Below are 230,686 nucleotides of genomic sequence, written 5' to 3'. Positions count from 1 at the left end.
AGCGTGCTGAGACGCATTCAATCGTCATGAGAGCGAAGACGAAGACGGTACGTTTCGTTCGTACCCTGCACTATTTACCCAATAAACCACTATTGCAACAAACGAAATAATAGCCATTATTCATTGTTCATAATTCATTATTCATGTTTCTTTATACAGATAAGAGCTCCAATTAGATCCTTAACAAAAGGACATAGTTGGAGCTCTTTTTCATCACAAGTCAGTTATATCTGACCTCATATCATCATTAGTCCAACGGTGGCGTCGTAACGCCTTCACGTTCTGCTTGTCTGCGATGGGCGATACGGCTTGCAGCGGATGCGGCAATCGCTCCAACGATATCGTCGAGGAACGTATGTATCTCCCCATCAGACTTGCTGTTCAGTCGAACGAGAATACCTGGTTTAAGTTTATCGATATAGCCAAAGTTCGTAAATCCGATACTGCCATACACATTAACGATAGAAAGAGCCAATATTTCATCACAACCGTACAAGCTTTCATCATGTTTAATCATATCTTGGAGTGGTGCAATGAGCTTACCTTCTTCAGCTAGAACGTCAAGTTGGATGCCGGTTAATACAGCATTTTGGACTTCACGTTTGGACAATACAGCTTCGACATGAACGATACAATCTTCGGGTGTTAAATCCGGAAAATAATCTTTCTGCAGAAAGTGTACAAGCTCAGCAATTGCAAGCTTTGTCACTCCTCGTTTGGCGAGCCATTCATCTGTTGCTGCGGCAACTTTGCTGCTATTTAAGGCGTAGATTTCAGAATTACTCATTATTGTATTTCCCCCTTATGATTTTGTGGACAAAACTGGTCTAAAAAAGGGAAGGGCTCGTATACATAATACTACAAATGAGGAGTTGTACAAAGCCGAAGGGCTAATATCGATTGGGGAGGAAATGTACAAATGATTCAAAAAAAATGGATTCGCCATACCGCTTTTGTTGCCTTACTAGTGCTGCCCGTATTTACAGCGGGATGCGGTTTGTTTTCTCAGCAAACAAGTAAATCAATTGACCCACCGCAAGTTGAGGTAACAGAGGAAGTAGAAGGCGAACCAACGGGACAGGTTACACCAGATGGGGAAACGGGTTCAAGATTGACGATTTATTTGCAAGATAGTAATGGTTATGTAGCACCAGTGGCAGTTCCTTTAACACTTGCTGAAAATGAAACTGCGGCTCAGAAAGCACTTGAGATGATGGTGGATAATGGAGCGTATGCATCGCAACTTCCTGCTGATTTCCGCGCGCTTATCCCTCAAGGTACACAAGTGTTGTCTTATCAATACGATAAGGAACTGAAGGTTGCTAAGGTGGATCTCTCCAAAGCATTTGTTGATTATAATGCCCAAGACGAAAGAGCGATCGTGGAAGCTATCACATGGACGCTAACTGCGATGCCAGGGATAGAAGGTGTGGAGCTATCGGTGGAGGGTGAATTGCTGCAAGAAATGCCTGTTGCTGCATATCCGATTGAGGGCAAGCTAACGCGTGCCATCGGCATAAACATAGAAGTTGCGGAAGGTGTTAACGTATCGAGCTCCTCACCAGTTACGTTATATTTCTCCGCGCAGACACAAAATCAAGAACAATACTATGTTCCAGTTACTAGACTGATCTCCCGTTCTGATTCACAAGTACATGCAGCGATGGAGCAGTTGATCGAAGGTCCGCTTAACAAAAAGGAACTGACAAGCGTTATTTTGCCTGATGTAGAAGTAACTGAAATTGTAGAAAAAGATGGCGTCGTAACGATCGATCTGCAAGATGAGGCGTACGTAACAGGGCAACAGATTCCATCAGAAATGTTACAGGCTGTTGTTCTTTCACTCACAGAAAATTCAGATGCGGAAACTGTTCAAATAAGGGTCAATGGCGAAACTAACCTCGTAGATGAAAATAATAATTCCTACAGTGAGCCGGTCGGCAGGAAACATCATATCAATGCACTGAAATCATAATCGTTTCAAAATAGTTCTACATACAAAGACGAACCGGGTAATTACTTGGTTCGTCTTTGTGTGGGTGCAATTCGTCAGCCACTTTGTTAGAATGAATAGGATTGACATTGGATTTCACTTTCAGGAGGCACACTTTAATGAGAAATGACAGTCGGCAACCGAATCAGCTTCGGCCGGTCACGATAACAACAAACGTAAATAAACATGCAGAGGGATCTGTTCTAATCGAGTTTGGCGATACAAAAGTAATTTGTACGGCCAGCGTTGAAGAACGTGTTCCCCCGTTCATGAAGGGACAAGGCAAAGGTTGGATTACAGCTGAATATGCCATGTTGCCTCGTGCAACTCATACCCGTAACCATCGTGAAGCTTCCAAGGGTAAGCTAACTGGACGTACGATGGAAATTCAACGTCTCATTGGAAGAGCTTTGCGCTCAGTCGTTAATTTACAAGCTTTGGGTGAACGTACGATTACACTTGATTGCGACGTTATTCAAGCGGATGGCGGTACTCGTACAACTTCGATTACAGGAGCTTTTATCGCTTTGGCACTCGCAGTTAATAAAATTTCCGAAAAAACGACTTTCGCCAAATACCCAATTACAGATTTTCTTGGCTCTGTCAGCGTTGGCGTTATTGGGGAGAAAGCACTTCTAGATCTTAACTATGAAGAAGATTCCAAAGCTAAAGTAGATATGAACGTAGTTATGACTGGCAGCGGTAAATTCGTCGAAGTTCAAGGAACGGGCGAAGATGCGCCATTTTCACGCGATGAACTAAATCAATTGCTTGCACTAGGAGAAGAAGGTATAGCTGAGCTTATTCAGAAGCAACGTGAAGTGCTTGGCCCTATTGCAGATCGCATTGGAAACTAATTGGGGGCTTGTAACATATGACGAGTGTGGATCATAGTGAAAATACAATCGTTGTCGCTACGAAAAACAGCGGCAAAGTGAAAGAATTTGCACATGCGCTTGAGAAGCTGGGGAAACGTATAACGAGTCTTTATGACTATCCGCAAATTGCTGATATTGTGGAAGATGGTGATACGTTCGCCGCGAACGCAAGAATTAAAGCGAAAACGACTGGGGATATCCTTGGTGTTCCTGTCCTTGCAGATGATTCAGGCCTGCGAGTAGAAGCACTCGGAGGTGAGCCTGGCGTATATTCAGCTCGTTATGCCGGAGAAGGTGCAGCGGACAGCGATAATAATGCGAAGTTATTGAAGGAACTTGAACAGCTGGGCACTACATATTCTGACGATAAGCTAGCAGACGGATCATTGTTGCTTAGCAAAGCGCAGTTTGTGTGTGCATTAGCACTTTATGATCCGGCTACTGGACAATTTGTTGAAGCAGAAGGAACAGTCGATGGACTTATAACGGACAAGCCGCATGGCGATGGTGGGTTTGGTTATGATCCGCTATTTTGGCTACCACAGCTCGGTAGAGGTATGGCGGAGCTCACTAAGGATGAGAAGGGTGCAATCAGTCACCGCGGAGAGGCACTTAAAGTATTACTTTCCAAGTTAGAAAATGTGAATGAATAAAATTAAATGAGGAACTACTTTATAAATAGAGAATTCTATTTATAAAGTAGTTTTTATTTATAGGTGTAACTCAATATTTCCGAGCTAGAGCGCCAGGTCCAAGCATATGGTGAACGCTAACCCGATATTTCCGGGTTAAAGCGTCAGAGTTGAGGAGAAAATGGCGGTGCAGCCCCCTGCACCGCCATTTTATATGATATCCTCAAAGCGAGCCTCTTGCTTTGAAACAGCTCTTTTTTACATTAGTTAATCGAAACTTTATATTGTTTCAGCCACAGATTGACTTGATACAAATAAGCGAACAACTGAGGACCAGACATCAACTGACCAAACCAAGGGATATTGGATTTGGCAGCATCGGATTCGGCTAGCTCCCTAACCTTTTTCACATTAATGAGGGGGAGAAGTGGGGAACTAGGATCATTTAGTACATCTAGTAGGAGACCACGTACCGCTGCAAGATAAGCAGGATTATGTGTCTTTGGATAAGGGCTCTTCTTCCGCGTTAATACATCATGTGGGAGAATGCCTGTTAGTGCTTTACGCAAAATACCCTTTTCCCGATCGCCGGATGATTTAATTTCCCATGGGATGTTCCACACATATTCCACCAGACGATGATCGCAAAATGGTACCCGGACCTCAAGTCCGGCAGCCATGCTCATTCGATCTTTCCGATCAAGCAGTGTGGGCATAAAGCGAGTTATGTTTAAATAGGACATTCGGCGCATCCGCTGTTGCTCTTCATTCTCGCCCTTAAGATGTGGTACTTCTGCGACGGCATCAGCATATCTGTCACCAATGTATTCTTCTGGTCTAATCCACTTGGCAATATCAGGAGCTAATAACTCTCCGCGCATTGACGTTGCAAGAGACCAAGGGAAGGTGTTTGCAGCCAGTGCATCTTCTCTATGAAACCACGGATAACCGCCAAATATTTCATCAGCAGCCTCGCCCGAAATAGCAACTGTTGCACCTTTCTTGATCTCATGACAGAACAAGAGGAGAGAAGCGTCAACATCAGCCATACCAGGCAAGTCTCGGGCGAGCGTAGCATCGTGAAGCGCAGCAACAAGCTCAGGCGTATCAAACTGAATCGGATGATGAATGGTACTAAGATGCGAAGTCATTCTCTCAATCCATGGCGCATCACTATTTGGCTGAAAAGCATGAGCTTGAAAATGTTTGTCATTATCTCGGTAATCAACCGAATAGGTATGCACGTTACCTTGACCATTTGCCCTGTAATATTCGACGGCAAGTGCAGTTAATGCGCTTGAATCTAGCCCACCTGACAGGAGGGTACAGACAGGTACATCGGATATGAGCTGACGCTCAACGGTATCTTTTAGCAAAATACGTACATGCTCTGCTGTTTGTTCAACGTCATGTTCGTGCGGACTGCTCGTAAGTTTCCAGTAGGTAATGGTTTTGACGCCAGCATGATTGATGACCATACATTGTCCAGGCTTCACTTCACTTATCGCTTTGTAAACACCTTGACCTGGCGTACGGGCAGGCCCAATAATAAACACTTCAGCAAGTCCTTCAGCGCCAACCTCAGCCTTTACTGCCGGATGCTGGAGAATACATTTTGGCTCCGAACCAAAAATAAATAGATCATTTTGACTGCTGTAAAAAAGCGGCTTCACTCCTAGGCGATCTCGTGCAAGAAACAGCTCCTGTGCCGTCACATCCCAAATAGCAAAAGCAAATATGCCATTAAATCGTTCTACACAAGCTCTGCCCCATTCCATGTAGGCTACAAGTAGAACCTCTGTATCACAGTTTGTTGTGAAAGTTCTACCTCTACTAACAAGCTCTCTCTTCAGTTCAGGCGCATTATAGAGCTCGCCGTTATAAACGACGACATATTTGTCGTCACCCGTATACTTAATCATAGGTTGGGCGCCGTTCTCAGGATCAATTACGGATAGGCGACGATGGCCAAGTGCACAGTGTGGCGATATCCAGGTTCCAGCGGCATCGGGCCCACGAGGAGCAAGAGTATCTGTCATCCTCTCCAAGTTCTCACTTTCTTTGGTCAAGTCACTGTTCCAATCAATCCAGCCGGTTATTCCGCACATCCTTCTCATTCCTCTCTTTGCTGGACTCCAGTAGCGATAATAACAGCTATATGCAGAAAAAAGGGATAAAATGTCTGTCCGACTGGGGATGCTAGTGAGGTCGAGTCATTGGAATGCAAATCGAAGCAAGAAAGGGATGAAAGTTGTAATGCAGGAACAACAACACGATTCAGACCGAGAAAGCAATCGAAAGCCCTATTATGTTTCGGTGCAAGCAGGACAAATTCTTGAGGACCCTGAAGCAGCTGCATATGAGCTGGAGATTTTAGCGAATGAAGATGATAAGAGTAGGTTGCATGAACTTTTCAAAGAGCTTAATTCAATGGACAATTGGTCTGTGCTTCATTTCAACAGTAGACCTTTCTCACCGAGTAATGATGTGGAATTGAACGGCAACTCGGATGAAATCATTAGCCGGATCTACCGGCTATTATATGAATGTGGTACAGAGGAAACGAAGCAGCACATTGAATCAATGGGAATTATATAACAAAAAAGGTTGAGAAAGGCAGTTTGGCGGTACATATGTCATTTCTTAATGACGTTGGATCGCCTTATTTGTGTTGATGCCCAAATAGCTGTTAACATAGTATAATTCCTAACATAAAAGTGGAGGCGTACATCGTGCAAAAGTTAATTTTTTTCGTTGGAGTAGCAGGTACTGGGAAAACTACGGTTGCTAGGCGGTTAAGTACTGAAATTCCAGCAGCTTTTCTTGATAGAGACACAATCGGTGGAAGGTTCGTAGAAGCCATTTTGGAAATGAAGGGTCTAGATAAAAATGATCGTGACTCGGAATTTTACAAAGCGAACTTGCGTGATCTTGAATATGATACAGCTAAGGATGTTTGTATCGAAAATTTGGCTGCTGGACAAAATGTGTTTATGATCTCTCCGTTTACTGCGGAGTTAAAAAATAAGCAATATATTGAAGATGTGATTACAGCAGCTGGCCTTACCAAAGAGCAAGTGGACGTTAAAGTTATTGTTGTGACTTTGCAAGATATGGCTCTGCAGAAGGATCGTATCGTTGGAAGACAAACAGAGCGTGATCAGTGGAAGTTTGATAACTGGGGACTTTTCGAGAAACGGGTAGACTTTGTTCCGGCTATTAACTGGGATATCCCGGCATCATCTATACTCATTTTCGACAATAGCGGTGAGCTTACAACAGAAAAAACAGATATTCTTAAACGATTCGCTACCGGTGAGTAGAAATAGCTGCATGAGCATATATTTTTGAAAAAGGGGTGTCTTAACGGATTAATTACTATCTGTTATAGACGCCCCTCTTACTTATTTTAATCCAAGTTGTGTCTTTGTAATCAGTTTTCCGGCAGTTATAGCAAATGTAGCACTAGCCAAGGCATCGCCATCACCTTCGAACATATAAATGACGACATGCGTCTCACTGCCTTCTTCACCGCCCTCTGAAACGAGTTCTCCTTCACCGCCAACGATGTCAACGATCTCTTTGTAGGTCATCCCATTTTTGATTTTTTCAAACTCAGCTTTAGTAATAATAGAAGCAGAAGTTGTTTTACCAGATGTGGATGAGCTTGGTAGTTGGTTAGTGGATGCGGGTTGATCGTCTTGACTACAAGCAACTAAACTTGCAATAACTAGCAGCACTACAATTCCTTTTATTGTTGAGAATAATTGATTAGTACCATGTGCAGCTTTCATAATACATCTCCTTCCGATATGTAGATTTTTTTCATTGTAGTCGTACAGCTTTTCTATTTTACTATTAATCACTGTTAATTTCGACAACTTTTACCATAAAATAAATCGACAAACCATATCGATTGTAATGAATATAGCTTTGTGTTAACTTATAAAAATTATGACTATCCTTCCATGAGAACGTTTGTTTGGTATATACTTGTAATATAAAAATGACGATTAGGACTGTCACTAACGAAAGAGTAATTATTGTTTTCTTTTAAGGGTAGAAAATTTTGCGAACGACATTGGAGGTAATCAAGATGGCAAGAGGACCAAAGCGACCAACTAGAGATGAATTTGAACTAGAGGAGCTAGGAGAAAGATTAGTAGAGGCGTATCAAGGGGAAACGGAGTTACAGCTTACAGTTTGGAACTGGGATGAACTCGTTTATGGGAAAATCGTAAAGATGGATTCAAGAACGAAGCTTGTTCACGTTGAATATAATGGGGAAACAACTAAAGTGCCTTTTATGGATATTATGAAGGTTGCTAGTTCTGCGTAATCGTATACTTAACCATTTGAAGCACCCTTAAGGTTTATTGGGAAGTCCTCCTACAAGGAAACCAATGATCCTTTTGGGTGTCTTTTTTTGTGCGGTCTCAGACAAGTGGTATCGTTGCATTAAAAGAATAATTTGTTTTAATTTCTATTTTGTGGCAATTTATTAGTTAGGCAGTACCTAATTAATTTAGCTAATGCCTAATTAATTTTTGTGAGGTGTTTGGATTGCTTGAATGGATGTTGAGAGAAATGATGGCTGACAGAAAAATATGGTCAGGTACAGAACTTGCTCGTCTTCTACAAGAAAAAGCAAACTATAAACTATCAGCACCTTCAATTAGTGCACTAATATCAGGAAAGCCGAAGCAAATGAAAGCAGAAACGCTTGATGCATTATGTACAGCATTAGATTGTAAGCCGAGTGATCTTTGGAACCATACACCAACTCCAAGTTTAAGGGAGGCGTAGATCGTGACAGCGAAAACAATTGTACCATTTGGAGATTCGATTCTTCGGAAACGATCTAAACCAGTTGAGGGCATTACTCCGAAAATAATAAAACTACTGGACGATATGAAAGAAACACTTTACGCAGTAGATGGTCGAGCTGGTTTAGCAGCTCCTCAAGTAGGAATTCTTAGAAGAGTCATCGTTATGGATTGTGGAGATGGATTAATCGAATTAATTAATCCAGAGATCATTAGCGGTAACGGAGAACAAACAGGGACCGAAGGTTGTTTATCCTATCCAGGTTACGTTGGGGTAGTTAAACGATATTAATATGTTAAAGTAAAAACGTTTACAAGATCAGGTTCGGAATTGATTATTGAAGGGGAAGGTATGCTCGCAAGATGTATGCAACATGAGATGGACCATTTAGACGGAATTCTCTACATCGATCATATTAAAGATGGATTGTTTTTTGAAGAAGTGTCGAAACGTAGAGCCAATCTACTAGAGGTATACAAATTATCGATTAGTAAATAACGAAAACCCCCGAATCCCATATACTACTGGGTTTCGAGGGTTTTTATTTGTTAGAACACTCATATAAAAATATATGGCGTCCCAGGAGGGATTCGAACCCCCGACAACTCGCTTAGAAGGCGAGTGCTCTATCCGACTGAGCTACTGGGACGCGTAAGAAATAATATATCATGAGTTTTCGAAATGCGCAACCCTTTCGAAAAATTTTTTTTGAAATAAGGCATTATTTTTTTATTTGCGTTCATCATGGTATAATTTATCGCAAGATTACTGGGTGATTCATATGGATATACCTTAAGGCGGTGTTATCATTACAACTCCTCAAGATCCACAAACAGAGGGTAAAGAAAACGTATATTTATTTCCCAGCATGCTTGATCAATATCAGATTCAATTAACTCGTATGCTGGAGGCGGAGCAATACAAGGAAGCCAAACAATTGCTTCGATTTCTAGTTCAATGCCAAGGGCAAGAGAAACGGCATTATGAGGAATGGGAAAGTTTGCTCGATTGGCTTGTAATGGCTTTTCCTGATGGAAGTGATAATGAGGAAAGCAGTATTGTAGAGAGCGAGCCTGAAGATGAAACGGCTTTGAGGGAACAATTGCTGAATCCTCATAATCAAGACGAGGCTTATATCAATCAAGTGCTGTACATCATGCAACATCATCCTATGATTGATCAACAGATGCTCGCGCTTGAAAGAATTGTTTTCATCGAAGCGGAAAACGTGAACGACATTATGTTGGAATGGTTGAAGCGGGAAGATATTCATCCAATGGTTCAGTTCAAAGCGCTACAGTGCCTGCGTAAACGCGGTTTAACAGGTGGAATCTCTATCGTTCGATTAGAAGAGAACGTACTGCTGGATATTGAATCTACTCCATTATCGATGGACGATTTCCCCCAGCAAATAGGCCGAATTGTTGAGCGAACAGAAGCAGTGGCTGAAATTGATGATCCGACATTGCCTCATTTTGCCAGAGAGTTATGGAAAGAAAGTTTACAGTATCTGTACGGCACAACGGCGTATCAGTGGATGTTAAGAGATGATGATGAAACAGTAGATTGTTTCTCGGCAGCGCTACATCTCACGTTAAACCTGACTCTGTACGGGTCTGCAAACGATGATGATATTCGTGATACATACAGCATTACCGATGCAATGCGTTTCCGTTATGAGCAAGCATGCAGGTCACTTCGAAGTGTTGCAATGTTGCTCCAAACGGGTGAAGATGAAGATCAGCCTTGAAAAGCTCGTCCATCTTGTTTATAATAGAATGGTTTATGTAACGTGAAAACATGTGATGCATGCGCATTTTTGGAGGGGAAGGCATAAAATGAAAGCAACTTGGGAAAAAATAGACAAGAACATCGTGTCAATCGATGTTGAGGTTAGTGCAGAGAAAGTAGCAACAGCTTTGGATCAAGCCTTTAAGAAAGTAGTAGCAAAGGCTAACGTTCCAGGATTCCGTAAAGGTAAAGTACCTCGCGGTATTTTTGAATCCCGTTTCGGAATTGAAAGTCTTTATCAAGATGCAATCGACATCTTGTTGCCTGAAGTTTACACAGCAGTAATTAAAGAACATGGTCTTGAGCCAGTTGATCGTCCAGAAATCGACGTAACTCAATTTGCTAAAGGTCAAGAGTTCAAATTCAACGCTAAAGTTGTTGTTAAGCCAGAAGTTACACTTGGCGAATACAAAGGTTTGGAAGTTGAAGCAGTTAAGGTTGAAGTATCGGAAGAGGAAATCGGTGCTGAACTTGAGCGTTTGCAAGGTCGTCACGCTGAACTTTCCGTAGTAGAAGATGGCGCTGCTCAAAAAGGCGACGTTTCTGTTATCGATTTCGATGGATACTTGAATGGAGAGCAATTCGATGGCGGCTACAGCGAGCGTTATTCGCTTGAGCTAGGCTCCAACTCCTTTATCCCTGGTTTCGAAGATCAAGTAGTTGGTATGGAGCTAGGTGATTTCAAGGATATCGAAGTAACTTTCCCTGAGACTTACCATGCAGAACATCTTGCTGGTCAACCAGTCGTATTCAAAGTTAAACTTCATGAACTAAAACGTAAGACGCTTCCTGCTTTGGATGATGAGTTCGCAAAAGATGTTAGCGAGTTCGACACACTAGAGGAATTCAAACAAGATTTGACTAGCAAATTGCAAGAGAAAAAAGCGAAGGAAGCTGAGCAAGCGCGTGAAGTTGCAGTCGTAGACAAAGCAACTGCTGCTGCTGAAGTAGACGTTCCTGATGCGATGATCGAAACTGAGACTGATTACATGGTTAAAGATTTCGAAAGCCGCCTAAAAATGCAAGGAATGAACATGGATCTATACTTCCAGTTCTCCGGTCAAGACGAAGCAGCTCTTCGTGGCCAAATGCGTGCTGACGCTGTAAAACGCGTTTTGAACAACTTGGTACTTGAAGCAATCGCTAAAGCTGAAGGTTTTGAAGCTTCTGAAGAGGATTTGGCTGCTGAGCTTGAGACATTGTCTAAAACTTACAACCGTCCTGCAGAAGAGCTTCGCAGCATCTTCGAGAAAAACGGTAACATCGGCAACTTGCAAGAAGATATTCAAGTTCGCAAAACAGTTAAGTTCTTGCTTGATAACAGCAAGACAGTTTAAAAACACCCGGTTAACACTGGAATAGAATAATAAGTTTTACCCCAAGATAAGGCGCGTGTTCTATACGTGCCTTATTTTGACCCTACATAATTGATTTTCTGAAAGTGAATTCACGCATTATGCGTACATAACGAACGACCGTTGCCGTATACTGTAGTATCTGGAAAAATGACATCAATAAGCGTACGTGTTACAATGGGTAAGCATTACAAATGCCAAAAAAGAAAAGAGGTTGGTCGCATGAATCTGGTACCGATCGTTGTTGAACAGACGAATCGTGGGGAACGTTCCTACGATATCTACTCCCGGTTGCTGAAGGATCGCATTATTTTTCTAGGAAGTGCAATTGATGATGACGTCGCAAACTCCATTATCGCTCAGCTTCTATTTCTGGCGGCCGACGATCCTGAGAAGGACATTCATCTCTACATTAACTCCCCTGGCGGTTCAGTAACTGCTGGAATGGGAATATTCGATACGATGCAATATATTAAACCGGAAGTATCCACGATCTGTATGGGCATGGCAGCTAGCATGGGTTCCTTGTTGCTTACAGCAGGTGCAAAAGGCAAACGTTTTGCCCTACCTAATGCTGAAGTTATGATCCATCAGCCACTCGGTGGCGTGCGTGGTCAAGCGACTGACATAAAGATTCATGCCGATTGGATACTTAAGACGAAGCAGAAACTAAATCAAATCTATGTTGATCGCACTGGTCAGCCATATGAAAAAATCGACCGTGATACGGATCGCGATTATTTCATGAGCGCTGAAGAGGCTCTTGCATACGGATTGATTGACAAAGTTATAACTTCGCCTGGTATCGTAACGATTTAATAGAAGGGGTGAGTACATGTTTAAATTCAATGACGAAAAAGGCCAATTAAAATGCTCATTCTGCGGCAAATCGCAGGATCAGGTTCGTAAATTAGTAGCCGGCCCTGGCGTCTATATATGCGATGAATGTATTGAGCTATGCACGGAAATCGTTGAAGAGGAGCTCGGCAATGAAGAAGAGCTTGATCTGAAAGATATTCCAAAGCCTAGAGATATTCGTTCTATCTTGGATTCCTATGTTATCGGACAAGATTTTGCTAAAAAGTCTTTGTCAGTAGCGGTTTACAATCACTACAAACGTATTAATTCAGGAAGCAAGATCGAAGACGTTGAACTTCAAAAGAGTAACATTTTGTTACTAGGACCTACGGGTTCAGGGAAGACGCTTCTTGCACAAACGATGGCCAAAATATTGAATGTTCCATTTGCGATTGCAGACGCTACTTCACTTACTGAAGCTGGTTATGTTGGCGAAGACGTTGAGAACATCTTGCTTAAGCTTATTCAAGCAGCTGATTATGATGTAGAGAAAGCTGAGCGCGGTATTATCTATATCGATGAAATCGATAAGGTAGCTCGCAAATCAGAAAACCCTTCGATCACAAGAGACGTTTCAGGAGAAGGTGTTCAACAAGCACTTCTGAAAATTTTGGAAGGTACGGTAGCTTCTGTGCCACCTCAAGGTGGACGTAAGCATCCGCATCAAGAATTTATCCAAATCGATACAACGAACATTTTGTTCATTTGCGGTGGTGCATTTGATGGCCTAGAGCAATTGATCAAACGTCGTATCGGCAAAAAGGTTATCGGCTTCAATTCTTCCGGCGAAATGCAGAAAGATTTGAAAGCAGGCGAATACTTAACGATGGTATTGCCTGAAGACTTGCTCAAATTCGGACTTATTCCAGAGTTTGTAGGACGTCTTCCAGTAATCTCAACGCTAGAGCCGCTTGATGAGCCAGCGCTTGTTCGGATTCTATCCGAGCCAAAAAATGCGCTTGTGAAGCAGTATCAGAAGCTTCTAGAGATGGATAACGTAAAACTAGACTTCGAACCTGCTGCACTTGATGCTATTGCGAAAGAAGCAATTAAGCGTAACACGGGTGCGCGTGGACTTCGCGCCATCATCGAAGGCATTATGCTTGATGTGATGTATGAAGTGCCGTCACGCGACGATGTGAGTACTTGTCTCATTACAGAGAAATCTGTTCAAGACAAAATCATGCCGGAGCTTTCCACGAAAAAAGGCAAGAAGAAGGAAGAAAGCGCCTAAGCGATTTTTAGTTCCTACAAAGGTTTCCACCCTATGTCGAACGGTTTACCGTTTTTCATAGGGTGGACTTTGGCATTTATAGATAAGAAATTATAAGCAATTGGCCTAATATCGTACTTTAAGTTCACTGCGAAACGAGCTTTGCCGCTAATCCGGCGCAAATCGTTTACGCTTGATAGGAGAGAATACACATGTATTTACGCCAGGATACGGTAGCGGTGAAAGTCGGCGATTTGACGATTGGCGGCAGTAATGAAGTGATCATTCAAAGTATGTGTACGACAAAAACGGCAGATGTAGAGGCGACTGTAGCTGAGATTTTACGTCTAGAGGAAGCTGGCTGCCAAGTCGTAAGGGTGACTGTCAACAACAAAGAAGCCGCTGAAGCTATCAAAGAGATTAAAAAACGCATTCATATTCCGCTCGTTGCGGACATTCATTTCGATTATAGATTAGCACTATTAGCTATAGAAAACGGGATTGATAAAGTTCGGATTAATCCGGGTAATATCGGACGACGTGAGAAGATAGAAGCAGTCGTAAAGGCTTGTAAGGAACGTGGCATTCCGATTCGAATCGGTGTAAACGCCGGTTCACTTGAAAATCACTTACTTGAAAAATACGGTTATCCTACCCCTGAAGCTATGGTAGAAAGTGCACTATTCCATATCGGCATTTTGGAAGAACTCGATTTTCACGATATTATCGTTTCTCTTAAAGCATCGGATGTGCCAATGGCAATTGCCGCATACACCATGGCTGCTGAGAAAATTAAATATCCGCTTCATCTTGGCATTACAGAAGCAGGTACACTTCATACCGGTACGATCAAAAGTTCCGCAGGTATTGGAGCTTTGCTTGCACTCGGCATTGGAAACACGGTACGTATCAGCTTGAGTGCAGATCCGGTAGAAGAAGTAAAAGTAGCGCGAGAGCTTTTGAAGACGTTTGGTCTCATTACGAACGCTGCAACTCTAGTTTCTTGTCCGACTTGCGGTCGACTTGATATTGATTTGTTCTCAATCGCTAATGAAGTTGAAGATTATATCTCAAAAATTAAAGTGCCAATTAAAGTTTCCGTACTAGGCTGTGCTGTTAATGGTCCAGGTGAAGCACGGGAAGCGGATATTGGAATTGCTGGAGCTCGGGGCGAGGGGATGCTTTTCCGTTACGGAGAGATGATTCGTAAAGTGCCTGAAGCAGAACTGCTGAACGAGCTTAAGAAAGAAATTGATGAGATTGTAAGAGTGTTTGAGGAGACAGGTGAAATTCCTGGACGTAAAAATCACGCACACGCGTAGATTGTACCCGAATCAAATAATCTACATCTAAAAAGTGCAGTTGCAGGAGCCTCTCCTGTACTAGCACTTTTTTTGATATAGTCGGCATTTTCAAATAGATTGCGATTATTCCTTCAACCATGAGGCAATACTGAGTTAATACGGATATATTTGACGGTTCAGTATGGGTAATAGCTGCCAAAGGGCACAATTCCCGTTTACGCTTGAAATATACGATTGTTCAAATGATGAACATCATCTGTATATTTCTCCGCGAAACGAGTAATTGGTGCCAAAGGGCACAATTCCCGTTTACGCTTGAAATATACGATTGTTCAAATGATGAACATCATCTGTATATTTCTCCGCGAAACGAGTAATTGGTGCCAAAGGGCACAATTCCCGTTTACGCTTGAAAGGAGCTGGAGGAATGAGTTTAAATCTTGTGTTAATGTTGATTCAAGTGTTTTTTGCGGTTGTTATTGGTCTGTATTTTTGGAATTTGCTTCGAAATCAGAAGACAAACCGGACTGCTGTTGATCGGGAGTCGAAAAAGGAGATGGATAAACTCAGGAAGCTGAGATCGATCTCACTTACGAAACCTCTCGCGGAAAAAACAAGGCCGCAGACGATGGGGGACATCATTGGTCAAAGAGATGGGCTTAGAGCGCTTAAGGCGGCACTTTGCAGTGCAAACCCACAACATGTTATCATTTACGGTCCACCCGGTGTCGGTAAAACTGCGGCAGCACGCGTCGTCCTAGAGGAAGCGAAAAAAAATCCGACTTCACCTTTTCTTCCAGAAGCGAAGTTTACAGAAATTGATGCAACGACAGCACGATTTGATGAACGCGGCATCGCAGATCCTTTGATCGGATCAGTGCATGATCCAATCTACCAAGGCGCAGGAGCAATGGGAGTAGCTGGTATTCCGCAACCAAAACCAGGTGCTGTAACGAAAGCACATGGGGGAATATTGTTTATTGATGAAATAGGCGAATTGCACCCTGTGCAGATGAATAAGCTTTTAAAAGTGCTAGAGGACCGGAAGGTTTTTTTGGAGAGCGCCTATTACAATTCGGAAGACGCTAATATTCCGATGTATATTCATGACATCTTTCAAAATGGACTTCCCGCCGATTTCCGCTTGGTAGGAGCGACTACACGTTCACCGCAAGATATTCCGCCCGCGATTCGTTCGCGTTGCATGGAAGTGTACTTCCGACCGCTTTTGGCAGATGAGATCGCACTGGTAGCAGAAAATGCTGTCAAAAAAATCGGATTTGCTCCGTGCCCCGAGGCGATCGATGTTGTCAAAAAATACGCTACTAACGGTCGAGAGGCAGTTAATGTTATCCAATTAGCAGCTGGAGTGGCACTCTCGGAGAAGCGTGACCGTATTTCGGCAGCGGACATTGAATGGGTCGTTAATAGTAGCCAAATTCCACCTCGTCCAGATCGTAAAATACCTGCAGCACCGCAAGTTGGGTTTGTTAACGGTCTTGCTGTATATGGCCCTAACCTCGGAACGCTTCTTGAAATTGAAGTTAGTGCAATTCCCGCAACAAAGGGAAAAGGCCTCTTCACGATTACGGGTGTTGTGGACGAAGAAGAGTTAGGTGGAGGTTCCCGTACACTACGAAGAAAAAGTATGGCGAAAGGTTCAGTAGAAAATGTGCTGACTGTTCTTCGCCGTATCGGGCTAAACCCTCAACATTATGACCTTCATATCAATTTCCCAGGAGGAACGCCGATTGATGGTCCTTCTGCGGGAATAGCTATGGCTACTGCAATCGCTTCTGCAATTACTGGTGTGCCGATAGACAATAAGCTTGCAATGACTGGTGAAGTGGGCATACACGGCAACGTGAAGCCTGTAGGAGGAGTATTGGCGAAAGTAGAAGCAGCTTTCCAAGCAGGGGCTACTCAGGTTATTATTCCAAGAGAGAACTGGCAAGCTATATTTGCTGATTTAAATGGATTAAAGGTTATTCCTGCAGATCGTGTGGAAGAGGTGTTCGATTATGTATTCCCGCAGTCTATTTTGGTTGCGAAACATATTGAGGCGCCTTTAATATCTGATCCATTTATTGGGTCTAACATTCCCTATTTGCAGGCTGATTCCGCTGAATGATAAAATAAGGTAGATGTTAACGAATGGAGGTGCTGGCATGGGACCTAATAAATCGAAAGGTCGTCGGCTGCCCTTGCTTCCACTAAGAGGGCTACTCGTTTATCCCAGCATGGTTCTCCACCTAGATGTGGGAAGGGACAAATCGGTTCGTGCGCTTGAGCGTGCGATGGTCGAAGATCATATGATATTGCTTTGCTCGCAGTCTGAAGTGAATATTGAAGAACCGACTGAAGGGGATATATATAAAGTCGGAACAATTGCAAAGGTTCGCCAGATGCTTAAACTTCCAAATGGTACGATACGTGTACTCGTTGAAGGTGTTGTGCGGGCTGAAGTGCTAAGTTATGTAGAGAACGATCAATATTATGAAGTGCAAGTGAAGGAGCTTCCAGAAGAAGAGACAGATGATCCAGCAGTGGATGCATTAATGCGTTCGGTACTGAATCAATTTGAGCATTACATTTCTCTTTCGAAGAAAGTAACCCCAGAAACGTATGCCGCTGTTTCAGATATTGATGAGCCAGGAAGACTTGCGGACGTCATTACAAGCCACTTGTCTCTGAAAATTAAGGATAAGCAAGACATCCTTGAGACGATTGATGTTGCAGCAAGACTTGAACTGCTGCTTGATCTGCTAAGCAATGAGCGTGAGGTTCTTGAACTAGAACGTCAAATCAATCAGCGCGTGAAAAAGCAGATGGAAAAAACGCAGAAGGAATATTATCTTCGTGAGCAGATGAAGGCGATCCAAAAGGAGCTTGGCGAGAAGGAAGGCCGGGCTGGTGAAGCCGAGGATCTTCGGAATCAACTTGAAGAAGCTGGTGTTCCAGATGCAGTTAAGGAGAAGGTTAATAAAGAAATTGACCGTCTCGAAAAAATGCCTCCATCCTCAGCCGAGGGTGGCGTCATTCGCAATTATATCGATTGGTTACTCGCATTGCCGTGGAAAAATACGACGGAAGATGATCTTAGCTTAGAGAAAGCTGAGGAAATCTTAAACGAAGATCATTACGGTTTAGAGAAACCGAAGGAGCGCGTACTTGAGTATTTGGCAGTACAGAAGCTCGTTAAGAAGCTGAAAGGTCCTATTCTTTGTCTTGTTGGGCCTCCTGGTGTCGGTAAGACATCTCTAGCCCGCTCAATAGCGAAATCACTTGGTCGTAAGTTTGTACGTATATCACTTGGCGGTGTCAGAGATGAGGCCGAGATTAGAGGTCATAGGCGTACGTACGTAGGTGCGATGCCTGGTCGGATCGTCCAAGGAATGAAGACGGCGGGAAGCGCAAATCCGGTCTTCTTGTTAGATGAGATCGACAAGATGGCAATGGACTTCCGTGGTGATCCGGCTTCAGCGCTTCTTGAAGTGTTAGATCCTGAGCAAAATAATACGTTTAGCGATCATTACATTGAAGTGCCATTTGATTTGTCTAAAGTAATGTTTGTAACGACAGCCAATGCGCTACATAACATTCCAAGACCATTGCTTGATCGAATGGAAGTTCTCTACATTCCGGGCTATACGGAGCTAGAGAAGCTACAAATAGGTGTTCGATACTTATTCCCTAAGCAAAGAAGCGAACATGGATTAAACGAAGAGCAACTAACTATTTCAGACGAAGCACTTCAGCTTCTTATTCGCGAGTATACACGTGAATCTGGTGTGCGGAATTTGGAACAACAAATTGCAGCAGTGTGTCGTAAAGCTGCCAAGCACTTTGTGTCCAGTGAAAGTTCGGAACCTATGAATGTAGATGTTGACCGTGTGAAGGACTGGATTGGACCATCGAAATTCCGCTACGGTTTAGCAGAAAGTAATGATCAAATAGGCGCGGTTACTGGGCTTGCTTGGACAGAAGTTGGCGGAGATACACTTGTTATCGAAGTTACGGTTATGCCGGGCAGCGGCAAGTTGACGTTAACGGGCAAACTTGGAGATGTGATGAAGGAATCCGCACAAGCGGCATTTAGTTATACACGTTCAAAAGCGGTGGAACTTGGGATTGATCCAAGCTTCCATGAAAAAAATGATATTCATATCCATATCCCTGAAGGAGCAATTCCAAAGGACGGTCCTTCAGCGGGTATAACGATTGCAACGGCGCTAATTTCAGCACTTACGAATCGTTATGTATCCAAAGAGGTTGCTATGACAGGCGAAATTACACTTCGCGGCAGAGTTCTTCCGATTGGCGGACTGAAAGAAAAGTCCCTCGCAGCCCATCGCGCTGGCATCAAGAAGATTTTACTACCGAAGGATAATGAGCGTGATCTAAGGGATATTCCGGATAGCATCCGTGATGAACTGGAGTTTGTTCCAGTGAGTCATATGGATGAAGTGCTGCAACATGCATTACGTGCAGTACCGCAAGAGGAGAGGGCAGGGACAACGACTTCATGAAAATAATGGACGCACAATTTATCATTAGCGCGGTTAAGCCGCATCAATACCCTGAGGATGCTTTGCCAGAGGTAGCTCTGGCAGGGCGTTCTAACGTGGGTAAATCTTCTTTGATTAACAAAATGATCATGAGAAAAAATCTGGCTAGAACGAGTTCTCAGCCAGGTAAAACACAGCAACTTAACTACTACCGTGTAAACGATATGGTGTATTTCGTCGATTTCCCCGGATATGGTTATGCGAAGGTGTCGAAGACGCAACGGGAACAGTTTGGTCAAATGATTGAAACTTATTTACGCGAACGGGAACCGCTTAAGCTACAGCTTTTAATCATCGATATTAGACATGAGCCTTCTAAAGACGATATTTTAATGTATCAATGGCTGAAGCACTTTGAGATTCCTACGTGCATCGTTGTCACGAAAGCTGACAAGATTCCTAAATCGAAATGGGACAAACATATTAAGATGATCAAGACGTCGCTTGAAACGGATCCAAGAGATACAGTTGTTATGTTTTCATCTGAGACAGGCCTTGGTCGTGAGCAATTATGGGACGTTATTTCCGCTGCGATTGCCACATAAGGTAGAAAGTGCTGGGAGTTCTTCTATAAAGCAGAGAATACAGTGTAATTGTAAGGGTTCCTCGTGAATTCTACCGATATTTATTGAAATATGCGCAAATATCGCGACTGGAGAGCAGGAATAAATCGTTCCGATCACGTATAATAAAAACTAAGCAATGCTGAAAAGGCTGTCACTGAACAAATGGTGGGGTCTTAAAAGAATTGAGGAGATTTTTATGGCTAAGCGGCTAGCCACAGAGTATGTAAATGCCAAACTGCAGCTAAAACACGAAGAGATGGCTCGATTTATTACGTTTATGGAGGATCAACAACTGCGTTTGCAAGTACTGGTGCTTGATAACGGCAATCAGGAGCTTGTTCTTCAAGATGTAGCAGGAAGGGAAGAAGTCAGACTGACCTTTGAACGTCAACAAGACTATTACGTTTGCGAGCTTTCTTGCCGTCTTGTAGAACCAAGGCTGACTAATGCGATGCGCAAAGCGGTCTCCGCTTTTAGAGGCAACGCCATTGTCAACCGAATATACAGCCATTATACGATGATCTATTACTATAGGAACGGTGCCGTTCATAAGATTGTAGAGAGCATAGCTTCCGGTGACCGTGTTGTCTTCGAACACAAAGACACACTTGGACAACTGGAGCGGGTATTTAACAGCAGATTGATCGAACGCGAAATTGGACTGATCAATGGTGCAGTAAATGAATTGCTTGATTTGCGCAATCAAACGATCGATAAGGCAGAAATAGCCGGAATCGACGAAAGATTGAAGGAACTAACTCACAAGTTATTTGTACTTGAGGCTTAAAACTAATAACGTTCTAGAATGAAGAGAGGCACCTGATTTATTGGGCTGCTTCTTTTTTTAAAGACGGTTTCGGGACATGTTTGACAAACATACATTGATTCGGAACGATTAATGCAATTGTTATTTCAATCCTTACCAAAAAAAACTATTGCATTTATCCCGGATAGATGTTATTTTTAGTTTCGTTGAAAACATTGTTGTGCAAAAAAATTAGGAACCAGGATTCACTCAGGACATGGTTATGTTGCGAGAGATTAATCCCTCGGGAAGTGAATGACGTAGGTCCTAGCGGATGAAATTTTTTAAACATTTTATTCCTAGGAAGGGGGAACCGGAAGATGGAATACTCAACTTTCGGAAGACACGTTGCTGTTGATGCGTGGGGTGTAGATTTTGATTTGCTGAACAGCGCGGAATTTTTGCAATCAAATATGGTAGAGGCTGCTGAAGCGTGTGGCGCGACTGTATTATCCGTGCAAGCTAAACAATTTGATCCTCAAGGCGCAACGGTACTTGTGCTGCTGTCAGAGAGTCACCTCTCGATCCATACGTACCCTGAGAGAGGTTTTGCTGCGCTAGACTGTTATACCTGCGGTGAAACTGTTGATCCTCAGCTTGCGATCGATTACATGCTTGCTGTACTGAAGCCGAAGACAACTCATGCGAAGAAGCTAGTTCGCGGCATGGGCGAGTTGCAAGTGGAAGAACCAAAGATGAAACAAATTGAGCTCGTTTAAGAGAGCTCCTTATTGTACGATATGGAAATAACCATGGAGCTTATCCATGGTTATTTCTTTGTGAAATAAGGGAATAATGTTAATGAATTTTTCAAACATTATTCATAAATGAACTCTTTATGAATGTCGAACTATGCTATACTATTTCATAACATCAAGGCTATGGTACTAGCTAAAGAAGGAGGCAGGAGAACGCTAATGCACATTATTGCCGTTGGACTTAACTATCGGACAGCTCCAGTGGAAGTGAGAGAGAAGTTCGCATTCGCAGAAAAAGATTTACCGAGTGCGCTAAAAGGACTCATGGATACGAAGAGTATTATGGAATGTGTCATCGTAGCGACCTGCAACCGGACAGAGCTATATGCCATCGTAGATAGACATCAATTGTGTGGACATTACATCCGCAGTTTTATGGAAAAGTGGTTTAACTTGCCAAGAAGCGAGTTCACGAACCATTTATATATGTATGAAGATGATAAAGCGATTGAACATTTATTTCGAGTAACAAGTGGTCTCGATTCCATGGTCATTGGTGAGACTCAAATTCTTGGTCAAGTAAAAAGTGCCTTTTTATTAGCACAAGGATTAAAGACTACGGGTACAGTGTTTAATATGTTATTTAAACAAGCTGTAACGATGGCGAAGAAAGCTCATTCCGAAACGATGATCGGTGAAACAGCAGTATCTGTTAGCTATGCAGCTGTTGAGCTGGGCAAACAAATTTTTGGTCAGTTTAACAAAAAAACGGTTATGATTATCGGCGCAGGGGAAACCGGGGAATTAACGGCAAAACATCTCTATGCGAATGGAGCTGATCGTGTTATCGTGGTCAATCGTACGTTCGAGAGAGCAGCAAAATTAGCTGATAAGTTTAACGGAGTTCCATGTTCGATGGATGAGGCTATTCACAAATTACCGGATGTAGATATCATTATTAGTTCTACAGGATCGGAAGGCTACGTGATGAATCGTCAGCAGGTTCAAGCAGCTATGCAACGCCGTAAGTCAAAGCCACTCTTTATGATCGATATTGCAGTGCCAAGAGACTTAGATCCATCTATCGCAGCAGTAGAGAACGTATTCCTATATGATATTGATGATCTAGAGGGAATTGTTCAGAGTAATCTGGAGCAACGTCGCCAAGAAGCTGCTAAAATTGAAGTTATGATAGCCGATGAATTGAAACTGTTCGAACAATGGTATAAGACGTTAGGCGTTGTACCACTCATTCGTGCGCTTCAAACGAAGTCAGCTGAGGTCCATGAGGAAACGATGCAGAGCATCTCTAATAAGCTTCCTGAACTCGGTGAGCATGAGCTCAAAGTCATTCGTAAACTTACTAAAAGTATCGTCAATCAGATGATGCAGGATCCTATTCTTCGAATAAAAGAAATGGCGGGCGAGAAACGAGCAGATGACGCAATGGACATGTTCGTAAAGCTGTTCGCTCTGGAAGAGCAGCTTGCTCATACGAATGAAGCTGAGAAAAAGGCTGCGCAAGAATCCGCAGTTAACGTCCAGACAAACAACGTTCATACTCATGCGAGTGCCCCGGCATTTGCTCGTACTTAATAGGCTCGTCACCGGCATTGTAATGGTTGCCAATCATCCCTTAAAGGGTTGTAATGTGGAGGAGCTATGGGAACAGCTAACTGGATGTATGACGCAATACTTTATATCTACGCCCTGACCCTTCTGTTTTATTTCTCCGACTTTATGAATGCAAGCCGGAGAGCAAAGCGGATAGGTACAGGGCTCCTTATTTTTGTTTGGATGTTACAGACTGGTTATCTTGTTATGAAATTAATTTCGAGCCTAGATACTCATAATATCGCCACCTTTGAATATTGGCTTGGATTTTCATGGTTATTAGTCACAATATCACTAGTTATAAGTCGCTTCTTTTTTATTGATTACATCGTATTTTTTGTTAATGTCGTTAGTTTTGCCGTACTTGCAGTTAATTTATATAGTGGGTCATCAGATGGTGACACCTATGCTTTATGGCAAATGTCAAGGGAACTTCTATATGTTCATATCAGTCTTATCCTATGTGCTTATGCTGCATTAACAATTGGAGCACTTCTTGCCGGGATGTATTTGTTCCTGCACCATAGACTTAAAGTTAAGCGATGGTCTAAATTCGTACGTCGCTTTCCGAGCCTTGATACGATCGAGAGATACGCTGATCGGGCAGTTATTATTGGTGTACCACTTCTTGCGATGTCACTTGCTGTTGCAGTCATATCATTACTCGTTGAGGGAAGACCGATGTTATTGTTAGATTGGAAAGTATTAACTTCGTTTGCAGCATTAGTTATGTATATTGCTTATGTTTATCAAAGAGCAGTCAAGAAGAGGCCAGGCAAACAGCTCGCTAAATTATATATCATATCTTTCAGCATGCTACTTATAAATCTGCTGACAAACTCTTTCTCCTCATTTCATTAGTTCAATAGAAAAGGAATGAAGCAGCAATGGAGGTCAATGCTCCAAACGGCTATTATCCAATTGTACTTCAGTTGAAAGGTCGACAATGTTTAATTGTTGGCGGAGGAAAGGTTGCCGAACGTAAGCTTAGTGGCTTACTAGATGCTGGTGCAGATCGAATTACTGTTATTAGTCCAGAAGCAACGGATTTTATTAGAGAGATGGCTGAATTACAGCGAATACAATGGCTAGTAAGACAAGTCGAAATACACGACTTGAAACAAGTGTGGCTAGTAATTGCAGCAACTAACAATAGAGAAACAAATGACATAATTGTGAAGGAAGCTGACAGACTCGGCATTTTGTCGAGCAACGCAGATTCTGGGGCAAAGGGAAGTTTTATAACGCCTTCAGTTATGCGCAGTGGTGAGCTAATGATTGCAGTGACGAGTTCCGGTGTAAGCCCTTCTCTTTCAAAGCTCATCAAGAGGGAGCTTGAGGATCGATATGGTGAACGTTACGTAAAGGCAACAGACATGCTGGGGCAATTGAGAAAATTAATCCTAGTGCATGTTAAGGATGAAGCTTGCAAAGAGGCAATGTTAAAGCTTGCTGCTGAAGAAGTAATGAACTCATCTTGCGAGTCATTAGATGTTAACGAATGGATGGATAGCTTACTTGAACGGATAAATGGGAGGCAGCATACAAGATGAACGATTCTTCTAAGCAACGCGTCATTACTGTAGGTACAAGAAAAAGCATGCTTGCACTAACGCAAACAGGTCAGGTCATTGATGAATTAAAACGGATCAGTGAAGAGCATGGGTTTAACTATACATTCGAAATTCGGAAAATGATAACTAAAGGCGACCGTATCCTTGATGTAACATTATCAAAAGTTGGTGGCAAAGGCTTATTCGTAAAAGAGATTGAGCAAGCGCTGCTTGATGGTGAAATTGATCTAGCGGTTCATAGTATGAAAGACATGCCGTATGAGTTGCCAGAGGGCTTGATAAATGGCGCTACGCCGAAACGTGTAAACCCGCTGGACTGTCTAGTTATGAAAGAGGGCAGCAGCCTAGCTGACTTGCCACTAGGTGCTCGTGTAGGGACGAGTAGTCTACGTCGTTCTTGCCAATTAAAAAATGCAAGGCCTGACCTTAACCTAGAATCTATACGAGGTAATATTGATTCCCGCATTAAAAAACTGGAGACAGAAGGTTTTGATGCGGTTGTTCTTGCAGCGGCAGGTCTTACGAGAATGGGCTGGGAAGATCGAATCTCCGCGTTAGTTTCGGAAGATGTTTGTATTCCAGCAGTCGGACAAGGGGCATTAGGTATTGAATGCCGCGAAAATGACAGTGAAATAAGAGAGTTGCTTGATCTCTTCAATGATAAAGAAACAGAATGGACTGTTCGTGCAGAACGTAGCTTCCTTGGAACGCTACACGGAGGATGCCAGGTTCCAATTGGTGCCCACGCAGTCATTATCTCTAAAGATGGCGAAAAGCCGCTTCTAGAGCTTACAGGGATGGTTGGATCGCCAGACGGAGTTACATTGCTGAAAGAAATGAAGCGTGGGACAGATCCGGAACAGTTAGGCAGAGATGTTGCGAACGTCCTTATTGCTAATGGAGCTGACCGCATATTAGCGGAAATCGGGGGATAACAAATGAACACGGGGAAGGTTTATTTGGTTGGTGCAGGTCCCGGAGATCCTAAGCTTATAACAGTGCGTGGCTTGGAATGTTTGAAAGTATGCGATGTTGTCGTTTATGACAGGCTCGCTAGCCCAAGACTATTGCAACATGTAAAGCCAGGAACGGAACTTGTGTATGTGGGGAAATTACCTGACAGACATACGATGAAGCAAGAAGAGATCAATCAGTTGCTCGTAGATCTTGCGCTTTCAGGTAAGACGGTTACTCGTCTAAAAGGTGGGGATCCTACCATATTCGGACGTGTAGGAGAAGAAGCAGAGCTTCTTTATGATCATGGCATTCCATTCGAAATTGTTCCAGGTATCACGTCAGCTATCGCAGTTCCAGCATATGCGGGTATTCCAGTCACCCATCGGGATCATTCATCTTCACTCTCTATTATTACTGGTCATGAGAGCCCAGACAAACTGGATCGTTCTATTCATTGGGATAAAGTTACGAATGCGACCGGAACGTTAATCTTCTTAATGGGTGTAGCCAAAATTGGTTATATTACGGAACAATTGATTCGTCACGGCAAGCCACCACAAACGCCAGTTGCTTTAGTTCGTTGGGGTACAAGAGTTGAGCAACAAACGATTGTAGGTACATTGGAAACGATTGAAGCGATCGTTAAAGCAGCTAACTTCCAACCTCCTGCAGTTATCGTAGTTGGCGATGTTGTGTTGCAAAGGGACAAGCTTCGTTGGTACGAAAATAAACCGTTGTTCGGCATGCGAATTCTCGTTACACGTGCTAGAGCACAAGCGAGTGAACTTGCTGATCGCATAGAAGAGCTTGGCGGAGAGCCATGCGAGTTCCCAGTTATTGAAACGCGTGAACCGACTAATGCTGCTGCACTAGAAACACTCCGTATGCATCTTGAAGCTGCTGAAAGTTATCAATGGCTTATGTTCACGAGCGTAAATGGTGTGCACTACTTCTTTAATTTCCTTCGAAGATTTAATATTGATATAAGGCGTTTCCATGCTGCGCGGATTGTAGCTGTTGGACCTAAGACAGCAGAAGCGCTTGTTGATAGAGGTTTAACAGTTGAAGAAGTACCCGTCAAGTTTCATGCAGAGTCACTGCTTGAGACTTTAGAGGGCAAGCTTAAACCGGGTGAAAAGGCATTGCTTCCTCGTGGTGATCTTGCACGAGATGTGCTACCTACAGAGCTTCGGGAATGGGGGATAGAGCCCGTAGAAATCGACGTCTATGAAACGGTATTAGCAACGTTTCAGGATGAACTGGCGCTTGAATGGATTCGTGAGGGCGGCATACATATGATAACTTTTACGAGCTCATCAACGGTAACGAATTTACTCGAATTGTTAAGACGTAGAGGTTTTGAAGATCCGGTGAAAGTGTTAGATGGAATTCCGATTGCAAGCATAGGACCGATAACGTCGAAGACGATTGTAGAAGCAGGACTCCAAGTAACTTTAGAAGCAAAAGCTTCGACATTGGATAGCTTGCTTGAAGATATCATAGATTATAACCAGCAAAGGAGAATGCAATCATGAGTTTCCCAATTGTTAGACATCGTAGACTTCGTAGAAGTGCCGGATTAAGAAGTATGGTTCGTGAAACGGTACTAAGCGCTGATGATTTCATATATCCGATCTTTGTTACGCATGGTAATGGAGTGAAGGAAGAAATTCCTTCTATGCCAGGGGTGTACCATCTTTCAATGGACCTACTTGAAGAAGAAATTAAAGATGTTGTCGCAACTGGGGTAAAATCTGTTTTACTGTTTGGTGTACCGAATTATAAAGATGCGGTTGGAAGTTCAGCGTATGATCACAATGAAATCGTACAACAAGCCATTCGAGCAGTAAAAGGATGGGCCCCTCAGCTCGTAGTTGTTGCAGATACATGTCTTTGCCAATTTACAGACCACGGTCATTGCGGCATAGTCCACGTAGATGATGCGACAGGAATAGCTGTTGTCGACAATGATCGATCACTTGAACTACTCGTTCGTACAGCTGTTTCCCAAGCGGAAGCAGGTGCAGATATCATTGCTCCGTCTAATATGATGGATGGTTTCGTAGATGCCATTAGAGCTGGATTAGACGAAGCAGGATTTAGTGACATTGCGATAATGTCTTATTCAGTCAAATATGCTTCAGCCTTCTATGGTCCGTTCCGTGATGCGGCTCATTCCGCTCCGCAGTTCGGTGATCGTAAGACATATCAGATGGACCCTGCCAATGTTCGTGAAGCGCTTCGTGAGGCTGAGTCTGATGTCGCTGAAGGTGCGGATATGTTGATGGTTAAGCCAGCACTTGCCTATTTGGATATTATTAAATTGCTTAAAGAACAATTCGATCTTCCGGTTGTTGCCTATAATGTCAGCGCTGAATATTCGATGGTCAAAGCTGCTGCCGCAAACGGTTGGATTGATGAACGTTCGATCGTACTTGAGAAATTAACAAGCATGAAGCGTGCTGGTGCGGATATTATTATTACTTATCACGCCAAAGATGCTGCGCGCTGGCTGAAGGGAGAACTGTAGTAATGGGTAACGAGCCTAGAGTAAGAAAAGTTGAACGTTCCGCTGCGGCTTTTGAACGAGCTAAAAAAGTTATTCCTGGTGGAGTAAATAGCCCAGTTCGTGCATTTAAATCCGTTGGTCTAACGCCAGTATATATGGAACGTGGGGCAGGAAGCCGCGTTTATGACATCGATGGCAATGAATATATTGATTACGTCGCTTCATGGGGACCGCTCATTATGGGACATGCACATCCAGAAGTCGTTGAAGCCATACGCAAAACTGCAGAAAAAGGGACAAGCTTTGGTGCACCTACAGAACTTGAAACGTTAATGGCGGAACTTGTATGCGAGCGTGTTCCATCCGTTGATGTCGTACGTATGGTTAACTCAGGTACAGAAGCTACGATGAGTGCTATAAGACTAGCGCGCGGATATACGAAACGTAGTAAAATTATGAAGTTTGAAGGTTCTTATCATGGTCATGCGGACAGCTTGCTCATTAAAGCAGGATCTGGTGTAGCTACACTTGGATTGCCAGATAGCCCGGGTGTACCTGAACATGTTGCCTCACATACGATAACGGTTCCTTACAATGACATAGAGTCAGTTAAGCTGGCATTTGAGCGTTTCGGAGAAGAAATCGCGTGTGTCATCGTCGAGCCAATAGCTGGGAATATGGGTGTTGTGCCTCCGTTGCCAGGTTTCCTTCAAGGTCTAAGAGACATTACAACTCATTATGGAACGGTTTTAATCTTTGATGAAGTTATGACAGGGTTCCGCGTTGGTTACTCTTGTGCACAAGGACTCTTTGACATCAAGCCTGATCTTACATGCTTCGGAAAAGTTATCGGTGGAGGATTACCGGTTGGGGCATATGGTGGTAAGCGTGAATTGATGGATATGATTGCACCAAGCGGTCCTATTTATCAAGCAGGTACACTATCTGGAAATCCACTTGCGATGGCAGCTGGATATACAACGCTTAAACTGTTAACACCAGAAATGTACCAGCAGCTTGAGCGACAAGCTGTTAAATTACAGCTAGGCTTTGAAGCTAACGCAAGTAAACATGATGTACAAACGACAATTAACCGAGTGGGTTCCATGGTTTGTCCATTCTTCACAGATAAAGTAGTCATTAACTATGAAACAGCTAAGACGGCTGACTTAGAGAAATTTAAAGCATATTTCGCATCTATGCTAGATCTAGGCGTAAGTGTAGCACCTTCTCAATTTGAAGGTATGTTCGTTTCGGGTGTTCATAGCGACGCAGATATTGCTGCCACGATTGCAGCGAATGATGAAGCGCTAAGTCGTTTGTAAGAACGACAGGGAGGCTTAATGCAAATGCTTAATTACTATTCAAAACGTAAGGGAGAATGGCTGGAACTGGACATGGATGGAATCATTCATGATCCTGCATACAGCGCACCCTCTAATGAGCTTGCACAGCCACGGGCCGGCAGCCATCCGCATCTAGTGCGGCAGTGGCTTCTGGCCCATTCCTTTTTTCCACAGAAGTGGATCAATCGGATATTTTCAGTTGGCGGCATTAGATGGCAGAATGATCGAATCCAGCTTCTCACCTTTCCTACAGTAAATATGTCCAAGGATAAACTGTATAGTAGTGCTCAGAGGTCACAGGGTTCACAGATACCACCCATTCTTTATGAAGATGATTATTGTCTTGTTATAAACAAGCCTGCTGGAATGCCTGTACATGCATCCTTTGTAGGGCAATCAGGTACGCTCGATGAGGCGGTTGCCAGACATATGATCAACAGAAATGATCCACTTCCGGTACGACATATTCATCGACTTGATGATGATACTTCGGGGCCAGTATTGTATTCGAAAAACGACTTAGCGCAGCTTAGATTGGACGAAGCGATGCGAGATAAGTTAATAGATAGAATCTATATTGCGGTTGTACAGGGCAGGGTGAAAAATAATTCAGGAGTGATTGATGCTGCGATTGGCAAGGATCGGCATCATTCTATGAAACGGCGTGTTACACCTAACGGAGACAGCGCGATTACTCATTATGAGGTTGTAGAGCGAAGCGGTGATTTAACCGTTGTAAGAGTGCAACTCGAAACAGGAAGAACGCATCAAATCAGAGTTCATATGAGTCACATCGGGCATCCTCTAGCTGGTGATAAACTATACGGAGGATCTTCTAGGTTGCTTGATCATCAGGCACTGCATGGTGAGCGTCTGCAATTTCACCATCCTTTGTCGGGAAGTCCAATTGATGTCCTTGCCTCATGGCCTGTTTGGTTAAAAAAGTTATCTGGTATTGTTCGTCCTTGAAAAAATGACAGTCATGCTCATGCCTCTTCTACCATATAGATAAGTAGTGAATGTATAGCTAGCCCAAGCATTCAGTATGAGAAGGGAGGAATATGGCGTGTCTAATCAGACGAACGGTTTGCGCTTTGATGTGTACGAGCGAGTCCATCTGCCAGACGATGTAGCGGCAATTGACGAACTTGAAGAAATTGAATTAGTGCCTCGTATACAAGTTATTGATCAAGGGGATCAGGCTATACTCAGGGGGCAATTGCTCTTAAGTGGTGTATACCGTGGTCAAGATGTCAATGGAGGTCAATTAACGCTTGAACATTGGATACCAGTCGAAATATCATTGCCGATGAACCGTGTAACGAGACTTGATGATATTTCTATAGAAATTGATAACTTTGATGTTGATTTATTGTCTGCTCGAACATTGAACATTACGGGCGTTTTGTCCCTTAGAGGCATAACCGTAGATCCAGTAGAAGATCATAATAGCCAGCAATGGGAGGATGAATCTTTTACCGCAGTTCATGAGCGAGACCATAACGAGCAGAATGCGTTCATTCTTGCTTCGGAGCAACAAGATGCGACGCTTTATGGAGCAGTTCACCACCATTATAATGGTGAGGGAGTAGAGGGTAGACAGGCTGAGTTTCAAGGACAGGAACACGATCAACTCTACATAACAGGGCAACAATTGTCGGAGCCACATTATGAGGAGCAACGTGATATACAACTCACCTCTCAGCAAGAAACTAATGAAAGTTGGCTCAATTTGAATGCTAATGAGCAGTCTGTAGCTCAACACGATCAGAACAGTACTGAATACGAGCTGCAACAGTTTGCTAATCGAGCGTCAGAACAAGCGCAATCACAAACACATACACAAGCATATACGCAAGCACATACACAATTGTCAGATCAATCTATTGTATGGGAACCTGTTTATAGGCAAGAGCAAGTTCAAGCAATAGATCACACCTTGCAAGAGGAACAATACTCACAAGAGGAACACGATCTGCAGGCAGAACAAGATTTACGAGATGAACAATCTGTACAGGCAGAACAAGCTCTACAGCTTGAACAAGATTTTCAAGCAGAACAAGCTTACCATGCTGAGCAGGAGCAAGCATATAGAAAGCAACAAGAGGTCCAGATCGCATTTTCTGGGAAGCCTTCTGGAAGTAGTGAGGAAGGTCAATCCAATCTCGGTTTCCGCACTCTTCTGCAATCGAGCAAGCGAGAGCAAGCAGCCCGTGAGGCAGTAGAACAGGTACAGCAAGCGGAAGAGGCGGCAAAGGCGAACGCAGTTGAGGAAGAGATTGAATGGAAAAGGTTATTTTTAAGTAAGCAGTCCGAAGATAACGCATTCCGCAAAATAAAAATGTGCATCGTTCAGCGAGAAGAAACGCTTGAGCAAATTGCGCTTCGATACAGTCTTAATCCGAGAGAATTACTTATCCGCAATGGCCTTCACGAATCCGCAGTAGCGGAAGGGCAATTATTGTACATTCCGTAACGGAAATATTTTAAATCATACAAAAAGAAGCAGACTCAGCGTCTGCTTCTTTTTTATTTCAACAACTCATCTATTCGTCATGATTTTGAGTAGGGGAAGCAAATTGTTTGCCCCATTCGCAGAGTGTATGAAGTGTGCCTTCTAACTTCCGCCCCTTATCCGTCAATTCATATTCAACTTTGGGAGGAACTTCGGGAAATACCGTTCTCAAAATCAGTTCGTCTTTTTCTAGCTCCTTCAACTGCTCAGTTAATATTTTTTGTGTAATAGGCTTTAAGCTGCGCATTAACTCGCCGTTTCGTTGCTTTCCTTGATCACCTAGTAAACATAGGATTGCCGTTTTCCACTTACCGCCAATCTGTTGTATGGCCGCTTCTACAGGATCGCGATGTTTAGAGGGCTCAGAAGTCATTTCTGTTCCTCTCCTTTCTGATCGTTACCATTTGGTTACTACATCACTTAAAAGTGCGTACTTTCTGAAACTCATTATACCGTTTATGCTTTTACTTGTCAGGTAGATAATTCCATTTTGGAGGGATTGCTTTATGAGTAAACATAGGGTTGAGAAACATTGGAATGCTGGAATAATCGGAGCAGGCGGATGGGGTGGAGTAGCGCATATCCCTGCTATGGGAGCATTAACGGAATACTCGGTAACAGCGGTAGCTGGAACGAGTTCAGAGCGCACAAATGTTGCAGCGGAGCGATTTGGCATTGAAATATCATACAGTAATGTTAAGGAGATGGTTTCAGAACCTGATTTGGACGTAATTGCGGTAACCGTGAAAGTTCCGAAACATGAAGAATTAGTTAGGTTAACGTTGGAAGCGGGTAAACATATTTATTGCGAATGGCCGCTCGCTAGGACGACTTCCGAAGCAGAAGAGATGTTTCAATTAGCGATAGAAAACAGTGTTCGTCATGTTGTAGGTTTGCAAGCTAGAGGGAATCCAGCTGTTAGACATATAAAGGCTTTGATTTCGGACGGATATGTAGGAAAAGTGCTCGCAGTTCAAGCTGTTTGCTCATTACCTACTTTTCCGACGGCTACAGGAGCTGTTGATCAAGCACATCTCTATTTACTAGACGAGGAGAACGGAGCGGATCAACTTACGATTGGAGCAGCACATCTATTGGATGCCATAACTTTTATAGTAGCTCCATTCGCGGATGTAACAGCTTATTTGGAAACACAATATCCCGTTGTAACGATCTTAGAGACAGGAGAGACTGTCACAGCAACGGCACCTGACCATGTGCAGATTGGAGGCAGGCTTGAACAAGGAGCTGTTGTATCGTTGCAAATAGTGAATGGGGGTATTGCTGATTTCTCGCTTCGAATTATCGGCACAAAAGGCGAGCTGCTCGCAACACCAAGAGACGGACTCATGTTCCAGATGGATCGGCTTATTGTACGAGGAGCGAGCGATGGTAAGGCGTTGCAAGAGTTAGAGACTCCGGTTGCTTACAGACATATACCACCTTCGGTTACTGCTGGGCCCGCATATAATGTGGCGCATCTTTATACGTGGCTTAAAAACCCTTGGTTAGTTAACGCTGGCGAATTACCGGACTTCGAGGAGGCTGTAAAACTTCATCGTTTGCTTGATGCGATCAGGGAGGCTTCCTCTACAGGGAGGCGGCAATTCGTTTAAAGTACACGTTTAGCAGCTGAGATAGCCGCTGAATAGTAGGAGTATTTATTCAATAATGTGCTGAGCTTACGCTCCGTGATATAATCATAAGTAGAAAAAGAATCAGCTAAGGAGAATCATCGAATGAATAGTATATGGGAATTAATTATACCTGTAATCGTTATCGCTTCAGCCTGTGCTTATATGGCTGCAAAACGAGGAAAAAGCCCATTGGTTTGGTTCGGTCTCGGCCTTTGTCTAAATGTGATTGCATTAGCTATTATAGGTGGCACACCCTACACAGATGGCTCACGTAGAGATCATTGGGGATCTAAAGCGAATAAAGAAAGTGGCGTTTCACTCGACAAGTCATAAAATAATTAAGGGGTTATGATGTGTTTGTGCTAAGCCACTTTTTCAAGTGGCTTAGTGACTACTCGTCCTCAGCAAACAAAGAACTTGCAAATTTCATCTCAGGATAATTACTATTTGGTCCCTCAAGTAAACCTCCGCCTTTGTTTTTTAGGTGCTTATTGAAAAAATCCAATGTATATTCATTTATAATGGAGGCGGATCTTTTTGGATTTATTGCTCCAGTTATCTTCAGTGATTGGAGAATGGGAGAATAAAATTGCAAATCGGCAAAATTATAGTGCTGTGTATTCTCAATGTATAGAATATGACCACCATTCTTCGCTACTTTCTTAAGGTGTTCAATTTGATATTGTACATTTTTAACATCCTCCGCAGATTCTTCTCGTGTGGTTCCCATGGCTTGTAGTTCTTCATCTGTATAATCGTATTGTTGTCTAGCTTTATTATATAAATCAAACGCCCCTTCCGAGAAAATAAACATAAACGGTTTTGTGATGCCCTCTCTATCTTTGTAGCGATAAAGCGATCCGTCCAAATCGATTCCCGCTTTGATTCTACTATCATAGGATGAGTCATATGCTGCAGCACCTCCAAAGGAATGACCAAATATTCCTATGTTAGTAAGATCCAATTTTTCTTTAAGTACACTGGGAATTTGACCAGAATTAATTTTCTCCAGTTGATCGATTGTAAATGTAACATCTTTTGTCCAAACGCTCCCTACCACGTCACGATAGTTAGTTTCACCAATCAAATCTTCATCTGTTTTCATAGTTGTTGTTTTTCCGTCTGGAAAAACGGTTGCAAATGTACTGTATGTATGGTCGATTGAAGCAACAATATAACCGTGACTAGCAAGGTTCTCAGCCTGAGATGTATGATACGTTTTGGATGATCCATAACCGTGATTCAAAATTATTAAGGGGTATGGGGGACTTGAAGTTGAAATGTCGGAATCTTGATAGGAATGGCTCGGAATGTACTTGAGGTATTCCATAAACATTGTTGGAATCCCAAACATTTTTGCAATGGGATCTTCGGGAAGCATTTTATTGCTATTGGGCATAAAAGGAGAATTTTTTCCATTCCCATTTTGTGCAGGGTACCATACTTGAACCATCAATTCTCGCTTGCTGTTTTGTTTCTCATCGAAAATCTCATCTCGGTTTTTATCAACAAAATGAAATGTTTGCGTGCCTATCGAATGGGGACCGGTCGGTTCAGGTAGTTTAAAAATAGGAAAAGCGTACATGAATCCTGCAGTTGCAAGCAACAATATAGCAGTTAATACATGAGTAGAAAATGACAATAACCATGTTGCTTTTCGATAGGTAGGTTTGAAATAGCGATAAACAAAAACGGCTAAAGATGCGATGGTGAAGCAATACGGGAATAGAAGTTGTATCCTATAACCCTCTACCATCAAATGAACGGTGAAAATAGTTGTGCTGATCGCGTTTGCTACGAATAACCTAATCTGAATGTGGTTCTTTGAAAAGATCCATAAAAACAGTAAAGCGACATTAGAAAGTAGTAGCAACAACTCAAAAAGTCTCATTAACATTCCCCCAAGATAAATTTTTCTATTAACAATCTCAATGTAGTGTGCGAATGTGAATGGGCCATGACGCGAATATGAACGGAATATGAACAAGAACAAAAAACAACCTCTTGAAACGGGATAAGACCGTCCAGAGGTTGTTTTGGCATGCTTTAGGGAATGAAGTGAATTATTCGGGCATGATGGCATTTGGCAAAATGACTTCAAAAGTCGTTCCTTTACCAAGCGTGCTGCTTACCTGGATTCGGCCGCTGTGCAGCTCAATAATTTTTTTTGCGATAGCAAGCCCGAGTCCGCTGCCTGTTCGTGATCTGTTGCGTGATGGATCGGCTTTATAGAAGCGTTCAAAAACATGTTCCATATTTTCCATTGGGATACCAATACCAGTGTCAACGATTGTAACGATTATTCCATCTTTTATGCTACTCATGTTAATGTAAATGGTACCTGCTTCAGGCGTAAATTTAATCGCGTTTCCGAGAAGATTGGTCCAGACTTGGCTCAATTGATCATAATCGGCAGTGGTGTTGATGATTGGAAGTTCTAACTCGATGGTGATGCCTTTTTCAGACCATTGTGGCTCCAAAGCGACTACTATCTTACGAATTTGCTCGTCAAGCGCAAATGTTTTTAGTTCAAGTGGATGATACTTTGACTCTAGCGAGGCTAGTTGAAGCAGATTGTCACTGAGCCGTGATAGTCGTTCGCTCTCTTCAGCAATAATGTCGAGGTAACGAGCATTATTTTCACTTGAAACAACGCCGTCACGTAGTGCCTTAGCAAATCCGGTAATAGAGGTGAGCGGTGACTGCATTTCGTGGGAAACGTTGGATACGAAGTCTTGCCGCATCTGTTCAATTTGTTTCAACTCCTTCGCCATCCGGTCGAAGCTTTGTGCAAGTGTACCGAGTTCGTCTTTACGACTCAAGTTCAGTGCGACCTCGAAGTCACCACGAGACATCTTTTCCGTAGCCGCTGTCATGGTGCGAATCGGCTTGATGAGGAACCGAGAGGCGATCAGGAAAATAAGGCTGCCTGCGCTGAATATGATCAGCAGAAAAGTAATCAACACCTTGGGCAACGTGATGAGGTCGGTGAAAACAGGCATGATGAACAATGCATAGATCTCGCCTTTAATCATAAAGGGCTGTCCAATAACCCCTTCGTCAAATATAATTGTTTCGCCATTTAGTACTTGAGCGATTTGTTGCGGGGTTGCAGTAATAGCTGTAGTGGAGTTTCTGGCGTGCAGTGCGACAATATCTCCGCTCGTTCCTACAATACGGATGGAATAGTATCGCAATGCGCGAACGTTGTTGCGTAGTGAGTTGATGTCTTGATTAGTACTATTGATATAGGTATCAATAAGATCATTTGCCACTAAAGTCGTTTCGTCCCGTACTTCTTTTGCTAACTGTTTCTCGAAAATAGTTGATGTGGCAATAAATGCGATCGCCAGCCCAACAATAACCGCCATTAGAAAGATAAAAACGACGCGGACATAAAGCGACCGGATCATCCTCTTACCTCAAGGCGGTAACCTAGACCACGTACAGTCTCAATTTGAAACTGACAGGCATCACCTGCAAACCGATCGCGCAATCTTTTGATATGGACATCCACCGTACGATCATCTCCATCGTAACCGTACCCCCAAATTTGTTCGATCAATTGGTTTCGCGTGAGAATCTGCCCTGGATAGCTGGCGAGCTTGTATAACAGCTCGAATTCCTTTAATGGCAATGTGAATGATTCGTCACCGCGCGTTACTTTATACGCTTGTTTGTTCAATTGCAGCATCCCCAGATGGATTGTCTGGGTCGACGTGATGCGATACCGCTTCAGTAGCGCCTTTACCCGCATAACTAATTCCAGTGAATCAAATGGCTTGGTCACATAATCGTCGGTCCCAAGTCGGAATCCTTTCACTTTATGGGCAGGCTCTCCTTTAGCGGATATCATCAACAAAGGTAAGTCTGGATACATCGCGCGAAGCAGTCTGCATAGATCCCAGCCATCCATTTCTGGCATCATAACATCGAGAATGACGAGATCAGCCTGCACGTTTTTAATAAGCGATAGCGCGGCTGCGCCATCCTCCGCCTCAGTCACTTCAAATCCTTCACTACGTAAATAGACGCCGATCAATTCGCGGATGTGCATATCGTCATCTGCTACTATAATATGGGCCATTCGGTTTCCCCCTCTATCGTCTGAACGGAAGGGAGTTCAAACAATTCCATTTATTATATCAGTCGCTATAAGTCCGAACAATTAATGATAGGTGTATTGTTATGAATGTTTTGGAGGACTTAATCGCGTAAACACTCGGTATTGTAGCGTAGTAGGTTGACTCAAATGATGAACAAAGGTATGATTAGACATATATATGTTTCAACAACGTTGAAGGGGAATAGTGCGCAGCGAGCCTTCAGAGAGTGGAACCGTTACGCTGAGAGGTTCTGCAGGATGTGACTGCATACGGGTCGCCCCGGAGTTGCCTGATTGAAACGTGAGCGGCTAGCGCTCCGTCTAGATTAGGCCGGTAGCAGCCGTTATCTGTTCGAGTGCCGTATGATCTAAATTTCATGCGGAACAAAGGTGGTACCACGGAAGCTTGACCTTTCGTCCTTTATCAATAGGACGAAAGGTTTTTTTGTTTGTTTAGAACGACTTGTGGAGGATGGAAACGAATGTCAGATAACGAAATCAAACCGGCAATGCCAACGACGTATGATCCAAAAGCGGCAGAACAAAAGTGGTATGATTACTGGGTTAAAGGTAATTACTTTGAAGCAGGCAAACGTCCTGATGCAGAAACGTATACGATTGTTATTCCACCGCCGAACGTTACCGGAATGCTGCATATCGGCCATGCGCTTGATTTTACGTTGCAAGATATTTTGATACGTACCAAAAGAATGCAAGGTTTCGATACACTTTGGCTACCTGGAACCGATCATGCAGGAATAGCTACTCAAACGAAAGTTGAGCAGAAGCTTCGTGAACAAGGACAGACCCGTCACGATCTAGGCCGCGAAGCGTTCCTTGAGAAAGTATGGGAATGGAAGGATCAATACGCGGATACTATTCACGAGCAATGGGCTAAGATGGGACTTTCTTTAGACTATTCAAGAGAACGTTTCACATTGGATGAAGGTTTGTCAAAAGCCGTACGTGAAGTATTTGTTAAATTGTACGAAAAAGGTTTGATTTACCGCGGTAAAAAAATCATTAACTGGGATCCGGCAGCTCGTACAGCTCTATCGGATATCGAGGTTGAGCATAAAGAAATTAACGGACATTTATACCATCTGCAATATCCGCTAAAAGATGGCTCGGGACATATTACAGTTGCAACTACTCGTCCAGAAACGATGCTTGGGGATACTGCGGTTGCAGTACATCCAGAAGATGATCGCTACAAACATCTCATTGGCTCGATGATCGTATTGCCGATTATAGGAAGAGAAATCCCTATTATTGCTGACGAGTATGTAGAAAAAGAGTTTGGTTCTGGTGCAGTTAAAATTACTCCGGCACATGACCCTAATGACTTTGAGGTAGGTGCAAGACATAACCTTCCACAAATTATCGTTATGGATGAATCAGGAACGATGAATGCTGATGCAGGACCTTATCAAGGTATGGATCGTTTTGATTGCCGTAAACAGCTAGTTAAAGACTTGCAAGAACAAGGCGTTTGCGTGAAAATTGAAGATCATTTGCATCAAGTTGGACATAGCGAACGTTCTGGTGCCGTTGTTGAGCCGTATTTGTCAACACAATGGTTCGTTGCTATGAAACCTCTTGCAGAAGCGGCAATTGCAGCGCAGAAATCAGGTAAAGGTGCTAAGTTTGTACCAGATCGATTTGAGAAGGTTTATTTGAACTGGATCGAAAATGTACATGACTGGTGTATTTCCAGACAACTATGGTGGGGCCACCGTATCCCAGCTTGGTTTGATGATGCAACTGGCGAAATGCATGTATCGCGTGACGATATGGCAGGAGATCATTTACGCCAAGATAATGATGTTTTGGATACGTGGTTTAGTTCAGCGCTTTGGCCGTTCTCAACACTTGGCTGGCCGGACGAAACAAACGATTTGAAACGTTTCTACCCAACAGATGTGCTCGTTACGGGCTACGATATTATTTACTTCTGGGTTGCACGTATGATCTTCACCGCACTAGAGTTTACGGATGAAATGCCGTTTAAGGATGTTCTTATCCATGGCCTCGTTCGGGATAAAGACGGACAGAAGATGTCGAAATCGCTTGGAAATGGTATCGATCCGCTTGACATTATCGAGCAATACGGTGCCGATGCGATGCGTTTCATGATTTCGACAGGCAGTACGCCAGGGCAAGATTTGCGTTTCCGCTTAGAGAAAGTGGAACAGGCTCGCAACTTCGCGAACAAAATATGGAATGCTTCACGTTTTGCGCTTATGAACTTGGAAGGTTTCCGTGCGGAAGACATTAATATCGACGTGAAGCTTGGAACAGCGGATCGTTGGATTTTACATCGTTTAAATGAGACTGTTCGCGACGTTACTCGTCTAATTGACGGTTACGAGTTCGGAGAAACGGGTCGAGTTCTTTACAACTTCATTTGGGACGATCTTTGTGACTGGTACATCGAGTTCTCGAAACTGAGCTTGAATGGAACAGACGAAGCGGCTAAGCGGGCAACTCAATCAGTTATTGCTTACGTATTGGATCGCACACAACGTCTCATTCATCCGTTTATGCCTTTCATTAGTGAAGAAATTTGGCAACATCTACCGCATGAAGGCGAGACGATAACTCTTGCTCCATGGCCAACGTATGAAGCAGCACTTGAAGCTCCTGAAGCAGTGAAAGAAATGGAATTGCTTATGGAAATGATTCGCTCCGTACGTAATATCCGTGCAGAAGTAAACGTGCCTATGAGTAAGAAAATCGAATTGCTCGTGAAACCAGCGGGAGAAGCAGAAGCGGCTATTTTGTCCCGTAATGAAGAATTTATTAAACGTTTCTGTGGAACTTCAATGCTAGAGACGGGTATTCATATAAGCGCTCCAGATAAAGCGATGACTGCAATTCTCACGGGTGTTGAACTTTATTTGCCATTGTCAGGTTTGATTGATATCTCACAAGAGATTGCACGTCTTGAGAAAGAACATCAAACGTTGACTGCTGAAGTGGAGCGAGTGGAGAAGAAGTTAAGTAATGAAGGCTTCGTTGCTAAAGCTCCTGCTAAAGTCATTGATGAAGAACGTGCTAAGATGAATGACTATGCGGAGAAACGTGATAAAGTGTTGGCCAGAATCGCTGAATTACGCGGTTAATAGCCCATAGCGGAAGAAGGTAACCATAGATGACAGAGCTTACTAATAAACGGGAGCAAGGGGAATCAAATACGCTTCCCACCTATCAGTCTGCTGTAGATTGGATAACAGGGCTTATACCATTTGGTATTCGCCCTGGTCTCGATCGCATTAACGAGCTGATGGAGCGACTTAATAATCCCCATAGAAGACTAAAGTTCATTCATGTTGCAGGTACGAATGGCAAAGGTTCTACCTGCGCTTATTTGACAAGTGTACTTGTAAAAGGTGGCTACGATGTAGGTACATTCACATCGCCATATATTACTAAATTCACAAACCGCTTTCAATACAATGGTCAAGACATTGAAGAGGAAACACTGCGAACTCTTGCTAATGAATTGAAACCACATGTGGAGGCAATTGCTGATACAGAGCTTGGATCACCTACGATGTTTGAAGTTTCTACTGCACTTGCTATTCTTTATTTTGCAAGAGTTGTATATCCTGATTACGTTGTTTGGGAAACTGGACTCGGCGGACGGATGGATGTTACGAATATTGTTCATCCTGTTCTATCGGTTATTACGAATATCGGTCACGATCATATGGATCGCCTTGGAGATACGCTGGAAGCAGTTGCGGAAGAAAAAGCAGGTATTATTAAACCAGCTGTTCCTGTAGTCAGCGCTGTAACACAGCCTGAGGTTATAGAAGTTCTGAAGCGCAGAGCGAGCGAAAGAAAAAGTTCATTGTATCTTTTGGGTGAACAATTTAAAGAGTTGCCGATATCGATAAAAGAAGATGAGCAGACATTCCGCTTTGAAGGGTTGTTCCGTACCATTGAACCTATCACGATTTCGTTGAACGGTGCACATCAACGAACAAATGCTGCTGTAGCTGTTATGGCTCTTGAAGTGTTACGTCAATACAACGCTTTGGTCGTAGAAGATGAGGTTCTTCAAGCTGGTATGCTTGGAACGGCATGGCCTGGAAGACTAGAGATGCTCACGAAAGAGCCTCGTATTCTAGTTGATGGTGCTCACAATCCAGAAGGTGCAGAGATGCTCGCTGATGCCTTAAAACATACATACAGCTATGATCGCCTTCATCTTATGATGGGAATGCTCGAGAATAAGAATCATGAAGATACCTTTAAGCATATACTACCAATAGTGGATACGCTTATTTTAACTGAGCCCGATTATCGGATGAAGAAAGAAGCGCAGGAGTTAGCAGAAATTGTGCAGGGAATGCGTAAAGATATACCAAATGCCAAACCTTTCGAGCTTATTGTGGAGAAGGATTGGAAACAAGCATTAAACAAATTACAACAGTTAACCGGGGATGGAGATCTTGGGGTCGTGACAGGTACGCTATATTTAATAGCAGATGTGCGCTCCCGCTTATTGTACAACTCGGATTCTGAAAAAGGTTGGTGAACCGTCTTTGAATACGGCAGAACACGTTCATTTCATCGGAATCGGCGGTTACGGAATGAGTGCCATTGCACGCGTAATGCTGGAGATGGGCTATAAAGTGACAGGCTCCGATGTCGCAAGACAAGAGTTAACAGAGAAGCTTGCAGCAAAAGGGGCCGATATATATATCGGTCATCAGCCAGAACATGTGAGAGGTGCAGACCTCGTTGTTTATTCGACTGCACTTACAAGCGATAATGTGGAGCGTAAAGCTGCAGAAGAGCTGAACATTCCTGTTTTACATCGTTCACAGATGCTGGCAAGATTAATGAATGCAGGCAAAGGTGTAGCGGTTGCCGGAGCACATGGCAAGACGACGACATCATCGATGATTGCTCTTATTATGGAAACTTGCGATGCAGATCCTACTTACATCATTGGCGGCGAGATCGTTAACGTTGGTACGAATGCTAAAGCTGGTAAAGGTGAATATGTAGTAGCGGAAGCAGATGAAAGTGATGGCTCTTTCCTTCAATATCACCCGATGATAGCGATTGTTACAAACATAGAACCAGATCACTTAGAAAACTATGATGGCGATTTCGAAAAGTTAAAATCGGCATACGTACAATTTCTTCGCCAAGTGAAAGAAGGCGGCAAAGCGATTGTATGTGCTGACGATGAAACCGTTCAGGAGTTGCTACCTAGAATCTATTCGGATGGTACTGAAATAGAAGCTTCACAGCTTTTGACGTATGGTATTCATGATAACGCCAACTTCAAAGCCGAAAATATCGTTTTGGGAGATCGCAAAGTTTCCTTCGACCTTCTCCAAAATGGAGCATTATTAGGAACGATTGAACTGTCCATTCCTGGACTGTACAACGTTTATAACGCTATGGCAGCAGTCATTACTTGTCTAGAATCTGGTCTCTCCTTCGATAAAATAAAAGGAGCAATCAAGTTGTTCCGCGGTGCGAAACGTCGCTTCCAAGTGCTTGGTGAAGTCAATGATATTCTTGTTATCGATGATTATGCTCACCATCCGACTGAGATTCAAGCAACGATTAGTGCAGCAAAAGCAACAGGAAAACGAATTATCGCTGTATTCCAACCTCAGCGGTATACTCGGACCTTTTTCCTATTCGAGCAATTTAGTAGAGCTTTCCCTGAAGCAGACCAGGTTATTATTACCGATATTTATTCACCTGCGGGAGAAAAACAAATTGAAGGAATTAATTCAAGCAAACTAGTTGAACTGATTCGCAATAACAGCAATGCTAGTGCTGAATATATTCCGACAAAAGAAGAAGTGCTTGAAGTTTTGAAGAAACGTGTTGTTCCTGGTGATCTCGTTATAACGATGGGTGCAGGAGATATTTGGAAAGTCGCAGATGCACTGGCTAAGACGCTCCAATCAGAACAATAACGAATATAAGATAAATAGGGCGGAGCTGCGTATACTATACGCGGCTTCGCTTCTTTGTGTCTCTATACTTTCTCTCACAAATCTCGTCATAACTCTCTCTGCGAATTCATAGACTAATAGCAGACACTAGGACGAGGAGAGATGGACATGAATCCAAATAATCGGATCACGTATCGATTCGACCATAAAGGTAAGCAGGTAGCTAAGCAAGTTGAAAAAGGGATAATTACTTCAGAGAAAGTAACTAACCAAGCACCAATAAATAACGTTGTACCCTTATATTCTACAAACGCTACGAATCTTATAAATGAAATCCATCCTTGGGACAATTCCTATCAAGATGAGCTAGGTGCTCTTGAGCAACTGATAAGAGAGTCAGGTCAACATACATCGGAAGTTAATGATCATTACATTTCGAATAAACGTGGAAATAACGTCACCGACACGACGACTCCGCTACCCCGGATTGAAATTAACGATGTATGGAATGAGCATTGGAGTAAGCAACAGCCGTATGTAGAAAAATCGATTGTTTCTTCTGGAAAAAGATTCGAGCGGTCGCAACCATTCTACGATGATGAGATCTTAAATGAAGAGGTTCAAGAAAAAAACTCTAATGGACCCTCATGGTTTAACGTATTTTTATCAGTTGCAGCAGCTTTGGCAACGGGAGTATTGTTCGGGTATCTTATTTTGTCTCTATTTGTAGGAGGAGACATATGGCCGAGCGGGAATCAAGGAGATGAATCTACTCCTGTTACTTCGGATAAAAGTAACGGTGTAGCCATTGATGAGATCGTAAATTTACCTCTTTCTGAGGGGCAGGGTGATAAATCAGGTGGGCAAGCGGAATCATCAGCAAATGGTGAATCTAAACCTGCAACCTCGATTAGTTTTGGGGGAGCAAACTATTCGTATATACTGCTTCAGTATGGTGTCTTTAGCCAAACTGTAGGGCGAGACGAAGCAATCAAGCAATTACAAACAAAAGGCATTGCATCAGCCTCGACTCAAGTGGGGGAGAAGTTTCCTGTATACGCTGGTATTGCATCGGATAGTACTGAGGCGACTACTTTAGTTGCACAACTTCCTGGACTTGAGGTTTATAAAAAAGAAGTTGTCGTTCAATTGCCGGACAAGCTGACCTTTAGTGGTAGTAAAAACGACGCTACTCGTTATTTTGAAGGGACAAACGATCTTATTGCATCATGGTCATCTCTTATTAATGCTCAACTAGAGCAAGTCACATTGTCACCATTAAGTGAAGCAGCTTCATCCTCTTGGCAACAGAAATTTAAGCAATGGAGGGAAAGCGCAGCGTTAATGAAAGAAGGTACTGTTGATAAAAAAGGGATAGTTTATTTGAATAAGTTAAATCAATCTATCGAGAACGCAGCAACTTCCATGTTAGATTACGATAAACAAACGAAGAAATCGCATCTTTGGACGACACAATCGGAACTTATGAATGCTGTACTTTCGCAAAAAGAATGGTTTGAGTCTATGAGCGCATTGTAAAGAGATGATATCCTGCGTATAATAGAATTAGGTGTCATCTCGTGGCGAAAGGGATTGAACGATGAAGAAAAATGGATGGATCCTTTTCTTATTTATCGTACTAGGACTGGTTGGTGGAGCACTGTTAGCTCAGTGGTTCGAAACAGTTCCAGGTATTTCTTTTTTAACAAAACCAATAGTAACGTCTTGGTCACCCGCTGTTGATCTGTATGTGCTCAGCTTTGATATGACGATTAAGCTTCAAATAAGCTTGTTCAGCATTTTAGGTGCTGCTTTAACGATTTGGCTATATCGTAAAATGTAGTTTGACCATTCATACAGTCACAGAAGGTTTGCTTAAGGAGTCGAAATTCGAATGGAATATCAACCAAATGAACATGAACCGATAAGCCGAATAGTATTGGCTTCATCGTCGCCGCGCCGGAAGGAACTGGTCGCATCTCTCGACCTTTCCTTGCCGGTTTATATTTTGTCCACCGATGCGGATGAAACGGTACAAGCTGACTGGTCTCCGAGAGATGTAGTAGAGAAGCTAAGTCTTCGTAAGGCTGAAGCGGCAAAAGCAATTCTACTGAGTCAGGTTGATAGTGAAAAGAGCTACTCTGATCTCATCATAGCGGCAGACACTATAGTTGTCCTAAATGGTGAAATTTTGGGTAAACCGCAAAGTGATGAAGAAGCGATTGAAATGCTGACGAATCTTCAAGGCAAACAACATGATGTTTATACTGGTATTGTTTGCATAGCAAACAGCTCCGGTAAGATGCATATCTCGCACCGTAGAACTAAGGTGAAAATGAAGCCTTTAAGTGCTGAACGGATTAAAAGATATGTAGCTACTGGGGAGCCAAGAGACAAAGCAGGTTCATATGGTATTCAAGGATTAGGATCTACTCTTGTAGAAGAAATAGACGGATGTTATTTCAACGTAGTGGGACTGCCGCTATCGCTTCTATCGGACATGCTTGAAACATATGGAATCAATACGATCTAATTTACAAATAATGATGATATTGGGTTAAAACTCCTAATAAAAGGCGAGGTTGGGACATGCAACCGCAATCAACGAATATGCGAGATGTCCCCCATGAAGAACGTCCAAGAGAGCGCATGATGCGATATGGGGCAGAGGCACTTAGTCATGCAGAATTGCTGGCTATCCTATTACGAACGGGAACACAACGCCAATCAGCTATTCATTTGGCGGGATCAGTATTGAAGCAATGCGGTAATTTACGCAATTTGATGGATATGAGTATGGATGAACTTACATCTATACGCGGAATTGGACCTGCCAAAGCGATACAACTGCGAGCGGGAATTGAGCTTGGCAGAAGAATAACGAAAAGTAGATTAGGCGATGTGGTCACTGTTCGGAAGCCTCAGGATGCAGCTGATTATGTGATGGAGGATCTGCGTTATTTGAAGAAAGAGCACTTTGTCTGCTTGTTCCTTAACACAAAAAATCATATTATTGCCCGGGAAACATTGTCAATGGGAACATTAAATTCTTCACTCGTACATCCAAGAGAAGTATTTCGAGCTGCGATTAAATGCAGCAGTGCTTCTATTATTTGTGCACATAATCATCCAAGTGGTGATCCTACTCCTAGCCCGGAAGATATTTCGTTAACGAAAAGACTTGCGGAAGCGGGACAACTTGTAGGCATTGAGGTGCTGGATCATCTTGTGATTGGTGACGGACGATTTGTCAGTTTGAAGGAGCAGGGACATTTGTAATATAATAAAAGGGATTGTCGCAATTAGAAGGGAGCAACAACATGTTTGGGAGTTTTTCGAAAGATTTGGGAATTGATTTAGGTACAGCGAATACATTGGTATTCGTTAAGGGTAAAGGAATTGTTGTGAGAGAACCATCCGTGGTTGCTCTTCGTACAGATACAAAAACGATTGAAGCAGTTGGCGAACAAGCCAAAAAGATGATCGGAAGAACACCTGGCAATATCCGCGCAGTTAGACCGATGAAAGATGGCGTAATTGCTGACTTCGAAACGACTGCAACGATGATTAAATATTTTATCCGTGCTGCTCAAAAGCAACGTTCGCTTTTCCCTCGTCATCCGAACGTAATGGTTTGTGTACCATCGGGTATTACTGCTGTTGAACAAAGAGCGGTAGAAGATGCAGCTAAGCAAGCAGGAGCACGTGAAGCGTATATTATCGAAGAACCGTTTGCAGCTGCTATTGGTGCGGATCTTCCTGTTTGGGAGCCTACAGGAAGTATGGTTGTTGATATTGGCGGCGGAACAACTGAAGTTGCTGTTATTTCTCTTGGAGGCATCGTAACTAGTCGCTCTATCCGTGTTGCAGGCGACGAGATGGACGAAGCGATTATGCAGTACATCAAGAGATTGTACAACCTATTGATCGGAGAAAGAACATCAGAGCAGCTTAAGATGGAAATTGGTTCGGCTCTTCAAATGGATAAGCCAGAAACGATGGAAATTCGTGGTCGTGATCTAGTAACAGGATTGCCTAAGACACTTGCGATTACTTCTGATGAAATTACAGACGCGTTAACAGATACAATTAATTCTATTGTTGAAGCTGTGAAAGTAACATTAGAGAAATGTCCGCCGGAACTTTCTGCAGACATTATGGATCGTGGAATTGTACTTACGGGTGGCGGAGCATTGCTACGTAATCTTGATAAGTTGCTGCAACGCGAGACAGGTATGCCAGTAATTGTTGCGGATAACCCACTAGATTGTGTTGCAATCGGTACGGGTCGTTCACTAGATCATATTCATTTGTTTAAAAGCAGAGGAACAGGTCGCTCAAAACGTTAATTAATATATTTATTACGAACGGATACAGGATGGGCAGGTGGTCGGGCTGTTTAATCTAATGAGAAATAAGCGTGTTTTTATGCTTATGATCGGTTTAATATTGTTCATTGCGATCATCGGCTTCTCGCTAAGTGATCGTAAAGAGCTGACATGGCCGGAGAAAGTTTTGCGTGATACCTCCGGTTATGTACAGCAGTGGTTCTACAAGCCCGCTGGCTATATAGCGGGCTTCTTTGAGGATATTAGAGAGCTGAATGAGCTCTATGAGGAAAATGAGCAACTTAGGCTCACTGCTGCTGCATATGCGAGAGATAAGGCGAATTACAACTTTATCAAAAATGAGAATGAACGGTTGAAGGAAGAGCTTAATTTTACCGAGCAGCAGAAAAAAATGTTTGATTATAATTATCTCATTGCTCATGTTATTTCTGTAAGCAATGATGCAAACAATCGTACGATGAGTATTAATTTAGGCTCCAAAAATGGCATTAAGCCGAATATGGCAGTAACGACGGTTGACGGTTTAGTTGGACTTGTAAGTAGTGTAACTCCATTCACTTCTACGATTATGCCAATAACGGAGCTAAATGAATCTTCACCAACTTTTAATTCTATTGCGGTCACTATAGAGGGTAGAGAAGATGAATCTTTTGGTATTTTAAGTAGCTATAACAAAGATACCGGCAGACTCGTTATGACAAAAATCGCTGAAAATGACAAGATGGTTATTGGTGATACCGTTATAACATCAGGTCTTGGAGGCGTTTATCCACGTGGTATTCGTGTCGGAACAGTTGAAACGAAACAAGTTGGTGATTTTGGTCTAACCTACACAGCAACGATCAAACTTGCTACAAGTTTTGATCATTTGACGGAAGTTTTTGTTGTCCAAGATCCTCAAATGGAGGAGCAGGCGAAATGAGTATGAACCGGATCGTTTGCCTTATGCTGCTTCTATTTGTAATAGAAGGTACACTCATTCCTTGGATTATTCCGGAAGGGTTCGGCGACCGCATCATACCACATTTTATTTTTGTAGTTGTACTATTTTCCGCACTGTATGGTAATCGCCACCAAGCGTTGTTTTTAGGTGCAGGCTTTGGATTGCTGCAAGATATTGTTTATTACGGGCATTTAATTGGTGGACATTTCTTTATTATGGGATTAATCGGCTATTTTACAGGAGTGGTACTTGAACGTAAACGAGTTACCATTATGATGGCGCTCACTGTAATTGGATTTGCCTGTATTCTGTATGATACGACCTTATTTTTTATTTACAAAGTTTTCAGAATTACGAGTGCTGAATATGCATGGGCGCTTATTAATCACATTTTACCAAGCTTGTTCTTACAACTAGCATTTGCGCTAATTATTTATGTGCCTGTAAGACGGATCTTTGAGACGAGAAACAACTCGGTTTCGGAGAAAGACGAGGAATAAATGAACGGTTAATGCAGGAGAACTGGTTAGTCAGCAAGAATTCAATAGGTTGGGGAGGGACGATTGTGACCGAGAAACAACATATTATGATTAAAGGCGTCAAGGAAGGTCTTCTGTTCCTTCTCGATGATCAATGTGTATTTGAAGCATTGTTAGCCGAATTGAAATATAAATTGGAAAAAACTCACCAGCAGTTGTTAACTGGCCCACTTGTGCATATTCAAGTTAAACTTGGAGCTAGAGAAGTAACGGACGAACAAAAGGAGCAGTTAACTGCTATTATTCGTGCTCAGGGCAATCTAATGATTAGCTCTATGGAATCGGAAATACCTTCCGTTGCAACAGAGGTTGATTCTAAATCTAATCCGCATGTCATCACTTCTATTGTTCGTTCAGGACAAACCTTGGAGCATGATGGAGACCTATTGCTAATTGGTGATGTAAACCCTGGTGGCAGTTTGCTTTGTACGGGAGATATATATGTCATGGGGGCATTAAGAGGGATGGCGCATGCCGGAGTAGGTGGGCGACAAGATGTCGTTATCGTAACCTCATTAATGAAGCCGACCCAACTGCGAATTGCAGATGTAGTTAGCAGGCCGCCCGAGGAATGGCTGACAGGAGATGCTGCGATGGAATTCGCATATTTGGCAGAAGGTCAAATGCAAATAGACAAGTTATCGCAATTATTCCGCTTAAGGCATAATCCTATTATGTTTAAAGGAGTGTAGAACATGGGAGAATCGATCGTTATAACATCGGGCAAAGGTGGCGTTGGCAAAACGACTACTGCAGCCAATATCGGTACAGCCCTAGCGCTGCTAGGTAAAAAAGTGTGCTTGGTAGATACAGACATCGGTCTTCGGAACCTCGATGTTGTTATGGGTCTAGAAAATCGGATCATTTATGATCTGGTTGATGTTGCAGAAGGTCGCTGCCGTCTTAGCCAAGCATTGGTGAAAGATAAGCGATTTGACGAGTTGTATATGCTACCTGCAGCTCAAACAAAGGATAAAGACTCCGTTAACCCGGAACAAATTCGTGAGATGATCCTTGAATTAAAGCAGTCACACGATTATGTCATTATTGATTGTCCTGCTGGAATAGAACAAGGCTTCCGAAATGCGATAGCAGGGGCGGATCGTGCAATAGTAGTGACAACACCTGAAAATGCAGCAGTGCGTGATGCGGATCGTGTTATTGGTTTGCTTGAAGGGAGCAAAATCCCTTCCAAACTAATTATTAACCGAATTCGTCACGCGATGGTGAAAAACGGTGAAATGCTTGATATTGATGAAATTTGCCAAGTTCTTGCGATCGACTTGGTCGGTATAGTTCCGGATGATGAAAAAGTTATTTCTGCAGCTAACTCGGGTGAGCCAACAGTTATGAACCCAGCTTCACGAGCGGCGCTAGCATATCGGAATATCGCGCGTCGTATTTTGGGAGATATGGTTCCGCTTATGCTACTCGACGAGAAAGCAGGAGCTTTTAAACGTTTCCGAAAGTTATTTGGAATAGGATGATTGCCTAGTGCTCAATAAACTGAAAAAGCTGGATTGGGGAATTTTAATCATTCTAGCTTGTCTTATGTTGATAAGTACAATTGCCATCTATAGTGCAACAGCCAACGATCCGAATCCAGCTTATCATGGTAAAGAAAAGCAACATCTTATTTATTTCGGATTGGGTTTTATCGTTGCGATTGTTTCTATACTATTTGATTACCGCATCGTATTAAAAAGCTGGTATGTGTTGTATGGAATTGGTATTTCGCTGCTAATCCTTATCTTCTTCATCGGTCAGGAGATTAATGGAGCGAAGGGTTGGTTCCAAGTGGGGCCACTATCTTTTCAGCCCGCGGAGCTAATGAAAATTATATTGATTATCGGCATCGCCTATCTTATGGGCCGAAGGCAAGGTGATCGACTTAACTTTTCGAGTGATATATTGGCAATTGGAGCGTTCTCTTTTTTACCGTTTCTACTCGTAATGATTCAACCTGACCTAGGTAATGCGATTATATACCTCGTTATTGTACTTGGTATGTTATGGATCGGAAATGTGAAATACTCTCATGTCGCGATTGGTCTCGGGGCAGTTATTGCTGGAATAATGTTATGTATGTTCCTGTTTAACACCTATAACACTGAAATTAAAGATTATTTAATAAAAGAGAAAAAAGTTCATTGGTACAATCGTATCAATACGTTCATTAATCCAAGTGAAGCAAGCGCTGATGCCAGACATCAATCTGAAAATGCTCAAATAGCAGTTGGCTCAGGTGGGCTAAACGGTAAAGGCTTGATGGAAGGTGATATGAAAAATGGCGGGTTCGTGCCTTATGCGTATTCTGACTCCATCTTTGTTGTTATTGGAGAAGAATTTGGCTTCCAAGGCTCAGCTGTTTTACTGATGCTGTACTTTTTCCTCATTTATCGGATGATTGTGATCGCCTTTAAATGTTTTGATAGGCGAGCCTCATACATCATTATTGGAATCGTGTCCATGTTCGTTTTTCAAGTATTTCAAAATATCGGTATGATGATCGGTTTAATGCCTATTACAGGCATTACGTTGCCTTTCGTCAGTTATGGTGGTACTTCATTGCTGCTCAATATGGCTTGTATCGGGCTTGTATTTAGCATTAAAGCTCATCAGGAAGTTTATGAGCTTGTTGAATAGTTTATTATGACTAGGCATTGCACACTAGGAGGTTATCTCTTAGCTATGTAATGCTTATTTTATTTGTGTAACTCCTTCGCATACTTGTCTACTTAAACTCATAACTATGTAGTATGAGAACAAGCTCTGGAATAGAGCTTTTGGGAAGAGGCGGGTGGAGATAGTATGGGCCTAATTGATGATGTGAGACAGCGTAGGCACGATAAGATAAGAAGCTTGCTGGATCAATACAATAGCAGTAAGGTTGCAAATGAATCGTTTGAGCAGCTGGGAAAACCGGACGAGCTTCCTTCAAAAAATGGTGAAGACCAGTTTTACGAAGAACCATTCCGATCGCTTCCGACTCAAGTACCAACGGTTCCTGTACGAAATTCGTTTGTATACAACGAGGATAGTTCTCCCGATCCAGAACTGACGTGGAAGCGAAATCCGAACCCATGGGCTGCTTGGGATGATGAGAAGGTCATTAAAGCTTCACAAGGAAGATTTGTGAAGTCGGCACCTAAATTTCATAAACGGGAGGATCCGCCAACAAGTTATTGGCGAAGACTACGTAAGGAACTCATATGGAAAAGTGTGATTTCTGTTATTCTATTTGGTTGTGTGTGGGCGATGTTTCAATATAATGAAACGTGGACTGTTAAAGGACAATTTTTTGTAAAACAGGCTTTAACAGATGAAATAGATTTTGCTTCCGCAGCGTTGTGGTACAAGGAGGTATTTGCTGGAGCACCTTCATTTATTCCTATATTTGGAGAAGAGTCAGGAGATGCAACACTTGTTGATGGAACAATTAAAGCGGCTACCCTTTCTCCGCTTTTGGATGCGTCCATCATTCGTTCGTTCGCTGATCTTCTAAGCGGAGTTGAACTCGCAGGGATATCCGAAGAGCAAGTTGTAGCAGTGGAAACAGGTAGAGTTATTCAAGTATCAGAACAACAAGACAGTATTCTTATTCAGCATGCTAATAACCGAATAACGATTTATGGAAAGCTTGGCTCAGCCAAGGTTGCGGTAAATGATTGGGTCGTAGCAGGTGACGCGATTGGTCATTTGAAGAAAGCAAAGGAAGGCGAGCCAAGCTTACTGTATTTTGCGATCAAACAAAATGATCGATATTTGGACCCGTTGGACGTGATACCGCTTGATTAAATGGCGAGGCATCGTTTGGTCAATACACCCCCTGTTTATCATTGTTATGATGGCATCAGTTATGACCGGTTACTTTGTTGAGTTATTAACATTGTTTGTTATCGTTTTAGTACACGAACTCGGGCACGTTGTTGTGGCTCGTAACTTTGGCTGGACGATAAGAGAGGTGAAATTACTTCCTTTCGGCGGTGTAGCTGAAGTGGAAGAAGCAGGCGGGATTTCGGCAAAAGAAGAGGCATTAGTCGCGATTGCGGGTCCTCTGCAAAATGTTTGGATGGGCGCACTTGCATGGGCTTTTGGTGCATTAGGGTTATGGGATACTCAGTGGAGTGAATATGTCGCACATGCTAACGTAATGATTGCAATGTTCAATTTGCTACCCATTCATCCGTTAGATGGAGGGAAGTTGCTTCATGCATTTCTTTGCTATTGGCAAAATTATTATCGAACTTTGCAGTGGACAGCTCGGATCAGTTTGTTATTTAGTGGATTAATGATCGCAGCGGCATTCGAACCGTTAGTTATGGAAGGAAAAGGTTTGCAGTTAAATCTTCTGTTCGTAGGTGTATTTCTATTGATGACTAATTTGACGTATAGCCGCAATATTCCGTTTCTCTTCTATCGATTTCTGACACATCGAGTGAGGGCTTCAGAAGTAGCGTTGCAAATAGGAAAACCGGTGAGTCCAATAATGGTAAGTGGGAATCAATCTATTTTGTCTGTTGCTCGACTATTTAGAAGGGGACATTATCATATCGTCTATGTAATAGAACGGGCTGCAGATGATTTGCAAGTTTTGCCCGAACAGACAATCGTCGACGGGTGTTTGTCAGGACTTAACCCCCACCGTGCAGTAACGGAACTTTTCAGTTAAACTATAAGAAAAGTATCCTTGGGGAGGAGAATCTGGTCATGAAGCAAATGCTGATGCATGTAGAAGGGGATATGCTACAAACGGCAGTTCTGCATGACGGGAGGCTCGTTGAATTTTTTATGGAGCGTTCTGGCGGAAGCAGTCTAGTAGGTAATGTGTACAAAGGAAGGATTGTTAATGTTCTTCCCGGTATGGGGGCCGCATTTGTAGATATTGGTCTTGGGAAAAATGCCTTTCTCTATATTGATGATATGCTTCATCCACATGTGGACAAGCAGCCTCAGAATAAACCGGATATCGGAGATGTTGCAAAGCCAGGGCAAGAACTTGTTGTACAAGTTATTAAAGATCCTTTAGGCGGCAAGGGCGCGAGAGTGACGATGCATTATAATTTGGCTGGCCGCTGGCTCGTCTATATGCCATATGCAGATTATGTAGGTGTTTCCAAAAAGATTGGTAGTGAAGCGGAACGTGAGCGTCTCCGTTTAATAGGGGAAAAACTCAGATTAGATGAAGAAGGCATAATAATGCGGACTGCAGCATCGGGCGAAGGGGAAGACGCACTTACAGCGGATGTTTCTAAGTTGAGGGATCTTTGGGTTACGATCAAGTTAGGTAGCTCAAAGGGCTCAGCTCCACAATTACTTCATAGCGAAGCGGGTTTGCTCCATAGAGCAATCAGGGATACGCTTACGCTCGATATGGATGAAGTATGGATTGATTGTAAGACCAAGTTTCATGAAGCTTCTAAACTTTTACACGACATGACACCGACACTTAAAGAAAAACTTAAATTGTTTGAGCAGCGTGGTGCAAGCGGCATGTATCAACAATTTAAAGTATCTGAACAGATTGTTACAGCATTTTCAAAACGTATTCCGATGATGAATGGCGGCTATCTAATATGGGAAGAGACAGAGGCGCTTACTGTAATCGATGTTAATACGGGCAAATACATAGGAACTGATAATTTAGAGGATACGGTTTTTCAAACTAATATAGAAGCTGCTGAATTAATTTCACGCTTGCTCCGTGTCAGAGATGTAGGTGGCATCATTATCATCGATTTTATCGATATGCAGCGGGAAGATAGCAGGCAGAAAATTTTGGTCAGTATGACCGATGAAGCGAAGCGTGATGGGACAAAATGTACGATTGTTGGTTGGACAAGGCTTGGTTTAATGGAGTTGACTCGCAAAAAGGCGAGAGAAAATGCTATTCAACAACTGAAAGAAAGCTGTAAAGTGTGTAATGGTACAGGTAAACAGTCTGCTATGAGGATTTAGGGGTTGTATAGAGCCTATTAATATGATAGACTGATTGGGTGTGTGTTTCGTATAGGTATTTATAACGAGCATGCAGGTACCGCTCCGATCGGGTATTTAAGCGCATTGGCAATAGCCGATTGCCACCTAAATTAGGCGAGTCTTCGAAAACAAGGAGGTGCACCAACTATGTTCGCAATCATTGAAACAGGCGGAAAGCAATACAAAGTTCAGCAAGGCGATGTTATCTACATCGAGAAACTGGATGGAGGCGAAGGTGAAAACGTAACTTTCGACCGCGTATTGGCAGTATCCGGTAAAGACGGATTTGTAACAGGAACTCCACTTCTATCTGGAGCTACAGTTACTGGCAAAGTCGAGAAACATGGCAAAGGCCAAAAAATCATCGTCTACAAATACAAAGCCAAAAAGAACTATCGCCGCAAGCAAGGTCATCGTCAGCCTTACACGAAAGTAACAATCGAGAAAATCCAAGCGTAAGAGGATTTTATTATGATTACAATTACAATCGTTAGGAATGACAGTGATAAGCGCATCGTATCATTCGCGGTCGTAGGACATGCTAAATATGCGAAGCCCGGCAAAGACATCGTCTGCGCCGGCGTGTCGACCGTATCGATCGGCACGGTAAATGCAATAGAAACGTTGGCGGGTGTAGAGCTTCCCGCTAAGATGAAGGACGGTTGGTTGTCTTCGGACATTCCTATCCTGCCGGATGCTGATGCAGACGGACGGATGCAATTGCTTCTTGAATCGATGGTGGTTATGCTCGAGACTATCGCTAAATCATACGGTAAGTATGTCGTTATACATGAGCAGCTTCGCTGAAGCTGCTCATCGACAACGCAACATTTAAGGGAAGGAGTGATACACCATGTTGAAACTGAATCTTCAGCTTTTCGCATCCAAGAAAGGTGTAGGTTCCACTAAGAACGGTCGTGACTCTCAGTCGAAGCGTCTAGGCGCTAAACGTGCTGACGGTCAAGTCGTTTCTGGAGGAAGCATCTTGTTCCGTCAACGCGGAACTAAGATCCACCCAGGTACTAACGTTGGTATCGGCAAAGACGATACTCTATACGCTAAAGTAGACGGAGTAGTTAAATTCGAACGTTGGGGTCGCGATCGCAAAAAAGTGAGCGTATATCCTGTTGTTCAAGCTCCAGTAGCTGCAGCAGTAGAAGCATAAATAAAACAAAAGCCCCGGCCGGCATTGCTTGGCTCGGGGCTTTCGTTATATTTAGGCTGATGACCGTAAACGGGAACCATGGTATACTGTATACGGTGTGAATATCGAAGAAGGTAGGTTCTTGGAATGGGACGCTTTACATCAGCGAAGCATTATGTTGCAGCATCTATCTTGATCCCAGCCGGCGCGGCGTTAGTGTGGCCAAGCAATAGTTGGATCACGATCCTAATGATACTTTGGCTAGTTCTAGCTGCCATGTTTTGGATTCGAGCAGAGCGCAAAAACAACCAAGAGCGAATGACCAGGACGATTCAAGCTATGCAAAGTTCGAGTATACGAACATTAAATCACCACCGTCATGACTGGATGAACGATTTGCAGGTGCTATATGGCTATGCAAGATTGGGCAAACTGGATAAGACGATTCTATATGTGGAAAAAATAAAGACAAGAATGGCTGTGGAGACCGCAATTGCGAAGCTCGGTGTGCCGTCCTTGATTAGTTTTATTCAATCTTTCCGAACGATAACAAACTCGCTTGCGCTTGAGGTCGAAATTCAAGATGAACTTAATATAGGTGAGATGTCGATTGATGCGGAAGGAATTGCAGAGACACTTATACATATAATAAATGCTTACCGTTTCGCTGTAAAAGCGGGTAACGGTGAATTATCAGTTCTTAGGCTGGAGCTAAGCGCGGATGAGGATGCGCTATATGCGGCATTTTATTATGAGGGTGAGCTCATGAATGAGCAGCAATGGAACAAAAAAATCAAGCAGCAGTTGGAAGGCGCGCCACTGAAGCAAGTGGGCTCCGAGCAGTCCTTTTCCAAAGTGCTGTTAAGAGCGGAAATGAGCGCTTGAACGGAGGCATTACATGTTTGTCGATAAGGCGAAAATATTTGTAAAAGGCGGCGATGGTGGAGATGGAATAATCTCATTCCGCCGCGAAAAATATGTTGAAAATGGTGGACCAGCTGGTGGCGACGGCGGACGTGGCGGAGATCTTATATTCCGTGTAGACGAAGGTTTGCGTACGCTAATGGACTTCCGTTATCAAAAACACTTTAAGGCTGATCGTGGTCAGCGCGGTAAAGTGAAAGGTATGCACGGTGCTGGTGCTGACGATACAGTTGTTCGTATCCCTCCTGGTACGGTTATCGTTGATGATGATTCTGGTGAAATTATTGCGGATTTAACTCGCAACGGACAACAGATCGTAATCGCGAAAGGCGGCCGTGGTGGCCGCGGAAATATCCGTTTTGCTACTGCAACGAACCCTGCTCCATATATTTCAGAAAATGGCGAAGAAGGTCAAGAGCGCTGGGTCGTACTTGAGCTGAAGGTCATGGCTGATATTGGACTCGTAGGTTTCCCAAGTGTAGGTAAGTCCACACTTCTTTCCGTTGTATCTGGTGCAAAACCTAAAATCGGCGCGTACCACTTCACGACGATTACGCCTAACCTAGGTGTTGTAGATGTTGGAGACAGTCGTAGTTTTGTAATGGCTGACTTGCCAGGGCTAATTGAAGGCGCACATGAGGGCGTAGGTTTAGGACATGAGTTTTTGCGACATGTTGAACGTACTCGCGTTATCATTCATGTTATTGATATGGCTGCATCTGAAGGACGTGACCCGTTCGAAGATTGGCAGAAGATCAATGCTGAGTTGGTACTCTATAACGAGAAGCTGATTGATCGTCCGCAAATTATTGCAGCGAACAAAATGGACATGCCGGAAGCGGAAGAGCAGCTCGAGCTGTTTAAACAGAAGCTTGCAGAAGTAAGCGGCGATCGTGTGTACGAAATTGTTCCGATTTCTTCTTTGACAAAACAAGGTATTCAAGAGTTGTTGTATAAAGCAGCAGATGTTCTTGATACAATTGCAGTTCATACAGAAGTTGAAGATGTTAAGATCAACGACGAACGCAAAGTTTATGTTTACGAGAAAAAAGAAGACATTACGTTTACGATTCATCGTGAAGATGAAGTGTTCGTCGTGGAAAGCGATGGTATCGCGCGTATGATGAAACGTATGAATTTGAATTCCTACGATGCAGTTATGCGTTTAGCCCGTATCTTTAGAAAACTTGGCATCGATGACGCTTTGCGTAAGAAGGGTGCTAAGGACGGCGATATGGTTAGAGTCGTAGACTATGCGTTTGAATTTTTTGAAGGCAGTGACTACAACCCATACGATTGATCGGAAGACGACGCAAGTCGTCTTTTTTCGCATTTGCCTATTGCTGATGGTCGTCTATTCCGATATAATGTCCACTATAGGTGTACATTTGTCTTTTTGAGGAGGACTGAAATGGCTGGTCGCTATTATGTCGTTCACGAGGACATTTTGCCGGAGGCAATTCTTAAGACGATTGAGGTCAAGGAGATGCTAAGTACCGGCGGAGCGGCTACTGTTCATGAAGCAGTAGAACGTGTTGGTCTTAGTCGTAGTGCTTTTTATAAGTATAAAGATGGCGTTTATGCATTGAATGAGATGACACAAGCGAATATTGTGACGGTTTCTATGGATTTGGACCATCGTGCAGGTATTTTATCTAGTGTACTTGGCCTAGTGGCAAGCCAAGGAGGAAATGTGCTGACAATGAATCAGACCATTCCGCTGCAAGGCTTTGCTAACGTCGTATTATCTGTAGATATTTCGCAAGTTACAGGAGATGTTTCAGAGCTCGTGGAGCTTTTAAAGCAACAAGCTGGAGTACGTAAAGCTGCAATAATCGGTCGAGGTTAATAATAAAGTAACGGAGGGAACATATGAAGCCAGTTAAAGTAGGATTGTTAGGACTTGGAACAGTCGGAACAGGCGTTGTACGCATAATTGAAGGACATCAGGATGATTTGCAAAGTCAAGTAGGTTCTCCTATTTTGATAGAGAAAGTACTTGTACAAAACATAAGTAAAATTCGGAACGTTTCTATTTCACCAGAATTGTTAACGGAAGATCCTTGGGAAGTTATTCGTAACCCAGAGATTGATGTTATTGTTGAAGTAATGGGCGGTATTGCTCATACAAAAGAATATATTTTGGAAGCTTTGTCGCTGGGGAAACATGTTGTTACAGCAAATAAAGATTTGATGGCACTACATGGCCCGGAAATTTTGGCAAAAGCACAAAAACATCGTTGTGATGTATTGTACGAAGCTAGCGTAGCTGGCGGTATTCCGATTATTCGTACACTTGTAGAAGGTTTCTCATCTGACCGTATTACTAAGATTATGGGTATCGTAAATGGAACAACAAACTTTATATTAACGAAGATGAGCCAAGAAGGCGCATCTTATGCTGATGTATTGAAGGAAGCGCAGGAGCTCGGCTATGCTGAATCAGACCCTACTTCTGACGTTGAGGGACTTGATGCAGCTCGTAAAATGACTATTCTTGCGACACTTGGATTCCGTGCTAACGTTGCACTCGAGGATGTTTCTGCTGAAGGTATTACTTCTATAACAAAAGAAGACATCTTGTATGCTAACCGTCTAGGTTATGTACTGAAGCTGCTAGGTATTGCAGAGCGCCAAGATGATGCAATTAGTATAAGTGTTCAACCGACGATGGTGAAAAAATCTCATCCAATCGCAGCTGTAAACGGTGTGTTTAACGCAGTTTATGTGTACGGTGAAGCGGTAGGCGAGACGATGTTCTATGGTCCTGGTGCAGGTGAACTTCCTACAGCAACTTCAATTGTAGCTGATTTGGTTGCAGTTGTAAGAAACTTGAAGCTTGGAGTTAACGGTCAACAAGGCGGTCTAGCATACAACGAGAAGAAATTGAAGACAGATGAGCAAATTTCATCGAAATATTTCATCTTGCTACATGTAGCTGATCGTGCTGGCGTTTTAGCTCGCATTACACAAGTGTTTGCAGAATTTGAGGTTAGTCTTGAATCGGTGCTGCAGCAACCAAATCCAAGCAACCCAGAAGCTGAAATTATTATTATTACACATGATGCGAATAAAGCGGCAATTAAGAAAGTACTAGCTACTTTTGAATCGCTTGATGTTGTTAACAAAATACAAAGTGTCTATCGAGTTGAAGGTTAGTCCGATGAACAATCGCCGAGTTATCGTCAAAGTTCCAGCAAGCACAGCGAATCTAGGCCCAGGCTTTGATTCTCTAGGTATGGCATTGTCTTTATTCGCATGGATTGAAATGGAGAAATCGGATACCGGTAACACGACATTCCAGCTGCATGGAGACGGAATGGACGGCTTGCCAACGGATAAATCCAATTTGATTTATAAAGTTGCCCAGCTTGTATTTAGCGAGGCTGAGGTTGAAGTACCGGATCTTCATATTTCCATGTACAGCGAGATTCCACTTACTCGCGGACTGGGTAGTAGTGCATCAGCAATTATTGGTGCGCTAGTTGCAGCAAATGCACTGATTGGCAGCCCCCTTAGTGATGATAAGCTGTTCCAAATGGCTACAGCACTAGAAGGGCATCCTGATAACGTAGGCGCCTCATTGTTCGGCGGCATTGTTGTATCAGCATGGGACGGCTCGGAGGCGCAGCATGTGCGGATTGAGCCGCAGGAGTCTCTCGAAACGCTGGTTGCCATTCCAGCGTTTCAGCTCTCTACCGAGAAGGCGCGCCATGCGCTGCCGACTCAAATATCGATGGCCGACGCGGTTTACAATGTCGGCCGTACGTCTTTGCTTGTCGCCGCGCTTGCTAGCGGCGAGCTAGGTTTGATCCGTCATGCAATGAAGGATCGGCTGCACCAGCCCTACCGTGCAGCACTCATCCCCGGCATGACGGAAATATTGGAGCGCGCGACAGACTTTGGCGCGCTTGGTGCTGCGCTGAGCGGAGCAGGGCCGACGCTGATAGCGTTCGTTGATGCAGCCAGCCCGGACAAGGCTGGGCTGGAACGGTTTCTGCAAGCAACGCTGCAGAAGGAAGGTATTACGGCCGAGACGATGTGGCTAGCGCCGTGTAAGACTGGGCCGGAAGTGACGATAGAGGAACTTTCAGCAGGGAGCGATCCTCTTTCTGGGAAGCGAATTTCGCTGCTAGAGAGAATTAAAGGAGAAGTCAAAGCATGAAGACGATAGCGTTATTGCCTGCAGGCTCAGTATCTGACGAGGCGGCTAAACAACTTTTTTCCTTAGAAGACAAGGTGGAGTGGAAACATCATCGTCTCATTGCTGATGTATTCCAATCAACCGTAAACGGAATTAGCGATTATAGTATCATTCCTATCGAAAATACAATTGAGGGCTCTGTTAGCCTTCATATGGATTGGTTAGTACATGAGGTGGATCTACCCGTTCAGGCGGAGTGGATCTACCCCTCCATCCAAAATTTAATTGGAAGACGATCTGAGCTAGAGCTGGAATCTGGTGAGCTTGATTTCTCTCGGATCAAAAAAGTTATCAGTCATCCTGTCGCAATGGCTCAATGTCTTCACTATTTAAGGAAGCACATTCCTCATGCGGAGACTGAACATGTGAGCAGTACAGCAGAAGGTGTTCGCATCGTTCGTGACAATCCTGGTCAAGGCATTGCCGCTATCGGAACTCGAATTGCTGCAGCGAACAATGAGCTTGATTTGCTTGAGACTGAAGTTACGGACCATGACAACAATTATACGCGCTTTTTACTTGTAGGCTCCGAGCCGTATACGGCTCGTAAGTCAGATAGAATTAAAACAAGTATACTTATTACATTGCCAGAAGATTTCCCAGGAGCACTTCATCAAGTGTTATCTGCTTTTGCTTGGCGCCGAATCAATCTATCACGAATTGAGTCGCGTCCAACGAAAAAGAAGTTAGGCAGTTACTATTTTTACATCGAGATCGAAATGTCTATAGATACAGTATTGCTGCCAGCTGCGTTTCAAGAAATCGAAGCGATTGGCTGCCAAATTCGTATACTAGGATGTTATCCAAGCTTTTCTTATGAACAATTGTTGTAATAATCATACAAATTAACGGAGGTGCAAGTTTAGTTATGGCACAGCAAGTTATTTATTTGAATGGTGAATATGTTGCAAAAGAGGATGCAAAAATTTCAGTATACGATCACGGTTTTCTATACGGGGACGGTATCTTTGAAGGCATCCGTATTTATGACGGCAATATTTTTAAGTGTAAAGAGCATTTGGACAGGCTATATGATTCGGCTAAATCAATTATGCTTGATATCCCGCTAGCATTCGATGAGATGCAAGCTGCTCTTGTAGAAACGATTCGTCGCAATGAACTGCGTGATGGATACATTCGTTTGATTGTGTCTCGTGGACCAGGTAATTTAGGGCTTGATCCTAAACGTTGCCCTTCTGCATGGGTAATCATTATTGTGGAACAGCTAGCTATTTATCCGGAAGAAGCATACAAAAACGGCCTCGTGTCCGTTTCAGTATCGCAGCGCCGCAACATTCCAGACGCACTTAATCCAAAGATTAAGTCTTTGAATTACTTAAACAATATTTTGGTGAAAATTCAAGCGAACTTAGCAGGTGTAGGGGAAGCGATTATGCTGAACTCACAAGGTTATGTTGCAGAAGGCTCCAGTGATAACATTTTTATTATCAAAAATGGAACGGTCTATACTCCTCCATGTTACGTCGGTGCGCTTGAAGGAATTACTCGCGCTGCTATTATGGAGCTTTGTGAGAAGCATGGCTACAAGCTTAAAGAAGAACCATTCACTCTGCATGATGTTTATGTTGCAGATGAAGTGTTCTTTACGGGAACGGCTGCTGAAGTTATTGCAGTTCGTGAGGTTGACGGCCGTACAATCGGCTCAGGCCAAGCAGGTCCCATTACTACACATCTTCTACAAGAGTTCCGCAGTATCGTATCTGTTGATGGCGTAAAAGTTTACGAATAGTGATTTGGGCCCAACTATTATAGTTGGGCTTTTGTGTTGCATCGCTGTATTTCTGAATAGCTGTATGGTTGATTGACCGGATTACTGTCTGGCTGAATTGCTGCATGACTACATGCAGGGTAACGAACCGTATGATGCTTATTATCGAAATAATCGCATCTCATTTCGTCTAACGAACTCATCTGATCTTATTTGAACGTAATTATTAGAAATTGAGCCTATTTTCTCTGAATAGCGATTATGGAGTTCGTTAGATTTTTTAGACGTTACTATTTGATAAAATAAGAACGTTCAGGTTCGTTAAATATCTTTCCGAGAAGTTCGTTTTTCTTATTCACCTAAACCAAAGAAGTTTTCCTCTACTTAACAACAATAAGCCCCTTTCATTGAGATCTGCGCAATGCAAATTGCAGCAATATCGATGGAGAGGCTCTTTTTATTGGGTTGAATATGAGAATATGCGAATTTTGTATCTATTTTTTTGAGAAAGTGGAGACACCTGCCTATATTCTGCATAGGATGTAAAGATCGATAACAGGCGTTAATGATGCCAAGTTATTCAGAACGTGACAGGAGGTTATCAGCGGGTGAAAATCCATATTGTAAAAAAGGGCGATTCGTTATACTACATTAGCCAGAAGTATAATGTTCCGCTCGAAGAAGTTTTGCAGTTGAACCCGGGAATATCGAATCTAGATGTGCTTGATGTTGGTACGAAGCTGAAAATTTCATCGACCCAAACAGGACAGAGTGGTGTCAATGAGAATATGATTATGCACCAACATATCGTAAAGCAAGGTGATACGCTGTGGAAGTTGTCCAAAGCATGGGGTGTTCCGCTTGCTACTATGGTGCATGTTAATCCGCATCTAAAAAATCCAAATGTGCTTTTGACGGGTGAGATCGTTAACATCCCTAAGGCAAATGTGTCCGTTCCGAGCGTAACGGGTCAGCAAGCTCATTCCAATCAAGGCTCTAACCAGGGATCAAACCAGGGATCTAACCAGGGATCTAACCAAGGTTCTCAAACAGGTTCGTTTATGCAAGGTGTTCAAGGCATTGTTGGCAAACTTTCTACTGCAACAGCGATTGGCAAAACTTTTACGGGATATGTGACTGACAAGAAAAATACTGCACCGATCCAAGAGAAACAACCAACGGGACCAATCGTCACACCTGTACCACCTGCTCCAGAGCCGAAACCAAAGGCCGCTAATATTGAGCCTGCCAAAAAGGAAGAGCCGGTTAAAAAAGAAGAGCCCGTAAAAAAAGCAGAACACTACGCTGCTAAAGTGGAGCCCAATGCTACTAAGGTAGAACCACTTGGCGGAAAAATTGAACCACATGCTACTAAAGTGGAACCACTTGCTGTCAAAAAAGAACTACCTAGTGGAAAAGTTGAGCCTTTAGGTAAAGGGAAAACGTTGCCTTCGTCGAACAACATAGCGCCGCTAAGCTCAAACAATATCGGTCCGCTAACGTCAAACAACATAGCGCCGCTAGGCTCAAACAATATCGGCCCGCTAACGTCGAACAACATAGCGCCGCTAGGTTCAAACAATATCGGTCCGCTAACGTCAAACAACATAGCGCCGCTAAGCTCAAACAATATCGGTCCGCTAACGTCGAACAACATAGCGCCGTTAGGATCAAACAATATCGGCCCGCTAACGTCGAACAACATAGCGCCGCTAGGCTCAAACAATATCGGCCCGCTAACGTCGAACAACATAGCGCCGTTAGGTTCAAACAATATCGGCCCGCTAACGTCGAACAACATAGCGCCGCTAGGCTCAAACAATATCGGTCCGCTAACGTCGAACAACATAGCGCCGCTAGGCTCAAACAATATCGGTCCGCTAACGTCGAACAACATAGCGCCGCTAGGTTCAAACAACATCGGTCCGCTAACGTCGAACAACATAGCGCCGTATTCAACTAATTATGCTCCAAATTCCTCAAATGTGGGACCTAATAGCAATGTAGGACCATCAGCTAATACATCGCCAGCTACAAAAGTGACTCCAAGTGGCAAAAAGGCGTTGCCTATTGAAAAGCCAGTTGAGAAAAAACTTAAAGCGATTCACTCTGAATATATTCAAAGTGTTGATTTGTTTCAGCAATATGGCACACCTTCGACAGAAGTAATGTCACTGTATGATCTGCCTAATTATCCAGATGCCAACTCTCCAAATATGACTGAACCGTATTTTGGGGCACAAAATCATTTGATGCCGTATGGTGGTTACATGGAGTCTAATATGGCACCAAACAGTAACGTAGCTCCTTACGGAAATATGGCACCAAACAGTAACGTAGCTCCTTACGGAAATATGGCACCAAACAGTAACGTAGCTCCTTACGGTAATATGGCACCTTCATTCCCATTTGAAGCTCCACCAGGCTCACATGTAATGGGATATCCTGCTCCGGCGTTATTACAATATGGAGGAGGACCAGACTGGGGTTATAGTAATGCGTCATATGCGGGATTGGGAGGTAATTTCCCGATTGCACCAGCATCTGTTGTGCCGAATCAAGCTATCTTTTCACCACTATCGAATGCATCGAACACCGGACTGATTTCTCCGATGTCGAATGCATCAAACGAAGGGATATTGTCACCGATGCCTAACCATCCTAATCCAAATGTGTCTACTCATTCAGAGATGTATTCTCCGCATGGTTATGAGCCATATGGCCAAGGGTATCCACCAGGTTACCCGCCGTTTACTCCTTACCCAATGTGGCCGGAGAACGCTGCACTTGTTCAGTCGACAAGCGCCAATAAGGGAGATTGTGGTTGTGGCGGTAAGCGGGAAGACGAAATTGGTATCGAATCTTCCAATTCGCTAACTTCGAAGTCTACACCAGCAAAGTCTAAGAAAAAAGGCAAAAAGGCAGTGGTTCGTACAATAGCACCACGTCCGAAGAAAAAAACGACGAGTAGTAGTCGACCATGGCTTAATCGTTAATAGCAATAAGGAAAAAATTACTCATAATTGAGGAAATTCTATAGAGTGATACTGGCGTAATTAATAATACAATAAATATTTTGTTACGCTCCCGTTAGAATGATAATAAAGACCTTCTTAAGTTTTGAAGCACACCCCTAAGAATGGCGTTGGAGAGAACTTTTGGTTAATCCAATGAAATTCTAAGGGGTGTTTTTTGTCATAATAGCTATAGATAACTCAATCGGGAATTTCGGCGTCACCTGCTTCGATATCTTTCATAGTTGAGTTTAGATATCGAGTAGCTTTCGCTTGCCTATAGCCGGAACTTACATGCAATAAAAGAGAAATGGCGATACAGGATAGCTCCATGTACCGCCATTTTTCATGATTTCAAAAGTTTTTATTCAATACGAGCTATTTCACTATCGGACCTACTGCTTTTGAGACGGTTCTTTTGAAATAATGAATTAACTTTATTTAAGCTGAATAGAATACTGTTTTATTCATTGTTCCGCTTACAGGTACAGATATGAAGCTAGATGTATCAGCAATGATTATGTTATAAGAATACGCTCCTCTGAATATTGCAGTAAATCCTCTTTTATCAGAAGATATGTTAGCTGTGCTTTGACTTGGAGTATAAGTAATTCCTAGATGAAACCCATGAATTTGAGTAGATGCAGTTACAGCTGTCACACTATTTTTTTGGTTATCCACACTAACATCCGCATATCCTTTAATCCACCATACTTTACTATCACTTATTACTTGCTCATACGATAACAAATCAGGGAGTTTAATGGATTTAGGTGAAGATAAGTTTTGATGAGTAAAACTTTTTGAATGTTGTTGTTTAGTATATCCGATTAGCGCAGCTAATTCATCAACGTTATTAATAATAATGGCTTCTTTCTGGGGCTTTTTGTGAGATTCTTTTGTCAGTCCATACGCTGCGTAAACTTCATCATAACTTTTAAACTTTCCTTTGTATTTATTAATTTCTGATTGAGGAACGATTTGTGACACAGATACTTTGACTGAATTTGGTTCGTTATTAGCTTTTTCTCCATAGACTGCAGAAGGTACTAATAAAACCAGAATTAACGTTAAAAAAATCAAGGTGCTTTTCTTCATTTCAAACATCTCCTTTTATTTTTTTATTAATAAACCCAAAAGGGATATTAATCACTCTTAAATAAATGTTACTGTTATTTAATAATCCAAATAATAACAAATTTATATTAACTATGAAAACGAAAATAGAATTTGTATTTTCCGAAATATCCCTTTCGTTCCGCAAAATGTGGTTTCATGTCGTTTTTTTTGAATGAATTCAACATGGCTAAACCCATTTAGTAATATTGATTAGATTTATCTAACCACTCAGCTTATGAATAAACATCCTCAAAATCTTTGCAACGGAAGATTGTTTACGAATCGTTATGTTAAATGGTTTCTATTAACTTAACACACCTATTTTTGAATAATTATGTAATGTTGGAGCAAACTATCATAAAACGCAATAAAGGGGGCTTCCTCATGATGATATTCAGCCTGTGGAAGCAATTAAAACGACGTATTCGCAGACAACGCCGCTCACTTTGGACACTTGGTGGCATCTCGCTATTCCTATTTGTGAGCATTGGCGCTGCGATGATATGTATGTCGGAAATTGCATATGCAAACGGGGAAATACCTAACAGCGGCATTGCACAACACGTGAACAGCAGTAACCTTTTGACAATAGACAATATGATTGACCAGCCATCCATTAGCAACAAGCTTAAAAACGAAAACGAACAAGTACAAGTCATGCTTCAACGTATTTTCGTATGCGGAGAAGAAATAGAACTAATTGGTGAAATGGCTTCTAAAAATGTCATTAGAATGCTACAAGAGCATCCTGAATGGAACGCTACTTTACATGAAGATGGCAAGACGGTTATGTTGCAACAGAGAATACATGATTTATCTAGTCATTGTAAGAGTCATGCCTATTTCGGAGTGGACAAACATGGTAACTTCTCACTTTTCGACGGAATACCTAGAGAAGAAAAAGTGATGCGTACATTTTTTCAATTAGATATTCATTTTATGGAGAGTAGTTTGCCACAGGATCAACTTGATCAATTGATGCATGGGATTCGAGTAAATGATATTGAGGAATATAATAGTGTTTTATCAACATTTAGCGATTATGCAATCGAGTATAACGAGAAAACGATGAAACACGCTTATTAGATGTTAATGGCATCCAATTAGACTAAATGCTGAAGAGTTGCTTATTCAATGAGCGACTCTTTTTTGCATTCGTTCACAATACTATCAAACGTTCGTTCTCATTCTCGGCAACTTTTGCTATAATGGAGGACAGGCATTCATAACATATGTCGCTCTAATTGATTAATATGTATCTATTTGCTTGATGTTAAGTTAGGAGTTGGCATTTTGCGCATTCTAGGAATTGACCCCGGCATTGCTATTGCTGGCTTTGGCTTTATCGACAAAGTTGGACATAAGCTGACCCCGGTGCAATATGGTGCGATTACTACGGAAGCACATACACCGCCAGAGGAGCGTCTCGTACAAATTTACGAGTCAGCTAGTGCATTGATGGATCGATACAAACCAGAAGCAGTTGCTGTTGAAAAACTTTTTTTCAATCGAAACGTATCAACTGCATTTGCTGTAGGACAAGCGCGGGGAGTTATTATTTTGGCAGCGGCTCAGCGAGGTCTGACTGTTGCAGAATACACACCATTACAAGTGAAACAATCTGTAGTTGGTTATGGCAAGGCTGAGAAGCGTCAAGTTCAGGAGATGGTTAAAGTGTTCTTGAGACTATCCGCGGTGCCGAAGCCGGATGATGTGGCAGATGCACTTGCAGTTGCTATATGCCATGCCCACTCTGCAGTAATGAAACAAAAAATAGATGAGGTGACTCGTTCATGATCGATTTTTTGCGAGGTCCAGTCGTACATATGGAAGCTGAATATATCGTCATGGATGTTAGAGATACAGGTTATCGTGTATTTACTCCAAATCCGTATGCTTTTGCTGGTAAAGATGAAGCAGTTACGGTTTATATTCATCATCATGTACGGGAAGATGCAATCTTGTTGTTCGGATTTGAATCGAGAGAACAACAAACGTTATTCCGTAAATTATTAGAAGTATCTGGTATCGGACCACGTGTCGCAGTTGGTATTTTGTCTGCAGGTAAACCAGAAACGATTATCGCTGCTATTCAACAAGAGAACATCGCTTTTTTGACGAAGCTTCCGGGAATTGGAAAAAAGACTGCACAGCGTATGATTCTTGATCTTAAAGACAAGCTCATTGGTGCGGGACTGGATGGCGGCTTATTGTCGGCTTCAGGATTTGGAGTAGAACTTCCTGCAAATAGTAATGCTCAAGGAGCAGGGACAGCTTGGCAAGAGGCTCGTGATGGTCTTGCTGCACTCGGCTATACTGCTGCGGAGTTAGATAAAGCATGGAACAGTATGAAAGATACTGTTAAAGCTGAAGAGGCAGTGGATTCGCTCATGAAGCGGGCGCTACAGCAGTTGTTTAAAGGGTAACGGGAAGGAGACTTATGGTTATGGACGATCGAATCATTTCCGCAAACCTCATGATGGATGAACAGGCGGTTGAACTTAGTTTGCGGCCGCGATATTTAGCAGAATATATTGGACAGAACCAAGTCAAAGAAAATTTGACGATCTATATAGAGGCAGCCAAGATGCGGAAGGAAGCACTTGATCATGTATTGTTGTATGGTCCTCCCGGACTTGGTAAGACGACATTGTCTAACATAATTGCCAATGAGCTTGGTGTTAATTTAAGAACGACTTCCGGTCCAGCAATTGAAAGGCCTGGAGACCTTGCGGCGCTTCTAACGAATCTTCAAGAAGGCGACGTTCTTTTTATTGACGAAATCCATCGTCTTCACCGAACGGTAGAAGAAGTTTTGTACCCCGCCATGGAAGACTTTGCATTAGACATAATGATTGGAAAAGGCCCAAGCGCACGTTCCGTTCGACTTGATCTTCCTCCATTTACGTTAATTGGAGCGACAACGAGAGCGGGACTTCTATCTGCCCCACTACGTGATAGATTTGGTGTTGTGAGCCGACTTGAGTTTTATACCGTAGATGAGCTTGCATTTATCGTATCTCGTGCATCTGAAATATTAGGTGTCTCAACTGTAGGAGAAGCTTCAATGGAGATTGCAATGCGATCAAGAGGAACGCCTCGGATAGCTAATCGTTTGCTTAAGCGTGTTCGTGATTTTGCTCAAGTACGAGGAGACGGCGTGATTACACATGAGATTGCCCGTTCGGCATTGGAATTACTTCAGGTTGACCCAAGGGGACTAGATCATATTGATCATAAAATGTTGCATGCGATGATGACAAGTTTCTCTGGAAGACCAGTAGGACTCGATACGATAGCAGCAACGATTGGGGAAGAAAGTCAAACAATTGAAGATGTATATGAGCCATATTTGATGCAGATTGGGTTTTTGCAGCGCACACCAAGAGGTAGAATTGCAACTGATAGCGCATATACCCATTTAGGATTGCCTCTTCCAAAACGTGTGTAAATCAATTTCTTGATCATACCCGAATAGGAAGGAGTTTAATAATGAAGTTTAACATGTCTATGAAACGTTTAGTGTTAACCTCAATTGTTTTTATGATGCTAATATCACTATGGTCGGTACAACCGTCTCAAGCTGCAGTGCCAACCCTTGATACGATTCGCGTAGGGATGTTCATGCAATTGCCAGGCAAATATACTGCGACAACACCTGCAGCTACTTTTCATTCTAATGGTGGCCTCAGTATCGGTGTTCGAGAGCCAGATGGAGAGAAAGGCTGGTTCACAGTTCCAGCAAAACAAAATGTGCGATTCGCATTAGATGATTTTAAAGTTACTTTGCTCGAATCAAACAACTTTGGTGCTGCTCTAGCTGTATATCAGTACATAATGTCTCTTAAAGGATCAGCGTATCTAACTTCATCTACAAAAAACGGTATCGTTCAGTTCCAAGTTTCTGAAGGGGCTTACGCGACCTTTGCTGAGGGTAAAACTGCCGTAAGTCGTTGGAGTGCTGATCCGAAACTCGCAAGTATAATTACTGGGTTTAAGCCAGTGCTGCGCGGTCCGTTGTATTTGGAAACGTCACAACTTAAAAATAAGGCTGAAGCTGAAGCGACAGTAAACGCATATGGAGCTGCTGGCTTAAATGCATTTATCTCATTAAGACAGCTTGCTATTGGTGAACTAGCCTTTTCAGTAATGGTTGGAGCAGCAACAACGGAAGAAGAGCTAGCTCAAATTAAAGCAGCTGCAATAAATCTTCCGAATGGATCAAGTCTAAAGGCAGTTGCTAAAGACTCCAGACATATGTTGCTTTTAAATGATCATTCGTTAAGCGCAAAGGAAAGTAGTTTGAACGAACTTTATTTGTTTCCGAACAACAGTATGAAAGTATGGATATCTCCTGCTGGTTCAGATACAATTGGTTTGCTGGAACGAAGTAAACGTACATATCGTGGTCAGTTTGAACTAAGTACCTTTAATGGGAAACTTGCTGTCATTAATGAGCTTCCATTCGAACAATATTTATACTCCGTTGTAGCAGTTGAAATGTATTCAAGTTGGCCGATAGAAGCACTTAAGGCACAAGCTGTTGCTGCTCGTTCTTATGCGCTTAACAAAGGTTTTGGCTTCCAAATTGCGCATGTAGTCGACACTACGTTAAGCCAAGCGTATTATGGTGCAGGCGTTGAAAAACCGACATCCACCGAAGCAGTGAACGCAACTGCTGGTGAGGTCGCTTTGTATAATGGGAAAGTCATCGAAGCTGTATTCTCATCTAATGGTGGAGGACAAACGGCAGATGCTTCTGACGTATGGAAAAATGCAATTCCGTACTTGAAGTCGGTAAAAAGTCCAGATGATTCTTCTCAAGTTGGACTACTTAGCTGGTATCAGATCGTACTTCCGAGTGGTCTAATTGGGTATATTCGTGAAGATCTTGCTACGGATACAGGCAGAAAAACAGCAGCAGGAAGCCGTATTTTAGCACTAACAACTGACAATACGAACATTCGTAGACATCCTATTATTCAGGACACTATTCCAGTTGTAGCAAAGTTACCAAAAGGTTCTGAAGTAGTCGTGCTCAAAAAGGTTATTGAATCGAATCCGATGAACTGGATTCGTGGACCATTCACTGATGCTGAGCTACTAACAACAATTAATGCTCGAGTTAACCCGAAAATAGCGGGAACAATTACTTCTATTGAAGTTAGCAAACGGGGAATCTCGGGTAGAGCAAACGAATTGACGGTAAATGGACAGAAATTAACGATTTCGTCGCCAGACAGCATTCGCTCCATTTTAGGACATGGTGGATCATTACCAAGCACATTATTTGAAATTGAAGAAACAGGGAAATTAGTTGTGCAAGGTACCCAAGGTTTGCAAAGTACTAGGATAGACGATAGTAAAAAGCTTTATGTCATGGGTGCAGGTGGGAAATCGGCTGCTTTAACCGACAAACATGTGTATGTCCTAGACGGTAACGATAATGTAAGAGCAGCAACAAAAGATCCGGCATTCCAGTTTAATGGCACTGGCTTCGGTCATGGGGTCGGTTTATCCCAATACGGTGCGCTTTCTCTGGCAAAGCAAGGGTATGACTATCAATATATTTTGAAATACTATTACAACGGTATAACCATTGCTAAGGAATGATTGAGACGATATGAATGTAGAATGGTTTAATTTCGAATTACCTGAAGAGTTGATTGCACAGACACCGCTGGAAGAGAGAACGGCTTCAAAATTGCTAAAATTAAATAAAAGCAATGGAGAGATCCAGCATAGCGTCTTTACAGATCTGGAGGATAGTTTGCATGCTGGAGATGTCCTTGTTTTAAACAACACAAGAGTTATACCAGCTAGACTAATGGGAAGTAAAAGTGACACCGGTGCAAAAGCGGAATTGCTACTTCTTAAGCAGCTTGGCGAAGATCGATGGGAGACACTTGCTAAACCTGCGAAACGGCTAAAGATTGGGACAATCCTTCAATTCGGTGATGATGGTAACGGTAACCCGCTCATGACTGCAGAAATTGAGTCGATGGGTGATATGGGTTCACGCATCATTCGCTTCCGATATGAAGGCATATTCCAAGAGTTGCTTGATCGACTAGGAGAGATGCCCCTTCCACCTTATATTAAAGAGCGACTGGATGAGAGGGAACGTTACCAGACGGTATATTCCCGCCATGAGGGCTCTGCCGCTGCGCCTACAGCAGGTCTACACTTCACTGAAGCTTTCCTAAGTAGGCTAGAGGCAAAAGGTGTGAAGCTTGCCTACGTAACACTTCATGTCGGTCTAGGAACGTTCCGTCCTATGTCAGTAGATACGGTAGAAGAGCATGAGATGCATGCTGAGTATTACGAGCTGGACGAAAGTAATGCTTCTATTCTCAATGAGGCTAAACGAAATGGTGCACGTATAGTTGCAGTTGGAACTACTTCTGCCCGCACTCTTGAAACGGTAGCTTCAAGGTTCCAAGAAGGTGAGATCGAAGCATGCAGTGGTTGGACTTCTATTTTTATTTTCCCTGGCTATACGTTTAAGTTAGTAAATGCGCTGTTAACTAATTTTCATTTGCCTAAATCAACGTTAGTTATGTTAGTTAGTGCACTTGCTGGAAGAGATGAAGTTATGAAGGCATATCATGAAGCAATTGAGCGGAAATATCGTTTCTTTAGCTTCGGAGATGCAATGTTTATTTACTAATCATGTAGAATGGAAGCGTGAATTGTGGCTGTAAAATACGAATTTATAAAACAATGTAAACAATCGGGAGCGCGCCTCGGTCGCGTTCATACCCCTCATGGCATTATCGAAACACCAACGTTTATGCCAGTAGGCACTCAGGCAACGGTGAAGACGATGAGCCCTGAAGAGCTTAAAGCTATGGATGCCCATATTATTTTGAGCAACACGTACCATCTGTTTCTTCGCCCAGGACATGATATCGTAAAACGTGCAGGCGGACTTCACAAGTTTATGAACTGGGATCGCCCTATACTAACAGATAGTGGTGGATTCCAAGTGTTTAGCCTTAGCGAAATGCGTAAAATTACGGAAGAGGGCGTTCATTTCCGCTCGCACTTGAATGGTGATAAGCTGTTTCTGTCACCAGAAGTAGCTATGGAAATTCAAAACGCACTTGGTCCTGATATTATGATGGCTTTTGACGAATGTCCTCCTTATCCAGCTGAATACGAATATGTGAAACAATCGACAGAGCGTACTTCTCGTTGGGCAGAAAGATGTCTTAAAGCACATGCTCGTCCAGAGGATCAAGCGTTATTTGCTATCGTACAAGGTGGTATGCACAAAGATTTGCGTATTCAGAGCGCTAAAGATTTGACTTCCATGGATTTCCCGGGGTATGCTATTGGAGGATTGAGCGTAGGTGAGCCTAAACATCTGATGTATGACGTTCTAGATTATACAGTTCCCTATCTTCCTGCGGACAAACCCCGTTATTTAATGGGTGTTGGTTCTCCAGATGCGTTAATTGAAGGCTCGATCAGAGGAATAGACATGTTTGACTGCGTCTTGCCGACTCGTATTGCTAGAAATGGGACAACCATGACGAGCAATGGAAGACTAGTCATTCGTAACGCTAAGTATGCAGAAGATTTTGGTCCACTGGATCCAAATTGCTCTTGCTATACCTGCACAAATTATTCCCGAGCGTACATAAGGCACTTGCTGAAGGCCGATGAAACGTTTGGTATTCGATTGACGACGTATCATAACTTACACTTTTTGATTCAACTCATGAGAGACGTTCGTCAAGCGATTATGGAAGACCGGCTACTTGATTTCCGGGATACATTCTTCGAAACGTACGGCCTTAATGATAATGATAAAGGATTTTGAAAGGGGTGAATTCAATGTCGATATTTCAAGCAGCAGCAGCTGAAGGTGGAAGTATTTGGGGTATGATTCTGCCGTTTGTACTTATGTTCGCAGTCTTCTATTTCTTGCTTATTCGTCCGCAACAGAAGAAACAAAAACAGCGTACAGCAATGCTAAATCAGATTAAAAAAGGCGACAAAATTACGACAATCGGTGGTTTGCACGGCACAGTCGTGGAACTAACAGATGATACTGTTGTTATTCGTGTCAACGATACAACAAAAATGACGTTCGAGCGTAGTGCAATCAATACAATTTCTGCATCGGCTCCAGCTCCAACTGAATAATACTTAATAAAGAAACGGCCCGTAGATTAATTCTGCGGGCCGTTTCTTTATTTCTTTAGATTAACCCCGACGACTCCCCCGAGAATACCCGAAAGTAGTGCAGAGCCTAACATCAACACGCTGTCCCAGGATAAAGTTGCGTCAGCGGCCAAAAAACTAACAATAATGACGATAATGCCATAGAACAAACCAAGTGTACCGCCATTATACCAACCTTTGCGTTCAGAACGTTTGCCGGAAGTAAAGCCTCCTGCAAGGGCAGAGAAGACATGTACGAGAAGTGCATATGTACCAAGCTCACTTTCCTTCATGTTTGTAAAATGTAACATAAAGGATAAAAACAATGCACCAATGCCTAACCATATCAAGGAAAAAACAACACCCGCTAGTAGAGGTGATCCAATAAGTAGCGGTTTAGGAGCTTGCTTGACGGAACTCATCCTATTCCTCCTATTTCCATTTTGTTGGACAATCAAAAAGGTTGTATTACTTATCCATATGGTCAAGCATTGTGGAATAGTACAGGTTATACGGGAAATTCTGTTACTTGGTGTAATGGAATTGCCATATATTCGTGTCTTTGTGTTCGTATGATGTGAACAGTAGGAGGTCAGAATAGCTTTACGAGCTTAAGGCTGGTTGAACAGTCAATATGCTACTTTCGAGGAGGCGCTTACCATTGGAAACATGGAGCCTGTTGATCCGGACGATCGTTATCTATTTCGTCGTATTTTTGATCATGCGGTTTATGGGAAAGCGAGAGATCGGCAAACTTTCAGTGCTCGATCTCGTTATTTCGGTTATGGTTGCAGAAATAGCAGTAATTGTCATTGAGGATGTAGATCGACCGATGTGGGATGGGATTGTACCTATGGTAGTTCTACTGCTCATTCAAATAAGTACAGCTATGATATCGATGAATAATCGTAAACTCCGGTTGTTGTTTGATGGAAAGCCCAGCGTTATTATTGCAAAAGGGAAAATAAACAGAGATGTTATGCGCAAGCAACGGTATAACTTGGATGACCTGATGTTGCAACTACGTGAAAACAAGATCACATCTGTTGCAGATGTTGAATTCGCCATTTTGGAAACAAGCGGAAAATTATCTGTAATTCCAAAGGATGGAGCTGAGGAGTCTGAAGTAGCATTTGGTAGTGATCGGAAAAAGCAACATGCAGATGTTGAAAAATCTAATCGAACCCTAGTTGCTACAGGTCGTGAAAAGATTATACCGATTAATTATCGCTATGAAATTTTGCCAATACCGTTAATTATGGATGGAAAAGTACAAGATGAAAACTTAGAAAAAATTGAAAAAACGCGATTTTGGCTCAAAAATGTGCTTCAAGAACAGAAAGTTAATGATTTTAAAGAAGTATTCCTATGTACGATTGATCATAAAGGAAGACTCTTTGTTGATGTGAATCAAAAGAGACTTACTTAAACAATGTCCCGAGCCAAGGAATTCGTGCAAGGTCAAAACGATCGATTATTTTCATCCATACCATAAGGAGCAGGTAGACGATTGCACTGCATAGGCATGCCAAAATTAAATTGACCCATTCCTGAGATAACGGTGTCTGATTCATGATCCAGTGAGCAACAGCTCCCATAATGATCATGGCCGATCCCACCTTTAGAAAATCGAGCATTTTCATTGAAAACCCAATAAATCTCATGACACTTATGGCATGTAAAATAGTCACTAATACGATGTTGACGTTAATCGCAATTAACGCACCATAAATGCCTAACTCAGGATCGGACGCTAGTTGCACGATTAAAATAAGCTTTACTGCAGCGCCTACGAATGTATTCATGAGAGCTGTCCCAGCTTTGTTAAGTGCTTGGAGGGCTGCTTGGAGTGGAGCTTGCAAATAAATAAATAGACCAATTGGTGCCATCCATTGAAGCATGGGTGCTATCTCTGCATGTGCGTAAACCATCCGACATAAAGGTTCAGCAAACAATGTCATGACGACAACAAAAGGTGCACCGGACACTAGAGCAATTCGCATCGATTGGTGTAGCCTTTTGTGAATGAGTGCCTTATCTCCTCGAGCAGCAGCTTCTGAAAGTGATGGTATTAACGATACTGCTAATGAAGATGTCAGTGCAGTTGGCAGCAACAACAATGGGATAATCATTCCTTGTAATGCACCATATTGTGCCGTAGCGGCACCAGTAGCAATACCTGCTGCAGCTAATCCTCGTGCAGTAAATATGGATTCCAACAAATAGGATATCGAACCAACCATCTTACTGCCAGTTACTGGGATAGATAACCCGAGCAACCGTTTCAAAATAGGTGTTGAATGACGTGGCATGTTTTGGGATAGTTCGTTTTCTGTTGCATATTCGGGTTTCTTCTCACGTTTGTACTTCCACAACATGACCAATAATCCACCAATTTCACCTGCAACAACACCAAGCATAGAACCAGCTGCAGCCCATTCCAATCCATAGGGTAAAAAGAAGTAAGCGAGAAAAAGGGACCCAATAATTCTTATGACCGTTTCTGTAATTTGAGAAATTGCACTCGGAATCATATTTTGTTTTCCTTGGAAATAACCACGATAAACAGAAGAGACACCTATTATGAGTAATAACGGAGTCATCATTAGAAATGCTCGGTAGACACGGGCGTCAGGTAATACGTATCTGATAATAAACGGTGCAAATAATAACATCGCTATCGTTAGAACAGTAGCAATCGTAATCGTCAATATCATCGCAGTGCGGAAAATATGTTTAACCTGCTTTGTATCGCCTTGTGATTCTGCCTCAGCTATCCACTTTGCGATGGCAAGCGGTATACCGCCTGTAATAATGGTTAACATAACGATTAGGAAAGGGTAGGCAAGCTGATACAGTCCAACGCCTTCTGCTCCAATAATTCTTGGTAGCGCTATTCGAGGCACAAAGCCGAGCAGACGATTAATAATGCCAGCGACAAGGAGGATCATAGCTCCTTTAATAAATGTTTGTTTCGTCATAATTGACGACCTCATCTCCTTCTGAATAGACCAGTTAGCATTTCGTGTACATGCTTTATTATCACTTTATGCGCGGCATGTCCCTTTACATGTCTGTCATTTTTACTCATCTCATCTTCTGGTGCAGGAAAATGATTACTGAGCATCGAATACATATTGAACAGCATTGCAAACGAGGAGGTGTGGCATGGTAGATGAAGAGCTAGCTGCTACGATCAAAGAGTTATGTCTCAGTAAAGCGGAGGAATTTCGATTAATCGGCTATGAGCATGTGACTGGTAATGAAGTATGGGAATGCGTGAACGCCAAATATGTGAAGACAGGACAGCCTGAACTACATCAACTAGTCAATGACATCCTCTCACTCAAGGTAACTCAATTCATGAATTTTATGACGATGAGCGCATATAAAGGGAACCCATTTTAAAAAAATGGGTTCTTTCTTTTTGACTCGTTTTTACTGCATCTGTATAATAGCAATATTGAGATCATAAGGGGGATTCAGAAGTATGTTCGGGAAGAGAATAATTACCTTCCTTGCGATAGTGGTTGTTATGTTCGCCGTTATCGTTGGGACAAGCCCAGCAATCGTAAAAGATGTGAAGCTGGGCCTAGATTTGAAGGGCGGCTTCGAGGTGTTGTATGAAGCTTCGCCACTCGAGGGTGGAGAAGCAGTAACACCAGAATCGCTAAAACAAACGGCAATAAGTCTACAGAAACGGATTGATAGTGAGGGACTTGTTGAGCCGGAAATTACAACAGAAGGAAAAGATCGTATTCGAGTCAAGCTTCCTGGTGTTGAAGATGAAAATGCGGTTCGTGAAAAGTTGTCTAAACCTGTCCACTTAACGTTCCGTGCGCCTGATGGAACGGTTAAGCTAACTGGTTTGGATTTTAAAGAAAATGGTGCGGCTGTTGAATATGATGGGCTTGGTAAACCGCTCGTATCTATTCAATTAAAAGATGCCAATAAATTTGGTGATGTAACAAAAAGTTTAATCGGACAATACTTGGCTATTTATATGGATGATAAGGAAATATCCAGACCAGGAGTTTCTAATGAAATCCGTAGTTCATCAGCTACAATTACACTTGGTCCAAATGCTACCGTTGCAGAAGCTAACAAGCTTCGCGATGAAATCAACTTGGGTTCTCTCCCACTTAAATTGGAAGAGAAATATACACAAAGTGTTGGTGCTAAACTTGGTATGGAATCGCTCAAAGACACAGTCACTGCTGGTATTATCGGATCGTTGATTGTACTAGTGTTTATGGTCATTATTTTCCGTATTCCAGGTGTAGTTGCATCTATTACGATTATTACTTATGCGTGGTTGTTAATCCTTGTACAAAATTTGATGAACGCAACATTAACATTGCCGGGTATCGCGGCATTTGTTCTTGGTGTCGGTATGGCGGTTGACGCCAACATTATTACTGCTGAGCGGATTAAAGAAGAAATTCGTAGTGGTAAGAGTATGTTCTCATCTCTAAAAGCAGGCTCCAAAAACTCATTCCGTACCATTATGGACGCGAATATTACGAGTATTATTGCTAGTGGTGTCCTATATGTTATCGGAGATGGTGCAATTAAAGGATTTGCGCTAACGATGATTTTTAGTATTCTAGTTAGTATTCTAACGAATATTTTCTTCGCTCGCTTCTTGATGACACTGCTTGTTCGGAGCAACAAGTTTATGAAACCGAGCTACTATGGTGTGAAGGAGAGTGAAATTCGTGAACTATGATACGAAGATCCGATATGATGTTGTAGGTAACCGAAACAAATATTTTATTTTCTCAATCGCTCTGACGATTGCCGGTATTGTATCGTTATTACTATTTCAAATGAATTTTGGCGTCGATTTTAAAGCAGGATCAAATATGGACATCTCGGTAAGCAAGGCAGTTACACAACAACAAGTGACGGAAGCACTAACTACTGCTGGTTATGGTGAAGCAGCTCATACCGTTGGTGGAGCTAATAATGATCGAATTTCTATTCGGTTTGACGATGTTTTAAATCAAGAGCAAACCAATAAAGTGTTAAATGCTATGAAAGCAAAATTTGGTGATGACATATCTTCTGAGGTTAACGTTGTTTCTGCTGATTTAGCTCGAGAACTTGGTATTAAAACGATTTGGGCGATTTTGGTCGCAAGCTTTGGTATTATGCTTTACGTAATGGCACGTTTCGAGTGGCGCTTTGCGTTAGCAGCGAATATTTCCATTTTGTATGATAGCTTTGTCGTTATTGCGATATTCTCGATCTTCCGTTTTGAGGTTGATTTGCCGTTTATTGCTGCCGTTCTAACGACACTTGGATATTCCATCAATGATAAAATTGTTATTTTTGACCGTATTCGTGAAAACTTACGTTTTACGACAATAAAAAGCCACAGCCATTTAGCGGAAATTGTTAATGCTAGTATTTGGCAGACGATGGCACGGAACTTGTATACGGTATTGACAGTTGTCATCGTAACCGTAAGTATTTTCCTACTCGGAAGTCCATCAATTAAGATGTTCTGTCTTGCTCTTCTTGTAGGTTTGGTTAGCGGTGCATATTCAACGATCTTTATTGCAAGCCCATTGTGGTACTTGTTTAAACGTAATCAAAAGCAAAAGCCTAAAGCTGCTGCTGCAAAAGCTACTCCTTAATGGAGTAGCTTTAATGCTTACGATGTAGGTTTTGCTTCGCAAAACCTTGGGTGAATGCTTACGATGTAGGTTTTGCTTCGCAAAACCTTGTAGGAGGTACAAAATGTCAACCAGACAGCGAGAAGAAAAGAAGTATCCTGCAAGCAGGAAGCGCTTATGGGAAAACGTGTTGGACGATCTGCTTCGGAGCGTTCGTGGTAAACGCAAGGAAACGGACATGGAAGAGTCTGTGGATGATTTGATGCAGGTTGTTCAACGTGTCGAAGGCGTCGTCACGGTGCAATCACTCCGTGCTAAGGAGCATGGACATTATGTTATTGCGGAAATAGTCATTAGTGTTAATCCGCGTATCTCAGTTTTGGAAGGTCAAGATATCGCTAAGAGGGTCAAGTTGCTCTTAATGCATCGATTCACCCATCTATCTGATGTATCGATCTATGTAGAACCTTACGATCCGGGATACCCGTATAAATCTAATCACGACCCTAATCAGGAGCAGATGCCGACACTGCTGCAATAGCAAGTACGACAGCAGGAAAGGAGTTGACCTGATGATCCATAGAAAAACACGTTGGGATGTTGCTCCGTGGGCTGACCCGGAAGAACGAGATGCCAGTCGATTGAGCGAGGAAATAGGGTTGCCACCTTTAGTTGCAAAGTTGCTCGTGCAAAGAGGCTTTAGAGAGCAAAGCAGCGCTCGTCAGTTTCTGTATGGCGGTGAAGAGCATCTGCATGATCCTTATTTATTGCATGGGATGAAGGTCGCTGTTAAGCGGTTTCAATCAGCAATTGAAAATGGTGAAAAGGTGCGTATTTATGGCGATTACGATGCTGATGGCGTATCAAGTACTTCATTGCTCGTCCACGTGTTTCGTGAAATGAAATTGGACTTCGATTATTACATTCCACATCGCGCGATTGAAGGATATGGGCTAAATAACGATGCAATTACTAAAGCAGCGGATGCAGGCGTTAAGCTACTTGTAACAGTTGATACTGGAATAAGCGCTTACACGCAAGTGGAATATGCCAATTCATTAGGAATAGATGTTATAGTAACCGATCATCATGAACCTCCCGAAGTACTCCCAAATGCTTGTGCAATCATTAATCCCAAACAAGCGCATTGCAATTATCCTTTTAAAGGACTTGCAGGGGTAGGAGTAGCGTTCAAGCTGGCTAGTGCACTGCTTGATCGACCTCCTCTGGAGTTTACGGATATCGTTAGCCTTGGTACAATTGCTGATTTAATGCCACTCGCTGATGAAAATCGCATTTTGGTTCGATATGGGCTAGATAGGATTCGAAGCGATGCAAGCATTGGATTTCGAGCTTTGGCTGAAGTTACGGGGATTGAATTAGAGTCGATAACGTCATCTAGCATTGCTTTTGGCATGGGACCACGCGTGAATGCCGCTGGTAGACTAGATCATGCTAGACGGGCTGTAGAGATGCTGACAACTCCTGATTATGATGTTGCCATTCTTGAAGCTATAGGTCTCGACAATCTCAACAAAGAACGACAGAGAATTGTGGAAACGATTGTACAGGAAGCGGAAGAACGATGGCAGGCGAAACTGCAAATTGCAGCAACATCAGGCAATGATAGCCCCGCAGTCATTTTATTAGGTGCTGAGGGATGGAATGTTGGCGTTATCGGTATTGTCGCATCGAAACTACTAGAGCGTCATTATAAACCAGTTATTATTTTTGGTATTGATGAAAAAACAGGTAAATGCAAAGGTTCTGCTCGTTCAATTGAAGGATTTGATCTTCACGCTGCATTGACGAGATGCGAAGATTTACTCGATCATTACGGTGGCCATCAAGCGGCGGCTGGTATGACTCTTCATCGTGATCATCTAGAGCAGTTGGAGGCGCGTATGTCTCAGCTAGCACTAGAATGGTTAAGTGACGACGACTGGATTCCAAGATCGGCCATTGATATTCAGTGTAGCTTGGAAGATGCAAGTCTTGAGACGATTACACAACTTTCACTTCTCGAACCGTTCGGAATTGGCAATCGTTCGCCAAGATTTCTATTTGAAGGTATGGAACTAGCTGATAAGCGTGCGATTGGTAAGGAAGCTAAACATCTCAAACTTGCGCTCGGTAGCGGGAGGAAACTTCTGGATGTCATTGCCTTCGGTAAAGGGGAGCTCGCAGCAACGCTTCATAAAGGATGTGCAATTGACATTGTTGGCGAACTTTCGATTAATGAATGGAATGGCGCCAAAAAGCCGCAATTGATGTTGCATGATCTTCATTATGAGCCTGCGCCGCTTCCTATATTTCCAAGTCGTGAACAGTTTGGGAGTGTGTATCAGCAGCTACGTAGAATAGGTCAAGCTCCACTGCTTGGCTTATCCGAAAGACTAGCGCAGCAAATCGGCTTGACGGCAGATGCTGTTCGGCTTATGCTTGACGTATTCGAAGAGTTGAAGTTTATCGAAATAACGGGTAGTAACTTCCAGGCAGTTCCTTCACCGGAAAAGCGTGAATTGACATCTTCGAAACATTATTGCACAGCCAAGGAGCGAACAGATCGCTTCAATGTGCTCCATTAACAAGATTATTTTGTACGTAAAGAAAGGGTTGACCAATCGTGTCCAAAGTCACATACAATTTCAAAGATTACATTCGCGTTATACCGGATTTCCCACAGCCAGGTATTCGCTTCAAAGATATTACGACCTTGTTAAAGGACGGTCCGGCGTATCGTGCTGTTATTGAAGAGATGAGAGCTGCTGTAGAACATCTAAAAATTGATGTTATTGCAGGTCCAGAAGCTCGTGGCTTCGTAGTAGGTGCTCCGCTTGCGATTGCATTAGGAGTAGGTTTTGCTCCAATTCGTAAGAGTGGTAAGCTTCCAGGCGAAACGATTACTGCAAGTTATGCTTTGGAGTATGGCAATGATCAACTTGCTATGCACAAAGATGCGATTAGCCCAGGCCAGCGTGTTTTGATCGCTGATGATCTGCTTGCTACTGGCGGAACAATTGCTACTTCCATCGATTTGATTCGCCAACTTGGCGGAGAAGTAGTAGGCGCAGCATTTCTAATTGAGCTTGGATATTTGAATGGCCGTGAGAAATTAGACGGTATTGAAGTGTCCTCGATTATGACATACGAATAGAGATAACTGCTCTTAAAATGACTAAACAAGAGCCGCCAATTGTTATTACGTCTATCGACGTGATAAAGCTGGCGGCTTATTTTTTTTGATGGAAGTTGACGGGGCGGCGTTGTTAAAGGCATAATATTAGAAAACTCGGAATTTGACTGAACGGAAATCCGTTGTATAAAAGAAAAGATGGCGTTAACCGTTTACGCTTGGAAAGGGTCGTTTCATGGGCATAGAGCAGTTACTTGAGAAGGCATCCGTCTATATGAAAGAGCAGGACCTCATACGCATCAAGGAAGCCTATGATTTCGCAGAGCAAGCCCATCACGGACAAGTGCGGAAATCGGGAGAGCCTTATATTTTGCATCCGGTAACGGTTGCTGACATATTGGTGGATATGGGTATGGACGTGCTGTCGATAATTGCAGCGCTTCTTCATGATGTTGTTGAAGATACGACAGTAGATTTAGGAACCGTCCGTGCGAAATTTGGTGAAACTTGTGCAATGCTGGTTGATGGATTGACCAAGCTTGAGAAAATTAGGTTTCAATCTAAAGAAGAACAACAGAATGAAAATTATCGCAAAATGTTTGTAGCTATGGCGCAAGATATTCGCGTTATTCTTATTAAGCTCGCGGACCGTTTGCACAATATGCGCACGCTAAAATACCAATCAGAGGAATCACAGCGGCGTATTGCTTATGAGACATTAGAAATTTTCTGTCCGATCGCTCATCGGCTTGGTATTTCGGCTATTAAGTGGGAGATGGAGGATATCGCGCTTCGGTACCTCAATCCACAACAGTATTACCGAATTGCCAATTTGATGAAGAAAAAGCGCGCGGAGCGGGAGCAGTTCATTGAAGATGTTATTTTACGCATTCGCGAGAAGCTGGACGAAATGGGCATCGAAGGCGACATATCCGGCAGACCGAAACATTTATATAGTATTTACAAAAAGATGACAGCCCGTAACAAGCAGTTTAATGAAATCTATGACCTGCTTGCTATTCGAATTATCGTTGACAATATTAAAGACTGTTATGCGACATTAGGCATTATTCATACGCTTTGGAAGCCGATGCCTGGCAGATTCAAAGATTATGTAGCTATGCCGAAGGCGAATATGTATCAGTCTCTCCATACGACCGTTATTGGGCCTAAAGGCGAACCGACTGAAGTACAAATTCGAACGTGGGAAATGCATCGGACATCGGAATACGGAATAGCAGCGCATTGGGCTTACAAAGAAGGTATGGTTGTACCCGATGGCAACTTTGAAGATAAGATGTCTTGGTTTAGAGAAATATTGGAGCTTCAGAATGAAGCGCGTGATGCTTCCGAGTTTATGGAGTCGCTCAAAATGGACTTCTTCGCCGATTTAGTGTTCGTATTTACACCAAGTGGCGAAGTTATCGAATTGCCTGCTGGCTCTGTTCCGCTCGATTTTGCTTACCGGATTCATACTGAAGTAGGGAATCGGACAATTGGAGCGAAAGTGAACGGACGGATAGTACCGTTAGACCATAAACTTAAGACCGGTGATATTGTAGAAATTTTAACATCGAAACATTCGTATGGACCTAGCCAAGATTGGGTAAAGATTGCGCAGTCTTCACATGCTCGCAGTAAAATTCGTCAATGGTTTAAAAAAGAGAAGCGTGAAGAGAATGTGGCTAAAGGCCGCGATCTACTTGAGCGTGAGCTTAAACGACTTGGACTCGAGCCTTCCGCATGGTTGTCAGATGATAAGTTGCAAGAAGCCGCAGGAAAGTTTGCTTTTAACGATATTGAAGATATGATGTCTGCTATTGGTTTTGGTGGCATAACAGCTGCTCAAATCTGCACAAAGCTGACAGAAAGACTTCGCAAAGAAGCAGAAGAAGCAAATCTAATTGAGCTTAATGGTGAGAAGAAAGAAATTAAGACAGCTCATCGTAAAAATAGACCTAACCATGGTGTAACGGTTAAAGGTGTCGATAACTTGCTTGTTCGATTTGCTCGATGTTGTAACCCCGTACCTGGTGATGCTATCGTTGGTTATATTACACGCGGGCGCGGTGTTTCTGTCCATCGTATGGACTGCTTAAACATCCCATTCGGAATGGATGGCGAAGAAGCAGAACGTGTCATCGAAGTTGAGTGGGAAGAGTCGATTGAAGCGAATTATAGTGTGGACATTGAAATTACCGGTCATGATCGCAGAGGTCTCTTAAACGAAGTGTTGCAAGCTGTATCCGAGAGCAAAACGAATATATCTGCTGTTACTGGTCGGTCTGTTAAGACGAAGATGGCGCTTATTCATATGACGGTGCTCATTCGCAATATCGATCATCTATCTGCGGTTGTAGAGAAGATTAAGCGGGTACAGGATGTTTATTCCGTTCAGCGCATTATGCAATAAAGGAGAGTTACACGTTGAAGGTTGTTGTGCAGAGAAGCAAAGGTGCCAAAGTAACTGTCGAAGGAAATGTGACAGGAGAGATAGAATCCGGTTTAGTTCTCCTAGTCGGGATTACGCATGAAGACACGATGTCGGATGTACGCTGGATGGCAGATAAAATTGCTGGGCTTAGAATTTTTGAGGATGAATCCGAAAAGATGAATTTGTCCGTTCTTGATGTTGGTGGTGCGGTATTGTCCATATCCCAATTCACTCTTTACGGCGATTGCCGAAAGGGAAGAAGACCTAATTTCATGGCAGCAGCAAGGCCAGAGCAAGCAGAGGTGCTGTATGACGCCTTCAACAAAACGCTTCAAGAACTTGGACTTCAGGTTGAGACGGGTAAGTTTGGTGCAATGATGGACGTACAGCTTACGAATGATGGGCCGGTTACGATCATTTTGGAGAGCGGTGCTTAAGATATCGACTGCTGGTAACAATAAGGATAAGCCGTAAGGAGAAATCATATTGCGGCAACACTTGTTGGAGGAATGCCAGCTATGCATCAATCTAGGAAAGAACAAGGATTAGAACGTTCAGCAAAAATATTGCTCAATCCCGATCTTAGAGAAGCTCGTTTAATAGCTGAGATCGATTCGAATATGGAAGTGGCAGAGGAATGGGATGGCAGACCATTGCCTTCAAGGCGTGCAGGATTCGGGGAGTAGAATGTCCTGATGACCGCTTTCCTTCTTTGTCATAAAAACGCTTTCTAATTTGTAATATATCTGTAACGAATCTCTAACGTTCCCTTAACATCACTAACCTATAATAAATCTCGACCCCCTTTTTAAAAATATACTTTATTTTGGACCTGCAACGTGTGTGCAGGTTTTTTTCTGTCTTCAGGGTGGTTTGGGAACCAAAAGACAAATTTCGTCACCGCAATTCTTGACTTTCGTTCAATCGCCAAGTAAAATTAACAATCAGTATAATTAAATAGTGATTCTTTGACGGGATAAAGTAATTTAACACGTGATACGCAGAGAGGGATGCCAATTGGCTGCAAGCATCCTTATACCGGTTGAATGAAAGACCTCCCCGAGAACAGACGGCGAAAGGCAAGACGTCTTTACAGGCGAACTTACTTAATAGCTGGGCTGCGAATAACGGACGTTACCCGTTTTGAAGCGAGTGTTCATGCTAAATGTAACATTTGGAATGTGGGTGGTACCACGGGAGATATACTCTCGTCCCTACGGCGATGCCGTTAGGAGCGGGAGTTTTTTTGTTTTCAAAAATAGGGTGACATTTATTTAACGTAATTATGTGAGGAGGGAATACAATGAAATTTCAAAAATCGCCTGGAACGCAGGACATTTTACCAGGAACAGTTGAGAAATGGCAGTACGTGGAGGGAATAGCACGCGATATTTGCAGACGATTTAACTTCCGCGAAATTCGTACACCTTTATTCGAATCAACAGATCTATTTAAGCGTGGTGTTGGAGAAACAACGGATATCGTTGAGAAAGAGATGTACACATTCATTGATCGTGGTGATCGGAGTTTAACATTACGTCCTGAAGGTACAGCAGGTGTTGTTCGTTCCTATGTAGAGAACAAATTGTTTGGTGATCCAGAAATAAGCAAGCTTAGTTATATCGGGCCTATGTTCCGGTATGAGCGTGCACAAGCTGGACGTTACCGTCAGTTCCACCAATTTGGTGTTGAAGCGATTGGCTCTGTCGAGCCAGCATTAGATGCAGAGGTTATTGCTCTTGGATACACTTTCTTTACAGAGATAGGTCTAAAGGGAGTACAGGTTGAAATTAACTCTGTTGGAACACCTGCTGTAAGAGCTGCTTTTAGAGAGAAACTACTGTCATTCCTAGATCCTAAGCGTTCATTGCTTTGTAAGGACTGCCAATCGCGTATTGACCGCAATCCGCTTCGTGTTCTCGATTGTAAAGTTGATCAAGCACATTTCACTGATGCACCATCCATTTTGGATAGCCTTGATGAAGAGTGCAGCATCCATTTCGAGAAAGTGAAACAAAGCTTAACGGATATGGACATTCCATTCACGATCAATCACCGTCTTGTTCGCGGATTGGATTACTATACTCACACAGCGTTTGAATACAAAGCTGAAGGTATAGGTGCTATTGATACGATAGGCGGCGGTGGTAGATACAACGGTTTAGTTTCCGATATCGGTGGACCTGAACAACCTGGTGTTGGGCTTGGACTTGGGCTTGAGCGTGCGGTATTGTTACTTGAACACCAGCAGACTGAGCTACCGAATCTAAATGAAATTGATGTATACATTGTTGCGCTTGGTGAAGCAGCTGATCGTGAGGCAACTAAGCTAGTACACCAGCTTAGACGACAAGGGGTTAGAGCAGAACGTGATTATCAAGGCCGGAAGATGAAGGCACAGCTTAAGTCTGCCGATCGTCTTGGCGCACGTTTTACAGCTATCTTGGGCGATGATGAAATTGCTCGTGGTGAAATAGCGCTTAAAGATATGGCAAAAGGTGAGCAACGCATGGTCGCTCTTACCGCAATTGCCGAAGAACTTAAGGGATAAACACCACAGTTCTAGTCCATACAATTAACATACAAAGAGGAGAATAAACATGACGATGCTAAAAACGCATAACTGCGGAACGTTAACAAAAGCAGAAGTAGGACAAACAGTAACTTTGAACGGCTGGGTACAACGTCGTCGCGATTTGGGTGGCGTATTGTTTATTGACCTTCGCGACCGTACAGGAATTGTTCAAGTCGTATTTAACCCGGATTTTTCTGGCGATGCTCTGGCTGTCGCTGATCGTGCTCGTAATGAGTTTGTTCTTGCTGTTAAAGGTGAGGTTGTTGAGCGTGATGCAGCAACATTTAACGCAAACCTTGCTACTGGCCAAATCGAAATTCGTGTAACTGAAATTGAAGTACTGAATGCGGCTAAAACACCTCCTTTCCCTATTGAAGATGGCGTAGAGGTAGATGAGTCACTTCGTTTGAAATATCGTTATCTTGACCTGCGTCGTCCAGAAATGCAAAAGACATTGTTGCTTCGTTCGAAAGCAGCTAAAATATTCCGTGACTACCTAGATGGCGAAAACTTCATCGAAGTAGAAACACCAATTTTGACAAAAAGTACGCCAGAAGGCGCGCGTGACTATTTGGTACCAAGCCGTGTGCATGAAGGTGAGTTCTTCGCATTGCCGCAATCGCCGCAAATTTTCAAACAGTTGCTAATGGTAGGCGGACTTGAGCGTTATTATCAAATCGCACGTTGTTTCCGCGATGAAGATCTTCGTGCTGACCGTCAGCCTGAGTTCACACAAGTCGACATCGAAACTTCATTCCTCTCTCAAGATCAGTTGCTTGGTATGATGGAAGAATTGTCTGCTAAGTTGCTTCGTGAGACGATCAATGTTGAGATTGAGCTTCCATTCCAACGTATTACGTATGCAGATGCGATGAACAAATATGGTTCAGATAAACCAGATCTTCGTTTCGGTCTTGAAATTGAAGATATTACAGATATCGTTGCAAGCAGTGACGTGAAAGTGTTCGCAAGCGTTGCAGCTGGCGGTGGTGTTGTTAAAGCACTTAACGCTAAGGGCTGTGCGAGCTGGAGCCGTAAGGAACTAGACGATCTACAACCGTTTGCTGCTCGCTACGGTGGTAAAGGTCTTGCTTGGATTCAAGTGAAAGACGGCGAATGGCGCGGTCCAATCGTGAAATTCCTTAAGCCAGAAGAAATTGCTGCTCTTACAGAGCGTCTACAAGTTGAAGAAGGCGACTTGCTTACTTTCTCCGCTGACAAAGCAAAAGTAGTAGCAGATGTTCTTGGTAACTTGCGTTTGAAACTTGGTCGTGACCTTAAACTTATCGACGATTCCAAATTTAAATTCGCTTGGGTTGTTGACTTCCCACTACTAGGATGGGATGAAGATGCGAAACGTTATGTTGCAGAACATCATCCGTTCACTCGTCCGAATGAAGAGGATCTTCATTACTTCGATACAGATCCAGGTAAAATCCGTGCACAAGCTTATGACCTTGTATTGAACGGTTATGAAGTGGGCGGCGGCTCGATGCGTATTTACAAACGTGAAGTTCAAGAGCAAATGTTCCAAGCACTTGGTTTCACAAAAGAAGAAGCACAAGACAGATTCGGATTCTTGCTTGATGCATTCGAATACGGAACGCCACCACATGGTGGTATTGCATTCGGTTTCGACCGTCTAGTTATGTTGTTGACTGGCCGCACAAACCTAAGAGAAACAATTGCATTCCCTAAAACAGCGAGTGCAACTGATCTACTGTGCGACGCTCCATCTGAAGTTGAGCTTTCTCAACTTGAGCAGCTTCACATCCGTACAGTGCTTAAGCCTAAGCCAGTAGCAGCAACAACTGCTACAACAACTACAACAACTGAAGGCACAGACAAATAACGTTCCAGTTAAAAGGAGATAACATCCCTATGCTACACCAATTTTCACGAACGGAGCTGGCGATAGGTCCTGAGGGTCTAGAGTTGATGAAAAATAGTACGGTAGCTGTGCTTGGCATCGGCGGCGTTGGCTCGATTGCGGCAGAGGCGCTGGCAAGAACAGGCGTTGGTCGCATCATTTTGATCGACAAAGATGTTGTGGATATTACGAACATTAACCGCCAAATTATGGCGTTAACGACTACGGTAGGTCAGCCTAAAGCTGACCTGATGCGTGATCGTATTAAGCTGATCAATCCAGAATGTGATGTCATCTCTTTGCGTATGTTCTATACGGAAGAAACGTATGAGCAGCTGTTTGCATATGAGCTTGATTATGTTGTAGATGCATCGGATACGATCATTTATAAAATTCATCTCATCAAACAATGTTTGGAGCGGGGCATTCCGGTTATATCTAGCATGGGTGCTGCTAACAAGATGGATCCATCTAGATTCAAGGTTGCTGACATTTCCAAGACTCATACGGATCCGATCGCACGCGTCGTACGGACGAAGCTGCGCAAGGATGGTATTAAGAAAGGCGTTAAGGTTGTCTTCTCTGACGAGGAGCCTATGAAGCCGCGTGAGGACGTTACACAACGTATCGTACCTGACAATGCGCCTGAGATTCGGAAAGCGCAGCAACCTCCTGCAAGTAATGCATTCGTTCCACCTGTAGCTGGGCTCATCATGGTAAGTGTAGTGGTGAAGGATCTGCTAGCTATCGGTGAAGCAAAGGCACAAGGGTAAAATAATGATGAAAGACGTTGCCGCAGTTAATTAACTGCGGGTAGCGTCTTTTTTACGTTCAGATCGGGTGATAGTATCACATCTACAACCTTCAATTTTATTATGTAAACGGTTTCATTAAAAGTCTGTAATTGTTGTATATAATTGGTTATGATTAGCGTGTTATCCAGTGGAAGGAGAGGATTAATAAGCTAGTCTATTTCGTTTATTCAAAAAAGATTGGGAGGGCTAACAAATGAAAAAGTTTCTATCGTCTTTATTAGTGTTCACATTTTTATTGGCATTATTTAATACTGCTAATACAATAAGTGCATATCCAGGAGGACTACTGCAAGGGAAAACGATTAATGGAGGGTCAAACGCCAATCAGGTTAATTCTACTCATACGCAGTGGACAGATGGAAATGAAGGTACATCTTATTTACTAGACTCTAGTGCACGTAGAATGGGTTGGTATGCTTTTTCGCAACTAGTAACAATAAATAGTATAAAACTAAGATCAGATGATAATTTAGAAATTATATTTTATGATCAATCAAACACCCCAATTTTTACACACAACTATATTCGGGCTACTACTGGTTTTTTGACGGTTACAATCGATTTAACAACTCCAGTAAGCAATGTTGCGAAAGTATCTTTTAGAAATAGTCGAACATCAGGAAACATGACGCTTATTGAGTTTGATGTGTTTGGTCATTTAACACCTGATACGACGGCTCCCGGTGTACCTACTGGTTTGCAGGGCATCCCAGGTAACGCCGAGGCCGATCTAAATTGGACGGCGAACACTGCGCCTGACTTGGCTAGCTACAAAATATACAAGGATAATGTATATGTTGCTACTGTTACGGCACCAGCAATAACATATAAAGCTACTGGGCTTACTAATGGCGTAGCCCACGCGTTCACGGTTACGGCAGTTGATGGAAGCGGCAATGAATCAGCGAAGAGCAGTGTGGTTCAAGTTACACCGCAAGCACCTGATACGAGCGCTCCTGCTATTCCTGCTGGTTTGCAGGGCATCCCCGGTAACACCGAGGCTGATCTAAATTGGACGGCGAACACGGAGTCTGATTTAGCAAGCTACAAAATATATCAAGACAATGTATATGTTGCAACTGTTACTGCAGCAACATACAAAGTTGCTGGGCTAACTAATGGCGTAGCATACTCTTTTAAGGTAACAGCAGTTGACGTTAATGGTAATGAGTCAGCGAAGAGCAGTGAGGTTCAAGTTATACCGCAAGTACCTTACGTCGGACGCGGCATTTTGACAATTACGTTGATCAACGGACTGGAGAAGGAATACGATTTATCCATGACAGACATCAATAACTTTATTCAGTGGTATGACTTAAAAGCTTCAGGTACTGGATCAGAGTCGTACAAGTTTGTGAAGACGTGGAATAAAGGTCCATTTAAATCACGTGCGGAATATGTGCTGTTCAATAAAATTTTAACATTTGAAATCGATGAGTATGACGTAGTAACTCCATAATCAATATCACTCTTAAAAGCGTAAGCAGGAATGCTCTCTGTAGTCTCAGGGGGTATTTCGGCTTGTCTATGTGACATTTTACAGCTAAGCGCTAGGGGTTAACAAAAATAATATTGAATCGATAACATGTTATCACATTGAAAATAGTAGACGTATAGGGAAATATTGTGATGTTTATTAATAAACAATTTAATTTTCACTATGTCCAAATGACTTCTTATATTATAGAATGAGTAAGTTGCTACTAGTGATAGGGTAAAAATGGTAGACTCCCTACTGAAGACAACCCGTATAATGATATTTTGTTTACGGAAATTCAACACATCGAAGGAGAGTCATAATGAAAGCTAAGAAAACAGTAAGTGTGGTCATTGCAGCTTTAATGTTTTTTGGAAGCGTTGTCACGTACGTCCCTGCACCAGTAAAAGCGGCAGAAGCCGTAAGTACGGAAACTCAGATTTCAATTTTAGGTACATCGGACATTCATGGGCGATTTATGCCGTGGGACTATGCACTAGACGGTGCTAATCCGAGCGGGAGCTTAACGCAATTATTTACAATTGTCAAAAAAGTGCGTGAAGAAAACCCGAATACGATTTTACTTGATGCAGGTGATATGATTCAAGGAAACTCAGCTGAGTTGTTTAATGACCAGCCGAAGTCTCCGATGATGGTTGCTATGAATGAAATGAATTATGATGCTTGGGTAATGGGCAATCATGAGTTCAATTTTGGACTAGATGTGTTCAAGAAGGTTACTTCTCAATATAAAGGCCAAATGCTAGCAGGAAATATTTATAAAGACAATGGTGATCGCTTTTTACCTGCCTATACGATTATTGAAAAAGCGGGCATAAAGGTTGGTATTATCGGGATGGATACTCCGATGACGACTGAATTTGAAAAGGGTACCGATCACTTGGATGGTCTCGTATTCAAAAATCCTGTTGAAGAAACGAAAAAAGCGATCAAAGAATTAGAAGGTAAAGTAGATGTAATGGTTGGCCTTATGCATATGGGACTTGAAAATGAAAACGGTATTCCAGGTACTGGCGTAGCTGATATTGCTAATGCGAACCCGGAGCTTGCAGCTATCTTTGCAGGTCATATGCATAAACTTATAAAAGGTGAAACGGTGAACGGAGTTTTAATTGTTGAACCAGACAAATACGGAACTCATATTTCTCGTATCGATCTTACATTTACAAAACAAGGCGATAAAGTAGTGCTGAAAGATAAGAAAGCTGCGGCAATGCCAGTTAAAGGGGCAGACGGCACAACTGAACTATCAGATCCGAATTTAGAATCGACATTGCAGCCGTACCACGAATTTGCAAGAGCAGATGCTAACATCGAGGTTGCTCAGCTTAAAGGAACGAATCTAGTTCCTAAAAACGAAATTGACGGTATTCCTGCTGTGCAAACTCAGGAAACTCCTCTATCCGATTTTTTCCATGAAGTTATGCTGTATTACAGTAAAGCTGATGTAGTGGCGCATCAAATTGACAACGATAAGGCTAAACTCGACATAGGTCCTATTAAGAAAAAAGATATTGCTTATAACTATCAATTCGCTCTCGGTGAAGTTACCGTATACGAAGTGACGGGTAAAGATTTAAAAGATTATATGGAATGGGCAGCGGGTTACTTTAACTCTACAAGACCAGGAGATGTAACGGTGAGTTTCGATAAAACACGCCGTGCGTCCAAATACAGCACAAATGATTTCTTTGGTAATGTCAAATATGAAATTGATTTAACGAAGCCTTACGGTGACCGAATTACGAACTTGCGTAAACTAGATGGAACATCTATTAAGACGGAAGATACGATCAAGCTGGGTATGAACGCATACCGTATGGACGCTCTTATAGCAAAAGGAGGAGCACTTGAAGGTCGGAAATTCGAGCAACTATGGTCCTCTAAAGATGCAAGCGCATTTGGCGAAATGGATGGAACGATTCGTAATCGCGCGATCGCTTATTTGAAAGATGTGAAAAAAGGTGTATACGAGCCTGACATTCAAAATAACTGGAAAGTGATTGGTGTGGACACAACTTCGCCAGCTCGTAAAGATGTAGTTGAACTTATCAATTCAGGGATTTTGGAAATTCCTAAAACGGAAGATGGCAAATTTACGAATGTAGCTTCTATTAACATTTTGGATGCCGTCACTAAGGAAGAAATTGCACAGTTGTCTGAAAAAGCGAAAGTGAAGCAAGAGTTGTTTGCTCACGTTAAAACAAAGGGTGAGTTCTACCAAAAACTGAATGCGGCTATAAAGGCGGCAAAAGAACCAAAACCAGAACCAAAGCCAGAGCCAAAACCAAAGCCAGAGCCAAAACCAAAACCGGAGCCAAAGCCGGAAATGAAGCCAGAGACAAAACCCGAAACGAAACCAGAAGTAAAACCGGTCGTGAAGAAGCAAGCAAAAGTAACGGCGTATTTCTTGAACGTTCGTGCTGAAGCTTCCTCAAAAGCGAAAATATATACAGCTGTGCCGAAAGGTACTGTTTTTGAAGTGTTAGGTACTGAGCACGGTTGGGTGAAGGTTGCTTATAAAGGATCTGTTGCCTACGTCTATGGGGAATATGTAGATATGCTGAAGTAACATACGTTAACGAACTCAGAAACGCTTATTTCATTAAAATGTAACGTTTTTGTCTTATAACGAACTCCAGAGCCGTTATTTGGCTAAAAGAAGTCCAGTAGTTACTGTAATGAAGCAATAACGGTATGTGTGTTCGTTAGAACAATTAAAGTCCGTTTTATTGCACAACAGGCATTGTAGGATTCGTTAGAGTAGTTACGTTTTATTAGAATGCAACCCGTGAGATGGACGCTTTGACAAAAGCATCCTCCCTTGCGGGTTATTTTATTTTAATAGCACTTTGCATATGCGATAACTACGTCAATCGTTACATTTTCAAATGGTTTACTGAAATTTATATTTTGGTATTGAGTTCCATAAAGATAAGGGGTATTATTGAATTAAAATGAAACAATGTTTCAACTAATGAAACTTAATCAAATATCTTATATTTTAATTTACCAACACATGGTGTGGAAAAGAGTCCGCCACTGTATGGCTAGCAGAGTAAGCAATCATTTTTAGGAAAGTGGTGATCGTATGAGTTATCGTTTTGTTGGTATTCATCATGTTCAGTTAGCGGCTCCTGAAGGTTGTGAGAGTGAAGCGAGACAGTTTTTTGGCGATATGTTGGGTTTTCAAGAAATTGAAAAACCAAAAAGTTTGCAGCCTAGAGGTGGTGTATGGTTTCTTTGTGGAAACCATGAAGTTCATATCGGTGTACAACAACATTTTATACCCGCAAGGAAAGCTCACCTTGCTTTTGAAGTCAGAGGGCTGAATCAGCTCAGAACGAATCTCATTAATCAAGGTGTAGCTATCATTGATGATGAGATCAGGCTAGAGGAAGGTTATCAACGTTTTTTCTTGAATGACCCGTTCGGTAATCGGATGGAGTTTTTGGAGCAAATAGGGTTGAACTCAGAAGGAGCTGACGCGAAATGAACAATAAAGAAAGATTTTCGAACCGTGTAGATGATTATGTGAAGTTTCGTCCTACGTATCCGAAAGAAGCGATAAATTTTTTATATGACGAGGTTGGTTTTAATGCTGATAGTGTTATCGCAGACCTCGGATCTGGAACCGGAATTTTCTCTAAGCTTCTTCTAGATCGAGGAAGTGAAGTTATTGGGATAGAGCCTAATAAAGCGATGGGCGAAGCGGCGATCACCTTTTTGAACGGGGAAGAACGTTACCGCCATATTAGCGGTGCTGCAGAGGAAACAGGAATACCTTCTCATTCGGTCGACTTTATTGTAAGTGCGCAGGCGTACCACTGGTTTGATCGAGAGGCTGCTAAGTTAGAATTTCAACGTATCCTTAAGCCAGGCGGCAAAGTTGTACTGATTTGGAACGTTAGAAAAGAAATAGGTTCTCCGTTTCTAGAGCAATATGAAAACTTGATTCGAACATTTGGCACTGATTATGAGCAGGTTGCCCACAAAAGTGCTGCATTAGATTCATTAAGGCCTTATTTTGCAAAGGATAGCCTTAAATGCGAACAGTTCTGTTATGAGCAATTACTAGACGAAAGAGGACTACGGGGTAGATTGCTGTCCGCATCTTACATTCCAGCAGTAGGGCATCCTAACTATGAACCAATGATCGCTGAATTAAGTAACATTTTTGAGAAATCACAAAAGGGTGGTGTAGTTGTACTCGATTATGTAACTGAACTCTATTGGGGTGAAGTGTAATGGACACTGTTCATGCAGGTTTCATATACGATTATGTAATTACACTTGTGTGGCGAACATTTGTGCTAGTATGCTATGATCTTGCTATACCATCATAAAGGATTGAGCGCTGGCATGGATCTGTTTAATTTTCAGGAAGAGGAAACGCCCAGAGCGCGCTTGTTGGCGGATCGTATGCGCCCGCAGACGCTTGACGAATATATAGGACAAGAACATATAGTGGGACAAGGAAAGTTGCTTAGAAGAGCAATTGAAGGGGATCAAGTGTCATCTATTCTGTTGTATGGCCCTCCAGGCTGCGGAAAGACAACACTTGCCCATATCATTTCGCTGAAAACCGAAGGTGACTTCGTTAAATTAAATGCGGTTGAAGCATCCGTTAAAGATGTTCGAGAAGTCATTGACCGAGCACGAAGCAATAAGACGTTATACGGGAAAAAAACGATATTATTTCTTGATGAGGTACATCGGTTCAATACATCCCGTCAAGATGCACTGCTACCTGCTGTTGAACAAGGCATTATCGTATTCATTGGAGCGACGACTGAAAATCCGTTTCATCATGTGAATGGAGCACTATTATCGCGTTCGACGTTATTTCAACTAGAAGCACTAGAGAAGAAACATTCACTAGATGCGATGCAAAGGGCAATAGCGGACCGTGATCGAGGGTTAGGTTTTATGACGTTGAATGTCGAGGAGGAAGCGTTGGATCATATCGCTGCGATGTCTGGCGGCGATATTAGGCGCTCTCTGAATGCGCTGGAGCTTGCTGCGGTGACGACTCCTTCAGAGCCTGATGGTTCTGTTAAAATTACGCTGGAGGTTGCACAGGAATCTGTAAGAAAGCCTTCTATTCGAGCCGATCAATCGACGCAATACGATGTGTTGTCCGCGTTTCATAAAAGTGTCAGAGGTTCGAGTGATGCGGCGTTATATTGGTTCCTCTATGCAGTAGAGAGACTAGGGATGGACCCGATGACCTTTTTAAGAAGACTCATTGTTGCATGCAGTGAAGATATAGGGCTCGCAAACCCACAAGCAATGGTGCAGGCTGTGACGGCAATGGATGCTTATCATAAGATAGGTTGGCCAGAGGCCAAATACAACATTGCGCAAGCGATCCTATTTGCGGTTGAAAGTCCAAAGTCTAATGCAACAGCCGTTGCCATCGGCAACGTTATGACTTCGATTGAAAGAAGCGGGAACGCTGAAGTTCCGTTGCATCTTCGTGATACACATTACAAGGGTGCATCGGAGCTAGGACATGGAGGATACCAGTATCCACACGACTTTCCTAATCATTATGTGAAGCAGCAATATTTACCCGATCCACTTGCGAAAGTATCTTTCTATAAGCCTTCAGAGCAAGGTATGGAGGATAAAATAAAACAAAATCAACAACGGCGATTGAAATGAAATGGTAACGATTCTGAACGAGGGTGTTCCTAAGCCTGTGGCTTTAGGAACACCCTCGTTTTCTCATTACTATCGCGATATAGCCTTAATTAATCCACTCAGCAACTTGTTCAATCGGCCTGCGTTTTTTTGCTGAAGATTGATGTATTCTGTACCCAAATGCAAGCATGCAAGAAACGCCAAACTCATCGTCATTCAAGTAGCCTTCTGATCGCAGCAAATCTTCAGCCTGTTTTTTGTCAAAGCCTTCGATTGGGCATGAATCAATGCCAATTAATGCCGCAGACGTCATCATATTGCCAAGTGCTATATACGTCTGACGACTAGCCCATTCGAACATAGCTCGCTCATTATCTAGTAGTGCAAAGCCGGTTTTCAAAAATTCGTCATACCAATGAGTCAAGTTTTGAATAACTTCTGGCGGCAGTAAATGCACATCCTTCATCATATATTGTATATGTTCTGAAGATGATTCCATCTGCGACTTTGTTCTGGATAACAAAATGACGAAATGGCTTGCTGTCGACAGCTGGTTTTTCGCACCCCAAGAAAATGATTGTAGTTTTTCGCGAAGTTCAGCATTTTGGACAATAAGAAATTTCCAAGGTTCAAAACCGAATGAACTTGGCGATAATCGGCCAGTTTCTAGTATAAATGCGAAATCTTCTTCACTAATTTTTTTGCTTGAATCAAATTCTTTTGTTGCATGGCGAGCATGAAAAGCTTCTAATATTTGAGGCTTATTTAACATGAATGTCACTCCCTATGTATCGATAGCCTCATTATATTTTATACCTATCAAACACGTAAGTACGCACATTATTGTTAGTTGGTAACCATTTTGATACTAAAGTGCTCCTTATGTGCTATACCCCAATCTCTCATCATCAAAATGATGGGGATTAACGTTTTGCCAAATTCGGTTAGTGAATACTCAACCTTAGGTGGCACTTGCTTATACACTTCACGATGAACAATACCCGCCTCTTCCAAATCTCTAAGTTGTAAGGTGAGAATTCGTTGAGAGATGTTCGGATATATTTTTCTAAACTCGTTAAATCGTTTCGTTCCATCAATAAGATGATACAATAAAACGCCTTTCCACTTACCGCCAATCAGATCAAATGCGTATTCTACCGGGCAGATCACTCTTGAACAATCAGTTGTTATTAGCAACTCGTTCACCTCAATGGTTATTATTGTTATTTTTAGTTTAAAGGGTAGTTAAAGAATGGACAAGATAATATATAATTAGTCCATGGAAAATTAGGTATCAGCTAGGAGGTGTGTAATGATTTATATTGAAACATCGAGATTACAGTTGCGCGACTGGAAAGATACAGATTTAGAGCCATTTAGTCGATTAAATGGGGATAAAGAAGTTATGGCTTACTTTCCAAAAACGTTATCGGTGGAAGAAACTAAATTGTTCTATCAAACCATTACTGATGAGTTTATGCAATGTGGATATGGTTTATATGCGGTAGAAGTTAAAGAAAGCAAAGCGTTTATCGGGTTTATAGGATTTCATAAAGCAATCTTTGAGGCTGATTTCACACCATGTATAGAAATTGGATGGAGACTGAAAAGGGAAGCATGGGGTAACGGTTATGCGACTGAAGGAGCGGCAGCTTGTTTGCAATATGGATTTAATGTATTAGGTTTTAATGATGTATATAGCTTTACAGCCGATATTAATACATCTTCAAAAGGCGTTATGGAGAAAATCGGTATGAGTTATATACGAGATTTCAACCACCCGAAAGTTGAGAAGGATAGTCCTTTGTACAAACATGTTTTATATCATGCTAGAAAAAAATAACAGAGACGTTATAAGTGGTACTAAAAGTAAAGCAGACGAATTCGATGAAAGATAGAAGTCGTCTGTTTTTTAATGTTGTTCTAAAAACTAATCTATTTTAACTAACATTTTCACTCGTTATTCGTTCCTGCTCAGTTTTATTAACTTCACCGTAACTATCAATGAGATAACGGCAATAATAAATAACAGTATCAATTGCACTAGATTAGTAATTGCAAGTGTTTGAAACCAATCATCTTGTGCGAAAGCTTTGTAAATTTTAAATAACATATAGAAGATTGCCGAAAACACTAAGAGATGTACGAATTGGTTAGCTATTTTTCGAATAAAATCGCCCCATTTATAGTGTGTTTATTGAACTATATACTTTTGAATAACTTCCGAACTATCTTTAAGCAAGTCAATAAATTCCGCTAACGAATGCGACATCCACTTCTTCGGATGAATAACCATTTGCAAATCCAACCGAATGTCGGAGTGTTCGAATGGAAGAACTTTAAGTTCCCCTCTACGTATTTCTTCTGCAGCTACCATTTTTGGCAAAAGGGAGATGCCTGAACCCGCCATTACACATCTTTTAATAGCTTCGGGATTACCTAATTCCAAGCCAATTCGATAGGAGATCCGATTAGCCCGTAAAATCTTCTCCAGCATAATACGGTAATTACAACTATCCTCTGTCATAATCCATTCAACGCTACTTAGATGGTCGAGACCTACTTTATCAAGCTTTGATAATGGATGTCCTGGATTGGCTATTAGAACTAAAGGTTCTTCCTTGATCGTTGTCCACTCTAGTGCTGGATCTGATGGTTTATTGTCTAGTATGAGCCCTATATCAAGTTCGCCTTCTCTAACTTTGTTTACTATGTTCGTTTCACGATCTGGCTGAAGTCGGATAACAAGGTCGGGATATTTCTGTCGAATTTGTTGGATTAAAGGCGGAAGATAATAGGCTGCTAACGAATCTATCGTCCCAATCGAAAGAGTTCCTCCACCTTGCTGGGTCAGCGTTTCCTTAGACTGCTGATAAAGATCAAGCATTTGAAGAGCAATCTTCAATAACTCCTCTCCAGCTGATGTTAGACGAAGTCCTCTACCAAATCGCTCAAATAACTGCACATTATAAGCTTTTTCCAACTTCTGAATCTGCGTCGTAACACTGGACTGGGCATAGCCAAGCTCTTCGGCTGCTCGGGTAAAGCTTTGGCGAATGGCAACCTCTCGGAATGTTTGGAAATAGATTAGATCCATCGTTATCCACCTATCAATATTATTGATACTACTCATCATTTATTATAGATAACACTGATTCAAATTACCATGATAATATAAAGTCACTAAAGAACATATGGAGGAAAATGATGCTGAATGAACAGGATCTAAAGGGTATTTATGTACCGGTTGTAACTCCATTTTTACCAAGTACAGAGCTTGATATAGAATCGTATCGGAACTACTTAGGAAAGTTGTTAGAACAAGACATTCAAGGATTAGTTATTAACGGTACGACTGGTGAATCTCCGACGGTTTCTTGGGATGAGGTAGTCGAACTTGTACAGACGACAAAGGCAAGTATGCTGGCTAAGCATAGTCGTATGCCAATTGTTATAGGTACAGGAACAAATGACACAGTCTCTACTGTGAAGCGGACAGAATGGGCAGGACAACTGGGAGCAGATGCTGTCATGGTTATAGTCCCTTATTATAATCGTCCTTCACAAGAAGGTATTATTGAACACTTTAGAAAAGTGGCAGAAGTAGGAGTTCCAGTCATCGCCTATGAGGTTCCTGCCCGTACTGGAGTTCGCTTAACTGCAGATACGACATTAAGAATTATGGAGCTTGACGGGGTTATTGGTTTAAAAGATAGCTCAGGCGGAACGGCACTCGTGTCAGAATTAACAAGCCGCGGTTCTAAACCAGTTCTTTGTGGGGATGACATTTATTTTCATACGATGTTAAGTCAAGGTGCTGCAGGTGGTATCCTTGCATCAGCGAATATAAATACACAAGACTTTATCAATGTGTTTCGTCTTGCGAGCCAAGGTGATTTTAAAGCAGCTAAAAAGGCATTTGATCCGTTGGCTCCATTGATTGCAAAACTATTCCAAGAACCGAACCCAGCACCTTTAAAATGGTTGCTTGCGCAGCAAGGTGTAATTTCGTCTGGCACACTCCGTTTGCCAATGGTTCCGATTACGAAAAGTTTGCAATTGGAATTGGAACAAACGATGCAAAATCTTCTTCATAATGAGAGTTATACAATCAGCACTACTTAACTTATTTTTCTATTTATCTGTCCATTTAAACCGGTGCTTTTTATTTTGGTATTGTTTTTGAAGAAAAAGCCTAAAGTTGCCGATTGGACGATCCCATGGGTACTGCTTGTCGTTGGAGTAGCTGGAGGAATCGTTGTCGTTGGCAATTTGGTACAAGGAATTTTGCAAGGTGTATTGGTCACTGGAGTTACTGTCTTGTCTCATCAACTAATTAAACAATCAGTTAATTAGCAATAAAATCGAAGCCCGCAGACCTTTTGGTTTGCGGGCTTTTAATCTTAAGGGATTAGGTAATAAGGATCAGTGTTATTTCCGACATTATCTCTGTGAGCATTAATTAGAATAGTATAGCTCTCACCAGCATCTACCAGGTATCTCATAGTAACTGGCTCATCATTTCTTACAATAAATGATTGAAGTGATCTTTCGCTATTCCCTTTAAAAACTGATATTACATAAGCCTGTTTATCTGGAGGGTCAAAGTAAGTCCGTTGTTCAGTGTTTGTAATGGCTGTGAACTTAAAAAAATCAAAATCATGTGGGGCGGAGATATAAGCATGAATCTTCGTTTCAGGATAGAAAGGCATGTTATGAGGTACGACGTATGCAGTGTAAGTGAAGTCATTTGGTTCATAAGGATCATGAAGATCAGGATTAAATGCGCTAGTGCTTGTAGTAGTGAATAATAGTGATGCTACTAAAGGTAATGTCAAAAACAACTGTTTAAATTTCATTTTATCCCACCTTTGTAATAATTTAGATTCAATGATATCGTAAGCTAATTAATATTTTTTGTCAATAAATAAATGAATAATTTCTTTAGTAATATAGAAAAAGAATCATATTAATTTCTAATATTTATTAATAAAACACAACTATGCGGTATTTAGTTGCAACATTTTTGAATATTTTTGATAGGCGAAATAAAATCAAAGCCCGCCGACCAATTGGTTAGCGGGCTTTTTTTGTGAAAATTAACTAGTTAATTTGTATTCATTTATTTCAAAGATAAGGATCTTATTATGAATTACATATTCAGTGCGCTTAGTGAATGGACCTTTGTTTTTGTTTTGTTTATTAATTGCGAACTTAGAATAACTTGAACCAGTACTATGTAAGTCGTACCAATCTAAGAAAGCAGTTACTTCTGTCATTGATAGGTCATATTCTTTTTCTACACCATTAGTTAATGTAATAGTTAAGATTGCTCTATCACCACTAGGTTGTGGTTGAACTGGATCTGTTGGAGAATTAGTAAATACTTCTACAGAATCAAGTGTGTATGAAGTGGAAACACCAACTCCACCAAATACAAAGCTTCTATTGTCCACTGTTTGTGCAGTGGAAGATCTTCTTGCAGTCTGCAAAGCAGGTTCATTACTCCATTTGTTTGTGACAGGATTATACTGTTCAACTACTCCAATTGAAATTCCTCCATTAGCTGAATCCGCTCCGCCAATAACCATGATCTTACCATTATTTACTGTGCTACTCGTAAGAATTCGCCCTGTGCCCATATCAGCTTTCTGTGTTATTGAATTTTCCACGGGGTTATACTCATATACTTTTGAAGAATAGCTTTCTGTTGTAGTTGTTCCTCCTAATATATAAATTGAACTTCCAATACTCTCCACTTCTCCATAACTAAATCCCGGTAAGTTTGTGGGTTTAACACTCCATACATTTAGTGCAGGATCGTATTCATCAACATGTTGAACATAATGTCCTGCATTAGTTCCACCCATGATATAAATTTTATTGTTTACGACTGCTGCCGAAAAGTTCCTTCATAGATAGGATCAGCACCAGCGTCCCTTACAGCAGTACAGTTTTTATAATATACTTCCGTTTCAGCAACAGGAGTAGGAGTTGGTTTAGCAGTTGATTTCGGTTTGGCTGTTGGCTTTGCTGTAGGTTTAGCTACAATAAAGAGTATCTTAGTACCGTCGGGATAATCAGTCAGTTGATTTCCAACCCAGCTACCAGATCCTCGGTTATCACTTGATTCCACGTATACAACATCTGCTCCTATACCACCCTCGGCACACATTGCCATAGGCCATCTTCGCGATTATTATCAGCACCCTCGCGATCAATTGTGCAGATATTGGACTCACCTTTTTTGATTGCTGCTATTATGTGCTTAGCAGTATCGGGGTACTTATCACTTGGAAATATGAGTTCATGGTCGTGCTCTTTTTGTTCATTTGTAGGTGCATTTGTAGGACTGGTACTAGCTTGTGTGCTACATGCCGATGTGACTAGCATTACAGCTAATAGTAAACCGTAGATTTTCTTCAAGTTCTTGAGCCTCTTTTAAAATAATTTATGTAATTAATAGTCTACATCAAACTGAGATTATTGGCGATAAGTGGAATTTGAGGGAAGGGTAGAGGCAACAAAAAAACCACCCGAAGGTGGTATGCTTATTAATATTTTGTTTATTATTTATTCAACTCATCTGGAAAATCTTTAGTGCTGATTATCTCTTTAGTTTTTTCATCTTGGACATTAACTGTAATTTTTAATTTTTCATTAGAAACTCCTTCGAATAACTGGTATAAAGATGCCGAGAAAAATAATCCTAATGATGCCATCCCATCAAGGCTACTTTCGTATGCTTCTTTATCTACAATTAATGTAAACTCGGAAAACGATTCGTTATAAGTTACATCTTTAATTGATGTATAATCCACACCATTTTTTAAACTCTCAACGTATTCAATAGTAGTGCCCTTTAGCTCCTTCAACATCTTATTGTATACGGTTTTTGACATTTTGTATGTCAGTGAACCGTCAGCATTTTTAGTGACTTCGCCTACTCCTTTTTCTTTTGCTGCTGCAATTACTTGATCTAAATCTTGTCCATTGAACATGCTAGCAGGTAATGTAACTTCATTGCTTAGTAAACCTTTATCTACTTCAATAGTTTGATCTTTTTCTTTTTCTTCGGTAACTGCAGAAGGTTGAGATTTTACTTCATTTAACACTGTTTTGTTTGTGGTTTGATTTTGTTGTGCGTCTCCACATGCAGACAATAGTAATACAGATGATAATGTTAAAAAATAAATAATTCTTTTCATTACATATCCCCCTATAGTTGGGATAATTTCCCCCAATGTCTTATCATACCAAAATTGGCTATTGGTTTCACCAAAAATTTATGTTCATCCACATCGTAACCCTTCTTCAACGAGTCTGCGATATATTCCGTTTAAAGGTGTTTCCTTATGTTTGGGTTATAGGAAAAGGTGGAAGCGCTGGAGTAAGGTCATTTAAGGTATTTAAAGCAACAGTTGAGGAAATATTTGCGAGGTTAAAAACAAATAGTAGAAGACGAGATATAAAAAAAGGCACCCAATTAGTTAAGGTGACTTACTGTTTGTTTTAATATGGAGCAATACTAAAATTATATAGTGCGGTTGCCGAGTGATCTGAGGATTTTTGTCCTCTTATAAGGAAGTAGAGAGTCGACCCTGCACTTAAACTTCCCTGCATTTGTTCTAGCCCGCCAGGACCGTAATCTGATGCTGATCCAAGAGGTAAAATTTGGCCAGTAGGTAATTTCAACACTATATTTAAATCGTAATTTAGACCAGGTGGAGATTGTAAATATAGTTTATACATGATTTGGCTACCTGTATCATTTGTGTATGAAGTTCGATTAATTATTCTGCTTATGTAGATTGGTTTTAAATCATAAAGGATATGGATAATGATCGGGACAACTAAGCTTCCTGTGACGGAAAACAAGTAACCCATTATCAGTCCAAATAGTAAAGAGTTAATTATACCTTTGAATCCTTTCATGAAATGGCTGAGTCCAAATATGAGTGCTGTAATTATATCCGACCACTCTGGTTGAAAATGAAAGTCACTAATTATAATTTGATACAAGAAACTCCAGTAAATAAACTCTTCGCATATACCTACGGTTATCGAAGGCTAGGTAAGGCCGCCAACTACATCGTGTTGGTGGCCTTTTCTATTTGGTTAAATACCAGTAAATTTGACATTCCACCTCCGTTTCACTACAATATGTAGTGAAACGGAGGTGGAGAAATAAGGATGAGCAACTACAAGGCTGACGGAGAAGGTTTAACACAGTTTTTTGGTGCATTAGAAGCGAAAATTATGCAAATTCTTTGGTCTTCTAAGCCACTAACAATTAAAGAAGTGCAGGCACAATTAGAGCCAGACAAAACAGTAGCATTTAATACAGTCATGACAGTCATGAATCGACTTGTGGAAAAAGGACATTTGCGTAAAGAAGCGAAAGCAAGGAATGGACTGTTTGAGCCAACTCAAACGAAGGATCAATTTCTGGAGGAACAAACAAAAGCGGTTGCAACGGGTTTAATCCAAGAGTTTGGCAATATTGCTGTTTCACAATTTGTAGAAGCAATTGAAGACATCGAACCTTCGTTGCTTGAGCAGCTTGAAAAAAGGTTGCTTGAAGCGAGGGAACGAAGACAAAAATGAAAACTAAAATAAATCCGTCATTCGGGATGATAGTAGCATTTATAGTCGTATCCGTGTTTAGTCTGTCCGTTGTTTTTCAGATGATTATTTACTTCTTACATCACTTCACCAACATCATGTTGCCTTGGTTTACGATGAGTAATATGTCTGAGCATCAGTCCGTTTTAGGGACAAGCATTACAATCGGATTCAGTCTGCTTTTCCTGAGATTAGTTCCTCTATCGCTTTGGAAAATTTATCGTACGCTTCAGTTTAGAAGAGAGATGTTAGCGCAGATAGACAACGAACTAACGACAACCATAAATACGAAATATCCGAATTGCAACAATAAAGTTATCGTTATTCGCGAAGCTAATTTTAAAGCGTTGACAATAGGTTTTTTTAAGCCGATTATCATTATTTCTTCTCAAGTGTTACATGATTTTAACAAACAAGAGCTTGAGTCGATCTTGTTGCATGAATATCATCACGTATTAATGCGTGATCCTTTAAAAAAATACATCGTCGATGTGATGGCAGAGATCGTCTTTTTTGTACCGATAATGAAAAGAATAACAGGTTTTTACCATGCAAAAGCTGAACTACTCGCAGATCGTTACGCGATACAAACGATGAATACGAGTGAGCCGCTCGGTTTCGTTATTTTAAAGTTGGCTAAACTACATGTAACAAAAACAGATTCGCATATTCTCAGCCAATTTACTGAAACAACAAACAATTACCGGATTAGGCAAATACTCGAGCCAGATGGGCAGATTCAAATTCCAATTTGGAAACCTCGAACAGTATTGATTTCGTTAGCGACATTTAGCTTAAATACACTATTGTTTATAAGTTGTGTTAGTAGCAGCTTTTTGTTACACAAGTTTCTATTTTAGAACGGATAATGATGTAAATATAACATAATGGAGTGGATAATTAATGAAGAAGCAGATGATTATATTTGGTATTGCAGCTGCGCTTGTACTCAGTGGTTGTGGTAACGGTAATGGGTCCAATGGTGAAAAAGTAGAGGAAAATATGGGTGGAATGGATCATGGTTCGCACTCTAGCTCGGGAGAAGTTCCTGAAACGTTAGAAGCAGCAAATAATCCGCTTTACCCGGTCGGTAGCCAAGCCTTAATGACTTCGGATCATATGGCTGGTATGAATGGAGCTGAAGCGACGATAGTGGGGGCGTATGCTACAACCGTGTATGCTGTATCTTATACACCTGCATCTGGCGGCGAACGTGTTACCAATCATAAGTGGGTAATCCACGAAGAAATTAAGAACAGAAGTAATGATCCTTATAAGCCAGGTGCGGAAGTTGTTTTGGAAGCGGATCATATGAATGGCATGAAAGACGCTATCGCTATTATTGATACAGCGGAGCAAACGACAGTATATATGGTTGATTACGTACCTACAACAGGTGGCGAAAAAGTTACTAACCATAAATGGGTTACTGAAAGCGAACTTAAAGCTAAGAAGTAACAGATAGTAATTGTACGAATCAAAAAAACCATCAGCTACACACAAATGTGTGGGCTGATGGTTTTTCTATTTTACGCAATAGAAAACATGAGTCCGAAGTAAAGGAACACTGCTGACAACACACCCATCATAAAAGAAGGGATGAGTCGATTTGATCGGTGAGTCCAAATAACACCAGCAATCATAATTAATGCTGCAACAAACATTAATACACTTTCCAATTGGATAGTAAATTGCAACAACATATCTGGACTGAATGAACCTTTATAAATGGCTGTAAAAAGAGGTGATGGTGAAACCGATTGCAACGTTTCTTGCAAATTATGAGGTGGTGATTGTTGCCCCATAATAGCGGTTGCGGCAAGAACAAGCAGGGCAATAATACTTTCAATTTTTAGCCATCGCTTCGGATTAAAGTCGCTATTTAACTTAGCCGCTCGCTTGTAGCCGAATCCATTCGTATACGCAAATAAGAGTAGCGGCAAGATGAGCACATGTTTAATAAGTAACATTTGACCATAAGGAATCATCCAAGCGTTAACATATTGTGGAGTAGTAAAGGTCATCAAAGTGAACCCTGCAATTAAAGTAATAAGTACAGATATAATTGCAACTGGGGAGAACCATTTAAGAAATGGAGTCCAATTGTTTTCATCCTTCGCAAACCAGCTAACCACAAATAATATACCGATCCAGACGCTGAAACCGAGGAAATGCAACGTATGTACGACTATCCCTTTAAAGGAACTTAATGCAGAAGCGTGACTTGCATAACCTAACCAGACGATGAGTAAAAGAGTAACAAATAACGCGACTTTCGGCGTATGTTTGTCGTTGCGGAATGATTTTAAACCAAGTAGAACTGCAAGTCCGATTGAACCAACAGTTGTCCAAATCCAAGCTTTTCCTGAGTTCACTTCTAGCAATAAACTCTTCATCATGTCCACATAGGACATCTCAAATTCTTTCGCAAATAACTGAGCGAGCTTATGTAGTGGCACGAAGGACAATATAGGAATTGCTATGGCACATGCAAGCAATAACGTATTTGGCACATGTACTGCAGGCCTTGCATGCTCCGGCACAAGCCGAAGCAGCAAAGATCCCACTAAAATTGCAAAGCTAATGTAAAGCAGTCCTTCACTTAAATAAATCATTATTTGCGCCTCCGAAGCAGCACAACAATGACAGCCGCAACAACGATAATACCACCTATAATGAAGAGTAGATTAGCATTAGACTTACTCTCTTCTTTAAGATCAGCAGGTGACTTTGTTGGCACAGGTGCAACTGTCGCTTCTGGTGAAGGAGTTGCAGTAGGTTCTGGGCTTGTAACATTTGCTGAAGCTTCTGGTGAAGGTTCTACAGCTACAGGAGCATTTACAGTAAAGGAGTAATCTCCTTTTACAGAATGTCCGTCTGCTCCAATAATCGTCCATTTAACCGTATACGTTCCGTTTTCAAGCGGGTCAGCTAGTGAACCCTTCATAGTTGAACCGTCTACTTCTGCTTTACCTGTCTCGATTTGATCCCCAGCAGCATTGTGTAACTTAAAGTTGCTAAGAGATTCGATTTTTGTATCGAAGCTCATTTCAATAGATGTCGGAGATACTTCAACAGTAGAGTCCTTAGCAGGTACAGCTGTTTCAAGTTTGGAATGAGCCATAACAGCTCCCGGAATAAGAAGGACCAAAGTTAATACCATAAATACAATTCGTTTCATCATAAAAAACGCCACCTTTCAATTGTTGCGAACATTCGTTATTTATTGACATTCACTTTTAGTATTATATCAAACTTGTACAGGGGTAGGTTTCTTATACGTGAGCATTTCGTTGCGGAGTTATGAACATTTCTTGAATGGAGCAAATCAAAAGAAAGTGCTTCTATTCTTGTCACATCACGCATAAAGGTTAAGCTCTTATGAATATGAATACATATGATTAACTACACAAAGCTTCTTTAGAAGTTTTGTTTTCAAAAGGGAGGTGCACCTGTTGTCGCTTGGTCTGCTTATTGGACACGATTGACAGGGATGCGTTGGGTGAACTTTTTCCACTGGGCTTTTCGGTGTTAGTTGCGCTTATGCTGATTGGAATAAACGGTTTTTTTGTAGTTGCAAAGTATGCGCTCATGAGAGCGAAAGTGAATCGAATTCAGCTTATCGCTGCAGGGGACGTAATAAGGATGAAGCTTGCAATAGGGATGCTGAGCAGTGTTGACCCGTATTTATCCATTTGCCAGCTCGGTATAACGATATCGTCGTTAGCAATTGGCTGGATTGGAGCTAGTATAGCTTCGAAATGGGTCGTAGATTGGCTTATCCTACTAAACATAATGAGTAGTGAAGTAACGTTTTTTGTATCGTTTATAGGGGTATTCGGTTTGATAACTTGTCTTCATCTCATTATGGGAGAACTTGTGCCTAAGACAATAGCAATCGTTTATTCGGAAAAAATTACACTCGTTATCTCAAAACCATTTTACATGATTTATAAGATACTTTCACCTTGTATACGTTTGGTTGATAGAATCACAAAATATGTGTTAAAGAGATTTGGAATGGAACCAGTAAAGGAACAGGAAACCGCAAATACGGAGGAGGATTTACGAAATCTTCTGAAAGAAAGTCATCAGCGGGGTTATATTAACCAAACCGAGCTTACGCTCGTCGACAATATTTTTGAATTCACCGAAACAACAGCCCGCGAAGTAATGATCCCCCGTACAGAAATGATTTGTCTGCAAACGAATTTATCCCTACACGCCAATAAATCGATAGCCATTCAATATATGAGAACAAGATATCCTGTCTGCGAAAATGATAAAGATAACATTGTTGGTTTTGTTCATATAAAAGATTTACTTAAACATACTGCGCAGAGTGTTGCAGATATTTCTACGCTCATGAGACCAATTACGTCGGTTCCGGAAACGATTCCAATCAGTACACTGCTCCGGCTTATGCAAGTAAAGAAGACACAGATTGCTATTCTAATCGATGAATATGGTGGAACGTCTGGTTTAGTTACTCTAGAGGATATTATGGAGGAAATTGTGGGGGACATCCAGGATGAATTTGATCCTGATGTTGCAAGTATCGTGAAGCGGGAAGATGGTACATTTTCAGTTAGTGGGCTCATGTTAATCGAAGAAATAAATAGTTTCTTCGGGACTACAATTGAGACGGACGAATACGATACCATTGGCGGCTTAATGTATGCTCGTATGCACTTTCCGCCACTCTATAATTATCCGATATATAAGGAAGGTGCATATGAATTCCAGATCGAGGAAATGCAACATTTGCGAATTACACGTATCCGAATCAAGTGTGTTGCCGAGATAGAACAACTAGTACATGAAAATGAACATAACAAAGGGCTCAAGGGAAACGACCAATTTCCTAGTTGAGCCCTTTGTTATTTCGTTAAATCTAACTAGTCACTTCAGAAGAAATTTTGTTGACGATATCAATAGTACCGCCGCCAAGACAAACTTCACCATCATAGAGGACAACTGCTTGCCCCGGTGTAACAGCTTTCTGTGGCTTATCAAATACGATATCTGCACCGCCATCTGATTGTATCGTCACAGTAACGCCTTGATCCGGCTGACGATAACGGAATTTAGCATGGCACCTGAAAGTTTCACCAATCTCGCGAGGAACAATCCAGTTCATGCCACTTGCAATCAAACTCTCTGAGTAGAGGCTGTGATGGGTTTCACCCTGAACAACGTAAAGAATATTGTTCTCTAGATCTTTGTCTGCGACGAACCATGGTTCGCCAGAACCTGTACCAGAACCGCCGATTCCAAGTCCTTGACGTTGGCCGAGTGTATAGTACATAAGACCGTCGTGACGAGCTTTTTTCTCGCCAGTACGAATGTCGACCATATCACCTGATTTAGCTGGTAGAAAACCGCTAAGAAACTCTTTGAAGTTGCGTTCGCCGATGAAACAAACGCCTGTGCTGTCCTTTTTCTTCGCTGTGTACAAGCCAGCCTCTTCTGCTATTCTGCGAACTTCCGGCTTCGGCAAATGTCCAATTGGAAACATTGCTTTAGCTAATTGCGTCTGATTAAGTGCACTAAGGAAATACGTTTGGTCTTTGTTCGTATCTATACCGCGTAGAAGTCTAGTCGTACCGTCTTCATCGCGCTCAACGCGAGCGTAATGTCCAGTTGCCAAATAATCGGCGTCTAGCTCCAGAGCTTTATTTAGGAAGTCGCCAAACTTAATCTCCCGATTGCACATAACGTCTGGATTTGGTGTACGTCCCCGCTTATATTCATCTAGGAAATAGGTGAATACTTTATCGAAATATTGCCGTTCGAAATTAACGGTATAATAAGGAATGCCAATCTGGTCGCATACACGGCGGACATCTTCGGAGTCCTCCTCCGCAGTGCAATGACCGAACTCGTCGGTATCATCCCAATTTTTCATAAATATGCCGATTACATCATAACCCTGCTGCTTTAGAAGCAATGCAGTAACTGAAGAATCGACACCCCCCGACATCCCAACGACGACGCGGGTTTCAGCGTTTGATTTTTTCACCTGTACCACCACCTAGTTGATTGAAACTGACCTTATTGTACCATAGGACAAGAAGTTTTTCATGAAGATATGAACCTTTTTGCACACGGCGCATGGACAATATGTTAACATAGATGGATAATGGGAATACAGTGAATTAAAAAGAGAGGTGCTACCTTGAAAATATCAACGAAGGGCCGTTACGGTCTTACAATCATGATGGAGCTTGCAATGAAATTTGGAGAAGGCCCAATCTCTCTAAAAAGTATTGCTGAGAAAAACCAACTTTCTGAACATTATCTGGAGCAATTAGTAGCTCCACTTCGCAACGCAGGGTTAGTGAAAAGTATTCGAGGCGCTTACGGCGGCTACATCTTATCTAAAGAGCCGTCCCAAATTACGTCAGGCGATATTATTCGTATTTTGGAGGGGCCAATCTCACCTGTAGATTTTACAGAAGAGGATGACCCGGCAAAACGTAATCTTTGGCTACGTATTCGTGATAGCATCGCAGAAGTATTAGACTCGACAACGTTAGAAAACATGATTGTTTACAAAGAAGAAGAGAAGAAGGATAGCTATATGTTTTACATTTAGAAGGGACAGTTTCCTGTTCTTTTAAAGTTATTAACAAGTAAGCCTGCCCGTGACTATATTGCGGATAGGCTTATTTTGTGTTTTTACATCCATTAGCATATCGGAATTAAAATTTGTGAGCATGGTAATAACGGGAAGTTAATGTGCAAAAAAAAAGCCCGCTGACTTTTAATCGTCAGCGGGCGAATGGATGGGTGTTATTTAACTTTCCAAATAACTTCCCCAGTTTTTATTGGATCTTTAAAAATTAACTCTAATCCTTTAACGTCCGTTGGCACTTCATAAGCGATCTGACCGCTTAATTTACGTCCTGCTCCTACGGAACCATCAAGTTGATTTTTTACAGCAGTAGTTATAGCAACATTGTAAGTGTATCCGCCGTCATCAACCATTTCGAAATGCATCATAGATGAAATGACTTCTTCCGTGTCACCTTTATTCTCAACTGTAATATCTACTATTTTATAAACGTTTCCTTCCGCTGGTTTAATAAAGTCATCACCTGTAGAGTCTTTCACATCATTTAATGTGATCTCCAAGTTGTCGTATTTAATTGTTTCTCCAATTTTATAAACTTCAACTTTTGGAGCTTCAGATGCTGCTGGTGCCGCAGTAGCAGTAGCGGTAGTAGCAGTAGTAGAGTCAGCGTTTTTCGATACTGGTTCGATATTAGCTTCCGCACAACCTGTTAGAGCTATAACCAGTACAAGACTAAGCACCCACTTCATTTTAGTATTAGACTTAATAAAACCCATTTTAAAAACCCCATTTCGATTAATTTAGACCAATACTACTACGGATATCCAAAATATCCAATAGATTCGACAATAATAGACAAATAAAGACAAAATAACTGTTTCTAAAATATGGATTTTAGTATTAAAAACAGCGCTATTTCGACAATAAGAGGTAATTAGTATGACGGGCTTTTAACTTATTTAAATTCTGATCGTGCCTCTTCAAAAGCAACCATTAGTGCCTCAGATTCATCTTCGGATGAGAATGCCCAGCTCATTTTTCCTTCTAAGATATATACAATAACCTCTTTGTTGTTATCATCCCGTATTAAAGTAAGTGAATCAGCTTTTTTGTTGTCTGTCGGTTCAATTGTTTCAATTACTTTTGGGTTTACAAATTGCTGATTACTGGATAATACTTCTGTAACTATCTGGTATGCGGCTTTACTATCCGCATGAATTTTTTCCTCTACATATTTTTTCTTAGTTTCCTCATCAGATCCGTTAATAAAGACGGTTACGTGCTCAAGCGCAAGTTTCTCAGCAGCGGCAAGCTCTTCTACAGATTGTTTTGCTTTAGCATTTGTCGAAGTGGATGTCTTACTTGCAGGATCAACTGTTTCATAAGAATTACTGCAGCCTGCTACAAGTGTTAATGCTAACAATGATGCCAAAAGAATGTTTTTTCTCAACTAAATTCTCCTCCAATTTTCGGTGCTAATTATTTTATATGACCTTATACCCTAAATAGTACCAAATAATTATAAATTATTCGACAGGATATTTGCAGTCATACTATATTTCTCCATCAACAATAGGTCGAATACTAGAGTTTTTTGTATGGATTTTTGGAGATGGAAATTGTGGAAACACCATACGTAGTGCGGGTTCTTGACGGGTGTGCTATACTCTTTTAGGTACTATAAAATAAATTTAGCAACCTCGTTAAAGGGTGAATAATAATGAATAAATATTATTTCGATCATGCTGCTACAACACCTATGCATCCCGAAGTCATCAAGACGATGGTTGAACTGATGCAAGGTCCTGGCGGTAATGGCTCTAGCATTCACGCGTACGGACGAGCAGCTAAAGGAGAGCTTAGTCGTGCGCGTGATCTTATTTCGAGTGCCATTGGCTGTAATTCTACAGAATTGATGTTTACTTCTGGAGGTACAGAGAGTGATAATACCGCTTTAATTGGAGCGGCAAGGGCACAGCGAAGAAAAGGGAAGTCGCATATTATAACTGCTGCAACAGAGCATCATGCTGTGTTGCATACATGCGAGTGGTTGAAGGAGAAGGAAGGTTTTACATTAACTGTGCTTCCTGTAGACAGTGAAGGGCGAGTAGATCCTGTTCATGTAAAAGACGCGCTGAGACCAGATACTGCGATTGTAAGCATCATGCATGGAAACAATGAAGTAGGAACTATTCAACCAATAGAGGAAATTGGTGAAGTCGTTCATGCGGGAGATGCACTGTTTCATGTTGATGCTGTTCAAACGTTAGCCTATGTGAAGTATCAGCTCAAAGAGCTTCCGGTTGATTTGATGAGCTTTTCTGCGCACAAAATTAACGGTCCGCAAGGTGTTGGGGCTTTGTATATAGCTGCTGGAACACCATTTGAATCCATGCAACAAGGTGGATTACAAGAAAGAAAACGTCGTGCTGGCACTGAAAATGTAGCAGGAATTGCTGGATTTGCGAAAGCACTTGACATTTGTGTGAACGATCGTACAAATAAGCAACTTTTTATAGATTCACTTCGTAAGAGATGGGTAGAGTCGCTCAAGGAAACTATTGTTGATGTGGATCTGGTCGTAAACGGCCACGATACATTCTGCTTGCCTCATATTGTCAATATTAGCTTCATTGGTGTACATACAGAATCAATGTTGATGAATTTGGATATGGCGGGTATTGCAGCAGCAAGTGGTTCTGCTTGTACGTCAGGTTCACTCGAAAAGTCACATGTACTACGCGCAATGGACCTGTCACAAGAAAGACTGAACTCTGCAGTAAGATTTAGCTTTGGTTTGGGGAATACTTTGGAGGAATTAGAAGAAGCTGCTCCGATCGTTGCACGTATCGTGAGTCGCATTCGTACTAGAAATTAGGAGGATTCCATCCAAAGTGATTAAACTCCAAGGGCTAATAGGTCTGCCGGTCATCGTTATTCACTCCGGCAAAGTTGTCGGTACGGTGAAGGATGCTTGGTTTGATGAGCATTGGGGCTTAAATGGGCTCATACTCGAATTTGCGAAGTGGTTCGCAACCTCTATACGAGTAGTGCAATGGAGTGACGTCCTAAGCTGCGGAGAGGACGCAATCATTATTGCAAGCGAAGAAGCTGTATTGGCCATTAAACCGAAGCAGGTAGGACGAGCTTTTTACACTGGTATCGTGAAATTAAAAGATTTACCGGTCGTCACAGTGCAAGGACTACATCTTGGTTTGCTATCAGATGTTTATTTTTACCCATTTCAGGGTACACAAATAGTAGGCTATGAGCTTACTGACGGTTTTGTTTCGGATCTGATGGAGGGCCGTAAATGGCTGAAAGCGCCGAGTGATCCGGATATGGTATTACTCGGGGAAGACGCGATTATTGTTCCTGCTGTCAGTGAAGCGGAATTGGAGCCTGTCGCAGCTTCCAATTTCAGAGAATAGGGAGAAATGTATAATGATGAGATGTCCGAATTGTAATTCAAAAGATATAGGTAAGATTGGTTCCCATCAATTTTATTGCTGGGGTTGCTTCATAGAGCTATCGGTGAATGGTGAGAAGATGTCGGTGTACCAGGTGGAAGAGGATGGTACGCTCAGCTCGCTGGATGATCTCTTTTTCGATGAGGAAATACCAACAACAGAAGCTCATATGAACTGACTATATACAACATGAATATATAACCCAAAGACGGCCTTAGGTCGTCTTTTTTTTCCGTTAGTAACATGTATAACTGTATTTTTGTTTTGGAGAAAAAAGTTTTTTGATATGTGGTGAAAATGGATAAGGTTGAAGGATGAATGGTACAACTTGTACATATACTGAACTAGGATTGCTAAGACTTTGCGCCTAGCGCGAGTTGAAAGTTCGGGGGTGCAAGGGAATGGAACGTTTTACGAAAAATCGGTTGTTTGTTTGGCTCATTTATTTCATATTAGGTCTTATCGCGATCTTCTTCTTAATGCAGTTGAAACCTATAATTGTGTCCATATATGATTTTCTCAAAGCAGTGTTAGGTCCTTTTATTATCGCTATGATCATTTCGTATGTGCTTAATCCTATCGTAACTCTACTGCATGAACGTAAAGTACCAAGGACGATAGCTGTATTGCTCATTTACGCAGTATTTTGTGCGGCGATTACGGTGTTGCTAGTCAATATAATTCCGATGTTTGTTAATCAAGTGCAGGAGCTCAATCAACATATTCCAGAATTGTCGATGCGAGCGCAAAACCTCGTAACAGATATTAATAATACGTCATTTCTGCCAGAGAGCTTCCGTGATGGTGTTGATAAAGCGTTAGTTGGGATGGAGAAGAGGATTTCAGAGGCGTTATTCGACTTCGTTAACAATATCGGTAAAGTACTTAGCGTAGTGTTTATCGCGTTTATTATTCCATTCCTTGCTTTCTATATATTGAAGGATTTTGATGTGTTTGAGCGAACCGTTATTACTTACGTGCCTAAGTCACATCGTAAAAACACGGTAAGACTTATGAAGGATATCGACCACGCACTCGGGAGTTATATCCGAGGGCAATTTCTCGTTTGTCTGATCGTAGGTATACTAGCTTACTGTGGTTATTTGCTCATTGGTATGCCTTATGCACTTCTGCTTGCAGGAATCGTTGCCATTACTAATGTTATTCCCTATATGGGGCCGTTTTTTGGAGCAGCGCCCGCACTGTTAATGGCTTCAACCGTTTCTTTAAAAATGATGATCCTTGTAGCGGTCGTAAATACGATTTGTCAAATTTTAGAAGGGAACGTCATCTCGCCTCAAGTCGTTGGAAGAACACTTCATATGCATCCGTTGCTCATCATCTTTGCATTGCTCGTAGGTGGAGAGATTGCGGGCATTGTTGGTATGATTCTTGCAGTTCCGATCTTTGCAGCTTGTAAAGTTATCGTGCAGCATATGTTTGCGTATTACGTACGGCGAAAGATCATTTGACAGCCTCATAGAGGGTAGATATAATTTGAGCATATAGGTTAAAAATCGTTGACGAAATGAAGTAAGCCATTGCCCGTCAGCCAGAGAGAGCGTTCCTTCGTTTAATAACCGTAGTTACGGTAAGCGATGGTTGAGAGAGTGCTCATGGCGAAGAGTGGCCGAAAGCTCTTTTCGGAGTGTGAATGAACTTCACCGGTTGGACCCGTTATTGTCTATTAAGGAGATTACGTTGTACTTCGCGTAATAACCAGGGTGGTACCGCGAAACTAATTCGTCCCTGTCTATGACAGGGGCTTTTTTCTGTATTTTTGACTAAAGCAGAATAACTTGGGAGGAATATACGATGAAAGCAAGTGAAATAAGATCGAAATGGTTAACATTTTTTGAAGAAAAGGGACACAAAATTGAACCGAGTGCATCTCTTGTTCCACATAACGACCCTTCATTGTTATGGATAAATGCTGGTATGGCGCCGCTTAAGCCTTATTTTGACGGACGTGTTATTCCTGATAATCCACGCATTACTAATTCACAAAAATGTATTCGTACAAACGATATTGAAAACGTCGGCAAAACACGTAGACATCACACTTTCTTTGAGATGCTGGGTAATTTTTCCATTGGCGACTACTTTAAAGAAGAAGTTATTACATGGGCTTGGGAATTTCTTACGGACAAGAAATGGATCGGCTTCGATCCTGAGCGTTTGTCAGTAACGGTTTATCCGGAAGATGAAGAGGCATTCCTTTTCTGGAAAGAAAAGATTGGACTTCCCGTTGAGCGTATTTACAAACTTGAAGATAATTTTTGGGATATTGGTGAAGGCCCATGTGGTCCATGTACAGAAATTTTCTATGACCGTGGCGACAAGTATGGAGATCTATCCGATCCAGAATGTTGGCCGGGTGGCGAGAATGAGCGTTTCCTAGAAGTGTGGAACCTCGTATTTACTCAGTTTAATCATAATAAAGATGGCAGCTATACGCCGCTACCAAATAAAAATATTGATACTGGTGCAGGACTTGAGCGTTTGGCGTCTATCATTCAAGACGTTGACTCCAACTTCGACACTGATCTATTCCGCCCACTTATTGATCGTACTTGTGAAATTGCGGGAGTAACGTACAAAACAAATGAAGAACACGATGTAGCACTAAAAGTTATTGCTGACCATGTTCGTACGGTTGCTTTCTCTGTTGGTGATGGCGTTATGCCTTCCAATGAAGGACGCGGATATATTATTCGCAGATTGCTTCGTCGTGCAGTGCGCTACGGAAAGATGCTTGGTGTGGATCGTCCATTCTTGTTTGAGCTTACACCAGTTGTAGCTGATATTATGGGTAGCTACTATCCAGAAGTTGTCGAGAAGCAGGAGTTTATTGAGCGTGTTATTCGTACCGAAGAGGAGCGTTTCCACGAAACATTGTCAGATGGCTTGATCTTGTTGTCTGATTTGGTTAAACAAGCGAGCAGTGCAGGCGTTACTACCATTAATGGTGAAAATGCGTTTAAACTTTATGATACATTCGGATTCCCATTCGATCTGACAGAAGACTTTGCGGCTGAACATGGAATGTCGGTTGACCGTGAGGGCTTCGATGCAGCGATGGAAGCACAACGTGATCGTGCTCGCTCTGCACGTCAGGATACAGGCAGTATGAAGGTACAAGGCGGTCCGCTCGCTGCTTTTACGGATAAAAGCGAATTTGTTGGCTATAATGAATTGGTAACTGAATCCAAAATTATTGCAGTTATGTCGGATGACGCATTTGTAGAAGTTGCTAGTGGAGGCAGCCAAGTTGTGATCATTCTAGATCGTACACCGTTTTATGCAGAAAGCGGCGGTCAAATCGGAGATATCGGTACGATTGCTGGTGAAGGGTTTGAGCTACGTGTTGAGGATGTTACTAAAGCTCCGCATGGTCAAAGCATTCATCATGCTGTTGTCTTATCCGGGACAGTTAAATCTGGAGCATCTGTAACAGCATCAGTTGCTAGATCAACTCGTGAAGATATTATTAAAAACCATACGGCTACTCATCTATTGCATAAAGCACTAAAAGAAACATTAGGCGATCATGTTAATCAAGCAGGTTCACTCGTTGAAGGTGACCGTCTACGCTTTGACTTCTCGCACTTTGGCAGCATTACAGCAGAAGAACTTGCTACAATTGAGCGCAAAGTTAACGAGCAAATTTGGATTGGTACAGATGTTGAAATTTCGAATAATTCGCTTGCTGAAGCTAAGGCACTTGGAGCAATGGCGCTCTTTGGCGAAAAATATGGCGATGTAGTACGTGTCGTTCGTGTAGGGGATTACAGCCTTGAGTTATGCGGCGGTTGCCATGTCGGCAATACGTCACAAATTGGATTGTTTAAGCTTCTTTCGGAGAGCGGAATCGGTTCAGGTGTAAGACGTATCGAAGCCGTTACAGGTAAGCATGCTTATACGTATTATGAAGATCAAGTTGAGTTACTCAAACAATCGGCAGCTCTACTCAAATCAAATGTAGCGGATGTGCCTAAACGTATCGAGACACTATTCGGACAAGTGAAAGAACTTTCTCGTGAGAATGAGTCGTTGCAGGCTAAGTTAAGTCGCATTGAAGCGGGTTCTCTAGAGTCGAGTGCGATTAAGGTTGGAGACATCACTATACTTTGCACGAAAGTGAATGCTCCATCAATGGACGCACTTCGCGGCATTGTTGATGAGTTAAAGTTGAAACTTGGATCAAGCGTTATCGTATTAGGTGCTATACAAGACGATAAGGTTAATCTTGCAGCGGCAGTGTCGGCTGATCTGGTTAAGCAAGGTTTCCATGCAGGCAACATTATTAAGGAAGCTGCAGTCGTATGTGGCGGTAATGGCGGAGGCAGACCAGATATGGCACAAGCTGGTGGCAAGGACGTTACTAAGCTGGATGAGGCACTTAAGCTTGTAGAAGAACTGGTTATGAGTAGGGCGAATGTGATATGATAGAGTTAGGCAACAATTTTTAGGATGTGTTTTGGAAAGCGAGGTGCTGTTGATGAGTTCTATGGACCAAACAATGAAGTTTAACGTGAAGGCGGAGGGGGTAGAGACTTCTTCTGGGGATATTCTTTTGCAGGTGCACGAAGCGCTTCTGGAGAAAGAGTATAACCCAATTAACCAGATCGTTGGGTATTTGCTGTCCGGTGACCCCGCGTATATACCGCGGCACAACAATGCCAGAAGTTTGATTCGCAAGAAGGAACGCGACGAATTGATTGAAGAGTTGGTCCGGTTTTACTTGCAGCATAAGAAAGAGTAACGTAAGGGGCCGGACATGGAATGAGAGTAATGGGATTAGATTATGGAGATCGCAACATAGGGGTGGCAGTTAGTGATGCATTCCGATGGACAGCTCAAGGTCTTACTACAGTTGAGAAGAGACGTGATGGCGGAGAGCTTGATCGAATCGCTGAACTGGTGAAGGAGCATGAGGTTTCCGAAATGGTTGTAGGTTTACCGAAAAACATGAATGGTTCCATCGGCCCGCGTGGTGAAATTTGCATCGCATTTGCCGATCAGATTAGGCTGAAGTTAGATATACCTGTTCACCTTTGGGATGAAAGGCTGACTACGGTAGCTGCCGAGCGAACGCTTCTAGAAGCGGACGTCAGCCGGAGGAAGAGAAAGCTAGTGATAGACAAAATGGCGGCAACGCTCATTTTGCAAAATTATCTCGATTCTAAAACGAAAAGGTGAGGGAAACAATGACAAAGGAAGACTTGCAATTCGAAGAGCCGGAAATTATTTATATTCCGGATGAAGAAGGTAACGAAGAAGAATTCGAAGTCATTATGAAATTTGAAGTAGATGATTCGGATAAAAAATATATGATGGTTGTACCTCTTATCGGAGCTGACGACGAGGAAGATGAAGTTTATGCTTTCCGTTATGAGGAAGAAGGAGACGATCTTAAGCTTTATACGATCGAGGACGAAGAAGAGTGGAACATGGTTGAGGAGACGTTCAACACGCTTCTTGGCGAATTGGAGGAGCAAGAGTAATGTCTGAGAGCTCTAACACACCAAAGAGGCTAAACCACTTGAAGGAAGCGTTCGGCAATGATGTTGAACTTATTTCCGAAGAAGGCGTTGCTGAATTGTTCAGTATCAAAGATGAGTTTCAAATTGGCGATGTTATCTACGCAGCACTTCAGAGCGAAGCGATGCGCGGAGAAGACGAAGTTGAGCTATTCCGAGTTATTGTAGGTAACGGTGAACCTGCTCTTGAGACGATCGAAGATGATGAAGAATGGGAAACAGCTTCGGAAGCATACGACGATCTACTTTTCGCAAATGACGAAAGACCTTAATAGTAATGAATGACTGTCTAGCGTTTAAAGACATACTTTCTTATAGTTGAACCAAGAGGGCGGCTTGCAACCGCTCTTTTTTTCGGAAACTTTCAGAAGAGGGTGTAGAGATTTGGATAAGTTGGAAGAAAAGCCTGCTCACAATAAAAAGAAGAAACACAAGAGAACTCAAGTTGGCCCGAAACGTTGGAAAATAACGATGTGGGTTGTCATAAGCTTGCTTAGTATTATGGCAATTGTCGCGGGAAGCGGAGCTTATTATGTATGGAGCAAATTGCAGCCTATGCCTAAGGGTGAAGTGAAAAAAATATCGATTTCACGCGGGATGTCTGCTAATTCAGTAGCAGATACACTTGAGGAAAATGGGATTATCAAAAGTGGCTTTGTGTTTAGCTATTATTTGCAACTTAAGGATGAAGGTTCACGTTTCCAGGCAGGGTTATATGAGCTGAATCCGGGTATGAAAAAGGAAGCAATCATAGACAAGCTCAATGCTGGAGAAACGATAGAAGCTGAGACGATCAAGTTTACTATACCTGAAGGCTTCACCTTGTTACAAATAGCAGATAAACTTTCTTCTGAAGGTGTAATCGATAAAGCCAAGTTCCTGGAGCTTGCAGAGAGTAATCGAGTATGGGCAGATGCAGAATCCGTGCTTGCAGTTGCAAACAAGAAAAACTTGCATAAACGATTAGAAGGGTACCTATTCCCTGAAACCTATGAACTTAAGAAAGAAAGTACAGAGGAAGATATCATTACCCGTATGTTAGTGGAGACGGATCGTAAGCTTGGTACTTTGCCTGATGGTTGGCAAGATGTTTTAGAAGATTCGGGGAAATCGCTTCATGAAATATTGACGATAGCTTCTTTAGTTGAACGTGAGGTTGTTGTTGACGAGGAACGTGCGCTTGTTGCAGGAGTTATTATGAATCGCTTAAAAGCGCCAATGCGTCTGCAAATAGATGCTACTGTCCAATATGCGTTAGACGCGCCCAAAGAACGATTATTCCATAAAGATCTAAAAATCGATAGTCCCTATAACACGTATGAAGTGGATGGATTGCCTCCAGGACCAATTGCAAGCCCTAGCTTAGCATCGATTGAAGCGGCATTATATCCAGCAGATACAGATTATTTGTATTATGTTACGAAAAAAGACGGTACTCAATCGCATTTGTTTGCAAAATCGTACAAGGAACATTTACGCAATATTGAAAAAAGCAATGAAACTGCACAGTAAGATCGTGTGGAAGCTATAAGTCTAATCATGAGGGAGATCAACTATGTCGTACAAACCAGAATTACTCACGACCGCTGCGTCTATCGAGGAACTGGAGCGATTAATCGCTGCAGGCGCTGATGCTTTTGTCATCGGTGAAGCTCGTTATGGGGCACGTCTAGCAGGACAATTTACGCTTGCTATGATTCAGGAGGCGGTTCTGCTGGCGAAGCCGAAGGGTGTTCGCATCTACGTTGCTATTAATAATTTAATTGATAATGCGACGTTAGAAGGTTTGCCGGAATATATAGCTGCGCTTCATCAAGCTGGTGTTGATGCAATCGTATTTGGTGATCCTGCTGTACTGATGGCAGCAAAAACGTCAGCACCCGGTATGGATTTGCATTGGAATGCGGAAATGACCTCAACCAATATTGTGACTGCACAATATTGGTCGCGTAGAGGAGCTACTCGTTACGTAATGGCTCGTGAGCTAAATATGGAGCAGATTGAAGATACAAAAAGTCAGTCAGATCTTCAAATACAGGTTCAAGTACATGGTATGACGAATATCTACCATTCTAAGCGTTCACTTGTTAATAGTTATATGGAGCATCAAGGTACGAGTGAACAAACAGTAAATGTCGATCAGGAGCGTGGGCTTTATTTAACGGAAGCTGAACGACCGGGTGAGCGATTCCCAATCTATGAGGACGCTAATGGTACCCATATTATGAGTGCGGATGATATCTGTATGTTGGAAAACTTGCATGAACTCATGGTAATTTCTGTGGATAGCTTAAAAGTAGAAGGAATATTGAAGTCAATAGAGTATAATGAAACGGTTATTAAAGCATATCGAATGGTCATTGACGCTTATTTGGCCGATCCTGAAGGTTATTCGTTCCAAGATGAATGGCTTGATCCGATTAGAGAGATTCAGGACGCTAATAGAGAGTTAAGCTACGGCTTCTTTTATAAAGAACAAGTATATTAATTGGAAGTGCAGGAGGTGTTAACAGAAATGACTAGTACAACAAAAGCTGCACCACGTTATAAAGGTAAGCGAAATCGCTTGGATCGACCTGAGCTGTTGGCCCCAGCAGGCAACTTGGAAAAACTGAAATTTGCGGTGCATTATGGAGCTGACGCAGTTTATATCGGTGGTCAAAAGTACGGACTTCGCTCTAATGCGGGCAATTTCAGCTTTGAAGAGATGAAGGAAGGCGTTGAATTCGCCAATCGATATGGTGCAAAAGTGTTCGTCGCAACAAATATATATGCACATAACGAAGATGTGAGCGGATTGGAAGACTATTTGCGTAATCTGGAAGAGGCAGGAATTGCAGCAATTATTGCTGCTGATCCGGTCATTATCGAGACCGCACAACGTGTTGCACCTAAACTAGAAGTTCATCTAAGTACGCAACAATCGACAATGAACTGGCAAGCCGTACAATTTTGGAAAGAAGAGGGCTTACCGCGTGTCGTTCTCGCTCGTGAAACGAGCTTTGCAGATATTGCTGAGATTAAAAAACATGTTGATATCGAGATAGAAGCGTTCATCCACGGTGCAATGTGTTCCTCCTATTCAGGACGATGTGTATTGTCTAATCACTTTACGGATAGAGACTCGAATCGTGGTGGTTGTTGCCAATCTTGTCGATGGAAATATGATTTATTTGTTGATGATGCCCCGATGTACGAGCAGGGGGAAGATCAATTTACGATGGGTTCCAAAGATCTCTGTATGATCGATTATTTACCTGAACTCATTGAGGTTGGGGTAGATAGCTTTAAGATTGAAGGTCGAATGAAGAGTATCCATTATGTTGCTACAGTAGTTAACGTGTATCGTCAAGCGATCGATGCTTATTTCGCTGATCCAGAACATTTTGAGACGAAACAGGAATGGATTGACGAAATGAATAAAGCGGCAAATCGACCGCTTAACACGGGCTTCTTCTTAGATACACCTGGTGCGGAAGATCATATTTACGAGCCAGAGGAGAAAGCAGCACCTTACGATTTTGCAGGTATCGTACTTGAGTACAACGAAAAAACGGGCTTCGCACTATTGCAACAGCGTAATCACTTTAAAGTTGGCCAAGAAGTAGAGTTTGTCGGACCAGGTGGAACGTTCTTTAAGCAAACAGTTACGGAACTTACAAATGCTGAAGGACAACCTTTAGATGCAGCAAAACATCCAATGGAGCATGTACGTATTCGTACTCTAAAACCAGTAAAAGCGATGGACATGATGCGTAAACGGATTCGATAATTTTTAAATAAAATAATGATTTATATTCAAATATGCAGTCTCATTCGTTCTGTAATAGGACGTATTTGACTGCTTTTTTTTATTTATTTCGATAAAGACTCATCTATATTAGTTACATAACGTGGATATTTTTTGAATTGACAACTTTTCATTTATACCAAATAATAGAACTATCACTTTTTTCAATATTCGACATTTTTCGATATATTTATTGAAAGATGTATATATCTACCATACCAAAGGCGGTGTTATCCAACATGACGGGTAATCTCAATAATAAGCCGAAGTTTTTTTCGAGAAAAAAAGGAGGTAAAGAAAGTAATACTCTTTCTACTCCAGGAGAATCATTAAATGATGGTTCGCAAAATCATTCGTCAATAAGTGGCGCGGAAAAAGCAAAGGGTACGTTTAAAGGATCTGGAGTTTTTAATCCACTCAGATCGGTAGGTATGAAGCTATTTATCGTTATTTTTGGTAGCATATTGGTCTGTGTATTGACAGTGGGACTTATGGCGTATTCCGAAGCAAGAACGATGGTAGAGAAAAAAGTGTCTAATGCTAGTCTTCAAACAATTAATCAAGTTGCGAGCAATTTAGACGTTATTTTCAAAACATATGAAGACTTATCACTACAAATATTAATAGACAGAGAATTTCATAATTTAGTCGATCTTGTCTTGAGTGAAGACGAATATGTCAGCTACGAGGCAGTAAGAGATTTGAACGAAATTATACAAGGTTATACCATCAGTAACAATACAATTAAAGGTATTATGTTATTTCCCCTCAAAGATGGACTCCATGTTATTTCATCAGGTTCATCATTAAAAACGAGGGCAGAAGCGTTATCAAAAACCGATTGGTATCAAAAAACGATCGAGCTAGACGGAAAAGTGGAATGGATAGCACCTCATGCAAACGGAATATCGATAATAAGCAGCGAACCAACGATCGGTTTAAGCCGCCTACTTAAAGATGGTGCATCGAGTGGTGCTTCTTATTTAATCTTAATAGAATTGGAAGCAGATATCATTAGTAAACGATATAGTGATGTTGTTCTAGGTGAAGAAAGTGAATTGTCGATTATTGATTCTAATGGTAACTATGTACTTGCAAATGATATGTCATTTATCGGATTACCTGCAAAAGTGAGTTTACCTACAACGGGAGATGAAGCGAACAATGGGGCGAGGGCGGTTTCGACTTCAGAGGGTGAAGAAGTTCTTGCCGTGTATAAAGCATTAACCTCAATGGATTGGAAGTTGGTAGGAACAATTCCAGTTGAAGAGCTTGTCAAAGATGCTGAGTCCATTCGTAATATGACTTGGATAACGGCAATCGTTGCTGCAATTATTGCAATATCGATAGGAGCAGTAGTCATTATTACGGTTGGTAAACCACTCGTTAACCTACGTAATTTGATGAATGAAGGTGCAGAAGGCAATTTAACGATTCGTTCAACAATGAGGAAACGTAAAGATGAGATTGGTGGACTTAGCGTCAGCTTCAATCGGATGATGGAGCAAATTACTGCTCTTGCCCTTCAAACGACTCGTTCTGCGGATGAAGTGCTTCTGACTGCAGCGGATTTGACGGAGGCTTCTAGGAGGACGTCAGTATCTGCAAAAGAGATTGCGTTAGCAACTGAGGAAATTGCAGGTGGAGCGACTAATTTAGCAGTTGAAGCGGAGAGAGGCACCGATTTAACAGGACATATTACTATACATATGAAAAAAGTGATCGATGCTAATGAAGAAATGGTTCAATCAGCAGCTCAAGTAGAGAAAGCAAGTGGACAAGGTACATCATATATGGGGACGTTAATTGAACAAACCAGTATGACGGAAGAAATGACACGTTCTATGGTTCAGAAGGTTGATGCACTAAAAGAAAGTACAGGATCTATCGTTAAAATATTGGATGTGTTAAACAATCTTACGAAACAAACGAATATATTGTCTCTGAATGCAACAATTGAAGCAGCTCGTGCAGGTGAAGCAGGAAAAGGATTTATGGTTGTTGCTGATGAGATTAGAGGGCTTGCGGATCAGTCAAGAAAATCTATTGATATTGTTGCAACAATAACGAAAAAAATAAGAACTGAAATTGATGAAACGGTAAGCGTATTGTCAGAAGCGTACCCGATGTTCCAACAACAAATTAGCTCTGTTAAAGAAGCAAATGGAATATTTATAAGCGTTCAAAATCAAATGGGTCAGTTTGTTCAAAAGCTTGATAGTGTAACGAGTTCAGTAAATGATTTGGATCAATCGCAATCTGTTCTTGCGGAAGCAATGACTAATGTTAGCTCGGTAGCCGAAGAGTCATCAGCAACTTCTGAGGAAGTAGCATCGCTTAGCACTGAGCAACTTAATATTAGTGAAAGCTTAGTCCATTTGTCCGAAAAGCTGGATGCAGTATCTCGAGGGCTAAAGGAATCGTTAGCACAATTCAAGTTACAATAAATCGTTTTTTTACAGAGAAAGGAACTAATTTGCAACAATTAGTTCCTTTTTTTCATGTTCACTATTATGAAACGGGTGTCAAAGGTCGATAAAAGTTAGAAGCTTTGTTCTATTGATAATAGAATGTGCTCTTTTTACAAAATTGCAGATATCATACTAAAAGGGGTGTCTTACATCATGTTAGATTCGAAGAATCTATCAGACAGTAGCAAGGAAGTACAAAAAAAGAGTAATCTGCTAAAAAAAATGCAGGGGGCAGGAAAAAGCTTCTCCTCATCAATGAAGAAGGGGACTAATGGACTTAAAGGAACAAAAATTGCTATTCCTTCAAAATCAGTTGGTATAAAATTGTTAGTTATTATTTTTGTAAGTATCGTTACCTGTGTACTTACAGTTGGTTTAATTGCTTACTCGCAGTCAAAGAAACTAATTGAAGAAAATGTGTCAGAAGCAAGCTACCAGACGGTTAAACAGGTTGCTCAAAACCTCGATACTGTGTTTGGTAATTATAAAGATATATCTCTTCAAATACTTATAGATACAGATCTTCAAGGAAAACTTGGTGTCTTAGCCAAGTCAGAAGATGATTATGAAACATTAAAAGCAACACGCGACGTATCTGCTAGACTTTCCAACTTCATCATTGGAAATAGTTCGATTACTGGTATAGCGTTAATTCCTTTAAAAGATGATGGTCATATTTTAACTGGCGGTGGGGCGACATCAACTGCTACTGCCTTGCTGAAAGATGCAAAATGGTTTGAACAACTTGCAAAATCTAACGGTTCTGAATTGTGGTTAGAGGATCAACCAGAAGGATTGTTAGTTCCAAACTCGGATCCATCTATTGGGTTGGCAAGAATCGTAAGAACAAATGGGACTTTAGACGATTTTTATATCCTTGTTATGGAAATCTCTTTGGAATCTATTACAAAACGATATGCTGATGTAAATATGGGAGAAGGCAGCACATTATCGATTGTAAATAGTGAAGGGAAAAACGTTGCTGCACAAGAGATTACTGGCATCGGACAACCACATATTGTGAAATTGCCGACTGAAGGTGATGCGGTAAAAACAGGACGTCTTAATTTGAAAACAACGACTGGTGCTCTGGTACTTACAGCGTATCAATCATTCGAATTAACGGGTTGGAAATTTGTAGCTACTATACCAGTAGATAAGTTAGTCGAAGATACGAAGTTGATTCGGAATTTGACTTGGATAATGGTAGTGCTCTCAGGAATCATTGCGATTGCGATTAGTATGTTAGTTATTAAAACAATAGCAAATCCATTAGTTATGTTACGTAACTTAATGGTTAAGGGTGCAGGCGGTAATTTAACGGTAAGATCTTCTATCCGCAATCGAGCGGACGAAATTGGTCAACTTTCGGATAGTTTTAACGATATGATGACTCAAATTACTGCACTTGCTAAGCAAACGACACGTTCAGCCGAAGAGGTATTACTAACAGCAGCTGATTTAACAGACTCATCTAAGAAAACAGCAATTGCTGCGCAAGAAATTGCAGTAGCAACCGAAGAGATTGCAAACGGAGCTACAAGCCTTGCAGTTGAAGCAGAAAAAGGCAGCGATTTAACGAATCAAATGGACGTACAGATGAAGGATGTTATTACTGCGAATGGGCAAATGGCAAAGTCAGCCATTGAAGTAGATCATGCAAGTAAACAAGGCACAGCTTACATGCAGCAGCTCATTCAAAAAACAGGAATGACAGAAGAAATGACCCGCGCAATGGTAGAGAAGGTCGATGCACTTAAAGATAGTACAGGATCGATTGTGAAAATATTAGATGTATTAAACAATTTGACGAAGCAAACGAATATTCTTTCACTTAATGCGACAATTGAAGCTGCAAGAGCTGGTGCGGCAGGTAAAGGGTTTATGGTAGTTGCAGATGAGATTCGTAAGCTAGCTGATCAATCTAGACAATCGATTGATATTGTTGGACAAATTACAGCGAAAATTCAAGTTGAGATTCAAGAGACAGTTGGCGTGTTATCAGAAGCGTATCCAATATTCCAAGAACAAATATCTTCTGTAAAAGAAGCAAATCAAATTTTCTTGATCGTGCAAGGACAGATGGAACAATTTGTTGAGAGCCTGGAACTAACAACAAGAGCGATAGGTGAGCTAGATAAGTCACAGTCTGTTATATCCGATGCGATGACAAATGTGAGTGCTGTAGCAGAACAATCCTCCGCAACATCCGAAGAAGTTGCATCGCTTAGCAGCGAGCAACTCAATATAAGTGATGGTTTAGTACAACTCTCTAGTAAGCTTGATGCCGTCTCAAGAGGGTTAAAGGATTCGTTATCTAAATTCCAAATTAATGAATAGAAGTGTTAGAGAGCTGCTTTCCTTTGGGAAACTGAACCCTTTGTAATGATTTTTACAAAGGGTTCAGTTTATGGGAAGGCAGCTTTTTTAGTTGTACAGCTAGTAAGTTTGCAAGTATATGCGTTTGAGATGAGTGACATTACGGCAACAATAGGAAATGGAGGGTTAGAAACATATGTAAATAAATATGGGTATTAGCCTTCACGTACTCGTAAGGTAAAAAGTCAGGATGTGCAAGGTATGAAAAGGCGAGCTGTAATAATGGGCATAATCGTTAGTTTGATTATGTTCTTATTTATAGGAAGACTAATGTGGTTACAATTGTTACCTGGAACAGCAACTTCAACGGCTCCCGTTACTCATGCGAGGGACAATTGGAAGAGGTTAGCCGTCGTACAAAGGCAACGTAGTTTGGTGCTTGATACGGGCAGAGGTGATTTTGTTGACCGTTACGGAAGACCGATGACTGGTGAAACGTATATGACGGCAGCGTTATTTCCAGTACGTCCAACTATAAGAGGTTCAGAAGAGCAGTTAGCGGCTTTAGCTAAACTATTTAATGTTACATATACCGAACTCAACAATCGTTGGAACGCAATTAGAGAGCCGGAATTTTGGCATGAACCAAAGCAAAATAATCCAATCCGTTTAACTTCTTCTCAGGTTGAAAAAATTAACGGACTTAAGGTTGAAGGTATCCGAGTTTTGCCTTACAGAAATAGATATTTACCTGGCTTTGATGCAAAACACATCATTGGATTTACGAGTCAACATCCTGAATGGCTTAAAGAAAAACATAAAGAAAAATTAACTTTCGGGAAGCGGAAAATTTCGGAGCAGGTAGGTGGATCGGGACTCGAGAAATCATTGGAAAACCTGCTTCATGGTATAGGTGAAACTTCCGTTTCGTATTTCATTGATGGACGTAATTCTCCTCTGCATGGACTTGATTTGCGGATCGTTCAGCCCAAAAACAACTATTATCCTCTACAGGTTGTAACGACGATAGACTTATTGCTCCAGAATAAAATAGAGCATTATGCGGATAAGCAGGGGCTTAAGGAAGGAGCAATCGTTGTACTTGATTCAAAAAATGCGGATATTGTTGCAATGGTATCGCGGCCAAAGCTTAAGCCTGGCCAGTTCAGGAGTGGGGATGGATCCGAGTGGGAAAATCATGCTCTTAAGGCAGTGGAGCCTGGATCGATCTTTAAGCTTGTTACAGCAGCTTCGGCTATCGAGAATGGCGTAGTCGAGCGGCATGAAAGATTTCATTGTGATGGTGAATACGGCAAATATGGTTTGTCCTGCTGGAGGGATGGTGGGCATGGCGATATTTCTTTGCAAGAAGGGCTTGCGCAGTCCTGCAACATTGTATTTGCAACGCTTGCTGAACGATTAAGTGGAAAGCAGCTCCAGAAAACGGCAAAATCGCTGGGAGTAATTGGACTCATCGGCTGGCATAGTAGTAAAGCATATGGACCGTTTCCACACCCTTTCAGATTGCTAGAAGAGGAAGAGGATGGGCGGGTGTTTTCGTCCGAGCTCATAGATGAGGAAGGGGAGAAGATTGATGGGGGGGCAATGGCCCAAAGTGGTATTGGGCAACGTGATGTTCGAATGTCGCCACTCCAAGCGGCGAATCTCATCGTTACGCTCTTGAACGGCGGGCGCGTTAAGGAGCCGCGCCTAGTGAGCGAAATCCGCTATGCCAATGGCCAGCGGATGGCAGTTCTCAAGCGGCGCGATGCCGCTGTAGGAAGTGGCCGCATTAAGCTGGCCACTGCCAAGTCGCTGCTGCGCGGCATGGAGGCGGTTGTCGACCATGGTACTGGTCGATCGATCCGCCAAGGGCAATGGGCTGTCGCCGGCAAGTCCGGCACCGCCGAGACGGTAAAAGCAGGGGTTGCCCGCAATCACCAATGGTTTGCGGGCTATGGCCCCGTGCAAGCACCGCGCTACGCAGTCGCGGTGCTTGCAGCAAATCGGTCGCCTGGGAGTAGTCACCAGGCGACGAAGTTATTCCGCGGCGTCATGGATATCGCCGCGAAACATGAAGCCGTTAAGTCGAAACCTGCGACTTAAGCGGCACGTATTTGCTGCAGCATTGGAATCAAGCTGCAAATAAAAAAGGCTTCCTGACCCATTCAAATTTGAAATGGAGTTTGGAAGTCTTTTTTTGTTAGCCATATGATCTAGTCTTAGCATTTTTTGTTCTGCTTACGATTTTCCTTCCGATCGTTAAACGTCCTTCTTAGGCTGTTCTACAATTACCTCTGTAGTAGATACAGTTCCTTCGCTCTCACTTATTACTTCACCGGAAGACGCGTTAGGATCGTCATATTCACCAACAGGTGAATGAACCCAGCGATGGAAATACCCTTGGTCGTATAACGATTTTAAAAGAATAACGAGAATTGGCGACATGATAACACCTGCAACGCCGAATAACGAAAGTGAAATGATCATAAATGCGAGCATGGTGAAGGCAGATACACCAAGCGAGTCACCAGTAATTTTTGGCTCCAGTATTTGTCTGGTCAACGTAACGACAAGTAGAAGTGCAATTAACCATATCGCAAGTGTTACCTGCCCTACGATGAATAAATAGATAATCCAAGGGATAAATAATGCGCTAACCCCAAGTAAGGGGAGAATATCTAGTATTGCGGCAACGACAGCAATGACAAAGGCGTTGTCTACACCAAGTGAGATTAGTGCGATTAGAATAACAATGAAGGTAATACTAATCATTTTGGCTTGTGCTTTAATGTACAGTGCGATCCCTTTGAACACATTATTTCTAAGAAAGAAAAATGCTGCTTTAAATGTTTTTGGTGTTTTTTCGTTTGCGGTCTGTTTCCAAGTCGTAATTTCTATACTTAGGAAATAAGCTAATACTATACCGATAATAAAATTGAATATAAAGGTCGAGAACGATGTAACATAACCAACCAAACTATTCAAAATGTTTTTTCCGAATTTTTGAAAACTAGCCGAAGCGCCTTCAGTCAAATCCTTTATCGTTTCTGCAAGATCGAAATCACCAGGAAGTTCACCAAAACGAGCATCCATGTCTTCTGTAATAGCAGCGATTTGTTCGACCAGAGCTTTCTGATAGGTAGGCAACTTATCTGCAAGGGCTGTTCCTTGTTTTGTAATGAGAAACGCAGCACCCGAGAATGCAGCTAATATCGTTAAGCTGAACAGTAAGACTGAAATACCGGAGGCGATAGATTTTTTAATCCCCCATTTATTTAATCTTCTGGCTAGCGGCTCGATGCAAAGAAAAATAACAAAGGAGAATATAATCGGCGTTGCAATTTTATAGAAATAACTAAAGGCGAACATAATGAGATAAACTGTAAGTGCAATAAGCGCAATGTCAAAGGCGGTTCTCCAATATTTTTTGTAAAATGGCAGCATCGTATTCCCTCTTCCTATTCATCTTGTAATTTTATTATAGTTAATCTTTCCACTAAGATTGTACTATAGATTTTAGAAATTGTGCCTTTTTTTTATTTGGTTATGATACAATTAGAGCTATTGTTATTGTTCTGAACCGCTAATCATTCGTTGACTATTTCATATAATGGTGGGGAAAACAGATGGAAAATTTATTGCTTTGGGGCATTTATGTCATGACGTTTTATGCTTTTCTCCCGGGCTTAATCAGCCGTACTTTCGGATTTCGTGTATTTAAGAAGGGAAAGGTGAAGAAAGAAATTGCGCTTACGTTTGATGATGGACCTGATCCAACATATACACCACTTCTTCTTGACCTGCTAGCTCGTTATAACGCTAAAGCTACTTTTTTTATCGTTGGTTCACATGCTGAGGGACAAGCGGATTTACTGCGTCGGATTCAGTCGGAAGGTCATGTTATTGGTATACACAATTATATCCACAAATCGAATTGGCTTATGCGTCCCAAAACGGTGAAGCGTCAAATCGAGCAGACCAATGATATTATCGAGCAAGCGGTAGGTGTTAGATCGATCTATTATCGACCACCTTGGGGAATCATTAATTTGTTTGATTATTCAAATCTTGGTTATTTACAAATCATTTTATGGTCAGCTATGTTCGGAGATTGGCGTATAAAGCTTGGTGCAGAGCGACTAAAGCGTCGCATGATGAAGAAACTTCGTCCAGGCGAAGTTGTATTGCTTCACGATTGCGGAATGACTTTTGGTGCGGATAAGGATGCGCCGCGTAATATGCTCATTGCACTTGAGGAATATTTGTCCGAAGGCAGCAAGCGTGGATTCTCGTTTGTAGGTATTGATGAAATGATTAAGATTACGGATGCTGAGCGAGCGCTTCATCAGTCCTTCGGAAAGAAGCTTATCATTTCATTGTGGTTGTTATGGGAACGAGCTTTCCACCTTATTTTCGGTTTGAAAAAAGTTGGTGATAGTGATACCCCAGCTTTTCATTACAGAGTTATCAAATATACTGGCGACCCCGTTCAATTCGCTCAAGGGGGCAGTGTAGCTAAAGGAGATGCGGTTGCCGAACTTCACTTCGACAACAAAATGTTGTCAGGCATAGCCTCACAATCGAAATCACCACTTACAACCGGTATTCGTATGCTCAGGGAAATTGAAAATGGATTGCCACATCTTGCTAATCAATTATTGCAGGACCCGTCTGCAAAAGATATTAAAGCAGTATACGGTGTGACAATGATTCATCGCGGTGCAGATCGACTAGGTTTTGAGGTATTTCAGCTGAAGGACGGATTGTTTGCCCGTACGTCTCGTATTTATTTGAATATAGTGTTGAAGGTATTGACAAACACGAAGCAATATAAAAACGTTCGAAAGAATAGTAAAAGAAATGAACCAGTGTCACCTCGGATGTTGCTTATGCCTGTAGATATTATTCGATCGTATGCGACGGCAAGTATTTCGCTATTACAAGGTGAAGCAGAACGTATTGGTGATGCAGTAGAGAGAACGATTACAGGCGTCACAGAAGAAGCATCGTCGCTCGGATCTAAAACGACTGCGATTTGATGTTGCGAATATGAACTAGTGTAAAGAATGAGAACCTAAATAAAGGGTTGCATCCAAGGAGTAACAATTCATTGGATGCAACCCTATTTATTATGAGCCGAATCTATGAAAATTCTACTAAGGACGGAGCGAAGATTTTTATAGATTGTTTAGGATGTAGAATCGCTAATGGACGCGAGATTGATGGATTCACTTCTTTTCGCATAAATCAACGTGTTAGTGTGATAGAACTTTTTTATACAAAGCCGGGAAATCTTATACAAAAAACCGTTTACTAAATTGGATTCTGATGGTAAATTATGACGGAAGGCACTTAATCTTAAATTGAAAAGCTGGCCAGCGATCATGAAAGTTAGTTGTCCTTCAACAAGTCCAAAAGTGAAAGGATGTAATTAATAAAAAGTAAAAAAGTAATTATTGTATTCCTTATTAGTTTCAGTGGATTACCGCAAGGAAATTATCTGATTCAAGTTCCAGGCCAACCATGGACATTCAGCAATGTACAAATTCAATTTAATTGAAGTAGTTAATTGTACTGTTTGCGATTAATGCAGTTTTTGTATTTGATAAATAATACTACTATTCAATTTTTTTTGATAAGCTGGCCGGTGATCATGTAAGTGAGTTGTCCTTCAACAAATCTAAAAGTGAAAGGATGTTTTAATAATGAAAAGTAAAAAAATATTCATTGTGTTCCTTTTAGCTATTATGGCTTTTGTATTTACAATTCCAGCATCTGCAGCTTCATACCATACAACTACTGGATCAGGAAACCTTACGGTAACAGGAAACGCATTTAGAGCCGCTTATCCGGGTTCGAATGAAGTAAAATTATACAAGCAAGGGCCACTACAATTAGTACGTACAGCATATCTAACAAATGGATCAGGTAACTTTAGTATTACTTTCACTGGCTTGCCTCAAGGTACATACACTGTTGAGCTTCCAGGCCAACCTTGGTCATTTAGTAATGTGCAGGTGCAATTTAATTAAGTTGCGGTTTAATGTATGTTCATTGAAATAATAATGATTTAGTACAGAGGCCAGTGCCTCTTTGGCACTGGCTTTGTTATTTATTGATTTGCTCATTCCAATTCCTATAAGTAAATAATAACTTTCGTTCCACGATTTATTTCGCTCGTAATTTCAATTCTTCCTCCATGCGCTTGAATAGCATCATTAGCTATTGCCATACCAAGACCAGATCCTCTTTGCAGTTCACCTGTGTTTGTTCCTCGATAATATCGATCAAATAGTTTATCTAGCTCATCGCTGTTTATGCCTATTCCATTATCCTCGATCGTAATTAGAGCCCTATCTGTCACAGCAATGCTAACAATAATCTGTGTATCCATATCGTTATGGACAATGGCATTGTAAATGAGATTACTAATGGCTCTTCGTATCAATACGACATCTACTTCTGCGTCAATTCGTGCCTCATCGCAAATAAAAGCAATGTGCCGCTCGGCGTATTTTGTATCGTTTAATATATCAATGACAACATTCCTTAGGAGACTAACAAGGTTAACTCTTTTTTTATGTAACGTTATCTGTTTGTTTCTTAGCCTTGTTGTTAAACTCAAATCTTCTATAACTTCTTTTATATAAAGGGATTTATTTTGAATAATGTTTGCATATTCAGACATTTCCTGTAGTGTAAATTGGTAACTAGGATCACCCATCATTTCTGCATAACCTTGAATAGAAGCTAATGGCGTCTTAATATCATGGGAAATGTTACCGATCCATTCCTCTTTCATGCGATCTAATCTTTTTCGCTCTTCCTCGGTCTGTTTTAACTGAGTAGACAAACGATTTACGTTATAAAATACATCCTTGTAAATGCCTTTTACTGCATAGTGGTGGTCATACTTCTCGTTAACGAGATGTTTAATCCCATCTATAATGGAGTTTAGTGGCTTACTTAGTCTGCGACTAAATAAATAACCGATTAATAATGTCACTACACCATTAATACTAAAAAATAGTATTCCGCCGACTTTCAGTAAATGAAGGATGTAATCAGAATCTAATGTCATGACAATTTTATTAATTGTACGATCTCTAATTCCGATTAAATAGCTAAATTCACGGTGGTCAATTATTTTTCCACCTATAAATACGTTGGTGTCAATGTTTACTTCACGATATTTATACATCTGTATGATATCTACTGGTGTATACTTCTTTTGTACATCAGAGGGTAATCTGTAGCTATAGACTTCCACACCATCTTCTTGCAGTACTTGAATCCAAGCATTAGAAGTTTTAAGTAATTGTTTTCCGGCTTCACTTATCGTCACGTTATTATCTGTCATTATTACATGCTCGGCAAAGCTCCTTGTAAATTGATTTGCTGATGGTTCTAATCCCTTAAGAATAGGACTTTTTTGATGTGATTGCACGACAAGCATAATGAATGCTGCAACTATGTTAAGAATGATTACGAGTAAAATCGAAATAACGATTGAAAATAAATAACTGGCAGTAACTCTCCATCTCATTCGTTATTCATCCTTTACAACGAGCTTATATCCTAGACCTTTGACAGTAATTAAGTGGATGGGGCTTGATGGATCAGCTTCTATTTTTTCACGTAATCTCCGTATGTGGACCATAATGGTGTTGTCAAAGCCGATAAATTCTTCACCCCATACATGATCGCATAGACTTTCTTTACTAATGATTCGATTTGGATTTTTAATAAAATGATTCATTAAACCAAGTTCTTTGGGCTTTAATTCAATAACATTCCCATTCATATGTAGCTGTGCTTGACTCTTATCTAAAACAAATGGGCCTGCCGTCAAAAGGATAGGTTCAATAACTTCTTGCATAAATCCGGCTCTACGAAAATGTGCTTTAACACGGTAAGCGACTTCCTTAGGGCTAAACGGTTTCGTAATATAGTCGTCACCACCGATCGCAAGACCTAACAGTTTATCAATTTCTTCATTGTCGAGTAGAATGATAGCTGGTTTATGAAGCGCAAACTGTGTAAGACCATCTTTGACTGTAGTGGCGGTGTAGACGGGATTGATACCTTCTTTGTTCAGTACCATCGTTAGCAACTTTAGAAGATCTGCTTCATCATCAATAATTAAGACGCTTTTGTTGCTATGTGACATAGTATCCTCCGTATATGTTCAATAGGTATGTAAGAAACTTAGTTTTCTGTAATGTACAGATAACTAAGTTTCTCTCGATTCATCATTATTTATAACTATAGTACCAATGACAACGTGATTTAGGTTCCTTTGCGACTTTTTCCGTAAGTCATAAAGCGCCATAGTTTTTCCAATGGCCCCATTTTAAAATAAGTTAGCCATATCCAACTAACGATGATTTGAATGGAATATAATATTGGAACGATAATAAGGATATCAGTTGCAGACACTACAGCAATACCCATTAATGACATTAGTGCGAGGCCAATAAAGCTTTGGGCAAAATAATTTGTTAGAGCCATCTGTCCAACTCTTGCGATTGGTTTAAATAGCCGTCTAACCTTTTCATTTTCTAAGAGCTGGAATAGTGTTGATAAATAAAGCAAGGTAGCAGGCAATGTGCCGATACCAATTATTTCTTCTAGTAGTGGCGATTGCTGAGTAGAAGCATGCCAAGTCCAATAAGAAGAAGCAAGGAATAGCGGTAATGTAATCATTTGTATAGTACGTAATTGAGATTTTAGACGATGAATTTGTGTCAATAGATCTGCTTTAGCAGTAAGAAAACCTGCTAGGAACATAATGAAAATTAATGTTGTATCTTTTGCAATAAACTGAGCAGCATCCGTTAAGACGGCTAAGTGATATTCTGAAAGTACAATGATGAGTGAAATGATATAACTGGCTGAAATACTAATAATCCATTTAGTAATTGTTGTGTTGCTACATTTATAAAAAGGAATGAGCAATAATCCAATAATCGCATAGAACGGGAGAATCGTTCCCCAAAAGAAAACTACTTGTACAATACCAATTAGAAATAAAGTCAACAAACGACGTACGAAACGTAATCTTGGCTTATCTCCTCTTAGTTCGGCTCTTGAAGCGAAAATATAAAAACCAACACCAAATAAGAAAGAGAAAATGGAAAAAAACTTTTTCTGAATGATAACGTCTATTGATGCATTAATTAAACTGTTCACACCACTGGAATCCGGCATAGGACCACCTTCCATTAGCGGCGTAAATCCAGCGGCATTAATAAATAAAATTCCTAATAAGCTTATACCTCGGATAATATCTAATGAAACGATTCGTTCTTGTTGATTGATAGACTTCATTATTTTGTACTATTCTTCTCAGTGTTATTTTCTTTTAATTGGTCGGCTGCTTTTTGCGGAATCTCCTCGAACTTCAGTTCTTGATAGGACATAACGGTTTCTTTGTCCTTTATATACAGAGTTAAATAAGCACCTTTACGAAGTTGCTTCTCGCTTGTGAAACTGAATGTCTGCGCATTGCCTTCCTTATCGACTGCTGGCAAGTTGTATTCATACCTCGTCATGATTTCATTTTGAGATATTCTCGTTTTTTCTTCTTTTCCGTCTATAGTAATTTGTAAATAATAGCCCTCGGTACCTAAACGGTTAATATTCATGTTTTGCATAATGAAAATAAAACCAATGGCTAATCCTGCTACTATTATTGCTATTGTTGCTAATGCCTTCATTCTGATATGCCCCTTATCTATAATGTGATAAGACTTATTGTAAGGGGGCGACCTTACACCTTATTGAGGGTAACCTTACATAAACCTTAAAAGTGAAGGAAGTATAAAAAGGGATATGAATGATCGAAAAAGTTAAGAAGGCAGTCTAACCCGAAAAAATCGGGTAAGAACGACCAAAGTAGAAAAGAATTTGCATGTAACACCCTATAAAGTTAATAAGGCGTTGTCCAAAAGTAGATTTCTCTACTTTGGAACAACGCCTTAATTTTTAAAAATGACTAGAACTATATAATATAATGCCGCTAATAAGTGATAGGAAAATTACATCTTCATTACGCCGCCAGTACTTGCGGATGTAACCAGATGAGCGTAACGTGCCAAGTAGCCGCGTTTGATCTTGAGCTCGAAGCCAGGCCATTCGGCTTTGCGCTTCTCGAACTCTTCGTCGCTAATTAGCATGTTCATTGTACGGTTGTTCATGTCGATTTCTACAATGTCGCCATCGCGTACGAAAGCGATCGGTCCGCCTTCGGCAGCTTCTGGTGAAGCATGGCCGATACTAATACCGCGGGATGCACCGGAGAAACGTCCGTCAGTAATAAGAGCAACTTTAGCTCCAAGACCCATGCCGACAATTTGTGAAGTAGGGGCAAGCATCTCTGGCATACCAGGGCCGCCTTTAGGTCCTTCGTAACGAATAATTACGACATGCCCTTCTTTAATCTTGCCATTTGCGATTCCAGCAAGAGCATCATCTTGAGAGTCGAAGCAGATAGCAGGACCTTTATGGTAGCCGCCAACGGATTTGTCGACTGCTCCTGTTTTAATAATTGCACCATGTGGAGCAAGGTTACCGAAAAGAACAGCTAGTCCGCCACGTGCTGTATGCGGATTGTCGATTGTGTGAATAACATCAGTATTCTGAATTTCACAGCCTTCAACATTTTCGCGAAGCGTCTTGCCAGTTACAGTTAGGCAATTACCGTGTAATGCGCCTTCTTTTTTGAATAGTTCGTTAAGAACAGCACTTACACCACCAGCAAGGTGCACATCTTCAATATGGTAGTCGGAAGCAGGAGCGATCTTCGCAAGATGCGGTACGCGTTCTGCAACTTCATTAATGCGTTCAATTGGATAATCGATTCCAGCTTCATGAGCGATTGCAAGTGTATGAAGTACAGTGTTCGTGGAACCACCCATAGCCATATCAAGTGCAAAAGCGTTATCGATTGCATCTTTCGTAACGATATCACGAGGTTTGATGCCAAGATCGATAATTTTCATAAGTTGGCGAGCGGATTCTTTTACAAATTCAATACGTTCTGGTGCTACAGCAAGAATAGTTCCGTTACCAGGAAGTGCAAGACCAAGACCTTCAGCCAAGCAGTTCATTGAGTTTGCTGTAAACATACCTGAGCAGGAACCACATGTCGGACAACCGTATTGCTCAAGCTCAAGCAATTGATCATCGCTAATTTTACCTGCTTGGTGAGCGCCTACACCTTCAAATACACTTGAAAGTGAAATTGCGCGTCCATCGGACGTTTTGCCCGCTTTCATTGGGCCACCGCTTACAAGCATCGTAGGGATGTTAACGCGAAGCGCGCCAAGAATCATACCTGGAGTAATTTTATCGCAGTTAGGAATACAAATCATGCCGTCGAACCAGTGAGCGTTCACAACGGTTTCTACTGAGTCAGCGATAATTTCACGGCTAGCTAACGAATAACGCATACCGATGTGACCCATTGCGATACCGTCATCTACACCAATCGTGTTGAACTCGAAAGGAACACCACCAGCTTCGCGAATTGCTTCTTTCACAATTTTCCCGAATTCTTGCAAGTGGACGTGACCAGGAACGATGTCGATATAAGAGTTACAAACCGCGATAAATGGTTTGTCGAAATCTTCTTCCTTAACGCCAGCCGCTCTTAGCAAGCTGCGGTGTGGTGCGCGGTCGAAGCCTTTTTTGATCATGTCAGAACGCATTCTTTTGGCCGCCATAATTGTAGTACCTCCCCTAAAATAGTCGAAGCGTTAAAAAACCTCGATGCACTTGTCATAAAATAATCAATACTGCCCATTTTATCATACCGGACAAATGTTGGCTATATAAACGGGCTTAGTTAAAACAACAATCGACTCATTAAAAAAATCTTAAGATTGACTTAAGCTTTGTGAAATTCAGTCGGAAGTCATTACATGCTGATGAACGTTCATGTATAGTAAAGGCAATGATATTATCGGCTTATTGGGAGGCAGGAAAGATGGAACGAAGAGTACTAGTAGTTGATGATGAGCGTGAGATTGCTGAGTTAATAGAAATTTATTTGAAAAATGAAGGATTTATTACGGAAGTAGCATTCGATGGGGAGCAGGCACTTGAAGCATACGATAAACAGTCGTTTGATCTCGTTATTTTGGATATTATGATGCCAAAGATGGACGGACTAGAAGTGTGCCGACGTCTGCGCAAGGAACATCATGTACCTATATTAATGCTTAGTGCAAAAACGCAAGATATGGACAAAATAATGGGGTTAATGACTGGTGCTGATGACTATATGGCTAAGCCATTTAACCCGCTCGAACTGCTTGCACGAGTGCGTTCTCTACTGCGTCGATCGTACCAATATAGTAAACCAACTGATGGCGGTGGAAATACACGAGAAAACGGTGAAGGCAAGGAGCTTCGACTTGGTTCACTACGCATCGATAAGCTCAGCCATTCTGCAGAAGTGGACGGTCGTCCTCTGCATCTTACATCTACAGAGTTCGGCATTTTGCACTTGCTCGCAAGTCAGCCAGGTCGGGTATTTAGTGCAGAGGACATTTTTCAACAAGTGTGGAAGGAAAAATATTTTGAGTCGAACAATACAGTGATGGTTCATATTAGTAAGTTAAGGGACAAGCTGGAAAAGGAGCTTGGTGAAAAGATGATTGTGACAGTGTGGGGGGTTGGCTACAAAGTTGAAGGATAGAGTTGTATTCCGATTAGTATTTCGGTCGTTTGTAAATCTAATCCTAAGTGCGATATTGGCGCTAATTAGTGTCGTTCTACTTTATTATGTTGCAGACTTTTTAAGCAGAAATTTTTATCAGCTGCAATTTTTGCGTGTAGTAGGAAGAGGGATTGTTGATATTTTTCCATCAGGATTAGGAATTGTCTTTTTATGGGTAGCAATATTTATGGTCTATTTCTTTATCCTTCAATGGATGTTGTTCAGTTACTTTGACAGTGTCAATGAAACAGTAAGAAGAATAGCTGATGGTCAACTGGATATGAACTATCAAATCGTTGTAAAACAAAGCAGTACTTTTGGTGTTATAGCTAGTAATGTGAATCGTCTGTCGAATCGACTTCATGTGGCGCTTGAAGACGAGCGTAAAGCCGAACAAACTAAAAATGAATTAATCACAAACGTGTCGCATGATCTCAGAACACCACTAACTTCAATTATTGGTTATTTGGGACTTATTGAACAGGATCGATATCGTGACGAGGTGGAACTGCGCCATTATGTACAAATAGCGTATGATAAATCGCAGCGGCTTCATGAGCTAATTGATGATTTGTTCGAATACACAAGAATGCGTCATGATTCGGTAATACTGAAGCGGGAAACATTTAATTTAGTGGAAATGTTAGGGCAATTGCTTGTTCAATATCATATGCCGCTTCAGGAAGTGGGAATGGAGAGCAAGCTAGATAGTGAAGTAACATCGATTTCCATTAGAGGAGATGCAGCGAAGCTTGTTCGTGTATTTGAAAATTTAATTTCGAACGCTATGTCTTACGGCAAGGAAGGCAAGTTTATAGAGTTGAAAGTAAAATCAACGGGTAAAGAAGTGATTGTCGAAGTATCGAACTTCGGAGATGCGATACCTGCTATAGATCTTCCACATATATTCGACCGCTTCTATCGAGGCGATAAATCGAGAACGCAATGGTCAGGGGGATCAGGACTTGGACTTGCTATATCCAAAAGTATTATAGATAAACATGACGGTACGATTGAAGCATCTAGTGATTCAGAACGAACGACTTTCCGGGTTACATTGCCACGACTTTAAAATCTTTAAGAATTTTTTATGATTCTGTTACATTCTCCTTAAGCTTATTTCCTTATACTCGTTAGAGATAAGGAAATGCGAGAGGGGATTTTTTTGTGAATACGATTAAAGTAACGTATAAACGATCTTATACAGGATTTATAATGAGCATTGCAGCAATTGTTGTTATAGCTGCTATCGTATTCTTTGGAGTAGAAGTGCTGAAAAAATGGATACAGGCGGATGAATTGTACCTGCATTCCGAGTCAGCTATTTTGATAGATGCAAAATCTGGTGAAGTTATATTTCAGAAAAACGCTGATGTTGCATATCCGCCTGCAAGTATGTCTAAGATGATGACAGAGTTAATTGTACTGGAAGCGGTACTTACAGGTAACTTTAATTGGTACGATCAAGTTATTGCAAGTGACTATGCAGCAAATATACCGGGAGCACGAATGGGCTTACATAATGGTGATGTGCTGACGATAAGAGAATTGTTCGAGTCCATGACCATTTATTCTGCGAATGACGCGGCGGTTGCTTTAGCAGAACATATTGCTGGGTCAGAATCGGCGTTTGTTCAATTAATGAACGATAAAGCTGCTCGAATTGGTTTATCAGAAAAAACGATCTTTGGTAATGCGTCTGGCTTAAGTAAAGAGGATATCGCATCATTAAAAGGATCATCACATATAGAAGATACTTTGATGACTGCTAAAGATACAGCTATGCTGGCAGGTTACTTGATGGGCAAGTTTCCAGAGGTGCTTGCAGTAACGAGCCGCGGCAGTGTCAAAGTTTCTACACAGAAACACCAACTAGAAGCAACAAATTTGATGCTTGCCAATAAACCACACGCTTATCCTGGTAATGACGGTCTAAAAACAGGATATACACCAAATGCAGGATATTGCTTCACTGGAACTGCTAAACAGGGAGATAAGCGATTAATTTCGGTTGTGATGGGCGCGGATTCAAAGAACACACGTTTTGTAGAGACAAAGAAGTTGTATGAACTCGGATTTGCTAAGTAGTTAATTGATAAGCTAGAAAGTATAAATGAAAAAGGAGTGCGTGGCTTATCAAATGTCACCGCACTCCTTTTTCCTGCTTCGCCTTATATTTGATTGTCCAAAAGTTTCGATTCCTTGCGAATTCTAGATGTATCATATTTCTTCAAGAGCGTATCAACGGAGTTAGCATATTCTTTTAGCCCATGTTCATCGTAATATTGTTCCACTAAATCATATATCGTGACGGGGGAATTACTCTTCTGAGCGTTCAACTTTTGTTGCCAGCTTTGATCCTCAAGAAGTTTATCAAGAGCAAAACACAGCAAAGCTCCCGATTCGTATCTGTTCCATTTTATTTCAGAGAGATAACCTGGATGATGTGCTATAGAAGTAAAGAAATAAGAGAAGTTGCGTTGCTCTTCACTTGGAGCACCAGGAAGTAAAAGTAATGGAGGAGTGCTGGCATGTGTAGATGCCTTTATTCCGACATAGGTTGCTGTGCCTTCTAACGTCTCATGTAATTTTTCTGAAGAATACGTATGTATGTCCTGCTGTTTTCGATATTCCGAAATAACTACATATTCAGCAACTGCGCGTTTCATTGCTTCCTTGTCATTATTTACGATTGCATCCTTAATACCATCAAGTGCAGCAAATTGATAACCAAGATATTCAAACCATTCTGCGTTCTTTTCCTCTATTCGTACATCTCCACTATCTGATTTCCAAGCTAGTTGCACCGAATGGTGAAAGTTTTCGTGTATCAAAAAAGGTATGAAATATTGACTTTCTTTGATCGGATTTTCAAGATTTTTATTATTGTATTTAAAATAATAAGCATTTGTAGCATCTCCAAGCGAGATGTTTTCACCAAAGGTTGAAAAGTTTCCAATCGGGTTCCAAGTGCTTCCTACACCTGGGGTTAGTGCTGAAAGCCTGTATACATTTTGTAATGTAAAATGGTCAGGCATTGTAATCTTTTGCGTATACCACTTATCCGCTAGTCCAGAAATTCCTACGGTATAAGCCGTTCTTCTAATCGCATTAAAAGTACCACTAGAATTATTTAATGAGTTTCCCTTCGCTACGAGAATGATAGGAAGTTTATTAAGTTGATAACCTCTCCATAAAGCTTCCTTCGTGTTTGCTGTGTTTGTATACAACTCATTTAATTGTGCAAACATTGTTCTGTCTGTTTCGTTTAATCTGTCATATCTTTTATTGAACAACTTATTGCCAACGATTAAGTATCCAATAACAACAATTGCAATTGATAATAAAGAAATCGTAATTTTTTTGAGGTGACTCTTCTTTTTCATGTTGTTTCACCTTCCTGTTATTAACTAGATAAATCCCCTATATTGCTTTTGAACATTCCATTTAAGGTTGAATTACACTCAAGTGACAGGATTAACTTCGACAAGTTTTATTTGATTTATTCTCATCGTACACATACACAAACTCGTCTTAGGGAAAAAATGTTAAGGAAGTCGTTGACGCTTACAAGGGTCACGTCTATACTGTGGTCAGGAAATTCGGTTCTATAACCGAAGAATGGGGTGTTATACATATGGATCCAGTGGACGAGCAAAGATTAGTAGTGATGAAAAAATTAGACGAATCCTTCCGGGAAGTAAGGAAGCAAATACTTGCAGAGTGGAATCGTACAAATAAACATGGCTTAGGTATGTCACATGGAAGAATGCTCATTATTTTACATGAATCAGGCCCACAGAAGTCAACAGCACTGGCGGAAGGTTTAACGATTACGAACGGAGGCGTTACTGGCATAGCAGATAGACTTATCGAGCTCGGCTATGTAAAGCGTGAACGTAGTAGTCAGGATCGAAGAACGGTGATGCTAATGTTAACGGTTGAAGGACAAGCAATGGTAGAGTCTATGCTTAAAGTTCGCGAGAATGTCATGTTGAAGTTATTTGACGGACTTAGCATGGAGGAAATGGAGCGAGGACTTCAGTTATTTCGTAAATTGAGTGCTAATATGGTAAAAAATAGTTAATTAACTGTACTTCTATTAAAAATTAGTGAATTATAGCGATGTTACTATGCAAAAATGTTCGGATTGTGTAATATAAAGTAGAAATATGTCGTTTTAATAGGATTGACAAATCCCTATAAAACAACTAGGATAAATAGGAATTAGTACAATCGTTCTATTAAAAATGTAACAAGGGGAGATTAGCATGAAAAAACATCTAGTATTGCTGCTTACTTTGGTTATGGCGATTAGCGTTATCGCTGCATGTGGAAACAAAGCTACCAACGGCGGAAGTGAAGAGAAGAAACAGCGCATCGCGCTAGTACTTCCTGAACAAATTGGCGTTAACCCGTTTTTCTCATTAATGGATGAAGGGTTCAAAAGAGCAGGTACTGAGTTCAACGCAGAAGTGAAAACAATTGAATCGACTGATCCAGCTGCATTTGAGCAAAACCTTCGTACAACTGTAGCTGAAAATTATGATCTTATTATTACAGCAACTTTCCAAGCAGAAGATGCGCTAAAAAAGGTAGCTGCTGAAAATCCAACTAAATCATTTGCAGTAATTGATACAGTAGTAGATTTGCCGAATGTTCGCAGTGTAGTGTTCCGTGAGCATGAAGCAGCATTTTTGCTAGGTGCAGCTGCAGGTCTTTCAACAAAAACAAATAAGGTAGGGGCAGTAGTAGCAATCGATGCTCCGCTTTTAAGCAAATATACATCAGGTTTCGAGCAAGGCTTGAAGCTTACAAATCCAAATGCCGAACTATTGATCAACTTTGTAGGAAGCTTTACTGATTCGGCAAAAGGTAAAGAGCTTGCTGTTCTTCAACACTCTAAAGGTGCTGATTTCATCGCAGGAATGGCTGCTGTTGGCGATCTAGGTGTATTCGAAGCAGCAAAAGAGCTTGGCTTCTATTCTTCAGGTCAAGACGTTGACCGTACTGAAATTGATCCAGAGCATGTTGTTCTTTCGCAGTTGAAAGGTACAGATGCCGTTGCATACGAAACGGTAAAAGCATTTGCCTCTAATACGTTTAAGTTCGGAGTTGCAGATTACGGTTTGAAGGAAGATGGTGTGGGACTTACTTTTGTTACTAAAGAGAGTAAATCACCGCTTAGTCCTTTCATCGGTCAAGAAACAGTTGATAAAGTAAAAGCAATAGCAGAAGATATTAAGTCGGGCAAAGTAGTCGTTGTAAATCCTCTAGCTAAATAATCCAAAACACCGGCTGCTACCCTGCAGCCGGTTTGCTCGTTTGAAAGGAGTTTCAATATGTTGCTGCAAATGGAAAACATAACAAAAACGTACGGGAATGTAACAGCGAACAGCAATGTATCATTTAACTTGCGTAAGGGAGAAATCCATGCGTTAGTTGGGGAAAATGGTGCAGGAAAAACAACACTTATGCGCATTCTTTACGGAATGGAGACTCCCACAAGCGGTGAAATAAAGCTAAACGGGGAAACGGTTTCTTTCAATAATCCAAAAGATGCTATCAATAATCGTATTGGAATGGTACATCAACACTTTATGCTATTTTCATCGTTTTCAATTGCAGAAAATATCGTAATAGGCAGAGAACCTGCAAAAACGATTGGTTTCGATCGCAAAGCTGCCGCTGCAGAAGTAGAAAAGTTAACTAAGCAATTTGGTATGCCCGTAGATCCCTGGAAAAAGGTATCGGAATGTTCACTTGGTGTTCAGCAGCGAGTTGAAATATTAAAGGTACTTTATCAAGGAGCAGAAGTTATTATTTTGGACGAGCCTACTGGTGTTCTTACACCGATTGAAGTAAAAGAGTTACTACTAGCAATTAAGAAGCTGGCTGCACAAGGGAAAAGCTTTATTCTAATTAGTCACAAACTTCAGGAAATTTTAGAAGTTGCGGATCGAATTACAGTGCTTCGTGATGGTAAAGTTTCTGGAACAGTGAATGCAGCAGATACTGATGAAGAGCAATTGTCGAAGTTAATGGTAGGAAGAGAACTTATTAAACTATCAAGAAATAATAGCTCCAGAGGTAAACCTGTTATGGAAGTGTCTTCTCTATCTATTAAAGGAACGAAGACGAAGCCATTGCTAGATAACGTTTCTTTGCAAGTAAATGAAGGAGAAATTGTTGGAATTGCGGGTATATCCGGCAACGGACAATCTGAACTTCTTCAAGCTATTTCTGGACTTATGAAACCAGATGCAGGTTCTATCAAATTATTAGGGCAAGAAATAATTGGTGAGCAAGTATCTACCATTCGAGAGCGTGGACTTGCACATATTCCAGAAGATCGTTATCAGTGGGGCGTATCTAAAGAAGCTGATGTGCTAGAAAACGGGCTGATGGGCCACACGGATAAACATCAGAAAAATGGTATTTTGCAAGGAGCGGGAATTCGTAAGATGGTATCGGGGTGGGTGCAGCGGTTTGGCATTAAGACGGGCTCCCTCCATACAAAAGCACAATATTTATCCGGTGGAAATCTTCAAAAGCTAATCGTTGCTAGGGAACTAGCGCAACAATCGCCGTTTCTTATTGCTGCAGAACCAACTCGCGGCGTAGATGTTGGTGCTATGGAAATTATTCATACAGAGTTGCTTCAGAAACGAGATCAACAAGGCGCAATTTTGTTAGTTTCTTCTGAACTTACTGAGGTGCTTAAACTATCAGATCGGATTTATGTCATGTTCGAGGGGAAAATCGTTGGCGAATTAATGGCAGAAACGGCAACTGAAGAAAGAATTAGTTTGCTTATGGCAGGAGGTAAAGCAGTTGGTTAAGCTCACAGAATTTCTTCGCTCATTAGTACAGCCGCTGCTTGCTATTATAGTTGGACTTGTAGTAGGTGCTATCGCAATCGTCATCGTTGGCGGTTCCATAACAGAGACATATGCGGAAATGTGGAAGGGTGCCTTCGGCAACTTCTATTTCCTTACGAATACGCTAAGCCGCGCAACACCAATTATTTTAATCGGTCTTGGGGTGGCGTTAGCTTTCCGTGCAGGTTTCTTTAATATGGGCTCTGAAGGACAAATGGTTTTAGGAGCACTTAGTGCTGCATTAACAGCTATATACTTGCCAGGACCAGGCTGGCTCAAGATCATAGGTGCATTATTTGCCGGCATTATTGCTGGGGGAGTGTGGTCAGCTTTCGCCGGTTGGCTCGATGCGAAGTACCGGATGAATTTACTTATTACAACCCTCTTACTTAACTATATTGCTACTTATTTCGCAGCGTATATGGTCACTTATCCATTCAAAGACAATACAGGATCAGCAGCAATGTCGCAGACAGTGATGCTTGAAAAAGAGGCGTGGCTTCCTAAGTTGTTTGATGGATATGCGCTACATGCAGGGTTCCTGTTTGCTGTAATTGGCGCAATTATCTTGTATCTATTTCTGAAGCATACGGTCAAAGGTTATGAAATTCGGATGTTAGGTGGAAATCCACTTTTCGCAAGTTATGGTGGCGTTAAACGAGGTAAGCTAATGATTATGAGTATGTTCGTTAGTGGAGGATTAGCTGGTCTAGCTGGTTCTGTAGAAGTTCTAGGCACACAGTACCGTTACCTTGACGATGCATTAACATCTCCAGGTTATGCTTGGTCAGGTATTATGGCGACATTGCTTGCAGGCTCTCATCCACTTGGCACATCAGTTGCTGCTATATTGCTTGCGGCTCTGCAAACAGGTGGAATGGGCATGGAACGAAACACTGAAGTTCCTCTTGAAGTTTCCAGTATTATTCAAGCTGTTTTGATTTTATTTGTATCTGCGAAACTTACTTTATCGTTTATTAAACGCAAGAAAGCGGGGGCGAAAGATGGATCAGCTCTTTGATGTTTCGTTGTTTGCCTCTGCGCTTCGAATGGTTACTCCGATTCTTCTAGCAGCGCTCGGTGGTGCTATTTGTGCGAGAGTAGGATTGTTTAACGTTGGACTAGAGGGACTTATGCTCATTGGCGCTTTTACAGCCATTGTTGGAAATTATTTAACGGGAAGTATAGTCGCAGCCGTATTGTTTGCTATGATATGTACACTCGTTTTCTCCTTGTTATTTGCTTATATGAGCATTCATTTGCGAGCTAATGTTATCGTGGTTGGTATTGCGCTTAACTTTTTGGCGTTAGGGTTAACGACCTTCTCTTTGAGAGCGATCTTTGATGTGAAGGGCGCTTTTTATGACAAAAATATGGTCGGTCTTCCAAAATGGGATATTCCAGTTATTGAGAACATACCTTGGCTTGGTCAAGTATTGTCGGGTCATTCTGTACTTGTTTATTTAGCGATTGTTATCGTACTCGGTTTGCAATTTTTCCTCTTCAAGACGGTAACTGGATTCCGGTTATTAGCTGCAGGAGAAAATCCGACGGCTGCAAGAAGTCTTGGCATAAAGGTATCTCGTATTCAGTATGGTGCTGTTCTACTTTGTGGTGCATTATGTGGACTGGCAGGAGCACAGCTTTCATTAGGAAATGTAACGATGTTTACAGAAGGAATGACAGCAGGGCGTGGATTTATTGCATTAGTTGCCACAATGCTTGGACAATCCAATCCATTCGGTGTAGCAGCTGCAAGTCTTCTGTTTGGATTCATGGAATCACTTAGTATTAGACTTCAAGGTTTTGCTATGCCAACACAATTTACTTATATGGTTCCTTATGTTGTAACTATTGTGGCGATGTTTTTCTTCAAGGACAAAGGTTATATGGAGGAAGCGCGCAAATCAAATGAAAGCTCTCGTTAGAGCGAATTTGATTATTAGGTGAGTAGATTTGTTACTTATTATGACATCTAGAGGAGTGAAGAAATGCATAACAAAGCAGACAGACTTAAACGAGTATCTCCAAAGCTTGCTGAGGTTCCTGAACATATTGCACATCGTGTTCCTCCGGGTCAAACAGTTACGGAAAGATTTCCTATTTTGCATGAAGGTGAAGTACCGAAATATGATTTGGCTAACTGGTCTCTTCGTATTTTTGGTGAGGTTGAGCAAGAACGTACATTCACTTTCAACGAATTAATGGAGCTAGCACAAACGAAGATCGTTTGTGATATTCATTGTGTGACTAGATGGTCTAAACTCGATACGGAGTGGGAAGGCATTCGGTTTACGGATCTGCTACCGCTACTTGGTGTAAAAGCTGATGCTCGTCATGTCATGATACACGCGGATGAAAATTACGACACAAACGTACCGTTGCAAGATCTTATACGTGATGATGTTATACTTGCTCATCATTTTGATGGGGAGCCACTTTCAGACAAACATGGCTGGCCTCTCCGATTGATTGTGCCGCATTTGTATTTCTGGAAAAGCGCGAAATGGATTAGAGGTATTGAGTTCATGAAAGAAGACCGACCGGGCTTCTGGGAGCGCAACGGTTTCCACAATTATGCAGACCCGTTCGAAGAGCAACGTTTCACGAGCGAAGATAATAGTATGCCTGAAGATGAATGGCTACAAAAGGAGTTTGATTAATGATGTACTTACCTATTTTGCAACTACAATCAGAAGATCTACCTTCATATGCTCTAGTATGCGGCGATCCTAGACGCGCAGAAGCCATCTCCCAAAAGCTGACGAATGTTAAAGAACTTGCGTTTGCTCGAGAATATCGGACATTTGTTGGGGAATATAACGGAGTTAAACTTGCAGTTGTCAGTCATGGTGTAGGTTGCCCGGGAGCTGCTGTTTGCTTTGAGGAGTTAATTAAAGGTGGAGTAACTACATTAATTCGCGTCGGTACTGCTGGTTCGTACTCTGCAGATCACCCAGCTGGCAGCTTAATCGTAAGTACTGCCGCAGTTCGTGCGGATGGATTGACTCGCCAGCTTGTACCAGATGGATTCCCAGCAGTAGCAGATGGTGATATAGTGAACGCACTTTATGAAACAGCTCGGGAGAGCGAAGGCATTGTGGAGAAAGGAATCACTGTAACACTGGACGTATTTTTCTCCGGTGTAGTAGAGATTCCACATAAACAATATAAAGCAGCAGGTGCACTCGCTGTTGAGATGGAAATTGCGGCTCTTTACGTCATTGCATCGCTTCGTGGGGCGCGAGCAGGAGCAATTGTAGCTTTGGACGGGTATGCGGATTCCGACTTAGCTGCTGAATATGATCCACATACAGATGTTGTATCACTTGCCATTGAACGTGAGATCAATGTTGCACTAGGTGCAATTGTGAAGCTGGCAAAATAATAACGGTTAGCGAGGAGCAAACTTTAGCTCAATCGCTTCCAACTTCGCATAAGGCGGGCTCCAAGCAGGGGGCCCGTATTTTTTTATGTAACCAAGTTTATTCAGAGCATCCATTGCTGGTGACTCTTCATCCATCGTACGGAATAACTCCCAACACGCTACGACATCATTTAATGCACGATGTCCTCCGATTAGGGGGATGTTGTAACGATCACACATATCCTTGAGTGTATGGGGATAAACATGACGGGCTCTACTTATCGTAAGCGTATCTATAAAGTCATTATTGAAGGAACGACCTGCTATTCTCATCAAAGAATGATGTAGGAAGCCTAGATCAAATTGTGCATTATGTGCGACGAGAATGTGATCCCCTAACATACGATTTAAGATACGGAAAGCTGTATCCTCATCCATACCAAAAGTAGTCATTTCGTCGGTTATACCTGTTAACTCAGTAATTTTTGGAGCAAGCTTGCCATCAAATTTAACGAGTGTACTAAACTCACTTGCAACTTCACCATTAACGACTCGGATCGCGGCCATTTCTATGACGCGGTCCTTTTTTGGGTCAAGGCCACTTGTTTCAAAGTCAAAGATTGTAAACGATTTATTTTTTAATGATTGCATAATAGTCACCACTTTTTCAGATCATTTTGTATGCTGTCCTTGTTATTATTCTACAAATAACGTCATTTTCCTTTCTTCGCAAGAATAGAGCTCAGTGGAATAGAGCAATTGTTCGATGGATAAAAATTTTTTTTGAAAATGCTGAAATGAAAATAGAAAATTGGGGATAGTAACTTTGGTAGCAACAATTAATTGAGGAAAAGGAAGGTGCAGGCTAGTGAAAAATACACAAAAGATGGTAAGCTGGCGCATGGTTAAATACTTAAGCGTGGCTATTGTTACGCTGGCATTAATGTTTAGTCTGCCAAATACAACTTTGGCGGTCGGCAAGAGAGCAAAAGGACCAGACGTATACGTTATCCAAGGAATGCTTAAGTCTTTGGGTAGCTACAGCGGACCGATAGATGGTCATTATGGCCCGCAAACGGTAAGAGGAGTTAAGTACTATCAGAAGACACATGGTTTACCAATAACAGGATCTGTAGACGCAAAAACGATTCAATCAATAAGCTATTCATATTCAACTGCAAAAGCAGGTAAAAAAGCTGGTGTGCAATCTAAGGGTAAAGGAAAAGGCGTTGGCCAAGGCGGCGGCGGTGCAGGTGGCGGAGCTGGTAAAGGCGGAGCAGGCGGCGGAGCAGGCGGCGGAGCTGGTGGCGGAGCAGGCGGCGGAGCTGGTGGCGGTGCAGGCGGCGGAGCTGGTGGTGGCGCAGGCGGCGGAGCTGGAGGCGGAGCAGGCGGCGGAGCTGGTGGCGGTGCAGGCGGCGGAGCTGGAGGCGGCGCAGGCGGCGGAGCTGGTGGTGGCGCAGGCGGCGGAGCTGGTGGCGGTGCAGGCGGCGGAGCTGGTGGTGGCGCAGGCGGCGGAGCTGGTGGCGGTGCAGGCGGCGGAGCTGGTGGCGGAGCTGGTGGTGGCGCAGGCGGCGGAGCTGGTGGCGGTGCAGGCGGCGGAGCTGGAGGCGGCGCAGGCGGCGGCAAAGGACAAGTTGGTGAACAAGGTGGTAAAGGCGGCAACATCGGTGGCAACACTGGTGGTCAAGGTAAAGGCGGCAACATCGGCGGCAACACTGGTGGTCAAGGTAAAGGCGGCAATATCGGTGGCAACACAGGCGGCGAAGGTAAAGGCGGCAACATCGGTGGAAATACAGGCGGCCAAGGCAAAGGCGGTAACATCGGTGGTAACACTGGCGGCAACACAGGCGGCCAAGGCAAAGGCGGCAATATCGGTGGTAACACTGGTGGCAACACAGGAGGTAATACGGGTGGCCTAGGTGGTAAGACACCAGGTGGCAATGTTAGCCCTGGCGGATCAAAAGGTAAACCAGAAGGCAAATCAGGAAGCCAACAATAATTCAACTGTTGTATCTAGAAGAAGGACTTGACGATCATCGTCAGGTCCTTTTTGCTTAGTGGATGGCTGAGCCAAAAAAGGTTAAACTATCATTACGACATACTTGTAAAGAAATGGAGCATCTTGATGGAGAAATGGAGCATTAGAAAAAAAGCAAACGGATTTCTAATCCTTTCAGCAATTGGCATATTGGCTGCGTTTCCTTTCCAGCATACGATTGTGGGAGGTCTGTTATTTGCGGCTTTCAGCGCAGGAACGATAGGGGGCCTTGCTGACACATTTGCAATTAACGCTCTATTCGGAGATCCTCTTCGAATAAAGTGGCCGAGATGGATGGGCACTCATATTATTTCTAGAAATAGAGAGAGGTTAATAGGCGAGCTTGTAGATATGGTGGAGAGTGAACTTCTAACGGTTGCATCAATTAGAGAAACGCTAGAGGATCATGATCTTGCAACTGTTATTGTTCGTTATCTGAAAGAGCATGGAGGAGCGGATGATCTTCACATTATCTCGCAAAAGCTTACCAGTGAACTTCTAGGCAAAGTGGACGCTGAGGAGCTAGCCTCCGGTATACATCGTTTCCTAGTAGAGCGTGGGGACGCACTACAAGTTAGTGATATATTAGCCGATATTGCTGATTGGACAATTCGCAAAGGCTATGATGATCGTATGACGACTTTCATCATTCATCAATTTGTTAAGCTAATCAAATCAAACCAGTTCCGAATGATAATAGAGCAACTGGTACAATCCGCAATACGTTCCTATGAAGGTGACAAGTTCCGGCGCAGACTAGTCGATTTTACAGCGGGTCTAAATGCAAACTCGATAAGTGGAAGAGTACAAGATTGGCTTGTACGTTTCCTCGAGCAAGTTGCGTGCGAGGAACATCCGCAAAGAGTGAAGTTTAAAGAAATGTTGCTTAGTTTCACAGAGAGATTAAGAACCGATGATGAACTACGCTTTCGGATAGAGTCTGGGAAAATTGCGCTTATTCATACAATTAAAGATAATGTGGGTCTTAATCATTTTCTTCGTAAGCGGATTGAGGCATTGCGAGAAGGTCTTCTAGTTATTGCATCCGAGCGTTCATCCGAACATTCTAAAATACAGTCAATTCATTGGCTCAGAGAATGGATCGATAAAGGTATTCATCAATTGAGCGAGCGATCGGATTTAAAGAGTGAACTCGATAGAAGCATCAAAAATATGCTTATGTCTTGGGTTCAAGAGAAGCATGCTTTTATAGGTCAGACGGTTAAAGAGAAACTAAATGCTTTTTCAGAAGAAGAATTTGGTCAATTGGTGAAGGAAAAAGCAGGAAAAGATCTACAATATATACGGCTAAATGGCATGATCGTTGGGGCTGCTGTCGGGACTTTACTCTACACTCTTACGTTCTGGATTGGGGGTGTGTAAGAGATGACGATGAGAAAAAAAGCTAACATCAGCTTGTTTCTTCTTGCACTGCTTTTTGTCATAGCAGCAATATGTGTGTATGTATATCCTGATGTTTGGTGGTCACGTATGCTGCTATATACGGCAGAAGCAGGGCTAGTAGGTGCACTTGCAGATCTATTTGCGGTAACGGTCTTGTTCCGTCATCCCTTCGGACTAAGTTGGGTTCCCCACACTGCTATTATTCCTCGCAATCGAGATAAGCTCGTAGAGGGTGTTGTAAAGATGGTTGAGGAGCAATTGCTCGGAAAAGGTATGCTTAAAGAGAAGTTGAGTGAAGTAAATATTGTAGAAGCTCTAATTAAATGGTTCGATAAATTGCCGAGTGAGAGTAGTATTGGGACCAAGGGATGGGAGCTGCTGGTTGGGTTACTCCGAAACATGAATATACACAATGTCGCATCGCAATTGGATCAACATTTAAGAACAGGACTCAAGGGTATTAATCTTGCTCCTTATTCTGGTAAAGCGCTCAGATGGTTGCTTAGACATGTCAATCTTCAGAAATGGCTTGGATATATCGTTGAATATGCATCTAAACGTGCATCGACAGATGAGACAAAAGAAGCTATTCGAGCTCTTCTAAACAAAGAGAAAAACAAGTTTGTAAATGAAGGCGGATCGATTTCGCGATGGTTTAAGCAAAAGCTTGTAGACTTTGCAGAGTCGTCAAATGCAATTAACCTTGATGAAGCAACGGAAACAATGTTTCGAGATATGCAAACGTTTCTACAGGATCTAGAGGATCCTAAGCACGAACTAAGGCAACTAATAGAAAATAAATTGTATGAGCTCGCGGATCATTTAGAAAACAACGAAAATGTGTCCATTGCAATAGAAGAATGGAAATTAGAGATGTTTGAACAACTGTCTCTTCAACCATCAATCCAGGCGCTACTTGGAACTGTAAAGGAAATGTTAGTTTCAGATGGTGATCTCAAATATGTTGTTATGCCAGATCGTGCCGTTCATACAGAGGATATTAAGCAATGGATTGTTGGCTTAATTCAATCATTTTGGGAAAGCTTTAAATCTGATGAAGGAACTAAGAATCAGCTTGAAGGTTATCTGAAGCAGTTTATCGCTGAAATCATTGAACAGGAGCATACTCTTATTGGCAAAATCGTTCGCAAAACGCTGGACGGTTTTACTGAGGAAAGGCTAGTTCATTTTATTGAGAGTAAAGTAGAAACCGATTTACAACGCATCCGCTTAAATGGAGCATTCATTGGAGCGGCAGTTGGTGCTCTATTGTATCTATTTTTGCATGGTGTATATGCTCCATTCCTTGAAATGTTTTAATGTGTAGCCATTTTCAACTGAATCATAACAAACAAGCTTATACCAAAGATGGTATAGGCTTGTTTGTTATAGCGAAAATAGGACTATTTTCGTTCTTTATATAGAACCTTATTGGTGTTATAGTTAATTAGTGGAACTTTTTTGTACAATTATGCAGAAGTTTGGGAGGGTTAACGTGAAAATTTTAAAATGGAGCTTGCTCGTTAGTTTGCATCTGTCACTACTGTCCAGCTTTTCCTTTACTGGAAATGGCGTTGGAGTAAATCGCGATGCTTCGAAGATGAGTTCAGTAGAAGAAGCGGTGGAGGCAAATACAACTGGAGCAACAACTTCAGTTAATAACCAAGAACGGACGTATCCGTTTACACTACCAACAGGGGCAAATAATAGTAGTACAGATCAATCATTGCATCTAATTGACCTGACTAAATGGGGTATACACAACGATGGAACGAAGCCTGTGGAAACGACGGCAGGTATTAATAAAGCACTGCAATGGGCTAGTAAAAACGGTATCACTGCCACGACATTGCCACCTGGAACATATCTCATTGACAAAAATAGTCGAATTAATATGGTAAGTAATATGCTCTTTCAATTGACTTCAAATGTTACTCTTCAAAAGGAAACAAATACGAAAGAAAGCTATCACCTCATGCATATCGGTGTCCATGTAACAAACGTTACATTGAGGGGTGGAATTTATAAAGGAGATAAGGATACTCATGACTATTCAAAAAGAGAGTTTGCCTACACTCCCGGTACACATGAAGGCGGCTACGGTATTATTACGCAAGGGGCCCATTCAGTAACTATAGAAGCTGTCACTGCTACACATTTTATTGGTGATGGCTTAGTTATTTCAGGACATGGATCATTGATTTCGGATATTTATGAAGCTGAATTGGTATCTGGGGAATACGATACTCAAGGCAAAGCTATTGCAAATAAAGATAAGGTAAGAACGAGCAAAGCGATTCGATTCGATCATAAAGCATTCAAAACAAATAGAGATTTTGAAATATCTAATATAAAAAATTTACCCACTACATTTGACATTTATATTTTTGATAAATCCAAAAAATTGATTAGCAAGCTGCCAGGTAAAAAAAATCGCGAAACGATTCAAATTCCTGAAGGTGCAGATTATTTCCATCTTGTATTTCAAAAGGCATCTAGTAAGGGGTCTTATTTAGAAGTTTGGAATCGAGTGGTAAGCAAAAATGTAGTTGTGAAAAACTCGGAATTTGCACATAATCGCAGGCAAGGTATTACAGTAGCTGGAGCTGATACCGTACTCATTGAAAATAATGAGATACATCATATTAAAGGTACAATGCCACAATCCGGAATCGATTTGGAGGGTGGCTACGGAGAAAATGGTCAGTTGAATAGCAGAATCGTTATTAAAGGGAATAATTTTCATAATAATGAATCTTATGATGTCATATTATATGATGGAAAAAATGCGATCGTCGAGGATAATCGTCTTGGCTCTCGAGGTAAAATCGGACTTGCGATATCACCACCTTTTACTGGGGCATTAGTTAGAAATAATCATTTTGACGGTAGTCGCATACTTGCTTATCACGATGCTACTTTCTTGAACAATCGTATGAATGATTCATACACGACGTTCGAAGGACCCAATGTTACAATTGACGGTTTAACGATGACTGACTCGACGCTTACTATCAATTCGAAACAACCTTTTGGAGTGACAGCATCGAACGTTACAATAACGAGTATCAATAAAAGTCTCCCTGCTGGATTGTCTCTGTGGGGGAAACCGATAAAACTGAGCAATATTACGATATCTGGAGAGTCATCATTACGTACAGTTGCAGGTGGGATTGAACCTGGTAGCATTATTGACAACTTAAAAGTGACTGATTTTAATTCCACTTATGGAATCTCATTGCCAGCGGCCACTTATAACAATTGTGAAATTTCAGGAGCCGCCGGGGCAAAGACTGGATCAATTGGTGTTGCGGCGGCGTCTGGGGGGCCATACGTGTTTAACAATTGTAAGTTTAAAGCTAGCTCAACTGCATTTGATACTATCGTTGCAGATCAGGTTAAGCTCGATCTTACCATTAAAAACTCATCGTTTGAGCTTAGTGGAAATACACGGGCAATAAATGTTGTAGCTGCAAAAAAATTCGTTTTTGAGAATAACTCTATTAACGCAACGGGAATTACGTCTGATAAATTGGAAATTGTTAAACTAAATGATTTTTGGAAGAGAAATGAACAACATGATATATTAAGTGCCATTATTAAAGGAAACACAATCTCGTCCAATTTGAAAGCAATTGGAATCTCGACGATCTATGCAGGTAATGGAGCACCTGCTTATGTAATTGAAAATAACACAATAGTGAATGCAACGCTTGCTTTGAAGCCTAATGATCAAAATCTTAATAATACAGTGAAATAAAGAGCTAGTGCTTTCATTGATAATCCATGCTCCCCAAGCATATACATGAGAACGAAGGGGAGTGTGGATATGGTGAATCGACAAGTGAGTCGTTATTTTCAATTGAAGACAAAGCAGAAAGAAATTGAACTAGAGCTTACTGAATTGCGTAAGGAAATATTAGCGTATTGCGAAGAACAGGAAGTCTATGATACGACTTTCGGTAGTTACCAAGTTAAGCTAGTGAAACAAGAACGTAAGGAATATGACGATACGAAGTTATTTGAAGCACTGCCAGATCCGCAGTTATGGCGTATGTTGTCTAAGCCGGATTTAACTCGTATCGCAAGTTTAGTTAAGCTAAAAGTTCTTACTGAAGATCAACTTAAAGATACGTATTCAGTTAAACAAGTCACATTGCTACAGATCGATAAAAAATAAAGTTAGCAAAAATAATTGTATGGGACTTTCTTATTATTCGTATACTAATCCGGTTACTTTGTAATCGGGGGTGAAGAACAGTTATGGGATGGAATTGGTTGCTTGGGATGCTGCTTATCGTTCAGCAATCCATTTATCCTAATTTGATCATTGAGCATCAGGGTGAACGTGTTTTATCCGAAGTTTCTAGGGATAACTATATTTATAAAATGCCAGGAATCCCGCTCGTTAATGACGAGCAGTTAGAACAGCTTATGGATGAGGTAGCTAAGAAAGTTGAAAGGGAACCTGTTAACGCGACATTAGATGGCTATGGTAAAGTTATTCCTGAGGTACCAGGCAACAAGCTGGATCGATTAGCCTTTAGACAACTGTTTTATGGATACATAATAGAAGGAACATCTTCTACGATCGAGGTGCCCCTTCGAAAGGTTTATCCAAGAGTAGACAGCGAAGTACTTTCATCCATTAAAGGCAGACTAATCGGTCAGTATACGACCTATTACAACAAAAGAAATAAAAATCGTTCTTCGAATATCGTTTTGTCTGCTCATGCGCTTAACAATTACGTGGTGTTCCCTGGTGAACGATTTTCTTTTAACTTTGCGGTGGGAGAACGTACGAGGCAAAAGGGTTACTTACGGGCTCCTGTAATTGTAAGGGGAGAATTGTATGAAGACATTGGCGGTGGTATATGCCAAGTTTCTTCGACGTTATTTAACGCAGTAGATCGGGCAGGACTTACGATCGTTGAGCGATTTTCTCATAGTAGAAGTGTACATTATGTCCCTTCGGGTAGAGATGCCACTGTCAGCTGGTACGGCCCAGACTTTGTTTTCGAAAACCCCTATGATCATCCCATTCTTATTCGAACGTATGCGAATGCGGGGCAGGTTAGTGTAAGTATTACTTCGTCTGAGCTTGTAGCACTTGAGCCGAGAGAAGTGCCGGGAGCTTCTAAGGAACTACCTGAGGAAGTGAAGTTGGACGAGCGGAATACGATAGGTGAATAGAATAATAATTACTAAGGAAAGAGCAGAGGAGGTTTCCTCTTGCTCTTTTTGATTTGAATGGAGTAGCGACAAAAATGTTGTGTCATTGAAAATCATGAATCTATTGGGAATGGATGGAGAAAAGTGACAACACCCTTTAGAAATTGTTGAAATAATGGTACGATATGAATATAGATTATCCGCTTATGATGAAGCAGAAAATGAAAAAGAACTCGTTTTTGCACGAAGTAAACCATTTTTGTCGAAGTACAGAGGGATTATTTTTGGTGGAGTTCGTTTAATAGAGGAGTATATTGAATTGAAAAAAGATCTAAGTACGAATGAAACAGATTACGTGAACGAACTGGAAGAGTTCGATGAAAATTTCGTTAAAGAGCTAGCAAAAATGGATAAAAAAAATTGGAAACCTATTACGCATCCACTTTCATTAATTGATCTATTGAGCCGATTAACAAAAGAAGAATTGATAGAAATTAGAATTAATTTAAAGTTGGAAAAGGCTAGTGGATTAAAGAAACAAGCGTTAATTGATGATTTGTATCAGAAAATGTTTCTTCAACTTGAGATTCTCTTTGCAACATTTGATGAAACTAGATACGAATTGTTGCAAAAGGTTAGTAAACAAAATGGTTGTTTTCTAATTGAAGAAGGCGCACCAGTAGATATTGGAATCCCTTATATGAGAGAACGAGGACTTCTTTTTACAGGTACACTTGACTCCAAAAGATGTGTTGTAATGCCTGCAGAAATTCAATCATTGTTGAATAAATTAGATTCACCCTTTTATCGCAAAATGGTGAGTAAAAATACAGAATGGTGCAAACTTGCTCAAGGTATGGTTCATTATTATGGAATGGTAAGCAATGAAATGATGATTACAAAGCTTGAATCATATACAGCGGATTCGGTTCCTCGTGAGCAGTGCTTGAGTGTGTTGACAGAAGCAACTGAAATGTATGAGTTTGAGTATAATCGGGTTGTTTTCTCAGACTTTGGCGTATTAGATATGGAAGAGCTCGTTAAGGAGCAGCAACTTAGAGAATCGCTCGAATTCTATCCATTTACTAAGGAACAGTTGCTACAAGCTGGCGAAGATGGATTTATTGAGCGAACTGCAAGCTACAATGCATTAATCGGTTACCTAATGCACAACTATTCGATGAGCAATGAGGAAGCAGATGAAATTGTTTCTGAATGTGAATATTTGATTACAGCGGGCAAAATGTTACAAGATATTATGGGTGTTCTAGATAATTTCTTAGAGATGGATAATAGCATTATGCAAGAACTGGTGGGCTACGTTATTCCTCTTATGAATGATACGCGGCAGTGGTACTTGAAGGGTCATCGTTCAAGTGAGCTAACGAGTCGTACATCGAACCGAGTAACTAGTTCATCATTTTCTTCGAAAGCTACGAACAGCTCCAATGTCGTTCAGTTCCCATCTGGGGAAAAAGTAGGACGTAACGACGCCTGCCCTTGCGGTAGCGGAAAAAAATATAAAAAGTGTTGCTTGAACTAAGCACTGAAAAAAAAGTTAGAAGCCTGCTCGGTTGAGTAGGCTTTTTTTGTTGTTTAAGCTCTTGTCTAGATCGCAACAATTCACCATCATAATAGGGGTACATGCACACATAGGCGACTGCCCACATACACTGTATAACTGACGTTCTTGCGCGCTGAGGCTTGATGTATGAGTCTAGGCAATACAGCTTGGGGGTGTACGAGGCATGGGATTTTTTACAGCAATCGCTTTGTTTATTAAACAGCTCACTTTGCTCGTTTCATACGTGAAAAATAATGCGTTTCCTCAGCCGCTGAAAGAAGAGGAAGAAACGAAGCATCTCGCGCTTATGGCGGAGGGCAACGCACATTCGCGAAACTTACTTATTGAGCATAACCTTCGCTTGGTTGCTCACATCGTAAAGAAATTCGACAACACCGGAGAAGATCTGGAAGATCTCATCAGCATCGGAACAATTGGACTCATCAAGGCAATCGAGAGCTTTCAGTCGGGTAAGGGCACTAAACTTGCGACATTTGCGGCGAGATGTATCGAGAATGAAATACTTATGCACCTCAGATCTCTGAAGAAAACCCGCAAGGACGTATCGCTGCACGATCCAATTGGGACTGACAAAGAAGGCAACGAAATTACGTTAATTGATATTCTTGGTACGGAGTCAGATGATGTGGCAGATAAGGTGCAATTGAAGATCGAGAAGAGCAAAATATATAAAAACTTGGACATATTGGACGACCGTGAGAAGGAAGTTGTTATCGGACGGTTTGGCTTGGTACATGGTGGGGATGAGCGGACGCAGCGGGAAATTGCGAAGGAGCTTGGCATAAGCCGCAGCTATGTGTCGCGGATAGAGAAGCGGGCACTGATGAAGCTTTATCATGAGTTTTATAAGGTGAAGAGGTAGATGCCTGATACCAGGGAAAGATAGCTGAATAGAAAAGTAAGTAGCGCCGCCTTGATGAAGGTGGCGCTGTTGTGTTGTTACCGTTAAATACTCGCATAGCTCACTTCGAGTCCGAATACTTCCTTCACAAGCGTACTTGAAATGACTTCTGACGGCGAGCCTTCAGCGACCAGTTGGGCCTTGACGCAGAGTGAAGATATAGTCCCCATATCGCGCGCTGACAAGTTGATATCGTGAAGTACCATCACAATTGCGATTATGGCGAAGAGGATTTAGATGAAGATGCTGATCATTAAATTTATTATCTCGTAAGTAATCGTTTGCAATAAATTACTTTAATTAAATATATTAAATGAGCTATCATTAAAAACTCATCTACTAGACGTATTATTTTAATTATCAATTCTAAAAATAATTGTAATACTGAGTTCAATTACTAGTACGCATTTTGCCGATTTATTATCAAACACCTCCATCGTTTTCTATCATAACCCGTTGATTATAACCATCTTTAAAAAGTAAATCCTTCCTTAGTAGCTCCATCACACATAGTTCTTTTGGATCGTATTTTTTATAAAATTATTAATAAATAGGTATTTATAATAAATATTATTGATGATTACATTTATAGGTTGAAAGTCACAAATCTCTATTGTATGATCTATTCGCATACGAACATAAGTCCTTAATTTCATTAATAATTGGAAGGTATAAATAATTTATTATTAGTACCACAAAAATTGTTTCCATTAATGATGAATTATTTTCATAATTACATTGGAGGTAGTTTCTACTGGAAAAATTCAAACAAACCCACTTTCGATTAGGCGGCGCTGATGGTTTTAGAGCAATTGCATGTCTGTTGGTTGTTATTGTTCATTTAGTGGGTAATATGTTTAGAGAAGGTCAAGCGCCGTGGCTTCAAAATGTATTATCGTTTTTCTCTATGGGAAACGTAGGGGTAAGCATTTTTTTCGTGCTGAGTGGTTTTTTATTATCGTATCCGTTCTGGAAAAAGTATCTCGAAGGGGATGCCTTTCCAAGCATAAAGCAATATGCTCTAAGACGATTTGCACGTATCGCACCAGGTTATTATGTTGCTATTATTGTTGCTGTTATAGCAGCTAATCATTTTGAGCTTGTTACGGAGCACTTTTGGGCAAGATTAATTGCAGGTATAACCTTTACTTCGGGATTTCACTATATCACTTTTTTTCCGAGTGAAATGAATGGGCCATTATGGTCGATTAGTTTTGAAATGTTTTGTTATTTATTAATGCCACTATTTATGTTTGCTCTATTTCGCTTTTTTGGTAAAAATCGTTCGTTCTTAACAGGAATATTATTTTGGATAGGTGTTTTTTTCCTAATTCTTATACTCAATCAATTGATTCATTCGTTGTTCGTTTTGAGCGAGGAAGGAAGAGGTTTTCAGTATGGGATTATAGGCGGGGCAAAGTTTTGGATGCCTAATTATAACCCAATAGGATTATTTGGCCATTTTGCGCTTGGCATATTCGCTGCTGGAGTATCCGTACGATTGTTTCAAGTGTCAGAGAAAACAAAACGATTCAAACATTTTGGAGGATTTGATCTGTTGTGTTTGGGGGCGTTGTTCTTATCCTTTGCTCTCCTTGGGATCATGCGATATTTCGGGGAGTTTGACTTTAGTTTGCAACGTCAACCATTTTATTTCCCAATGTATGCAACTTTTATTGCAATTAGTTTGTGCACGGCTGCACATACACGCTGGGCTGCAAAAATATTAGATAATCCGTTTTTCAGATTTACATCCAAAATCTCGTTTGGTTTATACATTTGGCATTATCTAATTATGCGTGTTTCTTCACTAACTTGGGCCAAAGAGTATAGATGGATGAATATGACAGATTTAGGCAAGTGGGCAAGCATATCACTGGTTATATTAGTAGTGTCTTATGTTTTTGCAACAATTTCGTTCTATTTAGTAGAGAAGCCGGTACTTGATTGGTCACATGGAAGGAGAGGTGTTTTTAATAAAAGGAGAGAGACGGGGTTAGGGGCTTAAGCTTATTACAAACTAAGTTTAAAAACTGACTGCCCCACTGTGGGAGCAGTCAGTTTTATTGTGATAGTAAAATAATTGAAACTGAGTGTTACGGCTTATAGATCTAAATGTGCATGCTTTTATTCACAATCGACACAAATGGAAGGTAAGTAAAGGTCGCTTGTTATCCGAACTATTATTACTGCTACAGTCGTTACTACTATTTGTATGGTAATATGTTGTGTTGTTTTCTACTGTATAATTCTTCTTAGTATATGGGGTGTATTTATATTGATAGTCCTCTACGAATACGATGACTGAAGTAAGGTAATAGGCCTGATGGAATACCAATAAACAGTAGTATGACAAATAGTGAAATGAGTGTTACATCTAAAGTTACTGCCTAAGTGAAAAAGTTCGTAATGAAAAATAGGATGATTTAAATTTATACTATTAACATTCCATTCAATACGGAGTTGGTAATTCCCCCCAGACAGTCCCATAACCCACTTCTGTACCGAATGTTATGAGACGAGGTGATTATTAATGATATCCAAAAAACATTGTTTGTTTTGTAATGAACTAGTGACTGTGGAGCGTAAAGGTGTAGTGGATCAGTTTACAGCATGCATGTGCTCACCTGACGGTTATTACAGTCTTGATGAAGATACGTATTCACAAATCAACGCTTTTCCTTATGCGAAAAAAAGGAGATTGTTGCCGTTTGTTTCTGCCTATATTCGGGAACAGTCTACAAGTCAAGGGTCTATTCATCTTACGTTAGAGGAAGTAGAAGCAATCGAGACGCTACCGTCCATACCTGCAACCTTAGAAGAAAAAGGTAAGCGGTTGTTGATTCATCTATATCATCTTACTGACGTGGCATATGAGGCAACCAATCTCCATCCTCTATCGCAACATTACAATTTGACGTATTCCACAAATCTCCAAGAGTTTGTATACATTATTGAGCTTTTAAAAGAAAGCGGAATGATCGAAAGGGAAGGTTCCGTATTAAAGCTCACTACTTTAGGCTGGAGTGAAGCAATGGCATTGGCTGGTGGGAAGAAGAGTAAGTCATGTATTGTACTTCTGAGCAGCAAAGTTGACATTAGCGAAGAATGGACTGCAAATGTGTTGCCGCGTATTGAGCAATGCGGATACCGAGTGGAGTTAATTTCGCTTTCTACACTTAGAAAAATGGATGAGACAGTGCTGAGTCGAATATCCGAAAGTAACCTAATGATTGCTGATTTAACAGAATCTGATCCGGAACTATATTTTGCCGCTGGCTATGCAGAACGAGCTACTGTCCCAATTATTTGGACGATTAGAAGTAATGAAGCAGAGCAACTTCGTGCTCAAAGTGAATGGATCAGACCTCTCATATGGGAAGATGCAGAGCAATTGATGGACCGATTACAATTCAAACTAGAATGAAAATCTTAATTGTACGCATCGGAAAAGGTCGTCTTATCGTGTCTAAACAAGACATGTGGGACGACCTTTCTATTTATTTTTATTAGAACGATTTCACGTTGACGTTAACAGTTTGAATTTCCCATACGAAGTCTGACCAACCTGCGTCTTTATTCGATATTATTTAACCGCTACAAAGTTACTAGAATTTGCATTAATATCTTGCACCACTACCTCGATGTTTTTCCAAGCAACATTAAAACTAATTTTATCTTGAATGTACGCGAGGAATTGTTCATTAATTGTAGTTACCAGTTTAGTTGTCACCTCACCGGATAAATCAAATGAGTATGCTTTAGTTCTAGGATTGCCAGTTTCCATGAAGGACTCTAACTTGAAATCACCAATTTTAACTAGATCTGGGTAAGTTACGAAACCGTTTAAAAGTACTTTTTCGTTAATAAATGTGGCTGCTTCCTTGCTCATAAGGTAGGTAAGTAATTCCCATACTTCTTCGACGTGTTCGCTAGTTGAGTCTATAGAAAACTGACTTGTCATTAAGTAAGGATTCGAAGTTGGGTTAGATGGATTAGAAGGCAAGTTTGAAATTGCTAAAGTTTCCGCACTAAAGTTGTTGGCTATATAGTTATATATTTGGCTTGCGTAAATAAGGCTTATTCCGATGCGCACAAGGTCAGAGTCAGCGGGCATAAATGGATCAGATCTGAGCACTTTATTTTTGCTGTCATCGAGCACGTTTTGAGCCAAATCACGCCATTCTGGTTGATCAAATAATAACTGTCCATCGTTATTAATAAATGGAAGTCCATTCATTTCTTCGCCAATACTTTTGATCGAATAATACCAGCTGCCCGTTGGATAGTTGTAACCAAATGAACCGATGTTTTTTTCTTTTAGCTTAATTGCACTTTGACGAAGTTGTTCAAATGTCATCGGGCTTATTGGTTCAGGAACCCCACTATTCTGAAATAGCTTACGATTAATGAAAAGTACTCTCCGGTCAAATGTTGGTGAAATTGTATACAAGGTGCCATCATCTCTAGTAGATGAAGCTATCATATGTTGCTGTATTTCGTTTAGTTCAAGTTGATTTCGATCAATAAGCTGCTTTATATCGAAGAGCTGATGATCTGGAACGAACATAGTTGGCACAATGTGTTGATAGAAATCAACTTGTTTTTCCGTAATAATCTCACTTATACGTGCCATTCTTTTCGTATGGTCAGTAAACCCTTCTTCTCTCATAATATCATCGACTGCAATCACTTCTAATGTAATATGAGGAAACTTCTCTTTGAGATGATTGATTAAGTCTGTAGAATTAGCTTTTGAATAGGTCATCATTTTAATTGTAACTTCATCTTTTGTTTTATTTCCGATTCCGATTGAGGAGCAACTTGTAGTTAATATAGAGATCAATAAGGCAAAACTGATAATCGTTAAAAGTTTACGCACGGATAGTACCCCCTATGTAATAACTAATATGTTCAGATGCTACAAAATGAAATTTCTTTATTTGTACATTAGCATTAAATGTGGATACAACCTCCTTTAAGTAGAAAAATATGTATATTTTTATAGTACTTCTATTCAAATGAGCTAGTCAACAAAAGGCCTCTAAGAATCGCGTTGTCTATCTTCTGATTCAAAAGTTGATTGGTTGGTTAAGTATAGATAGGAAATGATAAATATACTAAAAACACATTTAATAGGAGGAAACAAAATGAAGATGAATAATGGAAAAGAGAGAGTGACGAAATTGCTACTTACAGCTACAATGTGTGCCATATTGATATTTAGTACAGCAGCTTGTAATAATGGAGGAGCAAACAATGCTAGCAATGGTGCTAACAATAGTGGAACCAATAGTCCAATCGTAACTGGTGACCCGCAAGTGCCATTAGAAACCGAAGCACCGGAAGATAGCACGATGACACCGTAAGTGATTACTATCTAATTGAATATAATAGAGTGGACAAGCTCTTTTATTGCAAATTCGAGTTTTGAATTGCTGCGATAGAAGAGTTTTGTTTTTTTGGCTACATACACGATGGCATAAACAAACGGGCAGCCTCAAGTAGATTTCTCTACTATTGAGACGACCCGTTGTTATGACCTGCCAGTTTTTAGAACATCGGAAACACGTATTTCACTAAGAAATAAAGTGATCCAAAGAAAATTAACAGATAAGCGGTGTATTTAATAAGGGTGGAGAGCACACGACTAGAATCAGATTTTTTCTGAATTTGGCGTTCTTCTATTTCAACGTTTTGTCCTGATGAGTTCATATCAATCACTCCTTTTAGTTGTTGTTATAAGTTATTACCCCTTAATTATCTGATTGAAACGATATGTAATAAAAAAACAAATAAGTAGGGGTTTACAATGTTAACGTTCTAGTGTACTATGTAACTAAGACACTAACACATGGAGGTTATGATCAATGAAAACAGCAACACAAGCGAACGGATCAATCGTTCTTCAATTAGATCGGGTCACGAAACGTATTGGCAACAAGACGATTGTAAATGATCTGTCATTTACGATGTCAAAGGGTGAAATTGTCGGACTGCTAGGACCGAATGGAGCAGGTAAAACAACTACGATTCGTATGATCGTTGGGTTGATCAGTATGACCGAAGGCGACATTCGTATTCGCGACTATAGCATTAAAGATAATTTCGAGAAAGCAATTCGTCACGTAGGCGGCATTATTGAAAATCCTGAGTTCTACTCCTACATGACAGGAATGGATAACCTGAAGCAATTTATGCGGATGTCTGAGGGTGTGACGGAAGCAAGAATCAAGGAAGTAACGAAGCTTGTTGGCCTCGAGTTAGCATTAGACAAGAAAGTAAAAACGTACTCACTTGGTATGAGACAACGTCTTGGTATTGCACAAGCTTTGCTCCATAACCCATCCATTCTCATTTTGGATGAGCCAACAAACGGTCTTGACCCAGCAGGTATTCGTGAAATGCGTGGTTATATGAAAGAAATTGCTGAGAAGGAAGGCCTTGCAATATTAGTATCCAGTCACTTGCTCTCCGAGATGGAACAAATGTGCAACCGAGTTGTTGTTGTTCAGGAAGGTAAGCTAGTAACTGTTCGTTCGATCGGTGAAGAAAAACAATCGGAGCCGCAAGTAACGTTGTCTTTGCAAGTTAGTGATGTTGAATTGACTGAGCAAACACTTAAAGGTCAAGCGGGAGTTAAGTTAGAAGGAACTGCAAACGACCGAATTACGATTACGTTGCTGCATGAAGAAGTTCCAACTGTTGTAAAAGCTTTATCCAATGCCGGAGTTGGTATTTATCGTATGGAAGAACAGAAAACAACGCTTGAAGATCAGTTTATGAAATGGACGGAGGGGAACCGCATTGCTTAAATTTAGCGGATTGTTAACAAATGAATGGTTGAAGATGTACAAGAAAAAATCGTTTTTCATCTTTTTCGGAATAATGGCACTGTATGTTGCTATCACAACTTATGTTGGTCACCGTTGGTTGGAAGATAATACAGCATTGACCTTTACAAATTTCTTTATATCGCTTTCTACTGCTGGACAACTGTTGCCAATCATTGCTATTATAGCAGTTGCGAGCATTGTGCCTCAGGAATTCCAAATGGGTACGATTAAACAGTTATTGATCCGTTCTCACAGTCGTAACAAAATATTAGCGTCTAAATATATTACTGCATTATTTTTCTCTGCTGCTTTAATTTTAACGACACTTGGTTTATTGCTTATTGGTGGAACAATCGCATACGGTTTCGGTGGCGACACGGCTGTGTGGAGAGACATCGCTCAAAATGTAATGTACTTGACTATTTACACATTCACTTACGTTACTGTGACATTTATGATTAGTGTACTAACGAAATCAATTGGAGCAACGATTGGTATAACAATGTTTAGCACAATGATTGGTGGGCTATTTACACTACTTATGTCTAAATATACGTTCTTGAAATTTACGTTATTCCCTCACGTAGACTTGTCTCCGTACAGAGACGGTGGAGTCATTATGGAAGGCATGTCACTTACTTTTTCTGCATCTGTAATCGGTGTTTATATTGTAATCTCATTGTTGGCAAGTTTTGTCACATTTAGAAAACGTGATGTTTCCTAATGATAGTAGTAGAGGGGCATCTAAAAGGAGCATAGCCCATTGTGACTATTGAGTTCGATAATAATCTACCGATCTATTTGCAAATTATGCATTATATGAAGAAGCAAATAATTATTGGAAAGCTGGGTCCCGGTGACAAGATAGAGTCTGTACGGGATCTAGCTCTAGAGTTGCAAATTAACCCGAACACCATACAACGTACCTTTCAAGAATTAGAGAGAGAAGGCATAGTGGAGACGAAGCGCGGACTTGGTCGATATGTGACGGATAAGGAGTCAACAATTATGCGAATCAAGAAGGAAATGGCGGGAGAGCTGCTTGATCGATTTGTGACCGGGATGAAGGAACTAGGGTTCAGTAGCAAAGATATTATTTCATTAGTAACTGACTCGGTCAATTCAGATTCAAGCAGCAAGGAGGATTTATAGCATGCAACCAATTCTGGAATTGTCGTCAGTCACAAAAAAATATGGTGCTAAGCTCGCTTTGGATGAAGTTTCATTCAAAGCGAGCCCTGGCCGCATTATCGGACTGCTTGGCAGTAACGGCAGTGGTAAGACGACATTGATGAAAATCGCTTCAGGACTGATGCAGCCAGCTTCCGGCGTAGTGCGCATTTGCGGCGAGCCTGTTGGTTCTCAATCAAAGGCGATGACTGCTTTTATGCCGGATAAACCTCTAACTGAGCCATGGATGCGTGTTCAAGACGCCATTTCTTTTTTTAGCGATTTTTATTCCGACTTCGACCGAGATAAGGCAAAAGAGATGGTATCTTTTATGCAGCTTAATAGCCGCGAGAAGATCAGTTCATTATCTAAGGGGATGAATGAACGTCTTCAGCTAACCTTGACTTTATCACGGAATGCTAAGCTCTATTTGCTTGATGAGCCTATTGGCGGGGTTGACCCTGTTGCACGGGAGAAAATTTTGGACGCTATTGTGCAATACTATAATGAAGAGAGTTGTCTAATTGTTACGACTCATCTCATTCATGATATTGAACGGATCTTTGATGAAGTGGCGTTTATTAAAAGTGGAAAGCTTATTATGCACGAGGAAGTTGATCATATTCGTATGACCTACGGTAAGAGCGTGGTTGATATGTTCAAAGAGGTGTATGCGGAATGATCAAGTTACTGAAATATGATTGGAAACGAAATGCTACCGTAATTTGGTCTGCAACTGTCATCTTGTTGCTGGTGTTAATTGGACTGACGACAGTTGGTTCACTTAGAGATTGGGAAGTTGATATTGTCATTAATTTTTCTATTTTAGTATTCGCCATGAGCGGATTATTGGCGTTTTTAATGGTTTGTCAGACGTTTAATTACAATATAAAAGCATATAGCCGAAGATTACTTCCTTTGCCTACGATATACACAATTGTTTCTCCTATAATATTGTTAATATTGGTTCAATTATTTATTTTTTTATTGTTTATTGCACATTTGATCATTGTACAACTTATTTTCGTCGATTACGATGAAATAATACTAAGTACACTTAGAGAACAAAACTTTTTGGAATTAATTAGTATCGTTCTTAGTGTTGGTTGGGCAACAATTGTCGCTACTATCATGATCTTTTTCAGTATTGCGATCAGCAAAACGATTGAGGGAAGAGGCGGTACATTTCTCGGTATATTCGTTTGTCTGTTGTTATTTATTTTGCCACCGTATTTAGCGATGATAATACTACCGGGTTTTGCGACAGAGAATCAATCATTTAGTTTCTTTAGACTGGAGTCGATTAATTCTGCAAACGGTGCAGTACACTATAATATTGTACCATTTGAGAGTGCCCAGTTATTAGTGTTGTTGTACGATAGCTTGATTTTAGGTGCCCTCCTTTATGGAATCGTATATATGATGAAGAAAAAAATAAAATTGTAATACTCATTTGAGTTAGATTATTGTAAACAAGCTCCTTATTGGTCTCGGTTTGCATAGGATGGAGTAATGAAGCCTATGTAAATGCAGGGAGGAGCGGGTTATGAATAGGCGTACAATGAACATCATTTCAATCGTCTTGTATGGCGTCGTTGTGATCGTGCTTACTGTTAGTTCAATTATTCATTGGGGGAACTGACTCGCTAATGCAAAGGCCGAAACCTCCTCTATTATGGTTTCGGCTTATTTCCATTAGATGGAGTCATCCCGACTTGCAAGCTTAAGTCTGCGATAATCTTTTGGCGACATCCCTTTACTTTCTCGAAAAACTCGGGAAAATGTGGGGTAAGAGCCATAACCAACTTCCATCGCAATTTCCGCTATATTCATTTCTGTAGAAGCGAGTAAGCTACAAGCGTGTCGAATTCGCAAATCCCTCAAGAAATGAACAAAGGTTTGCCCCGTTGTTTCTTTAATAACTTCGCTGATTCTTGACACACTCATTGAATACCGCTTAGCCAAAGAGGACAAAGCGATCTCATCTTGATAATGCTGGTGTATAAAATGGATAATAGGCCAAACGGAGGCACTACGTTTTCCTTCCACCATCGTTTGAGTTGATTCCGGATTCTTTTTTTGCCGCGCTCGATCAAATAACACTAATATTTCTTTTAGTCGTTGTTGAAGCATAACGCTCCTCCAAGGAAGATTGTTATTATACTCTCTATACATATCTTCAACTAAATGCCGCATACGTTCATTATCAGCTTCACTTAACTGGACGTAAGGAGCGCCGCCTCGTTCAATTAACGTTAGCAACCCCTCATTAATTCCGGACTCTAACAATAAATCCATGCCAAACATACAATTGTATAATATGAGCGTGCTGCCTGGCTCTGTGAATAGTTCATGCACCTGATAAGGAAGAACAAAAGTGAACGTGCCTGCTTGCATAGGATGTTTTGCTTCATTTATCGATTCAAAGCCATTTCCATCGATAACGAATGAAAATTCTAGAAAGTCATGCCGATGCGGACGAAAGCCTCTTGGAAGCCGATTGAGGCTTATATGCAGAGGGTTGGATGTGTTCATATTTGGATACGTTTTCAAGTAATCTGGAAAGTAGGTCATAAATAAAGGACTCCTTCGAAAAAATGAGATGTTTTCCGAAAAATAAGCACGATTTCTCATCCCATTTATTTTAACATAAAGACCATAAAGCGAGATGCTTCTAGTTGAACACTAACGGAATTATATTGGGGAGGCGCAATTATGGTTAACGAAAATAAGATTAAAATAGGTGTAATCGGGGCTGGGAATATCGGTGGCGTTCATCTTCAGCAGTTCGCGCAATTGTCCGATTACTGTGAATTAACGGCTATTACAGACACGAATCTACAGTTGGCGCATGAGAAAGCTGCACAATACGGAATACAACAAGTAACAGGGACTCCTGAAGAGTTGATCATGAGTGAAGAGGTTGATGCGGTCATCGTTGCAGTTCCAAATCAATTTCATGCACCATTAGCGATTCAAGCGATTAAAGCGGGCAAACATGTATTGCTTGAAAAACCGATGGGTATTAACGGCGATGCTGCACGCCAAATTGTAAAAGCAGCCGAACTTTCGGATCGTGTTGTAATGGTAGGACATCAGATGAGATGGGAATCGATTCCGATGCAAATTAAGGAGCAGATTGATCGTGGTGAGCTTGGTAAGATCTATACAGCTAAAGCTGGTTGGTTCAGACGAAAAGGGATTCCTGGTTGGGGAACATGGTTCACTCGAACAGATCAGTCTGGCGGAGGTCCGTTAATTGACATCGGAGTGCATATGCTTGATTTAGCTCTATATTTGATGGGGAATCCGAAGCCGGTTTCGGTATTTGGTGCTACTTACGCTGAATTTGGCCCGAAACGCAAAGGAATCGGTAATTGGGGTAAACCGGATTGGAATGGCATTTATGATGTAGAAGATTTGGCAACCGCTCTTATTAAAATGGAAGATGGCAGCACATTGTCGCTTGAAGTGAGCTGGGCTGTCCATATGGATACGGACAATTTACCGTTCGTTCATCTTATGGGCGCTGAAGGTGGTGCGAGCTACAAGGGAGGCACGGGCAAATTGCTGACAGAGAAATTTGATCGCCCTTATGAGACAGTGCTTAGCAAGCCTGACAACGATGAAGGCGAGCGACTTCGTCTTAGCCGCCACTTCTTAACTTGTATTCGTGAAGGTATTGAACCAATTACTTCTGTACTGTCTGGCTATACAAATAATCTTATTCTTGACGCTATATATGAATCATCTCGCAGTGGGCATGAAGTTATTTTGAACTGGGACATGAAGAAGTAAAGCGGGAAAAATAGGAGGTTAGTCCAATGTTGAGAGGAATAACGAGTGCAGGACTCGGCAAGATTGAAAGTGATGCGCAGTTAATCGAGCTTGCTGGTCGATACGGCTTTCAAGCAGTTGATTTGGATGTGCTGACTTTGACAGAACGTTACGGTATAGAAGGTGCTCGGCAATTATTAGAGACAAATGGTGTTGTCATTGGTTCGTTTGGCTTACCGGTAGAATGGCGATCAACAGAAGAGAAGTTTTTGGAAGATTTCCAAAAACTTGCGAGTTACGCGGCTGCTGCACAAACATTTGGTTGTACTAGATGCTGTACCTTTATTTTGCCATCAACTGACCACGATTCAGCACATTTTATGGCGCTTGCAATACGTCGGTTGCGTCAATGTGCTCAACTACTGAATGTGTATGGTATCCGTCTTGGGCTTGAATTTGTAGGTCCCCATCATTTGCGGACAAGATGGCGCAATCCATTTATTTGGACGATGGAGGAAACATTGGACTTCATCCGTGCAATTGATGAACAAAATGTTGGTTTGCTGCTAGATTCTTATCATTGGTATACGACTGGTTTAACGCGTTCTCATATTGAGTCACTAAGAGCAGAACAAATTGTCCATGTACACATTAATGACGCACCAAATGTAGCTATTGAAGAGGTGCTTGATAATGGCCGGATTTATCCAGGTGAAGGAATCATCGATTTAGTTGGATTTTTACAGAGTTTACAGACAATTGGATATACGGGGCCAGTGTCTCAAGAAGTTTTAACTGGACAGGCTTTAGCGGAAACACCCCAGCAATTGATTGCCCGATCTAAGAAGGGTTTTGATCTAGTGTTTGCTGGTGCAGGTTTATAACAATAGCAATGCAAAGAATTGTTCATCCGGTTTACCGGAAATGGACAATTCTTTTTTTGTTGGCATAACGTCACCGCTAACTACAAATAATGTAATCGAAGGTAACATAGTAGCCCGTGGCAATCTGTAGTCAGATTGTATGTGCTGACCGTTTGGTTCAGTTTACAGCCTAATACAGCGACCGCAACGGTTAAGGAGGAAATTAAATTGGCGTCTAAGGATTCAAAAGCTAATCGTTATAAGAAGATGTCGATGTCACCACAAGAATATCAGGCATTTGCCAAAGAGAAGGAGCCTCCCCGTTCCATCTTGGGTAACTGCTTAAAAGCATTTATTGTCGGAGGTTGTATTTGCATCGTAGGGCAAGTCATAACGGAACTCTTCGTTCATTTGATGAAAATGACGCCAGAGCAAGCTGGTAATCCTACAGTTGCTGTATTAATTTTAATATCCGTTATTTTGACGAGTCTAGGTGTATATGACAAGCTAGCACAATTCGCAGGCGCTGGCTCTGCAGTTCCGGTAACAGGATTTGCGAATTCAATGTGTTCGGCTGCCATTGAGCATCGTAGTGAAGGATTAGTACTTGGCGTCGGTGGCAACATGTTTAAACTTGCTGGAGCGGTCATTGTATTCGGAACTGTAGCGGCGTTTTTTGTAGGTATCGCCCATCTTATCTTAGGCACCGGAGGTCAATGATATGTTAATGGGCAAGCAGTCATGGTGGTTCAACAATAAGCCGGTCATAATTGGTGCTGCAACTGTTGTTGGTCCTGATGAAGGAGAAGGTCCATTGGCTGCGGAGTTTGATCTTATTCATCCGGAGCTTGATATGGGTCAGAAAAGTTGGGAGAAAGCGGAGCGGCTGCTTTTGGAACAAGCATCTGAATTTGCGATTCAAAATGCTGGAATTGAAAAAAGTGATCTTCAATTTTATATCGGCGGAGATTTAATGAATCAAATCATTAGTAACAGCTTCGCTGCAAGATCACTTGGAGTACCGTACATCGGAGTATTCGGTGCCTGCTCGACGTCTATGGAAACACTAGCGCTCGCTTCATTACTTGTTGATAGCGGATCGGCGAATTATGCACTAGCCGGAACATGTAGTCACAACTGTACAGCAGAGAAGCAATTCCGATATCCGACGGAATATGGCTCCCAGAAGCCACCCACTGCACAATATACGGTGACAGGGTCTGGTGCTGCTGTTGTTGCAGCAACAGGAGATGGTCCGGTCGTTGAGTGTGCAACAATAGGTAAAATCGTTGACCTGGGTATTAAAGATCCATTTAATATGGGAGCAGCAATGGCACCTGCGGCTGTTGATACGATACAAGCCCACTTTAACGATACAGGTCGTTCACCAGGTGATTATGATTTAATTGTAACTGGAGATTTGGCAGGTGTGGGCCATCCCATTGCAAAGGAATTGTTACTTCAAAATGGTGTGCCAATGGATAACACTGTATTTAATGATTGTGGGCTTATGGTTTATGACGTTCAGAAGCAAAAGGTACAAGCAGGCGGAAGCGGCTGTGGTTGTTCTGCTGTAGTTACGTATGGACATTTATTGAAACGTCTTAAGAAGGGGGAACTTAAGCGTATTCTCGTTGTAGCGACTGGCGCTTTGTTATCCCCGTTATCTTTCCAGCAAGGTGAGAGTATTCCCTGTATTGCTCATGCGGTTGCCATTGCTGCGGGAAAGGAGCAATAACGATGATCTTTTTGTGGGCCTTTCTTGTAGGTGGTGCGATTTGTGTTATAGGACAACTTATGTTTGATGTAGTTAAGCTTACACCAGCACATACAATGGCAACGTTAGTAGTGCTCGGGGCGATTGCTGATGGATTTAACTTATATGAGCCGTTAATCAAATTTGCTGGAGCAGGCGCAACTGTTCCGATTACAAGTTTTGGTAATGCGCTCGTGCACGGCGCTTTAACCGAATTGAAGAGTCAAGGCTGGATTGGTGTTATATCGGGTATATTTAAAGTTACGAGCGCGGGCGTCTCAGCTGCGATTATATTCTCGTTTCTAGCTGCTTTGGTTGCTCGTCCGAAAGGTTAAAATGTTGCAAGTATTGGAGAATCCTGTGGGATTCTCCAATTTTTTTTGGAATGAAAACATTTGTGTATGTTCATTGAATTACTGTAAAATAGTACTAGAAACACACTTGCTATGAACACATTCCGGGAGGTTATGTAATGGACATCCGAACTACTAACATGCAACTATGTTCTTCAATTCTACGAAACTTAGATACTTGTATCCTGGGAAAACATGAAGAAATTGAAAGATTATTGATCGCGGTTATGGCAGGTGGACATGTTTTGCTAGAGGATGTACCTGGTACTGGTAAGACGCAACTCGTGAAAGCGTTAGCAAAGACGATTGGTGGACAGTTCAGGCGTATTCAATGTAATCCTGACTTGCTACCTACTGATATTACAGGCGTTTCAATCTATCATCCGAAGCAGGAAGCATTTATGTTCCGACCTGGCCCAGTGATGACGAATATATTATTAGCAGATGAAATAAACCGCGCTACTACAAAGACACAATCCGCTCTACTAGAAGCGATGGAGGAAGGGCATGTAACGGTAGATGGTGATTCATATGAACTACCACAGCCATTTATTTTGCTAGCGACACAAAATCCGATTGAATTTGAAGGTACATATACATTGCCTGAGGCGCAGCTCGATCGCTTTATGATGAGGTTGTCATTAGGATATCCTAGCGAAGCAGATGAGCAGCGTATGGTTACTTCAAATGAGAGTTATCATCCATCCGATCGCATACAACCAGTATTAAATATCGACGATATGATACATATACAGCGGCAAGTGCTAGAGGTTCATATTGATGATGCAATTGGAAAGTACATTGTATCTCTAGTAAGAGGAACACGCGAGCATGCTCATGTTATGCTTGGCGCAAGTCCAAGAGCCGCACTTGCGCTAACGCGAGCTGCGAAAGCTAGTGCCTTTTTAAAAGAGCGCCATTTCGTCACGCCGGACGATGTGAAGGCGTTAGCTCCATACGTTCTGTCACATCGGATATTGCTCCGTACTGAAGCGCGGATGAACGGTTTACGTGCAGAAGATATTATTGCACAAGTGACTCAAAATACGAAAGTGCCTGTTCGGCTAGAGCGATAATCCGATGAAGGCCACGAGGGCTAAGAAATTACGTTGGCAGTTCATCGCTGTCGTCTATATTAGCAGCCTGTTTTATTTCTTATTCCAAGGCGGCAAAACGGCGTTAATGTTGTTTATTATTATTAATCTACTTCTACTTTATTTGGGGTTAGGGCGCTGGAGTGGAATTACTAACGTAACCGGTAATCGGAACTATTCTACTCACGGAGTAACAACACATGGCTCTATTATTGCTGGTTCATCTATTGATGTAAGTTTGAATGTAAAAGTTCCTGGTTATTACCCTTTGCCATACATTATTGTTCGTGATGGGATGCAGAAGCATAATGGGCAAGAGCTGAGTTTTGAAACGTCCTTTATTCCGAATTGGAAGCGTTCAGGCTCCGTCCTTTATCGCACTCCTCCACTGCAAAGGGGGGAGTATCGATTTAAGAAGACGGAATGTGTTTCGTACGATGTGTTCGGACTTTTCGAACATTCGGGTATATTTATTTCTGAATCGGTATTCAGCGTATTGCCGCAAACGGTTCCACTTAAGCAATGGAGTGGATTTAGGCAAGGCATAAGAGGTCCTTATTCTCATGCAACTGCTTCTCGAGCTGCGAAAGAAACGACGCAAATAAATGGTGTTCGAGAATATTTGTATGGTGATAGATTGTCACGCGTCCACTGGAATGCAACTGCTAAGACTGGACAGTGGAAATCGAAGGCGTTTGAGAGAGAATCACTTCCGCGAACTCTTCTTATTTTGGATCGCCATTATCCGGTATATGACAGCTATATGCAAGAACGATTTGAGCTTGCAGTTTCTATTGCAGCTTCCTTCATTGAGCATGGATCAAGAGATGACACAGCGATGGGGCTACTTTCGATCGGTGAGAAGATGACCATACTACCTCCGAAGTCGGGCATTGATCAACGTAATCTAGTTATGAAACATTTAACATTTGTTGATGCTGACGCTTCTCATCCTATATTTACTTCTCTACAAAGAGCGGACTCATTAATTGAAGGTGGAAGTTTTGCCCTTATTATTTCCACAAACACAGGAAGCCAAATCATTCAAAGTATGGAGTGGTTGTCTCGTAAAGGCGTTACGCCATGCCTCATTCATATCGGCTCCTCAATTGATAAAATAAGCGGAGATGTTGCTTGGAAACAGATGATACAAAGTCGTGGTTGGCTCGTCTATCAGATTCGGCAACTGCAGGAGCTTCCTGCTGTTCTTGAAGGGAGCGTAATTGCATGAGGGAACGAACATCAAGATTGCTATCTTACGTAGCAAAAGATTGGTATGCGCGGTTCGTATCCGTTTTTGTAGCGATCATTATTATGAGTTGTTTAGCTGTATTTGATGGTTATTGGTGGTCAGAGAGTTTCACTATTGGTTATTGGTCCTTATCTGTTGCTCTATTGATTGATGTCTTACTTCCTATTCGATTGCGATTGTTAAGATGGGGATTAAGGATTGTAGCTGCGATAGTCATTACGTTCAGCTTTGCGAGGATCGAATCTCCATCAATCTATCCTGTTAACAAAGAAAGATGGCTATGGTGGGTTGAGCAGACTTTACCACAATTACAACCGTTTATTTGGATAAGTCTTTCCTTACTCCTTATTCATGTTTTGCTTAGCATTTGGGCTGTAACTAGAACTAAAATGTTCGGCGTAATGGGGGCAAGTATTCTGCTGCTTACGGTTGCAGATTCTTTCACGCCTATATGGCTTTGGGATAATGTCGCGATAGTTGTATTTGTTGGTTTAGTTTGGCTTTTGCTTAGTCATCTTGAAAGGCTCAAGCGAACGCACCCTGATAGTTGGGGAGAATTGCTGGAGTACCCGATCAGAGTTGCAACACCTGCAATCATTGTTTTATCTCTATTAATGATTATATCGTTGAATGCACCAGCGATGGCACCACTTCTTCAAGACCCTTATACAATCTGGAAAAATGCTAAAGGCGAAGAAGTACAAGTTTTTCTCGGTGAAAAAGCGATTCTAGATGATACACCGTTATCCAAATCTAATGCGAGCTCTGGCTATAGCCGTAATGATGCTACGCTCGGTGGTGGCTTTGACTTTGATTTTTCTCCGATGATGACTGTCTCCACTTCACATAAGAGCTACTGGCGGGGTGAGACTAAAGCTACATACAATGGAGAAGGCTGGGTTGAACGTCCCGCTGAAGAGGGATATCAGTCTGTAGAAAAGGGTGTTGAACTGCAAAACAGGATCAATCGAGATCTTGCAGAAACAGTTGAAGTAGAACAGATCGTTACGATGGTCCGCACTGAGCCATATCCCATCTTATTCGCTGCTGCACCAATTACGAAAGTGAACTGGATTGAAGAAGATAATGAGTTATTCCCGTCCGGGCTTAGCTGGTCTCCTGAGTATTGGGAACTCAAATGGAATATGGAAATTAAATATCCAACGATTTATTCGGTTACCTCTGCTGTTACGGTATTAGATGAGGAAGGTTTACGTGGGACTGAAGCTGAATTCTCTGATCCCAATGCCAACAGCTTCTATTCCCATATATCAGGTAGTGTTCCTGATCGCGTTTGGGAGCTTGCAGCAGAAGTTACTGCAGAAGGTACAAATGATTATGATAAAGCAAGACTTCTAGAAAATTATTTAAGCACTTCGTATAAATATAATAATAAGCCGGATTTGACTAAGTTATCTGGTACAAGCCCTGATTTCGTAGATCAGTTTTTGTTCGAGCTAAAAGAAGGTTATTGTGATTATTTCTCTACAGCAATGGCAGTAATGGCTAGAACACTAGGAATGCCGACGCGTTGGGTTAAAGGCTTTTCGCCAGGTGTCTTGCCTAGTGACAGTGTCGGTCCGCCAGAAGAATTTATGACGGGTGGAGTAGTAAGTAATCCGCTTGGAGCAGGAACGTATACGGTTCGTAACTCTGACGCTCATTCATGGGTTGAAATTTACTTTGAAGGTTACGGTTGGATACCGTTTGAGCCAACTGCTGGTTTTGATTTCCCTTACAGAATGCCAGCGGGTGAAGAGGTTTCTCTCCCAGATAAGGATATGAATGAAGAGGTGGCAGCAACTAATATTACGGAAAAGAGTTATACAAGCAGTAAAGTGATACTATGGACTGCTGTATCCGCTCTTTTTATTGGTGTTGTAGCATTAGTTATTATTCGACGCCGAGATTTTTCAGGTCTATGGATTAGGCTAAGAACAGGTTCATATAGTACGAATGATCAGATTGTAGTAGAAACTGGCAGGTTGATAGCTGCTTGCAACAAGAGAGGTTTTGAGCGGAAAGAATATGAGACAATTCGAGAAGCGATTATTCGCTGGACAAATACTCATAATCATAAGCGTTTTAGAGAGGACTTCCGCACGGTGTTGAACACTTTCGAAAAGGCTAAATATGGAGCTGGATCTGCAACAAAAGAAGAAGTTGATCATTTTGTAACTAAAGTCCGTTACTTGATTGGTGAACTAAAATAATGCTCTCTACGGCTAATGTAAATAAATACCGATCGTCAGGTGGTCTGATGGTCGGTATTTCTTTGCAACAAATTTGGTTTCTATGGTATAGTTTCGTAAGATAGCAGGGAGAAAGCAGAGGGATAGTAGTTATGTTTGAAAGGTTGGTACCGAATTTACGCGTCAATTCGGTTTACGAAATTGATTTGCATGAACTCTCCTCTCGGGGAGTGCGAGGCATTATTACAGATTTGGACAATACGCTAGTTGGTGCGAAGGAACCACTGGCAACGCCGGAGCTTGTTGCATGGCTGGATAAGGCTAGTTCGCTCGGGTTCAAAGTAGTTATTGTTTCCAATAATAATATTACGCGAGTGGGTAGTTTCGCGACGCCGCTGGGTATTCCATATATCCATGCAGCACGAAAGCCGATACAAAGGCCTTTCCTTAAGGCACTTGCTCTGCTTGGACTAGCAGCTAATCAAACGGTCATGATCGGTGATCAGATGATGACTGATGTGCTTGGCGGAAATCGTATGGGTTTATTTACGATTCTTGTAGCGCCGGTCTCCCCGCCAGATGAGGGTTTGATGACGCTCGTTAATAGAAGAATTGAACGGATTGCGCTATTCATACTTCGTAGGCGTGGTATGTGGCATGAGGAGGAAAAGAAGTGAAAGAACGACAACAAGATGAGACGATAACTTCATGTGCGGGCTGTGGGGTTCACATACAGTCACAGCAACCTGAGGAAGCTGGATATATTCCGGAGAACGCGATTTCGCGAGAGCCGATTATTTGTCAACGATGCTTCCGTATACGGCATTATAATGAAGCGTCATCAGTGGCGATTGACCAAGATGACTTCTTAAAGTTGCTCGGCAGTATCGGTACGACTAACAGTTTAGTCGTTCATATCGTTGATTTGTATGATTTTGAAGGCAGTTTGATTTCTGGCTTGCAACGTTTCGTAGGTAACAATCCGGTTATTCTCGTAGTGAACAAAATTGACTTGCTTCCAAAAGGAATGAATACGAACCGTATTCGTAACTGGGTTCAACAGCAAGCGAAGTCACAGGGTTTAAGAACGATTGATATTATATTGTGCAGTGCGAAACGCAATATGGGCTTCGAGCATGTTATTGATGCACTTGAGCGTCATCGTAACGGACGCGATGTTTATGTTGTTGGCGCGACGAATGTCGGCAAATCAACATTAATTAACCGTCTTATTCGCGATTATAGTGATATGGAGCGTGAACTTACGACGTCCAGATATCCTGGAACGACGCTTGATGCTGTTCATATTCCGCTTGAGGATGGAAAAGCGATTATTGATACACCTGGAATTGTTTACACAAGCAGAATGACTGAAGTTGTACCACGTAGTTTTCTTGGTACATTACTTCCGGACAAGCCGATCAAGCCGCTTGTTTATCAGCTTAACGAAAAACAATCTCTGTTTATCGGTAGTTTAGTCCGCTTTGACTTTGTGGAGGGTGAACGTCAATCCTTCACTTTCTATATTTCTAATGCACTAAATGTACACCGTACGAAGATGGAACGTGCTGATGAACTCTACGAAAACCATAAAGGTGAGTTGCTAGGTGGTCCATCGGTTGCAGAATTAACTGAAATTCCTGAATGGACTAGACATTCGCTTAGAGTTAAGCAAGGTTTGAAACAAGATGTGTTCATCGCGGGACTTGGCTGGATACAAGTAAACGGTATGTACGGAGCATTGATCGATGTATATGCACCGAAGGGTGTCAAAGTAATGTTACGCGATTCTATGATCTAACATTCGTACTGTTTAACACGACTGTTAAAGGAGGAACGGCTATGACAGGGGAGACGACTAACGAACGTATTGACAGTCATACTGTTTTGTATGGAGTTGTCGGTGATCCGATTCGTCACTCGAAATCGCCGATTATGATGAATCGTGCATTTAGGGAGACTGGGATAAATGGGGTTTATACGGCTTTCCATGTCACTCCTGAGTCGCTAGGTGATTTTGTCCGTGGTATTCGGGCGATGGGCATTCGCGGTGTTAATGTTACGATACCTCATAAACTTCAAATCATGGATCTACTAGATGAGATCGATGCTGGGGCTAGTGCAATTGGGGCAGTCAATACGATCGTAAACAATAACGGACATCTTGTCGGTTACAATACAGATGGTATAGGGTATGTACGTTCACTAAAGGAAGAGGCTGCTCCTGATCTCTCAGGCAAACGTATCGTCGTTATCGGTGCCGGCGGTGCTGCCCGAGGAATTACGTATGCCCTTCTTCAAGAGAATCCTTCAGAAATTACAATTACGAATCGTACGATAACGAAGGCGGAGGAACTAGCGTCATCACTTGAGGGTGGAGCAGTTAAGCTGAATGCGGCCGCTTCTGACCGCCTTAAAGATCTGTGCGAAGGCGCGGATATTGTTATTAATACAACTTCGGTTGGTATGTTCCCGAATATCGGTGAATCACCAATTCGGGGTGAGTGGATGAAGTCTGGAGCTGTCGCAAGTGATTTGATCTACAATCCACTGAAGACTACTTTTCTTCAGGAAGCCGAAGCTCGTGGTTGCAAAACTCATGGCGGACTTGGCATGTTCATTTATCAGGGGGCATATGCCTTTGAATATTGGACGGGACAGAGCGCTCCAGTAGTAGCGATGAGAGATTCGGTGCTTGTATCACTCCAAGTTTAATATACACAAAGTAGTGAAGCACATTTTATATGAATGAAGCAAACGAAAGAAGGATGTTTAATTATGCTAACAGGTAAACAAAAAAGACATTTACGTTCATTGGCCCACCACTTAACACCAATTTTCCAAGTAGGCAAGGGCGGTACTAACGATCATCTTGTTCGTCATATCCAAGAAGCTATTGAGACTAGAGAACTAATGAAAATTTCTGTTCTAAATAACTGTCTTGATGATCCTAAAGCAATTGGAGCAGAGATTGCGGCTAACGCAGGCGCTGAGCTCGTTCAAGTGATCGGTAAAACGATCGTGTTATACAAAGAGTCCAAAGATCACAAAACAATCGTTCTTCCAAAAAAATAATTTCATTTAATCGTGCTATATGATTGTTGAAGGATAAACTAAGCTACTGACTTGTAGGAGGAATGGACGATATGAAAAAGATTGGTATTATGGGTGGAACATTCGACCCGATTCATATTGGTCATCTTCTTGCAGCTGAAGTAGCAAGGGAACATTGTAGCTTAAACGAAGTTTGGTTCATCCCGACTGCTGGTTCGCCTCTTAAGGATAACGAACAAAGGGCAAATGCAGTGAAACGATATGAAATGGTAGTCGAAGCGATTAGCAGCAATAACAAGTTTCGTGCGCTCGACATTGAGCTTAAGCGCGGTGGAATTAGTTATTCATATGATACTGTCACAGAACTACAGGCGATATTTCCGGATTGCTCCTTTTCATACATTATAGGATCTGATCGCATTAATGATCTCCCCAAGTGGAATCGAATTGAAAAGCTAGCTGAAGTTGTCAATTTTATAGGTCTGGAGCGTCCCTCAGAAGCCATTTGTATGGAGTCGCTGCCAGCCTATTTGAAGGATAGACTACATCTTGTAGAAATGCCGCCAATAGGCATTTCATCAACAGCATTGCGAAGGAAATTGTCTCTAGGGCAGTCGGTACGTTATTCCTTGCCTGATTCGGTTTTAGCGTATATTAGGAGGCATGGCTTGTATGGATCGAACTAGTATGATCGAACGTGTCAGGGCAGAAATGCCTGAGAAGCGCTGGAAGCATACTGAAGGTGTAATGGCTACAGCGATCATTTTGGCTAATCGGTATGGTGAAGATGCAAAACGTGCAGAGCTTGCAGCTATATTACATGATGTGGCGAAATTCTGGCCGACAGTGCGTCAAGGGAACGTCATAAGAGACAACAATTTACCAATTGATGTTCTTAATTATGATAAAGAGCTTTGGCATGCATCGGTGGGTGCATGGGTAGCCGAACATGAGTTTGGTGTTACGGATGTTGGTGTGTTAGATGCCATACGTTACCATACTTCAGGTCGCAGAGGGATGACTAAGCTTGAAAAGATTGTCTGGCTTGCCGATTATATAGAACCAGGTCGTGATTTTCCTGGTGTAGATCACGTTCGTGCAATAAGTGAGGTTAACTTGGAGGAAGCGATATTAGCTGGCCTTGACGGTACACTTAGCTTCTTGATTGCAAAAGGTGTTCGTATTTATCCACTTACAATCGAAGCTCGAAACAGTTTAATTGAAGAAATAAAAGGAGGTTAAAGTATGTCAGTACAATCAGATGCTTTAATGAAAATTGCGGTAGAGGCCGCTGAAGATAAAAAAGCGATGAACGTCGTTGCTTTAAATTTGAAGGAAGTTTCTTTGGTTGCGGATTATTTCGTGATCTGTAGCGGTAATTCAGATACACAAGTTCAAGCCATTGCAACAGAAATACACAAACAAGCAGCAAAAAGCGGTGCACGTGTCCGTGGTATTGAAGGTATGAACTCGGCAAGATGGGTTCTGATCGATCTTGGTGATGTCATTGTTCATGTCTTCCATAGAGATGAGCGCGAATATTACAATATCGAACGTCTTTGGTCCGACGCGAAAGTTGTGGAATTCGTATGAGTTTGATTGCTGGGACTACACTTACGTTAAAAGTTGCGCGTGAGGTGTCGCCTTATGGTTATTTTTTGACTGATGAAGAAAATGAAGTGTTGCTTCACTATACCGAGTTGGTGGGCGGAAAGCCGAATATTAACAGTATAGTGAACGTGTTTATCTATTTTGATTCCGAGGACAGACTTGCCGCAACGATGAAAAAGCCGTTGCTTCAGCTAGGGGAGCTAGCACGTTTGCGTGTCGCTGACGTACATCCAAAGTTAGGCTGTTTTCTAGAGATGGGACTCGGACGTCAACTATTGCTCCCTTTATCTGAGCTTCCTGAAAAGATCGAATATCGGCCATTGCCAGGAGACGAAGTATTTGTTGTGATGAAGCATGACAAGAGCGGACGACTCATTGCTAAAATTGCTTACGAAGAGGAACTTTCCCCACTTGTATTCCATGCTCCGGCATCTTGGATGAACAACTGGGTTGAGGGTTGGGTAACGAAAACGTTGCAGCTTGGTTCTTTTGTCATTGTAGATGGTGGAGTAGTCGGCTTTGGTGTATATGGACTAATACCGAGTTCAGAGAGAACCAAATCGATTCGACTTGGCGAGCGTGTTCGTGCACGAGTTACGTTCATCCGTGAGGATGGCCGAGTCAATCTATCCATGACTGAGCGCAAAGAAGTAGGACGAATTGAAGACGCAGATCGTATTCTGGCTTTCCTTAAGGAGCGTCCAGGTGGTGGAATGCCATATTCTGACGAAACTGATGCTGATACGATCAAGGGACGTTTCGGTATTAGCAAATCGGCATTCAAACGTGCGATTGGGAAATTGATGAGAGATAGACTTGTGACGCAGAAGGGTAGTTGGACCTATTTGGCCCAGGAAGAATCGCCGGTAGAAACAACTGAAGGAGCTGAAGGCGAGTGACCCAGTCCTACGGACAATTCGCAAAAGTGTATGACCAGCTCATGGAGGATATGCCTTACGCAGAATGGCTTGGCTTCGCTCGCGCAAGCTGGTCGCGATATGGGATGCCTGAGTCGGTTGTTGATCTAGGGTGTGGTACGGGGAGTCTCTCTATACCTCTAGCTAGATCAGGCTTTCATGTGTACGGTATCGATCTATCCGCTGACATGCTTGCGATAGCCCGAAGCAAATGGGACGAATCGCCTCAAGCATCTGTGAGGCCTCGTGTAGGTACAATTAGGTGGCTGCAACAGGATATGAGAAGCTGGGAGCTAGCAGAGCCTGTGGACACCGTCATATCGTTTTGTGATTGCTTGAACTATTTGACGGAGAAGGAAGACATCGAAGCAGCTTTCCAAGCTACGTTCGCTGCCCTGCGCAGTGGCGGCTCATTTCTGTTCGATATGCATCCACCGAAACAATTGATCCGTTATGCCGAGGAGCAGCCGTTTGTGCTGGATGAACGAGATATTGCTTACATTTGGACATGTGATTTTGAAGAGTCGCGTTGCCAGATCGAACATAATCTTACGATATTCGCTCGTGATCGCAATGCAAAGTTTGATCGATTCGAGGAAACACATCTACAGAGAGCTTATGATCCTGACTGGATTGAAGCTGCACTTCGTCGTGCGGGGTTTAGTACAGTTGATCGTTTTGCAGACTTTGAATTAAAGGCTGCTAGTTCTTCTTCAGAGCGATTGTTCTTTGCAGCAATCAAATAATACAATCATTTGCCAGAGGTTGTCTATGCGCGGTTCTGTCGTGTATAGGCAACCTTATTTATGTGCGAAGGGATGATGTCGGAACTGTATACAATATGTAGATTCGTCTCGAATTTCGTCAGAGCAACCGGGACGACCATAGACTCATGTTCGAGAAAATTCGACTGATGTTTTCCATGGCGAAATAGGTCTGACTATGTTATGATATAAGCCTTTGGTTACTCCCTAAGTGCGTCCATCAGCCTGGTGTTCATTGTAGAAGTAGTTGTCACTCGACGTGCCGAGGCGCTCTTCAATTTACTAATTTCTTGCTCTAATAGAATGTTCTTTTGTTCAAGGCTTTCTATAAATACGATCAGTTCCGGTAGCTCATATCCTGCATCTTGGAACAGCTGGATAAGCTGCGAACGGACTTGTGAACCTGTTACTTTTGACTCCATTTTGGACCTCCAATATAGCTATATAATGTCACTATCCTATCATAGCTGTATCTGTTAAAATAGTCGAGTGCGTCAAAAAAACGGATTGCTATCGTATCTATAATTTTCATTGACGAGACCTATATCTTGATGTAAAATCAAGAACATCAACTACATATTGATGGTTATAGTGCTTTCAATGATTTGCCATTGGGCATATCGTGAACATGCGCATCTGCCGTAAGAAGCGGTCAGAAGCGCTTTTTAATTGCAAAAAATCAGTAGAGGAGCGGACGTGCATTGCTACTTGTCTATGATTCCAAAACAGGTAATGTGAAACGTTTCATCAAGAAACTGAATATGAGAGCAGTACCAATCGACGAGCGGGAAAAGATGGACGAGCCCTTCGTGCTGGTCACTTACACAACTGGTTTTGGTCAGGTTCCGGAGAGGGTTAATTCCTTCTTGGAGTCGAACCACGAAATGCTCCGCGGAGTGTCTGCAAGTGGCAATCGCAACTGGGGCCAGGGCTTCGCGAAGAGCGCAGATACGATCTCCCAAAAGTATGATGTGCCGGTCATTTTGAAGTTTGAACTGTCGGGAACAAGTTTAGATACGCAACATTTTGTCGAAAGGGTGCAGGCTATTGAAGCATATTGAATTAAATAATGAATTAATGCAGCGCGGAGCGGACGGATTTTATCAACTGGAGAAAGATAAAGAAGCAGTAGCTGCGTTTATGGCAGAAGTAGAAGAAAAAAGTGTGAAGTTTGATTCCCTTCGTGATAAATTGAATTACCTCATCGACAATGACTACTACGATAACGTATTCGATAAATATACTTACGAGCAGGTAGAAGCTGTTTATCATTTGACAGCAAACAGCGACTTTAAATTCCAGTCTTATATGGCAGCATCTAAGTTTTACAAGGACTATGCCTTGAAAACGAACAATAAAGCACAATATTTGGAGCAATACGCTGACCGTGTTGCGATTGTAGCACTTAACCTTGGTCAAGGTGATGCTGACAAAGCACTTCGTATTGCAGAAGCAATGATTGATCAACGTTTGCAGCCGGCTACTCCAACATTCCTTAACGCAGGAAAGAGCCGTCGTGGTGAAATGGTTTCTTGTTTCCTTCTTGAGATGGACGATTCTTTGAACTCTATCAACTACGTTCTTGGAACATGTATGCAGTTGTCCAAAATTGGTGGCGGTGTTGCTGTCAATTTGTCCAAGCTACGCGGCCGGGGCGAAGCTATTAAAGGTGTAGAAGGCGCAGCTAAAGGTATTATGCCGGTGCTGAAGCTTATGGAAGATGCATTCTCCTATGCAGATCAAATGGGACAACGCAAAGGATCTGGAGCTGGTTACTACAACATTTTCGGATGGGATATTATCGAGTTTTTGGATTGCAAAAAGATTAATGCAGACGAGAAAGCACGTATTAAAACGTTGTCAATCGGTCTTATTATTCCTAATAAATTTTACGAGCTTGCTGCTCAAAATAAACCTTTATTTGTGTTTGGTCCACACTCTGTACACAAAGCGTACGGTCAACATCTAGACGACATGGATATGGATGTTATGTATGAAGAGCTTCTTGCTAATGACCTAGTTACGAAAAAGAGCGTAATGAACGCTCGTGACATGTTGACAAAAATTGCTTCGATTCAGTTAGAATCAGGCTATCCATATATTATGAACAAATCAAATGCAAACAAAGCGCATGCACTTAAAGATATCGGTTCGATTAAGATGTCCAATCTTTGTACGGAAATTTTCCAGCTGCAAGAAACATCTGAAATTAAAGATTATGGCCACGATGATATTATTCGCCGCGACATCAGCTGTAACTTGGCGTCGCTGAATATCGTTAACGTAATGGAACACAAGAAGTTGAAGGAATCGGTACATGTTGGTATTGAGGCTCTTACAACCGTAAGTGATCTGTCCAAAATCGATAATGCTCCAGGTGTTCGTAAGGCAAACGAGGAACTTCACTCGGTTGGTCTTGGTGCAATGAACTTGAATGGTTACCTAGCGAAAAACAAAATCGCATACGAAAGCGCAGAAGCAAAAGATTTCGCAGGCGTTTTCTTTATGATGATGAACTATTACTCGCTTGAGCAAAGCATGGAAATTGCGAAGGAACGTGGAATTACGTTTAACGGCTTCGAACGTTCAGAGTATGCAAAAGGCACTTATTTCGATCGTTATGTTGAGACGGACTTCCGTCCTAAAACAGCGCGTGTAAGTGAACTATTCGAAGGAATGGAAATTCCATCGCCTGAGGATTGGGCTGCTCTTAAAGTGAAAGTACAGCAGCACGGTCTTTATCATGCATACCGACTTGCTATTGCGCCAACACAAAGTATTTCTTATATCCAAAATGCGACTTCAAGCGTAATGCCGATCGTTGAGCATATCGAAACTCGCACCTATGCGAATTCGACTACGTTCTACCCGATGCCGTACTTGTCGCAAGATAATTTCTTCTATTACAAATCGGCTTACAATATTGATCAGTTCAAATTGATTGATCTGATTGCCGAAATTGGACAACATGTGGATCAAGGGATTTCAACTGTTCTTCATGTTAACAGCAACGTTACGACTCGCGAGCTGGCACGTTTCTATGTCTATGCCGCGCAAAAGGGGCTTAAATCGCTTTATTACACAAGAACGAAGCGTCTTTCCGTTGAGGAATGTACAAGCTGCGCAGTATAAACAGGGCTAGTTGATCGAACGATAACGTAGCAAAGAAGGAGCATGTCTACTATGAAAGCAGTAAACTGGAATCGCCCGGACGATGATTTTACACTTACGTTCTGGCAGCAGAATGTAATGCAATTTTGGACGGACGAAGAAATTCCATTGTCAGATGACAAGATGGATTGGATGGAAATGACGGATGCTGAGCGTACATTGTACAAAAATGTACTCGGCGGCCTGACTTTGCTTGATACGATACAAGGCGGCATCGGTATGCCGAAAATTTTGGAGCATGTAGAAGGTTTGCAACGTAAAGCTGTATTGTCCTTCATGTCTATGATGGAACAAATTCATGCGAAGTCTTACAGCAGTATCTTCACAACTCTTGCTTCTGGCGAAGAGATCGATGAAATATTTGCTTGGGTAGAACAAAATTCGCAGCTTCAGAGAAAAGCGGAATTAGTATCTACTTGGTACAGCAACATCTCAAATGAGAAAGAGCTGTATAAAGCGATGGCTGCTTCTGTATTCCTTGAAAGCTACTTGTTCTACAGTGGTTTCTTCTACCCGCTTTATTTGGCTGGTCAAGGCAAGATGACGAGCAGCGGCGAAATTATCGACCTTATTCTTCGTGACGAGAGCATCCACGGACTTTATGTAGGTGTTCTTGCTCAGGAGTTGTTCGAAGGCTTCACAGCAGAAGAGAAGGCTGAACTAACAACTGAGGTATACGCTCTACTTGATGAGCTATACGAGAACGAAGTTATTTATACAGATGATCTGTACAGCCCGCTTGGACTTGAAGAAGAAGTAAAAGCGTATGTTCGTTACAACGCGAACAAAGCACTGATGAACTTAGGGATGGAAGCTCACTTCCCAGAAGAACCAGTTAACCCGATCGTATTCAACGGTATTAGTACCCATACGAAGCAGCACGACTTCTTCTCTAAGAAGGGCAACGGTTACGTGCGCACGATTCATGTGGAACCATTGAATGATGACGACTTTGTTTTCAACTTCTAAAATGATGCGCTAGCTAATATAGATCGCACCAAAATCGCTCTCGACTATGCCTATTGGCACGGCGGGGGCGATTTTTTTAACCAATCCTGAGTAAAGGGGAGTCCATAAATGAAAAGTATTGAAGTGAACGAGCTAATTGGGAAATTTTCGCTTGAGGTGCTCGTTGGATCAGATCGTTTGGATCGGAAAATCATGAAAGCGAAAACATATCGCCCAGGTCTTGAGTTTGTTGGATACTTCGACTTTTTTCCTCAGGAGCATGTGCAAATATTAGGTGTAAAGGAAATAACGTATCTTCACGCATTAACAGAAGAGGAACGGAATCACCATATTGGCAATATTGTCAAATATCATCCACCTTGCTTCATCGTGACATCTAATCAAGACGGACTGAAATATTTAACGAAATATTGCGAAGAAGAAGGTATTCCACTGCTGCGGACGAACAAAACAACGACAGCCTTTATGACAAGTCTTGATGCATATCTACAAAAAGCATTGGCACCGGAAATTGCCGTTCATGGCGTTTGTCTTAACGTATCCGGCATTGGCATACTACTACGCGGCAAATCAGGAGTAGGCAAAAGTGAGACGGCACACACCCTTATAAGACGTGGACATCGGCTAGTTGCTGACGATATGGTCGTACTCAAGAAGCTTAGTGAACAGACGTTGCTTGGCACTCATAACGAAAAGTCGAAGGAGTTTCTTGCACTCCGTAGTGTAGGTCTTATTAATGTTGTACGGCTATACGGGAGAAAGGCGTTTCAAGACGAAACTCGTATTGTGTTAGATATTGAACTGACGAAATGGAGAGATAATGACTTAAACAATGATTTAGAATTGGAACCGAAGTTTAAAGAATATATGGGGGTACAAATAACGCATTTCGAAATTCAGCTACAACCAGGTAGGGATGTAGCAGGGTTAATCGAAGCGGCAGCTAACAACTGGTACTTGAAAACACAAGGGTACAGTGCAGCGGAAGAGTTTATGAAACGTTTGGAGTGTGAATAGATTAGTTTCGTCCGAGGGGACTATCCTAATTATGGGAATTTGTGCTACACTAATACGAGAAAAGCTCATCCTAACGCAAATGTTCTGTCCCATCAAAAGGAGGAAGTAAGCGTGGAAAATTGCTCTATCGTTACAAAACCTGCTCTACACTTAGTCGGAATCAGCTATTGCGGTCCGTATTCATCATTTCCAGATGAAGCGATTCGGTTGCAAACCGAGTTTCTGGCGAGAAAGCATGAATTGAATGGAGCATCACAATCGACCATACTTTTTAGTCCTTATTTTGGAAACGAAGCATTCGCAACGTATTGGGCATGTTATGAGGTCCAACATTTGGAGGAGCTTCCGCCAGGCATGGTCCAACTGACAATTCCAGGCCATCGTTACGCAATGGTAGCATGTTCGAACAAACGGATCGGTGAAGGCTACGAACAATTAAACGCTTGGATGAATGAGAATGGGCTGAAAAAACTTGCAAATGCAGTATCTATAGAGCTGTTCTACATCGACGAGCAGCATTGGGAAGAGGAGCCTGTAGAACTGCTCATCCCGCTTGAAGATTAATAGGTGGAAGAGCTTGCGGGAGCAGGTTCTTTTTTTTGTATACATTAGCAGACTACTGGAGGGTTTAATATGGGAATAAAAATATGGATTATTGACGCATTCACGAAGGAACGATTTAAAGGTAACCCAGCGGCTGTTTGTTTACTTGAGCATGCAGTAGAAGAAGATCAGATGAAAGCGATCGCGGCTGAGATGAACTTATCAGAAACAGCGTTTGTTAGTAAAGAAGGTGATGGTTTTGGATTACGGTGGTTTACTCCTGTAGCCGAGGTTGAACTCTGCGGTCATGCCACTCTTGCTGCTGCGCATGTATTATGGGAGACGGGTGTGCTTGAGCAAAAGGAAGTAGCAACTTTTTTCACAAAAAGTGGGGTGTTAACTGCACGAAATGATGGCGAGTGGATTGTACTAGATTTCCCGTCGGAATCTCCTGGGGCAGTGCAGGCTCCACAAGAGTTAATCGAAGCATTAGGATTAATTCCACGTTATGTAGGACGGAATCGAATGGACTATTTGATCGAAGTAGATAACGAAGATACGGTTCGAACGTTGCAGCCAGACTTTAACCTTATTAAGCGATTGGATGCAAGAGGAGTAATCGTAACTAGTAGAGCGAATAAAGGAGTAGATGGTAACTACTCCTATGATGTCGTATCGAGAGCCTTTTTTCCAGGGATAGGTATTGATGAAGATCCAGTAACAGGTTCAGCCCACTGTGCGCTGGCTCCTTATTGGAGTAAACGTCTAAGAAAGGATGAACTAACTGGATTTCAAGCATCCGCAAGGGGCGGCATAGTTCGCATGCAGCTAGTAGACGATCGAGTGTTGTTGTCAGGTGCTGCAGTGACCGTGCTTCGTGGTGAGCTTGAGGTCAGCAATTAATGCAGAATGCGGAAGTGCTGACCATGAGAGTGAGCGAGTTAGCCTCAACTAGCTCGTTGCTCTTCGCGTACTTCCTTTTCTTCGTAGTTGCGGCTGCAAAAACACGATCAAAAATACGCTGAAGTAGATCCCGCTGGCAACGTAAAAGACGGCTTCAATACTATTTATTTCTGCAAAATAAGCGACACCAAACGTTGCAAGGGCATTCCAAGGCGACAATATCGTACTTCTAGCCGACAATGTGTTTGCTAGAGTATGGTGTGGAACGGAGTCTTGAAAGAGTGCTTCTTGGCACGTTTCACGAATCTCGTAAAGCGGTCCTATTAACATGACCGCAACAAGTGCAAAAATGGGATGATGGTAATACGTCATTAGGAAAGTAGATATAGCCATAGTAAGCGATGATAGTCCGATCACATAACCAATACGCCGATCAAACCAAGTTGCCATACCAATTAATAGTGCTCCTCCAATTATGCTGCCTACGAAATAACTTGCGTTTAGCATTCCCCACCATTGTTCATCCTTGTTTAATACGATTTTGGTGAATGCTAAAAGCAAGGAAGATGTCCAAATCGTATTTGCAACCATCTCTATTAGATCTATGAATAATAGCTGGCGGACTGTTTTGTTTTGGACGAGCGTGTTCCATGGTTTAGGTGGGTTTGGATTTTCTTTATTATTGTTGGATGTATCGGCTTTACTAATGTCGTCATTCTCAGCTTCCTCTACATTAGTAGCATATAACCCACCCCGAATCGCAAAAAGACAACATGCAGAGACGAAATAGAGAAGAGAAGCTCCAATTAATACACTTTGGAATGAGAAGTAGGCTGTTAATATACCGCCTAACGACCATCCACCAATCATTAAACATTGGCGGACTACATTTAGCGTACTTCGTGCTTGCAAATATTGTTCGCGAGGTACGATTGTTCGAAGGATAACTTGTCTCGCTGGTAGATCCCAAGCAGCAAACGTATCAGCCAAAAATTTTAGTATAAAGATGATAATAATAACGTTTGTTGACTGGCTAAAGCCGAGTAGTGCAAATAGGGCTAAACAATTGAGTGTACGTGAAAATTGAATGACGATAATTAGTTTTCCATAGTTAAACTTATGAATAAAGTGCGATGAAAGAAAGCTACCAACAAAATCTGCGCCATAGGAAGCTAGTAGAATAGTTGTTGCACCTAAGATGGAATTTGTTTTCGAATAGATGAATGACATCAGTCCAACTGTTATGAAAATGGAAGCGACAGTCCCCAACGTCCCCGAGAGCCAATAGATTAGAAATAGACGATTACGCAATAGATTGAACATAAAAGACCTCCAGTTTGACAAGGATGCTATCAAAATATACGGGAATGAGAGAAATATTTTCCAATAATAAATCAAAATTGATAATCTTTCAATGATTTTAAAATGATAATTGAACACTGGAAAGTCGCAGGATGATGATATCAACCGGTAGTAAGCAGCCAAAATAAGCTGGAAAATCGTACATGTTTCATGCTATAGTGCTTAAAACTATAAATACTGGGAAAGAGGGAATCATCAGATGATTGATCGTATCATTCTCGTGAAATTCGGTGAACAAACAACGCAAGAACAGCTCGAGGAAATCGTGGAACGGTTTCAGGCATTAAAACAACACTTGTCTGGTGTTATTGAAGTAAATGCAGGGATCAATTTCTCTGACAACAACAAAGGCTATCAGCTAGTGCTCCGTGTCAGATTCGAAGATAAGGCAGCTTTAGAGGCTTATGGCCCCAATCCACATCACCAAGCAGTAGCGGCGCTCATTCGTGAATATGGACGAGAAGATAGTGTTGCTGCCAATATCGAAGTGTAAAATAGCCGCTTACGGCGAGAAGATTACGAAAGAAGCAACAAATCAACTTCCTCTTATTATCAAGGGCAAGTATCTTACCGAAATTACCTACTGCAATATAATATCGCTGATTGTTTTTTTCGAGTATCTTCGCCTGTTACAGATTTATAGATTGCTCAAAGCGTTTCTGTAGGTGAGCTATATCATGTGGTTTGGCTTAAGAAATGTAACACCAGCCAAGTAAAACATCTTTGCTGGACGAAAAAGAAAGAATCATCGAGAGTAAAATAAACTGTCAATAACGCAGATTTATACATAAAACTACCCAGGGTACAGAGTTACCTTTAAGAATTTAGTTTAGACTCGTTTCTCACCTATTTTTCCTTATATGCTCTATAATTAATGTGTTTTGTTGAGAACTGATGCGTGGAATCTAACGACGGAAACTACAGATTTATTTAAAGTTTCTAGTATATGGAAGGTTTTTTCGTATTTGTGTTGAATTTATAAAGGGAGCCCTTTAGGGGATATGGAACATATAATACTTCTGTAGTTAGTTCATTAGGATATGTTACTGATCATAATGGTTGGAGCGAAAACATATATAATCCTTCCCATGGTGATGGAAAATTTGGTGTTGCTTTTGATTTTCAAGATAAAATGAAGTTGAAAAATAACGTTATAGTATTAAACGCGATTGACTTTACATATTTCGGATCAGGATTCGCTGCCTCAGTAAGTTATGATTCCAAGTTTTCAAATTACAATGGTTATGCCAGAACAATGTACGCGCACACATGGAACTCTACTACAATTAACAGTATTGGATTCTCTGGTGGAGGAGGTCAGTTTGGCGCAAATATTAGCTTTTCTCATAATGTACACAGATTCCCTATCTTTAACGGATCTGATACTACTTTCGAAAAGAAGGGGGTTCTCAATTTGATATCGCTAATAGTTCTAATCCCTGTTCTAATTCTGTTAAGTATAGTAATTTGTTGGTTTTTATTGAGGAGTTTCAAAAATATTCAAGCTCTTAATTTTCTACTCTTAGGAATTCAATTAACGATTCTTGGAGTCTTCACACTAATTCTGTGGAAATTGACAGCAGAAGATTCGGAATTGATTTTTAATCTCGCTCTGTTGTTCACTACATTTGGAACTATTTTATCTTTTTTTTCGACCTTCAAGAAGAGTTGATTCAACGATATGAACCAGACTAAACAAAGGTACGGATCAGATACGGTTAAGCTCCAATTTTGAGGATATCGGAAAAACGTAGAAAACAAGCTGTCGACGGTTCTCAACCGGAGTCAGCTTGTTTCGTTTCTTGCCTTTTAGAGGTAGAAGAATTAGTAAGTAAAAAGTGTCAAACTAAATTTCTTTTTTAGTTTTGTAAGAAGCAGGCATTGCTTTGTATGCGGTAACTCTGTTTTTTCCAGTTGTTTTGGAATAATACATCGCTTCATCAGCTAACCGAATCATTTCTCCGACGAATACGCTCTCTTTGGTAGTACTGAAACCGATACTAATAGTGACAACGGTTTCAGCTTCAACTCTACGTCTAATCGACTCTGCAACGATATCTGGCTTAACGCGGTCGATACTAATGCAAGCTAATAGTTCTTCTCCGCCATAACGCCCTGCAGAACCGATACCACTCGTTTCCTCTTTAATGATCTCCGATACACGTTTTAGAACGCCATCTGCAACATGATGACCTTGCGTGTCGTTTAAACGTTTGAAGTTGTCGATATCGCAGAAGATGATTGCCACCGATTTGCTCCTTAAAAGGAGTTGCTCTGCCTTGGAGTTGAAATGTCTTCGGTTGTAAAGCCCAGTTAAACCATCAACGATGGAAGACTGATAAGTAGACATTAAACGTTCAATGACCCATTCAAACAGAAGGACGAACAGTAATGAGAAATAGATAATTGGCGAGACGAGATTGAACAATAAAAGCCAAGGTTGCGAGCCCTGAAACAGATAGGCATCCGCCATTCTAACAATCTCATCTGCAATAAAGACGATTAGGCTGGAATAATATTTTGTATTCATGTCAGCACTTCTCGTAGCCAGTAATATAATAAGGGAAACGACTATGCAATAGATATCAAGCAATGGAAATGAAATGACGTATGTAGTTGCTGGAATCGTCGATAAAGGCGTAAGTGCGATTTGTATAAAGGATAAAACAATCGTTAGCAGCAGCATAAAAATGAACGGGACAATTCTGAGCTGAGCGGAACGGTAAGTATATAATTTCATGAACACAAAGTTTATAATAATAAAGGAGATAATCTGCAATATGTTGGATACCAAATACATCCAAGGCTCTAACGTCCATCCAGGAAAAGCAAGCGCAACGAGCAGACATTGTCTCGCAATGATAAGAGAAATAGCTGCAATAAGCAGTCTATACGTTTGCTTGTTGCGGTAGCTTACGTATAACTTGATCGACATAAAGAGCATCAATATTAGGATAACGATAACAGACGATGATGAAAAAAGTTGTCCGTTCGGACCTGTAATCCACTGCATTATTGTCATAAGCCAACCACCAATTTATAGAAATAGATGAAAACTTTACAGAAACGTATGTTCTATTATATCATGTTTTAGTAGATAAGGAAGTCTAAATTTCGCATACAGTTATGTCCAATTTTCATGAAAGACCGACTATATGGGCAACATCAAGTGTGAAAGGTGAGAGCTATCGACACCAGTAGAGTGTAATCCGATTTTTACGAAGCGAACGCCGCTTTAGAAACCTTTCAGGAGCTGTTATTTATGAATATTTTACAAGCTTTATTTTTCCCTCCGGAGCAACCTGGGGGCGTATCATCGATGATACCTTATATCCAGGAGCGCTTTCTAAAACTTGGCTGGCAAATGGAACTGTTTTCGTTGCCTAAGAGGGTTAGAAATAAAGGACATGAAGAGGTTATATTCCAAACTTTCGATCACACCGAATTCAGGGGAAACCCGCTGGTAGACAAATACATTCAAACCTATAAGGATTATATATGGTGGACTAAGCTTAGAATACAGAAATCATATGATATTATTCATGCTCATCATCCTATAGCTGCACTGGCAATGAAGCGGGTATTTCCCAATACACCACTTGTGATGACCATTCATTCAAGCTATGCGAGAGAGCTAATATTAAATGGGAAAATAGAAGAAGGTGGGCCCGAGCACCGATTCCTCAATTTGTTGTACCGTGAGCTAGAAGTTACGACTGACAAATTAATGACAGTATCGGAATCATTCAGATCCTATATTGCACCTTACGTTGAGACTCCCGAACGTATAAAGGTCATTCCAAATGGTTTTGATGAAAAGCGTTTTAAGCCGATCGCCCATGAAAATGAAGTGACGCAGTTAATTACCGTTTGTAGGCTTGTTCCGGCAAAAGGAATAGATGTTTTATTGTATGCGTGTGCGGAACTTAAACGTCGCGGGAGCCCGTTTGTCCTCCACATTATCGGCGATGGGCCGATTCGAGAAGAGTTGGAGTTGTTAGCTCAGGAGCTTGGCTTGTACGATGATATTATTTTTTACGGATATATGCTTCACCCAGAAGAATTTATGCCATTCTTTGATGTATTTGTTCTCCCTTCACGAGCGGAGGCGTTCGGCTCTGTATTTGCTGAAGCTGCCCTTTGCTGGCTAGCGCTTGTAGGTACGAATGTTGGTGGTATTGCGGAGCAGATCGAAGACGGTGTAAACGGCTTATTAGTACCAACTGAAGATCCGCTAGCGCTTGCAGATGCACTCGAAAAGGTGGTTGGTGATCCGTCCTATCGCTACAATTTAGCGCGAACAGCATGGGATACGGCGAAAAAAACATATTCGTTGCAACGGGTTATTTCGCAGCTCAAGAAAGCTTACGTTGCTGTGAAGTCCGAGCCGAGACCTACACCAGAGATTGAATAATGTTGGATAGAGAGCAGGGAAGAGAATGAGTATGCCATTTAGATTCATTCATGCTGCGGATATACATCTAGATAGTCCTTTCCGTGGACTTACGAAAGTTCCGGAAGTCGTCAGAGCAGAGCTGACGGATGCGACGTTCGCCGCTCTAAAGCGTCTGACGGATACGGCTATTGCTGAAAAAGTAGATTTTATCGTCATAGCAGGGGATTTGTTTGACGAGGCTGACCGCTCGCTTCGTGCTCAGCTGGCTTTTTTAAAGGAATGGGAGCGATTAGCGGACAATGGTATAACCGTGTTTGCTATTCACGGTAACCATGATCATCTTGGCGGCAAACGTGCTAAACTTACGTTGCCGTCCAATGTACACATTTTCGGAGCGGAGGAAATGTCCTATCGTCCTGCTTTCCACAGAAATGGTGAGTTAGTAGCTTACATCTATGGGATGTCTTATGGCGAAAGAGCTGTTGCGAGTAATATTGCTGCAACGTATCAGACAGCACCTGAAGCACCTTATCATATTGCGCTTCTTCATGCTAATGTTGGCGGAGATAGTGGACATGATCCCTACGCTCCTTGCACGTTAGAGGAATTGGCAAGGAGTGGATTCGATTATTGGGCATTAGGACATATTCATAAGCGGCAAGTGTTAAGTGAATATCCTCATGTTGTCTATGCGGGTAATACGCAAGGTCGAAATCCGAAAGAAACAGGTGCTAAAGGTTGTTATATTGTAGATGTAATCGATTCTCGAAATACTAATGCGAAGTTTACAACACTTGATTCCATTCGTTGGCTTGAAGAAGATGTTTCTATTGAGGGATTAGCGACAGAACAACAGCTTCTACAACTACTTTCACATCAAATCGGTGTAAAGCTGGATGAGGAAGATGGCTGCTCTATCATGTTGCGAGTTCGTTTAAAAGGAAGAGGACCACTACATGATCATATTCGCAGTGCATATGTATGTGCGACAATTTTAGAGCAACTACAATCGGAATACGAGCCAACGCAAGGAATGCCTTGGATTTATGTTTATGAACTTGTTGCTGAAACAGGGGCGGAGCTCGACTGGGAAGCTCTCTCAGTGGAAGATAGTTTTGCAGGTGAGTTACTCAGACTTTGCAATCGATTGGAAGAAAACAAAGAAGATTGGCGATCATTTGCACAATCGGCATTGCAAGATATAAGTAGCCACCCGAAACTTGGACGGATCGGACGAAGTAAGTGGGACAAACCTTCAAATCATTGGCTGGAGCAAGCGAAGGAGCTAACACTTAGTCTTGTGGCAGAAAATCGGGTGGACAACAACCGCTCATAAAATTGTACGGCTATTACACGAAGTGAAGTATCCGTTTATACTGGGAGGCAAATAGGATGAGGCTGGTTGAAGCTCATATTGACGGGTATGGACGATTAAATAACCGGCGCGTAGATCTTGATGCGCCGGTTATTGTCGTTTTTGGACCCAACGAAGCGGGTAAAAGTACACTGTTTGGTTTTGTTAGGACGATGTTATTTGGTTTCACGAAACGTTCCAACTTATCGGAACGACAAGAACCTATACATGGCGGTCGCCACGGTGGTCGGTTAATATTTCGTGATTCGTCAGGTGCCAGTTACATAATAAATCGATATGCCGATGAAGCTGGTGGTAAACCGAAAGTGCGGATGTTAGAAGGGAGCTTTGACAGTTCCACTTCTACAGATGTCATCGAGCGAATAATGGAGCAGGCTAATTGGGAGGGACAATTTCTTGGTAGTATGAACGCGCGTCTTTACCGCCAATTATATGCCATTACTTTAACAGAGTTAAATGAAGTAAGTGCGCTCTCTGGAGCTGAACTTGGTCGTCATCTCTATCAAGCTGGATGGGATGGAGGCAAGGCAATTGCTGCTGCAGAGAAGGAAATTATGCAAGAGCTTGATTCCTTGTTTAAGCTCAAAGGCACTAATCAGCGTATGAGCAATCAATGGAAGATGCTTGAGCAATTTGATGCTGAGCTAAGGCGAATTGCAGATGGTATTGATCGATTTAATGTGCTGAGAGATGATAGTGAGTCCACAGAGAATGCGATTATTGAAGTATCCGTGAAACTTCCTTCTCTTCAGCAAGACTTGCAATTACTTCGTAAGGCAGTTCATTCTCGTCCACATTGGCTTCGTATTCAGGAGTTACTTACCAATAGAAAAAAAATAGCCTATGCAGAACGGTTGCTAACTGGATCAGAGCAAATATGGGACGATTTGCAGCGACAGTATGCAGAAATGATCGAACATATTGAAGAACTGCAACAAGAAAAGTCATTGCTTGAACGTCAAAAGTCAGTCTTACTCTACGATAATGACTTCATTGATAAGGGTGCCGAGACTAGTGCTGTTTTGCAAGATGCGGATCGCATACGCTCATTAAAACAACAATTACCCGAGTTGGAGTTAGAAATGCAGGGTTTAGATGTGTCGATAGGCACACTTGTTACTAGCATATCTACTGAATGGACTGAGCGACAACTAAGAGAATTGATTGTAACGGTAGCAGACCGTGATTTTGCAAGAGGGAAGTTAGAGATATGGCAAACCTTTCGTCGCTCTGAAGAACGGATTCAAGCGGAAATGGAAACTCTTCGTGCTGAGGAGAGGGAATTATTACTGCAATTAAATGATTCAGAGGAACGATTGCGAAAAGTAATGGAGCGTTTAGAAGACAGTGGCAGAGGAAGGTTTGCACTTCTACCAGACACGAAACCTTCGCTTACTGCGGCGTGGGATGCCTTTGATGAAGCGCTGCGCGATTGGGAACTTGAACGTGCCGGAGCTATTGGTAAGGTAGGAGCAAAAAGTCAATCTTTTGCGGGTAGTGGACTGAAATTGGCAGGGTTATGTGGGGTAGGTGGAGCATTAGCTGTAGCTGGTGCTGCTGCAAGTGGTCTATTGGGTGAAACGTCGGGTATTGCGACTATTTCGGCTATTACGATTGGTGGAGCTTCAGTTGCATTGCTCCTTGGCATGAAGTTTTATGGCAATAAACGCGAAAATGGTCGTTCTTCTCATGTCGCTCGAATAAGCTCTAGAAGCAATCGTGCAGGACGCAGTCGGGGCGAGCTTCGTGTATATGAAGCGCTGGAAGTACTTGTTAAAGAGCCTGACAAAACGTATGCAACATTATTTGATGCAACATCTACCGATCAGACATCTAATCTTGTAGTGTCTCTACGCTCCGCGATACGTATGGAGGTGCAGGAGCGTCTCGATGCAATTAGTGAGTTTGTGCGGATGACAGACATTCGCATAGAAAATCGTTCTCGACTAGATCGGATACGTGGGGAATTGAGTGAACGTGGGGATTTAGCAGAAGTTGCTGTGCGGAAGCAACAGCTTGAAGCAGTCGAGTGGGGAAACTGGCTTGTAGCACGTTCTCTACCGAATCATATGTCACCTGCTGCTGCGCTTGAAGCTTTCGAGATTGCTGAATCAGCTTTGGAGCGGCTTAGACAATATGATCGACTTTATGCAAGACAAGCTACTACGAATAAGGAAATTAATAGTTATCAAAAGAATGCAGAGAAGCTTTGTGCTAATTTCCCGAATAGTGTTCGAGAACTTCAAAGTGATCCCACGCTTGCGATGCAATTGTTACAAGCAGAAATTCAACGACACGTTGCTATACAAGCTCAAGCCGATGGTATCATAACGCGAATAGAACAGCTTTTGATAACGTTAGAAAACTTGCAGTCAAAAGAAGCTACAATCAAACAATCTTTAAATGAATTAATTGTACAAGCGGGTCTAACAGACGAAGTGGAGTATGCTACTGCACTAAGAGATCGTCAGTTACTCGCTGACCTTGATATGGAATTGACGAGACTACAAATCGAGCTGACAGCTGGTTTAACGAATGAACGACTCGAACAACTTCAAGCGTTATTTGCGCAGTTTGATGAGGAGCAATTAGCAGAGGCACTTGAAGAGGCAAAGGTTCAAGAAGCGAATGTTGTAGAGCTGCAATTTGAATTGCTGGAGAAAAGAGGTCGATTGAATCAAGCAAGGGAGCAATTGATGCAAGCGGATGAACGACAACGTCTCATCTTAGAGAGGGAAATGACAATTGCGGGGCTTGAAAACAACATGGAACGCTATGCGGTGTTAATGATCAGTAAAGCACTTATTGATCGTACGAAAAGAATTTATGAAGAAGAACGCCAGCCAGTTGTGCTTCAAACAGCATCACATTATTTCCGAACGCTTACTGGTGGGCGATACATAAGAGTAAGTGTAAACGTAGAACAGTCTGGCATTCGAGTAGAAAAGGCGGATCATTCTATGTTAGATAGTAGCTTACTTAGTCGTGGGACAGCAGAACAATTATATTTGGCGATGAGATTAGCACTTGCCCGTGAATCCTCACAAGAGGAGAAGCTTCCGTTAATGCTAGATGATTTGTTCGTAAATTTCGATTCTGAACGACTACATGCAGCTGCACGTCTAGTTGCTGAGCTGGCGAATGAACGCCAGCTGCTGCTGTTCACATGTCATGAAAAAGTGCGAGATGTACTTCTAGCAATTTGTAAGGAAACGATTCTTGTACATTTAAGTCCGCCTGAAGCGGTGTAACATCGGAATCTTCTATAGTCGCCGAAAGAGGACGCGCTTACGAATAATGAGGATGAGCCATCCTAAGCTGATTAGTCCGAATAATGGATATAGTGTAGACAGAAGCGGGCCAAAGCCAATTTGGCTCGCAAAGTAGCAAATGACGAGTACACCGAAGGTGAGCAATTCCCTCGACCATTTCAGTCGTTCTTGCAGTTGCAGCGTTAACCCATAAATATCGGCGATGAGTGTTGTGAATATTTCTGCAAAAATAAGGAAGATGTAAATGAGCTGGACATATTGTCCTAGTTGTCTTGCGATTCCACCCATTGGAATGGCGAATTGTTGTATTCCAGGCATATGAACGGATAGAGCAATATGACCAGCAAGCAACATAAAACCAATTCCAAGTCCGCCTACCCAAGAGCCAATAATGATCGTTTTTCTATCTTGTATTTCAGCTCCTAAAGGTACAAGGACAGCTTGTGACAACGATAGGTTAAAAGCTGTGTAGAGGAAAGGTGCAGCCCATGCAGCCCATGGTGAAAAGTCAGTTGCAAGTGTAATGAACTTATAGGTTCCTGGTGTTCTGAACGTATCAATCATGACTAACACGGTGAATAACAACATAATAGGAACGACTATGGCATTGACGGTTAGAATAGCTTTCATTCCTTTTCGGAGCAGGAAGAAGCTTGCTACAATTGTAATCAGTAAACCAGCTTGATAAGAAATATTCCAATGTTCATAAAATATTGTACCAGCTCCAGCTAACATGACGGCAGTTACACCTAACAAAATGAGCAACATGAAATGGCTGATTAGCTTACCGTATTTGTCTCCAAAAAGTGCTTTGTTTAAGTCTTCATAAGACTTTGCTCGAATTTCGCTAGCGATCAACATCATCTTTGTGCCGAGCCAAATGAACAATACGGTAGACAGTGCAATAGTAAACGTTCCCCAATAACCGAAACGAGTGAAAAATTGTAAAATTTCTTGCCCTGTGGCGAAGCCTGCTCCAACAATTGTTCCCATATAGGTTGATGCGATCTGCAACACTTTGCCTGTTCGTTTCTGCATGTGTTCCGTCCTCCGATCCAACGTTCTTCTCTATAAAGAAGGTATGTCCAATCGGGGACAGGCATGACACAAATGTTATATGAAATGAATAGAGTACTCAAATAAAGAAGAGGGCGGAGTAGATCCCGCCCTCTTATCGTACCAACAATATGATGGTTATAGACTAACGTTAGCCTTGTGCTAATAACTTGATCGAAACAATTTCATTCATATTTGGATCAACATCTAGCTTTATTTTGGCTCCGAGTGCGTTATAAAGGAGTAAATAATCTGATTGTGAATCTGGTTTCCCAAGCTCACTAAGTACTTTCTCAGGATGATCACCGATCTTAAGACCACTTAATCCAGATTGAACATGCGAACCGTATACTTCTACGAAATGTACGGAACCTTCCGTGTTAATACCAACAGCAAAGCCGTCATATTCAAGCACTTGAATAGCTTCTTCTTGCTCTTCTAGCAGGTAGCTGTCAGATTCTTTGCCGCAATAATCTAGTACATGCGAGTCGCTATCGCCTATTGCAATACCATTTAATTTAGGACTGACCTTGCTCCAGTTTTTAGCTTTAGTAATGTTATCTACAGCGGTGTTTTTACTCGTTTTTGACTGCATGTTAGAAGTCTCTGTCGTAGACTCCCGATCCGGAATTGTCGTAGGGTCAGTGGAGTTAGACGTATTGTTAGCATTCAATTGTGACTGTTCGGGTCTTACTGATTTCTTATTTTGTTCCGTTTGCTCTATATTATTTAATGGTTTATGGTTAGGGCTTGCTGAGCTTTGACAACCGGTTAAAATAATGGCAAACGCAGAAGCAGCAAACCATAGAATAATCTTATTGAGTTCAGATTTCTTGGTATGATTCATATGCGTTCCTCCGTTCGTGTATCTATATTATAAAACGCATTCCCGTGGGCTAAAGTTGCTCTTTTATACAAATTAAATAGGAAAAAATGCTGCGATAGAGACATGTTCACAATAAATGACACTTATTGCGTTATATATGGTTGCGTACTTTACCTTACCTATGTTACTTTATCGAAAAGGGATTTTTGGCGGAGGTCAGTTAAGATGGAAAAATTGAAACAACGTATACTTGAAGAGTCGTCAATCTTGTCGAGTGATGTACTTCGGATGGATGCTATCATTAATCATCAGGTAGATCCGGCATTGACAATGGAGATGGGGCAGGAATTCGCCAAAAGATTCGCTGAACAACCGATTACTAAAGTAATAACAGTGGAATCGTCAGGTATTCCGGCAGCTTTCGCGACAGCATTAGTACTAGATGTCCCACTTATATTTGCACGTAGAAAAAAGACGCTTATCGCTGATCCAGATGTTTATTGTGAGCGAGTGCCTTCTTTTACAAAAGGAATTGTAACAGATATTATGGTTTCCAAGCAGTTTCTGACAAGTGACGATCACGTCTTGTTTATAGATGATATCATTGCAAATGGTGATGCTGCTCGTGGCCTTATCAAAATTATTGAACGCTCCGGCGCTTCATTAGCAGGAATTGGAATCGTAGTTGAGAAATCTTTCCAAGCAGGTGCTAGGACGCTTAGAGAACAAGATATTCGTGTGGAATCATTGGTGCGAATTGCATCACTAGATAATGGTGAAATAAAGTTTGAGTAACATCTACCAATGTTAATGCTCTTTTCCGAAGCGAATATTTCGCTTATAATGAAACGTAAGTGATCGAGGGGAGGCACCAAAGATGGAAAACATGTCTACAGAATATTTAAATGGGAAGCTAACCGATGCCAAAACTCATTTCGAGAGAGCACTGGATTGCAAACATACGGAGTTTGATGATTTATATCCTTATATGATTGAACATCCGCAGTTTTTCTGGTACAAACGTTACGTCGCTTGGTCCGAGTTGCTTACGATCGTAAAGCTGTGTGAAGAGCTTTCTGTAGAATGGCATGATCAGTTCACAGAGAAACAAGGAGAGTACATTAGTAAACGAGTAATGTCTTCACGCGTACTCGACGAATGGTATGAGACTAACGATTCACGTGAGCATGTGGGCTAACCGCATGTATTTTGTATAAAGATACGATGTGACCTCAATGATAAGTGAATGTTATCATTGAGGTTTTTTTAGTATAATGGGAGCTAGAAGCTTCTTCTTGGAGGAAGTTGAGGAAGGTGGGACAGGCTAGAGTATGGTATCAGAAGAACAATTGGATGCATTTCGTCAATCAGGTGAAACAGTGCGGGTCATGCGGGATGAGATGGAAGTTAACGATGTGCTCGGAATAGTTGTAGCATGGGATGAGTCAATCGTCGTCATTCGTAAGCCAAGCCGTCGAGTGCTTAAGTTAAGTCGTACATATCGTTATGTGCCTGCTTCGGAGGATAGAATTCCTCCTTCGATAGATTAAGGGGAAATAGGATAGTACAAATGGTTGTATGATGAAGAGGAGTGATAAAATGAAATGTCCAATTTGTAATGATGTGCGTATGAAAGAAGTCGTTAAAGATGAAGTGCTAATTGATGTATGCCCGGAATGCAAAGGCGTTTGGTTAGACCGTGGCGAGCTTGAGAAGCTAATGCAAGGGATAAGAGAAGTACGCCAGGACTATGAGCGAATGGAACAGCAGATACAGAAAAATGCTCCTCCGTTCAACAATGCTAATTCACAACAACCAACGACGCCAAGCTTTGGTCAACAGCCAACGGCACCTAGCTTTGGTCAACAGCCAACGGCACCTAGCTTTGGTCAACAGCCAACGACGCCAAGCTTTGGTCAACAACCAACGACGCCAAGCTTTGGTCAACAGCCAACGACACCAAGCTTTGGTCAACAGCCAACGACACCAAGCTTTGGTCAACAAAGCCCCGGTAGTACTAATTATGGTCAACCATTTGTTAATCCACAACCGGGTTCAGTTGGCACACCTCCGGTAAGTGGTCAAAGTTATAACCAGCCACCTGCTGGATATGGACAAGCACAACCAACGAACCCGGCGTATCCACCAAACTATAACCAAGGATATAATCAGGGCCACGGTTATGGACATTATGGATACGATAAATATGGCCGCCCAAAAAAGAAGAAGACGGTTCTGGATGTTTTTGGTGACTTGTTTGAATAATAATAGGATTGCCATTAGTGTGGATAAGATTATAAAAATAGATTAAATTAGATTAGGTAACAATAATTAAAATAGTTCAAATTAATGGAGGGCTAATTATGTCTTTAGTAGCTTATTTGATTTTCAACGGAAATTGTCGCGAAGCGGTAGAACATTATGCAGATGCATTTGGTGTAGAAGTTCCAGAAATGGCTACCTTCGGTGGCGGCCCACAAAATCCAGACTATCCTTTGCCAGACGCAGCAAAAAATTTAATCATGAACACAAGACTGGATGCATTTGGTGATTATATTATGTTCTCGGATACGTTCCCTGGCTCACCGTTTACGGTCGGTAATCATTCTTCGATAGCGATTGTTACAGAAGACCAAGAGAAACTACAAGCCGCATTTAATAAATTGAAAGAAGGCGGTAAAGTAGAACTTGAACTGCAGGAAACGTTCTGGAGCAAAAGCTACGGTTCGCTAACTGACAAATTCGGAGTACATTGGCAATTTAATTTAGGCGAACAACAAGCGTAATGACTTAAATTACATAGTTCGAAAAAGAGTCCCACATTTTGTAGAGTGGGGCTCTTTTTTTTGTGCAAAAACATGAGAGATACAAGTTTCCCGATTTTTCTGAATTAAGCGCATTTATGTATTAAGAACAGGAAGTTTCCCGACTTTCACTACGATTAAGCGTATTTATGTACTAAGAATAAGAAGTTCCACGATATTCTCCGATATTAAGTGTATTTATGTACTAAGAATAAAGAAGTTCCACGATATTCTCCGATATTAAGTGTATTTATGCATTAAGAATAAGAAGTTCCACGATATTCTCCGATATTAAGCGCATTTATGTATTAAGAACAGGAAGTTTTCCGACTTTCACTACGATTAAGCGTATTTATGTACTAAGAATAAGAAGTTCCACGATATTCTCCGATATTAAGCGCATTTATGTATTAAGAACAGGAAGTTTTCCGACTTTCACTACGATTAAGCATATTTATGTACTAAGAATAAGAAGTTCCCCGTTTCTCTCCGAGATTAAGCGTATTTATCCACTTAGAACGAACATCTTTTTGAAAGGTCAATAAAAATATTAATTTTAATAAGAGGGTTGTAATCGTAATAATTACGATCTATAATCGTATTTATTACGATTAAAGGATCAGAGATTAACGAATCCCGAAAAGGTTGTTTTTCACGCAGTACATAACTAAGGAGGATTTAAATGATGAGATTAGATTGGCGGAATAGTGGCAACAGAGTGGATGGAAAGATCAGAAAGCTTAGAAAAAAAAGTGCAGTGAGGTTTATGACCGCTATCATCGTAATGGCAACACTACTAACGGCATGCAGCACAAATGACGGTGGAACAGAGGGGACTAAGGCTAAGGGGGAGGGAAAGAGATTAACTGAAGCTAACAAAAAAGTAACCATTATTCGTAATCTCAAATCGGATTCTCTAGATCCATTGAAGAGCTGGGAACCGCTTAGAGCAGGAATAACAGAAACGTTGTTACGATTGGATGCTGATATGAAGCTTGCACCATGGCTTGCATCTGAATGGAAGAATGTAAATGAGTTAACGTGGGTATTTACCATTCGTGACAATGTGACGTTTCACAATGGCACTAAACTAGATGCGAATGCAGTAAAGGCTTCCCTAGAAGAAGCGATACGGACAAATGAATCACTAGCTGTTTCCTTGAAAATTTCCTCCTTATCAGCACAAGGACAAGAGTTGACTATAACGACAGCTGAACCGTATCCTGCACTCCCGTCTGAATTAGTTAATCCTTACATGTCTATTATTGACGCAGGAGAGAAAAAGCGAATAGGGGAGAAAGCGTTTAATGCTGCACCTGTCGGAACAGGGCCATTTATAGTAAAAGTATTTAAACCAAACATCGAAATTGCTTTAGTAAGATACGATCGTTATTGGGATGGTCTCGCGAAAGTAAATGAAGTTTCGTATAAATTTAATGAAGATAGCAACATGAGGTCGCTAGCGTTGCAGTCTAAAAAAGCAGATATTGTGTATCAATTGCCTGCCGAAAATATTGCAACGATACAAAAAGATCCTTCATTACGTGTAAAGTCAATTTCGGGTCTACGGGTATATTTGCTAATGTTCAATCAACAAACGAAAGAAATGAGTGACGTTAGAGTACGCAAGGCTATTGATATGCTTATTGATCGTGATGGCATAGTAAATGGAATTATGCTAGGTAATGGAACAAAAGCAAATGGCCCTTTCCATGCAGTCTTACCATTTGGTAATAAGGAAGAAGCTAATTCGTTAAGAGTAGAGGAAGCAAAGGCATTACTTTATGAATTGGGTTATTTACAAGGAAATGATGGATTGTTACACAAAGACGGTAAGCCTTTAACGCTGGATATTGTAACTTACAAGGGTCGTCCCGAACTACCTCTCATTGCACAGCTGTTGCAATCTGACGCTGCAAAAGTAGGAATTACAATTCGCATTCAAGTCTCAGAAGATATCGATGTCCACTTGCGCGAAGATAAACAATGGGAAATAGCTACATATGCAATATTGTCATCACCTCGTGGTGATGGTGGGTATTTTTTGAATGCGGCTCTAATGCCAGGTGGCTCTATCAATCCAGCAAACATCGAAGTGAAAGGACTTAGCGACGTATTGTCCAAACTTAACCAGACTAGTGATGTAGAAAGTCGAATATCCCTTACTAAACAAGCAACTAAAATAATTCAAGAACAATTGCCTCATGCATATGCTGCCTATCCGAATCTTATTGTTGGTGTTAACGATCGTATTGTCGGTTGGGAACCTGGTGCTGAAGAATATTATATTGTGACAAATAAACTGGATGTGAATTAGGGGTATGCTCCTGTTTATCGGTAGAAGAAGTGTTGCGATCATCATTGTATTATTTCTGTTATCGGGTATGACCTTTGTATTGATGAAATATGCTCCGGGTGATCCTGTCTTAACGATTTTGAATATAGACGAGGTTGCAGTTACTCAGGCGGATGAAGAAGCGATGAGGGAGAAATTAGGGTTTAACAAACCGATTTATGATCAATATTTCAGCTGGCTCAAAGGATTGTTCAAGCTAGATCTGGGTTATTCGTATAGTAATGATCGAATGGTAATGGAATTGTTGATGGAGAGATTACCGTTAACCCTTCAATTATTGGCAGGTGGAGTACTCATCATGATTGTTATTGCCGCTCCGTTAGGGGTGTTAGCATCTCGTTATCCCAATCGCTGGCCAGATCGGTTTAGTCAATTATTTGCGCTGCTAGGAGCGTCGATCCCCAATTTTTTATTAGGGTTACTACTTGTTTATTTTCTAGCTTATAAATTCAACTTATTCCCAACGATGGGCACCGGCTCACTTAAGCACTTTATACTTCCGTCCCTGACACTTGGATTTTCGATGTCCGCTATCTATTCTAGGTTGCTGCGAAGCGGGCTTATTGACAGTATGTCGCAACAGTATGTACGAGCCGCACGTGCAAGGGGGTTGTCGGAAACTCGTATTCTGATGACCCATGCTCTAAGGCCTGCGCTGTTGCCGTTAATTACAGTATTAGGTATGAGTATGGGGAGCCTTGTTGCGGGCACAGTTGTCGTTGAAATAATGTTCGCTTTACCGGGACTTGGAAGCTTAGCGATTGATGCTATACTTCAGCGTGATTATCCTGTTATTCAAGGTTATGTACTTTTAATTGGGTTGTTTATTGTAGTGATTCAATTCATTGTTGATTTCGTTTATGGAATAATCGATCCTCGTATTCGATATGGGAAGGGGGAACCATTGTAATGGTCCATCTTTTTACACATCGTATGGTTACGATTGGTATGTTCATCCTTGCTGTAATCGTTCTAATGATGCTGACTGGTTCATGGTTAGTGGCAAACGATCCACTTGCTATTGACTTGGGAAGGCGGCTTGCTCCACCTAGTTTCTCTTATCCGCTTGGAACGGATCATCTGGGTAGATGTCTGTTTTCAAGACTAGTTGTAGGTGCTCGGACTACGATTGGAATTACAATGCTTACTCTTATGATCGTTGTATTCGTTGGTATACCGCTTGGTATGTTGTCTGGGTATTTAGGTGGTCGCTTCGACTCCATTATGATGCGTTTCCTTGATGGAGCTAGTGCGTTGCCCGAATTTGTAGTCGCAATTGCGATAGCGGGTTTCTTGGGACCAAGTTTGACAAATCTAATGTTTGCTATTGTTTGGGTGAAATGGATTGGATACGCGAGAGTAGCAAGAGGGATTGTGTTAGCAGAACGAAAAAAAGATTATATATTAGCCGCTCGTGCGGCGGGTAGTAATGTATGGAACATATTGATCCTTCATCTGGTCAAAAAGATTATACCTCCTATTCTAGTCATTGGATCACTCGATATAGGGAAGATCATTATGATTATTGCGATGATGTCTTATGTAGGGCTTGGTGCTCAGCCACCAGCTCCTGAATGGGGTGCTATGTTGAATGAGGGAAGAACTTTTTTTCAGTCACATCCGCAGCTCATTCTATATCCGGGGTTAGCCATATTTATTGTTGTCATTGCGTGTAATTTGATTGGTGAAGGATTGAGAGATCATCTAGATGTCAAGAATAGCAAACTCAAATGACGATGTACTAATACAAAAAAAGATTAGATGAGGAAACAAGTTATGGGAGAGAGTAGACGCAATATACCGATTCTTCAGGTCGAGAGACTAATAATAGTTAACGATCACGGAAGCCAACGAAAACCGATTATTTCTGACATCCAATTTACTATAAAAGCAGGTCAGACATTAGCGATTGTTGGAGAAAGTGGTAGCGGAAAAAGTGTAACAGCAAGTGCAATTGCTGGTTTATTACCGCAGCCTCTGAAAATAAATAATGGCTCTATTCGATGGCATGGTGAAGATATCATCCCTTGGTCCTCCAAGGAAAAGCAAAAGTTAAGAGGTTCTGAAATAGGATGGATGTTTCAAGATTTTGAAGGGAGTCTTACTCCGTTTATGCGAATTGGTAAAGCGATGGAAGAGTTAATCATGTTTCATCAGCAGAAGCCGAGACGACAGGCTCGTGAAATAGCAATTAATTGGCTGGAATTGATGGAATTACCGGTAGAACGTATTTATCGAAGTTATCCATTTCAACTGAGTGGAGGACAATGCCAGCGGGTTGCACTTGCTTGTGCTCTAATGCTTGAGCCTTCGCTGCTAATTGCAGATGAACCTACTACAGCTCTTGATGTACTGACTGGAGAAGCCATACTTGATTTGATCAAGTCCATGCAGAAGAAAACAGGATGTGCTGTATTGTTGATCTCACATGATTTGCGTCAAGTAATCAAGCATTCAGAAGAAATGGTTGTGATGAAAAAAGGTGCAATCGTCGAAGCAGGACCAACAGAAATACTGATTAACTATCCTCAACATGAGTATACAAAAGCTTTGCTTAAAGCTTGTCCTAGAATCACAAACAATAATATCACTGCACGAATAACCAACACTAAGCAGTCAGTTACTAGTTTGGATAATAATGGGGTCATAACCTTCTACTAACGGGGGAAGTACGATGAATAAAGTGCTCATTGCGAACAATCTTGTCAAAAGATACAGCGAGGGAAACCGAGGTTTTGCAGCTATTAACGATGTATCTCTTCATATTAACGAAGGTGAATGTCTAGGTTTGGTAGGGGAAAGCGGCAGCGGAAAGAGTACTCTTGCAAAAGTTTTAGTTGCACTTGAAACACCTGACAAAGGAGATGTATGGCTGGGCGGAAAATCATTATTTTTGCTCAAAAGAAAAGATTTACGTACGATGCGCCAGCATATAGGTATCATCTTTCAAAATAGTAATGGTTCGCTCAATGATAGCCTTCCCGTTTGGCGTTCTATAATGGAGCCTTTGGACAATTTCCCTGACGTCAATCCGTCATTTCTTAAAGATGTCCGACATTCGCGCAGAAGAGTTGCAGAAAGACTGCTTGAGATGGTTGGATTACAGACTCACCACATAGATCGGTATCCTCATGAGTTAAGCGGAGGCGAACGGCAGCGGATAACTATTGCCCGGGCAATGAGCGTAAGCCCGCAACTACTCGTTTGCGATGAACCGACGTCGAGCTTGGACGTTACCATTCAAGAGCAAATATTAAATCTTCTAAAGCAATTTCAACACGAGCAAGGTGTTTCGTGTTTGTTTATCTCTCATGATATTGCAGCAGTACATGGGATGTCAGATCGTATTATTGTAATGAAAAAGGGAGCGATAGTAGACCATTTCCATCGAGATGAAATATGGTCGGGGGATCGTCATCCATACACAGCAGCGCTTGTTCAAGGGTCACAATAAGGAGGTACAAGAAAGTTGAGTAAGTCGAAGGCGATGACATGGCCATTTCTACAAATGTATGTTCTTGCATTTTTGTTTTTTAGCGCCAATTCGATATTGAACGTTATTATTCCTCTATATAGTGAAACAAAAGGCATTTCAAACAGTATGATCGGCTTTATTATGGGTGCTTATATGTTGACTTGCATGCTAGTACGTCCATGGGCGGGTTACTTGGTAGCGCGATACGGCCCCATTAAAATTCTTCGAATAATTGTAGTTTGTAATGGCATTGGACTTGTTTTATATACGATGTCAGGATTAGAAGGCTTTTTTGTTGCTCGGCTTATTCAAGGAATATGTACAGCCTTTTTCTCTATGGCGCTTCAAATTGGCATCATCGATCAGTTGCCTGATAAAGAACGTTCACAAGGTGTATCGATGTATTCCTTGTTTACTTATTTACCTACTATCATTGGTCCCTTGATTGCCCTTGGGATATGGGAGTGGGGCGGTATGAACTTGTTTACTGTTGCCATGATTGGGATTGCAGTTGTAACTGCCCTATTTGGATTATCGATTCCTACAAAAAAATATGTTCATGGAGAGAAGCTACCACCCATTTCGAGTGTCGTTTCTATTAAAGGTTTTCGAAATCTAGCAAGGAACAAAAGTTTCATCTTGTGTAGTGTAACGATGTTAAGTGCATCTTTATTATTTGGTTCAATCGGTTTTGTACCACTGTATGCAGACCATATTCAAGGGGGGAATGCAGGTATTTACTTATCCCTTCAAGCTATAGTCGTAGTGATGACTCGAATAATAGTAAGGAAATATATACCTTCAGACGGAAAGTGGCATTCTCGATATATTGCAATTGCACTTATATGTGCAAGTATTGCTGCACTATCGCTATCGTTATCGATTAAGTTTCCACCACTACTATACGTGGCAGCAGTATTGATAGGATATGCACAAGCAGTAATTTATCCTACCTTAATGACGTATTTGACTTTTATTGCGCCTGCAACAGAAAGAAATGTAATCGTGGGATGGTTTATTGCATCTGCTGATTTAGGTCTTTCATTGGGTAGTATTTTAATGGGACCAATCGCGGATCATTTGTCTTACTCAGGCATGTACATGATATGTGCAACTGTTGTAGGGTGTGCAGCTTTATTAGCATTAGCTGGTGGGAAATGGATAGTGCAAGTTAAATTTACAGGTAAGAAGGTAGGGGAAGTTTGATGAAGGATAAGTTTCAGCTACTATCCGCACTAAGATCGATACAATATGAATTAAATGTCCTTCATTGTTATTCTAGAGAATGTCCAGACTGCTATGAGCTTGTTCAATCGAAACTGGATAAACTTTGTTCATTCATATTAGATACTGATAACAATGATCTTTGGAACAAATGGAATAGCAGTGATGAAGTTCGTGAGTATGGAGAGTTACTGCGAGAAACTGCTGTACGGCTCGTATGTGATATGGAGAAACATCAATCGATGCTTGTGTGGAATGAAGTATTGAATGCTGGTCAATATGTGGAATTGCTATCGGAGTCTATTAGGGAGGAACTGTCCTATTTCGGAATGGATGTTAACTCGCGATTATTATTCGTCGGGTCAGGCGCATTCCCGTTATCTGCTATTACAATTGCCAAGGAAACTGGCGTTCAAGTTGTAGGGGTAGATATTGATGGCGATGCCATTGCTAGTGGGAATCGTGTTGCAGAGGCAATAGGTATGGGGGAAGTAGTGACGTTCCAGAAATCTGAACCCAATAAGCTTACTTTTATAGAAGGAGCAACACATGTCATTATTGCCTCACTCGTCCAAAATAAAAATGAAGTTTTAGAGCAACTGAAGCCAATGATATCGAAGCAAACAAAAATTATTGTTCGTTACGGGAACGGTTTAAAATCAGTGTTTAATTATTCTCTGGAAGAAAATGTGCAGAAGGACTGGAACATAACAGATATTCGTCGAAACACTAGTATTTATGATTTTGCGATATTGCAGACCAAAAGCTAAAGGAAAGGAGCGGTTAATAAAGTGATAGTCAATAACGTGGCTTCTCCATTCGGAAATACATTAATGATTGGAACCGGACCCGCAAGTATTCATATGGCTGTAGATTTGTCGAGAGGATGGTGCAACCAGATAGGATTGCTCAATCGTAAAAGCGAGAGGTCAGAAAAGTTGAAATTGGAGTTGGCCAGTAGTGGTAACGTCATCTCGACAAAAGTTGAAGTCCAATCACTAGAGTTTGGATCAGGTTCAGCGGTAATATCGCAGTTCTACGAAGGTTTCGACTATGTAGATAATCGTTGGGATACCGTTGTCATCTGCACACCGTGCAATAGTTATGCTAGTGTCGTTCGATCAATAGATTTTGCATATTTAACAAAGCTTACAACGATTATTTTGTTATCCCCTGGACTCGGATCGAATTTGCTTGTTGAACATTTGTTAGGCGAAAATAATGATCGGATAGAAGTTATTAGTTTTTCAACTTATTATGGGGCTTCCATTTTTCCTCTTTCACCGCAATCGGAAACTTTTATAAATGTGTTAGTCAAAGGATTAAAAAGAAAAGTATTTATCGGGAGTAACAAAGTAGGACGATTTATGCCCCAACATGTTAACCATTTTATCGTGTCTCACGGGATAAATGCTGAACAAGTCGAAGATCCCATTGAAGCTGAGTGTCGCAGCATTACAACTTATGTACATCCACCATTTTTTATAAATCATTTTTCGTTAGGTGAAATTTTTAGTCCAAAACGTTCTACCAAATTTATGTATAAGCTCTATCCGGAAGGACCTATTACGCAGCACGTAATTGCTACGATGATCGCTTTATGGAAGGAAATATCGCAGTTACTTAGTCTCATGGGTGCAAGACCAATAAATCTATTACAGTTTTTGAATGATGATAATTATCCTGTACATGAACAAACGTTATCACGTCCTGATATCGAAGGATTTGTAGATGAAGATCCAATAAAACAAAACTATTTGTTGTATATCCGTTATACATCTATTTTAATTGATCCGTTCTCCGAGCCAGATGAAGATGGTAAGTACTTAGATTTCTCGGCTTTTCCTTATCGAACAATAAAAGCGGATACAGAGGGGAAGTGGATTATACCGAGAGTACCTTATGAAGATTACAAGAAGTTGAAAATAATGTACGGATTAGGTCAACGACTAGGGCTTTCTATGACGCAATCTGAACAATTCATTCATTTGTTTGAAGAGAAGATACATCGTTTTGTTTATGAGGATGGTTACGATTTATCTGATCCATCTATTACGAATGATAATTCTTTAGAGGACGTAGCTATTATTTGGGAACAATTTTGTTTAAAGTCATCGAGAATATAGCTTACAGATACTCCTATTAAAGAAAATGGCTGCCCCATTGGGACAGCCACTTCTTTATGTTACTCAGCTACAAAAGGTTTATCTTGTGAAACAGCAATTTGGTAAGGGTAAAGGTTCGTGCCGTCACCAATTGCATAGTTCAGAATACGTTTATTTACTGGTGAGATTACTGAACGATAGAGTGTAGGGAATACTGGTACGTTATCTACCATGTATTGTTGCCATTCTTTGTAGATGTCTTGGCGGTATTTCACATCGAATGCTTCCTTCGAAACACCTGCTTTTAGAAGGCGATCAAGTTCTGGATCTGCATAACGCGGGAAGTTGTACATTGCATCAGGACCATACAAGCCTGCTGGATCAACATCGATACCTACGCTCCAAGCCCCTTGGTATACATCTACTTTAGTGTCATCGTTTCCTTCTGAACCTACACGATCGTAGAACGTATTGAATTCAAGCATTTCTAAATTAACTTTAAGTCCGATTGCTTCCCATGATTGTACATAATATTGAGCGAGAGGTTCCGCAATATCGCTGCCTGTCATAGAAATGAAAGTAATTTCTAGTGGAGTTCCGTCTGGGTTAGTACGGAATTTACCGTCAAGCTTATAGCCAGCATCGTCTAACAATTTGTTTGCAGCAGCTGGATCATAAGTAATACCAGGATTTGTTGCATCATGGTATTCTGGGTGGGATGGAGGGATAAGTGTTGTCGCGTTCCATCTTAGTCCATGGTAGAATCTTTTTCCTACTTGATCATTATCAACCGCATGCCACATTGCTTTTCTTAGGTTAACGTCACGCATCTTAGCTTTTTCGTTTGGCACTACTTTACTTGCTTCTTTATCCCATGTACCTAGTTTAAAGCCGATATAAGTATATGCACGGTCAATAGCACCGAGGTACTCTACATTGGACAAATTAGCGTTTTCTTTAAATTGATCAGTCGGGAAGGAGCTGACAAGATCTACATCGCCACTTTTAATCGATTGTATAATTATAGATGGGTTAATAACTTTTAGAATAACTTTGTCGAGAGCAGGTTCTCCACGCCAGTAATCAGCATTTTTGGAATAAACAACTGACTCACCAGGAACGATACTATCTACTTTAAATGGTCCAAATCCGATTGGTTTTTGACGAACTTCTGGAGAAGCAGAAATTTTGGCTACTGGAATTTTTTCAAAAATATGCTTTGCAAGTGGGTACGGCCAAACGCCACCTGTTAAAAGTGAAGGACTGGAATTTATATAAGTAATACTAATCTGTTTATCATTAATTACTTTAATACCCGAGATTGTTTTTGCTTTTCCTTCACGATATTCGACCATACCTTCAACGTTTGTAAAGTTAGAGTCATAACGTGGTCCATTATAGTCTTTGTGTCCAATAACTTCATGTGCAAATTGCAAGTCAGTCGCTGTTACTGGCTTTCCATCATGCCAGTTTACGTTGTCACGGATTGTAAACGTAAATGTACGTCCATCCTCCGACACTTCGTATGTAGCAGCTCCGTCATTTGTGTAGACATAGCTTTTGTCCCAAGTAAGTAATGACTCATCGAACCAGTTTAATACTTGAGAATCAGGGTCACCGCCATAGAAGTTCCAGTTTAACGTACCTTCAAACGGTGTATCAGATACAAGTCCGAATGTGATGGAGCCACCTTTAATAGCTTCACCGGAATTCGTTTTGATATTGCTAAAATCTTTTATTGAGAATAGGCCGTCATCTGCTGGTTCAGCAGGCTTTGCAGATTCTGTTGCAGTTGCAGATGCCGATGGTGAAGGATCCACTTTTGTATTGCCGTCTTCCTTAGAACAAGCGGAAAGTACAACAAGTAGAGATAACATAAACGTAAAGATTAGTGCAGTTTTCATCTTCTTCATTAAATAGTTCCTCCTTTTTATTTAACCTTTTCTTTGTCTTGCGTCAGCTGCACGTTTTAATGCTTGGCCGACGTTATTTATACTCAACATCAATACCAATATAAGGATTGATGCAGGTAACCAGATCCACCATCTAAATTCTAATGTTTGTGGGTTTCTTGCATAACTGACTAGCGTGCCAAGACTTGGTGTATTCTCTGGAAATCCGAAACCAAGGAAGGAGAGACCGGACTCAAGACCGATGTTGGCTGCTAAGTTTAATGTTAATGTTACGATAATGATGGAGCTTAAATTTGGAAGCACCTGTTTGAACATAATTTGAAATGATGATGAACCAACTGTTTTTGATGCTTGGACATATTCGAGTTCTTTTTCCTGTAATGCCTTTGATCGAATTAATCGTGCAATACCCATCCAAAGAAAAGCGGACATAATAAGTGTAAAAGACATAATGTTATATTTTGGTACAGCAGTTACAAAAGCAATTACGATCATAAGCATGGGCAATATCAAGAAAAAGTCGATAATACGCATTACAAAATTATCAACCCTACCACCAAAGAAACCAGATATGAGTCCAATTAACACGCCAACAACGCCAGTAATTGCAGTTACCATTAGAGCAATACTGAGAGAGTTTCGTGTACCAATAATTAATTGACCGAATACATCACGGCCGCCGTAATCAGTACCTAACCAGAACTCAGAGGAGGGGGACTTATATAGCGAAAATAGATCAACTTTTACAATTTCTTTCTGGTCTAGAAATAATGCAGTTCCATATACAAATAATAAAATAATGGCAAGAAATATAAGTGAAACTAAAGCTAACTTATCGCGAACAATTTCTCGCCATAGAATCTGCAGGGCTGAAGGACTGCGGTCTACAGCTTGAGCATTAATGTCAGTCATGTCTTTCACCTCCACTTATCGAGTTGTTATTTAATCCGAATACGCGGATCAATGGCTGAGAGGATGATGTCGGAAATAAGGGAACCGATGATGGCTGCAATTCCATACAATAGTACCAAAGCAGTTACGACACTAAAATCTCTTATCATGATAGAGCTAAGAAATAATTGACCCATTCCTGGATAACTGAAGATTTGCTCAACAAAGATAGAGCCGCCGATAAGTCCCGTTATTTCATATCCAAAAAACGCAGCGATTGGCAGCAAAGCATTCCGTAAAACATGACGATTGTAAATTCTTGATTCAGAAGCACCTTTTGCTCTTGCTGTATGAATAAAATCCTTTTGTTTCGTATCAATAATTTCATTACGAAGATATTGAACGGTACCTACTGTCGTTATAAGTGCCATAGAAAGAGCAGGAAGCAACAAATGATAAAACTTGCTTGCCATATATTGCAGGGTTCCAGGTTCATATCCAGGTGTGACACTTCCCCCTGTTGGAAACCAACCAAAGTAAAAGCCAAATATCCATACCATAAGAAGTGCAAAAATAAACAATGGAGCAGCAAAACCAAAATATGTGTAACCAGTAATCAATCGATCACCCAATGAATCGTTATAGCGTCCACTTAATATACCGAGTGGTATTGCGATTAGATAAGTGAAAATAAGCGTTACGAGCGCAAGCCAAACCGTATTGCCAATACGCTCACCGATTAAGTCTGAAACTGGCATTTTAAACTTAAAGGATTCTCCAAAATTACCTTGTACAGCACGTGATATCCAATCCCAATATTGCACATGCCAAGGGTTGTTAAGTCCAAGTTTTTCTCGCATGTCTGCTACCGCTTTTGGATCGATATTCGGATCAACTAAACCTGTAAGTGCATCACCTGGCATCGACTTAGCTAACAAGAAGACGAGTATGCTCAGTAGAAAAACTTGAGGAATCATAATGAGAATTCTTCTAGTAATCGTTATCCACATTGCTCTCAACCTCCCTCTGGTAATGCTGCTTTATGTGTGGTACTGATGGATCTCAGTGGGAAGGCAAGTCCTTCTTCATCAAATTGAGACTTGTATAAAGAATCATATTCTTTCTTAGCAGCTGCACGTAACTCAGATTGACGAGCTCTTTGCAATGGATCGATATCTGGAATAGCTGTTATTAAACGTTTCGTATATATGTGCTGTGGATTATTAAAGATGTCAGAAGTTGTACCTTGTTCAACATATCTCCCTTTATACATAATTCCAATGTGATCACACATATGCCTAATTATACCAAGATCGTGACTTATAATAAGATAGGTGAGTTTCAATTCCTGTTGGAGTTCACGCAGGAAATTGAGAACTTGAGCCTGTACAGACAGATCTAGTGCTGAAACGGGTTCATCAGCGATAATAAGTTTAGGCTTCAAGGCGATCGCTCTTGCGATACCTATACGTTGCCGTTGTCCGCCAGAAAACTCATGTGGATATTTATAGATTGTCTCCGAACTTAACCCTACTTGCTCAAGTAGCTCGCGAACTCTCCGCTTCTCTTCTATAGGCGATAATCGCTCGAAGTTGCGTAAAGGCTCCGCAATAATATCCAAAATCCGCTTTCTTGGATTTAAAGACGAATATGGATCCTGAAAGATCATCTGAATATCTCTACGAACGTCCACAAAGTCTTTCCGATTTTTTTGCGCTAAATCCTGATTGCCGAACATCACTTTACCCGATGTGATATTATTCAGTCCGATAATGGCACGACCTGATGTTGTTTTCCCTGACCCCGATTCACCTACGAGTCCATAGGTTTGACCTTGTTCTATGGAGAAGCTTATTCCGTCAACTGCTTTTATTGAACCTTTTTTAGTTCCGAACAATCCTCCACGTATGTCAAAATGAACCTTTAAATCCTCGACGCTAAGTAATGTCATTTTTGTGATCCTCCTCGGTCGTTGCCTGGGAAATGAAATTGCTTGTAGCAGGTACATCGTACCCAATGACCTGGAGCAACTTCATGTAGAATCGGATCACTCTCATGTGCAGATTCATTTATCCATGGAATTCGTGAACGGAAGCGGCAACCTTCACGTGGCAAATGTTTTAGGGAAGGAACCATACCTTGAATAACATGTAGCTTCGATTTAACTTCGTTGGCACTCGGGATGGAATGGAGCAATGATCTTGTGTAAGGATGAAGCGCTTTTGTAAATAGCGTATTTACATCAGCAATTTCAACAATTTCGCCTGCGTACATGACAGCTACTCGATCAGCCATTTCAGCAACGACACCAAGATCATGCGTAATTAAAATAACGCCTGCCTTGCTGTCATTTTTCAGTTTCTTAATCAAGTCAAGAATTTGCAATTGAATAGTTACATCTAGAGCAGTCGTTGGCTCATCAGCTATTAAAAGCTTTGGATCATTTGCCATTGCAATTGCGATAATAACGCGTTGCCTCATTCCGCCGGACAGTTCATGCGGGTATTGATTACATACGATTTGAGGCTTTGGAATGCCAACTTTTTCAAGAAGTTCTATTACCCTATTAGTGCGATTACTTTTTGAAAATTCTGAATTATGAAGCAAGATAGCTTCCTCAATTTGTGTACCTATCTGCATAAGAGGGTTCAGGGCTGACAGCGGATCTTGAAAGATCATGCCCATGTCTTTACCACGCATCTTGTTATATTTAACAGTAGATAAGCCAACTAAGTTTTCGCCATTAAAGTGTATATCGCCATTTAGCTTTGCTCTGGTATGAAGTCCCATGATTGAAAAAGCCAGTGCACTCTTACCTGAACCAGATTCACCTACAACTGCAAGAATCTCATTCGATTGAAGGGATATAGAAACATTATCCACAGCAGCGTAATAGTGGTCATCAATCCGAAAGGACGTGGACAATCGCTCGATTTTTAACAACTCTTTTTGCAAAAAGTTTCCCCCTTTGTCGAGTGGTTTACTTGGTAAGAGATTAAAGTGAAAACAGTGTAGAACGATAGGTGAGAGAGAGAGTTTTCTAAAATTATTAGTGATGTGATGATTTGAATGTTGTGATTTACATTGAGTTGAGTCTATGGAGATGTGAGTAGTTCATGTTGGAGGCATTTAGAAATATTGCGATAAGTATAATTACATGAGATGTAATGAATAATAACACGAATTATTTATTAAATGTTATTTTTTTAGAAATTAATTACTTGATGTTGCCGTCTTAGAGGGAAAGCGATGAGGATCAAGTAAACTAAAGTCACTACATGTAGTATTAAAAAAAGTAGCCAATAAACTTCCGTATATAAAATCATCCTTTCTTAACGCTATATGAAACGTCTACATGTTACCGCTTTCAACACCTAGATAAAAAATAGTTTAAAATAAAAATTACTAACCTTCACAGAAAAATTATCATAGATACAGCATTATGTCAACGAAAATAGCTTTAATAGAGTGAATCTTTTGCATTCTTTACCACTTTAAAGCGGTTTAGAATTAACACTACACTGTGAGTTGGAATAATTAATTAGATAACTTGTTTAAATACTAAATGTATACTCCTTTATATGTAAAATTTATTTATGTTATAATAGTTTCTATTACTAGAATCTCGTTTTGTTTTTTGGATAAGTTAACATGATGCTAACATGAAACTGGTGATAAAATAGAGGAGTGTTATTATTATTAACAAAAAAGATCGTTCAATGACTAGTTTTGTTTGCGGAATTAGTAGTTTTTATTGGTTATTCCAGCTTATTTAAATTCGGAATTTACGTTCATTAATACAATTATATTGGCCTTATTGGGACTTATCTTCGGACTGCGTTCTTTAAAAATATCCAAAAATCGGGGTATTGCTATTGCTGGTATTGTACTTTCTATCCTCGCATTGGTACTTGCAACGTTTATATTCGTTTTCATTGCAATGATCTTAAACATGCAGAATAGTTAACAACAGAACAGGGTACAAATTATAATTGTTACTTCATAATGATGAATGGAAATGTCGCTTAAATCATAGCGGCTTTTTGTATTGAATATCCAAGAAAAATGATATATATCTACCATACAATTACTGTAGCGAGTATACAATTCCTTTCTGCTGACTTAGCCGTAAATAATATGAATTTAATGATGGATAAGATAAAATTGGAAAAAATGGTTGTGTACTATTTAAGTTCCAGACGGTGTGATAACGTTTTAATTAGAAATGAAAGCGTTATCATAAATTGGAGGGATAAACATGAAAACGATGAACACAAAGTGGAAAGCAACCTTGATTTGTACGTTATTGGCTCTCAGTTTAACAGCTTGTGGTGGGGAAAAGTCGGGGACAACGACAACCGGACAACTGGAAAGCTCTCCAGTCGCACAACAGACAGAAGCGCCAAAATCATCTTACCCTGAAAAAGCTATAACAATTACAGCGCCATCTGGCGTTGGTGGTGGACTTGATCTTACAGCTAGGGCATTGTCTAAAGCTTATGGTGATACAAAGCTTGTCTCTCAACAAATAATGGTAGAAAATAAACCTGGGGGCGGTCAAGCAGTTGGACTTGCGTATTATGTTACTCAAGATAAAAAGAACGCATATAATTTGTTCCTTCCTTCTGCACCACTCATTATTAACAATTTGAAAAAAGAAGGGAATAGCCCGTATTCGTTCCGGGATTTAACGCCTCTTGCTCAATTAACAACAGATTACGGTGCAATTGTAGTAAAAGCTGATTCTAAGTACAATGATCTAAAAACGTTATTTGCTGATTTGAAAGCAGATCCAAAAAGTCTAATGATCGCTGGTGGATCAGCTCCAGGATCGCAAGATCATCTTATCGCAATGCTTCCTGCACTGAAAGCAGGAGTAGACGCAAAAACAGTTAACTTTATTTCCTACGACGGTGGCGGGGAAGCGATAACGGCATTGCTCGGTGGCCATGTCGAGATTTTATCGACTGACATTTCAGGAGTGACGGAATATTTAAAAGCTGGGAAAGTTAAAGTGTTAGGTATTTCAGCACCTGCGAGACTTACAGGACAATTTGCCGATATCCCGACGTATAAGGAACAAGGTATCGATGCAGAGTTTACTATCTGGCGTGGTCTCTTTGGTAGTAA

216 protein-coding genes, 1 tRNA gene, 4 pseudogenes and 1 other annotated feature (2 of these 222 only partly in view) are annotated in these 230,686 nt (G+C 41.5%); of the genes and pseudogenes, 175 read left to right on the top strand and 46 right to left on the bottom strand.

Translation table 11 applies throughout. The annotated features are described in order from the left end of the window. On the top strand, window positions 1-110 hold the end of the coding sequence (gene glpX, locus I6N90_RS05165; protein WP_197934393.1) for a class II fructose-bisphosphatase. The gene continues 862 nt to the left of window position 1, outside the view; the window shows 110 of its 972 coding nt (coding positions 863-972); the start codon falls outside the window, past its left edge; its stop codon occupies window positions 108-110. A gap of 137 nt (window positions 111-247) precedes the next feature. Here the strand turns inward: glpX and I6N90_RS05160 are convergent, their stop codons facing one another. Next, window positions 248-787: a phosphatidylglycerophosphatase A family protein gene (locus I6N90_RS05160; RefSeq protein ID WP_197934392.1), complete on the bottom strand. Its 540-nt coding sequence runs from the start codon at window positions 785-787 to the stop codon at window positions 248-250. A gap of 132 nt (window positions 788-919) precedes the next feature. On the opposite strand from I6N90_RS05160, the gene I6N90_RS05155 reads away from it, so the two are divergent. The 3 genes from I6N90_RS05155 to rdgB all read left to right on the top strand — a co-directional run bounded on the left by I6N90_RS05155 (window position 920) and on the right by rdgB (window position 3,524). Continuing rightward, entirely contained in the window at window positions 920-1,975 is a 1,056-nt protein-coding gene (locus tag I6N90_RS05155) for a GerMN domain-containing protein (protein WP_197934391.1), read from the top strand. A gap of 137 nt (window positions 1,976-2,112) precedes the next feature. Continuing rightward, complete coding sequence (gene rph, locus I6N90_RS05150; RefSeq protein WP_197934390.1) at window positions 2,113-2,850, top strand: ribonuclease PH; 738 nt, start codon at window positions 2,113-2,115, stop codon at window positions 2,848-2,850. A 17-nt stretch (window positions 2,851-2,867) separates the two neighbouring features. Then, a complete protein-coding gene (gene rdgB / locus I6N90_RS05145) occupies window positions 2,868-3,524 on the top strand; it encodes an RdgB/HAM1 family non-canonical purine NTP pyrophosphatase (RefSeq protein WP_197934389.1) in 657 nt (218 codons plus the stop codon). Window positions 3,525-3,766: 242 nt separating this feature from the next. Here rdgB and asnB read toward each other — a convergent pair whose 3' ends face one another. After that, entirely contained in the window at window positions 3,767-5,611 is a 1,845-nt protein-coding gene (gene asnB / locus I6N90_RS05140; protein ID WP_197934388.1) for an asparagine synthase (glutamine-hydrolyzing), read from the bottom strand. 148 nt (window positions 5,612-5,759) lie between these two features. On the opposite strand from asnB, the gene I6N90_RS05135 reads away from it, so the two are divergent. Together I6N90_RS05135 and I6N90_RS05130 are read left to right on the top strand one after the other, a co-directional pair. Beyond that, on the top strand, window positions 5,760-6,101 hold the full coding sequence (locus tag I6N90_RS05135) for a hypothetical protein (RefSeq protein WP_197934387.1): 342 nt from the start codon (window positions 5,760-5,762) through the stop codon (window positions 6,099-6,101). Between the two features lie 134 nt (window positions 6,102-6,235). After that, window positions 6,236-6,826 carry an AAA family ATPase gene (locus tag I6N90_RS05130; RefSeq protein ID WP_197934386.1) on the top strand — a complete coding sequence of 197 codons (591 nt, stop codon included), beginning with the start codon at window positions 6,236-6,238 and terminating at the stop codon, window positions 6,824-6,826. A gap of 81 nt (window positions 6,827-6,907) precedes the next feature. Here I6N90_RS05130 and I6N90_RS24665 read toward each other — a convergent pair whose 3' ends face one another. After that, complete coding sequence (locus I6N90_RS24665) at window positions 6,908-7,297, bottom strand: hypothetical protein (protein WP_232242536.1); 390 nt, start codon at window positions 7,295-7,297, stop codon at window positions 6,908-6,910. A gap of 302 nt (window positions 7,298-7,599) precedes the next feature. Between I6N90_RS24665 and I6N90_RS05120 the strand changes: the two genes are divergently transcribed. The 3 genes and pseudogenes from I6N90_RS05120 (at window position 7,600) to def (ending at window position 8,828) form a co-directional block, all read left to right on the top strand. Beyond that, window positions 7,600-7,842, top strand: a complete 243-nt coding sequence (locus tag I6N90_RS05120) for a YolD-like family protein (RefSeq protein ID WP_232242535.1) — start codon at window positions 7,600-7,602, stop codon at window positions 7,840-7,842. Window positions 7,843-8,066: 224 nt separating this feature from the next. Continuing rightward, window positions 8,067-8,309 carry a helix-turn-helix domain-containing protein gene (locus I6N90_RS05115; RefSeq protein ID WP_197934385.1) on the top strand — a complete coding sequence of 81 codons (243 nt, stop codon included), beginning with the start codon at window positions 8,067-8,069 and terminating at the stop codon, window positions 8,307-8,309. Window positions 8,310-8,312: 3 nt separating this feature from the next. Next, window positions 8,313-8,828, top strand: a pseudogene (gene def, locus I6N90_RS05110) (peptide deformylase). A 74-nt stretch (window positions 8,829-8,902) separates the two neighbouring features. Here the strand turns inward: def and I6N90_RS05105 are convergent. Further along, a tRNA-Arg gene (locus tag I6N90_RS05105) sits at window positions 8,903-8,979 on the bottom strand. A gap of 219 nt (window positions 8,980-9,198) precedes the next feature. Here I6N90_RS05105 and I6N90_RS05100 point away from each other — a divergent pair. The 19 genes from I6N90_RS05100 (at window position 9,199) to I6N90_RS25230 (ending at window position 31,964) form a co-directional block, all read left to right on the top strand. Further along, the gene (locus I6N90_RS05100; protein ID WP_197934384.1) at window positions 9,199-10,080 is read left to right on the top strand and encodes a hypothetical protein; all 882 of its coding nucleotides are present in this window, start codon (window positions 9,199-9,201) and stop codon (window positions 10,078-10,080) included. 88 nt (window positions 10,081-10,168) lie between these two features. Then, window positions 10,169-11,458, top strand: a complete 1,290-nt coding sequence (tig, locus tag I6N90_RS05095; RefSeq protein ID WP_197934383.1) for a trigger factor — start codon at window positions 10,169-10,171, stop codon at window positions 11,456-11,458. A gap of 240 nt (window positions 11,459-11,698) precedes the next feature. Further along, complete coding sequence (clpP, locus tag I6N90_RS05090; RefSeq protein WP_197934382.1) at window positions 11,699-12,295, top strand: ATP-dependent Clp endopeptidase proteolytic subunit ClpP; 597 nt, start codon at window positions 11,699-11,701, stop codon at window positions 12,293-12,295. A gap of 16 nt (window positions 12,296-12,311) precedes the next feature. Continuing rightward, window positions 12,312-13,568, top strand: coding sequence for an ATP-dependent protease ATP-binding subunit ClpX (clpX, locus tag I6N90_RS05085; RefSeq protein WP_197934381.1), 1,257 nt, complete (start codon window positions 12,312-12,314; stop codon window positions 13,566-13,568). 191 nt (window positions 13,569-13,759) lie between these two features. Then, on the top strand, window positions 13,760-14,869 hold the full coding sequence (gene ispG / locus I6N90_RS05080) for a flavodoxin-dependent (E)-4-hydroxy-3-methylbut-2-enyl-diphosphate synthase (RefSeq protein WP_197934380.1): 1,110 nt from the start codon (window positions 13,760-13,762) through the stop codon (window positions 14,867-14,869). A gap of 409 nt (window positions 14,870-15,278) precedes the next feature. Beyond that, window positions 15,279-16,982, top strand: a complete 1,704-nt coding sequence (gene lonB, locus I6N90_RS05075) for an ATP-dependent protease LonB (protein WP_197934379.1) — start codon at window positions 15,279-15,281, stop codon at window positions 16,980-16,982. Window positions 16,983-17,019: 37 nt separating this feature from the next. Continuing rightward, the gene (gene lon, locus I6N90_RS05070; protein WP_197934378.1) at window positions 17,020-19,380 is read left to right on the top strand and encodes an endopeptidase La; all 2,361 of its coding nucleotides are present in this window, start codon (window positions 17,020-17,022) and stop codon (window positions 19,378-19,380) included. Then, entirely contained in the window at window positions 19,377-19,964 is a 588-nt protein-coding gene (gene yihA, locus I6N90_RS05065) for a ribosome biogenesis GTP-binding protein YihA/YsxC (RefSeq protein WP_197934377.1), read from the top strand. Before lon ends, yihA begins: the two co-directional genes overlap by 4 nt. Before the next feature lie 217 nt (window positions 19,965-20,181). Continuing rightward, window positions 20,182-20,772 carry a non-ribosomal peptide synthetase module gene (locus I6N90_RS05060; RefSeq protein ID WP_197934376.1) on the top strand — a complete coding sequence of 197 codons (591 nt, stop codon included), beginning with the start codon at window positions 20,182-20,184 and terminating at the stop codon, window positions 20,770-20,772. Between the two features lie 338 nt (window positions 20,773-21,110). Then, the gene (gene speD / locus I6N90_RS05055) at window positions 21,111-21,509 is read left to right on the top strand and encodes an adenosylmethionine decarboxylase (protein ID WP_197934375.1); all 399 of its coding nucleotides are present in this window, start codon (window positions 21,111-21,113) and stop codon (window positions 21,507-21,509) included. Window positions 21,510-21,707: 198 nt separating this feature from the next. Continuing rightward, window positions 21,708-23,084: a glutamyl-tRNA reductase gene (hemA, locus tag I6N90_RS05050; protein WP_197934374.1), complete on the top strand. Its 1,377-nt coding sequence runs from the start codon at window positions 21,708-21,710 to the stop codon at window positions 23,082-23,084. Between the two features lie 66 nt (window positions 23,085-23,150). Then, a complete protein-coding gene (ccsA, locus tag I6N90_RS05045; RefSeq protein ID WP_197934373.1) occupies window positions 23,151-23,963 on the top strand; it encodes a cytochrome c biogenesis protein CcsA in 813 nt (270 codons plus the stop codon). A 26-nt stretch (window positions 23,964-23,989) separates the two neighbouring features. Then, the gene (locus I6N90_RS05040) at window positions 23,990-24,655 is read left to right on the top strand and encodes a precorrin-2 dehydrogenase/sirohydrochlorin ferrochelatase family protein (RefSeq protein WP_197934372.1); all 666 of its coding nucleotides are present in this window, start codon (window positions 23,990-23,992) and stop codon (window positions 24,653-24,655) included. After that, window positions 24,652-25,611 carry a hydroxymethylbilane synthase gene (gene hemC / locus I6N90_RS05035; protein ID WP_197934371.1) on the top strand — a complete coding sequence of 320 codons (960 nt, stop codon included), beginning with the start codon at window positions 24,652-24,654 and terminating at the stop codon, window positions 25,609-25,611. Before I6N90_RS05040 ends, hemC begins: the two co-directional genes overlap by 4 nt. Before the next feature lie 3 nt (window positions 25,612-25,614). Then, window positions 25,615-27,168 (top strand): uroporphyrinogen-III C-methyltransferase, encoded by a 1,554-nt coding sequence (cobA, locus tag I6N90_RS05030; RefSeq protein WP_197934370.1) that lies wholly within the window; start codon window positions 25,615-25,617, stop codon window positions 27,166-27,168. Continuing rightward, a complete protein-coding gene (gene hemB / locus I6N90_RS05025; protein WP_197934369.1) occupies window positions 27,165-28,163 on the top strand; it encodes a porphobilinogen synthase in 999 nt (332 codons plus the stop codon). The genes cobA and hemB overlap by 4 nt, the downstream gene beginning before the upstream one ends. Before the next feature lie 2 nt (window positions 28,164-28,165). After that, the gene (gene hemL / locus I6N90_RS05020; RefSeq protein WP_197934368.1) at window positions 28,166-29,467 is read left to right on the top strand and encodes a glutamate-1-semialdehyde 2,1-aminomutase; all 1,302 of its coding nucleotides are present in this window, start codon (window positions 28,166-28,168) and stop codon (window positions 29,465-29,467) included. Between the two features lie 24 nt (window positions 29,468-29,491). Next, window positions 29,492-30,457, top strand: a complete 966-nt coding sequence (locus I6N90_RS05015; RefSeq protein WP_232242534.1) for an RluA family pseudouridine synthase — start codon at window positions 29,492-29,494, stop codon at window positions 30,455-30,457. 97 nt (window positions 30,458-30,554) lie between these two features. Then, a complete protein-coding gene (locus tag I6N90_RS25230) occupies window positions 30,555-31,964 on the top strand; it encodes a LysM peptidoglycan-binding domain-containing protein (RefSeq protein ID WP_197934366.1) in 1,410 nt (469 codons plus the stop codon). 70 nt (window positions 31,965-32,034) lie between these two features. On the opposite strand, the gene I6N90_RS05005 is transcribed toward I6N90_RS25230, so the two are convergent. Then, the gene (locus I6N90_RS05005) at window positions 32,035-32,376 is read right to left on the bottom strand and encodes a winged helix-turn-helix transcriptional regulator (protein WP_197934365.1); all 342 of its coding nucleotides are present in this window, start codon (window positions 32,374-32,376) and stop codon (window positions 32,035-32,037) included. 133 nt (window positions 32,377-32,509) lie between these two features. On the opposite strand from I6N90_RS05005, the gene I6N90_RS05000 reads away from it, so the two are divergent. Together I6N90_RS05000 and I6N90_RS04995 are read left to right on the top strand one after the other, a co-directional pair. Then, window positions 32,510-33,619, top strand: a complete 1,110-nt coding sequence (locus tag I6N90_RS05000) for a Gfo/Idh/MocA family protein (protein ID WP_197934364.1) — start codon at window positions 32,510-32,512, stop codon at window positions 33,617-33,619. A gap of 123 nt (window positions 33,620-33,742) precedes the next feature. Continuing rightward, window positions 33,743-33,973, top strand: a complete 231-nt coding sequence (locus I6N90_RS04995) for a hypothetical protein (protein ID WP_197934363.1) — start codon at window positions 33,743-33,745, stop codon at window positions 33,971-33,973. A gap of 58 nt (window positions 33,974-34,031) precedes the next feature. Here the strand turns inward: I6N90_RS04995 and I6N90_RS04990 are convergent, their stop codons facing one another. The 3 genes from I6N90_RS04990 to I6N90_RS04980 all read right to left on the bottom strand — a co-directional run bounded on the left by I6N90_RS04990 (window position 34,032) and on the right by I6N90_RS04980 (window position 37,727). Continuing rightward, window positions 34,032-35,249, bottom strand: a complete 1,218-nt coding sequence (locus I6N90_RS04990; RefSeq protein ID WP_232242533.1) for an alpha/beta hydrolase family protein — start codon at window positions 35,247-35,249, stop codon at window positions 34,032-34,034. 454 nt (window positions 35,250-35,703) lie between these two features. Further along, window positions 35,704-37,053, bottom strand: coding sequence for a sensor histidine kinase (locus I6N90_RS04985; RefSeq protein ID WP_197934361.1), 1,350 nt, complete (start codon window positions 37,051-37,053; stop codon window positions 35,704-35,706). Next, the gene (locus tag I6N90_RS04980; protein ID WP_197934360.1) at window positions 37,050-37,727 is read right to left on the bottom strand and encodes a response regulator transcription factor; all 678 of its coding nucleotides are present in this window, start codon (window positions 37,725-37,727) and stop codon (window positions 37,050-37,052) included. Before I6N90_RS04980 ends, I6N90_RS04985 begins: the two co-directional genes overlap by 4 nt. A gap of 201 nt (window positions 37,728-37,928) precedes the next feature. Then, window positions 37,929-38,170, top strand: a binding site (T-box leader). 57 nt (window positions 38,171-38,227) lie between these two features. Between I6N90_RS04980 and I6N90_RS04975 the strand changes: the two genes are divergently transcribed. From I6N90_RS04975 to I6N90_RS04840, 27 genes are all read left to right on the top strand, one after another. After that, window positions 38,228-40,870, top strand: a complete 2,643-nt coding sequence (locus I6N90_RS04975) for a valine--tRNA ligase (protein WP_197934359.1) — start codon at window positions 38,228-38,230, stop codon at window positions 40,868-40,870. A 29-nt stretch (window positions 40,871-40,899) separates the two neighbouring features. After that, complete coding sequence (locus I6N90_RS04970) at window positions 40,900-42,291, top strand: bifunctional folylpolyglutamate synthase/dihydrofolate synthase (RefSeq protein WP_197934358.1); 1,392 nt, start codon at window positions 40,900-40,902, stop codon at window positions 42,289-42,291. Between the two features lie 7 nt (window positions 42,292-42,298). Further along, window positions 42,299-43,699, top strand: coding sequence for a UDP-N-acetylmuramate--L-alanine ligase (murC, locus tag I6N90_RS04965; protein WP_197934357.1), 1,401 nt, complete (start codon window positions 42,299-42,301; stop codon window positions 43,697-43,699). Window positions 43,700-43,846: 147 nt separating this feature from the next. Further along, window positions 43,847-45,217 (top strand): hypothetical protein, encoded by a 1,371-nt coding sequence (locus tag I6N90_RS04960; protein ID WP_197934356.1) that lies wholly within the window; start codon window positions 43,847-43,849, stop codon window positions 45,215-45,217. 61 nt (window positions 45,218-45,278) lie between these two features. Next, window positions 45,279-45,521: a DUF4321 domain-containing protein gene (locus tag I6N90_RS04955; RefSeq protein ID WP_197934355.1), complete on the top strand. Its 243-nt coding sequence runs from the start codon at window positions 45,279-45,281 to the stop codon at window positions 45,519-45,521. A gap of 51 nt (window positions 45,522-45,572) precedes the next feature. Continuing rightward, complete coding sequence (locus I6N90_RS04950; protein WP_197934354.1) at window positions 45,573-46,211, top strand: Maf family protein; 639 nt, start codon at window positions 45,573-45,575, stop codon at window positions 46,209-46,211. A 56-nt stretch (window positions 46,212-46,267) separates the two neighbouring features. Further along, window positions 46,268-46,957, top strand: coding sequence for a RadC family protein (gene radC, locus I6N90_RS04945; RefSeq protein WP_197934353.1), 690 nt, complete (start codon window positions 46,268-46,270; stop codon window positions 46,955-46,957). 41 nt (window positions 46,958-46,998) lie between these two features. Then, complete coding sequence (locus tag I6N90_RS04940) at window positions 46,999-48,027, top strand: rod shape-determining protein (RefSeq protein ID WP_197934352.1); 1,029 nt, start codon at window positions 46,999-47,001, stop codon at window positions 48,025-48,027. A gap of 58 nt (window positions 48,028-48,085) precedes the next feature. Further along, window positions 48,086-48,949 carry a rod shape-determining protein MreC gene (gene mreC / locus I6N90_RS04935; RefSeq protein WP_197934351.1) on the top strand — a complete coding sequence of 288 codons (864 nt, stop codon included), beginning with the start codon at window positions 48,086-48,088 and terminating at the stop codon, window positions 48,947-48,949. Beyond that, window positions 48,946-49,470, top strand: a complete 525-nt coding sequence (gene mreD / locus I6N90_RS04930) for a rod shape-determining protein MreD (protein ID WP_197934350.1) — start codon at window positions 48,946-48,948, stop codon at window positions 49,468-49,470. The genes mreC and mreD overlap by 4 nt, the downstream gene beginning before the upstream one ends. A gap of 62 nt (window positions 49,471-49,532) precedes the next feature. Further along, the gene (gene minC, locus I6N90_RS04925) at window positions 49,533-50,201 is read left to right on the top strand and encodes a septum site-determining protein MinC (protein ID WP_442950942.1); all 669 of its coding nucleotides are present in this window, start codon (window positions 49,533-49,535) and stop codon (window positions 50,199-50,201) included. A gap of 3 nt (window positions 50,202-50,204) precedes the next feature. Next, entirely contained in the window at window positions 50,205-50,996 is a 792-nt protein-coding gene (minD, locus tag I6N90_RS04920) for a septum site-determining protein MinD (RefSeq protein WP_197934348.1), read from the top strand. Between the two features lie 7 nt (window positions 50,997-51,003). After that, on the top strand, window positions 51,004-52,155 hold the full coding sequence (locus tag I6N90_RS04915) for an FtsW/RodA/SpoVE family cell cycle protein (RefSeq protein ID WP_197934347.1): 1,152 nt from the start codon (window positions 51,004-51,006) through the stop codon (window positions 52,153-52,155). Window positions 52,156-52,320: 165 nt separating this feature from the next. After that, window positions 52,321-53,307 (top strand): M23 family metallopeptidase, encoded by a 987-nt coding sequence (locus I6N90_RS04910; RefSeq protein WP_197934346.1) that lies wholly within the window; start codon window positions 52,321-52,323, stop codon window positions 53,305-53,307. Between the two features lie 46 nt (window positions 53,308-53,353). Continuing rightward, window positions 53,354-54,181 (top strand): M50 family metallopeptidase, encoded by an 828-nt coding sequence (locus I6N90_RS04905; protein ID WP_232242531.1) that lies wholly within the window; start codon window positions 53,354-53,356, stop codon window positions 54,179-54,181. Between the two features lie 38 nt (window positions 54,182-54,219). After that, on the top strand, window positions 54,220-55,467 hold the full coding sequence (locus I6N90_RS04900) for an Rne/Rng family ribonuclease (RefSeq protein ID WP_232242530.1): 1,248 nt from the start codon (window positions 54,220-54,222) through the stop codon (window positions 55,465-55,467). Between the two features lie 168 nt (window positions 55,468-55,635). Beyond that, the gene (rplU, locus tag I6N90_RS04895; RefSeq protein WP_197934344.1) at window positions 55,636-55,947 is read left to right on the top strand and encodes a 50S ribosomal protein L21; all 312 of its coding nucleotides are present in this window, start codon (window positions 55,636-55,638) and stop codon (window positions 55,945-55,947) included. A gap of 12 nt (window positions 55,948-55,959) precedes the next feature. Then, window positions 55,960-56,295: a ribosomal-processing cysteine protease Prp gene (locus tag I6N90_RS04890; protein ID WP_197934343.1), complete on the top strand. Its 336-nt coding sequence runs from the start codon at window positions 55,960-55,962 to the stop codon at window positions 56,293-56,295. A gap of 46 nt (window positions 56,296-56,341) precedes the next feature. Further along, window positions 56,342-56,653, top strand: coding sequence for a 50S ribosomal protein L27 (gene rpmA / locus I6N90_RS04885; protein ID WP_197934342.1), 312 nt, complete (start codon window positions 56,342-56,344; stop codon window positions 56,651-56,653). Between the two features lie 126 nt (window positions 56,654-56,779). Then, window positions 56,780-57,517, top strand: coding sequence for a Spo0B domain-containing protein (locus tag I6N90_RS04880; protein WP_197934341.1), 738 nt, complete (start codon window positions 56,780-56,782; stop codon window positions 57,515-57,517). Between the two features lie 13 nt (window positions 57,518-57,530). Continuing rightward, the gene (obgE, locus tag I6N90_RS04875; RefSeq protein ID WP_197934340.1) at window positions 57,531-58,856 is read left to right on the top strand and encodes a GTPase ObgE; all 1,326 of its coding nucleotides are present in this window, start codon (window positions 57,531-57,533) and stop codon (window positions 58,854-58,856) included. A gap of 111 nt (window positions 58,857-58,967) precedes the next feature. After that, window positions 58,968-59,405 carry an ACT domain-containing protein gene (locus tag I6N90_RS04870; protein WP_197934339.1) on the top strand — a complete coding sequence of 146 codons (438 nt, stop codon included), beginning with the start codon at window positions 58,968-58,970 and terminating at the stop codon, window positions 59,403-59,405. Between the two features lie 23 nt (window positions 59,406-59,428). Continuing rightward, window positions 59,429-60,715, top strand: coding sequence for a homoserine dehydrogenase (locus tag I6N90_RS04865; RefSeq protein WP_197934338.1), 1,287 nt, complete (start codon window positions 59,429-59,431; stop codon window positions 60,713-60,715). A 4-nt stretch (window positions 60,716-60,719) separates the two neighbouring features. Further along, the gene (gene thrB / locus I6N90_RS04860; protein WP_197934818.1) at window positions 60,720-61,721 is read left to right on the top strand and encodes a homoserine kinase; all 1,002 of its coding nucleotides are present in this window, start codon (window positions 60,720-60,722) and stop codon (window positions 61,719-61,721) included. Further along, complete coding sequence (gene pheA / locus I6N90_RS04855) at window positions 61,718-62,593, top strand: prephenate dehydratase (RefSeq protein WP_197934337.1); 876 nt, start codon at window positions 61,718-61,720, stop codon at window positions 62,591-62,593. Before thrB ends, pheA begins: the two co-directional genes overlap by 4 nt. Before the next feature lie 35 nt (window positions 62,594-62,628). Next, window positions 62,629-63,510, top strand: coding sequence for a branched-chain-amino-acid transaminase (ilvE, locus tag I6N90_RS04850; RefSeq protein ID WP_197934336.1), 882 nt, complete (start codon window positions 62,629-62,631; stop codon window positions 63,508-63,510). 587 nt (window positions 63,511-64,097) lie between these two features. Next, the gene (locus tag I6N90_RS04840) at window positions 64,098-66,485 is read left to right on the top strand and encodes a LysM peptidoglycan-binding domain-containing protein (RefSeq protein WP_197934334.1); all 2,388 of its coding nucleotides are present in this window, start codon (window positions 64,098-64,100) and stop codon (window positions 66,483-66,485) included. 459 nt (window positions 66,486-66,944) lie between these two features. On the opposite strand, the gene I6N90_RS04835 is transcribed toward I6N90_RS04840, so the two are convergent. Beyond that, complete coding sequence (locus I6N90_RS04835; protein WP_197934333.1) at window positions 66,945-67,601, bottom strand: hypothetical protein; 657 nt, start codon at window positions 67,599-67,601, stop codon at window positions 66,945-66,947. A 405-nt stretch (window positions 67,602-68,006) separates the two neighbouring features. Between I6N90_RS04835 and I6N90_RS04830 the strand changes: the two genes are divergently transcribed. The 8 genes from I6N90_RS04830 to yajC all read left to right on the top strand — a co-directional run bounded on the left by I6N90_RS04830 (window position 68,007) and on the right by yajC (window position 75,776). Then, on the top strand, window positions 68,007-68,708 hold the full coding sequence (locus tag I6N90_RS04830) for a BofC C-terminal domain-containing protein (protein ID WP_197934332.1): 702 nt from the start codon (window positions 68,007-68,009) through the stop codon (window positions 68,706-68,708). Window positions 68,709-68,915: 207 nt separating this feature from the next. Then, entirely contained in the window at window positions 68,916-69,419 is a 504-nt protein-coding gene (ruvC, locus tag I6N90_RS04825) for a crossover junction endodeoxyribonuclease RuvC (protein WP_197934331.1), read from the top strand. Next, window positions 69,416-70,048, top strand: coding sequence for a Holliday junction branch migration protein RuvA (ruvA, locus tag I6N90_RS04820; protein WP_197934330.1), 633 nt, complete (start codon window positions 69,416-69,418; stop codon window positions 70,046-70,048). Before ruvC ends, ruvA begins: the two co-directional genes overlap by 4 nt. A 20-nt stretch (window positions 70,049-70,068) precedes the next feature. Further along, window positions 70,069-71,073 (top strand): Holliday junction branch migration DNA helicase RuvB, encoded by a 1,005-nt coding sequence (ruvB, locus tag I6N90_RS04815; RefSeq protein ID WP_197934329.1) that lies wholly within the window; start codon window positions 70,069-70,071, stop codon window positions 71,071-71,073. 41 nt (window positions 71,074-71,114) lie between these two features. Continuing rightward, window positions 71,115-73,235, top strand: coding sequence for a SpoIID/LytB domain-containing protein (locus tag I6N90_RS04810; RefSeq protein ID WP_197934328.1), 2,121 nt, complete (start codon window positions 71,115-71,117; stop codon window positions 73,233-73,235). A 10-nt stretch (window positions 73,236-73,245) separates the two neighbouring features. Then, on the top strand, window positions 73,246-74,292 hold the full coding sequence (queA, locus tag I6N90_RS04805; RefSeq protein WP_197934327.1) for a tRNA preQ1(34) S-adenosylmethionine ribosyltransferase-isomerase QueA: 1,047 nt from the start codon (window positions 73,246-73,248) through the stop codon (window positions 74,290-74,292). A 21-nt stretch (window positions 74,293-74,313) separates the two neighbouring features. Further along, window positions 74,314-75,450 carry a tRNA guanosine(34) transglycosylase Tgt gene (gene tgt / locus I6N90_RS04800; RefSeq protein ID WP_197934817.1) on the top strand — a complete coding sequence of 379 codons (1,137 nt, stop codon included), beginning with the start codon at window positions 74,314-74,316 and terminating at the stop codon, window positions 75,448-75,450. Between the two features lie 14 nt (window positions 75,451-75,464). Further along, window positions 75,465-75,776, top strand: a complete 312-nt coding sequence (gene yajC, locus I6N90_RS04795) for a preprotein translocase subunit YajC (RefSeq protein ID WP_197934326.1) — start codon at window positions 75,465-75,467, stop codon at window positions 75,774-75,776. 47 nt (window positions 75,777-75,823) lie between these two features. On the opposite strand, the gene I6N90_RS04790 is transcribed toward yajC, so the two are convergent. Further along, a complete protein-coding gene (locus tag I6N90_RS04790; protein ID WP_197934325.1) occupies window positions 75,824-76,216 on the bottom strand; it encodes a TIGR04086 family membrane protein in 393 nt (130 codons plus the stop codon). A gap of 212 nt (window positions 76,217-76,428) precedes the next feature. Between I6N90_RS04790 and I6N90_RS04785 the strand changes: the two genes are divergently transcribed. Next, the gene (locus tag I6N90_RS04785) at window positions 76,429-77,223 is read left to right on the top strand and encodes a DUF421 domain-containing protein (RefSeq protein ID WP_197934324.1); all 795 of its coding nucleotides are present in this window, start codon (window positions 76,429-76,431) and stop codon (window positions 77,221-77,223) included. Here the strand turns inward: I6N90_RS04785 and spoVB are convergent. Continuing rightward, window positions 77,216-78,775, bottom strand: coding sequence for a stage V sporulation protein B (spoVB, locus tag I6N90_RS04780; protein WP_197934323.1), 1,560 nt, complete (start codon window positions 78,773-78,775; stop codon window positions 77,216-77,218). The two genes, I6N90_RS04785 and spoVB, sit on opposite strands and share 8 nt — an antisense overlap. A 187-nt stretch (window positions 78,776-78,962) precedes the next feature. Here spoVB and I6N90_RS04775 point away from each other — a divergent pair, with 187 nt between their 5' ends. The 17 genes from I6N90_RS04775 to I6N90_RS04695 all read left to right on the top strand — a co-directional run bounded on the left by I6N90_RS04775 (window position 78,963) and on the right by I6N90_RS04695 (window position 99,410). Continuing rightward, entirely contained in the window at window positions 78,963-79,202 is a 240-nt protein-coding gene (locus I6N90_RS04775) for a post-transcriptional regulator (protein ID WP_197934322.1), read from the top strand. A gap of 82 nt (window positions 79,203-79,284) precedes the next feature. Then, window positions 79,285-80,523 (top strand): protein translocase subunit SecD, encoded by a 1,239-nt coding sequence (secD, locus tag I6N90_RS04770; protein ID WP_197934321.1) that lies wholly within the window; start codon window positions 79,285-79,287, stop codon window positions 80,521-80,523. After that, window positions 80,513-81,436, top strand: a complete 924-nt coding sequence (secF, locus tag I6N90_RS04765) for a protein translocase subunit SecF (protein ID WP_197934320.1) — start codon at window positions 80,513-80,515, stop codon at window positions 81,434-81,436. Before secD ends, secF begins: the two co-directional genes overlap by 11 nt. A gap of 103 nt (window positions 81,437-81,539) precedes the next feature. After that, on the top strand, window positions 81,540-81,956 hold the full coding sequence (locus tag I6N90_RS04760; protein WP_197934319.1) for a cation transporter dimerization domain-containing protein: 417 nt from the start codon (window positions 81,540-81,542) through the stop codon (window positions 81,954-81,956). Between the two features lie 31 nt (window positions 81,957-81,987). Beyond that, window positions 81,988-84,003, top strand: a complete 2,016-nt coding sequence (recJ, locus tag I6N90_RS04755) for a single-stranded-DNA-specific exonuclease RecJ (RefSeq protein WP_197934318.1) — start codon at window positions 81,988-81,990, stop codon at window positions 84,001-84,003. 38 nt (window positions 84,004-84,041) lie between these two features. After that, window positions 84,042-84,572 carry an adenine phosphoribosyltransferase gene (locus I6N90_RS04750; protein ID WP_197934317.1) on the top strand — a complete coding sequence of 177 codons (531 nt, stop codon included), beginning with the start codon at window positions 84,042-84,044 and terminating at the stop codon, window positions 84,570-84,572. A gap of 214 nt (window positions 84,573-84,786) precedes the next feature. Then, window positions 84,787-86,964 carry a RelA/SpoT family protein gene (locus I6N90_RS04745; protein WP_197934316.1) on the top strand — a complete coding sequence of 726 codons (2,178 nt, stop codon included), beginning with the start codon at window positions 84,787-84,789 and terminating at the stop codon, window positions 86,962-86,964. 14 nt (window positions 86,965-86,978) lie between these two features. Next, a complete protein-coding gene (dtd, locus tag I6N90_RS04740; protein WP_197934315.1) occupies window positions 86,979-87,422 on the top strand; it encodes a D-aminoacyl-tRNA deacylase in 444 nt (147 codons plus the stop codon). A gap of 81 nt (window positions 87,423-87,503) precedes the next feature. Then, window positions 87,504-87,671, top strand: a complete 168-nt coding sequence (locus I6N90_RS04735) for a hypothetical protein (RefSeq protein ID WP_197934314.1) — start codon at window positions 87,504-87,506, stop codon at window positions 87,669-87,671. A 617-nt stretch (window positions 87,672-88,288) separates the two neighbouring features. Next, window positions 88,289-89,536, top strand: coding sequence for a histidine--tRNA ligase (hisS, locus tag I6N90_RS04730; RefSeq protein ID WP_197934313.1), 1,248 nt, complete (start codon window positions 88,289-88,291; stop codon window positions 89,534-89,536). A gap of 55 nt (window positions 89,537-89,591) precedes the next feature. Further along, on the top strand, window positions 89,592-91,412 hold the full coding sequence (gene aspS, locus I6N90_RS04725) for an aspartate--tRNA ligase (RefSeq protein WP_197934816.1): 1,821 nt from the start codon (window positions 89,592-89,594) through the stop codon (window positions 91,410-91,412). Window positions 91,413-91,441: 29 nt separating this feature from the next. After that, complete coding sequence (locus I6N90_RS04720; RefSeq protein WP_197934312.1) at window positions 91,442-92,203, top strand: tRNA threonylcarbamoyladenosine dehydratase; 762 nt, start codon at window positions 91,442-91,444, stop codon at window positions 92,201-92,203. 235 nt (window positions 92,204-92,438) lie between these two features. Then, window positions 92,439-93,704: a fibronectin type III domain-containing protein gene (locus I6N90_RS04715; RefSeq protein ID WP_197934311.1), complete on the top strand. Its 1,266-nt coding sequence runs from the start codon at window positions 92,439-92,441 to the stop codon at window positions 93,702-93,704. A gap of 340 nt (window positions 93,705-94,044) precedes the next feature. After that, window positions 94,045-96,315, top strand: a complete 2,271-nt coding sequence (locus I6N90_RS04710) for a 5'-nucleotidase C-terminal domain-containing protein (protein ID WP_197934310.1) — start codon at window positions 94,045-94,047, stop codon at window positions 96,313-96,315. A gap of 519 nt (window positions 96,316-96,834) precedes the next feature. Further along, window positions 96,835-97,239: a VOC family protein gene (locus tag I6N90_RS04705; protein WP_197934309.1), complete on the top strand. Its 405-nt coding sequence runs from the start codon at window positions 96,835-96,837 to the stop codon at window positions 97,237-97,239. Beyond that, window positions 97,236-97,991 carry a class I SAM-dependent methyltransferase gene (locus I6N90_RS04700; RefSeq protein ID WP_197934308.1) on the top strand — a complete coding sequence of 252 codons (756 nt, stop codon included), beginning with the start codon at window positions 97,236-97,238 and terminating at the stop codon, window positions 97,989-97,991. Before I6N90_RS04705 ends, I6N90_RS04700 begins: the two co-directional genes overlap by 4 nt. 114 nt (window positions 97,992-98,105) lie before the next feature. Continuing rightward, complete coding sequence (locus I6N90_RS04695) at window positions 98,106-99,410, top strand: replication-associated recombination protein A (RefSeq protein ID WP_197934815.1); 1,305 nt, start codon at window positions 98,106-98,108, stop codon at window positions 99,408-99,410. A gap of 85 nt (window positions 99,411-99,495) precedes the next feature. Here the strand turns inward: I6N90_RS04695 and I6N90_RS04690 are convergent, their stop codons facing one another. Both I6N90_RS04690 and I6N90_RS04685 read right to left on the bottom strand, forming a co-directional pair. Continuing rightward, window positions 99,496-100,161: an NAD(P)H-dependent oxidoreductase gene (locus I6N90_RS04690; RefSeq protein ID WP_197934307.1), complete on the bottom strand. Its 666-nt coding sequence runs from the start codon at window positions 100,159-100,161 to the stop codon at window positions 99,496-99,498. Between the two features lie 74 nt (window positions 100,162-100,235). Continuing rightward, window positions 100,236-100,595, bottom strand: a complete 360-nt coding sequence (locus tag I6N90_RS04685; protein ID WP_332262397.1) for a winged helix-turn-helix transcriptional regulator — start codon at window positions 100,593-100,595, stop codon at window positions 100,236-100,238. Between the two features lie 106 nt (window positions 100,596-100,701). Between I6N90_RS04685 and I6N90_RS04680 the strand changes: the two genes are divergently transcribed. Then, window positions 100,702-101,232, top strand: coding sequence for a GNAT family N-acetyltransferase (locus tag I6N90_RS04680; RefSeq protein ID WP_197934306.1), 531 nt, complete (start codon window positions 100,702-100,704; stop codon window positions 101,230-101,232). 351 nt (window positions 101,233-101,583) lie between these two features. Here I6N90_RS04680 and I6N90_RS04675 read toward each other — a convergent pair whose 3' ends face one another. Further along, window positions 101,584-102,486, bottom strand: a complete 903-nt coding sequence (locus I6N90_RS04675; RefSeq protein WP_197934305.1) for a LysR family transcriptional regulator — start codon at window positions 102,484-102,486, stop codon at window positions 101,584-101,586. A gap of 110 nt (window positions 102,487-102,596) precedes the next feature. On the opposite strand from I6N90_RS04675, the gene dapA reads away from it, so the two are divergent. Beyond that, window positions 102,597-103,514, top strand: a complete 918-nt coding sequence (gene dapA / locus I6N90_RS04670; RefSeq protein ID WP_197934304.1) for a 4-hydroxy-tetrahydrodipicolinate synthase — start codon at window positions 102,597-102,599, stop codon at window positions 103,512-103,514. Window positions 103,515-103,547: 33 nt separating this feature from the next. After that, entirely contained in the window at window positions 103,548-103,745 is a 198-nt protein-coding gene (locus I6N90_RS04665; RefSeq protein ID WP_332262396.1) for a phage holin family protein, read from the top strand. Between the two features lie 47 nt (window positions 103,746-103,792). Here the strand turns inward: I6N90_RS04665 and I6N90_RS04660 are convergent, their stop codons facing one another. The 5 genes and pseudogenes from I6N90_RS04660 to I6N90_RS25395 all read right to left on the bottom strand — a co-directional run bounded on the left by I6N90_RS04660 (window position 103,793) and on the right by I6N90_RS25395 (window position 107,441). Further along, on the bottom strand, window positions 103,793-104,248 hold the full coding sequence (locus I6N90_RS04660; RefSeq protein WP_197934303.1) for a hypothetical protein: 456 nt from the start codon (window positions 104,246-104,248) through the stop codon (window positions 103,793-103,795). Window positions 104,249-104,488: 240 nt separating this feature from the next. Continuing rightward, a complete protein-coding gene (locus I6N90_RS04655) occupies window positions 104,489-105,259 on the bottom strand; it encodes a Kelch repeat-containing protein (RefSeq protein WP_197934812.1) in 771 nt (256 codons plus the stop codon). A gap of 173 nt (window positions 105,260-105,432) precedes the next feature. Then, window positions 105,433-105,782, bottom strand: a pseudogene (locus I6N90_RS24650) (excalibur calcium-binding domain-containing protein); the annotation flags it as partial. A gap of 176 nt (window positions 105,783-105,958) precedes the next feature. Continuing rightward, window positions 105,959-106,597, bottom strand: a complete 639-nt coding sequence (locus I6N90_RS04645) for a hypothetical protein (RefSeq protein ID WP_197934302.1) — start codon at window positions 106,595-106,597, stop codon at window positions 105,959-105,961. Between the two features lie 304 nt (window positions 106,598-106,901). Further along, window positions 106,902-107,441 (bottom strand): CPBP family intramembrane glutamic endopeptidase, encoded by a 540-nt coding sequence (locus tag I6N90_RS25395; RefSeq protein ID WP_442950941.1) that lies wholly within the window; start codon window positions 107,439-107,441, stop codon window positions 106,902-106,904. Window positions 107,442-107,582: 141 nt separating this feature from the next. Between I6N90_RS25395 and I6N90_RS04635 the strand changes: the two genes are divergently transcribed. Genes I6N90_RS04635 through I6N90_RS04625 form a run of 3 tightly spaced genes read left to right on the top strand, consistent with a single transcriptional unit; the run spans window position 107,583 to window position 109,472 of the window. Beyond that, window positions 107,583-107,996, top strand: coding sequence for a BlaI/MecI/CopY family transcriptional regulator (locus I6N90_RS04635; RefSeq protein WP_232242527.1), 414 nt, complete (start codon window positions 107,583-107,585; stop codon window positions 107,994-107,996). Beyond that, complete coding sequence (locus tag I6N90_RS04630) at window positions 107,993-108,874, top strand: M56 family metallopeptidase (protein ID WP_197934301.1); 882 nt, start codon at window positions 107,993-107,995, stop codon at window positions 108,872-108,874. Before I6N90_RS04635 ends, I6N90_RS04630 begins: the two co-directional genes overlap by 4 nt. Window positions 108,875-108,917: 43 nt before the next feature. Further along, complete coding sequence (locus I6N90_RS04625) at window positions 108,918-109,472, top strand: YdhK family protein (protein ID WP_197934300.1); 555 nt, start codon at window positions 108,918-108,920, stop codon at window positions 109,470-109,472. 71 nt (window positions 109,473-109,543) lie between these two features. Here I6N90_RS04625 and I6N90_RS04620 read toward each other — a convergent pair whose 3' ends face one another. Next, the gene (locus tag I6N90_RS04620) at window positions 109,544-110,629 is read right to left on the bottom strand and encodes a copper resistance D family protein (RefSeq protein WP_197934299.1); all 1,086 of its coding nucleotides are present in this window, start codon (window positions 110,627-110,629) and stop codon (window positions 109,544-109,546) included. Next, window positions 110,629-111,198 carry a copper resistance CopC family protein gene (locus I6N90_RS04615; protein WP_197934298.1) on the bottom strand — a complete coding sequence of 190 codons (570 nt, stop codon included), beginning with the start codon at window positions 111,196-111,198 and terminating at the stop codon, window positions 110,629-110,631. The genes I6N90_RS04620 and I6N90_RS04615 overlap by 1 nt, the downstream gene beginning before the upstream one ends. A 314-nt stretch (window positions 111,199-111,512) precedes the next feature. On the opposite strand from I6N90_RS04615, the gene I6N90_RS04610 reads away from it, so the two are divergent. Next, window positions 111,513-112,886: a hemolysin family protein gene (locus I6N90_RS04610; protein WP_232242526.1), complete on the top strand. Its 1,374-nt coding sequence runs from the start codon at window positions 111,513-111,515 to the stop codon at window positions 112,884-112,886. Window positions 112,887-112,908: 22 nt separating this feature from the next. On the opposite strand, the gene mnmA is transcribed toward I6N90_RS04610, so the two are convergent. Next, on the bottom strand, window positions 112,909-114,036 hold the full coding sequence (gene mnmA / locus I6N90_RS04605; RefSeq protein WP_197934297.1) for a tRNA 2-thiouridine(34) synthase MnmA: 1,128 nt from the start codon (window positions 114,034-114,036) through the stop codon (window positions 112,909-112,911). Between the two features lie 156 nt (window positions 114,037-114,192). On the opposite strand from mnmA, the gene cymR reads away from it, so the two are divergent. Continuing rightward, on the top strand, window positions 114,193-114,612 hold the full coding sequence (gene cymR, locus I6N90_RS04600) for a cysteine metabolism transcriptional regulator CymR (RefSeq protein ID WP_197934296.1): 420 nt from the start codon (window positions 114,193-114,195) through the stop codon (window positions 114,610-114,612). 197 nt (window positions 114,613-114,809) lie between these two features. Here the strand turns inward: cymR and I6N90_RS04595 are convergent, their stop codons facing one another. Both I6N90_RS04595 and I6N90_RS04590 read right to left on the bottom strand, forming a co-directional pair. After that, entirely contained in the window at window positions 114,810-115,367 is a 558-nt protein-coding gene (locus I6N90_RS04595; protein WP_197934295.1) for a DUF4352 domain-containing protein, read from the bottom strand. 179 nt (window positions 115,368-115,546) lie between these two features. Further along, window positions 115,547-116,041, bottom strand: coding sequence for a hypothetical protein (locus I6N90_RS04590; RefSeq protein WP_197934294.1), 495 nt, complete (start codon window positions 116,039-116,041; stop codon window positions 115,547-115,549). Window positions 116,042-116,311: 270 nt separating this feature from the next. Between I6N90_RS04590 and I6N90_RS04585 the strand changes: the two genes are divergently transcribed. From I6N90_RS04585 to I6N90_RS04510, 15 genes are all read left to right on the top strand, one after another. Then, the gene (locus I6N90_RS04585) at window positions 116,312-117,469 is read left to right on the top strand and encodes a cysteine desulfurase family protein (RefSeq protein WP_197934293.1); all 1,158 of its coding nucleotides are present in this window, start codon (window positions 116,312-116,314) and stop codon (window positions 117,467-117,469) included. Window positions 117,470-117,485: 16 nt separating this feature from the next. Next, complete coding sequence (locus tag I6N90_RS04580; protein WP_197934292.1) at window positions 117,486-118,022, top strand: PRC-barrel domain-containing protein; 537 nt, start codon at window positions 117,486-117,488, stop codon at window positions 118,020-118,022. Window positions 118,023-118,035: 13 nt separating this feature from the next. Further along, complete coding sequence (locus I6N90_RS04575; protein WP_197934291.1) at window positions 118,036-118,239, top strand: hypothetical protein; 204 nt, start codon at window positions 118,036-118,038, stop codon at window positions 118,237-118,239. A 223-nt stretch (window positions 118,240-118,462) separates the two neighbouring features. Next, complete coding sequence (locus I6N90_RS04570) at window positions 118,463-119,533, top strand: AI-2E family transporter (protein ID WP_197934290.1); 1,071 nt, start codon at window positions 118,463-118,465, stop codon at window positions 119,531-119,533. Between the two features lie 343 nt (window positions 119,534-119,876). After that, window positions 119,877-122,510: an alanine--tRNA ligase gene (gene alaS / locus I6N90_RS04565; RefSeq protein WP_197934289.1), complete on the top strand. Its 2,634-nt coding sequence runs from the start codon at window positions 119,877-119,879 to the stop codon at window positions 122,508-122,510. A gap of 52 nt (window positions 122,511-122,562) precedes the next feature. Further along, complete coding sequence (locus I6N90_RS04560) at window positions 122,563-122,826, top strand: IreB family regulatory phosphoprotein (RefSeq protein WP_197934808.1); 264 nt, start codon at window positions 122,563-122,565, stop codon at window positions 122,824-122,826. A 20-nt stretch (window positions 122,827-122,846) separates the two neighbouring features. After that, window positions 122,847-123,263 carry a Holliday junction resolvase RuvX gene (gene ruvX / locus I6N90_RS04555; protein ID WP_197934288.1) on the top strand — a complete coding sequence of 139 codons (417 nt, stop codon included), beginning with the start codon at window positions 122,847-122,849 and terminating at the stop codon, window positions 123,261-123,263. Window positions 123,264-123,271: 8 nt separating this feature from the next. Further along, window positions 123,272-123,568, top strand: a complete 297-nt coding sequence (locus I6N90_RS04550; protein ID WP_197934287.1) for a DUF1292 domain-containing protein — start codon at window positions 123,272-123,274, stop codon at window positions 123,566-123,568. Next, the gene (locus I6N90_RS04545; protein WP_197934286.1) at window positions 123,568-123,876 is read left to right on the top strand and encodes a DUF1292 domain-containing protein; all 309 of its coding nucleotides are present in this window, start codon (window positions 123,568-123,570) and stop codon (window positions 123,874-123,876) included. The genes I6N90_RS04550 and I6N90_RS04545 overlap by 1 nt, the downstream gene beginning before the upstream one ends. Before the next feature lie 112 nt (window positions 123,877-123,988). Continuing rightward, entirely contained in the window at window positions 123,989-125,116 is a 1,128-nt protein-coding gene (mltG, locus tag I6N90_RS04540; protein WP_232242525.1) for an endolytic transglycosylase MltG, read from the top strand. Window positions 125,117-125,159: 43 nt separating this feature from the next. Then, the gene (locus I6N90_RS04535) at window positions 125,160-126,092 is read left to right on the top strand and encodes a peptidase U32 family protein (protein WP_197934285.1); all 933 of its coding nucleotides are present in this window, start codon (window positions 125,160-125,162) and stop codon (window positions 126,090-126,092) included. A 27-nt stretch (window positions 126,093-126,119) separates the two neighbouring features. Next, on the top strand, window positions 126,120-127,376 hold the full coding sequence (locus I6N90_RS04530) for a peptidase U32 family protein (RefSeq protein WP_197934284.1): 1,257 nt from the start codon (window positions 126,120-126,122) through the stop codon (window positions 127,374-127,376). A gap of 257 nt (window positions 127,377-127,633) precedes the next feature. Continuing rightward, window positions 127,634-129,841 (top strand): methyl-accepting chemotaxis protein, encoded by a 2,208-nt coding sequence (locus I6N90_RS04525; RefSeq protein WP_232242524.1) that lies wholly within the window; start codon window positions 127,634-127,636, stop codon window positions 129,839-129,841. 177 nt (window positions 129,842-130,018) lie between these two features. Further along, window positions 130,019-132,205, top strand: a complete 2,187-nt coding sequence (locus I6N90_RS04520; RefSeq protein ID WP_197934283.1) for a methyl-accepting chemotaxis protein — start codon at window positions 130,019-130,021, stop codon at window positions 132,203-132,205. Window positions 132,206-132,445: 240 nt separating this feature from the next. Further along, window positions 132,446-134,290 (top strand): peptidoglycan D,D-transpeptidase FtsI family protein, encoded by a 1,845-nt coding sequence (locus tag I6N90_RS04510; RefSeq protein WP_197934281.1) that lies wholly within the window; start codon window positions 132,446-132,448, stop codon window positions 134,288-134,290. Between the two features lie 156 nt (window positions 134,291-134,446). Here I6N90_RS04510 and ytvI read toward each other — a convergent pair whose 3' ends face one another. Continuing rightward, window positions 134,447-135,631: a sporulation integral membrane protein YtvI gene (gene ytvI, locus I6N90_RS04505; protein WP_197934280.1), complete on the bottom strand. Its 1,185-nt coding sequence runs from the start codon at window positions 135,629-135,631 to the stop codon at window positions 134,447-134,449. A gap of 182 nt (window positions 135,632-135,813) precedes the next feature. Between ytvI and I6N90_RS04500 the strand changes: the two genes are divergently transcribed. Further along, window positions 135,814-137,226 carry a polysaccharide deacetylase family protein gene (locus I6N90_RS04500; RefSeq protein ID WP_197934279.1) on the top strand — a complete coding sequence of 471 codons (1,413 nt, stop codon included), beginning with the start codon at window positions 135,814-135,816 and terminating at the stop codon, window positions 137,224-137,226. 666 nt (window positions 137,227-137,892) lie between these two features. Next, the gene (locus I6N90_RS04495) at window positions 137,893-138,219 is read left to right on the top strand and encodes a hypothetical protein (RefSeq protein WP_197934278.1); all 327 of its coding nucleotides are present in this window, start codon (window positions 137,893-137,895) and stop codon (window positions 138,217-138,219) included. 104 nt (window positions 138,220-138,323) lie between these two features. Here the strand turns inward: I6N90_RS04495 and I6N90_RS04490 are convergent, their stop codons facing one another. From I6N90_RS04490 to ilvD, 5 genes are all read right to left on the bottom strand, one after another. After that, window positions 138,324-139,733 carry a HAMP domain-containing sensor histidine kinase gene (locus I6N90_RS04490; RefSeq protein ID WP_197934277.1) on the bottom strand — a complete coding sequence of 470 codons (1,410 nt, stop codon included), beginning with the start codon at window positions 139,731-139,733 and terminating at the stop codon, window positions 138,324-138,326. Between the two features lie 3 nt (window positions 139,734-139,736). Then, on the bottom strand, window positions 139,737-140,357 hold the full coding sequence (locus I6N90_RS04485) for a response regulator transcription factor (protein ID WP_197934276.1): 621 nt from the start codon (window positions 140,355-140,357) through the stop codon (window positions 139,737-139,739). A 119-nt stretch (window positions 140,358-140,476) separates the two neighbouring features. After that, window positions 140,477-141,517, bottom strand: a complete 1,041-nt coding sequence (locus tag I6N90_RS04480; RefSeq protein WP_232242523.1) for a DUF418 domain-containing protein — start codon at window positions 141,515-141,517, stop codon at window positions 140,477-140,479. After that, the gene (locus I6N90_RS04475; RefSeq protein ID WP_197934275.1) at window positions 141,517-141,906 is read right to left on the bottom strand and encodes a YxeA family protein; all 390 of its coding nucleotides are present in this window, start codon (window positions 141,904-141,906) and stop codon (window positions 141,517-141,519) included. The genes I6N90_RS04480 and I6N90_RS04475 overlap by 1 nt, the downstream gene beginning before the upstream one ends. Before the next feature lie 321 nt (window positions 141,907-142,227). After that, entirely contained in the window at window positions 142,228-143,913 is a 1,686-nt protein-coding gene (ilvD, locus tag I6N90_RS04470; RefSeq protein WP_197934274.1) for a dihydroxy-acid dehydratase, read from the bottom strand. A gap of 263 nt (window positions 143,914-144,176) precedes the next feature. On the opposite strand from ilvD, the gene I6N90_RS04465 reads away from it, so the two are divergent. The 3 genes from I6N90_RS04465 (at window position 144,177) to I6N90_RS04455 (ending at window position 146,999) form a co-directional block, all read left to right on the top strand. After that, on the top strand, window positions 144,177-144,890 hold the full coding sequence (locus I6N90_RS04465; protein ID WP_197934273.1) for a response regulator transcription factor: 714 nt from the start codon (window positions 144,177-144,179) through the stop codon (window positions 144,888-144,890). Further along, entirely contained in the window at window positions 144,880-145,983 is a 1,104-nt protein-coding gene (locus I6N90_RS04460; RefSeq protein ID WP_197934272.1) for a sensor histidine kinase, read from the top strand. Before I6N90_RS04465 ends, I6N90_RS04460 begins: the two co-directional genes overlap by 11 nt. A gap of 95 nt (window positions 145,984-146,078) precedes the next feature. Then, entirely contained in the window at window positions 146,079-146,999 is a 921-nt protein-coding gene (locus tag I6N90_RS04455; protein ID WP_197934271.1) for a D-alanyl-D-alanine carboxypeptidase family protein, read from the top strand. An 83-nt stretch (window positions 147,000-147,082) separates the two neighbouring features. On the opposite strand, the gene I6N90_RS04450 is transcribed toward I6N90_RS04455, so the two are convergent. Next, window positions 147,083-148,297: a hypothetical protein gene (locus tag I6N90_RS04450; protein ID WP_197934270.1), complete on the bottom strand. Its 1,215-nt coding sequence runs from the start codon at window positions 148,295-148,297 to the stop codon at window positions 147,083-147,085. Between the two features lie 251 nt (window positions 148,298-148,548). Between I6N90_RS04450 and I6N90_RS04445 the strand changes: the two genes are divergently transcribed. From I6N90_RS04445 to I6N90_RS04415, 7 genes are all read left to right on the top strand, one after another. After that, window positions 148,549-148,998, top strand: coding sequence for a MarR family winged helix-turn-helix transcriptional regulator (locus I6N90_RS04445; RefSeq protein ID WP_197934269.1), 450 nt, complete (start codon window positions 148,549-148,551; stop codon window positions 148,996-148,998). 184 nt (window positions 148,999-149,182) lie between these two features. Beyond that, entirely contained in the window at window positions 149,183-150,196 is a 1,014-nt protein-coding gene (locus I6N90_RS04440; protein ID WP_197934268.1) for a BMP family protein, read from the top strand. A 57-nt stretch (window positions 150,197-150,253) separates the two neighbouring features. Further along, window positions 150,254-151,753 carry an ABC transporter ATP-binding protein gene (locus tag I6N90_RS04435; RefSeq protein WP_197934267.1) on the top strand — a complete coding sequence of 500 codons (1,500 nt, stop codon included), beginning with the start codon at window positions 150,254-150,256 and terminating at the stop codon, window positions 151,751-151,753. After that, window positions 151,746-152,813: an ABC transporter permease gene (locus I6N90_RS04430; RefSeq protein WP_197934266.1), complete on the top strand. Its 1,068-nt coding sequence runs from the start codon at window positions 151,746-151,748 to the stop codon at window positions 152,811-152,813. The genes I6N90_RS04435 and I6N90_RS04430 overlap by 8 nt, the downstream gene beginning before the upstream one ends. Next, window positions 152,797-153,720, top strand: a complete 924-nt coding sequence (locus tag I6N90_RS04425) for an ABC transporter permease (RefSeq protein WP_197934265.1) — start codon at window positions 152,797-152,799, stop codon at window positions 153,718-153,720. Before I6N90_RS04430 ends, I6N90_RS04425 begins: the two co-directional genes overlap by 17 nt. Before the next feature lie 63 nt (window positions 153,721-153,783). Then, entirely contained in the window at window positions 153,784-154,455 is a 672-nt protein-coding gene (locus I6N90_RS04420; RefSeq protein ID WP_197934264.1) for a sulfite oxidase-like oxidoreductase, read from the top strand. Window positions 154,456-154,457: 2 nt separating this feature from the next. Then, complete coding sequence (locus tag I6N90_RS04415; protein ID WP_197934804.1) at window positions 154,458-155,180, top strand: nucleoside phosphorylase; 723 nt, start codon at window positions 154,458-154,460, stop codon at window positions 155,178-155,180. Window positions 155,181-155,186: 6 nt separating this feature from the next. On the opposite strand, the gene I6N90_RS04410 is transcribed toward I6N90_RS04415, so the two are convergent. Next, window positions 155,187-155,810, bottom strand: coding sequence for a 3'-5' exonuclease (locus tag I6N90_RS04410; RefSeq protein WP_197934263.1), 624 nt, complete (start codon window positions 155,808-155,810; stop codon window positions 155,187-155,189). 217 nt (window positions 155,811-156,027) lie between these two features. Between I6N90_RS04410 and I6N90_RS04405 the strand changes: the two genes are divergently transcribed. The 8 genes from I6N90_RS04405 (at window position 156,028) to sigK (ending at window position 166,220) form a co-directional block, all read left to right on the top strand. Next, entirely contained in the window at window positions 156,028-157,158 is a 1,131-nt protein-coding gene (locus tag I6N90_RS04405; protein WP_332262393.1) for a peptidoglycan-binding domain-containing protein, read from the top strand. Between the two features lie 126 nt (window positions 157,159-157,284). Beyond that, entirely contained in the window at window positions 157,285-158,580 is a 1,296-nt protein-coding gene (locus tag I6N90_RS04400) for a DUF445 domain-containing protein (protein WP_197934262.1), read from the top strand. 3 nt (window positions 158,581-158,583) lie between these two features. Then, the gene (locus I6N90_RS04395) at window positions 158,584-159,921 is read left to right on the top strand and encodes a DUF445 domain-containing protein (RefSeq protein WP_197934261.1); all 1,338 of its coding nucleotides are present in this window, start codon (window positions 158,584-158,586) and stop codon (window positions 159,919-159,921) included. Window positions 159,922-160,096: 175 nt separating this feature from the next. Continuing rightward, window positions 160,097-162,361 (top strand): right-handed parallel beta-helix repeat-containing protein, encoded by a 2,265-nt coding sequence (locus I6N90_RS04390; protein ID WP_197934260.1) that lies wholly within the window; start codon window positions 160,097-160,099, stop codon window positions 162,359-162,361. A 63-nt stretch (window positions 162,362-162,424) separates the two neighbouring features. Next, window positions 162,425-162,781: a hypothetical protein gene (locus I6N90_RS04385; protein WP_197934802.1), complete on the top strand. Its 357-nt coding sequence runs from the start codon at window positions 162,425-162,427 to the stop codon at window positions 162,779-162,781. Window positions 162,782-162,864: 83 nt separating this feature from the next. Further along, complete coding sequence (locus I6N90_RS04380; RefSeq protein ID WP_197934259.1) at window positions 162,865-163,794, top strand: VanW family protein; 930 nt, start codon at window positions 162,865-162,867, stop codon at window positions 163,792-163,794. A 154-nt stretch (window positions 163,795-163,948) separates the two neighbouring features. Continuing rightward, complete coding sequence (locus I6N90_RS25030) at window positions 163,949-165,316, top strand: SEC-C metal-binding domain-containing protein (protein ID WP_269669423.1); 1,368 nt, start codon at window positions 163,949-163,951, stop codon at window positions 165,314-165,316. A gap of 205 nt (window positions 165,317-165,521) precedes the next feature. Beyond that, complete coding sequence (sigK, locus tag I6N90_RS04370) at window positions 165,522-166,220, top strand: RNA polymerase sporulation sigma factor SigK (RefSeq protein ID WP_197934258.1); 699 nt, start codon at window positions 165,522-165,524, stop codon at window positions 166,218-166,220. A gap of 83 nt (window positions 166,221-166,303) precedes the next feature. On the opposite strand, the pseudogene I6N90_RS24640 reads toward sigK, so the two are convergent. After that, window positions 166,304-166,471, bottom strand: a pseudogene (locus tag I6N90_RS24640) (ABC transporter ATP-binding protein); the annotation flags it as partial. 542 nt (window positions 166,472-167,013) lie between these two features. Here I6N90_RS24640 and I6N90_RS04365 point away from each other — a divergent pair. Continuing rightward, entirely contained in the window at window positions 167,014-168,267 is a 1,254-nt protein-coding gene (locus tag I6N90_RS04365; protein WP_197934800.1) for an acyltransferase family protein, read from the top strand. Window positions 168,268-168,532: 265 nt separating this feature from the next. Here the strand turns inward: I6N90_RS04365 and I6N90_RS25390 are convergent, their stop codons facing one another. Then, a complete protein-coding gene (locus I6N90_RS25390; RefSeq protein WP_197934799.1) occupies window positions 168,533-168,625 on the bottom strand; it encodes a hypothetical protein in 93 nt (30 codons plus the stop codon). A gap of 167 nt (window positions 168,626-168,792) precedes the next feature. Here I6N90_RS25390 and I6N90_RS04355 point away from each other — a divergent pair, with 167 nt between their 5' ends. Then, window positions 168,793-169,686 (top strand): hypothetical protein, encoded by an 894-nt coding sequence (locus I6N90_RS04355; protein ID WP_197934257.1) that lies wholly within the window; start codon window positions 168,793-168,795, stop codon window positions 169,684-169,686. A 159-nt stretch (window positions 169,687-169,845) separates the two neighbouring features. On the opposite strand, the gene I6N90_RS04350 is transcribed toward I6N90_RS04355, so the two are convergent. Continuing rightward, window positions 169,846-171,141, bottom strand: coding sequence for an ABC transporter substrate-binding protein (locus I6N90_RS04350; protein ID WP_197934256.1), 1,296 nt, complete (start codon window positions 171,139-171,141; stop codon window positions 169,846-169,848). Window positions 171,142-171,409: 268 nt separating this feature from the next. On the opposite strand from I6N90_RS04350, the gene I6N90_RS04345 reads away from it, so the two are divergent. From I6N90_RS04345 to I6N90_RS04320, 6 genes are all read left to right on the top strand, one after another. Next, entirely contained in the window at window positions 171,410-171,628 is a 219-nt protein-coding gene (locus tag I6N90_RS04345) for a hypothetical protein (protein ID WP_197934255.1), read from the top strand. A 501-nt stretch (window positions 171,629-172,129) separates the two neighbouring features. Continuing rightward, window positions 172,130-173,074 carry an ABC transporter ATP-binding protein gene (locus tag I6N90_RS04340; protein ID WP_197934254.1) on the top strand — a complete coding sequence of 315 codons (945 nt, stop codon included), beginning with the start codon at window positions 172,130-172,132 and terminating at the stop codon, window positions 173,072-173,074. Beyond that, window positions 173,067-173,819 carry an ABC transporter permease gene (locus tag I6N90_RS04335; RefSeq protein WP_197934253.1) on the top strand — a complete coding sequence of 251 codons (753 nt, stop codon included), beginning with the start codon at window positions 173,067-173,069 and terminating at the stop codon, window positions 173,817-173,819. The genes I6N90_RS04340 and I6N90_RS04335 overlap by 8 nt, the downstream gene beginning before the upstream one ends. Window positions 173,820-173,860: 41 nt before the next feature. Further along, the gene (locus tag I6N90_RS04330) at window positions 173,861-174,247 is read left to right on the top strand and encodes a GntR family transcriptional regulator (protein ID WP_197934252.1); all 387 of its coding nucleotides are present in this window, start codon (window positions 173,861-173,863) and stop codon (window positions 174,245-174,247) included. A 1-nt stretch (window position 174,248) separates the two neighbouring features. Beyond that, complete coding sequence (locus I6N90_RS04325; RefSeq protein WP_197934251.1) at window positions 174,249-174,947, top strand: ABC transporter ATP-binding protein; 699 nt, start codon at window positions 174,249-174,251, stop codon at window positions 174,945-174,947. Further along, complete coding sequence (locus I6N90_RS04320) at window positions 174,944-175,711, top strand: hypothetical protein (protein WP_197934250.1); 768 nt, start codon at window positions 174,944-174,946, stop codon at window positions 175,709-175,711. The genes I6N90_RS04325 and I6N90_RS04320 overlap by 4 nt, the downstream gene beginning before the upstream one ends. A gap of 249 nt (window positions 175,712-175,960) precedes the next feature. On the opposite strand, the gene I6N90_RS04315 is transcribed toward I6N90_RS04320, so the two are convergent. Beyond that, on the bottom strand, window positions 175,961-176,839 hold the full coding sequence (locus tag I6N90_RS04315) for an AraC family transcriptional regulator (protein WP_197934249.1): 879 nt from the start codon (window positions 176,837-176,839) through the stop codon (window positions 175,961-175,963). A gap of 141 nt (window positions 176,840-176,980) precedes the next feature. Between I6N90_RS04315 and I6N90_RS04310 the strand changes: the two genes are divergently transcribed. The 17 genes from I6N90_RS04310 (at window position 176,981) to I6N90_RS04230 (ending at window position 191,880) form a co-directional block, all read left to right on the top strand. Next, complete coding sequence (locus tag I6N90_RS04310; protein WP_197934248.1) at window positions 176,981-178,063, top strand: Gfo/Idh/MocA family protein; 1,083 nt, start codon at window positions 176,981-176,983, stop codon at window positions 178,061-178,063. Between the two features lie 26 nt (window positions 178,064-178,089). After that, window positions 178,090-178,926, top strand: a complete 837-nt coding sequence (locus I6N90_RS04305) for a sugar phosphate isomerase/epimerase family protein (RefSeq protein ID WP_197934247.1) — start codon at window positions 178,090-178,092, stop codon at window positions 178,924-178,926. Between the two features lie 246 nt (window positions 178,927-179,172). After that, entirely contained in the window at window positions 179,173-179,625 is a 453-nt protein-coding gene (gene spoVAC / locus I6N90_RS04300) for a stage V sporulation protein AC (protein WP_197934798.1), read from the top strand. A 1-nt stretch (window position 179,626) separates the two neighbouring features. After that, window positions 179,627-180,643 carry a stage V sporulation protein AD gene (gene spoVAD / locus I6N90_RS04295; RefSeq protein ID WP_197934246.1) on the top strand — a complete coding sequence of 339 codons (1,017 nt, stop codon included), beginning with the start codon at window positions 179,627-179,629 and terminating at the stop codon, window positions 180,641-180,643. A 2-nt stretch (window positions 180,644-180,645) separates the two neighbouring features. Further along, window positions 180,646-180,996, top strand: coding sequence for a stage V sporulation protein AE (gene spoVAE / locus I6N90_RS04290; protein ID WP_197934245.1), 351 nt, complete (start codon window positions 180,646-180,648; stop codon window positions 180,994-180,996). A 137-nt stretch (window positions 180,997-181,133) separates the two neighbouring features. Next, on the top strand, window positions 181,134-182,090 hold the full coding sequence (locus I6N90_RS04285) for an AAA family ATPase (protein ID WP_197934244.1): 957 nt from the start codon (window positions 181,134-181,136) through the stop codon (window positions 182,088-182,090). A gap of 4 nt (window positions 182,091-182,094) precedes the next feature. Beyond that, the gene (locus I6N90_RS04280; RefSeq protein ID WP_197934243.1) at window positions 182,095-183,339 is read left to right on the top strand and encodes a DUF58 domain-containing protein; all 1,245 of its coding nucleotides are present in this window, start codon (window positions 182,095-182,097) and stop codon (window positions 183,337-183,339) included. Further along, the gene (locus I6N90_RS04275) at window positions 183,336-185,573 is read left to right on the top strand and encodes a transglutaminase TgpA family protein (protein ID WP_197934242.1); all 2,238 of its coding nucleotides are present in this window, start codon (window positions 183,336-183,338) and stop codon (window positions 185,571-185,573) included. Before I6N90_RS04280 ends, I6N90_RS04275 begins: the two co-directional genes overlap by 4 nt. 131 nt (window positions 185,574-185,704) lie before the next feature. Further along, window positions 185,705-186,229: a YqeG family HAD IIIA-type phosphatase gene (locus I6N90_RS04270; RefSeq protein ID WP_197934241.1), complete on the top strand. Its 525-nt coding sequence runs from the start codon at window positions 185,705-185,707 to the stop codon at window positions 186,227-186,229. Next, complete coding sequence (yqeH, locus tag I6N90_RS04265; protein ID WP_197934240.1) at window positions 186,226-187,353, top strand: ribosome biogenesis GTPase YqeH; 1,128 nt, start codon at window positions 186,226-186,228, stop codon at window positions 187,351-187,353. The genes I6N90_RS04270 and yqeH overlap by 4 nt, the downstream gene beginning before the upstream one ends. A 41-nt stretch (window positions 187,354-187,394) precedes the next feature. Continuing rightward, window positions 187,395-188,267, top strand: a complete 873-nt coding sequence (gene aroE / locus I6N90_RS04260) for a shikimate dehydrogenase (protein WP_197934239.1) — start codon at window positions 187,395-187,397, stop codon at window positions 188,265-188,267. 63 nt (window positions 188,268-188,330) lie between these two features. After that, window positions 188,331-188,627, top strand: a complete 297-nt coding sequence (yhbY, locus tag I6N90_RS04255; RefSeq protein WP_197934797.1) for a ribosome assembly RNA-binding protein YhbY — start codon at window positions 188,331-188,333, stop codon at window positions 188,625-188,627. Between the two features lie 71 nt (window positions 188,628-188,698). Further along, on the top strand, window positions 188,699-189,292 hold the full coding sequence (nadD, locus tag I6N90_RS04250; protein ID WP_197934238.1) for a nicotinate-nucleotide adenylyltransferase: 594 nt from the start codon (window positions 188,699-188,701) through the stop codon (window positions 189,290-189,292). Continuing rightward, window positions 189,279-189,848 (top strand): bis(5'-nucleosyl)-tetraphosphatase (symmetrical) YqeK, encoded by a 570-nt coding sequence (gene yqeK, locus I6N90_RS04245; RefSeq protein ID WP_197934237.1) that lies wholly within the window; start codon window positions 189,279-189,281, stop codon window positions 189,846-189,848. The genes nadD and yqeK overlap by 14 nt, the downstream gene beginning before the upstream one ends. A 3-nt stretch (window positions 189,849-189,851) precedes the next feature. Continuing rightward, a complete protein-coding gene (rsfS, locus tag I6N90_RS04240) occupies window positions 189,852-190,199 on the top strand; it encodes a ribosome silencing factor (RefSeq protein WP_197934236.1) in 348 nt (115 codons plus the stop codon). After that, window positions 190,196-191,116 (top strand): CvfB family protein, encoded by a 921-nt coding sequence (locus tag I6N90_RS04235; RefSeq protein WP_197934235.1) that lies wholly within the window; start codon window positions 190,196-190,198, stop codon window positions 191,114-191,116. The genes rsfS and I6N90_RS04235 overlap by 4 nt, the downstream gene beginning before the upstream one ends. A gap of 41 nt (window positions 191,117-191,157) precedes the next feature. Beyond that, on the top strand, window positions 191,158-191,880 hold the full coding sequence (locus I6N90_RS04230) for a class I SAM-dependent DNA methyltransferase (RefSeq protein WP_197934796.1): 723 nt from the start codon (window positions 191,158-191,160) through the stop codon (window positions 191,878-191,880). 218 nt (window positions 191,881-192,098) lie between these two features. Here the strand turns inward: I6N90_RS04230 and I6N90_RS04225 are convergent, their stop codons facing one another. Continuing rightward, entirely contained in the window at window positions 192,099-192,320 is a 222-nt protein-coding gene (locus tag I6N90_RS04225) for a hypothetical protein (RefSeq protein ID WP_197934234.1), read from the bottom strand. Window positions 192,321-192,599: 279 nt separating this feature from the next. Between I6N90_RS04225 and nrdI the strand changes: the two genes are divergently transcribed. The 6 genes from nrdI (at window position 192,600) to I6N90_RS04195 (ending at window position 198,501) form a co-directional block, all read left to right on the top strand. After that, a complete protein-coding gene (nrdI, locus tag I6N90_RS04220) occupies window positions 192,600-192,959 on the top strand; it encodes a class Ib ribonucleoside-diphosphate reductase assembly flavoprotein NrdI (protein ID WP_197934233.1) in 360 nt (119 codons plus the stop codon). After that, complete coding sequence (gene nrdE / locus I6N90_RS04215) at window positions 192,946-195,030, top strand: class 1b ribonucleoside-diphosphate reductase subunit alpha (protein WP_197934232.1); 2,085 nt, start codon at window positions 192,946-192,948, stop codon at window positions 195,028-195,030. Before nrdI ends, nrdE begins: the two co-directional genes overlap by 14 nt. Window positions 195,031-195,081: 51 nt before the next feature. Further along, entirely contained in the window at window positions 195,082-196,038 is a 957-nt protein-coding gene (gene nrdF, locus I6N90_RS04210; protein ID WP_197934231.1) for a class 1b ribonucleoside-diphosphate reductase subunit beta, read from the top strand. Between the two features lie 108 nt (window positions 196,039-196,146). After that, window positions 196,147-197,055: an HPr(Ser) kinase/phosphatase gene (hprK, locus tag I6N90_RS04205; protein ID WP_197934230.1), complete on the top strand. Its 909-nt coding sequence runs from the start codon at window positions 196,147-196,149 to the stop codon at window positions 197,053-197,055. A 111-nt stretch (window positions 197,056-197,166) separates the two neighbouring features. Then, window positions 197,167-197,619: a GyrI-like domain-containing protein gene (locus tag I6N90_RS04200; RefSeq protein WP_197934229.1), complete on the top strand. Its 453-nt coding sequence runs from the start codon at window positions 197,167-197,169 to the stop codon at window positions 197,617-197,619. Between the two features lie 69 nt (window positions 197,620-197,688). Then, complete coding sequence (locus I6N90_RS04195; protein ID WP_197934228.1) at window positions 197,689-198,501, top strand: PhzF family phenazine biosynthesis protein; 813 nt, start codon at window positions 197,689-197,691, stop codon at window positions 198,499-198,501. 48 nt (window positions 198,502-198,549) lie between these two features. Here the strand turns inward: I6N90_RS04195 and I6N90_RS04190 are convergent, their stop codons facing one another. Further along, on the bottom strand, window positions 198,550-199,824 hold the full coding sequence (locus tag I6N90_RS04190; RefSeq protein ID WP_197934227.1) for an MFS transporter: 1,275 nt from the start codon (window positions 199,822-199,824) through the stop codon (window positions 198,550-198,552). 238 nt (window positions 199,825-200,062) lie between these two features. Between I6N90_RS04190 and I6N90_RS04185 the strand changes: the two genes are divergently transcribed. Then, window positions 200,063-200,356, top strand: coding sequence for a Dabb family protein (locus I6N90_RS04185; protein WP_197934226.1), 294 nt, complete (start codon window positions 200,063-200,065; stop codon window positions 200,354-200,356). A gap of 1,353 nt (window positions 200,357-201,709) precedes the next feature. Here I6N90_RS04185 and I6N90_RS04180 read toward each other — a convergent pair. Further along, window positions 201,710-202,885 carry a GGDEF domain-containing protein gene (locus I6N90_RS04180; RefSeq protein WP_197934225.1) on the bottom strand — a complete coding sequence of 392 codons (1,176 nt, stop codon included), beginning with the start codon at window positions 202,883-202,885 and terminating at the stop codon, window positions 201,710-201,712. A 240-nt stretch (window positions 202,886-203,125) separates the two neighbouring features. Here I6N90_RS04180 and I6N90_RS04175 point away from each other — a divergent pair, with 240 nt between their 5' ends. From I6N90_RS04175 to I6N90_RS04165, 3 genes are read left to right on the top strand one after another with little or no spacing between them, the layout of a single operon-like run. Beyond that, window positions 203,126-204,277: a glycosyltransferase family 4 protein gene (locus tag I6N90_RS04175; RefSeq protein WP_197934224.1), complete on the top strand. Its 1,152-nt coding sequence runs from the start codon at window positions 203,126-203,128 to the stop codon at window positions 204,275-204,277. A gap of 25 nt (window positions 204,278-204,302) precedes the next feature. Beyond that, window positions 204,303-205,595 (top strand): metallophosphoesterase family protein, encoded by a 1,293-nt coding sequence (locus I6N90_RS04170; protein WP_197934223.1) that lies wholly within the window; start codon window positions 204,303-204,305, stop codon window positions 205,593-205,595. A 56-nt stretch (window positions 205,596-205,651) separates the two neighbouring features. Continuing rightward, complete coding sequence (locus tag I6N90_RS04165) at window positions 205,652-208,885, top strand: AAA family ATPase (RefSeq protein WP_197934222.1); 3,234 nt, start codon at window positions 205,652-205,654, stop codon at window positions 208,883-208,885. A 12-nt stretch (window positions 208,886-208,897) separates the two neighbouring features. Here the strand turns inward: I6N90_RS04165 and I6N90_RS04160 are convergent, their stop codons facing one another. Further along, the gene (locus I6N90_RS04160) at window positions 208,898-209,944 is read right to left on the bottom strand and encodes a YkvI family membrane protein (RefSeq protein ID WP_197934221.1); all 1,047 of its coding nucleotides are present in this window, start codon (window positions 209,942-209,944) and stop codon (window positions 208,898-208,900) included. Window positions 209,945-210,113: 169 nt separating this feature from the next. Then, entirely contained in the window at window positions 210,114-210,809 is a 696-nt protein-coding gene (locus I6N90_RS04155) for a hypothetical protein (RefSeq protein ID WP_197934220.1), read from the bottom strand. A 204-nt stretch (window positions 210,810-211,013) separates the two neighbouring features. Between I6N90_RS04155 and I6N90_RS04150 the strand changes: the two genes are divergently transcribed. From I6N90_RS04150 to I6N90_RS04090, 13 genes and pseudogenes are all read left to right on the top strand, one after another. After that, window positions 211,014-211,583, top strand: a complete 570-nt coding sequence (locus I6N90_RS04150) for a xanthine phosphoribosyltransferase (protein WP_197934219.1) — start codon at window positions 211,014-211,016, stop codon at window positions 211,581-211,583. A gap of 82 nt (window positions 211,584-211,665) precedes the next feature. Next, on the top strand, window positions 211,666-211,986 hold the full coding sequence (locus I6N90_RS04145) for a hypothetical protein (protein WP_197934218.1): 321 nt from the start codon (window positions 211,666-211,668) through the stop codon (window positions 211,984-211,986). 133 nt (window positions 211,987-212,119) lie between these two features. After that, a complete protein-coding gene (locus tag I6N90_RS04140) occupies window positions 212,120-212,338 on the top strand; it encodes a hypothetical protein (protein ID WP_197934217.1) in 219 nt (72 codons plus the stop codon). 49 nt (window positions 212,339-212,387) lie between these two features. Continuing rightward, window positions 212,388-212,531: pseudogene (locus I6N90_RS25385) on the top strand (zf-TFIIB domain-containing protein); the annotation flags it as partial. A 620-nt stretch (window positions 212,532-213,151) separates the two neighbouring features. After that, the gene (locus tag I6N90_RS04130; RefSeq protein WP_197934215.1) at window positions 213,152-213,574 is read left to right on the top strand and encodes a VOC family protein; all 423 of its coding nucleotides are present in this window, start codon (window positions 213,152-213,154) and stop codon (window positions 213,572-213,574) included. Window positions 213,575-214,274: 700 nt separating this feature from the next. Beyond that, window positions 214,275-215,909, top strand: coding sequence for a nickel ABC transporter substrate-binding protein (gene nikA / locus I6N90_RS04125; RefSeq protein WP_232242521.1), 1,635 nt, complete (start codon window positions 214,275-214,277; stop codon window positions 215,907-215,909). Between the two features lie 4 nt (window positions 215,910-215,913). Next, complete coding sequence (gene nikB, locus I6N90_RS04120) at window positions 215,914-216,858, top strand: nickel ABC transporter permease (RefSeq protein ID WP_197934214.1); 945 nt, start codon at window positions 215,914-215,916, stop codon at window positions 216,856-216,858. Further along, window positions 216,858-217,682, top strand: a complete 825-nt coding sequence (gene nikC / locus I6N90_RS04115) for a nickel transporter permease (RefSeq protein ID WP_197934213.1) — start codon at window positions 216,858-216,860, stop codon at window positions 217,680-217,682. The genes nikB and nikC overlap by 1 nt, the downstream gene beginning before the upstream one ends. A 42-nt stretch (window positions 217,683-217,724) precedes the next feature. Next, on the top strand, window positions 217,725-218,609 hold the full coding sequence (locus I6N90_RS04110; RefSeq protein ID WP_197934212.1) for an ABC transporter ATP-binding protein: 885 nt from the start codon (window positions 217,725-217,727) through the stop codon (window positions 218,607-218,609). Window positions 218,610-218,622: 13 nt separating this feature from the next. Beyond that, window positions 218,623-219,402 carry an ABC transporter ATP-binding protein gene (locus I6N90_RS04105; RefSeq protein WP_197934211.1) on the top strand — a complete coding sequence of 260 codons (780 nt, stop codon included), beginning with the start codon at window positions 218,623-218,625 and terminating at the stop codon, window positions 219,400-219,402. Window positions 219,403-219,417: 15 nt separating this feature from the next. Further along, window positions 219,418-220,629 (top strand): staphylopine family metallophore export MFS transporter CntE, encoded by a 1,212-nt coding sequence (gene cntE / locus I6N90_RS04100; protein ID WP_232242519.1) that lies wholly within the window; start codon window positions 219,418-219,420, stop codon window positions 220,627-220,629. After that, entirely contained in the window at window positions 220,629-221,417 is a 789-nt protein-coding gene (locus I6N90_RS04095; protein ID WP_197934210.1) for a nicotianamine synthase family protein, read from the top strand. The genes cntE and I6N90_RS04095 overlap by 1 nt, the downstream gene beginning before the upstream one ends. Window positions 221,418-221,438: 21 nt before the next feature. After that, on the top strand, window positions 221,439-222,773 hold the full coding sequence (locus I6N90_RS04090) for an opine metallophore biosynthesis dehydrogenase (RefSeq protein ID WP_197934209.1): 1,335 nt from the start codon (window positions 221,439-221,441) through the stop codon (window positions 222,771-222,773). Window positions 222,774-222,832: 59 nt separating this feature from the next. Here the strand turns inward: I6N90_RS04090 and I6N90_RS04085 are convergent, their stop codons facing one another. From I6N90_RS04085 to I6N90_RS04065, 5 genes are read right to left on the bottom strand one after another with little or no spacing between them, the layout of a single operon-like run. Continuing rightward, complete coding sequence (locus I6N90_RS04085) at window positions 222,833-224,665, bottom strand: oligopeptide ABC transporter substrate-binding protein (protein WP_197934208.1); 1,833 nt, start codon at window positions 224,663-224,665, stop codon at window positions 222,833-222,835. A 21-nt stretch (window positions 224,666-224,686) separates the two neighbouring features. After that, window positions 224,687-225,577 (bottom strand): ABC transporter permease, encoded by an 891-nt coding sequence (locus tag I6N90_RS04080; RefSeq protein ID WP_197934207.1) that lies wholly within the window; start codon window positions 225,575-225,577, stop codon window positions 224,687-224,689. Window positions 225,578-225,603: 26 nt separating this feature from the next. Then, window positions 225,604-226,566: an oligopeptide ABC transporter permease gene (gene opp4B, locus I6N90_RS04075; RefSeq protein ID WP_197934206.1), complete on the bottom strand. Its 963-nt coding sequence runs from the start codon at window positions 226,564-226,566 to the stop codon at window positions 225,604-225,606. A gap of 5 nt (window positions 226,567-226,571) precedes the next feature. After that, window positions 226,572-227,507, bottom strand: a complete 936-nt coding sequence (locus I6N90_RS04070) for an ABC transporter ATP-binding protein (protein WP_197934205.1) — start codon at window positions 227,505-227,507, stop codon at window positions 226,572-226,574. After that, entirely contained in the window at window positions 227,504-228,511 is a 1,008-nt protein-coding gene (locus I6N90_RS04065; RefSeq protein WP_197934204.1) for an ABC transporter ATP-binding protein, read from the bottom strand. The genes I6N90_RS04070 and I6N90_RS04065 overlap by 4 nt, the downstream gene beginning before the upstream one ends. Before the next feature lie 1,312 nt (window positions 228,512-229,823). Here I6N90_RS04065 and I6N90_RS04060 point away from each other — a divergent pair. Beyond that, a protein-coding gene (locus tag I6N90_RS04060; RefSeq protein WP_442950940.1) for a Bug family tripartite tricarboxylate transporter substrate binding protein crosses the window boundary here: on the top strand, window positions 229,824-230,686 show its 5' portion. The gene runs 196 nt beyond the window's last position; the window shows 863 of its 1,059 coding nt (coding positions 1-863); the start codon lies at window positions 229,824-229,826; its stop codon lies off the right edge, out of view.

Source organism: Paenibacillus sp. GSMTC-2017, from assembly GCF_016019935.1.
Classification (GTDB): domain Bacteria; phylum Bacillota; class Bacilli; order Paenibacillales; family Paenibacillaceae; genus Pristimantibacillus.
The sequence above is the reverse complement of the archived record's forward strand: the minus strand, read 5'-3'. Positions and strand labels throughout refer to the sequence as shown.

Coding starts and splice junctions, on each gene's coding strand:
- I6N90_RS04160 (WP_197934221.1), bottom strand. CDS start 209,944: ATGCAGAAACGAACAGGCAAAGTGTTGCAGATCGCATCAACCTATATG.
- hemL (WP_197934368.1), top strand. CDS start 28,166: ATGGGTAACGAGCCTAGAGTAAGAAAAGTTGAACGTTCCGCTGCGGCT.
- I6N90_RS04340 (WP_197934254.1), top strand. CDS start 172,130: ATGAAAACAGCAACACAAGCGAACGGATCAATCGTTCTTCAATTAGAT.
- I6N90_RS04420 (WP_197934264.1), top strand. CDS start 153,784: ATGCATAACAAAGCAGACAGACTTAAACGAGTATCTCCAAAGCTTGCT.
- speD (WP_197934375.1), top strand. CDS start 21,111: ATGGAATACTCAACTTTCGGAAGACACGTTGCTGTTGATGCGTGGGGT.
- I6N90_RS04070 (WP_197934205.1), bottom strand. CDS start 227,507: ATGACATTACTTAGCGTCGAGGATTTAAAGGTTCATTTTGACATACGT.
- obgE (WP_197934340.1), top strand. CDS start 57,531: ATGTTTGTCGATAAGGCGAAAATATTTGTAAAAGGCGGCGATGGTGGA.
- I6N90_RS04970 (WP_197934358.1), top strand. CDS start 40,900: ATGACAGAGCTTACTAATAAACGGGAGCAAGGGGAATCAAATACGCTT.
- I6N90_RS05135 (WP_197934387.1), top strand. CDS start 5,760: ATGCAGGAACAACAACACGATTCAGACCGAGAAAGCAATCGAAAGCCC.
- I6N90_RS04995 (WP_197934363.1), top strand. CDS start 33,743: ATGAATAGTATATGGGAATTAATTATACCTGTAATCGTTATCGCTTCA.
- I6N90_RS04280 (WP_197934243.1), top strand. CDS start 182,095: ATGAAGGCCACGAGGGCTAAGAAATTACGTTGGCAGTTCATCGCTGTC.
- nadD (WP_197934238.1), top strand. CDS start 188,699: ATGAAAAAGATTGGTATTATGGGTGGAACATTCGACCCGATTCATATT.
- I6N90_RS04495 (WP_197934278.1), top strand. CDS start 137,893: ATGAAAAGTAAAAAAATATTCATTGTGTTCCTTTTAGCTATTATGGCT.
- I6N90_RS04900 (WP_232242530.1), top strand. CDS start 54,220: ATGAAGCAAATGCTGATGCATGTAGAAGGGGATATGCTACAAACGGCA.
- I6N90_RS04465 (WP_197934273.1), top strand. CDS start 144,177: ATGGAACGAAGAGTACTAGTAGTTGATGATGAGCGTGAGATTGCTGAG.
- I6N90_RS04320 (WP_197934250.1), top strand. CDS start 174,944: ATGATCAAGTTACTGAAATATGATTGGAAACGAAATGCTACCGTAATT.
- I6N90_RS04485 (WP_197934276.1), bottom strand. CDS start 140,357: ATGTCACATAGCAACAAAAGCGTCTTAATTATTGATGATGAAGCAGAT.
- I6N90_RS04695 (WP_197934815.1), top strand. CDS start 98,106: ATGGATCTGTTTAATTTTCAGGAAGAGGAAACGCCCAGAGCGCGCTTG.
- I6N90_RS04975 (WP_197934359.1), top strand. CDS start 38,228: ATGTCAGATAACGAAATCAAACCGGCAATGCCAACGACGTATGATCCA.
- ccsA (WP_197934373.1), top strand. CDS start 23,151: ATGGGAACAGCTAACTGGATGTATGACGCAATACTTTATATCTACGCC.
- ruvA (WP_197934330.1), top strand. CDS start 69,416: ATGATCGATTTTTTGCGAGGTCCAGTCGTACATATGGAAGCTGAATAT.
- I6N90_RS04440 (WP_197934268.1), top strand. CDS start 149,183: ATGAAAAAACATCTAGTATTGCTGCTTACTTTGGTTATGGCGATTAGC.
- I6N90_RS04715 (WP_197934311.1), top strand. CDS start 92,439: ATGAAAAAGTTTCTATCGTCTTTATTAGTGTTCACATTTTTATTGGCA.
- I6N90_RS04735 (WP_197934314.1), top strand. CDS start 87,504: ATGCATCAATCTAGGAAAGAACAAGGATTAGAACGTTCAGCAAAAATA.
- I6N90_RS04585 (WP_197934293.1), top strand. CDS start 116,312: ATGAATAAATATTATTTCGATCATGCTGCTACAACACCTATGCATCCC.
- I6N90_RS04315 (WP_197934249.1), bottom strand. CDS start 176,839: ATGACCTACTTTCCAGATTACTTGAAAACGTATCCAAATATGAACACA.
- I6N90_RS04400 (WP_197934262.1), top strand. CDS start 157,285: ATGGAGAAATGGAGCATTAGAAAAAAAGCAAACGGATTTCTAATCCTT.
- I6N90_RS04175 (WP_197934224.1), top strand. CDS start 203,126: ATGAATATTTTACAAGCTTTATTTTTCCCTCCGGAGCAACCTGGGGGC.
- I6N90_RS05040 (WP_197934372.1), top strand. CDS start 23,990: ATGGAGGTCAATGCTCCAAACGGCTATTATCCAATTGTACTTCAGTTG.
- I6N90_RS04980 (WP_197934360.1), bottom strand. CDS start 37,727: ATGGCCCATATTATAGTAGCAGATGACGATATGCACATCCGCGAATTG.
- secD (WP_197934321.1), top strand. CDS start 79,285: ATGTTCGGGAAGAGAATAATTACCTTCCTTGCGATAGTGGTTGTTATG.
- I6N90_RS04450 (WP_197934270.1), bottom strand. CDS start 148,297: ATGAAAAAGAAGAGTCACCTCAAAAAAATTACGATTTCTTTATTATCA.
- I6N90_RS04615 (WP_197934298.1), bottom strand. CDS start 111,198: ATGATGAAACGAATTGTATTTATGGTATTAACTTTGGTCCTTCTTATT.
- I6N90_RS04080 (WP_197934207.1), bottom strand. CDS start 225,577: ATGACTGACATTAATGCTCAAGCTGTAGACCGCAGTCCTTCAGCCCTG.
- spoVAC (WP_197934798.1), top strand. CDS start 179,173: ATGTCGATGTCACCACAAGAATATCAGGCATTTGCCAAAGAGAAGGAG.
- rph (WP_197934390.1), top strand. CDS start 2,113: ATGAGAAATGACAGTCGGCAACCGAATCAGCTTCGGCCGGTCACGATA.
- radC (WP_197934353.1), top strand. CDS start 46,268: ATGCAACCGCAATCAACGAATATGCGAGATGTCCCCCATGAAGAACGT.
- I6N90_RS04530 (WP_197934284.1), top strand. CDS start 126,120: ATGACTAGTACAACAAAAGCTGCACCACGTTATAAAGGTAAGCGAAAT.
- I6N90_RS04500 (WP_197934279.1), top strand. CDS start 135,814: ATGGAAAATTTATTGCTTTGGGGCATTTATGTCATGACGTTTTATGCT.
- queA (WP_197934327.1), top strand. CDS start 73,246: ATGAATGTAGAATGGTTTAATTTCGAATTACCTGAAGAGTTGATTGCA.
- ispG (WP_197934380.1), top strand. CDS start 13,760: ATGTATTTACGCCAGGATACGGTAGCGGTGAAAGTCGGCGATTTGACG.
- I6N90_RS04830 (WP_197934332.1), top strand. CDS start 68,007: ATGATGATATTCAGCCTGTGGAAGCAATTAAAACGACGTATTCGCAGA.
- hemB (WP_197934369.1), top strand. CDS start 27,165: ATGAGTTTCCCAATTGTTAGACATCGTAGACTTCGTAGAAGTGCCGGA.
- I6N90_RS05005 (WP_197934365.1), bottom strand. CDS start 32,376: ATGACTTCTGAGCCCTCTAAACATCGCGATCCTGTAGAAGCGGCCATA.
- ruvX (WP_197934288.1), top strand. CDS start 122,847: ATGAGAGTAATGGGATTAGATTATGGAGATCGCAACATAGGGGTGGCA.
- I6N90_RS04130 (WP_197934215.1), top strand. CDS start 213,152: ATGTCTTTAGTAGCTTATTTGATTTTCAACGGAAATTGTCGCGAAGCG.
- I6N90_RS04325 (WP_197934251.1), top strand. CDS start 174,249: ATGCAACCAATTCTGGAATTGTCGTCAGTCACAAAAAAATATGGTGCT.
- yajC (WP_197934326.1), top strand. CDS start 75,465: ATGTCGATATTTCAAGCAGCAGCAGCTGAAGGTGGAAGTATTTGGGGT.
- I6N90_RS04190 (WP_197934227.1), bottom strand. CDS start 199,824: ATGTTCAATCTATTGCGTAATCGTCTATTTCTAATCTATTGGCTCTCG.
- I6N90_RS04480 (WP_232242523.1), bottom strand. CDS start 141,517: ATGAAGTCTATCAATCAACAAGAACGAATCGTTTCATTAGATATTATC.
- I6N90_RS04150 (WP_197934219.1), top strand. CDS start 211,014: ATGGAAAAATTGAAACAACGTATACTTGAAGAGTCGTCAATCTTGTCG.
- I6N90_RS04410 (WP_197934263.1), bottom strand. CDS start 155,810: ATGCAATCATTAAAAAATAAATCGTTTACAATCTTTGACTTTGAAACA.
- I6N90_RS04435 (WP_197934267.1), top strand. CDS start 150,254: ATGTTGCTGCAAATGGAAAACATAACAAAAACGTACGGGAATGTAACA.
- ilvD (WP_197934274.1), bottom strand. CDS start 143,913: ATGGCGGCCAAAAGAATGCGTTCTGACATGATCAAAAAAGGCTTCGAC.
- I6N90_RS04180 (WP_197934225.1), bottom strand. CDS start 202,885: ATGACAATAATGCAGTGGATTACAGGTCCGAACGGACAACTTTTTTCA.
- I6N90_RS04720 (WP_197934312.1), top strand. CDS start 91,442: ATGCTACACCAATTTTCACGAACGGAGCTGGCGATAGGTCCTGAGGGT.
- I6N90_RS04960 (WP_197934356.1), top strand. CDS start 43,847: ATGAATCCAAATAATCGGATCACGTATCGATTCGACCATAAAGGTAAG.
- I6N90_RS04285 (WP_197934244.1), top strand. CDS start 181,134: ATGGACATCCGAACTACTAACATGCAACTATGTTCTTCAATTCTACGA.
- I6N90_RS04165 (WP_197934222.1), top strand. CDS start 205,652: ATGAGGCTGGTTGAAGCTCATATTGACGGGTATGGACGATTAAATAAC.
- I6N90_RS04425 (WP_197934265.1), top strand. CDS start 152,797: ATGGATCAGCTCTTTGATGTTTCGTTGTTTGCCTCTGCGCTTCGAATG.
- I6N90_RS04225 (WP_197934234.1), bottom strand. CDS start 192,320: ATGGAGTCAAAAGTAACAGGTTCACAAGTCCGTTCGCAGCTTATCCAG.
- recJ (WP_197934318.1), top strand. CDS start 81,988: ATGATCCATAGAAAAACACGTTGGGATGTTGCTCCGTGGGCTGACCCG.
- aspS (WP_197934816.1), top strand. CDS start 89,592: ATGCTAAAAACGCATAACTGCGGAACGTTAACAAAAGCAGAAGTAGGA.
- I6N90_RS04865 (WP_197934338.1), top strand. CDS start 59,429: ATGAAGCCAGTTAAAGTAGGATTGTTAGGACTTGGAACAGTCGGAACA.
- rsfS (WP_197934236.1), top strand. CDS start 189,852: ATGTCAGTACAATCAGATGCTTTAATGAAAATTGCGGTAGAGGCCGCT.
- I6N90_RS04620 (WP_197934299.1), bottom strand. CDS start 110,629: ATGATTTATTTAAGTGAAGGACTGCTTTACATTAGCTTTGCAATTTTA.
- I6N90_RS04235 (WP_197934235.1), top strand. CDS start 190,196: ATGAGTTTGATTGCTGGGACTACACTTACGTTAAAAGTTGCGCGTGAG.
- I6N90_RS04105 (WP_197934211.1), top strand. CDS start 218,623: ATGAATAAAGTGCTCATTGCGAACAATCTTGTCAAAAGATACAGCGAG.
- alaS (WP_197934289.1), top strand. CDS start 119,877: ATGAAAGCAAGTGAAATAAGATCGAAATGGTTAACATTTTTTGAAGAA.
- I6N90_RS04355 (WP_197934257.1), top strand. CDS start 168,793: ATGATATCCAAAAAACATTGTTTGTTTTGTAATGAACTAGTGACTGTG.
- ytvI (WP_197934280.1), bottom strand. CDS start 135,631: ATGCTGCCATTTTACAAAAAATATTGGAGAACCGCCTTTGACATTGCG.
- thrB (WP_197934818.1), top strand. CDS start 60,720: ATGAACAATCGCCGAGTTATCGTCAAAGTTCCAGCAAGCACAGCGAAT.
- I6N90_RS04675 (WP_197934305.1), bottom strand. CDS start 102,486: ATGGATCTAATCTATTTCCAAACATTCCGAGAGGTTGCCATTCGCCAA.
- I6N90_RS04185 (WP_197934226.1), top strand. CDS start 200,063: ATGATTGATCGTATCATTCTCGTGAAATTCGGTGAACAAACAACGCAA.
- hemC (WP_197934371.1), top strand. CDS start 24,652: ATGAACGATTCTTCTAAGCAACGCGTCATTACTGTAGGTACAAGAAAA.
- I6N90_RS04870 (WP_197934339.1), top strand. CDS start 58,968: ATGGCTGGTCGCTATTATGTCGTTCACGAGGACATTTTGCCGGAGGCA.
- hemA (WP_197934374.1), top strand. CDS start 21,708: ATGCACATTATTGCCGTTGGACTTAACTATCGGACAGCTCCAGTGGAA.
- I6N90_RS05100 (WP_197934384.1), top strand. CDS start 9,199: ATGCTTGATCAATATCAGATTCAATTAACTCGTATGCTGGAGGCGGAG.
- I6N90_RS04395 (WP_197934261.1), top strand. CDS start 158,584: ATGACGATGAGAAAAAAAGCTAACATCAGCTTGTTTCTTCTTGCACTG.
- I6N90_RS05155 (WP_197934391.1), top strand. CDS start 920: ATGATTCAAAAAAAATGGATTCGCCATACCGCTTTTGTTGCCTTACTA.
- I6N90_RS04230 (WP_197934796.1), top strand. CDS start 191,158: ATGGAGGATATGCCTTACGCAGAATGGCTTGGCTTCGCTCGCGCAAGC.
- I6N90_RS04170 (WP_197934223.1), top strand. CDS start 204,303: ATGAGTATGCCATTTAGATTCATTCATGCTGCGGATATACATCTAGAT.
- lon (WP_197934378.1), top strand. CDS start 17,020: ATGGGACCTAATAAATCGAAAGGTCGTCGGCTGCCCTTGCTTCCACTA.
- tig (WP_197934383.1), top strand. CDS start 10,169: ATGAAAGCAACTTGGGAAAAAATAGACAAGAACATCGTGTCAATCGAT.
- I6N90_RS04490 (WP_197934277.1), bottom strand. CDS start 139,733: ATGAGATGGAGAGTTACTGCCAGTTATTTATTTTCAATCGTTATTTCG.
- ruvB (WP_197934329.1), top strand. CDS start 70,069: ATGGACGATCGAATCATTTCCGCAAACCTCATGATGGATGAACAGGCG.
- spoVAE (WP_197934245.1), top strand. CDS start 180,646: ATGATCTTTTTGTGGGCCTTTCTTGTAGGTGGTGCGATTTGTGTTATA.
- nikA (WP_232242521.1), top strand. CDS start 214,275: ATGATGAGATTAGATTGGCGGAATAGTGGCAACAGAGTGGATGGAAAG.
- yihA (WP_197934377.1), top strand. CDS start 19,377: ATGAAAATAATGGACGCACAATTTATCATTAGCGCGGTTAAGCCGCAT.
- aroE (WP_197934239.1), top strand. CDS start 187,395: ATGACAGGGGAGACGACTAACGAACGTATTGACAGTCATACTGTTTTG.
- rpmA (WP_197934342.1), top strand. CDS start 56,342: ATGTTGAAACTGAATCTTCAGCTTTTCGCATCCAAGAAAGGTGTAGGT.
- I6N90_RS04575 (WP_197934291.1), top strand. CDS start 118,036: ATGATGAGATGTCCGAATTGTAATTCAAAAGATATAGGTAAGATTGGT.
- mreC (WP_197934351.1), top strand. CDS start 48,086: ATGAGAAATAAGCGTGTTTTTATGCTTATGATCGGTTTAATATTGTTC.
- spoVAD (WP_197934246.1), top strand. CDS start 179,627: ATGTTAATGGGCAAGCAGTCATGGTGGTTCAACAATAAGCCGGTCATA.
- asnB (WP_197934388.1), bottom strand. CDS start 5,611: ATGTGCGGAATAACCGGCTGGATTGATTGGAACAGTGACTTGACCAAA.
- I6N90_RS04155 (WP_197934220.1), bottom strand. CDS start 210,809: ATGAATCATACCAAGAAATCTGAACTCAATAAGATTATTCTATGGTTT.
- I6N90_RS05060 (WP_197934376.1), top strand. CDS start 20,182: ATGGCTAAGCGGCTAGCCACAGAGTATGTAAATGCCAAACTGCAGCTA.
- I6N90_RS04415 (WP_197934804.1), top strand. CDS start 154,458: ATGTACTTACCTATTTTGCAACTACAATCAGAAGATCTACCTTCATAT.
- I6N90_RS04955 (WP_197934355.1), top strand. CDS start 45,279: ATGAAGAAAAATGGATGGATCCTTTTCTTATTTATCGTACTAGGACTG.
- nrdF (WP_197934231.1), top strand. CDS start 195,082: ATGAAAGCAGTAAACTGGAATCGCCCGGACGATGATTTTACACTTACG.
- pheA (WP_197934337.1), top strand. CDS start 61,718: ATGAAGACGATAGCGTTATTGCCTGCAGGCTCAGTATCTGACGAGGCG.
- I6N90_RS04310 (WP_197934248.1), top strand. CDS start 176,981: ATGGTTAACGAAAATAAGATTAAAATAGGTGTAATCGGGGCTGGGAAT.
- I6N90_RS04790 (WP_197934325.1), bottom strand. CDS start 76,216: ATGAGTTCCGTCAAGCAAGCTCCTAAACCGCTACTTATTGGATCACCT.
- I6N90_RS05000 (WP_197934364.1), top strand. CDS start 32,510: ATGAGTAAACATAGGGTTGAGAAACATTGGAATGCTGGAATAATCGGA.
- I6N90_RS04570 (WP_197934290.1), top strand. CDS start 118,463: ATGGAACGTTTTACGAAAAATCGGTTGTTTGTTTGGCTCATTTATTTC.
- I6N90_RS04880 (WP_197934341.1), top strand. CDS start 56,780: ATGGGACGCTTTACATCAGCGAAGCATTATGTTGCAGCATCTATCTTG.
- mreD (WP_197934350.1), top strand. CDS start 48,946: ATGAGTATGAACCGGATCGTTTGCCTTATGCTGCTTCTATTTGTAATA.
- I6N90_RS04810 (WP_197934328.1), top strand. CDS start 71,115: ATGAAGTTTAACATGTCTATGAAACGTTTAGTGTTAACCTCAATTGTT.
- sigK (WP_197934258.1), top strand. CDS start 165,522: ATGGGATTTTTTACAGCAATCGCTTTGTTTATTAAACAGCTCACTTTG.
- I6N90_RS04700 (WP_197934308.1), top strand. CDS start 97,236: ATGAACAATAAAGAAAGATTTTCGAACCGTGTAGATGATTATGTGAAG.
- I6N90_RS04145 (WP_197934218.1), top strand. CDS start 211,666: ATGGAAAACATGTCTACAGAATATTTAAATGGGAAGCTAACCGATGCC.
- I6N90_RS04905 (WP_232242531.1), top strand. CDS start 53,354: ATGATGGCATCAGTTATGACCGGTTACTTTGTTGAGTTATTAACATTG.
- I6N90_RS04660 (WP_197934303.1), bottom strand. CDS start 104,248: ATGAAATTTAAACAGTTGTTTTTGACATTACCTTTAGTAGCATCACTA.
- hprK (WP_197934230.1), top strand. CDS start 196,147: ATGAAAAGTATTGAAGTGAACGAGCTAATTGGGAAATTTTCGCTTGAG.
- I6N90_RS04085 (WP_197934208.1), bottom strand. CDS start 224,665: ATGAAGAAGATGAAAACTGCACTAATCTTTACGTTTATGTTATCTCTA.
- I6N90_RS04595 (WP_197934295.1), bottom strand. CDS start 115,367: ATGGGTTTTATTAAGTCTAATACTAAAATGAAGTGGGTGCTTAGTCTT.
- I6N90_RS04305 (WP_197934247.1), top strand. CDS start 178,090: ATGTTGAGAGGAATAACGAGTGCAGGACTCGGCAAGATTGAAAGTGAT.
- I6N90_RS04345 (WP_197934255.1), top strand. CDS start 171,410: ATGAAGATGAATAATGGAAAAGAGAGAGTGACGAAATTGCTACTTACA.
- I6N90_RS04940 (WP_197934352.1), top strand. CDS start 46,999: ATGTTTGGGAGTTTTTCGAAAGATTTGGGAATTGATTTAGGTACAGCG.
- I6N90_RS05015 (WP_232242534.1), top strand. CDS start 29,492: ATGCTTAATTACTATTCAAAACGTAAGGGAGAATGGCTGGAACTGGAC.
- I6N90_RS04645 (WP_197934302.1), bottom strand. CDS start 106,597: ATGAAAAGAATTATTTATTTTTTAACATTATCATCTGTATTACTATTG.
- I6N90_RS04510 (WP_197934281.1), top strand. CDS start 132,446: ATGAAAAGGCGAGCTGTAATAATGGGCATAATCGTTAGTTTGATTATG.
- I6N90_RS04535 (WP_197934285.1), top strand. CDS start 125,160: ATGTCGTACAAACCAGAATTACTCACGACCGCTGCGTCTATCGAGGAA.
- I6N90_RS04745 (WP_197934316.1), top strand. CDS start 84,787: ATGGGCATAGAGCAGTTACTTGAGAAGGCATCCGTCTATATGAAAGAG.
- I6N90_RS04760 (WP_197934319.1), top strand. CDS start 81,540: ATGTCAACCAGACAGCGAGAAGAAAAGAAGTATCCTGCAAGCAGGAAG.
- I6N90_RS04635 (WP_232242527.1), top strand. CDS start 107,583: ATGAGCAACTACAAGGCTGACGGAGAAGGTTTAACACAGTTTTTTGGT.
- clpP (WP_197934382.1), top strand. CDS start 11,699: ATGAATCTGGTACCGATCGTTGTTGAACAGACGAATCGTGGGGAACGT.
- I6N90_RS04950 (WP_197934354.1), top strand. CDS start 45,573: ATGGAATATCAACCAAATGAACATGAACCGATAAGCCGAATAGTATTG.
- yhbY (WP_197934797.1), top strand. CDS start 188,331: ATGCTAACAGGTAAACAAAAAAGACATTTACGTTCATTGGCCCACCAC.
- I6N90_RS04475 (WP_197934275.1), bottom strand. CDS start 141,906: ATGAAGGCATTAGCAACAATAGCAATAATAGTAGCAGGATTAGCCATT.
- I6N90_RS04710 (WP_197934310.1), top strand. CDS start 94,045: ATGAAAGCTAAGAAAACAGTAAGTGTGGTCATTGCAGCTTTAATGTTT.
- I6N90_RS24665 (WP_232242536.1), bottom strand. CDS start 7,297: ATGAAAGCTGCACATGGTACTAATCAATTATTCTCAACAATAAAAGGA.
- I6N90_RS04275 (WP_197934242.1), top strand. CDS start 183,336: ATGAGGGAACGAACATCAAGATTGCTATCTTACGTAGCAAAAGATTGG.
- I6N90_RS05160 (WP_197934392.1), bottom strand. CDS start 787: ATGAGTAATTCTGAAATCTACGCCTTAAATAGCAGCAAAGTTGCCGCA.
- ilvE (WP_197934336.1), top strand. CDS start 62,629: ATGGCACAGCAAGTTATTTATTTGAATGGTGAATATGTTGCAAAAGAG.
- lonB (WP_197934379.1), top strand. CDS start 15,279: ATGAGTTTAAATCTTGTGTTAATGTTGATTCAAGTGTTTTTTGCGGTT.
- nikC (WP_197934213.1), top strand. CDS start 216,858: ATGGTCCATCTTTTTACACATCGTATGGTTACGATTGGTATGTTCATC.
- opp4B (WP_197934206.1), bottom strand. CDS start 226,566: ATGTGGATAACGATTACTAGAAGAATTCTCATTATGATTCCTCAAGTT.
- I6N90_RS04625 (WP_197934300.1), top strand. CDS start 108,918: ATGAAGAAGCAGATGATTATATTTGGTATTGCAGCTGCGCTTGTACTC.
- I6N90_RS04550 (WP_197934287.1), top strand. CDS start 123,272: ATGACAAAGGAAGACTTGCAATTCGAAGAGCCGGAAATTATTTATATT.
- cobA (WP_197934370.1), top strand. CDS start 25,615: ATGAACACGGGGAAGGTTTATTTGGTTGGTGCAGGTCCCGGAGATCCT.
- I6N90_RS04560 (WP_197934808.1), top strand. CDS start 122,563: ATGAGTTCTATGGACCAAACAATGAAGTTTAACGTGAAGGCGGAGGGG.
- I6N90_RS04890 (WP_197934343.1), top strand. CDS start 55,960: ATGATTACAATTACAATCGTTAGGAATGACAGTGATAAGCGCATCGTA.
- I6N90_RS04655 (WP_197934812.1), bottom strand. CDS start 105,259: ATGGGTGGAACTAATGCAGGACATTATGTTCAACATGTTGATGAATAC.
- I6N90_RS04445 (WP_197934269.1), top strand. CDS start 148,549: ATGGATCCAGTGGACGAGCAAAGATTAGTAGTGATGAAAAAATTAGAC.
- I6N90_RS04690 (WP_197934307.1), bottom strand. CDS start 100,161: ATGTTAAATAAGCCTCAAATATTAGAAGCTTTTCATGCTCGCCATGCA.
- dapA (WP_197934304.1), top strand. CDS start 102,597: ATGCTGAATGAACAGGATCTAAAGGGTATTTATGTACCGGTTGTAACT.
- I6N90_RS04270 (WP_197934241.1), top strand. CDS start 185,705: ATGTTTGAAAGGTTGGTACCGAATTTACGCGTCAATTCGGTTTACGAA.
- I6N90_RS04095 (WP_197934210.1), top strand. CDS start 220,629: ATGAAGGATAAGTTTCAGCTACTATCCGCACTAAGATCGATACAATAT.
- hisS (WP_197934313.1), top strand. CDS start 88,289: ATGAAATTTCAAAAATCGCCTGGAACGCAGGACATTTTACCAGGAACA.
- spoVB (WP_197934323.1), bottom strand. CDS start 78,775: ATGACGAAACAAACATTTATTAAAGGAGCTATGATCCTCCTTGTCGCT.
- I6N90_RS04195 (WP_197934228.1), top strand. CDS start 197,689: ATGGGAATAAAAATATGGATTATTGACGCATTCACGAAGGAACGATTT.
- rplU (WP_197934344.1), top strand. CDS start 55,636: ATGTTCGCAATCATTGAAACAGGCGGAAAGCAATACAAAGTTCAGCAA.
- nikB (WP_197934214.1), top strand. CDS start 215,914: ATGCTCCTGTTTATCGGTAGAAGAAGTGTTGCGATCATCATTGTATTA.
- yqeK (WP_197934237.1), top strand. CDS start 189,279: ATGGATCGAACTAGTATGATCGAACGTGTCAGGGCAGAAATGCCTGAG.
- I6N90_RS05120 (WP_232242535.1), top strand. CDS start 7,600: ATGGCAAGAGGACCAAAGCGACCAACTAGAGATGAATTTGAACTAGAG.
- I6N90_RS04910 (WP_197934346.1), top strand. CDS start 52,321: ATGGGCCTAATTGATGATGTGAGACAGCGTAGGCACGATAAGATAAGA.
- I6N90_RS04140 (WP_197934217.1), top strand. CDS start 212,120: ATGGTATCAGAAGAACAATTGGATGCATTTCGTCAATCAGGTGAAACA.
- minD (WP_197934348.1), top strand. CDS start 50,205: ATGGGAGAATCGATCGTTATAACATCGGGCAAAGGTGGCGTTGGCAAA.
- I6N90_RS04785 (WP_197934324.1), top strand. CDS start 76,429: ATGCTACTTTCGAGGAGGCGCTTACCATTGGAAACATGGAGCCTGTTG.
- rdgB (WP_197934389.1), top strand. CDS start 2,868: ATGACGAGTGTGGATCATAGTGAAAATACAATCGTTGTCGCTACGAAA.
- I6N90_RS04380 (WP_197934259.1), top strand. CDS start 162,865: ATGGGATGGAATTGGTTGCTTGGGATGCTGCTTATCGTTCAGCAATCC.
- I6N90_RS04110 (WP_197934212.1), top strand. CDS start 217,725: ATGGGAGAGAGTAGACGCAATATACCGATTCTTCAGGTCGAGAGACTA.
- I6N90_RS04775 (WP_197934322.1), top strand. CDS start 78,963: ATGGTAGATGAAGAGCTAGCTGCTACGATCAAAGAGTTATGTCTCAGT.
- I6N90_RS04705 (WP_197934309.1), top strand. CDS start 96,835: ATGAGTTATCGTTTTGTTGGTATTCATCATGTTCAGTTAGCGGCTCCT.
- I6N90_RS04680 (WP_197934306.1), top strand. CDS start 100,702: ATGATTTATATTGAAACATCGAGATTACAGTTGCGCGACTGGAAAGAT.
- clpX (WP_197934381.1), top strand. CDS start 12,312: ATGTTTAAATTCAATGACGAAAAAGGCCAATTAAAATGCTCATTCTGC.
- I6N90_RS04545 (WP_197934286.1), top strand. CDS start 123,568: ATGTCTGAGAGCTCTAACACACCAAAGAGGCTAAACCACTTGAAGGAA.
- I6N90_RS04630 (WP_197934301.1), top strand. CDS start 107,993: ATGAAAACTAAAATAAATCCGTCATTCGGGATGATAGTAGCATTTATA.
- I6N90_RS25030 (WP_269669423.1), top strand. CDS start 163,949: ATGGTACGATATGAATATAGATTATCCGCTTATGATGAAGCAGAAAAT.
- I6N90_RS04525 (WP_232242524.1), top strand. CDS start 127,634: ATGACGGGTAATCTCAATAATAAGCCGAAGTTTTTTTCGAGAAAAAAA.
- I6N90_RS04520 (WP_197934283.1), top strand. CDS start 130,019: ATGTTAGATTCGAAGAATCTATCAGACAGTAGCAAGGAAGTACAAAAA.
- I6N90_RS04985 (WP_197934361.1), bottom strand. CDS start 37,053: ATGATCCGGTCGCTTTATGTCCGCGTCGTTTTTATCTTTCTAATGGCG.
- I6N90_RS04835 (WP_197934333.1), bottom strand. CDS start 67,601: ATGAAGAAAAGCACCTTGATTTTTTTAACGTTAATTCTGGTTTTATTA.